The sequence below is a fragment of the Hyphomonas sp. genome, assembly GCF_965284475.1.
In the GTDB taxonomy this organism is placed as follows: Bacteria; Pseudomonadota; Alphaproteobacteria; order Caulobacterales; family Hyphomonadaceae; genus Hyphomonas.
Genome location: NZ_OZ260087.1, coordinates 679302 through 905774 on the forward strand (window position 1 = coordinate 679302; position 226473 = coordinate 905774).

203 protein-coding genes, 2 tRNA genes, 2 pseudogenes and 2 riboswitches (2 of these 209 running past the window's edge) are annotated in these 226473 nt (G+C 60.7%); of the genes and pseudogenes, 96 read left to right on the forward strand and 111 right to left on the reverse strand.

What is annotated here, in order from left to right; genetic code table 11:
- The 6 genes in view from radA to ACQ66M_RS03195 are tightly spaced (at most 42 nt apart) and all read left to right on the forward strand, a layout consistent with a single transcriptional unit that may run on beyond the window.
- Positions 1 to 1336: the 3' portion of a DNA repair protein RadA gene (radA, locus tag ACQ66M_RS03170; protein ID WP_430401806.1), read on the forward strand. Its footprint begins 47 nt before the window's first position; only the last 1336 of its 1383 coding nucleotides appear in the window; its start codon lies beyond the left edge, outside the window; the stop codon is at positions 1334 to 1336.
- A complete protein-coding gene (locus ACQ66M_RS03175; protein ID WP_350171124.1) occupies positions 1329 to 1898 on the forward strand; it encodes a CvpA family protein in 570 nt (189 codons plus the stop codon). The genes radA and ACQ66M_RS03175 overlap by 8 nt, the downstream gene beginning before the upstream one ends.
- 42 nt (positions 1899 to 1940) lie before the next feature.
- Positions 1941 to 3392, forward strand: coding sequence for an amidophosphoribosyltransferase (gene purF / locus ACQ66M_RS03180; protein WP_350171123.1), 1452 nt, complete (start codon positions 1941 to 1943; stop codon positions 3390 to 3392).
- A gap of 21 nt (positions 3393 to 3413) precedes the next feature.
- Positions 3414 to 4136, forward strand: coding sequence for an SDR family NAD(P)-dependent oxidoreductase (locus ACQ66M_RS03185; protein ID WP_430401808.1), 723 nt, complete (start codon positions 3414 to 3416; stop codon positions 4134 to 4136).
- The gene (locus tag ACQ66M_RS03190; protein WP_430401810.1) at positions 4129 to 4617 is read left to right on the forward strand and encodes an N-acetyltransferase family protein; all 489 of its coding nucleotides are present in this window, start codon (positions 4129 to 4131) and stop codon (positions 4615 to 4617) included. The genes ACQ66M_RS03185 and ACQ66M_RS03190 overlap by 8 nt, the downstream gene beginning before the upstream one ends.
- Complete coding sequence (locus ACQ66M_RS03195) at positions 4610 to 4960, forward strand: DUF3088 domain-containing protein (protein ID WP_350171120.1); 351 nt, start codon at positions 4610 to 4612, stop codon at positions 4958 to 4960. The genes ACQ66M_RS03190 and ACQ66M_RS03195 overlap by 8 nt, the downstream gene beginning before the upstream one ends.
- Before the next feature lie 111 nt (positions 4961 to 5071).
- Here the strand turns inward: ACQ66M_RS03195 and ACQ66M_RS03200 are convergent, their stop codons facing one another.
- Positions 5072 to 5911, reverse strand: coding sequence for a hypothetical protein (locus ACQ66M_RS03200; RefSeq protein ID WP_430401812.1), 840 nt, complete (start codon positions 5909 to 5911; stop codon positions 5072 to 5074).
- Positions 5912 to 5987: 76 nt separating this feature from the next.
- On the opposite strand from ACQ66M_RS03200, the gene ACQ66M_RS03205 reads away from it, so the two are divergent.
- The gene (locus ACQ66M_RS03205) at positions 5988 to 6665 is read left to right on the forward strand and encodes a Fe2+-dependent dioxygenase (protein WP_430401814.1); all 678 of its coding nucleotides are present in this window, start codon (positions 5988 to 5990) and stop codon (positions 6663 to 6665) included.
- Here ACQ66M_RS03205 and ACQ66M_RS03210 read toward each other — a convergent pair.
- The gene (locus ACQ66M_RS03210) at positions 6662 to 7678 is read right to left on the reverse strand and encodes a 2'-deoxycytidine 5'-triphosphate deaminase (protein ID WP_350171117.1); all 1017 of its coding nucleotides are present in this window, start codon (positions 7676 to 7678) and stop codon (positions 6662 to 6664) included. The genes ACQ66M_RS03205 and ACQ66M_RS03210 overlap by 4 nt on opposite strands.
- Positions 7679 to 7742: 64 nt before the next feature.
- Between ACQ66M_RS03210 and metZ the strand changes: the two genes are divergently transcribed.
- The gene (gene metZ, locus ACQ66M_RS03215) at positions 7743 to 8945 is read left to right on the forward strand and encodes an O-succinylhomoserine sulfhydrylase (protein ID WP_350171116.1); all 1203 of its coding nucleotides are present in this window, start codon (positions 7743 to 7745) and stop codon (positions 8943 to 8945) included.
- 24 nt (positions 8946 to 8969) lie between these two features.
- Positions 8970 to 9386 carry a Co2+/Mg2+ efflux protein ApaG gene (apaG, locus tag ACQ66M_RS03220; protein WP_350171115.1) on the forward strand — a complete coding sequence of 139 codons (417 nt, stop codon included), beginning with the start codon at positions 8970 to 8972 and terminating at the stop codon, positions 9384 to 9386.
- On the opposite strand, the gene ACQ66M_RS03225 is transcribed toward apaG, so the two are convergent.
- The 8 genes from ACQ66M_RS03225 to ACQ66M_RS03260 form a co-directional block, all read right to left on the reverse strand.
- Positions 9383 to 10420 carry a hypothetical protein gene (locus ACQ66M_RS03225; protein ID WP_430401816.1) on the reverse strand — a complete coding sequence of 346 codons (1038 nt, stop codon included), beginning with the start codon at positions 10418 to 10420 and terminating at the stop codon, positions 9383 to 9385. The genes apaG and ACQ66M_RS03225 overlap by 4 nt on opposite strands.
- A 118-nt stretch (positions 10421 to 10538) precedes the next feature.
- Entirely contained in the window at positions 10539 to 11678 is a 1140-nt protein-coding gene (locus ACQ66M_RS03230) for a zinc-binding dehydrogenase (protein WP_430401818.1), read from the reverse strand.
- 136 nt (positions 11679 to 11814) lie between these two features.
- Entirely contained in the window at positions 11815 to 13341 is a 1527-nt protein-coding gene (der, locus tag ACQ66M_RS03235) for a ribosome biogenesis GTPase Der (RefSeq protein WP_350171112.1), read from the reverse strand.
- A gap of 49 nt (positions 13342 to 13390) precedes the next feature.
- Positions 13391 to 14740 carry a PQQ-binding-like beta-propeller repeat protein gene (locus ACQ66M_RS03240; RefSeq protein WP_350171111.1) on the reverse strand — a complete coding sequence of 450 codons (1350 nt, stop codon included), beginning with the start codon at positions 14738 to 14740 and terminating at the stop codon, positions 13391 to 13393.
- Positions 14737 to 15495, reverse strand: coding sequence for a tetratricopeptide repeat protein (locus ACQ66M_RS03245; RefSeq protein ID WP_430401820.1), 759 nt, complete (start codon positions 15493 to 15495; stop codon positions 14737 to 14739). Before ACQ66M_RS03245 ends, ACQ66M_RS03240 begins: the two co-directional genes overlap by 4 nt.
- Positions 15496 to 15564: 69 nt before the next feature.
- Positions 15565 to 16401 carry a 3-methyl-2-oxobutanoate hydroxymethyltransferase gene (gene panB / locus ACQ66M_RS03250; protein WP_350171109.1) on the reverse strand — a complete coding sequence of 279 codons (837 nt, stop codon included), beginning with the start codon at positions 16399 to 16401 and terminating at the stop codon, positions 15565 to 15567.
- A 42-nt stretch (positions 16402 to 16443) separates the two neighbouring features.
- A complete protein-coding gene (locus ACQ66M_RS03255) occupies positions 16444 to 16806 on the reverse strand; it encodes a DUF805 domain-containing protein (protein ID WP_430401822.1) in 363 nt (120 codons plus the stop codon).
- A gap of 81 nt (positions 16807 to 16887) precedes the next feature.
- Positions 16888 to 17463 (reverse strand): NnrU family protein, encoded by a 576-nt coding sequence (locus ACQ66M_RS03260; protein WP_430401824.1) that lies wholly within the window; start codon positions 17461 to 17463, stop codon positions 16888 to 16890.
- A gap of 208 nt (positions 17464 to 17671) precedes the next feature.
- Between ACQ66M_RS03260 and ACQ66M_RS03265 the strand changes: the two genes are divergently transcribed.
- Positions 17672 to 18490 carry a DUF4344 domain-containing metallopeptidase gene (locus ACQ66M_RS03265; RefSeq protein WP_350171106.1) on the forward strand — a complete coding sequence of 273 codons (819 nt, stop codon included), beginning with the start codon at positions 17672 to 17674 and terminating at the stop codon, positions 18488 to 18490.
- 79 nt (positions 18491 to 18569) lie between these two features.
- Positions 18570 to 18914 carry a hypothetical protein gene (locus tag ACQ66M_RS03270; RefSeq protein ID WP_350171105.1) on the forward strand — a complete coding sequence of 115 codons (345 nt, stop codon included), beginning with the start codon at positions 18570 to 18572 and terminating at the stop codon, positions 18912 to 18914.
- Between the two features lie 41 nt (positions 18915 to 18955).
- Here the strand turns inward: ACQ66M_RS03270 and ACQ66M_RS03275 are convergent, their stop codons facing one another.
- Positions 18956 to 21877, reverse strand: coding sequence for a toll/interleukin-1 receptor domain-containing protein (locus ACQ66M_RS03275; protein WP_430401826.1), 2922 nt, complete (start codon positions 21875 to 21877; stop codon positions 18956 to 18958).
- A 149-nt stretch (positions 21878 to 22026) separates the two neighbouring features.
- Here ACQ66M_RS03275 and ACQ66M_RS03280 point away from each other — a divergent pair, with 149 nt between their 5' ends.
- Complete coding sequence (locus ACQ66M_RS03280; protein ID WP_430401828.1) at positions 22027 to 22653, forward strand: sulfotransferase family protein; 627 nt, start codon at positions 22027 to 22029, stop codon at positions 22651 to 22653.
- Positions 22654 to 22741: 88 nt separating this feature from the next.
- Positions 22742 to 23017 carry a PepSY domain-containing protein gene (locus tag ACQ66M_RS03285; RefSeq protein ID WP_430401830.1) on the forward strand — a complete coding sequence of 92 codons (276 nt, stop codon included), beginning with the start codon at positions 22742 to 22744 and terminating at the stop codon, positions 23015 to 23017.
- On the opposite strand, the gene ACQ66M_RS03290 is transcribed toward ACQ66M_RS03285, so the two are convergent.
- The 3 genes from ACQ66M_RS03290 to ACQ66M_RS03300 form a co-directional block, all read right to left on the reverse strand.
- Positions 23018 to 24190, reverse strand: coding sequence for an acyl-CoA dehydrogenase family protein (locus tag ACQ66M_RS03290; protein ID WP_430401832.1), 1173 nt, complete (start codon positions 24188 to 24190; stop codon positions 23018 to 23020).
- Between the two features lie 66 nt (positions 24191 to 24256).
- On the reverse strand, positions 24257 to 25396 hold the full coding sequence (gene thiO, locus ACQ66M_RS03295; RefSeq protein ID WP_430401834.1) for a glycine oxidase ThiO: 1140 nt from the start codon (positions 25394 to 25396) through the stop codon (positions 24257 to 24259).
- Positions 25397 to 25435: 39 nt separating this feature from the next.
- Positions 25436 to 25693: a hypothetical protein gene (locus ACQ66M_RS03300; protein ID WP_350171100.1), complete on the reverse strand. Its 258-nt coding sequence runs from the start codon at positions 25691 to 25693 to the stop codon at positions 25436 to 25438.
- Between the two features lie 201 nt (positions 25694 to 25894).
- Here ACQ66M_RS03300 and ACQ66M_RS03305 point away from each other — a divergent pair, with 201 nt between their 5' ends.
- The 5 genes from ACQ66M_RS03305 to ACQ66M_RS03325 all read left to right on the forward strand — a co-directional run bounded on the left by ACQ66M_RS03305 (position 25895) and on the right by ACQ66M_RS03325 (position 31957).
- Positions 25895 to 26956, forward strand: a complete 1062-nt coding sequence (locus tag ACQ66M_RS03305; RefSeq protein WP_430401836.1) for an extracellular solute-binding protein — start codon at positions 25895 to 25897, stop codon at positions 26954 to 26956.
- An 11-nt stretch (positions 26957 to 26967) separates the two neighbouring features.
- The gene (locus tag ACQ66M_RS03310) at positions 26968 to 28575 is read left to right on the forward strand and encodes an ABC transporter permease (RefSeq protein ID WP_350171098.1); all 1608 of its coding nucleotides are present in this window, start codon (positions 26968 to 26970) and stop codon (positions 28573 to 28575) included.
- The gene (locus tag ACQ66M_RS03315) at positions 28572 to 29591 is read left to right on the forward strand and encodes an ABC transporter ATP-binding protein (protein WP_430401838.1); all 1020 of its coding nucleotides are present in this window, start codon (positions 28572 to 28574) and stop codon (positions 29589 to 29591) included. The genes ACQ66M_RS03310 and ACQ66M_RS03315 overlap by 4 nt, the downstream gene beginning before the upstream one ends.
- A 92-nt stretch (positions 29592 to 29683) precedes the next feature.
- The gene (locus tag ACQ66M_RS03320; RefSeq protein WP_430401840.1) at positions 29684 to 31117 is read left to right on the forward strand and encodes a M48 family metalloprotease; all 1434 of its coding nucleotides are present in this window, start codon (positions 29684 to 29686) and stop codon (positions 31115 to 31117) included.
- Positions 31118 to 31213: 96 nt separating this feature from the next.
- The gene (locus ACQ66M_RS03325) at positions 31214 to 31957 is read left to right on the forward strand and encodes a thioredoxin domain-containing protein (RefSeq protein ID WP_350171095.1); all 744 of its coding nucleotides are present in this window, start codon (positions 31214 to 31216) and stop codon (positions 31955 to 31957) included.
- Here ACQ66M_RS03325 and arfB read toward each other — a convergent pair.
- Positions 31954 to 32388 carry an alternative ribosome rescue aminoacyl-tRNA hydrolase ArfB gene (gene arfB / locus ACQ66M_RS03330; RefSeq protein ID WP_350171094.1) on the reverse strand — a complete coding sequence of 145 codons (435 nt, stop codon included), beginning with the start codon at positions 32386 to 32388 and terminating at the stop codon, positions 31954 to 31956. The genes ACQ66M_RS03325 and arfB overlap by 4 nt on opposite strands.
- A 104-nt stretch (positions 32389 to 32492) precedes the next feature.
- On the opposite strand from arfB, the gene ACQ66M_RS03335 reads away from it, so the two are divergent.
- The 3 genes from ACQ66M_RS03335 (at position 32493) to ACQ66M_RS03345 (ending at position 34918) form a co-directional block, all read left to right on the forward strand.
- Positions 32493 to 33068 (forward strand): RcnB family protein, encoded by a 576-nt coding sequence (locus ACQ66M_RS03335; protein ID WP_430401842.1) that lies wholly within the window; start codon positions 32493 to 32495, stop codon positions 33066 to 33068.
- A 447-nt stretch (positions 33069 to 33515) separates the two neighbouring features.
- Positions 33516 to 34364, forward strand: coding sequence for a 3-deoxy-8-phosphooctulonate synthase (gene kdsA, locus ACQ66M_RS03340; RefSeq protein ID WP_430401844.1), 849 nt, complete (start codon positions 33516 to 33518; stop codon positions 34362 to 34364).
- A gap of 5 nt (positions 34365 to 34369) precedes the next feature.
- Complete coding sequence (locus ACQ66M_RS03345; protein WP_430401846.1) at positions 34370 to 34918, forward strand: rRNA large subunit pseudouridine synthase E; 549 nt, start codon at positions 34370 to 34372, stop codon at positions 34916 to 34918.
- Here the strand turns inward: ACQ66M_RS03345 and ACQ66M_RS03350 are convergent.
- From ACQ66M_RS03350 to ACQ66M_RS03375, 6 genes are all read right to left on the reverse strand, one after another.
- Positions 34909 to 35655 carry a class I SAM-dependent methyltransferase gene (locus ACQ66M_RS03350; RefSeq protein WP_430401848.1) on the reverse strand — a complete coding sequence of 249 codons (747 nt, stop codon included), beginning with the start codon at positions 35653 to 35655 and terminating at the stop codon, positions 34909 to 34911. The genes ACQ66M_RS03345 and ACQ66M_RS03350 overlap by 10 nt on opposite strands.
- Positions 35652 to 36854, reverse strand: a complete 1203-nt coding sequence (locus tag ACQ66M_RS03355) for a serine hydrolase domain-containing protein (RefSeq protein WP_430401850.1) — start codon at positions 36852 to 36854, stop codon at positions 35652 to 35654. Before ACQ66M_RS03355 ends, ACQ66M_RS03350 begins: the two co-directional genes overlap by 4 nt.
- Positions 36855 to 36988: 134 nt before the next feature.
- A complete protein-coding gene (gene clpA / locus ACQ66M_RS03360) occupies positions 36989 to 39304 on the reverse strand; it encodes an ATP-dependent Clp protease ATP-binding subunit ClpA (RefSeq protein WP_430401852.1) in 2316 nt (771 codons plus the stop codon).
- Between the two features lie 34 nt (positions 39305 to 39338).
- Positions 39339 to 39722, reverse strand: coding sequence for an ATP-dependent Clp protease adapter ClpS (gene clpS, locus ACQ66M_RS03365; protein WP_430401854.1), 384 nt, complete (start codon positions 39720 to 39722; stop codon positions 39339 to 39341).
- Between the two features lie 70 nt (positions 39723 to 39792).
- Positions 39793 to 40194 (reverse strand): DUF1499 domain-containing protein, encoded by a 402-nt coding sequence (locus ACQ66M_RS03370; RefSeq protein ID WP_350171079.1) that lies wholly within the window; start codon positions 40192 to 40194, stop codon positions 39793 to 39795.
- Positions 40195 to 40338: 144 nt separating this feature from the next.
- Positions 40339 to 40773 (reverse strand): phasin family protein, encoded by a 435-nt coding sequence (locus ACQ66M_RS03375; RefSeq protein WP_430401856.1) that lies wholly within the window; start codon positions 40771 to 40773, stop codon positions 40339 to 40341.
- A gap of 236 nt (positions 40774 to 41009) precedes the next feature.
- Here ACQ66M_RS03375 and ACQ66M_RS03380 point away from each other — a divergent pair, with 236 nt between their 5' ends.
- Both ACQ66M_RS03380 and ACQ66M_RS03385 read left to right on the forward strand, forming a co-directional pair.
- A complete protein-coding gene (locus ACQ66M_RS03380) occupies positions 41010 to 42188 on the forward strand; it encodes a D-alanyl-D-alanine carboxypeptidase family protein (RefSeq protein WP_430401858.1) in 1179 nt (392 codons plus the stop codon).
- 90 nt (positions 42189 to 42278) lie between these two features.
- The gene (locus ACQ66M_RS03385; RefSeq protein ID WP_350171076.1) at positions 42279 to 43241 is read left to right on the forward strand and encodes a KpsF/GutQ family sugar-phosphate isomerase; all 963 of its coding nucleotides are present in this window, start codon (positions 42279 to 42281) and stop codon (positions 43239 to 43241) included.
- A 116-nt stretch (positions 43242 to 43357) separates the two neighbouring features.
- Here the strand turns inward: ACQ66M_RS03385 and ACQ66M_RS03390 are convergent, their stop codons facing one another.
- The 3 genes from ACQ66M_RS03390 to galE all read right to left on the reverse strand — a co-directional run bounded on the left by ACQ66M_RS03390 (position 43358) and on the right by galE (position 46160).
- Positions 43358 to 44107 carry a DUF4386 domain-containing protein gene (locus tag ACQ66M_RS03390; protein ID WP_430401860.1) on the reverse strand — a complete coding sequence of 250 codons (750 nt, stop codon included), beginning with the start codon at positions 44105 to 44107 and terminating at the stop codon, positions 43358 to 43360.
- Positions 44108 to 44238: 131 nt separating this feature from the next.
- On the reverse strand, positions 44239 to 45039 hold the full coding sequence (locus tag ACQ66M_RS03395; protein WP_430401861.1) for an SIMPL domain-containing protein: 801 nt from the start codon (positions 45037 to 45039) through the stop codon (positions 44239 to 44241).
- Between the two features lie 101 nt (positions 45040 to 45140).
- Positions 45141 to 46160: a UDP-glucose 4-epimerase GalE gene (gene galE / locus ACQ66M_RS03400; RefSeq protein WP_045696638.1), complete on the reverse strand. Its 1020-nt coding sequence runs from the start codon at positions 46158 to 46160 to the stop codon at positions 45141 to 45143.
- A 160-nt stretch (positions 46161 to 46320) separates the two neighbouring features.
- On the opposite strand from galE, the gene ACQ66M_RS03405 reads away from it, so the two are divergent.
- Positions 46321 to 46394, forward strand: a tRNA-Ile gene (locus ACQ66M_RS03405).
- Positions 46395 to 46410: 16 nt separating this feature from the next.
- Here ACQ66M_RS03405 and ACQ66M_RS03410 read toward each other — a convergent pair.
- The 5 genes from ACQ66M_RS03410 to gmd all read right to left on the reverse strand — a co-directional run bounded on the left by ACQ66M_RS03410 (position 46411) and on the right by gmd (position 51880).
- The gene (locus ACQ66M_RS03410; protein WP_045696636.1) at positions 46411 to 47364 is read right to left on the reverse strand and encodes a UDP-glucuronic acid decarboxylase family protein; all 954 of its coding nucleotides are present in this window, start codon (positions 47362 to 47364) and stop codon (positions 46411 to 46413) included.
- A complete protein-coding gene (gene phhA, locus ACQ66M_RS03415) occupies positions 47364 to 48278 on the reverse strand; it encodes a phenylalanine 4-monooxygenase (protein WP_430401863.1) in 915 nt (304 codons plus the stop codon). Before phhA ends, ACQ66M_RS03410 begins: the two co-directional genes overlap by 1 nt.
- 137 nt (positions 48279 to 48415) lie before the next feature.
- A complete protein-coding gene (locus tag ACQ66M_RS03420; RefSeq protein WP_430401865.1) occupies positions 48416 to 49378 on the reverse strand; it encodes a glycosyltransferase family 2 protein in 963 nt (320 codons plus the stop codon).
- 445 nt (positions 49379 to 49823) lie between these two features.
- Positions 49824 to 50780, reverse strand: coding sequence for a GDP-L-fucose synthase (fcl, locus tag ACQ66M_RS03425; protein WP_430401867.1), 957 nt, complete (start codon positions 50778 to 50780; stop codon positions 49824 to 49826).
- A gap of 29 nt (positions 50781 to 50809) precedes the next feature.
- Positions 50810 to 51880: a GDP-mannose 4,6-dehydratase gene (gene gmd / locus ACQ66M_RS03430; protein WP_430401869.1), complete on the reverse strand. Its 1071-nt coding sequence runs from the start codon at positions 51878 to 51880 to the stop codon at positions 50810 to 50812.
- A gap of 242 nt (positions 51881 to 52122) precedes the next feature.
- Here gmd and ACQ66M_RS03435 point away from each other — a divergent pair, with 242 nt between their 5' ends.
- The gene (locus ACQ66M_RS03435; protein WP_430401871.1) at positions 52123 to 59010 is read left to right on the forward strand and encodes an FkbM family methyltransferase; all 6888 of its coding nucleotides are present in this window, start codon (positions 52123 to 52125) and stop codon (positions 59008 to 59010) included.
- A 256-nt stretch (positions 59011 to 59266) separates the two neighbouring features.
- Here ACQ66M_RS03435 and ACQ66M_RS03440 read toward each other — a convergent pair whose 3' ends face one another.
- A complete protein-coding gene (locus ACQ66M_RS03440; RefSeq protein WP_430401873.1) occupies positions 59267 to 60205 on the reverse strand; it encodes a class I SAM-dependent methyltransferase in 939 nt (312 codons plus the stop codon).
- Positions 60206 to 60370: 165 nt separating this feature from the next.
- Between ACQ66M_RS03440 and ACQ66M_RS03445 the strand changes: the two are divergent.
- Positions 60371 to 61484, forward strand: a pseudogene (locus ACQ66M_RS03445) (transposase).
- Between the two features lie 110 nt (positions 61485 to 61594).
- Here the strand turns inward: ACQ66M_RS03445 and ACQ66M_RS03450 are convergent.
- From ACQ66M_RS03450 to ACQ66M_RS03475, 6 genes are all read right to left on the reverse strand, one after another.
- Positions 61595 to 63094 (reverse strand): hypothetical protein, encoded by a 1500-nt coding sequence (locus tag ACQ66M_RS03450; protein ID WP_430401875.1) that lies wholly within the window; start codon positions 63092 to 63094, stop codon positions 61595 to 61597.
- A gap of 264 nt (positions 63095 to 63358) precedes the next feature.
- On the reverse strand, positions 63359 to 64495 hold the full coding sequence (gene rffA, locus ACQ66M_RS03455; RefSeq protein WP_430401877.1) for a dTDP-4-amino-4,6-dideoxygalactose transaminase: 1137 nt from the start codon (positions 64493 to 64495) through the stop codon (positions 63359 to 63361).
- A 10-nt stretch (positions 64496 to 64505) separates the two neighbouring features.
- Positions 64506 to 65378: a class I SAM-dependent methyltransferase gene (locus ACQ66M_RS03460; RefSeq protein WP_430401879.1), complete on the reverse strand. Its 873-nt coding sequence runs from the start codon at positions 65376 to 65378 to the stop codon at positions 64506 to 64508.
- Entirely contained in the window at positions 65375 to 65791 is a 417-nt protein-coding gene (locus ACQ66M_RS03465; protein ID WP_430401881.1) for a GtrA family protein, read from the reverse strand. The genes ACQ66M_RS03460 and ACQ66M_RS03465 overlap by 4 nt, the downstream gene beginning before the upstream one ends.
- Positions 65788 to 66714, reverse strand: a complete 927-nt coding sequence (locus ACQ66M_RS03470; RefSeq protein WP_430401883.1) for a hypothetical protein — start codon at positions 66712 to 66714, stop codon at positions 65788 to 65790. Before ACQ66M_RS03470 ends, ACQ66M_RS03465 begins: the two co-directional genes overlap by 4 nt.
- Positions 66711 to 67376 carry an acetyltransferase gene (locus ACQ66M_RS03475; RefSeq protein WP_430401885.1) on the reverse strand — a complete coding sequence of 222 codons (666 nt, stop codon included), beginning with the start codon at positions 67374 to 67376 and terminating at the stop codon, positions 66711 to 66713. The genes ACQ66M_RS03470 and ACQ66M_RS03475 overlap by 4 nt, the downstream gene beginning before the upstream one ends.
- Positions 67377 to 67721: 345 nt before the next feature.
- Between ACQ66M_RS03475 and ACQ66M_RS03480 the strand changes: the two genes are divergently transcribed.
- The 4 genes from ACQ66M_RS03480 to ACQ66M_RS03495 all read left to right on the forward strand — a co-directional run bounded on the left by ACQ66M_RS03480 (position 67722) and on the right by ACQ66M_RS03495 (position 70922).
- Entirely contained in the window at positions 67722 to 68417 is a 696-nt protein-coding gene (locus ACQ66M_RS03480; RefSeq protein ID WP_430401887.1) for a WbqC family protein, read from the forward strand.
- Positions 68414 to 69346 (forward strand): glycosyltransferase family 2 protein, encoded by a 933-nt coding sequence (locus ACQ66M_RS03485; protein ID WP_430401889.1) that lies wholly within the window; start codon positions 68414 to 68416, stop codon positions 69344 to 69346. The genes ACQ66M_RS03480 and ACQ66M_RS03485 overlap by 4 nt, the downstream gene beginning before the upstream one ends.
- Entirely contained in the window at positions 69343 to 70167 is an 825-nt protein-coding gene (locus ACQ66M_RS03490; protein ID WP_430401891.1) for a phytanoyl-CoA dioxygenase family protein, read from the forward strand. The genes ACQ66M_RS03485 and ACQ66M_RS03490 overlap by 4 nt, the downstream gene beginning before the upstream one ends.
- Positions 70168 to 70295: 128 nt before the next feature.
- The gene (locus ACQ66M_RS03495) at positions 70296 to 70922 is read left to right on the forward strand and encodes a class I SAM-dependent methyltransferase (protein WP_430401893.1); all 627 of its coding nucleotides are present in this window, start codon (positions 70296 to 70298) and stop codon (positions 70920 to 70922) included.
- A gap of 253 nt (positions 70923 to 71175) precedes the next feature.
- Here the strand turns inward: ACQ66M_RS03495 and ACQ66M_RS03500 are convergent, their stop codons facing one another.
- From ACQ66M_RS03500 to ACQ66M_RS03510, 3 genes are read right to left on the reverse strand one after another with little or no spacing between them, the layout of a single operon-like run.
- Positions 71176 to 72108, reverse strand: a complete 933-nt coding sequence (locus tag ACQ66M_RS03500) for a Gfo/Idh/MocA family protein (protein ID WP_430401895.1) — start codon at positions 72106 to 72108, stop codon at positions 71176 to 71178.
- 19 nt (positions 72109 to 72127) lie between these two features.
- A complete protein-coding gene (locus ACQ66M_RS03505) occupies positions 72128 to 73417 on the reverse strand; it encodes a polysaccharide ABC transporter ATP-binding protein (RefSeq protein WP_430401897.1) in 1290 nt (429 codons plus the stop codon).
- A gap of 12 nt (positions 73418 to 73429) precedes the next feature.
- On the reverse strand, positions 73430 to 74302 hold the full coding sequence (locus ACQ66M_RS03510; protein WP_430401899.1) for an ABC transporter permease: 873 nt from the start codon (positions 74300 to 74302) through the stop codon (positions 73430 to 73432).
- A gap of 192 nt (positions 74303 to 74494) precedes the next feature.
- Between ACQ66M_RS03510 and ACQ66M_RS03515 the strand changes: the two genes are divergently transcribed.
- The 5 genes from ACQ66M_RS03515 to ACQ66M_RS03535 all read left to right on the forward strand — a co-directional run bounded on the left by ACQ66M_RS03515 (position 74495) and on the right by ACQ66M_RS03535 (position 79796).
- The gene (locus ACQ66M_RS03515) at positions 74495 to 76354 is read left to right on the forward strand and encodes a hypothetical protein (protein WP_430401901.1); all 1860 of its coding nucleotides are present in this window, start codon (positions 74495 to 74497) and stop codon (positions 76352 to 76354) included.
- Between the two features lie 92 nt (positions 76355 to 76446).
- On the forward strand, positions 76447 to 77157 hold the full coding sequence (locus tag ACQ66M_RS03520) for an acylneuraminate cytidylyltransferase family protein (protein WP_430401903.1): 711 nt from the start codon (positions 76447 to 76449) through the stop codon (positions 77155 to 77157).
- Complete coding sequence (locus tag ACQ66M_RS03525) at positions 77157 to 78098, forward strand: phosphoglycerate dehydrogenase (protein WP_430401905.1); 942 nt, start codon at positions 77157 to 77159, stop codon at positions 78096 to 78098. Before ACQ66M_RS03520 ends, ACQ66M_RS03525 begins: the two co-directional genes overlap by 1 nt.
- Before the next feature lie 262 nt (positions 78099 to 78360).
- The gene (locus tag ACQ66M_RS03530; protein ID WP_430401907.1) at positions 78361 to 79101 is read left to right on the forward strand and encodes a class I SAM-dependent methyltransferase; all 741 of its coding nucleotides are present in this window, start codon (positions 78361 to 78363) and stop codon (positions 79099 to 79101) included.
- A 296-nt stretch (positions 79102 to 79397) separates the two neighbouring features.
- On the forward strand, positions 79398 to 79796 hold the full coding sequence (locus ACQ66M_RS03535) for an integrase core domain-containing protein (RefSeq protein WP_430405114.1): 399 nt from the start codon (positions 79398 to 79400) through the stop codon (positions 79794 to 79796).
- Here ACQ66M_RS03535 and ACQ66M_RS03540 read toward each other — a convergent pair.
- Together ACQ66M_RS03540 and ACQ66M_RS03545 are read right to left on the reverse strand one after the other, a co-directional pair.
- Complete coding sequence (locus tag ACQ66M_RS03540; RefSeq protein WP_430401909.1) at positions 79768 to 80835, reverse strand: glycosyltransferase; 1068 nt, start codon at positions 80833 to 80835, stop codon at positions 79768 to 79770. The genes ACQ66M_RS03535 and ACQ66M_RS03540 overlap by 29 nt on opposite strands.
- A gap of 4 nt (positions 80836 to 80839) precedes the next feature.
- A complete protein-coding gene (locus ACQ66M_RS03545) occupies positions 80840 to 81874 on the reverse strand; it encodes a glycosyltransferase family 2 protein (RefSeq protein ID WP_430401910.1) in 1035 nt (344 codons plus the stop codon).
- Positions 81875 to 82164: 290 nt separating this feature from the next.
- On the opposite strand from ACQ66M_RS03545, the gene ACQ66M_RS03550 reads away from it, so the two are divergent.
- The 5 genes from ACQ66M_RS03550 to metK all read left to right on the forward strand — a co-directional run bounded on the left by ACQ66M_RS03550 (position 82165) and on the right by metK (position 88063).
- Positions 82165 to 83193 (forward strand): NAD-dependent epimerase/dehydratase family protein, encoded by a 1029-nt coding sequence (locus tag ACQ66M_RS03550; protein ID WP_430401912.1) that lies wholly within the window; start codon positions 82165 to 82167, stop codon positions 83191 to 83193.
- 120 nt (positions 83194 to 83313) lie between these two features.
- Positions 83314 to 84474, forward strand: a complete 1161-nt coding sequence (locus ACQ66M_RS03555; protein ID WP_430401914.1) for a DegT/DnrJ/EryC1/StrS family aminotransferase — start codon at positions 83314 to 83316, stop codon at positions 84472 to 84474.
- 104 nt (positions 84475 to 84578) lie between these two features.
- The gene (ahcY, locus tag ACQ66M_RS03560; protein WP_045696610.1) at positions 84579 to 85973 is read left to right on the forward strand and encodes an adenosylhomocysteinase; all 1395 of its coding nucleotides are present in this window, start codon (positions 84579 to 84581) and stop codon (positions 85971 to 85973) included.
- 17 nt (positions 85974 to 85990) lie between these two features.
- Positions 85991 to 86848 carry a formyltetrahydrofolate deformylase gene (locus ACQ66M_RS03565; RefSeq protein ID WP_430401916.1) on the forward strand — a complete coding sequence of 286 codons (858 nt, stop codon included), beginning with the start codon at positions 85991 to 85993 and terminating at the stop codon, positions 86846 to 86848.
- 33 nt (positions 86849 to 86881) lie between these two features.
- Positions 86882 to 88063 (forward strand): methionine adenosyltransferase, encoded by a 1182-nt coding sequence (metK, locus tag ACQ66M_RS03570; RefSeq protein ID WP_430401918.1) that lies wholly within the window; start codon positions 86882 to 86884, stop codon positions 88061 to 88063.
- 30 nt (positions 88064 to 88093) lie between these two features.
- On the opposite strand, the gene ACQ66M_RS03575 is transcribed toward metK, so the two are convergent.
- Entirely contained in the window at positions 88094 to 88486 is a 393-nt protein-coding gene (locus ACQ66M_RS03575) for a hypothetical protein (protein WP_430401920.1), read from the reverse strand.
- Positions 88480 to 90978 (reverse strand): S8 family peptidase, encoded by a 2499-nt coding sequence (locus ACQ66M_RS03580; RefSeq protein WP_430401922.1) that lies wholly within the window; start codon positions 90976 to 90978, stop codon positions 88480 to 88482. The genes ACQ66M_RS03575 and ACQ66M_RS03580 overlap by 7 nt, the downstream gene beginning before the upstream one ends.
- Before the next feature lie 258 nt (positions 90979 to 91236).
- On the opposite strand from ACQ66M_RS03580, the gene ACQ66M_RS03585 reads away from it, so the two are divergent.
- Complete coding sequence (locus tag ACQ66M_RS03585) at positions 91237 to 92307, forward strand: mannose-1-phosphate guanylyltransferase (RefSeq protein ID WP_350171048.1); 1071 nt, start codon at positions 91237 to 91239, stop codon at positions 92305 to 92307.
- Positions 92308 to 92311: 4 nt separating this feature from the next.
- On the opposite strand, the gene ACQ66M_RS03590 is transcribed toward ACQ66M_RS03585, so the two are convergent.
- The 6 genes from ACQ66M_RS03590 to glmS all read right to left on the reverse strand — a co-directional run bounded on the left by ACQ66M_RS03590 (position 92312) and on the right by glmS (position 98572).
- Entirely contained in the window at positions 92312 to 93238 is a 927-nt protein-coding gene (locus tag ACQ66M_RS03590; protein ID WP_350171047.1) for a hypothetical protein, read from the reverse strand.
- Positions 93239 to 93269: 31 nt separating this feature from the next.
- Entirely contained in the window at positions 93270 to 94142 is an 873-nt protein-coding gene (gene rfbA, locus ACQ66M_RS03595) for a glucose-1-phosphate thymidylyltransferase RfbA (protein WP_430401924.1), read from the reverse strand.
- Positions 94139 to 95029 (reverse strand): dTDP-4-dehydrorhamnose reductase, encoded by an 891-nt coding sequence (gene rfbD, locus ACQ66M_RS03600; RefSeq protein WP_430401926.1) that lies wholly within the window; start codon positions 95027 to 95029, stop codon positions 94139 to 94141. The genes rfbA and rfbD overlap by 4 nt, the downstream gene beginning before the upstream one ends.
- Before the next feature lie 3 nt (positions 95030 to 95032).
- A complete protein-coding gene (gene rfbB, locus ACQ66M_RS03605) occupies positions 95033 to 96076 on the reverse strand; it encodes a dTDP-glucose 4,6-dehydratase (RefSeq protein WP_430401927.1) in 1044 nt (347 codons plus the stop codon).
- Complete coding sequence (rfbC, locus tag ACQ66M_RS03610) at positions 96073 to 96660, reverse strand: dTDP-4-dehydrorhamnose 3,5-epimerase (protein ID WP_430401929.1); 588 nt, start codon at positions 96658 to 96660, stop codon at positions 96073 to 96075. Before rfbC ends, rfbB begins: the two co-directional genes overlap by 4 nt.
- Before the next feature lie 85 nt (positions 96661 to 96745).
- Positions 96746 to 98572 (reverse strand): glutamine--fructose-6-phosphate transaminase (isomerizing), encoded by a 1827-nt coding sequence (gene glmS / locus ACQ66M_RS03615; RefSeq protein ID WP_430401931.1) that lies wholly within the window; start codon positions 98570 to 98572, stop codon positions 96746 to 96748.
- Positions 98573 to 98811: 239 nt separating this feature from the next.
- Between glmS and cysD the strand changes: the two genes are divergently transcribed.
- Positions 98812 to 99726: a sulfate adenylyltransferase subunit CysD gene (gene cysD / locus ACQ66M_RS03620; protein ID WP_430401933.1), complete on the forward strand. Its 915-nt coding sequence runs from the start codon at positions 98812 to 98814 to the stop codon at positions 99724 to 99726.
- On the forward strand, positions 99727 to 101634 hold the full coding sequence (gene cysN, locus ACQ66M_RS03625) for a sulfate adenylyltransferase subunit CysN (RefSeq protein ID WP_430401935.1): 1908 nt from the start codon (positions 99727 to 99729) through the stop codon (positions 101632 to 101634). It begins immediately after the preceding gene.
- Between the two features lie 24 nt (positions 101635 to 101658).
- On the opposite strand, the gene ACQ66M_RS03630 is transcribed toward cysN, so the two are convergent.
- Positions 101659 to 102114 (reverse strand): VOC family protein, encoded by a 456-nt coding sequence (locus ACQ66M_RS03630; protein WP_350171039.1) that lies wholly within the window; start codon positions 102112 to 102114, stop codon positions 101659 to 101661.
- A gap of 45 nt (positions 102115 to 102159) precedes the next feature.
- Here ACQ66M_RS03630 and ACQ66M_RS03635 point away from each other — a divergent pair, with 45 nt between their 5' ends.
- Together ACQ66M_RS03635 and ACQ66M_RS03640 are read left to right on the forward strand one after the other, a co-directional pair.
- Positions 102160 to 102765 carry a TetR/AcrR family transcriptional regulator gene (locus ACQ66M_RS03635; RefSeq protein ID WP_430401937.1) on the forward strand — a complete coding sequence of 202 codons (606 nt, stop codon included), beginning with the start codon at positions 102160 to 102162 and terminating at the stop codon, positions 102763 to 102765.
- Between the two features lie 91 nt (positions 102766 to 102856).
- Positions 102857 to 104371, forward strand: coding sequence for an acetyl-CoA acetyltransferase (locus ACQ66M_RS03640; protein WP_430401939.1), 1515 nt, complete (start codon positions 102857 to 102859; stop codon positions 104369 to 104371).
- Here the strand turns inward: ACQ66M_RS03640 and ACQ66M_RS03645 are convergent.
- Both ACQ66M_RS03645 and ACQ66M_RS03650 read right to left on the reverse strand, forming a co-directional pair.
- Positions 104368 to 105588 carry a PepSY-associated TM helix domain-containing protein gene (locus ACQ66M_RS03645; RefSeq protein WP_430401941.1) on the reverse strand — a complete coding sequence of 407 codons (1221 nt, stop codon included), beginning with the start codon at positions 105586 to 105588 and terminating at the stop codon, positions 104368 to 104370. The genes ACQ66M_RS03640 and ACQ66M_RS03645 overlap by 4 nt on opposite strands.
- Entirely contained in the window at positions 105582 to 107726 is a 2145-nt protein-coding gene (locus ACQ66M_RS03650) for a TonB-dependent siderophore receptor (protein WP_430401943.1), read from the reverse strand. The genes ACQ66M_RS03645 and ACQ66M_RS03650 overlap by 7 nt, the downstream gene beginning before the upstream one ends.
- 278 nt (positions 107727 to 108004) lie before the next feature.
- Between ACQ66M_RS03650 and ACQ66M_RS03655 the strand changes: the two genes are divergently transcribed.
- Positions 108005 to 109015: an NAD(P)H-dependent glycerol-3-phosphate dehydrogenase gene (locus ACQ66M_RS03655; RefSeq protein WP_430401945.1), complete on the forward strand. Its 1011-nt coding sequence runs from the start codon at positions 108005 to 108007 to the stop codon at positions 109013 to 109015.
- Between the two features lie 270 nt (positions 109016 to 109285).
- Here the strand turns inward: ACQ66M_RS03655 and ACQ66M_RS03660 are convergent, their stop codons facing one another.
- From ACQ66M_RS03660 to ACQ66M_RS03675, 4 genes are all read right to left on the reverse strand, one after another.
- Positions 109286 to 109678 (reverse strand): helix-turn-helix domain-containing protein, encoded by a 393-nt coding sequence (locus ACQ66M_RS03660; RefSeq protein WP_430401947.1) that lies wholly within the window; start codon positions 109676 to 109678, stop codon positions 109286 to 109288.
- Positions 109679 to 109896: 218 nt separating this feature from the next.
- Positions 109897 to 110910 carry a phytanoyl-CoA dioxygenase family protein gene (locus ACQ66M_RS03665; protein WP_430401949.1) on the reverse strand — a complete coding sequence of 338 codons (1014 nt, stop codon included), beginning with the start codon at positions 110908 to 110910 and terminating at the stop codon, positions 109897 to 109899.
- Complete coding sequence (locus ACQ66M_RS03670; RefSeq protein WP_350171031.1) at positions 110907 to 111557, reverse strand: acyl-homoserine-lactone synthase; 651 nt, start codon at positions 111555 to 111557, stop codon at positions 110907 to 110909. Before ACQ66M_RS03670 ends, ACQ66M_RS03665 begins: the two co-directional genes overlap by 4 nt.
- A gap of 74 nt (positions 111558 to 111631) precedes the next feature.
- Positions 111632 to 112411 (reverse strand): helix-turn-helix transcriptional regulator, encoded by a 780-nt coding sequence (locus ACQ66M_RS03675; protein WP_430401951.1) that lies wholly within the window; start codon positions 112409 to 112411, stop codon positions 111632 to 111634.
- 384 nt (positions 112412 to 112795) lie between these two features.
- Between ACQ66M_RS03675 and ACQ66M_RS03680 the strand changes: the two genes are divergently transcribed.
- From ACQ66M_RS03680 to ACQ66M_RS03695, 4 genes are all read left to right on the forward strand, one after another.
- Positions 112796 to 114223 (forward strand): tetratricopeptide repeat protein, encoded by a 1428-nt coding sequence (locus ACQ66M_RS03680; protein ID WP_430401953.1) that lies wholly within the window; start codon positions 112796 to 112798, stop codon positions 114221 to 114223.
- 196 nt (positions 114224 to 114419) lie between these two features.
- Positions 114420 to 114557, forward strand: a complete 138-nt coding sequence (locus ACQ66M_RS03685; protein ID WP_350171028.1) for a hypothetical protein — start codon at positions 114420 to 114422, stop codon at positions 114555 to 114557.
- A 402-nt stretch (positions 114558 to 114959) separates the two neighbouring features.
- A complete protein-coding gene (locus tag ACQ66M_RS03690) occupies positions 114960 to 115343 on the forward strand; it encodes a lasso peptide biosynthesis B2 protein (protein ID WP_430401955.1) in 384 nt (127 codons plus the stop codon).
- A gap of 12 nt (positions 115344 to 115355) precedes the next feature.
- Complete coding sequence (locus ACQ66M_RS03695; protein WP_430401957.1) at positions 115356 to 117191, forward strand: asparagine synthase-related protein; 1836 nt, start codon at positions 115356 to 115358, stop codon at positions 117189 to 117191.
- On the opposite strand, the gene ACQ66M_RS03700 is transcribed toward ACQ66M_RS03695, so the two are convergent.
- The 4 genes from ACQ66M_RS03700 to ACQ66M_RS03715 form a co-directional block, all read right to left on the reverse strand.
- Positions 117163 to 119742: a S9 family peptidase gene (locus ACQ66M_RS03700; protein WP_430401959.1), complete on the reverse strand. Its 2580-nt coding sequence runs from the start codon at positions 119740 to 119742 to the stop codon at positions 117163 to 117165. The two genes, ACQ66M_RS03695 and ACQ66M_RS03700, sit on opposite strands and share 29 nt — an antisense overlap.
- Positions 119743 to 119824: 82 nt before the next feature.
- On the reverse strand, positions 119825 to 122584 hold the full coding sequence (locus tag ACQ66M_RS03705; RefSeq protein ID WP_430401960.1) for a TonB-dependent receptor domain-containing protein: 2760 nt from the start codon (positions 122582 to 122584) through the stop codon (positions 119825 to 119827).
- 438 nt (positions 122585 to 123022) lie between these two features.
- On the reverse strand, positions 123023 to 124039 hold the full coding sequence (locus ACQ66M_RS03710; RefSeq protein WP_430401962.1) for a FecR family protein: 1017 nt from the start codon (positions 124037 to 124039) through the stop codon (positions 123023 to 123025).
- Positions 124040 to 124047: 8 nt separating this feature from the next.
- Entirely contained in the window at positions 124048 to 124722 is a 675-nt protein-coding gene (locus ACQ66M_RS03715; protein WP_430401965.1) for an RNA polymerase sigma factor, read from the reverse strand.
- Between the two features lie 149 nt (positions 124723 to 124871).
- On the opposite strand from ACQ66M_RS03715, the gene ACQ66M_RS03720 reads away from it, so the two are divergent.
- Positions 124872 to 125198 carry a helix-turn-helix domain-containing protein gene (locus ACQ66M_RS03720; RefSeq protein ID WP_430401967.1) on the forward strand — a complete coding sequence of 109 codons (327 nt, stop codon included), beginning with the start codon at positions 124872 to 124874 and terminating at the stop codon, positions 125196 to 125198.
- A 10-nt stretch (positions 125199 to 125208) separates the two neighbouring features.
- On the opposite strand, the gene ACQ66M_RS03725 is transcribed toward ACQ66M_RS03720, so the two are convergent.
- The 5 genes from ACQ66M_RS03725 to ACQ66M_RS03745 all read right to left on the reverse strand — a co-directional run bounded on the left by ACQ66M_RS03725 (position 125209) and on the right by ACQ66M_RS03745 (position 129079).
- Positions 125209 to 127017, reverse strand: coding sequence for an ABC transporter transmembrane domain-containing protein (locus tag ACQ66M_RS03725; protein WP_430401969.1), 1809 nt, complete (start codon positions 127015 to 127017; stop codon positions 125209 to 125211).
- Between the two features lie 355 nt (positions 127018 to 127372).
- Positions 127373 to 127669: a helix-turn-helix domain-containing protein gene (locus ACQ66M_RS03730; RefSeq protein WP_430401971.1), complete on the reverse strand. Its 297-nt coding sequence runs from the start codon at positions 127667 to 127669 to the stop codon at positions 127373 to 127375.
- Positions 127670 to 127950: 281 nt separating this feature from the next.
- A complete protein-coding gene (locus ACQ66M_RS03735; RefSeq protein ID WP_430401973.1) occupies positions 127951 to 128427 on the reverse strand; it encodes a thermonuclease family protein in 477 nt (158 codons plus the stop codon).
- A gap of 205 nt (positions 128428 to 128632) precedes the next feature.
- Positions 128633 to 128863 (reverse strand): hypothetical protein, encoded by a 231-nt coding sequence (locus tag ACQ66M_RS03740; protein ID WP_350171017.1) that lies wholly within the window; start codon positions 128861 to 128863, stop codon positions 128633 to 128635.
- A gap of 66 nt (positions 128864 to 128929) precedes the next feature.
- Entirely contained in the window at positions 128930 to 129079 is a 150-nt protein-coding gene (locus ACQ66M_RS03745; protein ID WP_430401975.1) for a hypothetical protein, read from the reverse strand.
- A gap of 119 nt (positions 129080 to 129198) precedes the next feature.
- On the opposite strand from ACQ66M_RS03745, the gene ACQ66M_RS03750 reads away from it, so the two are divergent.
- Positions 129199 to 130044 (forward strand): crotonase/enoyl-CoA hydratase family protein, encoded by an 846-nt coding sequence (locus ACQ66M_RS03750; protein WP_430401977.1) that lies wholly within the window; start codon positions 129199 to 129201, stop codon positions 130042 to 130044.
- Positions 130045 to 130046: 2 nt separating this feature from the next.
- Here ACQ66M_RS03750 and ACQ66M_RS03755 read toward each other — a convergent pair whose 3' ends face one another.
- Entirely contained in the window at positions 130047 to 130322 is a 276-nt protein-coding gene (locus tag ACQ66M_RS03755; protein ID WP_430401979.1) for a hypothetical protein, read from the reverse strand.
- A gap of 152 nt (positions 130323 to 130474) precedes the next feature.
- Positions 130475 to 130897, reverse strand: coding sequence for a hypothetical protein (locus ACQ66M_RS03760; protein WP_350171013.1), 423 nt, complete (start codon positions 130895 to 130897; stop codon positions 130475 to 130477).
- 205 nt (positions 130898 to 131102) lie between these two features.
- On the opposite strand from ACQ66M_RS03760, the gene ACQ66M_RS03765 reads away from it, so the two are divergent.
- Positions 131103 to 132083, forward strand: a complete 981-nt coding sequence (locus ACQ66M_RS03765; protein WP_430401981.1) for a Gfo/Idh/MocA family protein — start codon at positions 131103 to 131105, stop codon at positions 132081 to 132083.
- On the opposite strand, the gene ACQ66M_RS03770 is transcribed toward ACQ66M_RS03765, so the two are convergent.
- Together ACQ66M_RS03770 and ACQ66M_RS03775 are read right to left on the reverse strand one after the other, a co-directional pair.
- Positions 132084 to 133676: a DUF4332 domain-containing protein gene (locus ACQ66M_RS03770; protein ID WP_430401983.1), complete on the reverse strand. Its 1593-nt coding sequence runs from the start codon at positions 133674 to 133676 to the stop codon at positions 132084 to 132086.
- A gap of 115 nt (positions 133677 to 133791) precedes the next feature.
- Positions 133792 to 135132, reverse strand: a complete 1341-nt coding sequence (locus ACQ66M_RS03775) for an acyl-CoA dehydrogenase family protein (RefSeq protein WP_430401985.1) — start codon at positions 135130 to 135132, stop codon at positions 133792 to 133794.
- Between the two features lie 252 nt (positions 135133 to 135384).
- Between ACQ66M_RS03775 and ACQ66M_RS03780 the strand changes: the two genes are divergently transcribed.
- Positions 135385 to 135681: a CC_3452 family protein gene (locus ACQ66M_RS03780; RefSeq protein ID WP_350171009.1), complete on the forward strand. Its 297-nt coding sequence runs from the start codon at positions 135385 to 135387 to the stop codon at positions 135679 to 135681.
- Between the two features lie 64 nt (positions 135682 to 135745).
- On the opposite strand, the gene ACQ66M_RS03785 is transcribed toward ACQ66M_RS03780, so the two are convergent.
- Together ACQ66M_RS03785 and ACQ66M_RS03790 are read right to left on the reverse strand one after the other, a co-directional pair.
- Positions 135746 to 136141, reverse strand: coding sequence for a VOC family protein (locus ACQ66M_RS03785; protein WP_350171008.1), 396 nt, complete (start codon positions 136139 to 136141; stop codon positions 135746 to 135748).
- 13 nt (positions 136142 to 136154) lie between these two features.
- Positions 136155 to 136541, reverse strand: a complete 387-nt coding sequence (locus tag ACQ66M_RS03790) for a DUF302 domain-containing protein (protein WP_430401987.1) — start codon at positions 136539 to 136541, stop codon at positions 136155 to 136157.
- 155 nt (positions 136542 to 136696) lie between these two features.
- On the opposite strand from ACQ66M_RS03790, the gene ACQ66M_RS03795 reads away from it, so the two are divergent.
- The 9 genes from ACQ66M_RS03795 (at position 136697) to ACQ66M_RS03835 (ending at position 148676) form a co-directional block, all read left to right on the forward strand.
- A complete protein-coding gene (locus ACQ66M_RS03795; protein ID WP_430401989.1) occupies positions 136697 to 137599 on the forward strand; it encodes a haloalkane dehalogenase in 903 nt (300 codons plus the stop codon).
- Between the two features lie 4 nt (positions 137600 to 137603).
- The gene (locus tag ACQ66M_RS03800) at positions 137604 to 138050 is read left to right on the forward strand and encodes an NUDIX domain-containing protein (protein ID WP_430401991.1); all 447 of its coding nucleotides are present in this window, start codon (positions 137604 to 137606) and stop codon (positions 138048 to 138050) included.
- 19 nt (positions 138051 to 138069) lie between these two features.
- Entirely contained in the window at positions 138070 to 138687 is a 618-nt protein-coding gene (locus ACQ66M_RS03805; protein WP_350171004.1) for an ElyC/SanA/YdcF family protein, read from the forward strand.
- A gap of 191 nt (positions 138688 to 138878) precedes the next feature.
- The gene (locus ACQ66M_RS03810; protein WP_430401993.1) at positions 138879 to 140471 is read left to right on the forward strand and encodes a phosphoenolpyruvate carboxykinase; all 1593 of its coding nucleotides are present in this window, start codon (positions 138879 to 138881) and stop codon (positions 140469 to 140471) included.
- A 116-nt stretch (positions 140472 to 140587) separates the two neighbouring features.
- Complete coding sequence (locus tag ACQ66M_RS03815; RefSeq protein ID WP_430401994.1) at positions 140588 to 141796, forward strand: acetyl-CoA C-acyltransferase; 1209 nt, start codon at positions 140588 to 140590, stop codon at positions 141794 to 141796.
- Between the two features lie 158 nt (positions 141797 to 141954).
- Positions 141955 to 143121 (forward strand): OprO/OprP family phosphate-selective porin, encoded by a 1167-nt coding sequence (locus ACQ66M_RS03820; RefSeq protein WP_430401996.1) that lies wholly within the window; start codon positions 141955 to 141957, stop codon positions 143119 to 143121.
- A gap of 124 nt (positions 143122 to 143245) precedes the next feature.
- A complete protein-coding gene (locus ACQ66M_RS03825; RefSeq protein WP_430401998.1) occupies positions 143246 to 144460 on the forward strand; it encodes a TlpA family protein disulfide reductase in 1215 nt (404 codons plus the stop codon).
- A 150-nt stretch (positions 144461 to 144610) separates the two neighbouring features.
- Positions 144611 to 146203, forward strand: coding sequence for a hypothetical protein (locus ACQ66M_RS03830; RefSeq protein WP_430402001.1), 1593 nt, complete (start codon positions 144611 to 144613; stop codon positions 146201 to 146203).
- A gap of 217 nt (positions 146204 to 146420) precedes the next feature.
- Positions 146421 to 148676, forward strand: a complete 2256-nt coding sequence (locus ACQ66M_RS03835) for a TonB-dependent receptor (protein ID WP_430402003.1) — start codon at positions 146421 to 146423, stop codon at positions 148674 to 148676.
- A 70-nt stretch (positions 148677 to 148746) separates the two neighbouring features.
- Here ACQ66M_RS03835 and ACQ66M_RS03840 read toward each other — a convergent pair whose 3' ends face one another.
- From ACQ66M_RS03840 to ACQ66M_RS03855, 4 genes are all read right to left on the reverse strand, one after another.
- Positions 148747 to 149421, reverse strand: a complete 675-nt coding sequence (locus ACQ66M_RS03840) for an SOS response-associated peptidase (protein ID WP_430402006.1) — start codon at positions 149419 to 149421, stop codon at positions 148747 to 148749.
- Between the two features lie 25 nt (positions 149422 to 149446).
- Positions 149447 to 149815, reverse strand: coding sequence for a hypothetical protein (locus ACQ66M_RS03845; protein WP_350170996.1), 369 nt, complete (start codon positions 149813 to 149815; stop codon positions 149447 to 149449).
- Between the two features lie 27 nt (positions 149816 to 149842).
- Complete coding sequence (locus ACQ66M_RS03850; protein WP_350170995.1) at positions 149843 to 150679, reverse strand: universal stress protein; 837 nt, start codon at positions 150677 to 150679, stop codon at positions 149843 to 149845.
- A gap of 87 nt (positions 150680 to 150766) precedes the next feature.
- The gene (locus ACQ66M_RS03855) at positions 150767 to 151807 is read right to left on the reverse strand and encodes a Glu/Leu/Phe/Val family dehydrogenase (RefSeq protein ID WP_430402008.1); all 1041 of its coding nucleotides are present in this window, start codon (positions 151805 to 151807) and stop codon (positions 150767 to 150769) included.
- A gap of 279 nt (positions 151808 to 152086) precedes the next feature.
- Here ACQ66M_RS03855 and ACQ66M_RS03860 point away from each other — a divergent pair, with 279 nt between their 5' ends.
- The 4 genes from ACQ66M_RS03860 to ACQ66M_RS03875 all read left to right on the forward strand — a co-directional run bounded on the left by ACQ66M_RS03860 (position 152087) and on the right by ACQ66M_RS03875 (position 157375).
- Entirely contained in the window at positions 152087 to 153505 is a 1419-nt protein-coding gene (locus tag ACQ66M_RS03860; RefSeq protein WP_430402011.1) for a TrkH family potassium uptake protein, read from the forward strand.
- A 94-nt stretch (positions 153506 to 153599) separates the two neighbouring features.
- Positions 153600 to 155507 carry a DUF3604 domain-containing protein gene (locus ACQ66M_RS03865; protein ID WP_430402012.1) on the forward strand — a complete coding sequence of 636 codons (1908 nt, stop codon included), beginning with the start codon at positions 153600 to 153602 and terminating at the stop codon, positions 155505 to 155507.
- 63 nt (positions 155508 to 155570) lie between these two features.
- Positions 155571 to 156407, forward strand: a complete 837-nt coding sequence (locus tag ACQ66M_RS03870; protein ID WP_430402014.1) for a peptidyl-prolyl cis-trans isomerase — start codon at positions 155571 to 155573, stop codon at positions 156405 to 156407.
- A complete protein-coding gene (locus tag ACQ66M_RS03875) occupies positions 156404 to 157375 on the forward strand; it encodes a HupE/UreJ family protein (protein WP_430402016.1) in 972 nt (323 codons plus the stop codon). Before ACQ66M_RS03870 ends, ACQ66M_RS03875 begins: the two co-directional genes overlap by 4 nt.
- A 105-nt stretch (positions 157376 to 157480) precedes the next feature.
- On the opposite strand, the gene ACQ66M_RS03880 is transcribed toward ACQ66M_RS03875, so the two are convergent.
- Both ACQ66M_RS03880 and ACQ66M_RS03885 read right to left on the reverse strand, forming a co-directional pair.
- Positions 157481 to 158305 carry a sulfite exporter TauE/SafE family protein gene (locus ACQ66M_RS03880; RefSeq protein WP_350174158.1) on the reverse strand — a complete coding sequence of 275 codons (825 nt, stop codon included), beginning with the start codon at positions 158303 to 158305 and terminating at the stop codon, positions 157481 to 157483.
- A 32-nt stretch (positions 158306 to 158337) separates the two neighbouring features.
- Positions 158338 to 160047: an SUMF1/EgtB/PvdO family nonheme iron enzyme gene (locus ACQ66M_RS03885; protein WP_430402018.1), complete on the reverse strand. Its 1710-nt coding sequence runs from the start codon at positions 160045 to 160047 to the stop codon at positions 158338 to 158340.
- A gap of 192 nt (positions 160048 to 160239) precedes the next feature.
- On the opposite strand from ACQ66M_RS03885, the gene ACQ66M_RS03890 reads away from it, so the two are divergent.
- Positions 160240 to 161397 carry a hypothetical protein gene (locus ACQ66M_RS03890; RefSeq protein WP_430402020.1) on the forward strand — a complete coding sequence of 386 codons (1158 nt, stop codon included), beginning with the start codon at positions 160240 to 160242 and terminating at the stop codon, positions 161395 to 161397.
- Between the two features lie 2 nt (positions 161398 to 161399).
- Here ACQ66M_RS03890 and ACQ66M_RS03895 read toward each other — a convergent pair whose 3' ends face one another.
- The 5 genes from ACQ66M_RS03895 to ACQ66M_RS03915 all read right to left on the reverse strand — a co-directional run bounded on the left by ACQ66M_RS03895 (position 161400) and on the right by ACQ66M_RS03915 (position 165817).
- Positions 161400 to 161816, reverse strand: a complete 417-nt coding sequence (locus ACQ66M_RS03895) for a DUF1489 family protein (protein WP_430402022.1) — start codon at positions 161814 to 161816, stop codon at positions 161400 to 161402.
- 10 nt (positions 161817 to 161826) lie between these two features.
- The gene (locus ACQ66M_RS03900) at positions 161827 to 162546 is read right to left on the reverse strand and encodes a hypothetical protein (RefSeq protein WP_430402024.1); all 720 of its coding nucleotides are present in this window, start codon (positions 162544 to 162546) and stop codon (positions 161827 to 161829) included.
- Positions 162547 to 162692: 146 nt separating this feature from the next.
- Complete coding sequence (locus tag ACQ66M_RS03905; RefSeq protein WP_430402027.1) at positions 162693 to 163973, reverse strand: amidohydrolase family protein; 1281 nt, start codon at positions 163971 to 163973, stop codon at positions 162693 to 162695.
- A complete protein-coding gene (locus ACQ66M_RS03910) occupies positions 163970 to 165379 on the reverse strand; it encodes an amidohydrolase (RefSeq protein ID WP_430402029.1) in 1410 nt (469 codons plus the stop codon). The genes ACQ66M_RS03905 and ACQ66M_RS03910 overlap by 4 nt, the downstream gene beginning before the upstream one ends.
- 81 nt (positions 165380 to 165460) lie before the next feature.
- Entirely contained in the window at positions 165461 to 165817 is a 357-nt protein-coding gene (locus tag ACQ66M_RS03915; protein WP_430402031.1) for a hypothetical protein, read from the reverse strand.
- A 139-nt stretch (positions 165818 to 165956) separates the two neighbouring features.
- Here ACQ66M_RS03915 and ACQ66M_RS03920 point away from each other — a divergent pair, with 139 nt between their 5' ends.
- On the forward strand, positions 165957 to 167324 hold the full coding sequence (locus ACQ66M_RS03920; RefSeq protein ID WP_430402033.1) for an acyltransferase family protein: 1368 nt from the start codon (positions 165957 to 165959) through the stop codon (positions 167322 to 167324).
- Positions 167325 to 167328: 4 nt separating this feature from the next.
- On the opposite strand, the gene gcvPB is transcribed toward ACQ66M_RS03920, so the two are convergent.
- The 6 genes from gcvPB to ACQ66M_RS03950 form a co-directional block, all read right to left on the reverse strand.
- Positions 167329 to 168900, reverse strand: a complete 1572-nt coding sequence (gene gcvPB / locus ACQ66M_RS03925) for an aminomethyl-transferring glycine dehydrogenase subunit GcvPB (protein WP_350216219.1) — start codon at positions 168898 to 168900, stop codon at positions 167329 to 167331.
- A complete protein-coding gene (gene gcvPA / locus ACQ66M_RS03930) occupies positions 168900 to 170243 on the reverse strand; it encodes an aminomethyl-transferring glycine dehydrogenase subunit GcvPA (RefSeq protein ID WP_430402034.1) in 1344 nt (447 codons plus the stop codon). Before gcvPA ends, gcvPB begins: the two co-directional genes overlap by 1 nt.
- Positions 170244 to 170321: 78 nt before the next feature.
- Entirely contained in the window at positions 170322 to 170693 is a 372-nt protein-coding gene (gene gcvH, locus ACQ66M_RS03935) for a glycine cleavage system protein GcvH (RefSeq protein WP_430402035.1), read from the reverse strand.
- 17 nt (positions 170694 to 170710) lie between these two features.
- The gene (gcvT, locus tag ACQ66M_RS03940; protein ID WP_350174180.1) at positions 170711 to 171868 is read right to left on the reverse strand and encodes a glycine cleavage system aminomethyltransferase GcvT; all 1158 of its coding nucleotides are present in this window, start codon (positions 171866 to 171868) and stop codon (positions 170711 to 170713) included.
- Positions 171869 to 171923: 55 nt separating this feature from the next.
- Positions 171924 to 172050, reverse strand: a riboswitch (glycine riboswitch).
- Position 172051: 1 nt separating this feature from the next.
- Positions 172052 to 172143, reverse strand: a riboswitch (glycine riboswitch).
- Between the two features lie 44 nt (positions 172144 to 172187).
- Positions 172188 to 173957: an arginine--tRNA ligase gene (argS, locus tag ACQ66M_RS03945; RefSeq protein WP_430402037.1), complete on the reverse strand. Its 1770-nt coding sequence runs from the start codon at positions 173955 to 173957 to the stop codon at positions 172188 to 172190.
- 2 nt (positions 173958 to 173959) lie between these two features.
- Complete coding sequence (locus ACQ66M_RS03950) at positions 173960 to 174517, reverse strand: hypothetical protein (protein ID WP_350174184.1); 558 nt, start codon at positions 174515 to 174517, stop codon at positions 173960 to 173962.
- Positions 174518 to 174628: 111 nt separating this feature from the next.
- On the opposite strand from ACQ66M_RS03950, the gene ispH reads away from it, so the two are divergent.
- On the forward strand, positions 174629 to 175582 hold the full coding sequence (gene ispH, locus ACQ66M_RS03955) for a 4-hydroxy-3-methylbut-2-enyl diphosphate reductase (protein ID WP_350174186.1): 954 nt from the start codon (positions 174629 to 174631) through the stop codon (positions 175580 to 175582).
- A gap of 20 nt (positions 175583 to 175602) precedes the next feature.
- Here ispH and ACQ66M_RS03960 read toward each other — a convergent pair whose 3' ends face one another.
- Positions 175603 to 176142, reverse strand: a complete 540-nt coding sequence (locus tag ACQ66M_RS03960) for an NADPH-dependent FMN reductase (protein ID WP_350174188.1) — start codon at positions 176140 to 176142, stop codon at positions 175603 to 175605.
- 154 nt (positions 176143 to 176296) lie between these two features.
- Here ACQ66M_RS03960 and ACQ66M_RS03965 point away from each other — a divergent pair, with 154 nt between their 5' ends.
- The 3 genes from ACQ66M_RS03965 (at position 176297) to ACQ66M_RS03975 (ending at position 178007) form a co-directional block, all read left to right on the forward strand.
- Positions 176297 to 177238, forward strand: coding sequence for a rhodanese-related sulfurtransferase (locus tag ACQ66M_RS03965; RefSeq protein WP_430402039.1), 942 nt, complete (start codon positions 176297 to 176299; stop codon positions 177236 to 177238).
- A complete protein-coding gene (locus ACQ66M_RS03970) occupies positions 177235 to 177882 on the forward strand; it encodes a glutathione S-transferase (RefSeq protein ID WP_350174192.1) in 648 nt (215 codons plus the stop codon). The genes ACQ66M_RS03965 and ACQ66M_RS03970 overlap by 4 nt, the downstream gene beginning before the upstream one ends.
- 48 nt (positions 177883 to 177930) lie before the next feature.
- Positions 177931 to 178007: transfer RNA gene (locus ACQ66M_RS03975), tRNA-Pro, on the forward strand.
- Between the two features lie 17 nt (positions 178008 to 178024).
- Here the strand turns inward: ACQ66M_RS03975 and alaS are convergent.
- Both alaS and recA read right to left on the reverse strand, forming a co-directional pair.
- The gene (alaS, locus tag ACQ66M_RS03980; protein WP_430402041.1) at positions 178025 to 180664 is read right to left on the reverse strand and encodes an alanine--tRNA ligase; all 2640 of its coding nucleotides are present in this window, start codon (positions 180662 to 180664) and stop codon (positions 178025 to 178027) included.
- Positions 180665 to 180863: 199 nt separating this feature from the next.
- The gene (recA, locus tag ACQ66M_RS03985; RefSeq protein ID WP_350174196.1) at positions 180864 to 181961 is read right to left on the reverse strand and encodes a recombinase RecA; all 1098 of its coding nucleotides are present in this window, start codon (positions 181959 to 181961) and stop codon (positions 180864 to 180866) included.
- Between the two features lie 156 nt (positions 181962 to 182117).
- Between recA and ACQ66M_RS03990 the strand changes: the two genes are divergently transcribed.
- Together ACQ66M_RS03990 and ACQ66M_RS03995 are read left to right on the forward strand one after the other, a co-directional pair.
- Entirely contained in the window at positions 182118 to 182330 is a 213-nt protein-coding gene (locus ACQ66M_RS03990; protein ID WP_430402043.1) for a DUF2093 domain-containing protein, read from the forward strand.
- The gene (locus tag ACQ66M_RS03995; RefSeq protein ID WP_430402045.1) at positions 182327 to 183223 is read left to right on the forward strand and encodes a M23 family metallopeptidase; all 897 of its coding nucleotides are present in this window, start codon (positions 182327 to 182329) and stop codon (positions 183221 to 183223) included. The genes ACQ66M_RS03990 and ACQ66M_RS03995 overlap by 4 nt, the downstream gene beginning before the upstream one ends.
- Before the next feature lie 6 nt (positions 183224 to 183229).
- Here the strand turns inward: ACQ66M_RS03995 and ACQ66M_RS04000 are convergent, their stop codons facing one another.
- From ACQ66M_RS04000 to ACQ66M_RS04010, 3 genes are read right to left on the reverse strand one after another with little or no spacing between them, the layout of a single operon-like run.
- Positions 183230 to 184396 (reverse strand): winged helix-turn-helix domain-containing protein, encoded by a 1167-nt coding sequence (locus ACQ66M_RS04000; RefSeq protein ID WP_430402047.1) that lies wholly within the window; start codon positions 184394 to 184396, stop codon positions 183230 to 183232.
- Positions 184397 to 184404: 8 nt separating this feature from the next.
- Positions 184405 to 185376, reverse strand: coding sequence for a quinone oxidoreductase family protein (locus ACQ66M_RS04005; protein ID WP_430402049.1), 972 nt, complete (start codon positions 185374 to 185376; stop codon positions 184405 to 184407).
- On the reverse strand, positions 185377 to 186153 hold the full coding sequence (locus ACQ66M_RS04010) for a TerC family protein (RefSeq protein WP_430402051.1): 777 nt from the start codon (positions 186151 to 186153) through the stop codon (positions 185377 to 185379).
- Between the two features lie 93 nt (positions 186154 to 186246).
- Here ACQ66M_RS04010 and ACQ66M_RS04015 point away from each other — a divergent pair, with 93 nt between their 5' ends.
- On the forward strand, positions 186247 to 186855 hold the full coding sequence (locus tag ACQ66M_RS04015) for a ribonuclease HII (RefSeq protein ID WP_430402053.1): 609 nt from the start codon (positions 186247 to 186249) through the stop codon (positions 186853 to 186855).
- Here the strand turns inward: ACQ66M_RS04015 and ACQ66M_RS04020 are convergent.
- Positions 186845 to 187630, reverse strand: coding sequence for a transglutaminase-like domain-containing protein (locus ACQ66M_RS04020; protein ID WP_430402055.1), 786 nt, complete (start codon positions 187628 to 187630; stop codon positions 186845 to 186847). The two genes, ACQ66M_RS04015 and ACQ66M_RS04020, sit on opposite strands and share 11 nt — an antisense overlap.
- Before the next feature lie 184 nt (positions 187631 to 187814).
- Positions 187815 to 188534 (reverse strand): annotated as a pseudogene (locus ACQ66M_RS04025) (type II toxin-antitoxin system HipA family toxin); the annotation flags it as partial.
- A 297-nt stretch (positions 188535 to 188831) separates the two neighbouring features.
- Between ACQ66M_RS04025 and ACQ66M_RS04030 the strand changes: the two are divergent.
- Positions 188832 to 189254, forward strand: a complete 423-nt coding sequence (locus ACQ66M_RS04030) for a GIY-YIG nuclease family protein (RefSeq protein ID WP_350174206.1) — start codon at positions 188832 to 188834, stop codon at positions 189252 to 189254.
- A gap of 130 nt (positions 189255 to 189384) precedes the next feature.
- Entirely contained in the window at positions 189385 to 190272 is an 888-nt protein-coding gene (gene ttcA / locus ACQ66M_RS04035) for a tRNA 2-thiocytidine(32) synthetase TtcA (protein ID WP_350174208.1), read from the forward strand.
- A 4-nt stretch (positions 190273 to 190276) separates the two neighbouring features.
- On the opposite strand, the gene ACQ66M_RS04040 is transcribed toward ttcA, so the two are convergent.
- The gene (locus ACQ66M_RS04040) at positions 190277 to 190975 is read right to left on the reverse strand and encodes a PepSY domain-containing protein (protein WP_350174210.1); all 699 of its coding nucleotides are present in this window, start codon (positions 190973 to 190975) and stop codon (positions 190277 to 190279) included.
- Between the two features lie 85 nt (positions 190976 to 191060).
- Positions 191061 to 192362: an acyl-CoA dehydrogenase family protein gene (locus ACQ66M_RS04045; RefSeq protein WP_350174212.1), complete on the reverse strand. Its 1302-nt coding sequence runs from the start codon at positions 192360 to 192362 to the stop codon at positions 191061 to 191063.
- A 149-nt stretch (positions 192363 to 192511) separates the two neighbouring features.
- Here ACQ66M_RS04045 and ACQ66M_RS04050 point away from each other — a divergent pair, with 149 nt between their 5' ends.
- Positions 192512 to 193261 (forward strand): TSUP family transporter, encoded by a 750-nt coding sequence (locus tag ACQ66M_RS04050; RefSeq protein ID WP_430402057.1) that lies wholly within the window; start codon positions 192512 to 192514, stop codon positions 193259 to 193261.
- Between the two features lie 167 nt (positions 193262 to 193428).
- Positions 193429 to 194322, forward strand: a complete 894-nt coding sequence (locus ACQ66M_RS04055) for a LysR family transcriptional regulator (RefSeq protein ID WP_350174216.1) — start codon at positions 193429 to 193431, stop codon at positions 194320 to 194322.
- Positions 194323 to 194328: 6 nt separating this feature from the next.
- Here ACQ66M_RS04055 and ACQ66M_RS04060 read toward each other — a convergent pair whose 3' ends face one another.
- The 3 genes from ACQ66M_RS04060 to ACQ66M_RS04070 form a co-directional block, all read right to left on the reverse strand.
- The gene (locus tag ACQ66M_RS04060; protein WP_430402059.1) at positions 194329 to 194997 is read right to left on the reverse strand and encodes a crotonase/enoyl-CoA hydratase family protein; all 669 of its coding nucleotides are present in this window, start codon (positions 194995 to 194997) and stop codon (positions 194329 to 194331) included.
- 96 nt (positions 194998 to 195093) lie between these two features.
- Positions 195094 to 196818 (reverse strand): cation:proton antiporter, encoded by a 1725-nt coding sequence (locus ACQ66M_RS04065; RefSeq protein WP_430402061.1) that lies wholly within the window; start codon positions 196816 to 196818, stop codon positions 195094 to 195096.
- Positions 196819 to 196867: 49 nt separating this feature from the next.
- Positions 196868 to 197308: a nucleoside deaminase gene (locus ACQ66M_RS04070; protein WP_350174776.1), complete on the reverse strand. Its 441-nt coding sequence runs from the start codon at positions 197306 to 197308 to the stop codon at positions 196868 to 196870.
- Positions 197309 to 197338: 30 nt separating this feature from the next.
- Here ACQ66M_RS04070 and rsmD point away from each other — a divergent pair, with 30 nt between their 5' ends.
- Positions 197339 to 197944 carry a 16S rRNA (guanine(966)-N(2))-methyltransferase RsmD gene (gene rsmD / locus ACQ66M_RS04075; RefSeq protein WP_430405116.1) on the forward strand — a complete coding sequence of 202 codons (606 nt, stop codon included), beginning with the start codon at positions 197339 to 197341 and terminating at the stop codon, positions 197942 to 197944.
- Here rsmD and ACQ66M_RS04080 read toward each other — a convergent pair.
- Positions 197941 to 198945 (reverse strand): patatin-like phospholipase family protein, encoded by a 1005-nt coding sequence (locus ACQ66M_RS04080; protein WP_430402063.1) that lies wholly within the window; start codon positions 198943 to 198945, stop codon positions 197941 to 197943. The genes rsmD and ACQ66M_RS04080 overlap by 4 nt on opposite strands.
- Positions 198946 to 199136: 191 nt before the next feature.
- Here ACQ66M_RS04080 and ACQ66M_RS04085 point away from each other — a divergent pair, with 191 nt between their 5' ends.
- The 3 genes from ACQ66M_RS04085 to ACQ66M_RS04095 are packed head-to-tail and all read left to right on the forward strand — an operon-like array spanning position 199137 to position 201463.
- Positions 199137 to 200168, forward strand: coding sequence for a glycosyltransferase family 2 protein (locus ACQ66M_RS04085; protein WP_430402065.1), 1032 nt, complete (start codon positions 199137 to 199139; stop codon positions 200166 to 200168).
- The gene (locus tag ACQ66M_RS04090) at positions 200165 to 200623 is read left to right on the forward strand and encodes an NUDIX hydrolase (protein ID WP_430402067.1); all 459 of its coding nucleotides are present in this window, start codon (positions 200165 to 200167) and stop codon (positions 200621 to 200623) included. The genes ACQ66M_RS04085 and ACQ66M_RS04090 overlap by 4 nt, the downstream gene beginning before the upstream one ends.
- A 54-nt stretch (positions 200624 to 200677) precedes the next feature.
- The gene (locus tag ACQ66M_RS04095; RefSeq protein WP_350174228.1) at positions 200678 to 201463 is read left to right on the forward strand and encodes an SDR family NAD(P)-dependent oxidoreductase; all 786 of its coding nucleotides are present in this window, start codon (positions 200678 to 200680) and stop codon (positions 201461 to 201463) included.
- Between the two features lie 76 nt (positions 201464 to 201539).
- Here the strand turns inward: ACQ66M_RS04095 and ACQ66M_RS04100 are convergent, their stop codons facing one another.
- Together ACQ66M_RS04100 and ACQ66M_RS04105 are read right to left on the reverse strand one after the other, a co-directional pair.
- Entirely contained in the window at positions 201540 to 201842 is a 303-nt protein-coding gene (locus ACQ66M_RS04100; protein WP_350174230.1) for a hypothetical protein, read from the reverse strand.
- A 166-nt stretch (positions 201843 to 202008) separates the two neighbouring features.
- Positions 202009 to 202296, reverse strand: a complete 288-nt coding sequence (locus ACQ66M_RS04105; protein ID WP_350174232.1) for a hypothetical protein — start codon at positions 202294 to 202296, stop codon at positions 202009 to 202011.
- Between the two features lie 206 nt (positions 202297 to 202502).
- On the opposite strand from ACQ66M_RS04105, the gene ACQ66M_RS04110 reads away from it, so the two are divergent.
- The gene (locus ACQ66M_RS04110) at positions 202503 to 203486 is read left to right on the forward strand and encodes an NAD(P)H-dependent flavin oxidoreductase (protein ID WP_430402069.1); all 984 of its coding nucleotides are present in this window, start codon (positions 202503 to 202505) and stop codon (positions 203484 to 203486) included.
- 49 nt (positions 203487 to 203535) lie between these two features.
- On the opposite strand, the gene ACQ66M_RS04115 is transcribed toward ACQ66M_RS04110, so the two are convergent.
- Positions 203536 to 204717, reverse strand: coding sequence for a PQQ-dependent sugar dehydrogenase (locus ACQ66M_RS04115; RefSeq protein WP_430402071.1), 1182 nt, complete (start codon positions 204715 to 204717; stop codon positions 203536 to 203538).
- Positions 204718 to 204939: 222 nt separating this feature from the next.
- Positions 204940 to 205926, reverse strand: coding sequence for a D-2-hydroxyacid dehydrogenase (locus ACQ66M_RS04120; RefSeq protein ID WP_430402073.1), 987 nt, complete (start codon positions 205924 to 205926; stop codon positions 204940 to 204942).
- On the opposite strand from ACQ66M_RS04120, the gene ACQ66M_RS04125 reads away from it, so the two are divergent.
- The 3 genes from ACQ66M_RS04125 to ACQ66M_RS04135 are packed head-to-tail and all read left to right on the forward strand — an operon-like array spanning position 205906 to position 208911.
- The gene (locus tag ACQ66M_RS04125) at positions 205906 to 206331 is read left to right on the forward strand and encodes a TIGR02301 family protein (RefSeq protein WP_350174240.1); all 426 of its coding nucleotides are present in this window, start codon (positions 205906 to 205908) and stop codon (positions 206329 to 206331) included. The two genes, ACQ66M_RS04120 and ACQ66M_RS04125, sit on opposite strands and share 21 nt — an antisense overlap.
- Positions 206331 to 208250, forward strand: coding sequence for a gamma-glutamyltransferase family protein (locus ACQ66M_RS04130; protein ID WP_430402075.1), 1920 nt, complete (start codon positions 206331 to 206333; stop codon positions 208248 to 208250). The genes ACQ66M_RS04125 and ACQ66M_RS04130 overlap by 1 nt, the downstream gene beginning before the upstream one ends.
- Entirely contained in the window at positions 208240 to 208911 is a 672-nt protein-coding gene (locus ACQ66M_RS04135; RefSeq protein WP_350174244.1) for a uracil-DNA glycosylase, read from the forward strand. The genes ACQ66M_RS04130 and ACQ66M_RS04135 overlap by 11 nt, the downstream gene beginning before the upstream one ends.
- 43 nt (positions 208912 to 208954) lie before the next feature.
- Here ACQ66M_RS04135 and smpB read toward each other — a convergent pair whose 3' ends face one another.
- Positions 208955 to 209434 carry an SsrA-binding protein SmpB gene (smpB, locus tag ACQ66M_RS04140; protein WP_350174246.1) on the reverse strand — a complete coding sequence of 160 codons (480 nt, stop codon included), beginning with the start codon at positions 209432 to 209434 and terminating at the stop codon, positions 208955 to 208957.
- Between the two features lie 9 nt (positions 209435 to 209443).
- The gene (gene dapA / locus ACQ66M_RS04145) at positions 209444 to 210322 is read right to left on the reverse strand and encodes a 4-hydroxy-tetrahydrodipicolinate synthase (RefSeq protein ID WP_350174248.1); all 879 of its coding nucleotides are present in this window, start codon (positions 210320 to 210322) and stop codon (positions 209444 to 209446) included.
- Positions 210323 to 210424: 102 nt separating this feature from the next.
- Here dapA and ACQ66M_RS04150 point away from each other — a divergent pair, with 102 nt between their 5' ends.
- The 8 genes from ACQ66M_RS04150 to ACQ66M_RS04185 all read left to right on the forward strand — a co-directional run bounded on the left by ACQ66M_RS04150 (position 210425) and on the right by ACQ66M_RS04185 (position 221495).
- The gene (locus tag ACQ66M_RS04150) at positions 210425 to 212446 is read left to right on the forward strand and encodes a lytic transglycosylase domain-containing protein (RefSeq protein ID WP_350174250.1); all 2022 of its coding nucleotides are present in this window, start codon (positions 210425 to 210427) and stop codon (positions 212444 to 212446) included.
- Between the two features lie 81 nt (positions 212447 to 212527).
- The gene (locus ACQ66M_RS04155) at positions 212528 to 213982 is read left to right on the forward strand and encodes an amidohydrolase (protein WP_430402077.1); all 1455 of its coding nucleotides are present in this window, start codon (positions 212528 to 212530) and stop codon (positions 213980 to 213982) included.
- 89 nt (positions 213983 to 214071) lie between these two features.
- Positions 214072 to 216363 (forward strand): hypothetical protein, encoded by a 2292-nt coding sequence (locus ACQ66M_RS04160; protein ID WP_430402079.1) that lies wholly within the window; start codon positions 214072 to 214074, stop codon positions 216361 to 216363.
- Positions 216364 to 216548: 185 nt separating this feature from the next.
- Complete coding sequence (nadA, locus tag ACQ66M_RS04165; protein WP_350174256.1) at positions 216549 to 217691, forward strand: quinolinate synthase NadA; 1143 nt, start codon at positions 216549 to 216551, stop codon at positions 217689 to 217691.
- Positions 217692 to 217767: 76 nt separating this feature from the next.
- Positions 217768 to 218235: a hypothetical protein gene (locus tag ACQ66M_RS04170; RefSeq protein ID WP_430402081.1), complete on the forward strand. Its 468-nt coding sequence runs from the start codon at positions 217768 to 217770 to the stop codon at positions 218233 to 218235.
- Positions 218219 to 219790 (forward strand): L-aspartate oxidase, encoded by a 1572-nt coding sequence (locus ACQ66M_RS04175; RefSeq protein WP_430402083.1) that lies wholly within the window; start codon positions 218219 to 218221, stop codon positions 219788 to 219790. The genes ACQ66M_RS04170 and ACQ66M_RS04175 overlap by 17 nt, the downstream gene beginning before the upstream one ends.
- The gene (nadC, locus tag ACQ66M_RS04180; protein ID WP_430402085.1) at positions 219787 to 220641 is read left to right on the forward strand and encodes a carboxylating nicotinate-nucleotide diphosphorylase; all 855 of its coding nucleotides are present in this window, start codon (positions 219787 to 219789) and stop codon (positions 220639 to 220641) included. Before ACQ66M_RS04175 ends, nadC begins: the two co-directional genes overlap by 4 nt.
- A gap of 41 nt (positions 220642 to 220682) precedes the next feature.
- Positions 220683 to 221495 carry an SDR family oxidoreductase gene (locus ACQ66M_RS04185; protein WP_430402087.1) on the forward strand — a complete coding sequence of 271 codons (813 nt, stop codon included), beginning with the start codon at positions 220683 to 220685 and terminating at the stop codon, positions 221493 to 221495.
- A gap of 63 nt (positions 221496 to 221558) precedes the next feature.
- Here ACQ66M_RS04185 and ACQ66M_RS04190 read toward each other — a convergent pair whose 3' ends face one another.
- The 3 genes from ACQ66M_RS04190 to glyS form a co-directional block, all read right to left on the reverse strand.
- On the reverse strand, positions 221559 to 222650 hold the full coding sequence (locus ACQ66M_RS04190) for a cell wall hydrolase (protein WP_350216235.1): 1092 nt from the start codon (positions 222648 to 222650) through the stop codon (positions 221559 to 221561).
- Between the two features lie 429 nt (positions 222651 to 223079).
- The gene (gene ppdK, locus ACQ66M_RS04195) at positions 223080 to 225773 is read right to left on the reverse strand and encodes a pyruvate, phosphate dikinase (protein ID WP_430402089.1); all 2694 of its coding nucleotides are present in this window, start codon (positions 225771 to 225773) and stop codon (positions 223080 to 223082) included.
- Between the two features lie 218 nt (positions 225774 to 225991).
- Positions 225992 to 226473, reverse strand: partial view of a glycine--tRNA ligase subunit beta gene (gene glyS, locus ACQ66M_RS04200; protein WP_430402091.1) — the end only. The gene runs 1639 nt beyond the window's last position; 482 of the gene's 2121 nt are visible here — the last part of the coding sequence; the start codon falls outside the window, past its right edge — the gene reads right to left on this strand; it ends in the stop codon at positions 225992 to 225994.

Sequence of the window (226473 nt, forward strand, 5' to 3'; positions counted from 1 at the left end):
GGTCCATTCCAAATGGACCGGCAAGTGCAATGGCTGCGGCGAGTGGAACACGCTGGTCGAGGAGGCCGTCGCAGCCGTTCCCGGCGGCCTGGCCCCGGCCAAGGCGGGCACCAAACGGTCAGGCAAGACCGAATTCGTTGCCCTCAATGACCGGACCGACCCGCCAAAACGCATCATCATGGGCGTCGAGGAACTCGACCGCGCCTTCGGTGGCGGCCTCGTTCCCTCGTCCGCCACGCTGATCGGCGGCGATCCGGGCATCGGCAAATCAACGCTGCTGCTGCAGGTCGCGGCCCGCCTTGCCCGCAACGGCCTGAAATCGGTCTATGTCTCCGGCGAGGAGGCTGCTGCCCAGATCCAGGAACGGGCCGTGCGCCTGAAGGTCGCCGACAGCCCGGTCCAGCTCGCCACTGAGACCGACCTGCGCAAGATCCTCTCTGCCCTGAAGTCCGCCGAGCCTGACTTCGTGGTGATTGATTCGATCCAGACGCTCTGGTCGGACAGTCTGGAAGCCGCCCCGGGTTCCGTCTCGCAGGTTCGCGCCTGCGCGCAGGAACTCACGCGCTGGGCCAAGAAATCCGGCGCGGCGCTTGTTCTGGTCGGCCACGTCACCAAGGAAGGCAACATTGCCGGCCCGCGCGTGGTTGAGCACATGGTCGACACTGTCTTCTATTTCGAAGGCGAGCGTGGCCACCAGTTCCGCATCCTGCGCGCCACCAAGAACCGCTTTGGCCCAACCGACGAGATCGGTATTTTCGAGATGCACCAGTACGGCCTCGCCCCCGCCAAGGAACCCTCCGCCCTGTTCCTGTCGTCAGATGGGGAGACAGCCGGCGGCGCCGCCGTGTTTGCCGCCATGGAGGGCTCTCGCCCCGTGCTGGCCGAAGTGCAGGCCCTCGTGGCCAAGAGCGCCTATGGCACGCCCCGGCGCAGCGTGGTTGGCTGGGATACGGGCCGTCTCGCCATGCTGCTCGCCGTGCTGGAGGCGCGCTGCGGCATCGGCTTTGCCGGCATGGATGTCTACCTGTCGGTTGCCGGCGGGTATCGCATTGGTGAACCGGCAGGCGACCTTGCCGCCGCCGCCGCGCTGCTGACCTCGCTGTCGGACATGGCCGCGCCTGAACGCTCTGTGTTTTTCGGCGAGGTGTCATTGTCCGGCGCTGTCCGGCCAGTCGCGCGCATCGAACAGCGACTGAAGGAAGCAGCGCGCCTCGGCTTCATGCGGGCCTTCGTGCCCGAAGGCAGTCCAACTTCAGTCGATGGCTTGACGATCACCCCGATTAGACGGCTTATCGAGCTTGTTGAGTTGCTTGCCCCGGACGCCCTGAATGCTTGATTTTGTTACAGCTTTCGACGCCATCGCCGTGGCTGTTATCGTCATTTCGGCCATCATGGCGTTTGCACGCGGCTTTCTGCGCGAAATCGCCACGATGGGGGCCTTCATTGGTGCACTGACGGCTGCCTTTTACGCCCGCAAGTTCCTGCGCGACGATCTTGCCGCGATGTTGCCGGAAACCATGTCGCAGCTTGATGTTGGCGTGTTTACCATCCCCGTGCCGGACCTCGTTCTGATCGTTACGGCCTTTATCGGCGTCTATGTCCTGGTCGCCTGGTTTGGCCAGCGCCTGTCCAAGAATATCCAGGGCGCCGACGGCATTGGCATGTTCGATCATGTCGCCGGTCTGGCTTTTGGCATAGCGCGCGGCATCATTGCCCTTGTATTCTTTGTGGTCCTTCTCCAACTCGCGCTGGATGAGAGCAGGATTCCCGCTTTCATCCAGAACGCAGCCTGCTACGACCTTCTCAGCAGTGTTGCCGATTATGTGAACGAGAATGCCACGAAAGTCGGCCAGGATGCACAAACTGCCCTTCCCTCCGAGGCCGAAACAGGCCAATAGACGTCACGAACCTGTCACGCACGAGGGAGGCTCCGGTCTCATATGATCCATTTCGATCATGACGATGACAAACCCCGTGAAGAATGCGGTGTTTTCGGAATTTACGGCAACAACGAAGCCAGCCTCTACACCGCGCTCGGGCTCCATGCCCTGCAGCATCGCGGACAGGAGGCCTGCGGCATCACCACATTTGACGGCAAGCGCTTTCCCTCCGAGCGCCATATGGGCCTTGTTGGCGACCATTTCGGCGGCGACCTGCGCACCCGCCTGCCCGGCTATGCGGCCATCGGCCATAACCGGTATTCGACCCAGGGCCGGCCGATGCTTCGCAACATCCAGCCCATCTTTGCAGACCTGTCCTTTGGCGGTTTTGCCGTCGCACATAATGGCAACCTGACAAATTCCCGCAAACTGCGTCACCAGCTGGTGCGCGATGGCGCGATCTTCCAGTCGACAATGGATACTGAAGTCATCCTCCATCTCGTCGCCCGCAGCTCCAAGCCGCGCTTCCTCGACCGCCTTGTCGATGCGCTGCAGCAGATCGAAGGCGGATATGCACTGGTCGGCCTGACCGGCAAGAAGCTGATCGGCGCGCGTGACCCGATCGGCCTTCGCCCGCTGGTCATCGGCAAGCTTGGCACGGCCTATGTCCTGGCTTCGGAAACCTGCGCGCTTGACATTATCGGCGCCGAATTCGTCCGCGAAGTCGAGAATGGCGAAATGGTTGTCATCACCGATGACGGCATTGAATCGATCCGCGCCTTCCCGCCGCGCGCCTCCAGTCCGTGCGTCTTCGAATACGTCTACTTTGCCCGCCCCGACAGCATCGTCCAGGGCCGCTCCATCTACGAAGTCCGCCGCCGCATGGGTCACCGGCTGGCCGCGGAAACACCTGCCGACGCTGACGTCGTCGTGCCCGTGCCTGACAGCGGCGTTCCAGCAGCGCTCGGCTATTCGGAAGCCTCCGGCATCCCGTTCGGAATGGGCATTATCCGCAACCATTATGTCGGGCGCACATTCATCCAGCCGACCAATGTCGGGCGTCAGGCAGCCATCTCGAAGAAGCACAGCCCGAACCGACCCGTGCTTGAAGGCAAGCGCGTTATCCTGGTCGACGATTCCATCGTTCGCGGCAATACGTCGAAAAAGATCGTCCAGATGGTGCGCGAAGCCGGAGCAAAGGAAATCCACCTGCGCTCGGCCAGCCCGCCCATCGTCAACCCGGACTTCTACGGCATCGACATGGCCGCCAAGTCGGAACTCTTCGCCGCCATCCACACGCATGAGGAAATGGTGCGCGAACTCAAGGTCGACAGCCTCGGCTTCCTGTCTGTGCCCGGCCTCTATGCCGCGATAGGCGAACCGGTACGCAATGCCATGCAGCCGCAATTCGCCGACCATTGCTTTACCGGCGACTATCCGACCAGCCTGGTCGATCACCAGCACGACGAGTCGGACAAGGAACGCCAGCTCTCCCTGCTGGACGACACGTAGGGCCTGCGCTAAGGGCGCGGCATGACTGACCAACCCAGACTTGTCCTCGTGACCGGCGCTTCGCGCGGCATCGGCCGCGCCGCCGCGCTTCATCTTGCCCGCCAGGGCGATCTCGTCATTGCGGTCGCCCGTTCAAAGGCGGCCCTCGAAAAGCTCGACGACGAAATCCGCGCCTTGGGCAATGAGGCCGTGCTCGTGCCGATGGACCTGAAGGATGCCAGGGGCATCGAGACGCTCGGCAAGGTAATTGGCGAGAAATTCGGCCGCCTTGACGGCTTCGTCGCGAATGCCGGCGTCCTCGGCACGCTGGGCCCGCTGGAAACCTGTGGACCCCGCAGTTTCGAGGAAACCATCGAGGTCAATCTCACCGCCAACTGGCGCCTGATCCGCGCCGTGGCGCCCTGGCTGCACCAGTCGGCTGCGCCGCGCGCCGTGTTCGTCACATCAAGTGTTGCAGCCAGTCCGCAGGCCTTCTGGGGTCCCTACCAGGCCTCGAAGGCAGGCCTCGAAGCCATGGTGACCGGCTGGGCCGACGAGACTGAGAAAATGGCCCTGCGGGTCAACATCTTCGACCCGGGCGGCACACGGACTGACATGCGCGCTGCCGCCAAGCCCGGCGAGGACCCGATGACCCTGCCCACCGCAGAGGCAGTCGCTGCCGAACTTGTGAAGCTCGTCTCGCCGGACGAGACCCGCACCGGTACCCGCATTCGCTACCGCGACCTGCAAACGGCAAATGGCTGATCCGGAGGTCACCCCCAAGCCGCTTCTTGTCCGGTCCGCAGGGCAGGACGATCTCCCGGACCTGCTGGCATTCGAACAGGGTATCATCACCGCAGAGCGGCCCTACGATCACACGCTGAAGCCTGATCCGATCAGCTATTACGATATCGCGGAACTGATCGCGTCCGATGAAGCCGAAGTCGCCGTCATCGAAGCAGACGGCCAGATCATCGCTTCAGGATTTGCCCGGAAAAAGCTGTCCAGGGCCTATGTCCGCGACACCCATCATGCCTATCTCGGCTTCATGTATGTCAGGCCTGACTATCGCGGCCAGGGGCTGAACAAACGGCTGATGACCCACTTCTTTGACTGGGCGAGGGCCAATGGCCTGCCGGAAGTGCGCCTCACCGTCTATTCAGGCAACACGCCCGCCATCAGCGCCTATGAGAAGGCAGGCTTCTCGCAGCACTTGGTTGAAATGCGTCTGAACCTCGATGACTGAACGAGACCAGCTCTTCCTGCTTCGGCCCGGATTCGCCGATCCGGCCTATCCCGGAGACATGTTCTATTGCTGGCACTGCGCCCTCATGGAAGGTGTGCTCGCCTCCTTTCCGGCGCTGGCAGGACGCATTGACGTGCACCGTATCGCCTGGCCGCGGCCGCGCGCCGAACTGGCCAGCCTGCTCGGTACAGGCGATGCGTCATGCCCGGTGCTGATACTGTCAGGCGAGGGTGAATACATCAGGGGCGTAAAGCGGCATGGCGCAGTCCGCTTCATCGATGACAAGGATGAGATCCTGCAAGCCCTTGCAGCCCGCCATGGCATACCCCTTCCCCATCCATGACCAGCCGGCCTGGATCAGAGTGCTGATTCCAAGAATCAGCACTCTGATCCAGAATTTCCTATTGGTCGCGGCGTGTCCCCGAAAACCGGGTCCACTTTTCGGCAGGCCGCTTCAATTGACCGACAGGGTCACATCCGAGGCCAGAACCGTCAGCCTGGACATGTCAGACGTCAGGGCGTCCTGCGGCGCCGCATCCGGATAGGCCAGGGCAAGCGCGGCAATGGCACGGGTCATGGCCTCGCCAGCCTCGGGATGGCTTGCCGCGATCTGGTCCTGCGACGCCGCAAACTGCATCTCGGCGACTTTGTAGAAGCCGTAGCCATCAAGATAGGGCTCGTAAGCGCCGCTCGCCGCTGCGATGCGGTACATGACCGCCGCCCGCTCGATCATGTCGGCAATCACATGCGCCTTCACCCCGGCGGGCGCCGTACCATTGTCGGGTGCCTTCAGCGACGCGGCCCGCAATGCGGCGATGATCTCATCGGTGCGCGCGGACACCTGCTCAGGCGTCTCGCCTGCCATCACCGCGGCGGAGGCATCCGTTAGCAGACTATCAAACAGCGTCACACCGCGAGCTTGCAGCACGGGCTCCATGTCGAACAGGACTTCGCTGACCGGGTGGGCGAACATTTCTGCTGCGGCATCGGTCTCACCGGCGCTGTAGGCATCGCGCGCGGCGATGATATGCGCCTCTGTGACCGCAAGAGCGATATTGAACACAACCGGGTCGGTTGCGGCCAGCTCGATGGCCACGCCGCCTTCCCCCTCTCCGCCAACCGAGCCGACGGGAGCAGGTTCGGCGGCGGGCGCCTGCGGCACGTCAGCCGGCGCTTCGACCGCAGCCGGCTCCGGCGATGAGGCCGGTGCGGGCTGGCCACAACCAGCAAGCGCAGTCGATCCCATCAGGGCGCCAAGGCCCAGCCGTGTCCAGCTATGATAGAAGTGTGGCATTTGCGACCCTTACACTATCGTGGTTTCCGGTTTACACGCCTTGCAGAAATGAAACTCATTCGCAAGCAGGTGCCGCATGTTTTTGACCCTTTCGGGCGTTCTTGACGCAGGCCAGCTGGCCACGGCGCAGCAACTCGCTGCCACCCTGCGCTGGGTCGACGGGGCGGCCACGGCCGGGCCTGCTGCCCGCGCGGTGAAGCATAATGAGCAGGCCGACCTTGCCTCCCGCACCGGCGCGCGGCTGCGCGACATGCTGGGTGACGCCATCCGCGCCCATCCCGTCTTCACCGCTGCTGCCCAGCCCCGGCGCATCTCGTCCCTGCTCGTCAGCCGCACGCAGGCAGGCGGCACCTACGGCCTGCATGTCGACAATCCGTTCATGGGCACGGGCGAGGCGCGCCTTCGGACAGACCTCTCCTTCACGCTCTTCCTGTCGGAACCAGGCAGCTATCAAGGCGGCGAGCTGGAGATCAACCATGCCGGGATGACGCATCACACGAAGGCACAGGCAGGCGATCTCGTGCTCTATCCCTCAACCAGCCTGCACCAGGTTTGCCCGGTCATTTCCGGCCAGCGGGTCGTCTGCGTCGGCTGGGTCGAAAGCAGTATCCGCGATGCGGCTGCCCGCGAAATCCTGTTCGATCTTGAAAACCTGCGCGCCACGCTCAGCCAGACGCATGATGTGCGCTCGCCGGAATACCTCACCCTGTCGAAATCCATCGCCAACCTGATCCGCCTGTGGGGCGAAGCTTAAAGCGCGAAATGCTTCGACAGTTTCAGGCCCTGGCCCTGATAGTTCGATCCCTTGCCGCCATAGAGGCCAGAGGGCTTGGCCGCCATCGGCTCATAGATCAGCTTGGCGACGGGCTGGCCGTGCTCCAGGATGAAGGGGACGTCTCGCGAGCGCACTTCCAGCACGGCGCGGCTGCCGCCCTTGTTCACGCCAAATCCCGGATCAAAAAATCCCGCATAATGCGCGCGGAACTCGCCCAGTTCCGGCGCGATCGGCGCCATTTCGGCGGCCTCCATCGGTGCCACTTTCACCGTCTCTCGGCTAACCAATATATAGAAGTCTTCCGGGTTGAGCACGATGCGGCCATGGCGCGGATAGACCGGTTCCCAGAACTGGCCCGCCTCATGCGCGCCGATGCCGCGCAGGTCCACAACGCCGGAATGCAGCTTGGCGCGGTATCCAGCGGGCTGGCCTTCGGGCGGCTCAAGATCAATCGAGACGACCCGCTCCTTCAGCGCGTCCGGGCGCTTGCGCTTGAACCGCACCTGCGCCAGCCGGTCACCCGGCCGCACCATGATGGGGAAAGTGCGTGGGCTCACTTCAAGGTAAAGCGGCCCGGAATAGCCCATGGGCACATCGTCAAACGCCCTGCCCCGGTTGGTCACCAGGCGCGTGAACACATCGATCCGCCCGGTCGAGCTTTTCGGGTTTGCCCGCGCCGAAATGCCGGCCGGCAGGCGCAGCGATTCCTGCAACGGCACGAGATAGACACAGCCCGTTTCCAGCACGGCGCCCTTCTCGGTCAGGTCGATGCGATGCATGTGCACGCCCGGTTCCTGCAGCATCTCGGCCACCGACCGGTCCTTGCCCGGCAGGAAGCTCGCGCGCAGGCGGTAGGCGTCCTCGGCAAGGCGCAGATCGAGGCTCGCCGGCTGGACCTGTCCGGTCTCCAGCGGCAAGTCGCTGCGGATCGCGCCTTCAGCCACCAGCGCTTCTATTTCATGGTCGGGCAAAACGCCCGTTTCCTGCACCATCTCTTGCACCCCTTGTGCTCTCAGGCATAAGACCCGGTACAGGAAAGACAAGGACTATAACAGCATGTCGAACGGGTCAGACAGATCGGGCAAAGCCAGCTGGAAGCCAGCCACCAAAGCGGTGCGCGGCGGCCTGATGCGTTCCGAGCATGGCGAGATCTCCGAGGCGCTCTACCTGACGTCCGGCTATGCCTATGACAGCGCCGAACAGGCCATGGCCCGCATGAAGGGTGACGCGCCGGGATTCGTCTATTCCCGCTATGGCAGCCCGACCTGCGAAATGCTGCAACAGCGCCTCGCGCTGATTGAAGGTGCACAGACCTGCCGCGTCACGGGCAGCGGCATGGGCGCCATTTCCTCGGCGATTCTCGCGCCGCTGAAAGCAGGCGACCGCGTCGTGGCTGCCACAGCCCTGTTTGGTTCGTGCCGCTGGATCATCGCCAACCAGATGCCGAAATACGGGATCGAGACCGTCTTCGTGGACGGCGCGGACCTGGACGCCTGGGAACGTGAAATCGCCAGGGGCTGCCAGCTTGTCCTGATCGAAAGCCCGGCCAACCCATTGCTCGACGGGGTCGACATCGCGGCCGTCGCAAAACTTTGCAAGGCGGCCGGCGCGCTGCTCGTGGTGGACAATGTGTTCGCCACGCCAATCCTGCAGCGCCCGCTCGACCTTGGCGCGGACGTTGTCGTCTATTCGGCCACCAAGCACATGGACGGACAGGGCCGCGTCATGCTTGGCGCGATCCTGTGTGATTCGGCCTATATGGAAGACGTGTACGATCCGTACCTGCGCCATATCGGCCCCGCCGCAGCCCCCTTCAACGCCTGGGTCGTGCTCAAGGGGCTCGAAACCCTCAAACTGCGCGTCGATGCCCAGAGCGCCACGGCCGCGCGCCTTGCCGATGCCATTGCTGCGCATCCGAATGCCGCCGCCGTGCGCTATCCCTACCGCAGGGACCACCCGCATTACGCGGTCCACAAACGCCAGATGTCCGGCGGCGGCACCATGATCGCGCTGTCGGTCAAGGGCGGGCAGGATGCGGCCTTCAAGTTCCTGAATTCGCTGGAACTTGTCGACATCTGCAACAATCTCGGCGACACTAAATCCCTCGCCTGCCACCCGTCCACCACCACACACCGCGCGCTGACGGACGAAGAACAGGCCGCCATGGGTCTCGACCGCAGCTGGATACGTTTTTCGGTGGGTCTGGAGGACGCAGACGATCTTGAATCCGATGTTCTTCGCGCCCTTAACAGTGTGTGAACGATTTCAGATCAATTTCGCACAATGGCTCGTCGACACGCTCCCCCGCTCTATGAAGAAATCACCCAGGGCGTGCGCATCCGCGTGCGCCCGAAATTCATGCATGACGAATCAGAACCATCGCGCGGCCGCTTCATGTGGTCCTACACGGTGGACGTCGAGAATGAGAGCGAGCAGACCTGGACCATCATGCGCCGTCACTGGCGGATCGTGGATGCCCAGGGCCGCATGCAGGCCGTCGATGGCGAAGGCGTCATCGGCCAGACACCCACCCTGATGCCCGGCGAGCGTTTCAGCTATACGTCAGGCGCCCCGCTGGCTGCCCCGTCAGGCATGATGAGCGGCACTTACGAGCTGAGAGACGAAAGCGGTTTCGAGATCGTTGCGACCATCCCGGTCTTCTCACTCGACAGCCCCTACGACACGTCGCTGCCCAGCTAGGGCTGTGCAGGCACGGTCTCGGCGGGCAGGGCTTCACCCATGTCGATGACACGGAAATGCCGGGCCATCATCTCAGGCGAGAAGATTGACGCCAGCTCATCGGGTTTGAGCAGGCCTTCCCATTCCGCGAGCTGTTCAGGGCCCGCCTCGGCAAACAGCACATTTGCCCCGGCCTGGTCACCGACATAGGCACCATAGGTCTGCAAGGCGCGGGCGATGATCTTGCCCGTGGGTGACAGGCCGGACGATTCGATGTTGAAGTCAGGGTCAAGCTGGAGGCGTGCACCCAGCGGCAGGCCGGTCTCGCTGGGCGCAAAGCCGCTATACTGCAGCCGCGCCGTACTCGCCGGACGCACAAACACGTCAGACCGTATGCCCGGGCTGGCCAGCATCAGGGCATGCGGAATACGCCCTGTCCTGATCTCATCCAGCCGGATCAGCCCTGCCGAAAGCGGAAAGCCGGACGGCAGCGCGCTCGCCGCCTCGTTCGGCTGCTCCACCTCGTTCCAGGGCTCGGATACACCAGAACCGCGCAGGCTGGTGACGACGCCAAACCCGGTCATCCAGATCCCGTCATCATTCTTGTTCGCCTGGTTCAGATCCCATTCAAGCCCACGGGTCTTGTCGACAATGGCGATATATCCCGCGCTGGGGTTCAGGCGGGCCATGTCATCCGGTATCGGAATGGCGCGGGGCCATTCAAACCCTCGCCCGTACACGTCGGTATAATAGTCATAGACCGTCCGGGTCGGCGTCTCGGCCATGTCGATATAATAGACGGGCACCGACCATTGATCGATATTGATGAAAAGGGCGCCTTCACTGGCGAAGTCCGCGATCAGCGCGTCAGATTCCGCATCAACCACGGCATTGGCCGGGATCGGCGTGTTCCACGGGCTGTCGGCAGCGAACGGGCGCCAGGCCTGCAGCTGCACATCCTCGCCGGACGGAACAGGTTGAGGGGGTGATTTGGAACAGGCGACTGCCGCAAGGGCCAGCCCGCCAATTGCCAGACTCCGGATCAGGGACGACATATCCGCACTTCCTTTCGCGCCAGGTTCGAGCAAATTTCCGGCTTACAGCAACCGAACACCGCCCCCTCCGGGGCGTTGCGTCAGCATTTACCAGCATTCCTGAGGCTTGTAACCCGGCCTATTTGTTCGGGTTGATCAGGTATTTCTCGCCTGTTGCGCGCCGGTTGTAGGCCTCGATGACAGGAAGTTGCAACGCCTCGGCCAGCGAGATTTCGGACGTGTAGTGGCTCGCAAACGTGGTTTTCAGTTCCGCCCCAACGCGTGCGCGCAGCTTCGCCCGGCCTTCCGCGCCGATCTTTTGCAGGAAGGGTGTCAGCAGGAAACCGCCCACACCCCAGGCCATGCCGACGCCCGGAGGCAGCGTGGTCGGGCTCATGTCCAGCCGGCCATAGATATAGACCTGCTTGTGGGTGGCCGAACCATAGCGGCTGTACTCCTTGGCATTCTGGTTGGCGGCCGCCTCCATCGCCACCAGGATCTGACCAGCCAGCGGCCCGCCGCCAATGGCGTCAAAGCCGAGCGTGGCGCCCGTTGCGGCCAGCGCCTGGATCAGGTCATTCATGAAACCGAGCGACGTTGAATTCACGATATGCTTCGCGCCAATGTCCCGCAGGATCTTCTCCTGAGCGTCCGAGCGCACGATGTTCACCAGCTCGATACCGTCAGCAATGCAGATCTTGTTGAGCATCTGGCCGAGGTTCGAGGCCGCCGCCGTGTGCAGCAGGGCCGTGTGGCCTTCCATGCGCATGACATCGGTCATGGCCAGCGATGTCAGCGGGTTGACGAAGCAGGATGCGCCGTCGCGCGCTGTCGCGCCTTCCGGCAGCTCCATGCACTGGGCCACGTTCAGCGTGCGGTATTGTGAATACATCTCGCCGCCGAGACCAGCGACCGTCTTGCCGAGCAGGGCCTGCGCCGCAGGGGAGGAACCGGCCGCTACAACCGTACCTGCGCCTTCATTGCCCACCGGCATCGACTGGTCGACACGCGGCGCCATGGCGCGCATCCCGGCCGACGGGACCCTGGCGGTCACGACAGGACGGTCGGCCGTGCCGGAGGCTTCGGCGCTGCTCATGTCCGCAGCCCCAAGCAGGAGGCCAAGATCGGACGGGTTGATCGGCGTGGCTTCGACGCGAACGATGACGTCGTCCGGGCCGGGCGGCGCAATGTCCACCTCGACCAGGGACAGTTCCAGCTCGCCGCTGGACTTTACGTGTGATCTCAGTTGAAGGCCCTTGGCCGGAACGCTGGACGCCATCTTGTTTCTCCCTTGTGCATTGTCAGGTGTGGATTTTCCACATGACTACACGTTGCGGAAGGCCGCGTCCAAGTCTTGTAATTTATCGCATCGCACCCCAAGCGCGCCGGATGACGCAGGGTCATCCGGCTGGCGCCTAGTGTTTCGGCTTGTAGCGCTTGGACGGGCGCTGCTGCGCGGCCTTGTCGGCATAGGGGTTCTTGCCCTGACGCACGAACAGCCGGATCGGCACGCCGTTCATATCGAATGCCTCTCGCACCCCGTTCACGAGATAGCGCTTGTACTGGTCCGGCATCTGATCACCGCGCGAGGCGATCAGCACAAATGTGGGCGGCCGTGCCTTCATTTGTGCCATGTAACGCGGCTTGATACGCTTACCGTGCACCGACGGTGGCGGATGCCGCTCGACCGTATGGCGCAGCCACCGGTTCAGGTCGCCTGTCTTCACGCGCGCTGTCCAGTTGGAATAGACATCCACAACTGCCGGCATCAGTTTTTCAATATTCCGTCCTGTCAGCCCGGACAGGAACACGATGGGCGCACCGCCCGCGTTCGGCATCAGGCGGTTGGACAGATCGCGGATATGTTTTGCGGCCCCGTCAGTGTCCTTCACGAGGTCCCACTTTGAAATCACCAGGACGATGCCCCGGCCCTCCCGCAGGGCCAGGTCGGCAATCTGCAGGTCCTGCTTTTCCATGGCCTCATCGGCATCCATGACCAGCGCGATAATATCGGCATATTTCAGGGAACGGATGGTTTCACCCGTCGACATGCGCTCCAGCTTTTCCTGCACGCGCGACTTGCGGCGCAGGCCTGCCGTATCGACCAGCCGGATGCGGCGGCCCTGCCATTCCCAGTCAATCGAAATCGAATCCCGGGTTATGCCCGCTTCCGGCCCGGTCAGCAGGCGGTCTGATTGCAACAGCTGGTTGATCAGGGTCGACTTGCCGGCATTGGGCCGTCCGACGATGGCCAGCTTGATCGGCTTGTCTGGGCGCACCGGTTCCTGCTCGACATCAACGTCGGCTTCCTCGATGGCGGCAACCAGGTCCTCATCCGACAGCGTCTGGTCATCAATGTCGATATGCGCCAGCTTGTCGAGAATGTCTTCGCCACCGAAATGCGTATAGTCCGGCTCGGCCTCTTCAAGTGCCTTCTCGAACGCATCCTCGCCCAGCGCCTGGCGGATCGCCTCATACAGGTCGGCCATGCCCTCACCATGCTCGGCGGACAGGCCCACAGGCTCGCCAAAGCCAAGTTCCCATGCTTCATTCAGGCCGTCGCGCCCCGCCTTGCCTTCAGCCTTGTTCGCGGCCAGCACAACCGGGATGTTCGCCTTGCGCAGCAGCGCCGCAAAGCTCTGATCCTCGATCGTGACACCAACGCGCGCATCAATCAGGAACAGCGCCACCTCCGCCTCGGCAATCGCCGCTTCGGTCTGCTCGCGCATGCGCGACTGCAGGCTTCCATCATGTACGTTCTCATAACCGGCCGTGTCGATCAGGATCAGCGGCAGCGATGCCAGGCGGCCTTCGGCCTGCTTGCGGTCACGCGTCACGCCCGGCTGGTCATCGACCAGCGCGATCTTCTTGCCGGCCAGCCGGTTGAAGAGTGTCGACTTTCCGACGTTCGGACGTCCGAGAATAGCGAGTTTAAGCGGCATAAGCCTGCCCGTTCATACGGTTAACGGGCGGGCTTTTGGGCCGTGCGCCCTAGTGGATGGCGATCAGCTTGGCCTCATCAGTGAGGATAAGCAGTTTGTCCTGTACGGCGATGGGTTCGAGGTAAGTCGTGGACCCCAGCTTTACAGAGCCGGTCTGCTGCCCGGTTTGCGGCGAAAAGGCAAGTAGTTCACCTGTTGAAGACGCAACCAGGATCCGCCCCGAAGCGACAATCGGCCCGGAATAGCTGATCTGGTTTTTCTTCTTCTTCTCGTTCTTGAACTTCGGCAGCGGTGTCACCCAATAGGCCTCGCCGGTCGCCGGGTTGATGGCCGACAACGTGTCATCGATACCGAGAATGAACATGAACTGGCCTGCCAGGGCCGGTGCCTGCGTCGATCCGGTCGCGATTGCCCAGACCCGCGTGCCGCTGCGTCCGTCAATCGCCACTGTCACGCCCGACTGGCTGGAGGCGAACACGAGGCCGCCCGACAGGATGGGGCGCGAGCCGATATCATTGATCTCGGAGATCGGCGTGAACCGTCCGGCCTGCGAGATCGCATCCGTCCACAGGCGGCGTCCGTTGGAGGCAAGATAGGCAATGATCTCGCCGGAGGAATACGGCGCGATCAGGAAGTCTTCCACAGCCGCAGGGCTTGAGCTTCCGAGCACACGGGCCGATTCAGAAATCGCCTGGTCGCTCCATTCGGTCGCGCCGGTCTCCAGCGACATGGCGAAAATCTCATTATTGTTCGAGGCGACGAAGATGCGGCCATCCTTGATGGTTGGCGCGCCCGTCATCGGAGCGCCCATTTCCTGCTTCCATTTCTCGGCCCCGCTGCTCGCGTCAAGCGCCGACACAAAGCCGAACCCGCTGGCCACGATCAGCGTGTCGCCGGCAACGGCAAGGCCGCCACCCAGAGCGCTCTTGTCGCGCTTGGTCGTGCCTTTCAGGCCTTTCTTCCACTGCGTCCGGCCCGTGTTCAGGTCGGTCGCGTAGACCGTCTGGTCGGCGTCCAGCGTGTATATGGTGGTCTCACTGGTGACAGGCGGCGTCGTGACGGCCGATTTCCGGTCGGAGCCCTTGCCGACACTGGTGCGCCAGGCGACCGTCAGCTGCGGCGCCGCCGTCACATGGCCAACTACTTTTGCCGCCGTCGCACCTGACTGGGTCCAGGCCTCGATCGTTTCAGGTTCCGGCAGCACGATTTCCACGGCCGCAAGTTCCGGGTTCGGCTTGATCGCCTCATCGGCCAGCACCATGGTGATCCGGCCCGCCTTGTCCTCGGCGGCGGCTTCCTTGGCGTTGTTGTTACCAAACCGGGGCAGGCTGTTGCACGCCGAAAGGCCCAGTGCAGAACCAATAACGATTATGGCGGCGAGATTACGCGTTTTGCTCATTGGCCAGTCTCCTCGGACTCTGCAGGGGCGGGCGCGGGAGCCGGCGCTTCGGATTCAGTTTCAGGTGTGTCTGGTGTTTGCGTGCCGGCTTCGGCCGCAATTTCCGGCGCAGCAGCGGCCGGAATGGCTGCCAGGGCCAGCTCGGCGCGTCGCTTGACCCCCGCTGGCGCGGCCGCATCAAAGCGAAGACGGTTGAATTCAGTGCGGGCGCGGGCCGTATCACCCGTGGCGAAGGCCTTGGCCGCGATCAGTTCGCGGGCGAGCGATCCGAGTGCGCCCTCATCATCGACAAGGCTGCCAAGGGTGGCTTCCAGTTCGGTCATGGATTGGGCGTCAGCCTTGAAATAGGCCTTCTTCAGCAAGGCAACCCGCTCATACGGGCCGCCTTCGACACCGCCAATGGCGGCCAGCGCTTCAGCGGCGCCCTCAGCGTCTCCTCCGCCCTCATAGCGCACCTGCGCGAGGTAGTTTGCTGCCAGCGGGGCCAGCTTGCTGCCGCCATTGGCAAGATCAGCGAAGGCGGTCTCGGCTGCCGCATAGGAGCCGTTATGCAGCTCTGACAGGGCTGTTTCCAGTGCGAGGGCCCGCTCGGCACGCGCGGCTTCGGCCCGTGGCACGATGACGAACTCATTCACCGCAACGGCGCCGACAACCAGCGCCAGCGCGCCATAGACGAAGAACTGGTAGCGCTTCCACCAGGTCTCCAGCTTGTCCTGTCGAATGCTTTCGTCGACCTCTTCGAAAATATCGCTCAATTCAGTCGCTCCGGTGGCTTTGGTGACTCAGTCAGGAACCTAGACGGGCGTTGCCCACGCTGCAACGTGTCAGCGCTGTTCCGGCTCAGGTTTTCGCAGGGCATAGGTCTCGGCGGCGGCCGGGAACTGGCGGGAGCGGACATCTTCGGCATAGCTTGCCGTCGCTTCGCTGATCTGGGTGCTAAGATCGGCATAGCGGCGCACGAATTTCGGCGTCCAGTCGAACAGGCCCAGCATGTCATGTGTCACGAGGATCTGGCCGTCACAGGCGGCGGATGCGCCAATGCCAATGGTCGGGCAGCCCACTTCGGCCGTAATCTCGGCCGCAAGGTCTTCAGCCACGCCCTCAATGACAATCGCGAAGGCCCCGGCCTCATCCGCCGCGCGGGCTTCGGCGATCACGCGTTCACGCTCGCCGGTCGTGCGGCCCTTCGCGCGGAAACCGCCATCGACATTGATTGCCTGCGGGCGCAGGCCGATATGGCCCATGACCGGTACGCCGCGTTCCACTAGGTGGGCAATCTGGCCCGCCGCATAGGTACCGCTTTCGATCTTGATCGCATGGCAGCCGGTTTCCTTCATGATGCGTGCGGCATTCAGGAAGGCGGAATCATTATTCGTCTCGTAGGAACCAAACGGCATGTCGACGACGACAAAGGCCTGTTCGGCGCCGCGCATCACCGCCTGGCCATGCAGGATCATCATCTCCATCGTCACGCCAACGGTCGATGGCAGGCCATGCACAACCATGCCCACGCTGTCGCCCACCAGCAGCACATCGCAATGCGGGTCCAGCAGGCGCGCGGTTGGCGCGTCATAGGCCGTCAGGCAGACGAGCGGGGTCTTGCCCTTGGCGGCGGCAATATCCTTGACGGTCTTGCGGCGGGTTTCGGTTTGTTTCGACATGGGCCGCGACTTAACCTGACCGCGCCGTGACGGCAAGCTGGCTCACGCTTTGCGGGGTTCCGGGCCAAATCGGTTGGTGCGGGTCGTTCCCGGCTGGCAGGCCAGGTAGATCTTGTAGATCGGGATCAGCACCATCAGGCCGCTCTGGTCGATATCGTGCATCCGCCGGATGCTGATACCGATGCCCGGCACCAGCAGGGCAAGGCTCACCAACAGCCCGACCAGGCTGAATATCGCGCCCAGGTACGGGATCATGGCCAGGATATTGAAGCCCAGGTAAATCAACAAGGCAATGGAGACATAGTGCCAGAAATCCCGCCGGCTGGTCCGGCCTTCAAAGTCGGCATACTGCTTCATTACCGTGTCGACGAACACGCTCAGCGCATGGTTGAAATCATAAGTCATGTGCAAATCACTCCCTGAAACGCCTGTGCGCTGCACCGGCAATAGCGGTAATAGGTTTGCGGATCGTTGCGCTCGCGCGCCTTACATGACCGCCACACCGAACAGGATCGGGTGCAGCCACAGCAGGATGGCCATATAGAGGCCGAGCCCCACTACAACCGCGCCGATATCGGATGCCACAGCGATTTTGGCATCCGGGCCGGGGCCATTGTCGCCGCGCTTCTTCACTACAATCCGGTCGATCACCGCATAGGCCAAGAAGCTGCCGAACAGGATGACCGAGTTGATTTCACCATTCGCCAGCAAATGCCCGAAGGCCCACAGCTTCACCGCAATCAGCATTGGGTGCTTCACGGCCTTCTTGATGGCGCCAGTCGGCATTTGCGAGGCCACCAGCAGGATCAGCGCCGGCAGCATCAGCGCCAGGTTCACATGCCGGCCCCAGCCGGGCGCGACATACAGGATGCCCGCATCGCGCGACGCGCCAAAGCCCCAGCAGATCAGGACAAATCCGGCCAGCGAGACAAGGCTGTAGAGCCCCATATACGGCCCGTAGCCCAGTTTCGTCTTGATATCCCGGTCCGGCTCGCGCGACCGGAAGGTGGTAAACAGGTGGGCCCCGAAAAAGATCACGAGGCCGAGGATCAGATAAAGCATGGACGTGCCCTCCCAAGGCTTCAGGTCTGAAGACCGTTAGACTGAACCATAGGCGGTTCCGGACAAAACGAATAGCACGAACACGAAAGCACTCAACGAAACCGCGCGTTCGGGCGGCTTGTCCAGACACGGATCGTGTGACAGCATGATACTCAGGATCAGGTGTCTGTTCGACAGCCGGTCTCATTCTTGAAATCTGGTGATCCCGATGATTCGCACGCTGACCCTCGCTTTGATCGTTTTCCTCGTGTCTTCTGCAATGGCAGGTCGCGCCAGCAGCGACCAGCAGGACACCTTGGCAACAGAGGAGACCGAACGGTTCGTCCAGGGCTTCGTGCGGTTCATGGCCTATCACGAGGCTGGCCATCTTCTGATGCAGCAGCTTGAAGGCCTGCACAGCGACCCTGACTGGACCCAACAGGATCTGGAAGCCTATGCCGATCAGTTTGCTATGGTCCTGATGGAACCCGATCCAGGCGATGAAGACGGCATGAGCGAAATCATCAGCGCGTCTCTCGGGTGGCTGCAGGTCAACAAGGCTATCGCGGAGAATGACCCGCACGCCCCGCCCCATGAACGTGCAATGGACATTATCTGCCTGATGTACGGCAGCGATACGCAGGGATTTTCCGAGTTTCGCGAATACACGCGACCTGAGGACGATTGTGCAGAGCGCTATAACAGCATCGAACAGCAGGTTGAGACCGTGTTCCGCAATCACAGTGAAGCGCAGGGTTTCGAAATCGACATCATTCTTGACGAGCCAGCGTCCGACATGATTCCGGCGCGCGAATTTCTCGACGCAACCGGCCTCCTCTACGATCTCAAGGATGACATTGAGGCTGATTTTTTCCTCACGGACCGCACGACAATCCGGTCCACAAACTGCACCGGCAGGGCTGAGCCCAATCAGTTTTATTTTGATACCCATCGCGGTCAGACGGTCGACGATGACCATTATATCATCACGATTTGCTACGAGCTGATTGCCAAGCGGCTGAATTACGGGACGCAAGGCTTGGATTGATCTGGCGCGCTGCAATCGCTTTCCAGATTCGCAGATCGGTGTATCGTGTCTTCGGGACGCAACATGAAAGGCTTTTCCAATGCGCATTCTCAGCAAAACGTTGATCTCGAGTTCCGTATTCCTTGTCGTCGCCGCTGGCGGCATCGCCCAGGCTTCACCGGACATGGACGCTGACGACGCGATGGCTGAGGCCGCGTTCGAAGAAGCTGATGAAGATTTCGATATGGAGATGCAGGACGCCGGGGAGTCAGTCGGCGACACGGGCTGCGAGGACGAAGCAGATTGTGAAGCTGACGACGCAGCTGAGGCCGAAGAGGCTGCCCCGGCCAGCGCCGACGGCGAAACTCTGCCTGAACCGGGCAGCACGACCGAAGGCGGCGGCGGTGGCAGCGCAGATCCTGGTGGTCGGCCTGTCAAGGACTGATCAGCGCGATCAAGGCGCGGCGGCCTGCCACGGCGCGCGGATCAGTCGTCGGCCGGCAGGCCAGCCATCTGGCGAATGGCAGCGATAGACGCGATTCCTTCAACACCGTCACATACATCGCGTCCGGCCACCGGCCACTCGGACTCGAGAAGCTGGTCCGCCGCAATCTCCACATCGGAAAAGCGCCGGCCTGTGGCGCCGAGAAGCTGCGTGCACGCATCTGCCGCCAGCCTGTCCCAGGCCTGAGTTTGCCGCGTGACATCCCATAGATTCACATTTCCGTCGGCACTTGCCGTGACCAGCTGCCGGCCATCTGCGGAATAGGCGACGCTATGAACATCGTTGGCATGTCCCTGAAGGCTCACGAGCAGTCGTCCGTCATGGGCGTCCCAGATATTCGCTGTCTGGTCCTGGTTTGCCGTCGCGACACGCGCACCATCACGCGAAAACCGTACGCCCCAGACCCGCCCCTTGAACGCAGACAGTGTGGCCAGGACGCGCGTGTCGCTGGTATTCCATATCCGGGCTGTTCCGTCATCGCTACCGGTCACGACACGTTTGCCATCAGGTGAGAAATCGGCTGCAGCAACACTCCCGGCATGGCCTTCAAGCGACGCGGTCAGTCTGCCATCGGCCGCGTCCCAGATCTTTGCGGTCGCATCGTGCCCTGCGGTCACGATCTGGAGCGAGTCCGCAGAAAACTCGGCGCCGCGCACGAACCCCGAATGGCCCCGCAGGGTTCTCAGGAGCGCGCCAGAGCCGGCATCCCATATGCGCGCTGTTCGATCGGCCCCCGCTGTCACGATCAGGTTTCCACCCGGCGCATAGGACGCACTCGCAACCCAACCCTCATGTCCTTTGAGGTTTGCAACGATCCGGTCATTTCGCCAGTCCCAGATCTTGCTGGTACCATCGCGGCTTGCCGAGACGAGCCGCTCACCGTCCGGCGAGAATGCCAGACCGGATACCGTGTCCGAATGGCCCTCGAGAACGCTCAGGACACGGTGTGTTCCTGTATCCCACACCTGCACGGTGCCACTCGCACCCGCCATCGCCATGTGCTGTCCATCCCGCGAAAGTTCTGCATAGGAAACTGCGCCCAGGCCGCCTTCGAAGCTGGCAATCAGGTGACCGGATGTCCGCCACAGTTTCGCGGTCGAATCGCGCCCTGCAGTCAGGATATGATTCCCATCGGGCGAGAACACACCGACCCAGAGCTTGTCCGAATGACCCATGAGCGTCCGCGTCGGCTTACCCGTGATCGTATTCCATAGGACGGCGGTGGCGTCCTCGCTGGTCGAGAGCACACCTGATCCGTCTGGCGAAAACGCGATGTCCCAGACAGCCCTCCTGTGACCTGCAAGGTCGGCCCGAAGCATGCCGTCATCCGCGTCCCAGAGTTTCGCCGTGGAATCCCTGCTTGCAGTGGCGACGGTGGCGTCATCCGGCGAGAAGGCAGCCTTGTAGACCGCGTCCTCATGTCCGGTCAGTACGGAGAGAACTTTCCCGTCATGTACATCCCAGACGATCGCCGTGTGGTCCTGGCTGGCCGTCACGACCCTCTGCCCGTCATGAGAATAGGCGGCGCCGTAGATGGCCGCCTCGTGGCCGATCAGTTCCCTGATCAGGTTTCCTGAACCTGAATCCCATATTCTTGCGATGCCATCGAGATGGGCAGAAAGGATCTGCCCGCCACCTGGCGAGAACACGGCAGACCATACCGGGTCTCGCCCCATTCCCAGTTGCGCGAGCTGCTCACCCGTCGCCGCATCCCAGATACGCGCGGTCCCGTCATCGCTTGCCGATACGACGCGGCGGCTGTCAGGAGAAAAGCTGGCAGAATTTATTGCGCTTTCATGCCCGTCAATCTCCGCCAGACGCGCAAAGGACATTCGATCCCATACGATGGCACTGCCGTCGCCAGAGCTCGTCACGATCCTGTTCCCGTCCGGAGAAAAGGCGGCAAAATTTACCCTGTCTGCATGGCCGCTGAGCGTCCCGAGCAAACGTCCATCGTCTGTGTTCCAGACTTTGGCGGTCCGGTCGCTGCTCGTCGTCACAACGGCTGCCCCTTCCGGAGAGAATGCGGCATGATAGACAAACCCGTCATGCAGAAGCGGCGGCTGGCTCTCGCCCGCCTCGAACATCACCGCGCCCAGAACCGAATGGTACACCCTGGCATTCCTGGGCGACAACTGCATGCCGGCCAGCGCATAGCGTGCAGCTGTAACCGTGTCACGGTCTGCAAGCTTCTGCCAGGCACGTTCGGCGAAAAATGCAGCGAGATTGTCATGCGCTGCCCTCTCGTTTTTCCGGGCTTCCAGCCCCAGGAGCACGGCGGTCGCCGCAAGGGCTGCGAACACAGCCGCCAGGACCGAAACACCGCCAAGCAGAAGCCGCGATCGCGCGTCAGCTCGCCTGCGGTCACGCTGCCACAGGTCATCAAAGTCCACGTCAAGCAGGCCGGCGGCCAGCCTCGCGCACGCGCGTGAGCCTCCATCCTTGCGCACATCAAGGCCCAGCGGCTCGATCGGCAGATCACCCGGATCAAGCGGGTTTGCAGCCCGACGAAGTGCCGGAGGAAAGCATTCAGTCTCCGGATCACCGGAATTCGGGATGCCATCGATGATAAAGGCGAAAATCTTTCCGCCGCGGCCGGATTTTCGGAAATGTTCTATCTCGGCAGACACCCATTGCGACTTTGCAGACCTCGGAGAGCAGATAACGATCATGCTTTCCGAACGATCGATCGATTTTTGCACGATACTGGCAATGTCCGACGCGGCAGCCATTTCCTCATCGTCGCGGAAAAAGCGTCCCAGCCTGCCGCTGCCGGGTTCACCTGGCAGGATTCCGGACGGGACGCGATAGGTTTCAAGCCAGCGATGGAGGCGCCGTCCCCACACCTCGTCCTGCTGGGAATAGCTGATGAAGGCGCGGTAGGTTCTGCCTCCTGTTTCCATCTGATATCCCCGGCGGCACCCAGGCCGGAGCCGAGCCTAGTCTGAACCCTGGTAATGTGGAAGCCATACACGTCGAAACCGCTTGATCTGACCGTCCTATGGCGTAGCCTGCTTGCAGGGGCCCGTCATAGGGCGTGGGAGGGACACATATGACACTATCCGTATTCAGCGCCGGTTTCGGGCGTACAGGCACAATGTCGCTGAAACTGGCGCTCGAACAGCTCGGTCAGGGCCGATGCCATCACATGATCGAAGTCATCGAGAACGGCGCCGTTCAGGTGCCACTCTGGAATGACGCGCTGGCTGGCAATCCGGATTTCGGCGCAATCTATGACGGTTACAATTCTGCGGTGGACTGGCCGTCAGCCGCCTTCTGGAAAGAACTGGCAGCGGCTTACCCTGACGCGAAGATCATCCTCTCCACCCGCTCGGCCGAAAGCTGGCATGACAGCATCTCCGAAACCATCCTCGCAACCGTGTGGGCGCCCGAAAAATGGCCGGCGCAGGCGGTCGACTGGTTTCGTATGGTGACAAAAGTGCTCGAACGCAGCTTCGGCGAGGCGAAGGACAGGGACAGCCTCATCGCCGTGTTCAACGCGCACGAAGCTGCCGTGAAGGCTGCCATCCCTTCAGAACGCCTGCTGGTACACTCGGCAAAGGATGGCTGGGAACCGCTCTGCGCCTTTCTCGGCGTTCCAGTGCCTGAAGGCCCCTATCCGCGAACCAACAGCAAGGAAGAATTCTTCGACCACATGAAGAAGGCTGATGATCTGTAACGTCCCCAGCGGGGGACGCGTTCAGCGCGCATTCAGCCTGCCACTTTTAGCGTGTCCTCGTGTCGGATATGACAGGAGGACTTGAAGAATGCGCATTGCAGCCATGATCGCCGTTGCCGCCCTCGCCCTGCCGGGAGCGTCTTTCGCAGATGATGCCTACGCTGATGACGACCGCGCATCAGACAATTGCATCGCGCACGACTATGCCCTGGACATTGCCTATCAGCATGGCCTGGTAAGGGTCGACAAGCTCGAACGCGATGATGACCAGTGGGAAATCGAAGGCGATGACGCAAGCGGCCAGGAGATCGAGATCGACATCAGCTGCGAAGCCGAAGTTCTGGAAGTCGAGTACGACGACTGATCAGTAACTCTTTGGCAGGCCCAGGACGCGTTCGGCGATGAAGTTGAGGATCATCTCACGGCTGACCGGGGCAATCCGCGCCAGCATGGCTTCGCGCATCATTCGCTCAACATGGTATTCCTTGGCATAGCCCATGCCGCCATGCGTCAGCACCGCTGTCTCGCACGCCGTGAAGCCAGCCTCCGTACCAAGATATTTCGCCGCGTTCGCCTCGGCGCCGCACTCCTGGCCTGCATCGAACAGGGACGCGGCCTTGTACGCCATCAGTTCCGCCGCCGACAGCTCGGCCCAGCTGCGCGCCAGCGGGTGCTGGATGCCCTGGTTCTGGCCGATGGGCCGTCCGAACACGACGCGCTCCTGGGCATAGCGTGCGGCCCGTTCCAGCGCGGCAAAGCCGAGGCCCACACTTTCCACGGCAAACAGCACGCGCTCCGGGTTCAGCCCCTGCAACAGGTATTTGAAGCCCGCACCTTCCTCGCCGATCAGGTGTTCCTTGGGCACTTCCAGCCCGTCAATGAACAGCGTGTTGCACTCGACCGCCTTGCGACCCATTTTCGGGATCGGGTTTGCCTCGATCTTCCCCCGATCAAGGTCGGTATAGAACAGCGACAGGCCAAGGTGCGGCTTGGCGCACTGGTCCTTCGGCGTGGTGCGCGCGATGATCAGGATCTTGTCGGCGCGCTGGGCGCCCGTCGTCCAGATCTTGCGGCCATTGATGACATAGCCATTGTTCGTGCGCTCTGCCTTGGTTTCCAGTGAGGCCGTGTCGAGGCCGGAGTTCGGCTCGGTCACGGCAAAGCACATCTTCTCCTGGCCCGAGATGATCTTGGGCAGGTTTTCCTGCTTCTGTTCCTCGGTGCCGAATTTCTCCAGCGGCTTGGGACCAAAGATATTGAGGTGGATCGCCGACGCGCCGGAATAGCCTGCGCCGGAACGCGTGACCGTCTGCATCATCAGCGCCGCTTCCGTGAGGCCAAGGCCCGCACCGCCATATTCTTCCGGAAACGCGATGCCCAGCCAGCCGCCCTTGGCCATCGCGTCGCAAAATGCTTCGGGCCAGTCGCCCGTCTCGTCCGTCTTGCCCCAGTATTCGTCGTCAAAGGGCGCAATCGTCCTGGCGACAGCGTCCTTGATGGCCATCTGGTCTTCGCTCATCGGGGCAATCTGGTGCATGTGTTTCCTCCTGCGTGGAAGGAGACTTAGGCCTCAGGCGCGCTCGCGTCCAGCGAGGTCCCGGCGTCAGGCCGTCGCAGCCGCAAACCGGGCCGGACTGAACGCCTCGGCCAGCGCGCTGGTTTTCCCGTCCAGTATCATGTCCGCCATGATCTGCGCCGTGACCGGCGCCAGCAGGATACCGTTGCGGTAATGGCCCGCTGCAATCAGGGCACCGGTCTGCCCAAGGGGGCCGATCATCGGTGCATGGTCAGGCGTGCCCGGGCGAATCCCGCGCCATGCCTCGATGATCGTGGCACGCTTCAGCATGGGGCAGAGGGCCTGCGCTGCCGCTTCAAGCCGGCGGATCGCCTCCCAGTCGATCTGCGTGCGTGTTTCGCCCGGCTCCACACTTGCGCCAACCACCACGCGCCCCGCCTTGGGCACGATATAGAGCGCGCCGCAGCGCAGCGTCATGACCGGCCCGTCGGGCAGGTGATTGAAGGCCAGCATATGCCCGGCCACCGGCTCTATTTCCCGCAGTACGGGGGCAATCTCGCCCAGCGCACTGCCGCCCGCCACCACACGGGCCGTTTCCCATCCGGCGGCAAGGACCACGCGGTCAAACCCGTCGAGCACAATCTTCCCCTGAGCCAGGTCCAGCGGCGCGGTTCCTTTGACGAACGCAACCTGTTCGTGCTGTTCCAGCGCCCGGATCAGCGCGTCAACCAGCAGCCGGTTATCGACCTGCCCGTCTGTCGGCAATCGCAGCGCGCCCCTGTTGCCGGCGCGCAGGCATGGCTCGGCCTCCACTGCTTCTGCGGGCGACAGCACGTCAAAGGCGACATGTCGCGCCGTCAGCGCCTTGGCAAGGCCCGCCATCCGGGTCTGGTCGTCGGCAGTCTGCGCCACAGCCAGCGATGGCCCGATTGCGTGCAGCACGTCACGCTTCGTCGCGGCCCGAATGGTGGCGGACATGGCGCTCCACTGGCGGGCACTTTCAATGCACAGGTCAAAGAGTTTCGGGTTCGCGCCCGGTTCGCCAGCCGCCTCATAGGCCGGGGCCAGCATGCCCGCAGCCGCCCAGCTCGCGCCCCGCCCCGGATGGAATCCGGAATCATACAGCGTGACTTGTGCGCCTCTCCTGGCCAGCTCCCACGCGCAGGTCAGGCCGATAATGCCGGCGCCAATGATGGCGACGCGCGGGGCGGAAAGGCTCGTAGTCATGCCGGTTGTTTACGCCACGCAGGCGCGGCGCGAAACGCCCTAGACTGCCGCAGCCTGCAGTTTCTGGTCTTCCCAGAAATCCAGGAAGGCATCCGCCCATGTCCGGTCCTGGAAGATCAGGCGCTTGCTGACGCGTCCGTTCGGCTTGAAAGCTGTCCGCACCATAATGTCCGGCGCATCCGCCTCAGGCGCCACATCGTCTGAATCCAGAAGGCTGACAAAGAAATCGACCGCCTTTTCCCACAGAACCTCTTCTTCTGGCGTCCCCAGATCAAGGTCGACTATTACATCACACATCCCACCCACCCCTGTTATTCTACCGGAGTTAACCTCTTGTTTACCCCCGAATGGCCGCGTCGCGTAGCCCCATTCGGCGAAAAACCGCATTATTCGGGGCCGGTGTGCAAGTTTTGGGCAAAAGGTCGCTCCCATCCGTTGTTGCGATCCATTCTCAATTGTGTTTGATAGGCGCAAGTCAGACAAGGACAGCGCAAGCTCATGAAAATCCCGACCCTTCTCGCCGCCGCTCTCATCCTGGCAGCATGCGGCAAGCCGGCCGCGCCAGAAGCGACGCAGGCGGAAACTGCAGCCGAACCGACAGTTCAGGATACCGGCGCGCTGAACGTCTATTCCGCGCGCCACTATGATTCCGACAAGCTGATGTATGATGCGTTCGAGAAGGACACCGGCATCCGCGTCCGCTTCCGCGAATCCGGCGCGCCCGAGCTGATCGAGACGATGAAAGCCGAAGGCGAGGCCAGCCCGGCAGATGTCATCATCGCGTCCGATGCCGGCACACTCTTCCGCTTCCAGGATGCCGGTTTCACCCAAGGCGTCCAGTCAGACGCGCTTGAGGCGGCCATTCCGGAACATTTCCGCGAACCCGGCGGCAACTGGTTCGGCCTCGCCAGGCGCGCCCGGGTCATCGTCTATGATCCGGCCCGCCTGCAGCCGGAAGAGGTCGACCAGTATGCTGATCTCGCCAATGGCAGGCTGCAGGGCGAAATCTGCATGCGGTCCAGCTCGAACATCTACAACCTCTCCCTGATGGGCGAATTCATCGGGCGCTGGGGATCGGATGAGGCCGCCGCGTGGGCCCGCAACGTGGTCGCCAATTTTGCCCGCCAGCCACAGGGCGGTGACACGACACAGATCCAGTCCATTGCAGCAGGCGAATGCTCTGCCGCCCTGATCAATCATTATTACTGGGTACGCCTGTCGACCGGTTCCGATGCCGACAGGGCCACCGCTGCAAAGACCCGGCTTTCCTTCCCGGAACAGGATGATGTCGGCACGCATGTCAACGTAACCGCCGCGGCCGTCGCTGCTCATGCACCCAACAAGGACAATGCCGTGCGCTTCATCGAATGGCTCGCCACGCCGCAGGGCCAGCAGATGCTGACCACCGAGACCAAGGAATTCCCGATGGTCGCCGGTGTGCCGCTTCCTGAAGGCCTCGCCGCCCTGCCGGACTTCAAACAGAGTGACTTTCCGCTCGAACAGCTCGGCCAGAACCAGAGCGAGGCCCAGGAGATCTATGACCGGGCCGGCTGGAACTGATCCATTTGGCCTTGTCCTTTCCCCTCCGCAGCCTTGCCATCCGCGCAAGTGACGGGCCCGCCTTTCTGGCGGGCCTTGTCATTGCCGTGCCGGTTGCCGCGACGCTGATCGCAGGGCTGGTCTTTGGCGGCGGTGAAACCTGGAACCATATCCGCGACACGCTTCTGGCCGGCTATTTCCTTGGCACAGTTGGCATGCTGGTCCTCACTGGCCTGCTCATCCTAGCCCTCGCCGTGCCGGCGGCCTGGCTGGTGACCATGTACCGCTTTCCCGGCCGGGGCCTGTTCGAATGGCTGCTTATCCTGCCGCTCGCCGCGCCCGGCTATGTTCTCGCTTATGCCTATGGCGACCTGATGGGGGTCGGCGGGCCGATACAGGCCGCGCTGCGCAATGCCACCGGCTGGTCGGCGCGCGACTACTGGTTCCCGGACATTCACTCCCTGCCCGGCCTCGCTTTCGTGCTGGCCCTCACCCTCTATCCCTATGTCTACCTCACCGCCCGCGCCGCCTTCATCTCGCAATCGGTCTGCTCGCTCGAGGCCGCGCGCAGCCTTGGCGCCAGCGCCGCGCGCCGCTTCTGGACTGTCGCCCTGCCCGCTGCACGCCCTGTCATCGCCGCCGGCCTTGCCCTCTCACTGATGGAAGCGGCTGCCGACTATGGCGCTGCTGAATATCTCGGCGTTCCGACCCTGACCTATGGCATCGTGCGCGCCTGGACGAGTTTCGGCGAACCGGCCACCGCCGCCCGTCTCGCCCTCGTCCTTCTTACGCTTGTCCTCGGTCTTGTCCTGTTCGAACGCTGGAGCCGGGGCCGGCGCGGCACGGCGCAAAGCTCGCGCCGCTGGCGTGAAGTATCGCGCACCGCCCTCTCACCCCTGCGCGCCGCCGCCGCGACCACGCTTTGCACCGCCATCTTCACCACCGCCTTCGGCCTTCCCGTCGCCCGCCTCATCTGGCGCAGTCTTGAGGCCCGCGAGGCGGTCGCGCCAGTTGGACAGGCGCTCGTCAATACGCTGATCCTGGCCGGATCGGGCGCTGCGCTCGCCTTCGTGCTGGCGCTTGTGATTGCACTGTCCCAGCGTGCCGACGGGCCGCTGCCGCGCTTTGCCCGCCTCTCGGCCTCTTCGGGATACGCCATACCCGGCGCCGTGCTTGCCATGGGCGCCCTCGTCGTCCTCGGCCTCCTGCCCTTCACCCTGACTGGCGGTGTCGCCCTGATGGCCCTCGCATGGGTTTATGCCAGTCGGTTCACCGCAGCCGGGGCCGAGCCCATGGTTGCCGCGCTTGGCCGGGCGCCTGCATCCCTCGGCCAGGCCGCCGGCAGCCTCGGTGCCTCGCCGCTGCGCCGCGCCCGTGACGTCGACCTGCCGATTGCGCTGTCGGGTGCCACGGCCGGCGCGCTGATCCTGTTCGTGGAATCGCTGAAGGAACTGCCCGCCACACTGATGCTGCGCCCGTTCAACTGGGATACGCTGTCGGTGCGCGCCCATGCCTATGCGACGGATGAGCGCCTCGCGGCGGCCGCCCTTCCGGCACTGCTGATCACGCTGGCCGGCCTTGCCCCCGTCATCTACCTGTCGTGGCGCCTGTCGCGCGCCCGCCCCGGAGCCCCCTTATGACCCCCGCCCCTACCCTCCTGTCGGCACGGGGTGTCAGCCGCCTGTATGACGGCCTTGCCGTCGTGTCCGGCGTCTCGCTGGACCTGGCGCCGGGCGCCATCACCGCCTTGCTGGGCGGGTCCGGCGCAGGCAAGTCGACCCTGCTGCGCCTGTTCGCCGGACTGGAACCTGTTGACGCAGGCGACGTGCGCCTGGGCGACCTTGTCCTGTCTGATGCCAGCCACACACTGCCCCCTGAAAAGCGTCATATCGGACTCATTTTCCAGGATTTTGCCCTCTTTCCGCATCTGACAGCCCTGCAGAATACCGCCTTCGGTCTCGCCCACCTGCCAAGGAGCGAAGCCCGCGCCATCGCCGCCCAATGGCTTTCACGTCTCGGTCTTGGCGCCCGCAGCGGGGCCTATCCACACGAATTGTCGGGCGGCGAGCAGCAGCGCGTCGCCATCGCCCGCGCCCTGGCCCCCAAACCCGCCGCGATCCTGATGGACGAACCGTTTTCCGGCCTCGATCCTTCGCTGCGCGGCAGCGTGCGCGAAGCGGCACTGAACGCAGTGCGCGAAGCCGGCGTCCCGGCGCTACTCGTCACCCATGATCCGTCCGAGGCGCTTGAATGCGCTGACCATATCGCGATCATGAAATCAGGCCGCATCCTGCAGCAGGGACTGGCAAGTGACGTCTATCTCAAGCCCCAGGACGCCGATATCGCGGCAGCCCTCGGACCGGTCAATCGCCTCAGCGGGCGGGACGTTCCGGCCGGCCTCCTGCCCCGGTCCGTTGCACCGGATGCTACCATCGTGATCCGCCCCGAAGGCCTGATCCCCGACGTGACGGCGCCCGTTCGCGCGAAAATCGTCTCCAGCCATCTCACAGGTCCCATGACACGCCTGGTGCTGGATATTGGCGACTTGCGGCTCACCTCGCTCGTGCCACGCGGGCTTGCGCCTGCCGCCGGAACCGAAACCGGCATCCAGGTCGACCCCGAACTCGTGTTCATCTTCGCGTCAGGTGATTCCTGACATTTGTGTCATGGATGTTGCTGCCCCCTCGCCAATACCGGCGCGGCTGCCTAAGTTCAGGGGATTGGTGCCACCAAGAGGAGACGCCCCACATGGCGCGACACGTCCTGCGTCTTGCTGTCTCGGCCATTGCGGCTGCGGCATTTGCCTTCACGGCGTCCGCGCAAGGCCTTATCCGCGATGCGGAGATAGAGGAAATCCTGCGTGAGTGGACCGACCCGATCCTCGAAGTTGCTGGCCTGGAGCCTGCCGATGTCGGCTTTTATATCATCAATGATTCCAGCCTGAACGCCTTCGTGGCAAACGGCCAGAACATCCATCTCCATACCGGCCTGATCATCGCGGCTGATTCGCCTGCACAGATCAAGGGCGTGATCGCCCACGAAACCTGCCATATTGCGTGCGGCCACACCGTCACGCGCCAGCGCGCCGCCCAGGTCGCCTCGCGCCCGGCGCTGATTTCGATTGGCCTCGGCATACTCGCCATCGCCGCGGGTGAAGGCGGCGCAGGCGCGGCCCTGATCGGAAGCTCGCAGCAATTTGCAGCGCTCAACTTCTTCGTCCACACGCGGTCCGAGGAATCCATGGCCGACGCGGCCGCTGTCGAGTATCTCAGCCAGTTGAACCAGTCGACGGGCGGTATCGTCGAATTCTTCGAGAAGTTCCGGTATCAGGAAGTGCTCTCCAGTGCCCGCCGCTACCCCTATTTTCGCACGCACCCACTGGCATCAGACCGCATCCGTGCCGTGCGCAGGCTGGCCGAACAGTCAGGCCTGGTCAACCAGCCGCCGACCGGGCGCGAACAGCTTCAGTACGACATGATGCGCGCCAAGCTGATCGGCTTTCTCGATACGGCCAACAAGGTGCGCAATGAGTATCCCGCCAGCGATGTCAGCGCGCCCGCACGCTATGCCCGCGCGATTGCCGCCATGCAGGCATCAGACATTGATGTCTCCCTCAGGGAGGTCGATGCCCTGCTGGACGAACAGCCGGACAATCCGTTTTTCCACGAACTGAAAGGCCAGATCCTGTTCGAAAGCGGCCGCACGGCGGAATCCGTCGCGCCCCATGCACGCTCGCTCAAGCTGAAGCCGGGCCAGCCCCTGCTGCTGATCAACTATGCCCGTTCGCTCAATGCACGCGACGAGGCGGGTGATGTGGAACTGGCCGAAACGGCCCTGCGTGACGCGCTGATTGTCGAACCCGAAAACGCATTCGCCTGGGCCCAGCTTGCCATCACGCTCGAGAAGCAGGGCCGGCGCGCCGAGGCGCAGCTTGCCACGGCAGAATCAGCCTATGCCATCGGTGACATCGTCCGGGCAAACGCCTTTGCCTACCGCGCGGTGGAACAGCTGGAACGCGGCACGACGACCTACCGGCGCGCCGATGACATCCTCCTCATCACCGACCCGAACAATCCCGACAATCGCGACTTCTACAACCGCGCCAATCGTGGCCCGCGCTTTTCGGTCCAGACCGGCGGGCGCGAGATGCCTTTCGGGGACTTCACAAGGACCGGCCCCTGATCAACTTTCTGTCAGGAGTGATGGACGCCCCGCAGCCGGGTCGTATACATGTCCCCTGGCAAAGCCCTCTGATCGAGCATTGAAAAGGCCCTTGAAATGATACGCAAACTGTTCACCGCAGCGGCGATGACCGCCATTGCCCTGACACCAGCCTGCGCGCAGGATTCCCCTTCGGCCGGGATGGACCGGGCCGAAGTCGAAGGGATCGTTCGCGAATACATCATGGCCAATCCCGAAATTATCGAAGACGCGCTTATCGCACTCAGCGAGAAGCAGCGCGCCGAGGCGGCCGATGCCGTGAAAGTGGCGATCAGGACGGAAAAAGACAGACTCTACAACCTGGCCAGCGACTATTTTGTCGGGCCGGCCGACGCCGAAGTGACAGTCGTCGAATTCTTCGATTACCGCTGCGGCTATTGCAAGCGTTCGGTCGACACGATCCAGGCCCTGCCAGCGCAGTATGACGGCAAGGTCCGCGTCGTGTTCAAGGAATTGCCGATCTTTGGCGGCATCAGCGAAACCGCAGCACTGGCCGCGCTCGCTGCTGGCAAGCAGGACAAGTACAATGAGATGCACATCGCGCTCATGGAGGTTAAGTCCAATGACGACCTGACCGAGAAGCGCATCGATTCCATCGCCGAATCGATTGGCATCAGCGTTCAGAAAATGCGCGCCGACATGAAATCCATGGAAATCCAGAAACAGCTGGCTGACATGAAGGACCTCGGCCGCACGCTCAATGTCGGCGGCACACCCGGTTTCTTCGTGGGTGAAACGCATATTGAAGGCGCGGACATGGCCAAGCTCGACGCTGCGATCAAGGCAGAGCTTGAAAGCTAGTCGTCAGTCTCGACGCTGCCTCGCAGCGACTTGATTTCGCCCCGCCGCTTCTTTGACGCGATCCTGCGGCGCACACTGCCCGCCGTGGGACGTGTCGCGACCCGGCGCTTCGGCCGGACTGACGCTTTCAGGATCATTTGCGCCAGGCGCTTGCGGGCCGCCTCACGGTTCAGGACCTGGCTGCGATGTTCGCTCGCTTCGAGGATCAGGCGTCCGTCATTCGTGATGCGGCTTGCATAAAGCCTTGAAAACCGGGCCTTGATCTCCGGCGGCAGCGATGAAGCCTCGACATTCCACGTCAGCTGCACCGCCGACGACACCTTGTTGACGTTCTGTCCGCCTGGCCCTGACGCGCGCACAAAGGCTTCGCTCAGTTCCCACGCAGGAACCGTCAACTCGCCTGATACACGAAGATCGCCGAAGTCTGACATGGGCTTCCCTTAACATGGCGTTCAGGTGGAGTTCAGCCCGCAACCGTTAAAACTTGCTTCAGGTTCGCACACATGTGCGACGATCCTCAGGAGGCTTGAACGCCATGAAACTGTTGAAAAACCTTTCCCGCCTGCTGGTTGCCGCAGCAACCATCGGCCTGATGGCGGCCCCCATTGCCAGCGCCGATCAGGGACGCCGTGGTGACAATCACCGTGGCGGAGACTATTCACGCGGCCATCATGACCGGGGGGCCAATCGCGGCCATGACCGTCGCAATGACTATCGCCGCGGCGACCGCCGCAGCGATTACCGTGGCAAGCATGATCGCCGCCACGAATATCGCGGCAAGCACGAGCGCCGTGACGCCTATCGTCATCACAACAAGCATCGCTATTATAGCCCGCCGCGTTCGCGCGCCCATTATGCGCCGCCCCGGCGCTACTACGCGCCGCGCCATTATGCCCCGCCGCGTCACTACGTGCCGCGCTACGCTGTCGGCGGTTATTACCGCCCGCACGGCCACACGGTCTATATCCGCGATTACCACCGCTACGGCCTCTATGACCCGCCACGTGGTTACTACTGGGCCCGTGATTATGACCGGGGAGACGCGATTCTCGCCTCTGTCGCCACCGGGGCCATTATTGGACTCGCCATTGGCGTGATCGCGACAGACTAGGCCAGACGCCTGATTTTCAAGCATTTGAATAGCGCCCGGACTCCCCGTCCGGGCGTTTTTCATATCGAACACCAAAAGATCACCTCAAAGGCGTCATGTTTACTTTTAATTGGCGCAAATCATGCTTAACTTCCTCTCGTCCGGGATGGTCCTGGACAAAGTCCGTGCAAGCAGCACGTTTGAAAGGAGGTGATCCATGTCGAGTGAGAAACCAGGTGAGGCCGTTGGGTCTGTGTCCTATGGTGTCTGGCTGGAGCAGCCTCCAATCAACACCTAGAGACATGGTAGGGCCGCTGTAATGCCGCCCGGACCTGACTAGCCCCATGGGCTCACGGAAGCCGCCCCTCGACAGGGCGGCTTCTTTGATTCCGGCCCTGAAGGTCGCGGGTTACGTTTCATCCGAAACAGGGCTAATTGCCTTGGCAACGACATTGCGGAGACGAGACCATGACGAGCCTGACCCACGCGACATCCGGATGGACCATCGGCACAGGCAAACCGCTCGCCGTGATCGCCGGTCTCAACGTGCTGGAAAGCAAGGCGCTGGCGCTCACTGTCGGGTCACAGCTGAAAGCCATCTGCGCCGAACTGGGCCTTCCCTATGTCTTCAAGGCGAGCTTCGACAAGGCGAACCGCTCATCCATCCATTCCTATCGCGGTCCAGGCCTGGAAGAGGGTCTCAGGATCCTGAAGGAGGTGAAGGCGGAACTCGGCGTGCCGATCTGCACCGACCTGCATGAGGCCAGCCAGGCAGAGCCCGTCGCCGCCATCGCCGACATCGTCCAGATCCCGGCCTTCCTGTGCCGCCAGACAGACCTCGTCGTCGCCACGGCAAAGGCCACAGCCGCGGCCGGCGGCATCGTGCAGGTCAAGAAAGCCCAGTTCATTGCGCCCTGGGATACCAGGAACATCGTCACCAAGATCGGCGAAGCCTCCGATGTCGGCGTCATCCTGTGCGAGCGCGGTTCCAGCTTTGGCTACAACAATCTCGTGGTCGACATGCTGGGCATTCCGGAAATGAAGAAGCTTGGCTGCCCGGTCACGATTGACGCGACGCATGCCGTGCAGCTGCCCGGCGCAGACCCGCGCACCGGCGGCGCATCGACCGGCGGCCGGCGCGACGGCGTGGCAATCATCGCAAAATCGGCCGTGGCCGCGGGCGCAGACGGCGTGTTCCTGGAATTCCACACTGATCCCGATGCCGCGCTCTGCGATGCGCCGAGCTGCCTGCCGATATCGGGCGCAAAAGCCCTGCTGACGCAGCTGAAAGCCCTCCACGCGGTGGTGCAGGCATAAGGCCCATGGCGCGCCTCATCCTGTTCAACAAGCCATTCGGCGTCCTTTCGCAGTTTACCGATGCCGGAACCGCAGGATCAATGCGCAAGACCCTGTCGGACTTCATCACTGTGCCGGGCGTCTACGCAGCCGGTCGGCTGGACCAGGACAGCGAGGGCCTGCTCGTACTGACCGATGACGGCCAGCTGCAGAACCGCATCAGCGACCCGAAATTCAAGCAGCCCAAAACCTACTGGGCCCAGGTCGAAGGGGTACCGGACGAAGCGGCCCTGCAGGCCCTGGCTCAAGGCGTCACGCTGAAAGACGGCCTGACGGCGCCCGCAAAGGCCGAAGCGATTGCCGAACCGGAAAACCTCTGGCCCCGCGATCCGCCCATCCGTGTGCGCAAGTCCGTGCCTGACAGCTGGATCAGCCTGACCATCACAGAAGGCCGCAACCGGCAGGTGCGCCGCATGACCGCCGCCATTGGCTACCCGACCCTGCGCCTCATCCGGGCGCAGGTCGGGGACTGGACGCTGGATGGCCTCGCCCCCGGCGCCTGGCGTCAGGCCTGAGGCGCGGCCTCCGGTTTCTCATAGACCGATACGTGCATCCTGCTCTCGGCAGTGAACGGCTCCCGATTCCATCCGCCCCAGCGATGTTTCAGGCTGAGGCCGGCCAGGCGCGCCATGAGATCAATCTCGGCCGGCCACGCATACCGCATCACGAGGGGCACGAGGCGGATGCCCTCCTGCGTGATCCGCATGCGCTGGAAGTCGATCCTCTGATCGACCCGGTCATGCAGCGCCGCCTCGATCCAGACCGAATTGAAGCCGACATTCATCGTACGCACATTCTGGCTGCTACGGGCCGGTTCCGCATCGGGAACGAATGTCTCGACAAGGAACGTTCCGCCAGGCGCGAGGCACCTGGCGACATTGGCGAAGCATCGCACCTGCGCGTCCTGCGAGGTGAGATTGAACAGCGTGATGAACACCAGGAAAACATGGTCGAACGGGCCGTCGATTGCCACGTCAGCGAAGTCGCCAGTCACGACAGGAATATCCTTGCCACCCGGCTTTTCCCTCAGCCTGGCGACCATGTCCGGAGAGCCTTCGATCCCGCAGACCTCAAGGCCCGTCGCGGCGAGTGGCAGCGCCATCCGGCCCGTGCCGATGGCCAGTTCGAGCACTCGCCCGCCTGCCGCAAGCTCGCCAATCAGGGCAACCGACTCAGATGTCGTTCCCGGGTCGTGGAGGGCGTCATAGTCCTCGGCGTTCAGTTCGCCAAAGGTCTCCGACCCGAACTTCACTGCACCCAGGCCCCCGGCGCATTGGTGCGATACCCGATTGCCCTGTAGGCCGCATCGACCAGGCTCTGGCAGCGATCATTCAGCAACAGGCCGCCGCCCATCTGGTTCATCGTGTAGCTGAAGGCCATGCCGCATTCCGGGTCAGCAAAGCCGATCGAGCCACCAGCCCCGACATGGCCGAATGCCTTGTCACCGATGATGGCGCTGGTGCCGGGGCCGAGGTTCAGCGCGCGATTGTCCATCGACTTCATGAAACCTGAGGCAAACCGCGTCGGGACCAGCAGTGTCGCGTCCCTCTGGGTGGCGGTCGACACCATGGTCATATTGGCCAGCCGCTCGCTGGAAACCAGTGTGCCGTCATTCATGGCCAGCGGCGTGTACATCGCGACCTGTCCACGCGCGTTCGACAGGCCGCCGCCTCCGCCGATCTCTGCCGCCTGGCTCTTGCGGTCATTGAAGTCCCAGCCACCGCTGTTCATGAAAGACTTGTGCTGGATCGATTCCGGGTCGGTCATCAGCTTGAGCGTGAATTCAGTGGGCACGTCTGTCGGCTTCGGCTCATAGGTGCGGATCGGCGCAATGTGGACGTCCGCGTCTTCCGGCAGGCCAAGCCAGAAACGCGCGCCAGTCTTTGCGGCAACTTCATCGCGGAAAAATGTGCCCAGTGACTTGCCCGACACACGCCGGATGAGCTCACCCACAGTCCAGCCGAAATTGATCATGTGATAGCCATTGCGTGTGCCCGGCTCCCAGAAGGCTTCCTCATCTTCGAGGCGCCTGATCATATAGTCCCAGTCCAGATAGCCGCCGGGCCTGACCGGATCGCGCAGGGTCGGCAGCGCGCTCTCATGGTTCAGCATCATCTGGACCGTGGTTTTCTCTTTCCCGTTCTTTGCAAATTCAGGCCAGTAGTCTGCAACGAGGGCGCTGGGTTTCAGTTCGCCGCGGTCGATCAGGATATGTGCGCAAAGGGATGTGGCCGCTTTCGAACATGAGAACACGATGGAGATCGTGTCTTCCTGCCAGTCTTCGCCCGTCTCGGGGTTTGCCTTTCCGCCCCAGAGGTCAACTTTCGTCTCGCCATTGACCGACAGGCAGACGGAGGCGCCAACTTCGCCCCGCTCGGCGAAACTGCGTTCGAACTCTTCCTTCAACTCTGCAAATTTCGGGTCACACCTGCCCTTAACCATCGTGGCCATTTTCATCTCTCCCTGATTTTTTCAATGCTTTGAACGAACCTTATCCTGCGTCTTTCAAAAAGCGAGACAAATGAAAAGGCCGCCCGGCATGGCAGGGCGGCCTTTTAAATACTGTCCTGTGTCCGACGCGCGGATCAGGCGGGCTCTTCGGCATCATCCTTCTTGGCCGAGCGCTTCTTGGACGGTTCGGCGACATATTTGAAGGCGAGTTTTTCCTCGTCCTTCTTGTCGATATCGATCTTGACCACGCCGCCCTTCTGGAGCTTGCCGAACAGCAACTCTTCCGCCATCGGCTTCTTGACATGCTCCTGGATCGTCCGGGCCAGCGGGCGGGCCCCCATGTCCGGATCAAAGCCGCGTTTGGCCAGCCAGTCGCGCGCCGCCTTGGTGATCTCGATGGACACGTTGCGGTCTTCCAGCTGGACTTCAAGCTGCAGGATGAACTTCTCGACAACACGGTCGATGATTTCCGGTGTCAGGCCGCCGAACGTGATCGTCGCGTCGAGGCGGTTGCGGAATTCCGGCGTGAACAGGCGCTTGAGCGCCTCTTCCTGCTCGTCATCCTTCTTGCCCCGGCCAAAGCCGATGGCGTTCTTGGAGGCGTCCGATGCGCCCGCATTCGTCGTCATGATCAGGATGACATTGCGGAAGTCGACCTTGCGGCCATTGGCATCGGTCAGCGCACCATTGTCCATCACCTGCAGGAGGATGTTGAACAGGTCCGGGTGGGCCTTCTCGATTTCGTCGAGCAGCAGCACGCAGTGCGGATGCTGGTCCACGCCATCGGTCAGCAGGCCGCCCTCGTCATAACCGACATAGCCCGGAGGCGCGCCGATCAGGCGGGAAACGGTGTGGCGCTCCATGTATTCCGACATGTCGAAGCGCAGCATCTCGACGCCCATGATGGAGGCGAGCTGCTTGGCCACTTCGGTCTTGCCGACGCCGGTCGGGCCGGTGAACAGGTAGGAGCCGATAGGCTTGTTGGGCTCGCGCAGGCCAGCCCGCGCCAGCTTGATGGCGGCCGACAGGGCCGTGATGGCGGCATCCTGGCCGAACACGACACGCTGCAGGTCGTTCTCCAGAGACTTGAGCGCCGCCACATCGTCGCTCGACACCTGTTTGGGGGGGATGCGCGCAATCTTGGCAACCACGGCTTCCACATCGCGGATGCCAACCTGCTTCTTGCGCTTGTTGGTGGGCAACAGCCACTGGGCCGCGCCGGCTTCGTCGATCACGTCGATCGCCTTGTCGGGCAGCTTGCGGTCGGTGATGTAACGATCCGACAGCTCGACAGCGGCCTTGATGGCATCATTGGTGTAGCGCAGGCCGTGGAAATCCTCGAACCGGGATTTCAGGCCGGTCAGGATCTTGATGGCGTCCGGCACGGTCGGTTCGACCACATCGATCTTGCGGAACCGGCGGCTCAGCGCACGGTCCTTCTCGAAGTGCTGCTTGTATTCCTTGAATGTTGTCGAGCCCATGCAGCGCAGGCCGCCGGACTGGAGCGCCGGCTTCAGGAGGTTCGATGCATCCATCGCACCGCCAGAGGTTGCGCCCGCACCGATGATCGTGTGGATCTCGTCAATGAACAGGATCGCTTTTTCCTGCTGCTCAAGCTCCTTCATCACGGATTTGAGGCGCTCCTCGAAATCACCGCGATAGCGCGTGCCGGCCAGCAGCGCGCCCATGTCGAGCGACCAGATGATTGCCTCGTCCAGGATTTCCGGTGCCTCGCCATCGACAATCTTCTTGGCCAGGCCTTCGGCAATCGCTGTCTTGCCCACGCCCGGATCGCCGACGAGGATCGGGTTGTTCTTGTTACGGCGGCAGAGCACTTCGATGCAGCGGTTCACTTCCATGTCACGGCCGATCAGCGGGTCGATCTTGCCGGCACGCGCCTTGGCATTGAGGTTGACGCAATAGGCGTCCAGCGCCTCGTGGCCCTGCTTGACGGCTTCTTCTTCATTGCCTTCGGCGCCGCGCGGGCTGGTCGGACGCGACATGCCGGGCTGCTTGGCCACGCCATGCGAGATGAAATTGACTGCGTCATAGCGGGTCATGTCCTGCTCCTGCAGGAAGTAGGCAGCGTGGCTTTCGCGCTCGGAGAAGATGGAGACAAGCACGTTCGCGCCGGTCACTTCATCGCGTCCGGAGCTTTCAACGTGCAGGATCGCCCGCTGGACGACGCGCTGGAAGGCGGCCGTCGGCTGCACCCGGCCTTCGCTTTCCTCGAGGATCAGGCTGGAGAGTTCTTCATCAATATAGCGCACAAGATCGCCGCTGAGCGCCTCGATATCGACCTTGCAGGCCCCCATGACTTCGCGGGCATGCTCATCCTCCGTCAGCGCCAGCAGGAGATGCTCAAGCGTGGCATATTCATGGTCGCGTTCGGACGCGAGCGTGAGCGCCTTTTCGAGAGCGGTTTCGAGGGAGTTGGACAATCGTGGCACAGGAAAGGACCTTTCAGGGGTCGGGGGGTGAAATCTAGTCTTCTTTCTCCATAACGCATTGGAGAGGGTGTTCATGCCGCTTGGCCAGGTCAAGCACCTGGGCGACTTTTGTTTCGGCCACCTCGTAAGTGTAGACTCCGCAAAGACCGACACCCTTCTGGTGGACATGCAGCATGATCCGGGTCGCCTGCTCACGCGAGCGATTGAAGTAGCGCTCCAGGATATAGACCACGAATTCCATTGGCGTGTAGTCGTCATTCAGGAGCAAGACCCGGTAAAGCGAAGGCTTTTTCGTTCGGACCCTTGTCTGGGTCACGATGTCGATACCGATGCCGTCACCATCGCCGGGCGGGTTGCCCGCTGGTGGTCCCGGCAGGTTCGGATCGCTCATCGAGGCGGGATCATGCGGTGTATTCATGGGCTTAAGATATACGTTCCTGAGTGAGATTGAAGGGACCAAGCATGGCAAAAGCATGTCGTGCCTGTTTTTATGGCATGGCGAGCGCCGTCAGCAGGTCGTTCACACGCTTGCCATTCGTGCCGAGATCCGAATAACCGACGCGTGACCCGCTATAGATGGCGAGTGTCGACTGATGGTCATGGCCCTCGACCGGCAGCACGAGAATGTCCACGTCATCCTTGAACCGCAACAGCTTTGTCACGGCGATGAAACTGATGCGCCCGGACGCCGGATCGGAGGCCTTGATCTTCCAGTCCCGGCGCGCTGCGATCATCTGCATGATGTCTTCGAACAGGGCGTCCGGCGTGCGGTCGAAGACGGGCGCTGATTCGTCCGGCAGGGCCGCGTCCACAAACCCGTCCGGGGCGACCAGCCAGTTATTGGGTCTGGCCGGGCGTTTGAATGTCTTGAAGTCGATGAAATCTGTCATGACCCCATCGTAGTCGGCTTCCGGCCGGATGCCACGTGAAAAACATGGAGCCTGAAAACAAAGAACCGGGCCAAACAGGCCCGGCTCTTCCTAATCTACCCACTCTACCGCCAGACGAGATGGCTCTCGTCAGACCTCAGGAGCTTACTTGCTGGCCCATGCCGTGAAGGGCTTGGCAGCATCGCGCCATGCAAGCATGCAAAGCTCAGCCTGCGCGTTCAATTCCGAAGTATAGGCGGACATCAGGGATTTTGCAAAGCCTGACTGGATTTCCATGACTTTGCGGGGATCCTTGGCCGAAGTCATGGCCTGGGTTGCTTCAGCGCCCTGCTCAAGCGTGCGCGTGAAGAAGTCCATGTTGCGGGTGCTGAGCGTGCGCATCACTTCGGTCGAAGCGGCGGCGCGCTCTGTCGCTGTCTTCATGCTGTCTTCGGCAAACGAGCCAAACTTCGTGGCCATGTCCGTGAACTTCTCCATGCCGTCGTCGAGCATTTTTGTGGCCGCTTCGGGTGCATGCACCTCTGGCTGTGCCTTTGGAGCAGCTTTTGATTTGGATGCAGTGTTCGGTGACTTGGCCATGGGTCGGATCCTTTTTTTTGCAATCGTTCGACCTTCAACATAGCATATTTCTTCGCGAATGCAATAATTTTGTTGCACTGCAACATGGGCATTCCTGCACGTTTTTTGCACAGCGGGGCCCACATTGCCAAAATTTGATCACTCATCCTGCGTTAAGGTGTGGTCAATGCATTTAGGCGACTCTATCGTAAACCTCGGGCGGTTCGGGGTTAATACTTTTACGGAGGTAGGCCACAATGAAACAGCGTGCTTTGACCCCGGTGTTAAGAACGCTTGCCCTTGCGGCAATGATGTTCATGTCGGCACTGCTGGCGCCGACGGCATTCGCCGAGAAGTATGCTTCAATTGTGATCGACATGGACACGCACGAAGTGCTTCACGCCCGCAATGCCGATGAAGTCCGCTATCCGGCATCACTGACCAAGGTCATGACGCTTTACATGCTGTTTGACGCGATCGAAGCAGGCGAGCTGACCCTGGACGACCGTCTGATGGTGTCACGGTTTGCCGCAAGCCAGGCCCCGTCAAATCTCAAGCTGCGTGCGAATTCATCGATCAAGGTGCGCGACGCCATCGGCGCCCTGGTCACCAAGTCGGCCAATGATGTCGCTGTGGTCGTCGCCGAACGTCTCGGCCGCACCGAAACCCGCTTTGCCCAGCTGATGACCGCCAAGGCAAAGAGCCTTGGGATGGAAAACACGCGCTTCACGAACGCATCTGGCCTGCCGGATACACGCCAGGTCTCCACCGCCCGCGACCTCGCAATCCTCGCCGAGGCGATGATCGTCAATCATGGCGCCTCCTATCATTATTTCACCACCCCGCGCTTCAGCTGGGCAGGCAAGACCTACAAGAACCATAATGAGCTTCTCACCAGTGTAGAGGGCGTTGACGGCATCAAGACCGGATACACAAGGGCTTCGGGTTTCAACCTGATGACCTCGGCCAAACGCGATGACCACCGCATCATCGTCATCATGCTGGGCGGCAGCACATCCAAGTCGCGCAATGCGCACGTGACCGCGCTCGTTGAAGCGGCTTTTGATACTTACCGTATCCCCGATGATCCAAACGATCCGCGCCGCCACATCGAAATGGCCTTCTCCGCCTTCAACGGTACCGGACCTGATATCAACGCCGCCGCAGAGCCCATGCTCAATGGCCAGCGCCTGAGCGTTGCCACGGCTGCCAAGGCGATCAGGTTCAAGACCCTGCCAGCACCGGAAATCGAGCCCGAGACAATTGAAGAAGAGCCGCAGGAAATCCTGCTGGCAGATGCAGGCGAAACAGCGCCTGCAGAATTTGAACAGGGCGACGCCACCCCGACAAGTTTTGAGGGCGCAACCGTCGTGATCCCGGCCGGCCGGCCCGCCTTTTCGGTCAGCGAATACGAAGCCCGCCAGTTCGGCCAATAGAACACCCGGCGCCCTGATCGCACCGCCAAGGCTTGACGAACACTCCCATTCGGGCAGACGCCTGTGCGTAAAGCATCCAGGGAGTTGCTGGTGAAAACCGAGACAGAGATCGAACTTGCGCGCAATGTCATCCGCATCGAACGGGACGCGCTGGAGAAACTCGAAGCGGGCATAGACGAATCCATCGTCCGCGCCGCCGACACGATCATGGCCACCGATCGCTACCTGATTGTCGCGGGTGTCGGCAAGTCAGGCCATATCGGCCAGAAGCTCGCCGCCAGCCTCGCCTCCACAGGCACGCCGTCCTTCTTTCTGCATCCCACCGAAGCGAGCCATGGCGACCTCGGGATGATCGTCCCGGGATCTGTCCTGCTCGCCATTTCCTATTCCGGTGAAAGCCGCGAGATGGTCGACCTCTTGCGCTATTGCCGGAGCAATCTGATCCCCGTCATCGGCATGACACGGGCGCCGGACTCCACGCTGGGCCGCCTGTCGGATGTCCTGCTCCATTTGCCCACTGTTCCCGAAGCCTGCCCCAATGGCCTTGCCCCCACCTCCTCCACCACCATGGCCCTCGCCCTCGGCGACGCGCTCACAATGTTGCTCATGGACCGGCGCGGCTTCAGCCGGGAAGACTTTGGCAGCCGTCATCCGGGCGGCAAGCTCGGCCGCTCGCTGCAGACGGCCGGTGACTATGTCGCCGATCGGCCGGACGATATTCCCGTGGTCACGACAGATGCCAGCGTGCAGGAGGTCATCCTCGCCGTATCCGAGGGGCGCAAGGGCTGCGTTGCGGTGCTCGGACCTGACGGCCGCATCACCGGCATGGTCACCGATGGTGACCTGCGCCGCGCCATGCTGGCCGGAAAGCTCGGCGGAGATGCGTCATCGGTCATGACGCCCTCGCCGCGCACGGTCGCCCCGGACGAACGCCTCGCAATCGTGATCAAACGCCTCAGCGAGCACCGCATCTCCAACGCGTTCGTCGTCGAGGACGGGCGCCCGATCGGCATTGTCGACATGAAGGACCTGCTCGCCGAAGGCTATGTCTGAGGCCACGTCTTCTCCGAAGCGGCGCGGCTCAACCCCGAACCCGGCGCGACCTGGTCACGCCTGAAACCCGGCTTTCCTCGCCGGACGGCCACGCCGCGCCCGGCATGTGTGCTGGGTCAGGCCTGCTGCACCTCGTCGCGCGCCATCCAGGCCTCCTTGTTCACGCCCGCGATGAGCAGCCAGAAGGTCAGGCCCGCCTCGCCCACAAGGCAGGGAAGCATGATCCAGGGGAACAGGCCCGATGCGAACTCCGGCGACAGGATATTGAGCACACTGTTTGCGACATAGCACAGACCGGCGAGCACCATGAGGGCACCCAGGATGCGGGGCAGGAAACCTGAGCGATAGATCAGATAACCTTTGAACAGGCAGCTGATCCCGAATGCGAACAGGCTGATATCATAGGTCTGGCCGTGTAGCTTGATGGCGAACAGGGTCGCCGCCTCGATCTGCTGCTGTCCGAAAGCCTGCAAATAGTCCCCGCCTCCCAGCAGCATCAGCGGCACCAGGAGCAGAACGGACTTGAAGCCCGCGATCGCGGTCGAGACAAGGTGGAAGCCGGCGCCCAGCAGTGCCAGCCGGCGGCTCACCGGCTTCAGCAGTTCATATAGCAGCAGGGCCACGAATATGTCGGCCGCCAGCATGAACAGTTCCGCTGTCAGCCCGATGCGCCAGAGCGATTGGGCGCCGGTGATACTGGCGGCGGTTGCAGCCGCGTCGCCCGCATTCACCAGCGTACCCCGCACGAAGGCTTCCGCAAATATTCCCGCGACGATGATATAGAGATAGAAAGCACCGGTCAGCCGCGCCAGCGCGACCGGATTGTCCCGCACGCGGCGGGTCATGAGCGTTTCGGGCGTGGCCATTATCTGTCCCTCGAGCATCTGAAGATATCGAAAAACGATAAAGCACGCCGCTCCCGGTGTAAACCGCTCCCGGAGGAAAAACGGCGGCGGTCCCGCCTGGAACCGCCGCAATCTGTTCAATCGGTCAGGTCTTACTTGACCAGTTCGAACTGGATGTTGACGCGGGCCGTATAGCCGACTTCACCGCCTGAAATCGGGGTCGATGCATCCATCATCATCTCCTTGCCGCGGGCCATCATGGCCATGGGCTCTGGGCTATAGTCGCCACCTTCGGAGATGGTCACGATCCGGCCGACCTTCATGCCGGCAGCCGATGCATAAAGCTCTGCCCGCGCCATCGCTTTCTCTACCGCCAGGCGGCGGGCTTCAGCGCGCACTTCGTCATCATTGTCGAGCGCGAAACTGATGCCCGAGAACGTATTGCCGCCCGCCGAGACGAGGCTGTCCATCGTGGCGCCAAGCCGGTCCAGGTCGCGCACCTTGATGGTCAGCTGGTTTGACGCGGTATAACCATCAAGGCGTTGCTCGCCGCGTGTGCGGCCTTTGCCTTCATCGACTTCGACATAGGTGTAGCGCGGCTGCAGCGAGAAGTTCGACGTCTGCATGTCCTTTTTCTCGATGCCCGCCTCGCCCAGCGCCTCGAAGACGCCCGTCATGGCCGTGGCCTGCTGCTGCATGGCGGCCTGGGCGGTCTCGGCATCCGCCTGGACGCCTGCCGTAATGAAGGCAATGTCGGGTGCGCGCATGACTTCGCCTTCAGCAGAGATGTCGAGCGTGGTCTCGGGCTGGATCGAATTGTGGTTCATGACCTTGTGTCCCATCTCCGTCAGCGAGGCGCTCCTGGCCGTTGTCGGCATTTGCGCGCAGGCGGCAGGTGCCAATGCAAGCAGGCAGGCAGCCATCGCAGCGATCAGTGATTTCTGTTTCAACATGTTTTCAAAATTCCATTCTGATTAGAGGCCTTGTGTCCCAAAGGATTAAGGCGCCAAGACGGCAAAAGTTGCACGCCGGGCATGAAATTTTGCTGTCCGGCTCAGGCCGGATCGAAGCCGTTCGGGTTCCGGCTCTGCCAGGCCCACTGGTCGCGGCACATATCGTCCAGACCATGCTCGGCCCGCCAGCCGAGAAGGCTTTCGGCCTGGCGCGGATCGGCCCAGAAGGCGGCGATGTCACCACTGCGCCGCGGCGCAATATTGATCGCCACCTTGCGTCCGCTGGCCGTTTCGAATGCCTGAACCAGTTCCAGCACCGATGTGCCATGCCCTGTTCCGAGGTTCACGGTGACTGGACCCGGCTCGCGCTCAAACCGCTCCAGCGCCAGCACATGGGCCCGCGCCAGGTCGACCACGTGAAGATAATCGCGCACGCCTGTGCCGTCGGGCGTATCATAGTCATTACCGAACACGTTCAGCATGGGCCGGCGGCCGACGGCCACCTGCGCCACATAGGGCATCAGATTGTTGGGCACGCCGTGCGGGTCCTCGCCGATCTCGCCGCTGGCATGGGCGCCAATCGGATTGAAATAGCGCAGGATCGCCACGTCCGTCATGCCACCGGACGCCACAAGGTCATTCAGCATCTGCTCGACTGCCAGCTTGGTCTGGCCATATGGACTGGTCGGGCTCAGCGGGTGGTCTTCGGTATAGGGCAGGAAGACCGGTTCGCCATAGACCGTTGCGCTGGAGCTGAACACGAAACGCTTTGTACCTGCTTCCAGCATGGCCGTCAGGAGGCTGTGCGAGCCCATCACATTGGCGCTGTAATAGTCGAGCGGCCGGGCGACGGACTCACCCACCGCTTTCAGGCCGGCAAAATGGATCACCGATTCGCATTCATGCTTTGCCAGGATTTCGGTGATTCGCGCCGTATCGCGTATGTCGGCTTCATAAGAGGGCAGGTCATGATTGGTCAGGCGCCGCACCCGGTCGAGCGAAGCCGGGCTGCTATTGACGAAGCTGTCCACGACAATGGGCGAATAGCCGCGCGACAGCAGTTCCACGCATGTATGCGTACCGATATAGCCTGCCCCACCCGTCACCAGTACATGCTTCATGAGCTCATCCTTGCAGACGCCAATTGCCGATACAATACGCTTTCTGCCACGTCTGGCGCTTCACTAGCTGTATCCCCCGCTTCAATGCAAATTCATGACCAGAACGCGTGAAATGCGCCATTGCCACAGGGGGTTGGCATGCGTAAACGGGAGGATCAGTGGGCCTGTAGCTCAGTTGGTTAGAGCGGACCGCTCATAACGGTTTGGTCGCAGGTTCGAGTCCTGCCGGGCCCACTGGACATGCGGGGCCTCAGCCCATCACCCGGATCTCTTCCTCGAAATAGGCAATCGTCGGCTTCAGGCCGTCATCAAGCCTGACCGTCGGTTCCCAGCCGAGCTTGTCACGGGCCAGCGTGATGTCGGGCTGGCGCTGTCTTGGGTCATCCTGCGGCAAGGGGCGATGGACCAGTTTCGACTTAGACCCCGTCAGGTCGATCACCCGCTCGGCCAGCTGGCGGATGGTGAACTCGCCCGGATTGCCGATATTCACCGGTCCGGTAAATTCAGGGCCTGTCCCCATCAGCGATACCAGTCCCGTCACGAGATCGGACACATAGCAGAAGCTGCGCGTCTGGTTGCCATCGCCGTAAAGCGTGATGTCTTCGCCTTTCAGGGCCTGCACGATGAAGTTTGATACAACCCGTCCGTCATTCGGATGCATGCGCGGGCCATAGGTGTTGAATATACGCGCCACCTTGATTTCGACCTTGTGCTGGCGGTGATAGTCGAAAAACAGGGTCTCGGCGCACCGCTTGCCTTCGTCGTAACAGCTGCGCGGACCGATCGGGTTCACATTGCCCCAGTAATCCTCGGTCTGCGGGTGGATCACCGGATCGCCATACACTTCCGACGTTGACGCCTGCAGGATGCGCGCGCGGGTGCGCTTGGCGAGACCCAGCATGTTGATGGCCCCGTGCACACTGGTCTTGGTCGTCTGGACAGGGTCGAACTGGTAATGGATCGGGCTTGCCGGGCAGGCGAGATTATAGATCTGGTCAACTTCCACAAAGAGCGGGAACGTCACGTCATGACGCATCACCTCGAATTTCGGATTGTCGAGCAGGTGGGCGACATTCGTCCGCCGGCCCGTGAAGAAATTGTCGACACACAGGACTTCGGCCCCGGTCTCGAGCAGGCGCTCGCACAGGAATGAACCGATGAAACCAGCGCCGCCGGTGACGAGAATACGAGGGACATAATGCATTATGTCGACGTGCGGGCTTTTTCCGAAGGGGTCAATAGGCCGGCTTTTCGCTTCTCGAAATAGGCCAGCGTGCCCCGGTTGAGCACCTCATCACCCGGCGCAACCTGGTGGGCTTCGAAATCGGGCTTTCCCCTGACCTCGGCATAGACGTTTCCGAAGTCCCTGTAGCAGGCGTCCAGCAAGGCTTCGAAACTGTCGATCACGAAATAGGTCTGCTGGAAATCATCAATGATGTATTTTGTCCGCATGATACGCTGCAGGTCGAACCCGATCCGGTTCGGGCTTTCACCTTCCAGAGCGAACACGGTCTCGTTCGGGCTGGACAGGATGCCGGCCCCGTAAATGCGCAAGGCCCCGCCTTCGCGAATCAGGCCGAATTCAACCGTGTACCAGTACAGGCGCGCCAAATTGTGCAGCTGACCCAGATCCATCGCCCGCTGCCCGCCCTTACCATAGGCTTCCATGAAGTCGGCAAAGACCGGATTGGCCAGCATCGGCACATGGCCGAATATGTCGTGGAAGATGTCGGGTTCCTGCAAATAGTCGAATTCTGCCTCAGGCCGGATGAAGGCGCCTGCCGGAAAGCGCCGGTTGGCGAGATGATTGAAGAACACGTCATCCGGCACCAGCTCTGCAACCGGCACGATGCGCCATCCCGTCAGAGGCTCCAGCCGGTCTGACAGCTGGGCCATGTCGGGAATGCCGGATGCAGACAGCTCCAGCGCCGTCATGGCATCAAGGACAGCCTGGCATGCCCGGCCGCGTGTCACTTCGCGCTGGCGGCGGAACAGCCTGTCCCACCGGTCATGCTCGGCCGCAGTATAGGAGCCCCAGTCCTGGTCGATCGTGAAATCCGCCGCGCGGGGCGCAGTCGCATAACGATTCTTCGGGGGCGTTTGTGTGCTGTTAGTCATGGGCCGCTTCCGCAAACTGGCTCTGGCGCAACGGGAATCTCGCCAGAAACGCAATTATGCGCTCTTTCGGCAGTGGATTGAACCATCCAGCCGCAGAAAAAGTTTCAAATGAAACGAAAACGCTCTGCTCAATATCCCTATTCAGCCGCTCGAATGACCTGGCGTTCAGTCGTTGCCAGGGTCGCAGGCTCTGCATGGCCGACCTCGTCCTTGGGTGGCTTGGGATAGAAATAGGCTTCCTTTTGCGCCCGCGACAGGCGGCGGTGCTCATTATGTCCCCGATAGGTGCCGAGGTATTGCATGAAACGGAAGCTGACGATCTCCGGCAGATATTTGAACAATGTCCGCTCGCTCCACGCAGAGCCCAGATCATGCACGCTGCCCGCGATGAAATATCGAATCGCATCGAATGCAGACACGTGCACTTCCGGCATGATCGTGCGGAGGGTCAGCGCTTCGCGATAGTAACGTCGGCGGGTCTGCCTCAGGGTCTCATCATGAATGTGGACAACGGCGGCGGAAGCAACATAGTCGACTTTCCCGCCGTCGAGCACGATTTGCCGGGCGAGCACCATATCTTCAAGGCCGGTACATTCTTCGTCAAAACGGTATCGCGCCCAGACGTCAGCGCGAATGGCCGCGTTTGCGTTGTTGCAGAAGAAGCCTTCCTGGGGGATCCGGTCGAAAGCCGGGAAGTACTTCTCAAACAGGCGTTTCTCCGAGAAATTTGAACTTTCGTCCCCGATCTGGCGGCCATAGGTATAATCGGCCTGGCCATCAATCAGTGGCTGGATCAGGGCCTGAAGCCAGCCATCATGAGTCGGGATACAGTGGGCCGAGATGAACACGAGATATTTGCCCGACGCCGCTTCGCAGCCCCAGTTTAGTGAGCGTCCGAAGGTGAATTCCGATTTACCAATATGGCGGATGTTGCAGCCATGGCGTTCGGCAATGGCAAGCGTGCCGTCTGTGGATCCGCTATCCACAAGGATGATTTCGGACGTCAGCCCGTCCAGTTTCTGAATTTTGCAGGCCTTCAGGGCGTCTTCGAACCAGCGCTCTTCGTTGAGCGCTCTGAACACTATACTCACGTCCACCATAACACCTGATTCCTTTGGCGATCCGACCGTTCGCTCTACCCTTGCGGGCATTCGTTGCCCCCGCAACGAGAGTATTTGCTTCTTGCCTAAGGCGAAAAGCTAACGCCCCCGTAAAGACCCCGTCAATCGAATAAACCGGTTGTGCGTCTAAATTAAGTCACCTGCCCTGTGTATTTCGTACCGCCATTCCGCGGCGCTGCTAGCTCATGGCTGACCCGCTCCTTGGCACTGTGATGTGTCTAAATGGTGAGGAGTGGCGCCAATATCACTGTGTACGACAATCTTCTGGCCCATGAAGCGATTCGTCATTTGAGCTGCAATTGCGCGGTTCACGTAGCTTTTCAGCATGGATGCCATTTTCTGGAAGCTGAGCCAGGGGTCGCGGTGGGGTCCACAAATGGTTCGGATCCTCGTTTGGCGGAATCTGCGCACTGCGCCACTATGCTCAGGCACGAAAATCCGACTCGCTCGCGTGATCGAGAAACCAGTCATAGGTCGATTGCAGGCCTGCATCCAGATCGATGCGTGGTGACCACCCAAGCGACGCGATCTTGTCGCCGCTCATCAACTTTCGCGGCGTACCGTCCGGGCGCGACGTGTCGAACGTCAACTCACCATCAAATTCCACGGCCGCCATCACCTTGCGAGCCAGATCAGCGATTGTCAGGTCGGTCCCGGATCCGACATTCACGTGCTGCTCGCCTGAATAGTTCTTCAACAGGAACACAAGCGCATCCGCGCAGTCATCGACATGCAGGAATTCGCGTCGAGGCGATCCAGTGCCCCAGATTTCCATTGTTCGGGCGCCAGCGTGCTTGGCATCGTGCGCCTTGCGCATCAACGCCGGAATCACATGAGAATTCTCAAGGTGGAAATTGTCGCCCGGCCCGTAAAGATTGGTGGGCATGCCGGAAATATAGTCCACGCCATATTGCCGTCGATACGCCCCGCACAGTTTCAGGCCAGCGATCTTGGCAATGGCATACCATTCATTTGTCGGCTCTAGCGGGCCAGTCAGCAAGGCATCCTCTGTGATCGGCTGCGGGGCAAGCTTCGGATAGATGCACGACGATCCGAGAAAGAGCAGCTTTGATACTTCGGCGCGGAAAGCCGCCTCGATGACATTGGTTTCGATGACAAGGTTTTCGTAGAGAAAGTCTGCCGGATAGGTATCGTTGGCTACAATCCCGCCGACCTTGGCGGCTGCGAGCACGACCGCATCCGGTTTCCGATCCGCAAACCAGGCGCGCACGCCTGTCTGGTCGAGTAGGTTCAGTTCATCACGGCCGGCTGTAATGACCTCACAATTCTCCTGTTCCAGTCGCCTAACCATAGCGGCGCCGACCATGCCCCGATGGCCAGCGACGAAGATTCGGCAGTCCTTCAGATTAAAGTCGGTCATCACGCCTCTCCCCGTTCCGCTTCGGCAGCCTACTCAGCGCGATTGCGGCGCCAGTCTTCACTTTCTGCAAGCCTGAGGTCGGACTGGACCATTTCCTTTACGAGTTCCGGGAAAGTGGTCGTGTGGCGCCAACCAAGCTGGGTTTGCACCTTTGTGGGGTCACCAATCAGCAAATCCACTTCAGTCGGCCGGAAATAGCGCGGGTCGATCTTGACCAATACATCGCCAGTCTTGCTGTCCACGCCGGTTTCATCAACACCCTTCCCGTCCCAACTGATCTGTCGGCCCACTTCAGCGAAGGCCAGTTCAACAAACTCGCGCACCGAATGAGTTTCACCTGTCGCTAGCACCCAATCGTCCCCGACATCGTGCTGAACGATGCGCCACATGCCCTCGACATAGTCGCGCGCATGGCCCCAGTCGCGCTTGGCGTCGAGATTGCCGAGAAACAGTGAGGTCTGGAGCCCTCGTTCAATGCCCGCGACGGCGCGGGTGATTTTGCGCGTAACGAAGGTCTCGCCTCGTGTCGGCCCCTCGTGATTGAACAGGATACCGTTCGACGCATGGATGCCATAGGCCTCGCGATAATTCACCGTGATCCAGTAGGCATAGAGCTTCGCGGCAGCATAGGGGCTTCGTGGATAGAATGGTGTTGTCTCAGACTGGGGGACTTCCTGCACCTTGCCATAAAGTTCCGAAGTGGAGGCTTGGTAAAAACGCACTGACTGCTCAAGTCCGAGAATGCGAACAGCCTCCAGCAGGCGGAGAGTGCCTAGTGCATCAGCGTTGCCAGTATATTCAGGTGTTTCAAAGCTCACCTGAACATGACTTTGAGCCGCAAGATTATAGATCTCGTCCGGCTTGGTTTCCTGAACCAGGCGAATAAGATTGGTCGAGTCGGTCATGTCTCCATAGTGGAGATGGAACCTCGTGTCTCTTTCGTGAGGGTCAACGTAAAGAGAATCCACTCTTGCAGTGTTGAATGAAGATGAACGTCGTTTCACGCCATGGACCCAGTAACCCTTAGCAAGCAAAAGTTGCGCAAGATAGGCGCCGTCCTGTCCGGTCACTCCGGTGATGAGTGCTGTTTTTTGAGACATCCGAGACCCTATGGCTGATTTGATGTACGCCCACTTTTTGAACTTCGCGCTCTTGCCTGACGATGTTTAAAATATCAACCCGGACGATCCAGTCTTGATGGGAAATAAAACCCACCCGGCGAGAGTTATTGCGGGTTGCTCGCATCCGCTAAACGCTGTTAACGGATAGTCCTTTGGAACAATGTCGGCCTCCCGGCTGGGCGTCTGTTCAGACACAGTACAATCCGCGAGTGTATTGAACGATGAAATCGCTTGTTTTGCTTTCCAATGCCAGCTCGAATTCCGACTTGGACGGCCTTATTGCCCGCGCAAGCTGGTATCTTTGGCCATTCGCATCTCAGATAGCTAAGATTACTATTATAACACAGAACTACGAAGAAGTTTCGGAATTCCAGCTCCCCGAAATTTTTGATTCGGCTCTGAGCGCACATGTTTCCGAACTTCTACCCAAGTTCTGCACCGTTGCGTGGTCGGGATTGTCTGATCCGCAAAAGAGCGCGGTCATAAGTAACATAGACGGTGTATTTCTAGCTTCGAAAGTTGGCTGGATTTCGCGCGACAAGGATATTGCCGCTACGATTTCCGCCGCCAAGTCCAAAGGTCTGTTCTTTGAGGTTGATCCAGAACACACACGCATGGAAGGCTCGTTCTATCTTTGGGCGGGCCTTAAGCTGTTTGGTGACGCCAACAAAATCACAGAGCAAAACTACGAAAGATTCACAAAATTCAGAGCGTCCTTACCACCAAAAAATCGCGCATATGTTTTCGGCACAGGACCAAGTCTTTCCGATTTTGCGGCCTCTCACAATTTCGACGACGGGCATTGTGTAGTCTCCAATTCAATGGTCAAGAATGCCGAATTGCTTAGGAAGCTTAAGCCCGTAGCCATAGTTGCGGCTGACCCGATTTTTCATGCTGGATGTTCGCGGTATGCGGCGGCTTTCCGATCTGAGCTCATCGGGGCCATGCGCGCAACTGGTTGCTATTTCATCACATCACTCCGCGATTACAGTATCTTTCACGCTTTCTTACCTGCCGATCTTCGCGACCGCCTGATCAGCGTTCCTTTCGATAGCACGAATGGGTTCAATCCTGACCTCGCTGCACAATTCAGCGTGCAGCCTCTTGCTAACATCCTCACACTTCTTCTGCTTCCTCTAGCAGGTGCGATCGCAGAGGAAATTTGCGTCGTCGGTTGCGATGGACGCCCGATTGATGAGAACACCTATTTCTGGGGGCACGACAAGTCGGCACAATTCAACGAAGAAATGGACAACATTAAACTTGTACACCCTGCATTTTTCGCTGTCGATTATAGCGATTATTATTCTGAACACTGCGCAAATGTGAGTATCGCGATAGATGCTCTTCAGAGCCGGAACAAGAAGGTCTTGTCTCTGACCCCCTCGTACATCCCCGCCCTTGCCAACCTCGGAAGCATTGGTGATTTTGTGGCTGCCGCCGCTGACAACGATAGCGGCCTCGCATCTGATAATGCACCACATATCGTGTTGATCGATCCCGACGGAAAAAATGCCTCAGGGCACTTCCTCGCCTATGATCGCCGGATATGGGAGACTGCAAATGAAAACGGGCAACAAGTTACCCTTTTAAGTCGACTCGATCTGGATCAATCTGCCGCACCAATTGATCTTGTGATCAAGAAATGCTTCAGCGTTCACAGTTGGGAAATTGGCACTCGAAATGACGGAACAAGAGCTACTCTAACTGATAAGTTCATTACGGAACTTCGTAATGGCTTAAATCAGATTCCCCGGAGCAGTCGTCGCGCAACTATTCTGTATCTATATTGCGGCAGCTTGGAGCACACATTCGCCATTCACAAAGTGCTGCAGGATTTTCCAAACGTTTCGGCACACATCAACCTTTTCTGGCAATCCAATACCAAGTATGAGCCCGCAGCCTATCTCAACCGCTGGCGACCGCAGATTGCCAAATTTGCTTCTAGCGATCAGATCCACCTCAGCGTTCCGACAGAAACGGTAGCACGCCAAATGGAGGCCCATTTCGGCCTTAACTTAAGCGTTGCACCGCACCCTAGTACAACCTTCTCAGACGCGGCAGCCCGACGGCTGGCATTAAGTCCCGTTCGTCAATTGAATACAAAGCCGAAGGTGCTTTTTCCAGGTGGCGTGCGAATGGAAAAGGGATTCGGATTAACCGTTGAAGTTGCTGAGTTGCTCAAGACCGATCTCGATCTGTCAATATGTGTCCGATCGAATGCAGATAATTCTTCCTCCATAGCGCGTGAACTAGTCGAAAAGCTAAAAGGCACGGGTGTCGAAACCAGTGATGGATATCTAACAGATGATGCCTTTTCTGAGTTTTTGGCCAAAGGGGATATAATTGTCTGCCCTTATCTTGCTTCGCATTTTGCGGCCCGGACTTCTGGATTGGTAATTGATGCCATGATCCTTGGCAGACCAGTTGTCGCACTAAAGAACACTTGGCTTGGTGAGTTCACTGAGCGAAACAAGATCGGCATTGCAGCTGACCCAAATGCAGCCTCTATCGCTGCCGCCATTCGTAAGGTCGCCAAGAACTATGACAGCTTCGCACGAAGTGCAGCGAAGGCGAGGAATGCATACCTCGACACGAACTGTTGGACGCGTCTCCTAACCACCATATCCGTGGACACGTTGCGCCATTGCTCCCATGACGCGCGTGTCGGCCCCGGGCGGACTAAAGCAGAGCTTGATGCAGCTATTTCAAATCTGCCTTCCAATCTGAGATCAGCCATCTTTCTGCCGACCGATAGAATGTCCCTTACCGAGAAAGCAGACGGCATCGAGAAGGTTGTAGAACTTTATAGCGGCAGTCTGACCAAAAAGTATGTTCCGAAATTGCGCGCACTTAAAGAGCGTCGCAAGAGAAAACGATGCTTCATAATTGGAAACGGGCCGAGTCTCAAAAACACCGACCTGAGTTTTCTGAACCGAGAGGACACATTCGTAACCAACGGGTTTTTCCTGAAATTGCCTGATCTCGGCTGGGCACCCACCTATTATGTCGTGGAAGATCATCTGGTTGCAGAAGACCGAGCACACGAAATCAACCTGCTGCGCGGCTTTACCAAGTTGTTTCCTGCGAGCTTGCGATATGTGCTAACCCCAGATTCAGACACAGTCTATTTTGACCATCGTCCCCGAAAGAGCTTTCCGCACGGATTCGATTTCTCATTCGACGCTGATGAAAATACTTATGCGGGTGGCACCGTGACGTTTACATGCATGGAACTTGCCGCATATCTTGGATATGAAGAGATCTATCTGATTGGCGTAGATGCCGACTATGCTATTCCAAAAGACGCCGAAGTGTCCGGAGGCGGACGAGTTAAAGAATTGGACATGGCATCCGATGATCCAAATCATTTCCATCCGGATTATTTTGGTAAGGGCAAACGTTGGCACGAACCAAACGTTGACGTAATGATCCAAGCTTACCAAGAGGCTAAACGCGCATGTGATGCGCGAGGACTTCGAATCATCAATGCGACAGTGGGTGGCCGTTTAGAAGTCTTTCCCCGTGTCAGTTATAATTCCCTCTTCGAAATCTATCCTCCAACCATCAGGACGCTTTTGCTGGATATGACGCGTTGCGGGGACGCAACCGCAACTGGTGAACTTAAGGCGTCACTTTTTGAGGGCTGGCCAAGAGATCAACTGCTGCAGATATTTGACGGTGGTGAAGGCAAGCTCGGATTGTATCTGGATGGTGAAACAATCGTCTTTGACGAACCGAGTGGGCAGGACAAGATCACAATCGATTCTGCCGTGGCTGCGTTTCAGCCGCAGGTCGTGCTCTACAGACCAACCCCCAAAACCGATGTTTTGCACACGGTCGCAATGAGGCTTATCGAACAGTTGGATTTGCCGCTAGTGACTTGGATTATGGACGATTGGCCACAAGCCTACATTCGCGAAAATCCGAAGAAAGGTGAGGCCCTGGATGCAGATTGGCGCAAACTAGTCAAACAATCGAGCGTTCGGCTTTCCATCAGTGCTGCTATGTCGGATGCCTTTAGCGAGCGATACGGATTGCCATTCACACCCATAGCCAATGGCATAAACCCTGCGGACTGGAAACGGGCATCACCGCCTGAACCCAAGACTTCGTTCAAAATTCGGTATGCGGGTTCACTTGCAGAGAACATGACTCTGGACTCTGTCAAGCTCACAGCCCAAGCCGTCGAAGAACTTGTATCAGAAGGCGTCAGTATATCGTTTGAGATCAAGACCCGGGAGCGCTTTAGGGCCACTGCCCAAAACAATTTCCGGAATTTCCCCAACACGTCATTTGTTGTCGCAAACTTATCGGCAGCCGAGTATCGGAATTGGCTATCTGGGGCCGACATTGTTTTGATCGCCTATAACTTCGACGAGGCCTCCAAAGCTTACACGCGGTATTCGTTGGCAAACAAGCTGCCCGAATGCCTTGCATCCGGTTCTGCCTTGCTAGCGGTAGGCCCAGAAGATGTCGCGACAATTTCTACCTTAAGAGAAATTGACTGCGGTGAGCGTGTGGTGGTGAACAGCCTGGAGGAGGTCACAGCGGCGCTACATCGCCTTGCGGGATCGGCAGAGCGAAGATACAGCTTGGCAGAAAAGGCGCAGAAAGTGGCAGCTGAAGAATTTAACATCGAAGCTGCTCGTAGGCTGCTCGCCAAAGAGATCACGCGCGCTAGTTCACGTTTAGCAAGTGCTGAAGTTTCGGGGAAACCCCGATCGGCAGGAGCTCATGTGGACGAAACAGCAGTCGTGGCACGCATACTAACTAACCGACGAGGTCGTGACCACGTCATGCTTGACGTCGGAGCTCACTACGGCACATCCGCAAGCTATTTCCACAAGCTAAATTGGTCAATTCACTGCTTCGAACCAGATGAATCGAACCGGCAAAAACTTCAAGCCAAGCTGGGAACCGCTGAAGGCGTAACCATCGATACTCGCGCTGTGAGTGACAAGCCTGCCACTGGCGTCTCCTTTTTTACCTCAAAAGAAAGCACCGGCATATCAGGACTGCTTGCATTTCGGGATACTCATACCGCATCGTCGAAAGTTGATATCACCACAGTCGCTGAAATCGTGTCTGCGCGCCAGCTTTCCCGGATCGATTTTCTCAAAATTGATGTGGAAGGATATGACCTCAACGTTCTCAAAGGCGTACCTTGGGACCAGTTGAAGCCTGACGTGATAGAGTGCGAGTTCGAGGATGCAAAGACGTTGAAGCTCGGTCATACTTGGAAAGACATCGCAGAGTATCTTCGTACGCGCGGATATACGATCTATATCAGCGAATGGCATCCTATTGTACGATACGGCATCCCGCACCAATGGCGACGGGTCGTCCCCTACCCTGGCGAAACCATGTCATCGAAATCTTGGGGTAATATTCTCGCATTTAGAATTGACCCAGGATACGGCGCCGTATCAAAGGCCTTCGACGATCTGGTTGCTTTCAGACAACCAACTTCGCCCTCTCCCCAAGCGGGAATCCAAATCAAAGCAGAGAGCATTAATCCGATGTTGATGAAAACACCTCCTTCGGCAATACCGACTCAGGATCCACAGGTGCAAAAATCCCAATGGTACAAGGAATTGGCTCTCAAAATTCATAATGTTTCACCCAAACTGTACAGCATAGTGCGATTCATGCGTCGAGCCGGCGTCCATATCTTTTCGCGCCGCATACTGCTTTTGCCAGTCGCTATTGTCGCAGTACTCATCGCTTTTGCCCTATTTCTCCCGAGTTTGGCACCTTACCGCCCCTGGATTCTTGTGTCGGCTTGCGCCGGTCTTCTAGCCGCGCTTCTTGGGTACATCGCTTTCCGCTCTCATGCACATCTGGAAGCGTTGCATCATCAGGTTGCAACGCTCAATCAGGAGACCTCAAAGCTGCGCACTCAGGTGGTGACGGCACAAACGCTGTTAAGCTTGAACGCTCGAAATGCGGCCAAAACGACAGCCGAACTCGTGCACACAACGCTAGCACAAACGGTTTCGCCGCGCCTTGACGCAGTACTATCGGGAAGTAATGCGGATCGCCGTCGAATCGACACGCTTGACACAAAGATGACTGCGATCAATGGCAGGCTCAGTACCTTGGATAGCAAGGTCAGTGCCGTTGATGGAAAAATCAGTGCTATCGACACGGTAACGAAGAAATCAGTTGAAGCCGCCGCGACCCTTCAAAAAACGCTGACGAGCAAGGTCGACACGATTACGGCTTCGGTGAAGTACTCCTCGGACAAGACTGCGCAAACTGACAAGTGGTCGCAATTTAACAACGCAACTTGGTTCCAGTTTTTTAACCGCCGTCTCTCCGCCGACCACATCGCTGTACTTGAAACCGAATGGCGTAAACGTCTTTCGGTACCGGTCAGCCGGGCGATCCTAGGCTATATGGCAAACCGCGCTTGCGAAATTGAAAACCAGCTAGCCGGTCGCCTTGCCACTTCGATCGAGGATATCCTGCTGCGTTCACTTGTTGCGCGTGCGGTTAAGGGCTCGCGGATCAATGTGCTGGAAATTGGAACACTGTTCGGCACCGGCGCAGCTATTATGTTTGACGCCCTTGCCAATCACTATGAGGAAATCCACTTCACCCTCCTCGATCCACTTGAGGGATACTACAGTTCGACTCAGGCTGACATCCTGACAGGTCAACCCATTGACGAGCGCACGCTCAAGCGAAATCTGGATCGGGTCGGTATGCGTGAGGATCAGTACACCCTGATAAAAAACTTGAGCACAGAACTCGAAGCCATTGAAGCAGCTGGTGCGCGTCAGTACGATGTTCTCGTGATCGATGCCGACCACTCTTATGCAGGCGTTAAGACTGATTTCGAAAATTATGCACAGTTCGTCAAGCTTGGCGGCTATATCATCTTCGACGATTACAGTTCACCAGACTGGCCAGATGTTCAGGCTTATGTGGACTCGGAACTCGCCCATATCGATTATATTTCGCTTGTGGGCGCAACGTGGCGTACGTGCGTCTTTCGAGTCGTAAAGAGCCCAGGCGCAAACAGCAAATCTTCCGCCACCACCAAGCCACGTACTCGAAAGGCTGCGCCTGACCAGAAAGCCGATCCAAGTACGCCAGACTAATGTATTTGTCTTGGCAAAGCTATTCTTGTTCCTATTTCCAGTTAGCCCTTATAAAGGCATTTTGCGAGGATGATGAACTGTAGAATGATGTCGTTGAGGGTCGCTATGGGTGGTTGACTCCGCTTCTGCATATCTCGGCACATCGCTGCGAAGTTTGGCTCGAACCAGGCAGCGACGACAGTTCGCATCAAATGGGCTTAAGGTTCAGGTCTTACGGCCAGAAGAAACCGAGCCTTTGCGGTGTCTATGACCCAATCTAAAGCACCTTAAGGTTGCCTTTTTCCGTTTCGAAACGGGTTGCGCCGAAGCGTGGCTTATCGACGGGTGGATGGAATGGAAAATCCGGGGAGTAATCCTTAGGATTAATCACCGAATTGAACACCAAAGGCTTTGCCTGGGCGACATTGGCAAACAAAGTTGGCTTGGCTTCAAGGTCTCTGAACCGAAACTCATCGTCGCAGGTATCTCGCTTCAGCATCTGCTTTATAAATGGTGCAACCTTGCCGTCTTCGAGTAGATGAGTTCTAGACACAGCTTTCAATAAGAGCGTGATGCGACGCGGCCCGTTCAGTTCACGAATGGCTTCCACCGCAAATCCCGAAAGGTTTGCCATTCCGATCAAGGCATTTCGTGTTGGCACGAAGTAAGTGTACGGTTCATTTACCGCCTTTTCGACACCATTGAAGGTGAGATGAGCGTGATTACTGCTTGTATCGAAAGGGGTCTCCATTATCAAATATCCGTTGTCCCGAAGTGCAAAGCGCGGGAGAATGAAGGCCTGCATCGGGTGAAACATGTGATAAATCACACCGGCGCAAACAATCACGTCAAAAGACTTATTTGGGAACATGCTCGGCATGTCGCGGACTTGCTTATTCGGCAAGTATTCAACCTTCTCAACAAGCTTCAGGATGCTCCGCGCAAGCCGGAAAGTGGGTTGATCATAAGTATCGAGACCGATAACTCGCTTGGCACCCAAACCCGTCGCTCCGAACGCTATCAACCCATCGTATGTACCTATATCCAGAAGCGAAGCCTCACGCAGATCGAGAGCTCGGAGTAATTCATAAACCCCAAAAAGCGTGACGTTTTGCGGCTCCCCTGCCGGAAAACGTCCGCTGGAAGCAAATTTGCCGAAATCTATCGCGTGAAACCACCTTTGTGCTTCGACTGCTTTCTGGAACTGGAGGGTCATACATCTTCCTCGAAACAGTATTCGATAAACAGGATAAGTGCCTCAAACTCGATCATGAACCGCGCCGGGTTTGCGGGAGGCTCCTTTTATTGAGAGAGTGGAGCTTCGCCACACAAAAAGCAACGAGCAAGATGATCACCCGAGGTGCGCGAGCGTGCAGTTCGGATGGCAGAAGAACTTGGGGCAGATCGCGCCTCGCTATGGGCGAGCATCGTGTCGATCTCGGACCAGTTCGGGTGTTCGCCAGAGACGCTGCATAACTGGGTTCAGCAGCCAGAACACAACGTAGGCAAGCGAGCAGGCCCCAGTACCGATGAACGCGAACGGATCAAGGCACTTGAGTGCGAGAACCAGGAGAATCGCCAGACAAACGAAATCCTCCGGAAAGCGCCCGCATGTTTCGCACTGGATCGAAGGCAGTGCGGCATCGCTTCGAGCGATGACTGAAATGCTCGACCGCTCACTGAAGCTAAGACCGCCTTCATCAACGACCACCGAGATGCCTATCGGGGCGAGCCGATCTGCAGAGTTCTGCCGATCACCCATCGACATATTACGACCACATCGCAAAGCGTCACCATCCCGAGACAGCCGCACCACGTGTCCATCACGAAGCCATCCTGCGGCCTGTGATCAAGCGTGTGTTCAATGACAATCACACCGTCCAAGGGGCCGAAAAAGTCTGGCCGCAAGTGCAACGCGAAGGCTTTGATGTGGCGCGCTACATGATCGAACGGTTGATGAAGGATCAAGACCTTCACGGTGTTCGGCACGGCAGGAAGGTGCGTGCGAGCGTGCCAGACACATCAGCGCGATGCCGGCGGGCTTAAGGTGAACGGGAACTGTCGGGCATTTGCTCCGAACCGCCTCGGGGTTTCGGACTTCGCCTTTGTCTCGCCCTGGGCAGGGATTGCCTGTCGCCTTCATCATTGATGCTTGCTCGCACCTTATCGTTGGCTGGCGGGTCAGCCGGACTGCACATGCAAGCTTTGTCCTTGTTGCGCCCAAGCCGGTCTTTCATGCCCGAAGACCGGCTTGCTGAAGCAGGCCTCGAGCCTTACGGCGGCAGCGCCGGAGACTCCGATGCAATGCGCGAGGCAGAGACGATCAATGGTCTGTACAAGTCTGAAGTCGTTCATCGAAAGGCACCATTGAAGTCGATGGACGCCGTCGCGTATGCGCCCCTCATCTGGGTGGACGGGTTCAACAGTCGCAGCTGCCGGCTGAAGCTGTGGCCAACGCCTATGCAGCGCTCAGGGAAACCGTTATCTCTGCATGACCTCAACCAAATTGCCTCTGGGGTTACCGGGACGATTCAATTATATACTTGGTGTGCTGTTTGTACCTGATGGGTCGAGATTTCCCGTGTAATGCTCGCCTCTCTTTGTGTCACCGAATGCGTTTATATGTTCCGGATTCCTCCATCCTGTAGGCGATGGTTACCCCCTGATCATCGTCTATGTAATTTTCGACGCGCGTGGCGACGCCCCCTTTCACAATAGACATTATGGGCGCATCCGGATTGTCGGCGAAATATCGATTGAGACCGGTGCTTCTGAACGTGTTACTCATTCCACCCAGGACTCCAGTCTCGACTATCAGCACGACGCGATCTCCGTCACGCCATGTCTTGCTTTCGTGTTGAATCAGAATCGAGAACAGTTTCTGCTGTTGTGCGATTTCTTCATACTCGGGCATTTGTCGGCTATAGGTCTGGACCGTCAGAAATGCGGCGACGAATATGAGAAGATAAGCACCTCGTTTACTCACCACGAAGTAAACCAACAAATAGCTCATAGCGCTCAGAAAAATCATGTGAGGAAAATAATGCCAGAGATGGGTTCGTGTGAGAGCGGTGTATGGCCCAATCGAGAGAACCACGCACACACTCACAAATAGTATAAAGCCGAGAGGGGTTTTGAGCCGCGACCAATCAAGGCTCCTGCGGTGTAGCTTGAAAGCAGCAAGAAAATACAAACTAAGCGTAATAACGATAAATCCGATCGACACCCAGAGCGGAATTTGCAGTGTCAGTTTGCCAGTGCCGATCATCGGATCAAAGTAGCTGACGACTGCTCTGTTGATAATGCTAAGCCCATTCAAAAACATGGTTTCCAAGCCATAATTTACACGACCCGGCATTGCCTCGTAAGGACTGGAATACGTTTGCAGCACCCAAGCCGCCTGCAACAAGATGACCGCTCCACTGCAAAAAAAAAGCAATCGGCCACGATGCCCCTCAAAAGCTCTGCAGTGGATAAAAAGCCAAATTATCGCGGCGAAGGAAAAGAGAAACCCAGTCTCAACAAACGTAGCTGACAGGAGAAGCAAAACCGTCATCGAGAGGACAAGCCATATGGTCGTTTTGGCGGGTTGTCCGCTACGGATATATGATCCGATCAGCACTGCGGAGAAGAACAATATGAAGTAGACGATGTTATACGACCCGTTTGTGAATAGGACGAGCACCGGCGAAAAAGGCGTAACAAACGAAAAGATGGCAGTGAGGACGCTGAAGTTTTGGTCCTTCGTTATTCTATAGACCAGAAGACCAAATATAGCGCACGCGAGAGAAAAGCTGCAGAGATAAATAATCCGCAAGAGGACGATATCATTCGAAATGTCAGCAAGAAGCCGATAAAAGATCAGGCCTGCGGAGCTATCTAAATCTGCCGATTCGAAAGCCGGAATGAAAGCTGCCAGGTCATTGAACGACCTACCATGGATCGCTCTTTCGAACATGAATGCATCATCCAAGATGAGACTCTTCGATAGGATGACTTTCCATTTAAAAAAGAGCTCAAAAAGCAGCAGTCCCATCGACGATGCGGCGAAGACAAAAAACTGATCACGCCATGCGCCAGTTTTTAAGTTCAAGCGAATGTTCATGCGCCCACGGTCCTGCTTCCAGCAATTCTCTGGTGTCATGTTCTGCTGGCTGACTGGCCCTGCGCTAACTGCTTTTGCTAGATCATTTAAATCGAACCAACAGAAAGTGCCTCGGCGAGCGAGTCAAGCCCGGCTTCAGGTTTGATACCGAGAATATGGTCGGGCACAACAGATCTGCAGAGATCGTCGCCGTTCGGATTTGAATGTGAGCTTCAGGCATCGAGCCCCAATCTGGTAAATTGCAGATATGGCAACCTCACCGGCTCAAGACAGTTCCGCTTTAATGATATCAATAACCCTATCTTGCTGTTGTTCGGACAAACCGAACCAAAGAGGCAGACGAAGAAGTCGACTAGCAGCACTGTCAGTCACACTCATTGCACCGCTGGTTCGACCAAAGCGCATTCCTGCCGGAGATGAGTGCAGGGGGACGTAGTGAAAAACTGTCGATATGCTGGCTTTTCGAAAAACGTTTAGCAAAGAATCGCGCGCATTTTCCGTTTCAAGTAATATGTAATACATGTGCGCATTGTGCGCGCACGCCTCGGGGACGCTTGGACGACTCAAAACACCCTGCTTTTCAAGCTCCGCGAGAAGCTCGTGATATCGGGCCCAGCATCGCAACCTTGCGTCAGTAATTTCGCGCGCTTGTTCAAATTGCGCCCAAAGAAACGCTGCGATAATCTCTCCAGGCAAGAACGACGATCCAAGGTCCTGCCAAGAATACTTGTCGACCTCCCCGCGGAAAAAGCGGCTCCGATCCGTGCCTTTCTCACGGACGATTTCCGACCGGTTCTCGAATGCGGGACGATTGACGATAATAGCTCCACCTTCTCCCGAAATGACATTTTTTGTCTCATGGAAACTGAAGGCACCAAAGTCACCCATGCTGCCTAATGGGCGTCCCTTGTACGTCGCCATAATAGCTTGAGCTGCATCTTCTACCACTGCCAAGCCGTTTCGATCTGCGATGCCTAAAATGGTATCCATCTCGCAAGCAACACCCGCGTAATGGACCGGAACGATAGCCCGGGTCCGCGACGTGATCGCAGATTCAATCAGCTTCTCGTCCAAGTTCACTGTGTCCTCGCGAATATCCACGAAAACTGGGATGCCTCCACGCAAAACAAATGCATTCGCTGTGGAAACGAATGTGTATGAAGGCATGATGATTTCATCACCAGGCTGAATATCGAGCAAAAGTGCGGCCATTTCCAATGCGGCTGTGCAAGAATGCGTCAATAAGGCCTTGCTGCCAGTCTGCTCAGCAAGCCACGCATGGCATTTCTTCGTAAACGGGCCGTCTCCCGCGAGTTGACCCTTTGCCTGGGACTCAGAAATATACCTCAACTCATTACCGGTGAGGTGCGGCCAATTGAATGGAATGTGAGCGTTGTTCACGGCGCTATTCCTATTGCTTCCGAGCGACCAGAAGACGCGTTCCGCCGATTGGAAAATTAACTCCCAAGCGGATGAGAACAATTTCAAATGATAGCATGAGATAAAAAATGCTGTTCAGCCACGATGGTATATCGAGTTCTTTCGTTGAGTCGAAACGATCCGCAGACTGTTTTTTACCGAATTGTCGTGAGGCGAACATCGCTGGCATCAACGTCGTCACAAATGATGTGGTCCTCTCAATCTTGAAGCCCGCTGCCCTGACCTTGCGATGCAGCTCCTTGGCGGAGTAGCGTCTTTGGTGGCACGCATACACATCTGCTTGGCTCCAGAGCCGCTTGTGCTGAGGTACGGTCAAAATCAACCTCCCGCTATCTCCAAGCGCCTGATAGATTTGCGCAAGCACGAGTTCGTCGTCCTTGATGTGCTCAATGACATCGAAAGCACCGACCACATCAAACTCTTCGACATAGGGTATACTGCGCGCATCCATCTGTACGAACGTGGCGGACGGCACGCGTTGCGCCGCAATGTTTAACCCGTCGACAAATAGCTCACTACCCGTGGCAACAGTATCCGGGTTCTGCTGAACTATGGCAGAAAGGACGTATCCTGTGCCGCATCCAATCTCCAGAAACGAATGCGGCTGTACACAATATTTCTTCATCGCCCAGAGAATGAGACGATTTCGGGCTCGAAACCAAAAGTTGGCTGGCTCAAGCTTGGAAAGATGTGAAAAATACTCTGGTTTAAAGCCGTCAGCACCTAAGGCGTGGTCAGGTGCATATGTCACAACCCCATCGATGCAGCGCGGTGTGTGGCCGCATGCCGGACACGTTGTATCCGCCGATTCATGGGCATGTTCACAGGACAAGCAACGCTTCATGACGCATCTTCGCCTTGATTCTGGCTGCTCGAAAACACGTAATACTTAGACAACAAGAACAACACTGCGGCCACCACGAAGATTGCGCAGGCTTGAACTATTTGGTGCGCCAGACCAAGCCAGTCGACGAAGACCAGCAATATTGATAGATTAAAAAGGTATCCCAAAAAGTATACGGCGGCGTAACGCACCCCCGCTTGCTTTTTGGAACTAGTTACGCTGAACGTGAACCTCCGGTTCCCCAGGAAGCTGATCAGGGCCCCAACGCCAAAAAGTAGTGTCACCGCAAGCACTGGCTTAACGCCAAGGGATGTAAATAATATGTACACGATGTATCCGATGAAATTCGTCACCATCCCCACAACAGAAAAGCGGAAGATTTGCGCAGATGTGGATTTGGTGATCCAGTTCAATTTGGTTCCAATACAGCGAGCCCGAACCCAGATCGTCCGTATCCATTCCCATTGTAGAGCATCCAGCGTTCGCCCCGATGGTCAAAAACAAAAGGATAGCTTATCATTTCAGAATCCCAACCGATTGCAGATGTAGAAATACCTGCTTCATCGGGCCGCCAATCCCAGACTAAGCCGTCATCACTCGTAGCGTAACCGATACTATAATTATCGCCCGGTCCGCCTCGATAGGAAACCCACATCTCCAGAGATCCATCTTTGTTGGCAAGGATGCTGGGTCTGGAGAAGGCCTGCGCTATACCAATTTGGTGGCCAAGAACCTGGCCAAGCCGGACCCAGCTCTGTCCATCAGGGGAAAAGCTCGCGTGAATAACATGCAGCATCTCGCCATTTCCTGCATCCCAACTGTGCGTGGCGCCATACCACAATTGAATACCGCGTCCTGGCAGTTCTAGCCCCCACGGATAGGACAAGCTCACGGGGTCGACTTCGTCGACGGTCAGCAGGGGTTGGGAGTGATCCAGCCGCAACGTCAAGTCAGGTTTGACGACCAGTCGTCCGATTTCACCACACCACAACGGTCCATCATCAGCCGGCCGCCACCCCATGAAAAGCAAAACAGTCTCGCCACCCACCCGGCAGATATTCCCGAGACTAATGCCGTTCGCATAAAAGCTGCCGGTTGGACCATGCGTGAACAGGGGAGCGTCGTGATCTTGAACTATACGTCTCGTCAGCAAGTCAAAGTCGACCGCGCCAATAGACGAGCGTTGAGAGCGGTCGCGGCCATTGTAGAAAACCCTAAACACGTCCCCTGTAACGTTGTGTGCGACGGGATTGGCGGCATGCGACGCCAGCTTTGGATGGGCCGCCCCCTCGGATGGACAGTAAATAAGCCCCAGTTTGCGCCAGGAACGCTTCATATTTTCCGCAGTCTAGAACTTGGCACCCGTGATCGTTCTGTTCCCTTGCCGACATAAACACCCTCTGGCTCTGCGTCGTTGAGCATCAGGGCTCCAGCGCCAATAACGCATCGCTCACCTATAACGATGTGGTCCCGCAATGTCGCATTCACGCCTATGAAACACTGAGTCCCAACTTTCACCCCCCCCGAAATAACGACGTGCGAGGCAACAAAACAATGGTCGGCAATCGTTGAGTGATGTCCGATATGATTACCACTCCACAATGTGACGTTGTCACCAATCTTGACATAGGGCTGGATGGTGTTGTCTTCGAGGATAAAGCAGTTGTCGCCTATATTTCCCTCGTTCAGGACGCTTGCGTTTGAACTAATATAGGAAGCAAACTGATAGCCCATCGCTTTCCCCGCTTCAAACTTGGATCTGCGAAGAGCATTAAGGCCTGTATAGCTTAGAGCAATGAAAAGATCATGACTTTCAGGCGGGAAGCGGTCAATCAGGTTCTCAAATTCGATGACCGGAAGACCGCAAAATTCCGATTGGTTAAGAAACGCGGCATCGACGGTAAAGGCGATTACGTCATGATCGCTATCAGCTTCAAAATACATGTGCGCCAGTTGCGCAATGTCACCCGCACCGAAGATCACCAAAGGTCTTGTCATGTCAGATTTTCCAACCAGTTTGCCATTGGCCTTATAGCCTCGAATCGTGGGAGCGCGCTATGTGCGGCTGCATCCGCCTCTTAACGAGCGTCTTGACCTTATGAGCGATTTGCGCCGGACATCAGACAACCTAAACTTGGCTTCAAGTATGGTCACAACGTACTGCGAAAGGGCTGCGGATCAGAGTTTGAGCTCCACTCTCCGCTGAACTTGTTCACCCATACTGACGGGCTTCTGGCGCATTCAGCGCAGCTAGACCTGCGCGTCTATCATGTCTATTGAAAAGTCGATTTCAGGCAATTTAGCAACAAGTATCTTTGCCAACGCTAATTGGGGAGCCCGCATTTGAAAAAGGTCGCCATCGTTCAGTCGAATTACCTGCCATGGAAGGGGTATTTCGATATGATCGCTGCTGTCGACGAGTTCATCTTGTTTGATGATGCGCAATACACGAGGCGCGATTGGCGTAATCGCAATCTCATCAAGACCCCTCAGGGCACAAAATGGCTCACTATTCCTGTCAAGGTGAAGGGCAAGTATGAACAGACGATCAGGCAGACCGAAATCGACGGTATCGATTGGCAAGCGGCTCACTGGACAGCCCTACAACTGAACTACCGACGCGCTCCTTACTTCAATCAGATCTCCGAATTACTTGCTCCATTTTACATGAGGTCGGAAGTAACTCATCTGTCTGAAATCAACAGCAAGCTCATCGGACTGGTGTGCGAGTTTCTTGGAATTGACACCAAAATCAGCTCGACGTCCGACTACGACCTAGCTGCGGGAAGGTCCATTAAACTCGCAGACCTTTGTGTGCAGGCGGGGGCCAGCGAGTATGTGTCCGGGCCAGCTGCCAAGGCCTATATTGACACGAAGGTATTTGAAGAGCGCAGTGTAGCAATCAGGTGGTTCGACTATTCCGATTACCCTCCATATCCACAACTTTGGGGTGACTTCACTCATCAGGTCTCTATTGTCGATCTTCTTTTCAACTGTGGCCACGACACGCCATCGTACATGAGATATGTAAGCCAATGAGACTTTCTGTCGTGACAACGCTGTATCAGTCGGCCGACGGTCTTGCGGAGTTTCATCGTCGGACCAGCGAGGCGGCACGCGAGTTTGCGGGCAATGACTACGAGATCGTACTTGTCCATGATGGCTCTCCGGATGACAGCCTGGCGCAGGCGGTCTCCTTGGTACGGAACGATCCGCACATTATCATCATCGACCTCTCCCGAAACTTTGGCCATCACGAAGCGATGATGACGGGCTTGGCTCATGCTGATGGTGACTACGTTTTTCTGATTGACAGTGACCTGGAGGAAGATCCTGCTTGGCTACGGCGTTTCGCGGATGAATTGAGTAGGACTGACAGTGATGTTGTTTTTGGGGCGCAAGAACGACGCAAAGGAAACCTCTTTGAACGGTCTACAGGGTTCCTGTTCTATCGCGTATTTAATCTCATGTCCGGCGTCAAACAGCCCCACAACATTGTCACTGCTCGCCTAATGACACGCCGATACGTAAACGGATTGCTGGCACATTCTGAACGCGAACTTAACATCGGTGGCCTCTGGCTCATTACCGGATTCAAGCAAACTTTACAATTCGTCGAAAAACTGTCGCTGAGCCCCACCAGCTATTCTCTTTCTCGAAAATTCGATCACTTCGTGAATGCAATAACGTCCTTCAGCAATCGTCCCCTATTCTTGGTATTCTACGCAGGACTGGCAATCTTCGGCACTTCGATTGCTTTCATATCATACCTTGTCTTCATGTACTTTTTCCTTGCCGAGCCGCCCGCTGGATATGTGTCGGTCGTTGCATCGATTTGGTTGTTTTCCGGATTAATCATCCTGTTCAATGGAATCTTGGGGATATATATTGCCAAGGTGTTCTCTGAAGTAAAGCAGCGGCCGCTGACGGTAATCCGTCAAATATATCGATCTTCGGAACCGAAATGACCCAATACCCGGCGATACCAACCTTATCCTACGGGATCTCAAAGCAAAACCAGAGCAAAAGCGATATAGATCGGATCGTCGAGCAAATTCGCGTCGTTGGATATGCCGTTCTCGATTCCGGTTTCGGTGATGATGAGTTACTTAGCATCAGCGAAGATTTCGAAGCCGCCCGCGCAATTTACGTGGATGCACATGGAGAATCCCGACTTAAGGAAATCGACGAGCTCAACACAATAAGGTGCCCATTGTCGCTCGGTTTCGATAGTTTTTTGAAGCTAGCAGTTAATGCGCGTTTATTGACGACAATCGACCAGCTGATCTTCGGAATCTATACTCTCAATCAGCAAAACGGAATTATCAATCCGCCGGGACAGCGCTACAATCAAGCGGCATGGCACCGTGATCTTCCTTATCAGCATTTTGTTTCTTCGCGCCCAATCGCGATAAACGCCCTCTTTTGCGTCGATCCATTTTTGCAAGAGAATGGCGCAACGTTTGTGTTGCCTGCTTCACACAAATCGGAAGAATTTCCGTCTGCTGACTTTGTGAAGGCAAATGCCGTCCAGATCTGTGCGCCAGCCGGAAGCTATATCCTGCTTGATTGCATGACTTACCATTCTGGTGGATTGAACCAAACAGATCGACCGAGACGGGCGGTCAATCATATCTACAATATTCCTTACTTCAGACAGCAAATCAGCATTCCGAGGCAACTGAACCCTGAGACACTTACCGACAGCCAGCGCCAAATATTGGGATTCGGGCAAAGTGAGGATGGTTCAGCGTCAGACTATCTGGAGAGTAAGCGAAAGCGGCTGTGAACCGCGTAACATTCAGTCTCTGCGTTGAGTGAGCTCGGAAGCGGTACCAGGACCATTTCTGGATCAATGGTTCAACAACCTGATGCAGTGAACTATTTATCGGATCAAAGAATGAACAGGCATATTTTGTGATTAAGCGTGCGGATTTGCTAGCAGATATTACGACCTATTATGCGGGCAAGCTAGCCGAGCACGGCAACACTCCTCGTGGTGTTGACTGGAATGGGCTAGATAGCCAGCAGCTGAGATTTAAGCAACTTTGCCAACTGATTGCACCTAATGCACCATACTCAATTGCTGATTTTGGGTGTGGTTATGGCGCACTATACGAGCACCTCAATAGCCGGGGCGATACGTTTGAATACGTTGGAATTGATGCGTCGGAGGAGATGATCGATAGCGCGCGTAAACGCCTCACAGCCAACTCGAACGCGGTCTTCGTTGTTGATTGCAACATCACCCAGCCATTTGATTATGTTGTCGCCAGCGGTGTTTTCAACGTGCACGTTGGTCGTAGCAGCGAAGAATGGGTCGAGTACGTCGAGGACACACTTGAAATGATGTTTTCACAAGCCAAGCTCGGTGTCGCTTTCAACTGCCTGACGTCCTATTCGGACAAAGACAAGATGCGGCCAGACCTTTATTATGCAGACCCATTGTATCTATTCGATCTTTGCAAGCAGCGCTATTCGCCTCACGTAGCTCTTCTCCACGATTACGGACTGTACGAGTTCACAATTCTTGTGCGCAAGTAGTAGCGGCGTAGAAGGGTCACTCCTGCCCGACAGCGACCGGGGCTTGGCGGCTTGGCGTAGAGAGTACAACACGGTAAAAACGTTCAGAGTGATCGGGAACAAACCCCCGTTACCGCTCATGAATCACCTCTGCGAAACCAGCCCACCCAGGTGAGGACGAGCGAAATATTCCAAACCCGAATCAGGGCGCGTTGGGAAGCCATCTCAGAAAGGCTAGACTCGCAAAATACGTGAGGGAGCCACGGATCTCAGTTCATCCCATCTCAATCGGCTCGATGTTAATCAGGCGCGCTAAAGCGAATGCCGCCTCGGTAAGCACAAGCGGTGACAGGTCAAAATCGGTCTGCCCGTTTCGGACCAATTCGGCAAAGTGCTTGTACAGGCTCATATACTCATTGCCTTCGCCGCGTTGCCCTGTCTCACGATCAATGGACATGACGGCACCGCCTTCGGTCAAATCCAGCGTGCTACCATCGGTCGCCTCGAGATGAATGGACCATGTCTCGGTTGTCGTGGGCCTAAAATCGAACACTGCACGAACTTCCGCATGGTCGCCTTTTAAGACGAAGTCTGCACTGAGCGGCATATCAACATTCACCGGCACTTCGAAAACCGGATCGGAAACGCGCCATTCTTGCGGATACAAAGCCGTCAGGATGGACAGTGAGTTGATACCTGGGTCAAATACGCCAAATCCCCCCTTCCGCCACAACCAAACTTGACCAGGATGCCATTTGGACGCGTCTTCAAACCATTCAATGCTTCCACCCTGCAAGGTATGTGCTTGGCACCAGGCCACAGCTTCAGACATCTTTGGGGCGAAGCGCGCATGCCAGCTTGCGAAGATCGGCACGCCTGCTTCGTCGGCCAAATGCTTCAGGACAAGTGCCTCTTCAACCGTGACGGAAGGTGGTTTTTCGAGCAAAATCGCACAACCTCGCTCGCTGGCAATACGACACGCGTTCAACCGCGCACTAGGAGGCGTGCAGATTGCCACGGCATCGAACTTTAGCCCAGCGTCAAACGCCGCTTCCAGACTTGTAAATACCGGAACCGCCGCATCACGACCCGATCGGTTGATAAGCGCAGCAAGCTCGAAATCAGGATTGCTCTGTATAGCCGGAAGGTGCTGCTCCTTGGCAATCTTTCCAACGCCGACGATGGCGATTTTTATGGGTTTGGTCATAAATCCGAAGCCGGTTCAGTCACCGTGTACCAGGAACTAGCCGAGTCACACCCACGTGATTCTCAGGCGTGTCGAGACGGACCCATTTGTGAGGTATGGTAATTGAACCCCATGTCGGATGTCGGGCTTTGCGAACGGCAATGTCTGGATTGGGCTTGCGGAAAAGAAACTCTGGTCCATCGAGAATGGTTAACATCGACTTTAGTTCGCCTGGATTAAGGAACCCAGGGACAACTTCCAGCAGGAAGTCCACTCGGTCCCCCGCGCGAACATCAAATGAATCGGAGGTGATTTGGGTCGACAAGCCGGTGATATAGTGTGTGTTTAGTGCCCAGATCGGAACACCAATAATCAAGGACCTGAAGCCGATATGCGAACGAAACTTAAGTCTTAACCGCAACGGTTCGTTGAAACCAATGCTCTCGACGACATCGCCATGCGCATCGCACCAATAGTGCTCAACTTCTGAAATCGCTTTTGGGTTTTCGAAAACGGGGCCCATGGCATTTATCATCTGCGCGCCCGCGTCCCGTGTCGGTGTATTCGAGTCAAGCTTTTCGTAGATCTCGAGCGCCTCTTCTGGAGCCCCCTCGAAAAAGACCCTCCCCTTGTGCATCACGATCACGCGGTCGCAGAATTTTGCGACGTCGCCCATTGAATGCGATACAAAGACGAAAGCGCTGCGACTGCGCATTTCACGCATTCGCGCGAGACTCTTTTGACGAAACCGGAAATCGCCGACAGCCAGCACTTCGTCGATCAGCAAGAGATCTGGCGCGACCATGGCCATCACCGAAAATGCTAAACGCATTTTCATGCCCGACGAATAGGTAGACAGCGGCGCATCGATTGCGTGCTCGAGCTCCGAAAAGTCGATGATCTCCTGGACCCTGCCCTCCGTCTCCGACCGACGGAACCCAAGCGCTGCTGCGCGCAGGTATATGTTCTCACGCCCGCTCGCACTCCCGCGAAGTCCGGCCTGCAGGTCAATCATGGCCGCTGAGGTACCACGAATCACGATCTCGCCGGCATCGGGCATCAATTGTCCCGCCAACATTCTCAAAAGCGTCGTCTTGCCGGATCCGTTGAGTCCGATGATACCCAGCGCTTCGCCTCGCTTGAGCTCGAACGACACGTTTTCAACAGCCCAGAATTCGCTGACTTTGAGACTACCCACACTGGCATTCCCAATATTCAGGAATGCATTGCGCGCCATTCGCGTCATGCGTTTGCGCGTATCGGCGGGCCTGCGCGCATACAACTTGCCCAGGCTCTTGACCTGCATCAACGTCGTTTCTGTGTCAGACATATCGGCCATAGATCAGTCAATTCCCCGGATGCGGCGTTCCATGATGTAAAAGAAACGCATGGCGATGAAGAACATCACGAATGACACGCAGGCCCAAAACAACAGAATAACTCCATCGCCATGTGTGCCGAAGAACACATAGTCCCGCGCAGCTTTGATGATGAATGCGAAGGGGTTGATCTGTTCAAGCACGACGAGTGGCCCCATGGAGCTGAGAGGAAAAATCACGCCGCTTATGAAGATTCCGTATTGAAGCATAATTGTGACAACTCGGGACACATCCGGGATAATCACGTTAAAAATCGACAGGATGAGGCCCATCGACATCGAAAAGATGATGCCGACTATGAGCGAAGCGACCAGCCCCAGAATATTGAGGTGTGGCCACTGTTGAAAGTAGATCACCATCAAGACAAGGAAGACCATGCGTATTAGGGTATCAAAGCAGAGTTGGCCGAAAGACGAAACCACCGATACGGATATGGGCAGCGAGGTCTTCATTGAGTCCTTGTTACGACTCTTCACCACTTGAATCGGGCCCGTAACCAAGCCTGTCATCAATGACCAGACAGTCACATTGAAGCCAATGTAAATCGCAGGCTCCAGTCCTTCCATCACCGGGAAAACACGGAGGTTCACGAGGAAGATGTAAACCGTGAGCGGCACCAGAGGCAGGACAAGATTCCAGAAAATTCCGAACACTGTTCCGCGATAACTGCTTCGGAAATCACTAATGAACATGCCCGCAGCATGCGATCGGAAGTTCTTGATCTCCCGGAACAACGCGACAATCGCCTCCACTGCGGTCGCTGAGTACCGGGCGTCGGGTGCATATACGCGCTCGACAGGCGTAGCCGCTCCAACTTGTTCCGAACGATTGTTCATTCAACTTTCCAGACTGTTGGCCTACCGTTCAGACGATGACACGGATACCGCGTCCGGAGGTGCCTGACGGTGTTAAAAGTGTCAATATGAGCTAATCGGCTCGTCGCTTCTGGACGTCAAGCGCGTCGGAACATTGACGCCAACGGCGCTGACGCGCAAAAGCGGGGCATCCACATCCGTTCAAGGCGACCCATGGCCCGCAATGCTAACAGACGCTTACCTGACCTGACCACTGGCAAGCTCCTGATCGTTATCGGAAATGGCCCCAGCTTGCGTGACTTTGACTTCGACCGCCTTTCCGGCGTCGATACTTTGGGCATGAACGCTGCCTATCGGCACTGGGACCGTATCGACTGGCGCCCGACGCATTATGCCTGCCTCGACGACGCCCTGATCGACACCCACCTCAAGGACATCCTGCGACTCATCCAAGAAGGCCGAATCCAAAGCTTTTTTCTGTCTGGCCGCATCCTTGATCATGAGCCCGGCCTTGCGGACGATCCGCGTGTCCGGTTCCTGGACGAATTCGTCCCGTTCTGGTTCAACGCCCGCGGTCGCCATCATGGGCTCAGCCTGGTCGCAAGCCCCGCTTTCCGCACCCAACAGGACGCCTTCGTCACGACCGGTGCCTACTCCGTCCGCTATGGCGCGTTCCTTGGCTATAGCCGTGTCATTCTTCTCGGAATCGACCTGACTTATCAGCCCATAGCGGAGGCCGAACAGGTTGACGATCTGCGCCTGGTGATGACGCGAACACCGGCAAACAATCCCAATTATTTCTTCGACGACTACCAGCGTGAGGGTGACGCGTTCCAAGTGCCCAATCCCGAAATCCACTCGCAGGAACTGCATGTCGCTGCGTTCGAGGCCCTTCGCGACGATTTCCTTCGCGAAGAGGTGCCCGTCAGCCTGGTCAATGCGAACCTCCACTCGCGGCTAACAACCGATGCGATCCTGCCCTATGGCAACCTTGCGTGTGAGCTTGACGAGCCAATGCTTGGCTCGGTCATTGTCCCTTTGACCTATGACGAACACGACCAGCTACTTGCCAACCTGTGGCTCTGGAACCAGCCAGCCTTTTTCCCCTTCCTCGGCCGACTGCCCGACCGGCGGCCTGACCTCGTCTTTGTCTGTAACAATGCGCTCGCTGCCAGCTGCGAGCCACGAGTGCAGGCTTTCCTGGCAGGTGCCCACCGGCTGCGGGCATGCTTTGATCATATCCGGTTCGTCACTCTGGACCTGTCCGGTGACGCGGACCTCTACCGTAGGGAGAACCATGGGCCCCGCACCAGTCAGGGCTTCCGTGCCGGACCGAATAACATCTTCTTCGGTGCCATGGACGCCGTGCGCGACCGGCCAGGTTATTCGCTCTACGTTGAAACCGATTGCGTACCTGTTCGCCCGGACTGGCTCGGCCAGATCAACCGCCATTTACAGGGCGCCGAACCCGCCTGGGTCACTGGAAGCATCTATCGTGGGCCCGATGCGCTTGGACCGCGCGAAAAGCGCCATATCAACGGCAATGCCGTCTATGCGACACACGATCCGGCATTCCAGCACTTCGTTGATACGGTCTGGCGTCCGAGACTGGCTGAACTTGTGGTCCAGCACCCTGAATTGCCGTTCGATTGCGTGATTGAGGCGCTGTACGAACTGGCTGACGGACGCCTCGCCACCGACAATCCCGATTGGGAGCTCATGCGGCACGCAAGCCACAAGTTCCGCTACTCTGCTCTGATCCCCAATCTGGCCGGCAGCGAGTGTTCCTTGCATGACCTGGCCGACCAGCTTCTTGAATTGTTACAAGCGTCACCTGATTCCTGCATCGTTCACTCGCGGCGGCTCGCCGATTTCGTCGCCCCCCTTCGCAACAGCGGCGCAAAGACAACAGCGCTCGAGCTTATAGAGCTGATGCGGGAAGCGGCCGAAGGCCTGCCGCCCCGGCAAGCGGCATCAGGCCGTGACAGGAAGGTCCAGCATGGCTGGACTATGGCCCGTGTCCGCCAGGGCATCGTCCGGCGCCTGCCAACGCACCGCCGGGGCTTGGATTGATCGTCGCGCACAGATTGCGAGCCTGCGTTTCATGCCGTATTGGGCCTGATGCCTATGACAACGCCACCTGATTCCTGACCGGAAATATTTGAATGTCTAACAATCCCAAGTTCACCGCTCTCCTGCCGATGAAGGCTCACAGCGCCCGGGTGAAATCGAAGAATTTCCGCCAGATTGCGGGCAAGCCATTGTTCCAGTGGATCCTCGACGCCCTGCTCGCGGTGCCGGAAATCGACAAGGTCGTCATCAATACCGATGCGCGCCAGATCCTAGCCGACGAAGGCCTGTTTGATAGTGAGCGCGTTCTGATCCGCGATCGCAAGCCGGAAATCTGCGGTGACTTCGTCTCGATGAACCTCGTGCTCGCAGACGATATCGCCAATGTGCCCTCAGACCATTACCTGATGACACACACGACCAATCCGCTGCTGCAACCGGAGACGATCAAGAACATGATCGACCTCTATCTCAAGGCAGTGGAGGCCGGCACAGCCGATTCCCTCTTCACCGTGAACAAGATGCATACCCGCTTCTACACAGAGACAGGCGAACCGATAAACCACGATCCGGACAACCTGATCCGCACACAGGACCTGCCTCCCTATATGGAGGAGAATTCGGTCTGCTACCTGTTCAGCCCCGCCAGCTTCGCGGCCACGCAGGCACGTATCGGCCGAAAGCCCGTTCTCTTTCCGACGCCCCGTTTGCAATCGATCGATATCGATGAAATTGCTGACTGGTTCATCGCCGAATCGCTGTTGCTGCGCGTCGCCGCCGGCGAACACTTGCCAGAGGAAGCCTGATGTCCATGCCGCGCATCCTAGTCACCTGCCCGCCCATGCTCGGCCTGTTCGCAGAGTTCGCGGATGATTTTGCCGCGCATGGTCTTGAAGGCGTGCCGGCGAAAACCTCACAGGTCCTCAGCGAGGACGAACTGATCGCCCTCCTGCCCGGCTTTGATGGCTGGATCATCGGCGACGATCCGGCCAGCCGCCGCGTTGTAACCGCCGCAAAGCAGGCCGGTCTCAAGGCGGCCGTGAAATGGGGTGTGGGCGTTGATAATGTCGATTTTGCCGCCTTCCGGGATCTCGGCCTGCCGGTCGAAAACACACCCGGCGTATTCGGGTCGGAAGTGGCCGATGTCGCCCTCACCTACACGCTGGGGCTCGCCCGAGAAACATACCGTATCGACCGCGAGATCCGCGAGAAGAATGCGTGGCCAAAGCCCAGCGGCATCAGCATGACCGGCCGCACGGTCGCCCTTGTCGGCTTCGGTGACATTGGCCGCCAGACTGCAAAACGCATCCTCGCCTGCGGCAGCAAGGTCGTCGTTTATGACCCCTTCTACAAGGCGGCAGACGGCCTTGACGTGGAAACGGCCCAATGGCCCGATCGCCTCGGCGAATCCGATTTCCTGATCTTCACCTGCCCGCTGACGCCCGAGACCCGCGGCATGTTCAATGCAGACCTGCTTGGCAAGCTCCGCCCAGGCGTGCGCGTTGTCAACGTGGCGCGCGGCCCGGTCATCCAGGAAACTGCCCTGCTCGAGGGCTTGAAATCCGGCATTGTCCACTCGGCAGCGCTCGATGTTTTCGAGGTCGAGCCGTTGCCCGCCGATTCACCTTTCCGCGCTTTTGACCAGTGCATCTTTGGCTCGCACAATGGCTCGAATTCTGCCGATGCGGTGCGCCGTGTCAGCCGGATTGCCATCGGCAAAATGGCCGGATTCCTCGGCACGAACTAAGATTCTGGGCTGCTCAAGAAACACGAACCTCGATGATAATGATCCTCGGCTTATTAATGGGCAATCACCGACGAACTGAAGTTGGCCCGGGAGTTTTTTGCTTCGCAATGCTGACTCTAGATGGCCAAGATAGGTTCAAATGATTTTTTGGATCTGGCTTTACGGAACACATTAAGCGATAGGTTCGTTTTAAGTGAACAGACGTCATAGGAAGCACTCGCTCCTGCTAGAATGTTCGACAATTTGAAAGATCGGGGCAGGTATGACAAAGAAACCACCTCTTACAGGGGTTCAGACAGTTTACGACAGCAATGGAGAGATTTTGCTCGCCGGGGTCTGGGAAAGCAAAAATCTCTTTCTCGCTGTATCAGGGGGGGATACCTCTTATTGGAAGGGTAAGCGTGTGTTGGACCTCGGGTCCAATTCATCGGGTTTGAGTGTGGAGTTAGCACGAGCGGGAGCATCAGTTGTAGCGGCTGAACCGGATCCATACAAAAATAGCCGCGCGCCAGCTCTTCCATTCCTCGAAAGCATCATCAAAGAAGAAGATCTTGATCTCACCCTGTCGGACGGTGGGTTGTTTGACGCACACAAGCTCGGCCGTTTTGATACCGTGCTCTGCCTCGGGTTGATATATCATTTCCGGGACCAGCAATATGTCCTGGATTACCTGTCGACTCTCGACATGAAGGACCTCGTCATATCGAATCAGACACATCCCGGTGATCAGCTAGCCATGTTCAACCGGCTCGACCCGTCTGTGCTTCCAGCGAAATTCTGGGAGAACTACAAGGAACCAATCAGCGGTTGGCACCCGACACGCCCTCTATTCGAACGCATGATGCAGTTTGCGGGATTTACAAATGTCATCGCGCTCACAGATGACTCGGTGAACTTCCCGAAAAAACCATTCGAGGGCATCACCAATTCTGCCTATTATCGCGCAACCAGAGGCCGAAATACAGATCCGGAAAAATCAAGGCGACAATATTATCCGAGATAAGTCCATGCGGGCTTGCACGCAACTGTCTGGGTAGGACGGGATGCAATTGGGAAACAATGAGTAGGCCTCCCGTATGCTTGTTAGCAACAATGGCATTCCGGAATCTTGCTCGACTTGGGGCCAGACCTGAGAGCCCGATCATGACATCCCGAACGCTGGCTCCCGATGTGCTACGGGTACGAATTGACCAGTCGCGCTATTCTAGAATGACATAACGAAACTGGGATCTCCTGGCCCAATATCGCGCTGGGAAAGCCGCAGCCGAACGGCTTCGTAGAGAAGTTGAACTCGCCCGCCTGCGGCGCAACGGCAAGGTTTGCGGCGAGTTCCTTAATGAAAAAGTCTTCGACAGTCTCGCTCATGCGCGCACGGTTCTTGAACATTGGCAACATGACTATAATCACCACCGACCTTGCTCATCGTTGGGCGGTCTGACGCGCGCAACGCACAGTAATCGCAGACGATCACCTCGGCGAAACCAGCCCGCCCAGGTGAGGAAGAGCGAAAAACTCCAGCCCCGAATGAGGGCGCGTGGGGGGGTAGTTCAGAACGAACGGCCAGGACGGCAAGATCGAATTTTTCACCACCTACGACAGGCGACTGATCATCAAGAACCGCCGCTCGCGCCGCCTCGACTACACGATCTGCGCTTTCCTGCGCTAGCGCTTACCGCCAGGCCGCGCGAAGGAACCTGACTGTCGAGCCCGGTTCGGGCGTCAGCTGCAGTGAGAGGGTTTCGCCACCCGCCAGCGCTGGAGACAGCTTGATTTCGACCGTCTTACCCGTTCGTCCAATATCGTCCGCCAAGGTTTCGCCGCTCACCCTGAGCCCGCCCGGATCGGAATCAAACTCGAGGACTAGTCCGCCTTTCGGCTCGGCATCGTAATGGGCAAGGAAAAGTAGCGCGTCGGGCTGGACGAGCCCGTCCGCGCGAATGCCGAACACGCTCCGCCCGCTACGGCGCAGCCTGCGCCGTAGCCGCTCGCGCAGGCTGGCGGGCCAGACACGGTCGGCGGCGGCATGCACCACAAAGGCGCGGAACGTGCCTGATTGCGCCGTCTTTGGTGCGTGGCGGCTGATGATGTCCTGCAATTCGCTGCGGCGGCGCTTGTTCAATGAAGCCGTCTTGGTGTCATCCCCCCAGAGCACCATCGACATGGCCGTATCGATAAAGTCGAACTTCGCGCCCGCTTCGTACATGCGAATCCAGAGGTCCCAGTCCATCGTGTAGTGCAGGTCAGCGTTCACCCCGCCGACGCTTTCACACACGGCACGGCGAAAGAAACAGGACGGCTGCGAGATAATACCCGCCTGTAGCAGGCGCGGCCCCGGCGGCTCGACATTGAAATGATAGCCGGTCATCGCGCCGGTCTGATCAATGATGCTGCTATGGCCGTAGATCACATCAAGGTCAGGCTTTTCGGCCAGGCGTGCACGCACCCGGTCCAGCGCTCCAGGCATGAGAATGTCATCAGCATTCAGCCAGCCGAGCCAGTCGCCCGGCACGTTTCTCCAGCCTTCAATGATCGCATCGGACTGCCCGTAATCCGGCCCGTGGCGCCGATAGGACAACCAGTCATCATGCTGATCCGCCAGCGCCCGGACACGCGGATCGCCGGAGGCATCGAGCAGCGCTACGGCAATATCAGGGCCCTGCGCCTTCAGGCTGGCGAGGCTGGCCGCCAGGAAAGGATGCCAGCTGCCGACCGGAACACTGAACGCGAATTGCGGCATGGGTCTATTTCCCCGCCGCGACAGGCCGGGCAGTCTGCACAGCCGGCACGCGTGGTGGCCGCAGCGGCCGGATCACCGGGCGCCGGTCCAAGAGCCGCTTCGGGTTCCACGCCATGGCATAGGCAAGGTCGCCGAGACTGACGCGCCGCACGGGCGGCCCGAAACCGCGGTCCTTCCTGAGCCCGCCAAGCCCGGCCAGCCCTGCAACGATCCCCCGCCATGTCGGCCCTGCCCGGCCCGTCCTGACGCCGCGCAGCAGGATGGCCAGCGTGATCGCAATATGACCTGGCAGCGTCAGGACGAGCAGCAGCAGTGGCGTATTCTTGGTATAGGTCCAGATCCGGTTGCGCGTACCATGAAAGATCGCGAACTCGCTGGCGCGGCCTGAAATACCGCTGCCTGCATGACGGATCACGGCATCGGGCAGGAACACGCAGCGCTCGCCGGCGAGCCGCATCCGGTATCCCAGATCGACATCTTCGCAATAACAGAAAAAGCGTTCGTCAAAGCCGCCATGCGCCTCGAAGGCAGACCGCCGGAATACAGCTGAAGCTCCACATGGCGAGAAGCATTCGCCTTCTGTCAGCGGTTCAGCAGGCAGGCCGAACCCACCGCGCCAGGGGATTCCGAAGCCAAGATAGCAATCCCCTGCCCCATCCATGATTGTCGGGTCCTCAAGCGCGTATTGCGCACAGGCAAACATGTTGCTGTCGGGGTGGCGCCTGGTTGCCGCCATGACACGCTCCAGCCAGTCCGGGTTGGCCACGGCATCCGGATTGAACAGCGCCAGCCACTGCGCTCCGCTCTGCTTTGCAGCGACATTGTTACCGGCCGCAAAGCCCAGATTTTCGGTTTGAGGAAGGAAGCGGTAGCCCGGCACACCTTCGGTCTTCAGGTTGTCGGCGGAGCCGTCAGTCGAGGCATTATCGACCAGCAGCACCTCAAAATCCCGGAAGGTCTGCAACCGCAGGGAATCGAGCGCCTGCTGCAGGTACGCTTCGCCATTATAGTTCACAATGATGACAGAGACGGCGACCATGCGATCGTGTTCTGGTAGACGTGTCCTCGAAAGTCAAATGTCCATTGCGCAAGGCCGCGCCGGATGTATCCATGGCCTCTGACAGGCCCCAGTTTGAGGGAGATTCCTTCAGGATGGCGCCTTCGGGAAAAAGCTCACTGCCATGAATCCGTGAACCCAAGCGGCGAACCCGTCTGGCTTGGCCGGGGCACACTGCGCCGCAGGATTTGCCATTCGGCAGGGCAAGCTTTAACTCGCATTGCCAGCAAGGCATCGAGTTCCCTTATGATGCGCCAGCAGAAAGTCCCTTGATGACCACCCAGAGCTCCATTCCCCTCCGCGCATCGAAGCCGGAAACCGTACTGGTGACGGGCGCAGCCGGGTTTGTTGGCTATTATGTGTCCCTTGCCCTGCTTGAACGGGGCATCGGTGTGATCGGGCTGGACAATCTCAATGATTATTACCCTGTCGCGCTTAAGCAGGCCCGTCTGGACCATCTGTCGACACATGCCCGGTTCACCTTTCATCGCCATGACATTTCAGACCATGCCGGGCTTGTCGCCCTGCCGGGCGTCAGGGACGTGGACGTCGTGGTTCATCTGGCAGCCCAGGCTGGCGTGCGATATTCGATCGAAAATCCCTTTGTCTATGCCGCGGCCAACCTGGTTGGTCACCTGTCGATCCTGGAACTGGTGCGGCAGGCGGCAAAGCAGCCCCTGCTCGTCTATGCATCGTCGAGCTCGGTCTACGGCGCCAATACCAAGGTTCCCTTCAGCGAGTCGGATCCGGTCAACAGTCCCGTCTCGCTCTATGCAGCGACCAAGCGCGCCGATGAGCTGATGAGCGAATCCTATGCCCGGCTTTACGGCATGCATCAGGTCGGGCTGCGGTTTTTCACAGTTTACGGACCCTGGGGACGCCCGGACATGGCCTATTGGTCATTCGCCGAGAAGATTCTCGCTGGCGATCCCATCCAGGTCTTCAATCATGGCGAACTGGAACGTGATTTCACCTATATTGACGATATCGTCTCAGGCGTCGTCGCGACCGTGCTGCAGCCCATGAAGCCCATCAGGGATGTGCCGCATCGCATCTACAATATCGGGAACAACACGCCAGTCCGGCTCATGCGGTTCATCGAGATTCTGGAGCAGGCAATCGGAAAGAAAGCGCTGATCGAGTTCGTCCCGATGCAGTCAGGCGACGTTCATTCAACCTATGCAGACGTATCGGCCATTGCCGCCGATTACGGCTTTGCCCCCTCCACCCCGCTCGAAACCGGGATACCTGTCTTCATCGACTGGCTGCGTTCCTATCTGGGGCGCGAGGAAAAAAGCTGACGCGCTGAACACCCCCTCCGCACGGCGTCACACAGTGTAATGCGTGGTGACTTGCCCGCGTCCGCCGGTATGGTCTACGGGAGCCGGAAAGCCCCCGAAACCCTTCCAGGACGCCATGCCATGTCGATCCCCTTCATAGACCTGCAAGCCCAGCGCAAACGTATCGAGACCGAGATCAACGCGGCCATTCAGGGCGTGGTGGAAAGCGGGCGTTACGTTCTGGGCCCGGAAGTGACCGAACTGGAGAAACAGCTGGCTGCATGGTGCGGTGCCAGCCACGCCGTCAGCTGCGCCAACGGCACCGATGCCCTCGCGCTCGCCCTGATGGCCTGGGAACTGAAACCCGGCGACGCTGTGTTCTGCCCGAGCTTCACCTTTGTCGCCACGGCGCAGGTCGTGCCATGGCTCGGGGCCACGCCTGTCTTCGTGGACATTGATGCGGCCACATACAACATGGACCCTGCCTCCCTGCGGGCGGAGATTGCCTCGGTAAAGGCGTCCGGCACGCTCAACCCCAAAGCGGTGATCGCGGTTGACCTGTTCGGGCAACCGGCGAACTACCCTGAAATCAAAGCGATTTGTGACGAGTTCGACCTGAAACTGATTGCCGACACGGCGCAGGGCTATGGCTGCACGCTGAACGGCAAACATCCCTCAGACTGGGCCGATATCGCGACGACCAGCTTCTTTCCGGCCAAGCCGCTCGGGTGCTATGGCGATGGCGGGGCCATTATCACGAATGATGCAGCCCTGGCCGAACGCATTGAATCCCTTCGGGTTTACGGCAAGGTCACACCGACGGACGCGGCGACCCGCAATTTCCACCACGATCCCAAATATCTCAGCCTGCGGGTGGGCATGAACTCGCGCCTCGACACGATCCAGGCCGCCATACTGCTTGAAAAGCTCAAGATCTTCGCTGACGAGATCGACCGAAGGCAAGTGATCGCAGAGCGGTATGCCGAGGGGCTTCGTGGAGCGATCAGGGGTGTTCCGACGGTTATTGAGGGCGGCCGGTCGGTCTGGGCACAATATGTCATTGAGCATGACAACCGTGACGGCCTGCAGGCCCACCTCAACGCCAATGGTATTCCCAGCATGGTCTATTATCCCGTGCCGATCCACGAGCAGGACTTTGCCCTGCGTTATGCCCCGGCCAGGGGACACCTCAAGGTCACCGAAGCGGCGAGCCAGCACGTCCTTGCCCTGCCCATGCATCCCTACCTCGAGCCCTCTGACCAGGATCGTGTGATTGATGCGGTCCTTGGCTTCAACGGCTAGCCAGCAATCTCCGAACGAAATTTTGCAGGCAGCCTGGCCCTTGCTGCGTTGCCTTTGCCTGCGTGTCATGCTAACGCCGCATAAACATATAAAGGAACATTGATATGGCCCAGGACTACCACGTTGCCGACATCAAGCTGGCTGAATACGGCAACAAGGAAATCGCCATCGCAGAGACTGAGATGCCGGGCCTGATGGCAGCGCGCGAAGAGTTCGGTCCGACGCAGCCGCTCAAGGGCGCGCGCATCTGCGGCTCGCTGCACATGACCATCCAGACGGCTGTCCTGATCCAGACGCTCGAAGCCCTTGGCGCGCAGGTGCGCTGGGTGTCGTGCAACATCTATTCGACACAGGACCACGCCGCTGCGGCGATCGCCGCGAACGGTACGCCGGTTTTCGCCTACAAGGGCGAAACGCTGGAAGAGTACTGGGACTATACCGACCGCATGTTCCAGTGGCCGGACGGCGAAGGCCCCAACCTGATCCTCGATGATGGCGGCGATGCCACCATGTACCTGATCCTCGGCGAGCGCGCCGAAACCGACCCGGCCTTCCTGGAGAAACCAGGCTCGGAAGAAGAGAAATTCCTTTTCGCGCAGATCAAGAAGCGCATGAAGGCCAGCCCCGGCTGGTTCGCCAGGACCAAGGCCGGTATCCGCGGCGTGTCCGAAGAAACGACGACCGGCGTCAACCGCCTGTACCAGTTGGAAAAGAAGGGCGAACTCCCCTTCCCGGCCATCAATGTCAACGACTCGGTCACCAAGTCCAAGTTCGACAACAAGTATGGTTGTAAGGAATCGCTCGTTGATGCGATCCGCCGCGGCACGGATGTGATGATGGCCGGCAAGAAAGCCTTCGTTGCCGGGTATGGCGATGTGGGCAAAGGCTCAGCTGCATCCCTCGCTGGCGCGGGCGCGCGCGTTTCGGTGTCCGAGATCGATCCGATCTGTGCCCTCCAGGCTGCGATGGACGGCTTTGATGTCCTGACCATGGAAGACGCCGCACCGAAATTCGACATCTTCGTCACCGCGACCGGCAACAAGGACATCCTGACCGTCGACCATATGCGCGCGATGAAGGACATGGCCATCGTCTGCAACATTGGCCATTTCGACAATGAGATCCAGGTCGAAGGCCTGCGCAATTTCGAATGGACGAACATCAAGCCACAGGTCGACATGATCACTTTCCCGGATGGCAAGCGCATCCTGCTCCTGTCGGAAGGCCGCCTCGTGAACCTCGGCAATGCCACGGGCCACCCGAGCTTCGTCATGTCTGCCTCATTCACCAACCAGACACTTGCGCAGATCGAGCTTCACCTGCGCGCCGACGAATACGAGAACAAGGTCTATACCCTGCCCAAGCATCTCGACGAGAAAGTGGCCCTGCTGCACCTTGAAAAGCTGGGCGCCCAGCTGACCACGCTGTCAGAAGGCCAGGCCGACTATATCGGCGTGACGACCGAAGGCCCGTTCAAGCCGGAACACTACCGCTACTAGGCGGCGCAAAGCGGCGAATGGTTCAGGAACACATCCTCACACTGGCCTGTCCTGATAGGGTCGGACTGGTCGCCACGCTGGCAAGGCTGATGGAGCGGCACGGCTGCTTCATCGCCTCGTCTCGCACCTTTGGCGACCCGGATACCGGGCAGTTCTTTGCGCGTATTGTGTTCCAGTCCGAAGCGGGCGACGACGTGCCTGAAGGCTTGCGGAGTGATCTTGAATCTGCTGCGGGCGACCTGAACGCAATGTGCGGCATCCACACGGCCAGCCAGCCTGTGAAGACACTGCTGCTGGTTTCCAAGTCAGATCATTGCGCCAACACGCTCCTCTACGGCGCACGCCGGGGCGAGCTGCCGATCGCGCCGGTTGGGATTGTGTCCAATCATACGACGCTCGAAGCCGGCTTCGCGCACTGGAACCTGCCCTTCTTTCATGTGCCTGTGACGGCGGAAACGAAAGCAGATGCCGAACAGCGCCTGTTCGACCTGATTGATGAAACCGGCGCCGAACTGGTCGTGCTTGCCCGCTACATGCAGGTGCTGAGCAATGACGCCTGCACGCGCCTGTCTGGCCGCTGCATCAATATCCACCACTCCTTCCTGCCGAGCTTCAAGGGCGCCCAGCCCTACCATCAGGCCCATGCGCGCGGCGTGAAGGTGATCGGTGCGTCTGCCCATTACGTGACGCCCGATCTCGATGAAGGCCCGATCATCACGCAGGCCACGGAGGCCATCGATCATACGTTCAGCCCGGCTGACATGATCGAACTGGGCCGCCATCTTGAAGGCACCGCGCTGCTGCGCGCCGTCAAGGCCCATGCAGAGCACAGAATTTTTATCAATGCTGGCAAGACGGTTGTCTTTGCCCGATAGTCCCGACCGCACCGCTTCTGAGGAAACGACACCATGAAGATGAACGATTTTGAATTTACCAGCGAGAGCGTCGCCGAGGGCCACCCGGACAAGGTCTCCGACCAGATTTCCGATGCCATTGTCGACCTGTTCCTGACGAAAGACCCGACGGCCAAGGTCGCTGTTGAAACCCTCACCACGACCAACCGTGTGGTTCTGGCCGGCGAAGTGCGAACGAACAATGGCGCCGTCGTCACCCATGACGAGATGATCCAGACCGCACGCGATGTGGTGAAGAAGATCGGCTACGAACAGGACGGTTTCCATTGGGAAAAGCTGGACGTCAACTGCTATGTCCACGGACAGTCTGCCGAGATCGCGCAGGGCGTCGAGGAAGGCCAGGGTCTGTTCACTGAGGAAGGTGCAGGCGACCAGGGCATCATGTTCGGCTACGCAGCCGACGAGACGCCCGAACTGATGCCCGCCACGCTCGTCTACTCCCACCAGATCCTGCAGAAGATGGCCGAACTGCGCCATTCGGGTGAGCGTCCGGAATTCGAACCTGACGCCAAGAGCCAGGTGACCCTGCGCTATGTCGATGAAAAGCCGGTCGGCGTGAACGCCATTGTCGTCTCGACCCAGCACAAGGCCTCAGCGACGCTGGAAGAACTGCGCGAACTTGTGCGCCCGATCGTGCAGGGCGTACTGCCCGAGGGCTGGTTCCCGCCCGAAGACAAGTTCTACGTCAACCCGACCGGAAAGTTCGTCATCGGCGGTCCCGACGGCGATGCCGGGCTGACCGGCCGCAAGATCATCGTCGACACCTATGGCGGCGCGGCGCCCCATGGCGGCGGCGCGTTCTCGGGCAAGGATCCGTCCAAGGTCGACCGGTCTGCTGCCTATGCCACCCGGTATCTCGCCAAGAACGTTGTCGCGTCCGGCCTCGCCAAGCGCTGCACGATCCAGGTCTCATACGCCATTGGCGTGTCGCAGCCCCTGTCGGTCTATGTCGACACGCACGGCACGGGCCTTGCCGATGAGGCCCGCATCGCGAAGACCCTGCGCGAGCTGTTCGACCTGTCGCCCAAGGGCATCCGTACGCACCTGAAGCTGAACAACCCGATCTATGCCGGCACGGCGGCCTATGGCCATTTCGGCCGGACACCGGGCAAGGATGGCACATTCACCTGGGAGCAGACCGACCTTGTCGACGAGCTCAAACGCCTGATCAACTAGCCTGGCGCCCGGCGCTTCGGCGCCGGGCCGTCACATCGTGACCCTGATCTGGTCGATGCGGGCGCGCTCCTCGCCGCCGCAGACAATGCTGATTGCCTCACGCTTCGCATTGCCGGCGGATTCGCGATAGCCCGCATGTCCGGGTACAGCCGGTCCGCCCGGCGACAGTTCGAGCGTGAGCAGGCCGGGTGTGCTGCTCGGCACCGGCGTCAACAGCCAGGGCCGGTCGTCATCAAGCGACAGCGCCACGATCATCTTGTGATCGCCCGAACCAATTCTTGGCATCTTGTCCACCCAGGCTGTGGCGCGCGTCACCGCCGGGCAGTCTGAAACAGGCTGCTGGGGCGACAACATATTGCTCCATAATGTGCAGCCACCAAGCGGCGCCAGCATCAGCGACAGGAGCCCCGCGCGCCTTACCATTTCGTGCCCACGGCGAACCAGGCAACACTTTCATCCCCTGAACCACTGATATGGTTCGGCGATGTCGACAGCGCGGCCGAGGCTTCGCCCGTCCAGTCGCCGAACAGCCTGAACCGGTAGCGGGTTTCATAATCAATCTGGCGGCCGCTCGGCGTCAGGCCCGCTTCGATATCGGACTGCACGATGGCCCCCCTGTCATCGATACCGGTCGGCGCGAGGAAGCGGATCGTGCCGGTTTCGGCCCGGCGCGGCTGCGCGACGACCAGGCTGAGCGCGCCCGGCCCGACCGGATGGGCGGCGCCGAGCGACCAGCGGCTGGTCCAGATATCGCGGCTGTCGATGCCCGGCAGGTCGATGCTTGCCATTTCCATGCCGGATGACAGGGTCAGGCGCCCGAACGGGTTCAACTGGCCCTCCAGCGAATAGGCTGTCATGGCGGTCTGGTCAGTTTCGCCGAAACGGTCCTGCAGGCTGCCGCCCAGCGCGGTCTGTGTGTCCGAAGCCGACGATATACCGGCCCGGACGGACCAGAACCGGGCATCGCGGCCAAGGCTGACACCTGTCAGCGACCGCGTCTCCTCGGTGGCGGTAAACAGGTCCATTGTCAGGCCGAACGCGGTCTCGTGGCTGACGCGGGCCCAGCTGCCGCTGGTCGAGAAAGCATTGCCGATGCCGGGCTCGTTGAACAAGGTGACATCCGGCGCCAGGCGGGAAATGCCGCCGCCCCGGCCAAATTCGACCTCGCCGCCATTGAAGCTGTAGGCGGCCTGGAAATTCGTGACGGGGTCTGCCTGATACGGCGCCAGACGGTCTTCCTGGACACGTGGCGTGAACCAGGCAAGCGAGAGGTCACCCACCGCGACGGCGCGCGACTGGCTGGCGGCCCAGTCGGCCCGTGTGTTCATGTCGACAATCCGCGATGCGAGCAGGCCCCGAGGCAGGCGTTTCGCCGTCGCGTCGGCATCGAGGCGGAACCCGCGATCATACTTGTCCTGGAAGACAAGGCCGTTGAACGCGCCGGAATTGGAAGCCCAGTCACCAAATGCACCGCCGGACGGGGCCAGTGCTTCGCCCAGGCTGACGCGGTCAAGCGATATGCTGAGCGTCTGCTGGCCCTGCGGGCGGAACGCCTCGGCGAGATTCATGATACCGACACCCGACACAGAGTCTGCGCCTGCACCCGCCGTCGCGCCCGTGATCAGGTCGGGGCTCGCATCGACATAATCGTCAGCCGTATCGAGCAGGATCTGCAGGGCCAGTTCCGGGTTCTGTTTCAGGTTCGGGAAGGCATCGAGCAGCAGCGCCAGCGCCCCGGCCACATAGGGCGCGGAGAAGGATGTGCCGGATACGCGGTAATAGTCGCCGTCGGAATCGGCGTCATTGCAACCGGATGTCTGCGCACCGACGCAGGTGAGCAGGTCCGGATTTGAGATGTCGTCATCAAGACCGGTCGTGACGATGCCCTCACCGGGCGCCAGGAGGTAATAATTCTTCGTCGCATCGCCGGCGCGGTTGGAGAAGTCTGATATCCTGCGACCGGTATCAATGGAACCAACGGCCACAACCCGGCCAAGTGAGGCGGCCTCGCCCGCGATATAAGCCGGCTCCGACGGGGTCTGGCCAACGGCGTCGACCGGATTGCCCATATCGTCCGTGCCGGCCGGCTCTGCATCATTGCCGGCGGAAATCACGACGAGGATGCCCGCCTGGGCTGCCCGCCTTACCGCATTCTCGAGAGTCGAATTCGTATCAACCTCGCCGCCCAGCGACATGTTGATAATGGTTGCGCCCTGCGCGATGGCATAATCGATCGCCCTGACCAGATTGCTGTCGGCAAACGTGCAGCCCTCATCTTCTCCGGTCCGGGCACAACTGCCCGGCGAGTCGGCGCGGATATCCAGCACGGAGGCTTCATAGGCAATGCCATGGATCCCGTTCGGCACATTGTCATCGGCCGTCGTCTGGAAATCGTCCTGCCGAACGGCAGCAATGACGCCCGTAACCAGGGTGCCATGGCCTTCAGTATCTATATCGCCTGGCTGGCGGACCTGTGTGAGCGAATTGCCCGCGCTGTCATATCCGGGGCACGCCGTGCTGGCGCAAACGTCATAGGTCGTGATCGTGGCCCCGTCGAAATCGGGATGATCGGTGATCGAGCCGGTATCAATGACGGCTACCTTTATGCCCTGCCCCGTCGCGCCAATCGCATAGGCCGACGACGCGCCGATCAGGGGCAAGCCGACCGTTGCATTGTATTCGCGCGTTTCAAACGCGGACGGCGGCGCAATCGTGCTCGGAAAGGATGCAGGCGGCGGCGGGGGAGGTGGAGGCGGCGGGGGTGGCGGCGGAGGGGGCGGCAGGGGTGTCACGGCACTGCCGCCCCCTCCGCCTCCACCGGCACATGCCCCCAGCATCAATCCGGTCGGCACCAGCAAGGCGGCTGTCAAAACAAGCCGGATCGACGTCCTGCAGTTCTTTTCGTAACCGGGCACAAGGGCGCTCCTGAGTTGATTGATGCTAGGCCTTCAGCTTCTGGACCGGATGGTTGGTTTACCACGTTAATAAAGCGTTGCTTTGCCACCCTGCGCTGTCAAGCCAGCCTGAGCTGCTGGCGACAGGCCTTGCGCAGTTCAGCCGGGCATGGCGCCTTTGCGAGACTGGATATTTCAGGGCGTCTCTGAAATAAGGATCCGGGGCTGGTCTTGCTGACGAACTGCCCGCAATACATTCACCAGGAGCCGCTTGCGTCCATGAAAATCTATCCCGTAATCATGTGTGGCGGCTCCGGAACGCGGCTCTGGCCCGTATCAACGTCACGCACGCCAAAGCAGTTCGTGAACCTTGTGTCCGATACGTCGCTTTTTCGCCAGACGATTGCGCGGCTGGCACCCGGCGAGGACGGTCTCGATCTCGCCGCGCCGATTGTCATCAGCAATGCGCGCTATCTTGGCCTGATCAATGACCAGCTCGAGGCAGACGGCATATCGCCGCTCGCCATCCTGCTGGAACCATGCGCCAGAAACACGGCGGCGGTGGCCGCCCTTGCCGCAGATTTTGTTGGCCGCATCGACCCTGAGGGACTGGTCCTACTGCTCCCCTCCGATCACTTCATCGGCAATCCCGGCGCCTTCAGGCAGGCCGTTGCCGAGGCGGCAGCGATTGCTGCGGCGGGCCGCATCGTGACCTTCGGCATTTCGCCTGACCGGCCCGAAACCGGCTTCGGCTACATCAAGGCGGGCGAGCAGATCGCACCCTCGGCCCATGCCGTGACCGCATTCCGCGAGAAGCCGGACCATGAGACCGCCTTGTCCTACCTTGCCGATGGCACCTATTCCTGGAATGCAGGGATATTCCTCTTCCCGGCCGACCTGATGCGCACCGAACTGGAAACCCATGCCCCGGACATCATGCGCGGCGTAAAGGAGGCGCTCGACAGGACAGATACAGACGGAACGGTCCACCATATCGACGAAGCAGCCTTTTCCGGGGTGCGATCCATTTCCATCGATTATGCGGTCATGGAGCATACCAGCCAGGCCGCCGTGTTCGGGCCGCTCTCATGCGCCTGGAGCGATGTCGGCACATGGCCGGCCGTCGGCGATCTGCAGACATCCAGCGGACCGGTTGAGCCGGTACTGATCGACGCCAATAATTGCACAATTCATTCCGGAGAGGGCGTGCTGGTCGCCGTCATTGGCGTGGAAGACCTGGTCATTTCGGCGCATGATGGCGCTGTTCTGGTCATGTCCAAGTCACGCGCGCAGGATGTCAGCCGTGTGATTGAGGCCCTGAAAGGGCGTGGACTGGCCGAACGGTATTGAGCCCTCAGGTAAACTCGACGCGCTCCTGCGAGAAATAGAAGAGCGACCTTGTCTCCTCGTCTATATCGTCGCTGCGCGCCAGAAGCAGCTTCTGCATGGCATGCTTGCGATCCTTCAGCGCGTGCTCGAAATCCGCTTCGATCAGGCGGTCGACGCCGGTCGCGATCATGGCGTCACGCACCTCCATGTAGAGTGTCAGCGACCCGCCAAGGAACATGGATTCATAAGCGATCTTGCTGGCAATCTTGTCATGGATATCCGCGTATTGCAGCTGGCGCTCCATGGTCGACTGGCGCTTCGTGATGAAGTCGATCTCGTGGCGGTATTGCGGATGGCGCAAATAATAGTTCTTCAGCGCGATCATGTCCGTGTCGATCTTGCTCTGGAGCGAATCCGGCAAGCTGTCGCTGAGTATGATCACGATGTCGATGTCCGACCCCTTGACCATCTCGCCCGACACAAGGTGCTCGCGCGGCTCATTATGAGCGAGGAAATAGGCAAGGTCGCCCGCGATGAACGCGCACATGGACGAGCGGATCTCACGCGGCAGGTCGAGGAAGAGCGACTTCATCACCTGCTGGGCCAGCGCGATCTTCTCGCGGCTGATCTCGCGGTGCATGTTGGACAGGCTTCCCTGGCGCTCGATCATCTGGTCGCGCTGGCCTGGCAGGCCGAACAGTGAGAATGACAGGAAATCGCGCAGGATGGACGGGCTGAGCCGCACCTGGTCGTCGCGGGTAATGTCAAAGCGCAGGTAATAGCTGGCAAAGTGGGATACGTGCAGCGCGCGGCTCTGGTAACAGGCCTGCCAGAGGGCAAGCACGGGAATCTCCGGCAAGGCAGCGGCCAGCTCCTTGCCGATCATTGGCCCCTCCGCATTCAGGAGGTCGACAATCCGGGCCTCGACCTGGGTAATATCGGGAACAGGCATGGCATTTTTTCCCAGTCTGGTGACACCAGCCTTATTGGGCGGATTTGTCCAGCAAGGCCAGTAGGTAGGTCCGGTAATCATTGCTGTAGGCCCGCGCGAGGGCTTCCAGCGCGCCGTCATCAATGAAACCCTTGCGCCAGGCGATCTCCTCCAGGCAGGCAATTTTCAGGCCCTGTCGCTTTTCCAGCGCCTGTACGAAATGCGAGGCTTCCAGGAGGCTGTCGAACGTGCCGGCATCCAGCCAGGTCGTTCCGCGCGGCAGTTTCGTCACCGACAGGTCACCGCGTTCGAGATAGACCTTGTTCACGCAGGTGATTTCCACTTCGCCGCGCGGCGAGGGTGCGACCGCCTTGGCAATCTCGACGACGTCGGCATCGTAGAAATAGAGGCCCGTAATGGCCTGGTTGCTGCGGGGCTCAGCAGGCTTTTCCTCAATCGATACCGGCGCGCCGTCCGGCGACAGCTCAACAATGCCGAACCGGTGGGGGTCTGGAACCTGGTGCGCAAAGACGCAGGCCCCCGTCGTCAGGGCGGCGGCGTCCTGCAACTGGCCGGTCAGGCCGGCGCCGTAGAAGATATTATCACCCAGCGCGAGCGCGGACGCGCCTCCGCCAATGAATGCCTCACCAATGATGAAGGCCTCGGCGAGGCCGCGCGGCTCATCCTGCACGGCATACTGGAAGGCGACGCCCCATTGTGCGCCATCGCCCAGCACCGCCTTGTAGGCATCAAGATGCTCGCCAGTCGTGATGATCAGCATGTCCCGGATCCCGGCCAGCATCAGCGTCGAGATCGGGTGATAGATCAGTGGCTTGTCATACACCGGCAGCAGGTGTTTCGAAACGCCGCGCGTAACGGGATACAGCCGCGAGCCCTTGCCGCCAGCCAGCACGATACCTTTCATGCGTTTGCAATCTCCCGAATGAGGACAGGCATGGCTTCGTCCAGCCCCTCCTGCCAGGGTGGCAGGTCGATCCCGAATACATCCGCAGTGCGTGTCATGTCGAGCCGTGCATTGAGCGGGCGCCTGGCAGGCGTCGGATAGGCAGATGTCGGCACGTCGCTCACCCTGGCAACCGGGCCGCCATGACGCGCACTGGAGGCAAAGATGTCCCGCGCGAGGCTCGCCCGGTCCGTCTCGCCCTGCCCGGCAAGATGATAGATGCCCCATGCGTCAAATCCGGGCTCGGCAATGCGCTGCGCTATCGCAAGAAGCGCCGCGGCCAGCGCAGGCGCGTAGGTCGGGCAGCCGACCTGGTCCGACACGACCGACACGTCTTCGCGCGTACTGGCCAGGGACAGCATGGTCCGGACGAAATTATGCCCGAAGCGCGAGAAAATCCAGGACACGCGCACGATGAGGTGTTCGCCGAGTTCCTGGGCGACAGCATGCTCGCCATCGAGCTTGGTCCGGCCATAGGTGCAGATCGGGTTGGTCGCGTCGTCAGGACGGTAGGCACGCGGCAGGTCACCGTCGAATACGCAATCAGTCGACAGGTGTACCAGTGGGACGCCCCGTTCCCGGCAGGCCAGCGCGAGGGCGCGCGGGCCGTCAACATTCAGCCGGCGTGCTTCATCTGGCTCTGCTTCGGCCCTGTCGACCAGCGTGAAGCCACCGGCATTGATCACCGACACCGGCATGTTCTGGTCGAGCGCCTGGCCCAGCGAGGCAGGATTTTTCAGGTCTGCATCGGGGCGGCCAAGGCAGACGACGCGCGCTCCACCGACATGGGCCAGCGCCTGCGCCACCTGGCCTGTGCGGCCAATCACGAGAACCGGGCGCGCGTCCACGGTTCAGGCCTCGACCTTGCCGAGGCGGTCACCGGCATAGACGCCGTCGCGCAGCGGACGCCACCAGTCTGCATTGGCCAGATACCAGTCAACCGTATCGGCCAGCCCCTGTTCGAAATTGCGCGAGGGCGCCCAGCCGAGATCGCGTTTGATCTTGCCGGCATCAATCGCGTAGCGCCGGTCATGCCCCGGACGATCGGTCACGTGTGTGATGAGGTCCGTATACGGCTTTTTCGCCGGGCAGCGCGCTTCAAGCAGGCTGCAAATCAGGCGGACAATCTCGATATTCGTCTTTTCGCTGTTCCCGCCGACCGCATAACTCTGGCCGGGCACACCGGCTTCGGCAACGCGCAAAAGCGCGTCGGCATGGTCTTCCACGTGAAGCCAGTCGCGCACATTCAGCCCGTCGCCATAGACAGGCAGCGGCTTTCCATCGAGTGCGTTGAGCAGGACCAGCGGAATGAGCTTTTCAGGAAACTGGCGCGGGCCGTAATTGTTCGAACAGTTGGATACGACAACCGGCAGGCCATAGGTGCGGTGCCAGGCATGGGCCAGATGGTCGGCGCCCGCCTTGGTCGCTGAATAGGGCGAGGACGGATCATAGGCTGTTGTCTCGTCAAACAGGCCTTCAGCCCCCAGCGAGCCGAACACTTCGTCTGTCGAGACATGTACGAACCGGAAGCCAGCCGGCCTGGCCTGTTCGAAATGCGCCCGCGCGGCCTGTAGCATCGCAAACGTGCCGATCAGGTTCGTCTGGACAAAGGCACCGGCGCCATCAATCGACCGGTCGACATGCGTTTCAGCTGCAAGGTGAAAGATCACGTCCGGCACTTCTGCCCGCACCAGGTCCATCATGCGCGCCAGGTCGCAGATATCGGCCCGCACCAGCCTGAAACGCGGATCGCTTTCCAGTGGCGCAAGTGAGGCCGGATTGGCCGCATAGGTCATCTTGTCGACAACGGTGACATGCGCCTCGGGCGACTGCATCAGGCGATAGCAAAGGGCCGAGCCGATGAAACCTGCGCCGCCGGTGACAAGGTATTTCATCGCGCCGCCCCCATCATCGCGCCGGGGAACGGCACGCCGATATCTGACAGGTGCGGGTGCCTGCGATCCCGGTCCGACAGGGTCAGGCTTGCGGCGGGGAACGGCCAGTCGATGCCCAGCGCCGGATCGTCAAAGGCCAGGCCGCGATCGGCGTCCGGAGCATAATAAGCGGTCACCTTGTAGGAAATCTCGCAATCTGGCTCCAGCGTGCAGAAGCCGTGGGCAAAGCCCGCCGGCACGAACAATTGCTCGCCGCCCGCAGCGCTCAGTTCCGTACTCATCCACTTTCCGAAATCTGGCGAGCCGTCCCGGATATCCACCACCACATCGAGAATGCGCCCGCGCGTGCAGCGCACCAGCTTGGCCTGGGCATGCGGCGGCAGCTGATAATGCAGGCCGCGAAGCGTTCCGGTAACAGCCGAGAGGGATGTATTGTCCTGCACGAAGGCGCAGTCGATCCCTGCCTCGGCATAGAGGCGTGCATTGAACGTCTCGGAGAACCAGCCCCGATTGTCACCGATACGCGCCGGCTGGATATGAATCACATCCCTGAGGACTGGATCGGGGCGGAATTCAGGCTTCATAAGAGCGCTCGTCAGCTGTTGCAGCAGGCGTCTGCTTTCGGCCCTGGCCTATAGCATGAACGCGTATTCCCGCAACGCGTGAAGGTCATTCCACCGTGACGGATTTTGCCAGGTTGCGCGGCTGGTCAACATCCGTACCTTTCGCCACCGCCACAAAATAGGCCAGCAGCTGCATCGGAATAGCCGCCAGGATCGGCATGGCGATCTCGTCGGCATCGGGCAGGCGAATCACGTGATCGGCCCGGTTTCCGGCCAGTTTGATGCCCTTGTCGTCCGAAACCAGAATGATCCGGCCGCCGCGTGCGCGAACCTCTTCCACATTCGAAAGCGTCTTCTCGAACAATTCGTCATAGGGCGCGATGACAACGATTGGCAGGTCCTGTTCGATCAGGGCGATTGGGCCATGCTTCAGCTCGCCCGCCGCATAGCCCTCGGCATGGATGTAGGAGACTTCCTTCAGCTTCAGCGCGCCTTCCATGGCGAGTGGATAATAGCGTCCCCGGCCAAGGAACAGCACATCCTTCGCCCTGGTCAGCGTCTGGGCAATCGCCCTGATATCGGCTTCCGCTTCCAGCGCCTCCGTCACCTTGCGCGGCAGCGACAGGAGGCTTTTCACATATCGCGCTTCGTCGCCGGCTTTCAGATGGCCGCGCGCCCTGGCGGCCGACAGGGCGAGGACTGCGAGCACCGCGAGCTGCGCCGTGAAGGCCTTGGTCGAGGCGACACCGATCTCAGGCCCGGCATGGGTCGGCACGATGGCCTTTGCCTCACGGGCAATCGAGCTTTCCGGAACGTTCACCACGGCAATCGCCGGCGACTTGTTGTCCCGGCAATAGCGAAGCGCCGCCAGCGTATCGGCGGTTTCACCCGACTGGCTGACGAACAGGGCAGGCCCCGTCATCGGCAGGACCGGCCTGCGATAGCGGAATTCGGACGCAATATCGGTCTCGACCGCCAGTTGCGCGATCTGCTCAAACCAGTATTTCGCCGTCATGGCGGCGTAATAGGCCGTGCCGCAGGCAATTGCGACGGCGCGGTCGGCGCCTGCAAAAATCTGTTCCGTGGTTTCCCCGACCTGGATCGTCTGGGTGGCCTGGTCGATATAGGGCAGGATCGAGCGGGCCAGCGATTCCGGCTGCTCATGGACTTCCTTCAGCATGAAATGGTCATACTCGCCGCGCTCGATCAGCGCGTCATTGACCGCCGAGGTGACACGCGGACGGTTCACCCGGTCGCCCCGTGTGTTGCGGATATCCACGCTGTCAGGGCGCAGGACCGCCCAGTCGCCCTCTTCCAGATAGGTCACGTCCCGTGTCAGCGGCGCCAGCGCTATGGCATCAGACCCGAGATACATCTCACCTTCGCCATAGCCGAGCACCAGCGGGCTACCCTTGCGCGCGCCCATCAGCACGCTTTCCTCGCCGGAAAAGATCACCGCCAGCGCAAAGGCGCCATGCAACTGGCCAAGCGTCGCCTCGAACGCGTCGACCGCGCTCATGCCGCCTTTCATGTTCTGGTCGATCAGCTGGGCGATGACTTCGCTGTCAGTTTCGGATTCAAATACCCGGCCGGCCGCTTCAAGTTCGGTCCGCAGGTCGCGGAAATTCTCGATAATGCCATTGTGCACGATGGCCACGTCGCCAGCCATGTGGGGGTGTGCGTTCGTCTCATTCGGCTTGCCATGGGTTGCCCAGCGCGTGTGGGCGATGCCGGTCGTGCCATCGATGGGCAGTTCTTCAAGCCGCGCCTGCAGGTTGACGATCTTGCCCTTGGCGCGGCGGCGCTCGATCTTGCCGAGGCTGGAAATGGCGATCCCGGCGCTGTCATAGCCCCGGTATTCCAGGCGTTTCAGTCCGTCGATCAACCGGCCTGCAACAGGCTCTGATCCCGCAATCGCAACAATGCCGCACATACTCTACCTCCACGAATCTGATCGTGTAGATAAACCCCCGCATTCGGACTGAATAATGACAGTTTGTTGGGAATTGCGACAATCGCACGGCATTTTCGGTAAAATCGTACCGCATTCAACACACTGGGTGCGATACTTGCAGTCGCGACTGTATAGCAGCTCTCACAAGTCAATTTGATACCGTTCACGCCCTTTCATCCCCATTCTTTTGGCACTAGGACGACGGAATACGAAAAAGGATGCTTCGACCCTTGGCCAAACTGACCCATCTCGACCGGCTTGAAGCCGAAAGCCTGCATATTCTGCGCGAAGTCGCGTCAGAGTGCGAAAATCCCGTCATGCTCTATTCGGTGGGCAAGGATTCCGCCGTCATGCTGCACCTGGCGATGAAGGCTTTCTATCCGTCCCGGCCGCCCTTTCCGCTGATGCATGTCGATACGACCTGGAAATTCAGCGAGATGATCGCATTCCGCGACCGAAAGGCCGCCGAGATGGGCATGGACCTCCTAGTTCACATCAATGAGGACGGCGTGCGCGATGGCGTCGGCCCCTTCACCCATGGCTCGGCCATGCATACCGACGTGATGAAGACTGCCGCCCTCAAGCAGGCGCTCGACAAGTACAAGTTCGATGCCGCCTTTGGCGGGGCCCGGCGCGACGAGGAGAAATCCCGCGCGAAGGAGCGTGTCTTCTCGTTCCGCTCGGCCGAGCATCGCTGGGATCCGAAAAAGCAGCGCCCGGAGCCGTGGAACCTCTACAATACCCGCATCCACAAGGCCGAGAGCATCCGCGTCTTCCCGCTGTCGAACTGGACCGAGCTCGACATCTGGCAATATATCCGCCGCGAGAATATCGAGATCGTCCCGCTCTATTTCGCTGCCCCCCGCCCGGTCGTGAACTGGAACGGCGTCGACATCATGGTCGATGACGATCGCATGCCGGACGAACTGGCACGCACGGCCGTCACCAAATCGGTCCGCTTTCGCACCCTCGGCTGCTACCCGCTGACCGGCGCTGTCGAAAGCACGGCCGCCACGCTCGAAGAAATCATCCAGGAAATGCTGCTGACCACGACGTCAGAGCGCCAGGGCCGCGTCATCGACGCCGACCAGGCCGCCTCCATGGAGAAGAAGAAACAGGAAGGCTATTTCTAGATGCGCCTCACCGACGACCTGATCGCCTCAGACATTGGCGCCTACCTGCAAAAGCACGAGGACAAGTCCCTCCTGCGCTTCATCACCTGCGGCAGCGTGGATGACGGCAAGTCGACCCTGATCGGCCGCCTTCTCTATGATTCCAAGATGATCTTCGAGGACCAGCTGGCCTCGCTGGAGGCCGATTCCAAGCGTGTCGGCACGCAGGGACAGAATATCGATTTCGCACTGCTGGTCGATGGACTGGCGGCCGAGCGTGAACAGGGCATCACGATTGACGTTGCCTACCGCTTTTTCGCCACCGACAAGCGCAAGTTCATCGTCGCTGACACGCCCGGCCACGAACAGTACACGCGCAACATGGCCACCGGCGCCTCCACCGCAGATGTCGCCATCCTCATGATCGACGCGCGCAAGGGCATCCTTACCCAGACGCGCCGCCACAGCTTCATCACCACGCTGCTCGGCATCCGCCGCCTCGTGCTGGCCGTGAACAAGATGGACCTGGTCAATTACAGCCAGCAGGTCTTCGATGACATTGTCGAGGATTTCTACGATTTCGCCGATGAACTCGCGACCGATCTTGAAATCCAGCCGATCCCGATGTCGGCCCTTGCCGGCATCAATATCACGGAACGGTCCAACGAGACTGACTGGTATGATGGCCCGAGCCTGATGGAATACCTGGAAACCGTGCCAATCGGTGACAAGCGCCTCGAGGCGCCGTTCCGCATGCCGGTCCAGTGGGTCAATCGCCCGAACCTGGATTTCCGCGGCTTTTCCGGCCAGATAGCCGCTGGCACGGTGAAGCCGGGTGACAGGATCAAGACCCTGCCGTCGGGACGCCAGTCAACCATCACCCGCATCGTCACGGCCGGAGGCGACCTTGACGAAGCCGTTGCGGGCCAGTCCGTCACGCTGACGCTGGCCGATGAGGTCGACTCCTCGCGCGGCGACGTCATCGTATCGGCCGACAATCCGGCCGAAGTGTCCGACCAGTTCCAGGTCCGCGTCCTGTGGATGAGCGACACGCCGCTCCTGCCAGGCCGCCGCTACCTCCTGAAGATCGGCGCGAAGACCGTCACCGCCACAATCAACGCGCCGAAATACGGTATCGACATCAACACGCTGAACGATATGCCCGCCAAGACCCTGGAACTGAACCAGATTGGTGTCACGACCCTGTCGCTCGATCAGGCCATCGCCTTTGATCCGTATGATGACAACCGCGAGATGGGCGGCTTCATCCTGATCGACCGCCAGACAAATGACACGGTCGGCCTTGGCCTGATCGACTTTGCGCTGCGCCGGGCCTCCAACATTCACTGGCAGGCCATCGACATCGACCGGGCGACCCTCGCCGAACAGAAGGGCCAGAAGCCGGCCGTTCTCTGGTTCACCGGCCTGTCCGGTTCAGGCAAGTCGACCATTGCGAACGCGCTGCAGAAACGCCTCTTCGCGCTCGGCAAGCACACATTCATCCTCGACGGAGACAATGTCCGCCACGGGCTCAACCGCGATCTTGGCTTCACCGATGTGGACCGGGTCGAGAACGTGCGCCGTGTGGCCAACGTTGCGCGCCTGATGACGGATGCAGGCCTCATTACCCTTGTGTCCTTCATTTCGCCGTTCCGCGACGAGCGCCAGATGGCCCGCGGCCTGATGGCCGATAACGAGTTCATCGAGATCCATGTTGATACACCGCTGGAAGTCGCCGAAAGCCGGGATGTAAAGGGCCTTTACAAGAAGGCCCGCGCCGGCGAGATCAAGCACTTCACGGGCATCGACAGCCCGTATGAGGCGCCGCAGAATCCCGAGCTGCGCATCAATACGGTCAGCCAGTCGCCGGAAGACGCCGCCGAGGAAATCCTCGGCTACCTCAGGCAAAAGGGCTTCCTCGCCGACTAGAAGCCAAATGGCTGGCGGGTCTCGTCAGCCATTCATCTCTTTCGCCCACAGGGCCTGCATGTCTTTGGGCGACACGTCACGCACCTTGGTCGCCAGTGACCAGGTGTAGCCGAACGGGTCGACCAGCGTGCCCGTCCGGTCTCCAAAGAACTGGTCTCTCACCGGGCGGACCTCCGTACAGCCGAGTTCCAGCGCACGGGCAAACATCGCATCGACATCGTCGACGCTGATATGCAGTTTGACGGGTGATCCGCCGAGCGTGTCGGGGCTGAGCGCGCCAAAGTCCGGATACTCGTCAGACAACATGACCATGGAATCCCCGAACTGGAGTTCGGCATGCCCGATCCGCCCGTCGGACGGGTCCACAAGGGCGTACAGTTCGACCGCGCCGAAGGCATCCTTGTAGAAATCCATGGCTTCGCGCGCGCCGTTCACGGCAAGATAGGCTGACAGGCTCCGGCAGGCAGTGGACTGGGACATGACTTTCTCCTTGCAATATTCAATTACGTTACGTACCGTTTCGTAATGAGTAAAGCGAAATTGTCTTCCGTCCCGAAAAATCCTGGGCGTCCGCGCAGCGAAACGGCCCGGCGGGCAATTCTCAAGGCCGCGCGCGAGCTGATTGAGGAGCAGGGTCCAGCGCGGCTCACTGTCGAAGGCGTCGCCAGCCGCGCAGGCGTAGGCAAGCCGACTATCTATCGGCACTGGGCCAATGCGCAGGAACTCGCCATGGCCGCCTTCGTCGACCTGCCGGACCCTCATCCGGCTGGCACGGGTGAAGGGTCCACGCTGGATGACCTGCGCACGCTGCTCCAGGATCTCGTCGCACGCCTCGATTCCCGGCGGGGCCGCCAGATGGCCCTGATGCTGGCCGGGGCCGAACCGGAAAGCGAACTGTTCAAGGCGTTCAGCAATCGCGTAATGATGGACGGGAGGCGGCGCGGTGCCGACATCCTCGACGCCGTGAAGGCGCGCGGCGAAATCCGTTCCGACATCGACACCGGCCTCTGCCTCGACCTCATCTTCGGCGCCATCTTCTTGCGCCTTTTATTGGACCATGCCCCCCTGGGGGACACGCTGGCAGACGAGGCCATTGCGCTGGTGCTGAACGGGGCATCCGGCCCGCTTTAGGGCTTTCCCCAACGTCCCGTCTCGAAATGCGCCGCGCGGCAGGCTAAGCCCGTTGCAGATACAGATTTGCAGACCAAGGGAGCACGCAATCATGGCCAAGGGAGACATGCCCGTCCTCGTCGGTACCGGACAAAGCCTCAGCCAGTGGGATGGCAGTTCAGGTGCTGACGGCGCCCCCTCGCCGCTCTCCCTCATGGTCGACGCCTCAAGAGCGGCCCTTGCCGATACCGGCGCCGCCAGTGTCGCTGCCGCCGTCGATACGATCGCTGTCGTGCGCATCTTCGAGGATTCCGTCGGCGCCGGACACCATCCCCACGGCCACAATACCAACCTGCCCGGCACGCTCGCCCGCGACATCGGTGCAAAGCCTGCCCGCCTGATCTATGAGACCGTTGGCGGCCAGAGCCCGCAGGCCCTGGTCAATGAAATGGCCGCCCGCATCCATGCCGGCGAGGTCGAGGTCGCGCTGATCTCCGGCTCCGAAGCCAACCGCGCCTCCAAGGGCGCCCGCCGGCACAAGGTCGAGATCGACTGGGCCGATGGCACAGATGACGCTTTCGAGGATCGCGGCATGGGCCCGATGCTGCTGAGCCGGGAAGAGATCAAGCACGGCCTCGTCGCGCCCGCCTATTTCTACGGCCTGTTCGAGAATGCCATCGCCGCCCGCGAAGGCCGCACCCGCAGCCAGCACCGGCTTGCCATGGCCGAACTTTTCCAGCCCTTCTCTGCCGTCGCCGCGCAAAACCCCATGTCGCAGTTTCCCGTCGAACACAGCGTTGAATTCCTCTCGACGCCCTCACGCGAGAATTATGAATATGCCGACCCCTTCCTGAAATGGTTCATCGCGCAGGACGCCGTCAACCAGGGCGCCGCAGCCATCCTGATGAGCGAAAGCAAGGCCGATGAACTCGGCGTGCCGCAGGACAATCGCGTCTACCTGCATGGCGGCGGCGAGGCCGGCGACGACCATATCTCTCTACGTCCCCGCATCGACGGCTCATGGGCGATGGAACAGGCCCTCGGCCGCGCACTCGACCAGTCCGGCGTCACCAGCAGCGATATCCGGCATTTCGATCTCTATTCCTGCTTTCCCTGCGCTGTCTTCTCGTCGACCGCTGCGCTCGGCATCGACTGGAAACATGATTCCCGCGCCCTCACGCTGACCGGCGGCCTGCCTTTCTTCGGTGGGCCCGGGAACAATTATTCGCTGCACGGAATTGCTGAAATGTCGCGCAGGCTGCGCAATTCGCCCGGCGACCTCGGCCTTATCCTCGCCAATGGTGGCTGGATGACAAAGGAGGCCGCCGGCATCTATTCCACGACACGGCCGAAGGCCTTCTTGCCGGCTCAGCCTGCCGCGAAGCCCGGTGACCAGGTCGCGCTCTGCAACAATGACTGCGAGGCTACGCTCGAAACCTTCACCGTTACCCACGGCAAGGCAGGCCCCGAAAACGGCATCATCTTCGCCCGCCTCGCCGATGGTCGCCGCACCCTTGCGCGGGCGACGCCCGCCGCGCTCGCCGTGCTGCGAGAAGACGCAAGCCCCGTTGGCCGCAAGGTGGCCATCAAAGTCGATGGCGAAGTCGGCACGTTCGACTTCGCCTAGAGCACGAAGGGCGCCAGGACGAAGGCGAGAAGTGTCAGGCCAAGCGCCGGCCAGCGTGCCAGTCCCATGCCGCGCCATCCGGCCACAAGGCCCTGGCGCCAGCCCGGTGCTTCGCCTCCGGCCCTGGCGATCCGCAGCGCATAGACCGCCACCCCGCTGAGGGCGAGCCCGGTCAGGCCAAGCCCGAACAAGAACCAGATCGTCTTCGTCCAGTAGCCGCCAAACGTGCCGAAATGCAGCGGGTCGGCGCCTTCTGAAATCCGCTGGTGCGCGTTCAGCTTGCGCGGGTCGACAATCGCCAGCACCTCGCCGTTCTTCGCATCTATCCAGACAGAGTCGACACGCGGGCGCACCAGGATGGCGCGTCCACTGGCGCCGTGCACATGGAACATGGGCGATTTCGGTGTCGGCCAGATTACAGCCTCGACGCGGAAACCGGGCAGTTCCGCCTGCGCCGTGGCAATCCCGGTATCAAGCGCCTCGCCCAGCGCGTCCGCTGACGGCAATGCCTCCACCGCCAGAGGAACGGGGCGCTCGGGGCCCGGCGCATTTCCGCCGAGGACTTCAAACAGGTACCAGAAGCCGGTCACGATCAGTATAATGATAAACCAGATCGACCAGATACCTGCCAGCCTGTGCGCATCCCCCACAACGGCGCGCAGCGTCCGCCCGCGCGGCCAGCGCAGGAATCCGCGCCACCAGTTCTTGTAGACCGCGAAAGATGTCACCAGCGACACGAACAGCAGGACGGCCGCAATCGACACGATCGGCACGCCGAACCTGACCGGCAGCATCAGGTGGCGGTGCGTATTGCGCAGGAAGCGTTGCACGCCCAGCCATGGTCCCTCGCCGGTTACCTCGCCCGTGCCCGGATGGACATAGACATGGCGCGCCTCGCCATCGGTCCGCACAACCACGTCCGCCGCCGCCGCCCCGTTCAGCGGCGCGCTGAGTGTCACGATGCGCGCCTCCGGGTCATGCGCCGCAACGGCGGCCCCGATCTCACCCCAGCTGACAGGGCGCTCGGCACTCGCCGGTGACACCCACATGGCCGGACGCAGCATCCAGTCCAGTTCGTAGGAAAACACCGCCAGCGTCCCGGTCAGGAAGACAAAGGCCAGGAATAGCGAGACCTGCAGCCCCGCCCATTGGTGCACGCGCCACCACAGGCGCGTACCCTTTCGCTTGCGTCTGGCTGGCCGGGCCAATGTCACCATTGGCGCGTGACTTCCAGGAACACCGAACGTGGGTCGCCCGGGAAATGCCCGGTCCGGTCGATGAAGCCGCTCGACGCATAGGTCTCGTCAAACAGGTTGTCGATACGCAGCAGCGCCTTCCAGTCATCAATCTCACAGATGATCGATGCGTCAAACGTCATGTAGGGGCGCACCTTCTGCCCGCTGATGCTGCGGCGCACGTCCACATAGTCGCCGCCAAAGGCAAAGGCGGTGTGCAGAATCGGCACCTGGTAGCGTGTCCAGAAGCCGACCGTGTTCTCGGGCGCATTGGCGAAGCGGTCACCGACGGCATTGCTCAGGTTCGTCTGGCTATTCGTCCTGGTGATGCGTGTGTCATTATAGGCATAGGAAATCGTGCCGACCCAGTTCTCGGTGATGTCCGTCGTGACATCGATTTCAAAACCCTCGCTCGTGATCTCGCCGAAGGCGACCATGTCATCCACACCGTCACCATCGACATCGCCGCGCGGGTCAGCCTGCAGGATATTGGTACGGATGATCTGGTAGACAGACCCGGTCGACTGGACGCGCCCGCCGAACAGGTCAGTCTTGACGCCGCCCTCGAGGATCTCGCCCTCGGTCGGTTCGAACGGCCCGCCCGCCAGAGGGTTCTGGCTTCCAATACCTTGTGGTTCGAAGCTCTCCGCCCACTGGCCGAACAGCGAGACATCATCGCGCACGCGATAGACAAGGCCGGCTCGCCACGTCATCGCGTCATCCTCAAACACGTCGCCGCTGATCAGGTTCTTGTCCTCGAACGTATCCTGGCGAACGCCCACCACAGCGATGACCGGGCCGATCGTCGCCTCGTTCAGGGCATAGACACCGTAGCGCGTCTGACGGCTCTCAGTGATACGCATCGGCGGCAACAGGTAGCTTGTGGAATCAGTCTCGCCATATTGCGGGTCCAGCAGGCTCAGCGGTGTCGGGAAGCCTGGCTCGGCGGTGGTACCGCCGGCAAACGACACGCCGGTGAAACCGGCGTCGGAGGTAAACCAGTCGCCCCCCACGAGTACCCGGTTCTGCACCGGGCCAAGATCTGCCGACCAGACCGCATTGGTACCCAGCGACAGGCTTTCGGTCTGGCGCAGCTGGTCGCGGTACTGGCGACGCGAACTGTCGACCACGCCATCCCCATCGGAATCAAACAGGCCGAACGGCTCGTGATAATTCTGCACTTCGGTGCCGTCATTCCAGCGAATGCCGAAATCCACGGCCAGCCCCTCGACCGGTTCGGCCGTGACCCTGGCCTGCAGCACATTCGATTCAAGGTCGAGGAAATCGGTCGGCTCATTATGGTTCCAGCGCCGGTCGGCAATGAAGTTCCCGAGATCATCCGTCGGCACACCGCGCAGGCGGTTGCCATCCAGCTTCTGCTCATAACGGGTCGCCTGCAGCACCAGGTCGGCAAAGCCGAGATCGAAGCTCAGGCCGCCATCATAGATATTGGTTTCCGACCCGGCATTGCGGCGCGGGCCATGCTGGTCCTCATAGAAAATACCGAGACGCCCGGCCGTGCCCTCCAGGGGAAGCGCGCCGGTCACTTCCAGCGAGGCGCCCTTGCGCCCCTCGGTGCCGACCACGCCGGAGACCGATGCCGCAAATTCCTCGCTCGGTGTCTTGGTGACATAGTTGAACAGGCCACCCGGCGCCCCGGCGCCATACAGCATGCCGGCAGGCCCTTTCAGGAACTCGACGCGCTCGACATTGAACAATTGCGGCACGGAGAAGCCCGCATAGGGGTCGCCGCGCAGGCCATCGAAAAAGTTCTCTTCCTGGCGGTAGCCACGTGCCGTGACACCGGCATAGCTGAACACGCTGACGCCGGAGATATTTCGGTACAGGTCCTGTGCATCGCGCGCGCCCTGGTCCTCGATGAGTTCGGAATTGATCACGGTGATCGCCTGTGTCGACAGCATCGGGTCGGTCGGCATCTTGCCGGTCGTCGTCTGTTCCACCCGGTAAAGCTGCTGGGCGCGGGACGTCACGATCACTGTTTCCTGGCGCAGTTCCGCGCTGCCTGCCTCACTGGCTTCCTGCGCCTGCCCGGCAAGGGCCGACAGGGCGACGCCTGCGGCGAGCGCTGCAAATTTCTGCGAGTATGTATTCATTGCCATGGGGGGAGGTCTCCGCTTCAGCCCGATCAGGACGCCCGCCTAACAGAGATGAGAATGGTTCGCAATAGTAATGAGAATGATTTTCATAGTCGTTCGCAATTGCGGCAGGATTGCACCAGACCTGTCAGCCAGATGTCTCGAAAAGAGGACATATTCCGGCTTCGTCCGGCAGCTTACGTGCCGTTTTGGGGCATCGGCTGGGCCACTTGTCCCCCATTTGGTGCGCTCCGCGCGGCTGGGCGCTTGCCCCTTTTTCCAACATGTCCCAAGGTCGGTGCATGACGACACACTTCCACAGGATAGGCGTAATTGGCGGCGGCGCCTGGGGCACGGCTATTGCCCAGATGCTTTGCCGCGACGGGCAGGAGGTCATCCTCTGGTGTCTCGAGGCCGAGGTCGCAGACGCGATCAATTCCACCCATGAGAACACGGTTTTCCTGCCCGGCGTGCCCCTGAAACCGACCCTGCGGGCGACGACGAGCCTCGCTGACCTCTATGATCAGGACGCCCTGTTCGCGGTCGCTCCGGCCCAGCATACCCGCAAGACACTCGCCGCGCTCAAAGGCCATATCGCGCCCGGCACACCCGTGGTGCTCTGTTCCAAAGGCATTGAACTCTCCACGGGAAACTTCATGACAGAGGTGCTCGCCGACGAACTGCCAGAAGCCAGTCCCGCGGTCATGTCAGGTCCCAGCTTTGCCATCGATGTCGCCAAGGGCCTGCCAACCGCCGTGACGCTGGCAGTGGAGGACGAGGCCATCGGCGCCGAGCTGATCCAGGCCATTTCGACACCGACTTTCCGCCCTTATCTGGCCGGAGATCTGCTCGGCGCGGAGATTGGCGGCGCGGTCAAAAACGTGCTCGCCATCGCCTGCGGCATCGCTCTCGGCAAGGGCCTTGGCCGCTCGGCCCATGCCGCCCTGATCGCGCGCGGCAGCGCCGAGATGACCCGGCTTGCCCTTGCGCTCGGTGCAGAGCGTGAAACCCTGTCCGGCCTGTCAGGCCTTGGTGATCTCGTGCTGACCTGTTCGTCGGAAACCTCGCGCAACATGAGCTGCGGCCTCGCGCTTGGCCGGGGCGAGACGCTGGCCTCCATCCTCGCCGCCCGCAACAGCGTCACCGAGGGCGTGGCCACTGCCCCGGTCCTGCGCCGCCTTGCCGGCCAGCATCATGTCGACATGCCGATCTGTGAGGCTGTTGCCGCCGTGATTGAAGGCGAGATCAGCGTGGACGATGCGATCACCACCCTCCTCATGCGCCCGAACAAGGCTGAGAGTGTGCTCGTCTGAAGACTTCCTGGGCACTTGCGCTCAGTGGGTATTCCGAATCGCAGGCGAGTCTCTCATGCCTTGCACGGACGATCGACCTGAGGGCGCCTCGTGCCATCAATGCGAATGGGTACAGTTACCGATTCTGCCTAATTTCGTATGGCGCCAGAAAACGTAATGCGCAGATCCTGGCCAGGAAGTTCTGGAGATCCCATGGGCTATGATCTTGCAAGCTCTGTGTCATCCCGATCCGCAGATCGCGCCTTCTGCTGCTGGACCGTCTCACAAGACTTATTTGCCACCACCGTCGTAAATGGCCTTCAACACCCTGGCCATCAGGTCGAGCGTCTGCTGCGACTGTGTCCGATCAATCATCTTGTGGCAAAGTTCGCGTGACTGGTCGGCTGCGGACTTTGGTCCGGCCTTCTGCAGGGACGGGCTCTCGAACAGGTCCGCCAGCGGCACAGCCAGTATTTGGGAAATCTGCATCAGGACCCCGGCACTCAGACGGTTACTGCCTGTTTCATATTTCTGAAGCTGCTGATGGCTGATACCGAGCGCCTCGCTGAGGTCGACAAGCGTCATTCCATGAGCGATCCGGAATTTGCGCACATTCCTGCCGACCTGTCGGTCGACATCGGTTACCGAGCGGGCAGCATACGCCTTTCGCAATGGCTTTTTCACTATCCTCCTCCCGCAGGATCCTGCCGATCCCAATTATCTATACCATCCACGATAGATCGAATCAGAAAGCAGGTCGAGACTGTGTCAGTCGCGCGCCCATGGCAGCGACGCGGAGAATGAAGGCAGGTGTTTATCCAACACGCCGCACCCGCATTTGATGACAGTGTGCGAGGGACACGACGTGGAACATACCCTACCAGAGGCTTGCTAAATCCGGGTCAGGTTTCGCTTTTGGTGGGAGCCTGGGTGTCGAATGCCTCGGCGAGACGAAAGCCCGGCCAGGGTTTCGGCCAGACGACCGGGTAGTCTGCTGAGAACAGCCGATCCCCGTCCCTCAGGTCATGTGCCACGCCAGCCTGCGGGATGGCGCCCGGGCGGTCGCGATAACGGATGCGATCGCCGCAATACCTGAATGACATGGCCCGTCTCCAGGTATCAGACCGGTTGCCCCCGGCGCCGTGCACGGTCCTGACGTCATGAATGATGACATCGCCCGGTTCCACGTCGAACGAGACAATGTCATAAAGCTCCGGCGCCGCTTCAATATCCGGACAGCGGATCTCGGTGGATGTGCTGATCGGTGTCTGGGACACGAACACGTTTGGCGCAAATGTCTGGCCCCAGAGATGGGATCCGCGGACATATTGTGTCACGCCGTTCTCTAGGCCGGCTGGGTCAAGCGGTATCCAGACGATCACGCACTGCTCGCCTTCGATCTGGAAATAGGCAAGATCCTGGTGAAAGGCCGTTTTCTGGCGTGTGTGCGGCGCCTTGACGAAGGTCGTATCCTCCCAGAAATTCAGGTAGCGCGCATCCAGCAGCGTGCTGACGATCTCAGGAAGCGCCGAATCGAAAGCCACTTCCCGCACACCCCTGTCATGCCTCCAGGCAGCGACATCATAGAAAAATAGTCCCATCTCGTCGGATGGATCCTCCTCCCTTAGTGGCCGGGCCTCCACGTCAGATCGCACGAGCGCTTTCATACGGTCCATATCGAAGCGGTCCGCAGCCCCTGTATCGATCGGCCTGTCCGCGTCCCAGACCTGCCGGGAAAGCGCTTCGAAGTCATATCCAGTCGGGGATGCGCGCAGACCGTCGGTCTGGCGCGCGACGGCCTGTCGAAGGTGGTCTATTTCGCGAGGCGCCAAAACTTTGCGCAAGCATACGACACCGTCGCGCGAGAAGGCCGCCTGCTGCGCTGAGGTTGGTACTCGTTGATCCTGCACTGTCATGCGACACGGTTCCCCTCAGAAGCCTGCCTGGTCCCCAGGTACTGGGCAACGATCTCCTCTGCATTGCGAAAGCGATCAAGCTGGCGGTCGAACGTCTCTTCATCAATACGCGATACAGCCGGAATCCAGGCCCAGTCATCTCCGTTCCGTCTTGGCAGGCCGAGCGGCTCGGTATGCCAGACGCGCTGGACGAGATTGAAGAATTTCTGGTGCGTGAGCCAGCTCAGCCTGGTGATGCGATTGTCGAGACAATAGGCGGTCAGTCCGAGCCCGATGCGGCAGCGGACACGAAAATCGTCGACAGGATCGGTTATCAGAGACCTGTCGGTGACAAACCGCGAGCACTCCCAGACATCCTTTCCCACCGGATAGGGCTGCAGGTTGCAATAGTCGGCAAAGAGGTCGCTGAGCATGTGAGGCCGCATCGTGGGATTGAGCCTTGATGTCCCGACGACCTCTCCTTCCGGCGTGCGGACTATGACATAGACAGTCTCATCCGTGTCGAACTGGTCCTTGTCATACCCGGGCTGGATACCGGGAATGTCCCAGCCCCATTCGCCGACAACAATACGGTAGCGCATCCTGTGCATGGCATCGAGCAGATCCCGGTGCTCATCGTGTCTGCCGGGTGTGATAATCTTGAACATGGGTTGGCCTCCTGAATGACAGAGGCAGTATTTCGCAGCAGCAGCTTGGCGTAATGTCCCCTTTCGGGGACTTGTCAGGGAAAGATCTGATGGCGGGCAATCGCGCTTGCGACAAGGTGGGCCCGGTTGACGGCGCCGAACTTGTCACATGCCCTGCGGAGGGTCTTTTTCACCGTGTCTTCCTGGATTCCCAGAATTTTTGCGATTTCCCAGTTTGACTTTCCTGCAGCCACGAACTGAACGCATTCGGTCTCCCTGGCCGTGAGTTCGGCGACCCTTTGATAGGGAAACGGACCATGCATGACCTCCAGATGATAGTAGGCGACCTGGCAGACGAGTTCCAGTTCCGCGACCTCGAGCGGAGAGAGATCGGATTTCGAATCGCCGCCCAGCGATACGCCTCCGGACACGCTTTCAAGAGCGTGCATCGGGAACATCATGCCGTCAGTGAGGCCAAAATCATGCACCATGTCGACGACCTTCCTGCCCGCGCGTGACGCGTAGGCGCGTGCCTCAGCCCAGGTGAAGGGTCTCTTTGAGCGCAGGGCGCAAATCGCGATCGGATCATGCAGGATCGCTGCCTGGTTTCTCCGCGCGGCCTTGAGCTCATCAGGCCAGTTGGAAACGTAGAGTATGTCCTTTAACGGAACATTCAGCGGGTTGACGAGCTGTCCGAGAAACACCCTGTTGAAGCCATAGGATTCGATGAAGCCGGCAAGCACCGTGATCGTCTCGGCACTCGTCCTCGTCGTCAGTATCAGCCGGATGGCATGAAGGACGGCAGACCCGTCATAGTCGCGCATGGAACCTGTCTCGCTCTTGATGAACTCACTTATCTTCTGCTGCCGAAGCATCCGGCCCCGGGATCAGCAGGGGCGCCGACGCACCAGAGCACACATGTCATGTTGCACAAACTTCCTACCTATGGTTTAATATTGCAATATTCAATACCGCTCATGATCACGTGACACGCCGCAATTGTCAGCGAACGGGATCTTCCGGCGGGACGGCAGGCAAGAGGACTGACGAAGACCTGAAACCGCTTCAGTCAGCGACACGCATTTTGCCCGCGATAACAAGCCCATTCGCAGTGCGAGAGCCATGTTCACTGGAAGATCCCCTGATCTGAATAGACCGCCGCCCGCGTATTGCCGGTTGGGTTGCAAAGCGCTGGCGGCGACGCCTGCCTGCCGCGCGCCTTTCCTCCCCCTCAGCCTGTTCACAGGCGAGAGAGTGCCATGAAGGCTCGCACGGCAGAATCCGATGCGGAAAGACAGGCCCTGGCCGCCACCTGGCAGGCCTGCTTGCAGGCAGGCCAGCGATGCCTGGCAGCAGGACGGCCAGATGATGCGATCCCTCACCTGCGGCTCGCCAATTATCTCCAGCCAGGACATGTGCCCATCGTGCTGACGCTCGCAATTGCCTGGCTTCGCGCCGGACATGCGGACAAGGCTCTGGCCTGTTTCGATGAGGGTCTGTGTCTCGATCCGGCAGAATTGCAGGCCCAGCATGGACGCGGCCTTGCCCTCGATGCGCTTGATGAGCGCGAGGAGGCCCTTGCAGCCTTTCGCGCAGTCACAGCCGCAAGCCGGGACGCGTGGCCATCCTGGCAATCGATCGCTGACATCACCCCCGATGAGGCCGAGCGCATCCACGCGATCGATCAGGCCGCAGATGCGCTTGTTCGCCTTTGCACCAGCGGGCAGCCTGCAGCCCGCCTCTTCACCACCTGCACCGCAGCGCTTCTCGACGCGCATCGCGGGCGGGTTGCGGCCACCTTCATTGCCGACAATGCCTCACGTTTTCCGGACGCTGCGACAGTTCATGACTGCCTTGCCCGAGCGCGGTATGAGACGGGAGATTTTCGCGAGGCGTTTCGCCAGAAGCAAGGCGCTGTGTCGCAACGGGGCGGCCAGGAGCCAGAAAGGCCGCCTGCCCGTTTCAGCCCCGATGCAGCTGTCGGCGCGCTGCGCGGCATAGGTGAAATCCTCGACGCGGCCGGAATTCCATTCTTCCTCGCTGCCGGGACATTGCTCGGGTTCTACCGGTCTGGCCAGCCTCTGCCTTATGACCGTGACGTCGATATCGGCATACTTGCCGGCCCGGATCAATTAATTGATATCGCCCGGACAATCCGCGACCATTCCGGGCTCATGCTAGCCCGACGCGCACGTCCGGGAGACCGGTACTTTGCGCTCACCTTCAAGGGTATCGGGGTGGACACCTTCCTGTATGAGCCTTCTGGCGACGCCCTGCATTGCCGCCTCGGCCGGCTAGCAGGTGACGTGGCCTGGCGGTTCACGCCCTTTCGCCTGAAGACCGCGTCCTTCAATGGCGCGACCTGGCCCATCCCTGACAATCCCGAACGCTATCTTGCTGAAACCTACGGGCCGGGCTGGCAGAAACCTGATCAGGGATTTGCCTCGGTCATCAGCTCACCGGCGCTGTATCAAGTCGATCCGTATACCCGCGCCTATTATGCCATTTCGCGCGCCGACAAGGCCCTGAGGCAGGGAGACAGCGTTAAGGCTGGAGCCCTCCTGCGCCAGTCGCCTGTTCGGGTCGCTCTGGCGCGTCCTGGCGATGAAGGCCGCTTGCCCGCCGGACAGGCGGATATCACCGCCCCGTGGGGAGAAGAACATCTCGATCCCGGTTCGAGAAACTAGGGTTATCGCGCCGGATTGAACATGCACGCCTGAACGACACCGCGAGATAGGCTGGTGGCGAAGAAGAAGTGCGCTTAATGTACTGATTTATAAACATTTTTTCATATTTCGAGGTGTTGACTCTATTTTAGATAGGATCCATTTTCTACCTGTCGCCCGGCCAGCGACATCCCTCAAACCGAAAGGAGAATTAGTCATGAATACCCAGACAGAAGATCGCTACCAGGATGAAGAGTTCGAGCCCATCGAACTGGGATCGGTCAGCGTGGAAACACGTGGGATCGGTCCCCTCGGTGACGAGTTCAACCAGGGCAGCGTCAATAGCCGCGAATAGGCCCGGTAAACCATGGCGGGGGCGCTACATCGCGCCCCCGCTTTCGCCGAAGAGATAGAGCACATGCAACCAGCATCCGCCCAGGACCTGCCACTCCCGAAACGCAGTTACTCCCTGAGCCCGGATGTCTACGTGTGCGAATTCAGAACGGCCTACATTCTGCTTGACTGCAATATGGATCGCTACTTCCGGTTTTCTGGCCAACAATACGATTGGTTTGCCGAAATCTGTGGGTCTCGTGAGTGTTCAGGATTATCAGCGGCGGCTGTCCGATTTGCGCGACGCCTTCTCGACATGAAACTGATCACTCACCATCAGCCTGAGAGGCCGGACCTGAACCGCCCGATCCGACCGAACCCACAAACGTCGCTATACGACTTGCCACCATGTGGAGAACCGCCCGTGCGCTGGCGACCCATGACCGCCTTTCTGCTCGCATTTGCGGTCGCCGCTCATGTCAGGCGAACGTCTCACCTGAAGCAAACGCTCGCCTCCGCCAGAAAATGGGCAGCTGTCGCTCCATCGCATTGCTCTAAGGCCTGTATCCTGGATCTGACGCGGCGTTTTCACAGCTTCACGCCCTACGTCTTCACCAGCCATGAAGCCTGCTTTTTCCGGAGCCTTGTCCTGCTCAAATATCTGTCCCTGATGGGCGTAAGCGCCAACTGGGAGTTCGGCGTGAGACCGCTACCTTTCAGTGCCCATTGCTGGATCGAACATGACGGCATGGTGCTCAATGACCATTTGGGTCACGTTTCAGAATACAGAAAAATCATGTCCGTTTAGGATCCACACGCGATGCTTTCCTATTTTGCCATGATCTGGGAAGAAGAAGACCCGGCTGCAGCCGATCTTGTGACGGATATCCGCTCACGGATTGAGCGAGATGGCCTTGCACCGTACTCCCACTTCGCGCGGCCAGGCCTTGAACTTTTTGACTTCTCCCGCTTACCCTTCGGCGGCAACATTCTTGCCTTGCCAAACTCTCCCGATGGTATGGGAGGCGCCATCTTCGGCAGCCTGTTCGACAGATCCGGAAAATCGCTCTCGGCATCTGACATCGCGGCAAGCGACCTTCCCTTTTCATCCCGCGTCTGCCGCTCACGCGGTGATGAACTCCTTAGGTATTATTGGGGAAGCTACATTAGCTTCCTCGATTGTGGCGATCGCTTTGTCATTGTCAGGGATCCAAGCGCCTCCCTGCCCTGCTTCCATGCCGATCAGTGCGGGGTCACACTCGTTTTCTCCCATCTTCAGGATTGCCGGTTCATCGACAGGTCCGCCTTTACCCTGAATCGCGACTTCATCTCGAAGCTGGTCATCTATGACAAAGTTCAGACCGGTGAGACCGGCCTCAACGAAGTGAGGGAGTTGCTGGGCGGCGAGCGCCTTGTGGTCACGTCCAACCGTACAATGACAGAGCTAGCCTGGGACCCAAGAGATTTTGCCGCTGATGTCTTGTTACCTGACCAGAAGGAAGCAGAACGTCGGCTAGCGGAGACCAGCCAGATGGTTGTTAAGGCTTGGGCATCGCGCTTCGACAGAGTCGATGTAAGTCTTTCGGGCGGGCTTGATTCAGCTATTGTGCTTGCTTGTCTCGCCGACGCTCAACGAGGGCGAGATGTCGGGGCAATACATTATCGCCTTGAATCTGGTGACCTGTCGGAAGAAAGTCATGCGAAGTCCGCAGCGGCCCTTGCAGGTATTCCGCTTGAAACAATACGTGTTCGTCCAAACAGCGTCCTGCCGAATGTGGCAGCGCATCCTCCAACGGCCCGGCCCTACAGATCCTTTATCGGCGAAGCGCCCTCGCTGGCAGGAAGGATTTCTCCTGGTGAGCGCGCGGCGCTCTTCACCGGCCAGGGAGGCGATCATCTTTTTCTGGAGCGCAGGACACCCCAGGCATTCGCCGACCATATCCTGACCCATGGCTTGTTTGCAGGTGCGCTGCCTGCCCTGCTTCGCGCGTCACGCCTCTCCCAGCGATCGATATGGGAGGTCCTGTATGTTTGCCTGCCCGCCCTTCTTCTGGGTCGGCGCGAAAGCGTCATGCAATCTGCCTTCCGCCACCGGCAGGAGACGATGTCAGGACATGTCGACGCCGGCCCGAGCGTGGACGCCAGTCTGCCGGAATGGGTCAGAAACGCAAAAGGGTTGCCGCCTGCCAAATTCCTGCAGGTCAGCTCCCTACCGCATATGGTGCAGGTTTCAGATTCCGCGACGCGACCCGACGCTGCGGCGATTGTACATCCTCTCATCTCCCAACCTCTCATGGAGCTCTGCCTGCGCCTGCCTGTCTCGCTGCTTCTGGCGAACGGTGAGAGCCGCGGTCTCGCGCGCCAGGCTTTCTCAGGCAGGATACCTGACAGCATAAGGCACAGAATGACAAAGGGCAGCGCATCCAGTTATTTCATGGAATTTCTCGAAGCCAACTCTGAGACGCTCGCGAAGACGCTCCGCTCCGGCGTACTCGCAGAGCTGGGTCTGATGGACAGGGATGAGCTTGAGAAGATGACACGCAGGGAAAATCTGAGTGCTCACAGGATCGGTCGCAGCCTCCTTGTCGCATACGCAATAGAAGCCTGGTTACGCACCTGGACTAGGATCATCGGCAAGCCTGACAGGCAGGCATAGCACCATTCTCAGGCGCAACATGAGTATCACTGAGAAACTGGTCAAACCGTTCCCACATGTCTCTTATATTTGCTCGCCCTGATGGACCATGGCCCTCGCCCCAATACCGGACGTAGCGGGCATCCTTTCCCGCCCGGAACAGCGCGCCATACATTTCGTCGAATTGTGACATCGAGAACTCGTCCATGTCAGAATGGATAAGCAGGACAGGAATATCGATCTGTGGTGCGAGGAAGACGGGCGAATTGCGATAATAGACTTCCGGATCCTGAAAGGGCGTACGACCGATACCGAAATCGCTTCCGCTGGTCGCATCATACCGGCCAAACGCCCCAAAGGAGCCGTACAGGTAGGAATACACTCCGGCGGGCCCGAAATAGTTGCTGAACAGATCTGCCCAGCTATTGGCCGCGATCACTGCATTGTATCGATCTGAATGAGCTGCCACGTAGAGTGCAGATACGCCACCCTGACTGAACCCGTAAAGCGCGATACGCTCTGGATCGGCAAGTTTCTCCTTGAGAATGGCATCGACCCCTGCCCCGATGACCTCATCCATTCCGGCAATCGGCCCGTCTTCAGTGCGGATCAGCTCTCGCGGTGTCGTAAGCCGCGCGTAGGCATAACCTTTGCTGGCCCAAACGTAGGGCGAATCCGGATCCGGATAGGCAAGTTTCGGTCCCTCCTTGCGGCACGTCGGTCCGATGTCGGGATAAATATCCACGATCAAAGGTGGCGGCGCATGCGGATCAAAGTCCGGAGGCAGAAGGATACAGCTCTCCACGGTCTGGTTTTTCAGGAGGCTTTCCGGATCCGCCAAACTGTAGGACAAAATTCTCCACTCACCGAAATCGAGTCCTGCCATATGCGAATTGATGCGCATGATCTCCCGGGGACGCCCTTGCGAGCCTGAGCGCGCAAGGAACAGATGCGACTGGGGCCCATTCTCCGTTCGAAACAGCACTGTCCGGGCGGCAAGACTTCCGGCCAGGGGGGAGGCTTGGCTGTCCGGCGCGTCGATCAGGACCGGCGCTACGGTTTGATCTTCCCGCAGATCCAGCATGAGTATCCTGGCGGCTCCCGCTCCAGTCACGGAGAAAAGTGCCTCGGCGCTGAATTCCGGCCGGATAACTCTGCTACGCGTTGCAAATGTGCCAGGTGTCAGCATCTGCAGCTGCCCATCCACGTCCGGGCTCAGTCGGCGCACACCCCCATCCCTGTAAAAGCGATAGACGCCATCAGCGGCCTTCAGCGTGACGTGGCCAGGGCCTGCATGGACCGGAATGGCAGACACATCCGACAGCGAAGCTGTCAGATTGTGTGTTTTGCCATCCCCGGCGAGTGTGTACCAATCGGCCCGGCCAAGTCCGGTCTGCATGAAATTTCGATCGGTAAATGTGCCACCCGGATCAGACCCTGCCGCCGCGCGCCGCGCAAATACGGCCAGCCTGTCACCGAGAAAAAGGGCTCGCTCCGGCCTTTGCCGCCATCCGCGTTCACGCTCAGAGGCAAGATCGAGCCCGGGATGGTCAAAACGGGTAACGGAACCCGACGCGATATCGATGACATGAAATCTGCCTTCTGCCGCATCCTTGCCGCGCTCCCAACCATAGGCGGCGAGGCGTCGGCCATCCGGCGACCAGGTGATCGTATAGGGATAGAATTCGAGATTCTCGGCCAGACGGACTTCCTGCCGGGTCTCGAGATCAAACATCACCAGCTTGTAACGACGCGGTTCGCGGTCAAGCAGTCGATCGGGATCGGCTGGTCGCGGTTTCGATACCGCCAGACCAGCAAGCCACCTCTGGTCAGGTGACACGCGAAGGTCGGCATAGAGCCCATCAGCCAGCACTTCGACACGGCCTGTGTCGGCATCTGCGACGACCAGTTCTCCGGCTTCAGGTTGATTTGACTGATCCTCTGCATAAGTGCGCACTTCGACGGCTGTCGCTGCTTCTCCACTCCAGGCATCCCTCCAACCCTTGGCCAATGCCTTTCCGGTTCGCGCGCGCACACTCGTAGTGGCCGGCAGGTCCCCGTCCGGAAGCGCTGCGAATACGAAGGCCGTGTCGCTGATCCAGACCGGATTATGCTCACCTGAACGGCTGAAGGCGGGCGTCTTCTTGAACGTCCGGACCGTCTCACTATCCATCTCATAGGCAAGCATCGATAGCGCACCGGAATGGTACTGCATCAGCAGGAGATACTTGCCCAAAGGTGAAAAGCCCTGGAGATAGGTATGCGGTTCCGGATCAAGGCCCGGAAGCCGTTCAGGCTCGCCGCCTGCCCGCATATCGTATCTCCATATCTGATGACCACTTTTCTGGTAAGCATAGGTCCGAAAGCTGTAATCGGTGATCTCGTCATAGGGTCGGATCTTCTCGACCATCATCCACCTGCCTTGCGGGTCGGCACCGGCAGCTCCCAGCCCTTCCATGTGAAGGAGGTCATCAAGCCCAAACGCACGGGGCTCCGCCAGAGCGGTTGGAAAGCAGGCGATGATGGCACTCACGATGAAGAGCGTGATCGCATCTCGGAAGCGTCTGGGCATGATGGGCGTTACCAGGTTCTGGAGAATAAAGGATGGGTGCGCCGCTTCTCTGCGGCGCTCCAACGCACGTCCGAGCATCCGCTCAGAAGCGCTTGCGCAATTCAAGGGCCACAAATCTTCCAAGCGGTGATGCATTGGTCGGATCGAAACCAGATATCAGGAAGGAACCGCGCGACGGAGCCGATGGTGGGTTTCTGTCGAAAAGGTTCGTAACGGAAAGACTGGCGGCGGCACCATCGAGCCATCCGACCTGGTCTTCGAATGTGTATGACACGGTGGCATCGACTGTGGTCCATGACCCGATGTCGGACGCATCAGCCGTCGTATCGGTCTGGTAGCTGTCAGAATAATTGAGAAAGAGCGTGCCCTTGAACCCGCCCCGGTGAATTCCGGCATTTGCCCGGATTTTCAGGTCGACCGGGTTATAAAGCGTATTCGTCGTTTCGACCGGTGGTGTCGTTGCAGCGGCTTGCTCGCTAAACTCCAGAATATAGTTGGCATTCAGCCCCATTGAGATGCGGCCAAGCCGGGTGTCGGCACTGTAATTTATCTGCGCATCTAGCCCCCGTGTCTGTGTTTCCGCAATGTTGCGCACGACGTTTACTGAATTTACAATCGCGATATTGTCGAGACTCGCCCCTGAATTGAGCCGCACCGGATGGGACAGGCCCGCCAGGATGGCGCTCAATTCTTCCGGTGACGGATTGAAAATGATTATGCCTTCGGGAAACGATCCGGGCATCGAGAACGCAATGCCCGGTGCAGCGTTGATATTCACATTCCCTGGCACGGGTGTGCTGCCGAGACGCCCCTCAAACGTGATGTCGTAATAGTTGGCAGTTGCTGACCATGCATGGCTGCCCGCGTCACGAGAGAAATCCAGTCCGGCTGTAAACGTACGCGACTCTTCTGCATCAAGATTTTCTGCGGTACCGCCAAGAACCATGTAGTCAACACCCGCCAGAGAGGCATCCGGTAGTGGCAAGCCAAGTCGGTCGAGAATAAGCTGGTAGGGCGAGACGCTTCCTGTCCTGTCGAGCGCGCCGACCCTTCCCAGCGGAGGCGGCGCGAAGGACTCACTGTAGGAAGTTCGCAGGTTCAATCCCGACGCCGGCGACCATAGAATCCCAGCCTTGGGGCTGAAACTGCTGCCGAAATCGGAATAGTCGTCAAACCGGCCTGAAAGGTTCAGTTCAAGACGCCTTGCCAGTGGCAGTGTATTGCCTTCTCCGACGATCGGCAGGAGCAACTCTCCATAGACAGCCGACACATCCCGTTCAGCATCACGGTTCACTCCGCTTGATTGCGACTCATTTGTGAAGGATTCCCGCCGAAAGTGTCCTCCGAGCGCAGCCTTGATCGGACCACCGGGAATATTCAGCAGATCGCCATTGAGCTGAGCATCGAGCGACCAGAGATCCGATCGACTTTCCGTCTGATCCACGCTCGGATCCTGCGTCAGAAAAAATGTCAGCGTCTCTTCGTTGCGGATCTGACTATAGGTTGCATCGGCGGCGACAAACCAGCCTGGGGCCAATTCATAATCAACTCCAAAGCTTCCGGACAGTGATTCTGATTTCGTGTTGTAGATCTGCTTGTATCCCGGCGCCGAACTCAGGATAGAGTGACTGACCACATCCCGCTTTGAGTAGAGCCCTGAACCAGTGAGTTCGAGTGCGGGACCAAAGGCTTGCCGCGCGGATACAACAGCGCTGTGTCGACGCTGCTTTGGCAGGAGATCGACTGCGCCCGTGTCCGGTACCGGCTCACCGTCCGTCAGAAGAGGGAGGCCAATATTCGGGCGGTCCGCGAGTGTCAGGTTTCCGCGATCAAAATATTCATAGGTTCCGAGGATGTTTCCGCTGCCCCAGGCCGAACCGAGCGTCTGGCTGAGACGGTATTCCTTCATGTCCCCATCGGTCACCGAGCCGAACCGCGCACTGGTCTCGGCCCCTTCGAAATCGTCCCGGAGGACAAAGTTGATGACGCCTGCCACAGCGTCTCCGCCATAGATCGAAGACGCTCCATCAGTGAGGACATCAATCCGCTCAAGTGCCGAAACGGGAATCAGGGAAAGGTCCACGAAATCACCGACCTTAGATGTTGGTGCCAGGCGGTTGCCATTGAGCAGGACCAGTGTCCCGCGCGACCCCAGTCCGCGAAGATTGGCGCTGGTGCCAAACGTATTGTTCTGGCGCGAATTGATATCATTGGGCAGGCCACCGGGCGCAAACTCGCTGGACCCGCCGCCAAAATTCTGCGGCAATGTCCGGATGAATTGTTCTGTCGTTGTGACGCCCGATCCGAGGATGTCCTCCCGGCTGTATATCTGCAAAGGCGAACTTTCCGGAGATATCCCGCGCAAGCTTGTGCCCGTGACGGTTACAGTATCGACCCGCAATGTGCCGTCTTCTGAATCGGCCACGTCAGGAGCTGTGAGGGTTTGTGCAGGCACCTGCGCCTGCCCCGCATGCGCTGGCGGAGGAGCCTGCTCGGGTGCAACATCCTGCGCCCGAATGATGATCGCCCGACCCGGGCCCTTGACCGCTACAAGCCCGCTCCCCAGAAGGAGGCGGTCCAGCGCATCAGTCGGCACAAAATTTCCGCTGAGCCTTGGCGCCTTGCGCCCAGCGACCAACGCTTCGGCAAACAGGATAGGCGTACCCGACTGGGCACCAAACGCGCGCAACGCGTCTGCGAGCATGGGTGCGTCAATATCGAATTCGACCTGGCCTCCGGGTGTGAGCACATCGGCATGTGCGCCGGCCAGGCCGGTCGACAGGATGATGGATGCAGCCGCCGCGCTGAACAGCCGCGCGTTGAATTGTGTCTTGTTGAACATATTCCCCTCCGGATTAATTTCCCCCGTCAGGGCTTCGGCCCGGACGCGCATCAGGTTCAACGAGCGGGAAAGCAGATGTGGCAGTCTTATCATCCGATAGACCGGCAGAGGCCTCATCCAGCGCCTGCCAGTGCGAACAGCTTCCGCCCACGCACCAATTGTGATGGGAGACCTGACAGGCAGATTCCGTCCAGGCTGCTCAAGGAACGAGCAGGAAAGCTGCCGTCTCTGAAATTGAGCCGTGAAATGACAGAGCTGCCTAAAAGGCGCCATCTCTGGCAGGCTCGCGGGCCTGAGCATCCGCATACAGGTGAGCTGAACCTTGTGCGCAAGAACGAACCAGCACAGAGAGCCCGCGATTGACCCGGGAAAGCCGTCCCTGCTTCAGGGCCCGACTGGCAGCAATTTCAGTTATTCGCCACTGACACTCTTGTCACGTCAATCAGGATCTATGGGCATAAGTGTGATCAGATTTTCGGATCGCTCTGATCTGACTGGCAGGAAAAGCGCGAGACTTGATACGAATTCTTCAGGCTCACCTGTCGGGAAGCTTCCGCTCAGGCGTTCTGAGGCGAGATCATGATCGGGTACACTTATCCTCGTTTCCGAATATCGATTCAGTTCGGCGACGGCTTCAGCCAGTGTGACATTATCAAATTGAAGGACGCCGCTTCGCCATTGCAGCGCAGTTGCCGGCTCCACTCTGGACAGGGTTTGAGAACCGTCCTGCATGATTTCGAGCCTGTCGCCGGGGGCGAGCATCTGGCGTCTTGGCTCGGCGGCGTCTGAGCGTTCTGGACTGACTGAGCCCCTCTCACTCTCAGGTGAATCAGAAACCACAACAGAACCTTCCAGCAAGGTTACGGCGACCTGGCCTGGCTGCGCATAGATGTCGAATTGTGTTCCGAGTGCCGTCGTACGACTGCCGCCCGCGTCGACATGGAATGGCACGTCAGCGCGTGCGACATCGAAAAAGGCCTGGCCCTGTCGGAGGCCGATCCGACGCTCGCGCTCTGAGTACATCACTTCGAGCGACGTATCCGTGTTGAGCGTGATCGTCGATCCATCAGATAACGTGACAGTCTGCTGCTCCCCGACAAGTGTCGTGAAAGTCTCGGGTTCAGGTTTTGTGTTTTTGCTTACAATCCACCAGCCAAGTGCTGCGAAAGAAAGCACGGCCGCCAGGCCAGACAGCCAGGCGCGCTTTCGCAGTGCTGATCCCGGCGGCGTCTTTGCCTGTGGACCTGAACCAGCAGTCCTGGTGCCCGCACGCAGTGACCGGTCAATGATCGCGAGGTTTGCCTGGATCTGGCGGAACGCTGCGGCGTTTTGCGGATCACGTTCCCAGGCGAGGAACTCGTCCCAAGTCTCGACTTCGACGTCTTCGCGCTGGAGTTCGCTGTACCAGCGAGCGGCGGCATCTAGCCTGCCCGTGTCCTCCTCAATATCTGTCATCACGTCGATCACTCAGCCGTATCTGGACGCCAGCCGCCGGAACGCGAAAGGACTTTCGCGACGGCTGCCAGCGCTGCGGCTATATCACTTCTGACAGTTCTTGGCGACACGGACAGACGAATCGCAATGGCCTCATGGGTCAATCCCTCCAGTCGGTGCAACTGAAGCGCCTGCCTTTCACGAGATTTGAGTCCCGCGATGGCTGTCTCCGCCATCGCGAGCAATTGCGCATCCTGAACCTGTTGTTCCGGCGTCATAGTCTGGCAGCAGGCCAGCCTGTCGCCCAGCTCCCCAATGTCTGCACTATCGCGCCAGCTCCGCGTATAACCCGACTTCAGGTAGTCGCGGGTCAGATTCCGCAGGATTGTGAACAGGAGAGGTCGCAATTCCTCGATGGGCTTGTCGCTGTAGGCACGCCCTGCCGAGATGAAGGCTTCCTGGACTAGATCTTCAGCATCATCGGAATTGCCAATCCGCGTACGGCAGAATCGAAGGAGTTCGCTGCGATGAAGCCGGAAGATATAATTCAGGGCTTCAGGACCTGCGAGGTCGCCAGGCTCTTGATGGAAATCGATGAGAGTTGCTGATTGTCGAGATTTTGAACTGGAGCTGCTTTCGTGAGGGCTGGACGAACCTCTCACGTGCCGCTTTGAGAATTGAGAATCGTTGCGCGCTTCGGACATTAAGTCTCCGCGATCTCAAAAAGAGAACGCGCCCTACTTTCCATATTGAAACAATGTAAAGTTGTAGTTCTCATTTCGAAAAATGTAAAGTTCCTATTTCTCGTAACGTACCCCGGCTCACCTTTCTCTGCGCGGAGGAGAGCTGATCCATGGAACTTCAAAAAATTTTTGGGGCCAACGTTCGACACCACAGGCGTGCAGTAGGTTGGACTCTTGAACAATTGGCCGGCGAGGTTGGCGTCTCGCGAGAAACCATTGGAAAAATTGAACGTGGCATTTCAGCGCCACTATTTGAAACCGTAGAAAAGATTGCCACGACTCTTGGAGTCTCCCCACAAGTCCTGTTGGGCGCAAAGTCATTTCCTTCTGGCACTCGAGGAGAGACGCTCCGCAATATAAATGGCATTCTCGCAAATATGAATGACAAGCAATTAGTCCGGACCCAGAAAATGCTGGAAGCATTGAAGGGCGGCTGATAATTTCCGTCTACATTGTTTTACTTGCATTCGGTTCAGATTCCCGATTCTGAGCTCTCCAAAGTGTTCCATACAGACCATCAATTTCTAGCAGGTCTTCGTGGCGTCCGCTTTCGGCGACCCGTCCCTTGTCCAGAACGATGATTTGATCGGCGTCCATGATGCTGGAAAGGCGATGGGCGATAATTATTGTGGTCGTTCCCTGCCCCGCCGTTTTGATGTTACGAAGGATGCTCGCTTCGGCGGCTGAATCGAGCGCAGAAGTTGCCTCATCCGCGATGAGCAGTTTTGGATGACGGAGCATGGCCCGGGCTATGGCAACGCGTTGCTTCTCACCCCCTGAAAGCTTGAGGCCTCGCTCACCGACAATCGTGGCAAGGCCCTCAGGAAGGCCCGAAATGAGGTGTTCGAGATGGGCGAGCCGCGCAGCCCATTCGACATCCTCCGTCGCAGCCCCGAAGTCAGGGAATGCGATATTGGAGGCCAGGCTGGTATTGAAAAGCGTTGTGTCCTGAGGAATCACGGCCATCACCTGTTGCAGGACTTCCGGTGCATAATGAGAAATCGGAATGCCGTTGATAAGGATGCGGCCCGAATCCGGTTCATGAAACCGCAGGAGCAGGCGACAGATGGTCGATTTGCCAGCGCCTGAAGTCCCCACAATCGCCGTTGTGGAACCAGGAGCAATGTCAAAGCTCACGCCGTCGAGTACAGGCTGCTTTGCCTGGTAGGCAAAGCGCACATCTTCGAAACGGATCGCCGGCAGCGCTGTATCCGGAGAGACCCGCGTTCCACCTGCGTCTGACTTTTCCCTGAGGGGCGTATCAAGCAGATCGAGAAGCCGCTCCGCGAACGCAGTCCCCTGTCCGATATCCCTCACGCCGGCACCGAGCAGTTCCATCGGCCGGACGACCTGAAGCATGTAGGTGTTGACCAGCACGAGATCACCGACCGTCATGGCGCCGGACCGGACCTGGATGATTGCAAGGCAGAGTGTAGCGGTCAGTCCCGCGCAAAATACAAAGGCGATAAGCAGACCGTTCGTGAATCGCGCGCGATAGAAGGACCGCCAGCGCTCCTGCGCATAGGCGAGAGCTGCGTCGAACCTGCCGATGACCGCCTCCTCACCCCCGAACGCCTTGACGGTCTCGACATTGAGCAGACTGTCGGCCAGCGCTGCATTCGCCTCAATTCGAGCTGAGGAGATTGCACGGCTTGCCTGCATGATTGTCCGCGCGCCTGCAGAAAAGACGATCGCATAGGCCAGGGCGCAGGCGCTGAATATGGCCAGGAAAGCAAGGTCAAGTACACGGGCAATGACAAGGCTCATGAGCACGACTTCAATCACGCCCGGCAGGATCGTGAAGAAGGCATGCTGCATCACAAGCCGAAACCCCTGCAGGCCGTTCTCGACTGTTTGCGTCAAAGCACCGGTCGACGTCTCACGGTGGAACGAAAGAGGCAGTGCAATCACATGGGCGAACACCTTTCGCCCGAGCTTACGGGCGACTGCCTGGTCGGCTGCCCCGAACAGGAACATCCTGACCTCAGCTGCGATCCGGCCTAGCACCTGCGCGGCCACATAAGATGCTACCAGCGCGGCCAGAATGAGACCCTGGTTCTGCTGAAAGCTGTCTGCGCCATGAGCTGAAAGCCAGTCGATCAGAAGTTTCAGTGCGAAAGGACCGAATGCACCCACGACCGACATGCCGACGACGCAGGCCAGCGCAATCAGAATGTTGAGGCCGTCCGCAGCGTCCAGCTCTTTCCGCAGCGCAGGAATGGCGCGGACTAGACTGTTCCAATTAGCTGGCCGCATGAGGCACCCTAATCAATATTCGATCTCTTGATTTTCTACCTTAGCATACTTTTTGGCGCAGATATCCTGACCGTCAAACAATGAGATATATTATCGATTTTAGCCTTATAATTCAGCCGAAAACACCTCGACATGCGGTTGCCTCAGAATCCAGTAATTCCTTTTAAGATTGTATTTCCTCATCCATGCTGCCTGCCTGGCGACAGGAGGCTCAGCGCATGCATATCGGGTACGTCATGGAATTCGGGCACATCCTGATGTGACACGATTTGACTGCGCACCGACATGCCGGCAACGGGGCATGGGCGTTTGCAGGGCGTAACCAGCGTCCTTCATCGGAATGCGCGCGGCAGGGTCACTTCACCTCAGGTGGTTGCGACGGCGAGTCGAAGTCCTCCTCAGCAGGCGCCTCGCACACAAAGAAGTCGGCAAGAGGCACGTCGAGCCGTTTTGCCACCTCGTACAGCATGCCTGCAGAAATCCGGTTTGTGCCGGTTTCGTACTTCTGCAACTGCTGATGCGATATGCCCAGAAGCCCGGCGAGCTCCACAAGCGTCATGCTGCGGGCCTGACGGTGCGCCCGCAGATGCGCGGAGACCCGCAAATCCATTTCGGAAGGTGCCCGCGCTGCTCTCGGCCTGCAGCCGGTCATGGCTCGCGTCCTCCGGTACCGAAAGGAGAAGGGTGATCCACCCATCCGGGCCGGACTGGTGCATCCTCCGCATTCCAACCTGCATGCCTCATGTCATAGCCTTCATGCATTGCCAGCACCGGGCTTTCCCTGATGCGCCGGGCATCACGAGACTCAACGAGAAACTGGAGTCATGCGGCAAAAGAAACGGGCAGCACCTGGAGCCGCAAGGCGACAGGCAGGACAGGTTTGCGCGTCAGATGAACATGTCCTGGAGCGGTCGAGGCACAGGAGGGACCGCCCTAGTCATATTTCCGATTGCCCCAGAGGTCATTCGGGCAGTCAAGATTCCAGACGCCCTTTCGCGCAGCGCGGGCTCGTGCTTCCGAATCCGCATACGCGCCTTGGCTGTATTTCGGCCAGTCGCGGGCCCAGCCAGCGCCGACCATGAGGTCGCCGAGGTCGGCGCCGTTTACACTGCACGTCGCGACACTGCGCTCATACGAGTCCTTTCCGGTGCTGGTGCAGGTTACGGTTCGGCTGCCAATCTGGTCGGACAGGAAAAGCGCCGCCTTCTGGTAGACATTGGTGCCGGCGCAGGTCTTTCCGCGCTCGGGCGAGTCAAATCCCGAGAGGCGGATACGCTGCCCGTGTATCTCGATTGTGTCGCCGTCAATAACGGACGCAACACCGGCAATCCGGTCTGATTGATCGCCTGCCGCGGCAGCGCGCCCCGCATCGCCGTTCATCTGTCCGCAGGCGGCAAGGAGCAGGATCATTGAAAAAGTGGCGGTATGCATATGTCTCATGACTCAAGCTGATCATGATTCACGCATTTGCAGAAACAGGCTCACAGCCATGGGACGGCTGATGACAGGAACAGGCAGTATGGGCCGCTTCCCTTGCCCGGATGGATCCGGGTGACGGCTGCCATGCGATTTGCCAGCTTGCTCGCCTTGCTCGTGTTGGCTCCCGTTTGAGCTGTCAGCCGGGCGGCATCTGGTCGAGGAAGGATGCAAGGTCCAGGATCTTGTCGGTGGCAAGTATTTCGATCGCCTTCCTGAGCTTGCCGGGTGAGCCTTTCAGCTGCCGGTCTGTCAGACGGAAGTCGATCGTGACCGCCGCCAGGCTGATTGCATGGACCGCCCTGACCGAGCAGTCCCTGTCTTCAAGATCGACGGTGACCGTGTCGAATGTCCATAGGGATGTGCGCATGTTCGGATGGCTCCGCTCCTTGTTGATGGAGTGGATCAGCCCGCACCGCTTCGATTAAAATGCGCCTTAAGGTGGATGAGGCCGCCCGCCCGGGTTTAGCCATTTGACAATGGCCACGCGCGTGACGTCCTGCTGGAACACCGTCCCGACCCGGTCCGGCAGGCCTTCATGGCCTTCCCCGGCAGACCCAACGTCATAAGCAAGGAGAATGCCCATGCATCCCTGTGAAGCAAGCCGGCAGCCATGGCCGGGTTGCGCCTGAGGCTTTCGCGGCGTCACATCTGGCCCTGCAACCGGCCTGTGCTAGTCTTCGGTAAAATCGAGGAAACGCACCCATGCTGCAGAAAACCTATGAAGCTTTCACCGTCGACATCACCGACAAGGTCGCCCATATCAAGATGAATCGCCCCGAGGCGATGAACACGATGAACAAGGCATTCTGGAACGAACTGCCCGCCATCGTCCGCGACATCGACATGAACGCGCGTGCCCGTTGCATCGTCATCTCGTCAACTGGCAAGCATTTCTCGGCCGGCATGGACCTCGCCGTGTTCGGGGCCGGTGAAGGCGGCGGTTCGCCAGACCGCTATGTCGCCGCTGAAGCCTTCCGGTCGAACATCCGCCAGATCCAGTCCAGCTTCAACGCGCTGGAGGAGGCCCGCATGCCGGTCCTCTTCGCCCTGCATGGCGGCGTCATCGGCGGCGCGATCGACATGATCTCGGCCGGCGATATCCGCTGGTGCACGCAGGATGCCTTCTTCACGATCATGGAAACCAATATCGCCATGACGGCCGATGTCGGCACCTTTCCGCGCCTGCAGCGCTACATCCCCGAAGGCTGGGTCAAGGAAATGGCCTATACCGGCCGGCGCATCGACGCGGCCAAGGCAAAGGAAATCGGCCTCGTGAATGATGTCTTCGACACGCATGAGGCATGCGTGGCGCATGTTCTGGCGACGGCGAAGGAAATCGCCACGAAAGACCCGCTGACCGTCACCGGCTGCAAGACGCTCATCAATTATGGCCGCGACCATAACACGGCCGACACGCTCGATTATATCGGCGTGTGGAATGCCGGCATGATCCCGCCCCCGCACATGCAGGAAGCCTTCGCTGCCCGTGCTGAAAAGCGTGACCCGGAATTCCCGGACCTGATGAAACTGCGCGATACGCCGATGTAGGCCTAGGCCGAGACGATCCGGTAAACGGCGGTTGCGTTCATCACGATATCGTCGCCGCACCTGGCCGCCCCGCCCGTGAACAGGACGGTGCGGGTTTTCCGGTCAATGCGTGCGGCAAATTCCGGCTGGCCGTGCACATCGGCGCCGGTGACGTCGATCGTCACCGAAACCAGCTCCACCCTGTCAGGCGCGCAGCGGGCTTCCGCGTCCGCACGGATTGCCGCCATCAGGTCCAGCGCCAGAGCTTCATCAGCGCGCAGTCCGGTTTCGGTTCGCATCACGTATCCTCGTTCAAGTCAGCAGGCAGTGCTCTATCCACCCGCGCCCGTATTGAAAAGGGCCATGCCGGCCCGGCATGCAGCCAAAGGCAACAAAAAAAGCCGCCCATCGGGGCGGCCCTGTTTGATTGGCGCAGCGGCGACTTGCCGGATCAGGCGGCCTTGGCCGCGCTGATCTCTGCATCGAGGTCGTGGCCAATCAGGTCTCCGAGATGGCCGAAACCCGTCATCTCATATGTCTCTTCCATGAAGGTCGAGATCGACGGCAGCAAGTGGCCAATAGCCTTGTGATCCAGGCCAATCGCATGCAGCGACGTGATCATGGACTGGGCAACAACACGCTTTCCGCCGGGCGTCTGTTCGATCAAGCGGGCAATGATGCCCGTCGCCTCTCCGAACTCAGACCCTGTGCGGGCTGCTAGAGCGCGAGCGCCAGGAATGGTCTTGAACATCGCCGGTGCGAAGGGTGAAGCCTGTCGCTCAGCTGAATTCAAAACAATCCCCAGCGCCGTTTTAGCAGTCGATTCCGAGAGTCCATTGATTGTAGCGATGTGCGCAATGAGATCATTCAGCATTAGCGTGGCACTCCTAGGATTAATGGCTCCGGAACCCCCATTAACCTCCTACATGCTTTCCGATTCGTTACTGTCAGTGCCGCGCGCACACTTGATTTGCGAAAGAGGGTTAAGCGCTGTTAGGTCGGGGTAAACAGGCGGGCATTTCCTGTTTACGCCTTATCCACAGGCCCGGCCGCGCACGAATGAAAACAAGGCACTCCCCATGATCGGTATCGGCATCCTCGGCGCAGCCAGAATTGCACCTGCCGCCATCCTGAAACCGGCCGCCCTGCGGAGCGATTGCAAAATCGTCGCCGTGGCCGCGCGCGACGCGGTACGCGCCCGCAACTATGCCGGCGAAAACGACATCCCTGACATCTGCGATTCCTACGAGGCGCTCATCGCACGGCCGGACATTGATCTCATCTACAACGCCCTGCCGCCGCATCGCCATGCCGACCTGACCATCGCCGCGCTTGAGGCAGGCAGGGCTGTCCTCTGCGAAAAGCCGTTTGCCATGAACGCGCCGGAAGCCGCCCGGATGGTCGACGCGGCGCAGCGAACCGGCGGGGTTCTGATCGAAGCCTTTCACTATCGATTCCACCCCGCCTTCCAGCGCGTGTTCGACATCGTGCACAGCGGCCAGCTTGGCACGATCCGGCGTATCGAGGCCGCATTCAGTGTCGCCATACCCTTTCGACCCGGCGAATTGCGCCACACGCCGGGCGTCGGCGGCGGCGCGCTGATGGATCTTGGCTGTTATCCGTTGCACTGGGTCCGCACGCTGGTCGGCGCCGAACCCGAAATCGTTTCAGCCCGGGCGGAATGCGAGCGGCCGGGCGTCGACACAAGTATGGAAGCCGAATTCCGCTTTCCGGACGGAGAGACCGGATCAATCCACACCACCATGGCGCCGGATGCACAATTCGAAGCCTGGATCCGGGTTGATGGCGCGCGCGGCCAGCTTAAGATCACCAATCCGATCCACCCCCATCGCGGCCACGCCATTACCACGACCCTGGACGGCACCTCCCGCACCGTCACGGCCCCCGGTCAAACCACATATGACCACCAGCTCGCCCACGTGATGGACGTGCTTTGCGGGCGCTCGGATGCCTTGACGGGTGGCCGGGATGCTGTCGGAAACATGGCCGCCATTGACGCGATCTACCGCGCTGCGGGCCTGTCTCCGCGTGGGATGTAATCAGCTGGCGCTTGCCTGCGCCATGCTGATCCAGCCTTCGACTTCCTCTTCCTCGAACTGGGCATCTTCCCACAGCACACGGTCCCCCTGCGGCGTCGTCAGGAAGTCCATGGCCGCAAGGAACACGTCGCGTGCGGAGGCACAAGCCAGGTCGCTGGCCGAGCGGATTCCCGCGCCGACAAGTATCTGTGCGTCGTGAACCCGCAATCCGGGAACATCCATCATCAGGCGCGACTGGTCCTGCCAGTCGGTCAGGGCGTCGGCGTCGATGTGGCGCGCGTTCAGCAGGTGGACCGTCTCGTCGATATCGCAGTCCATGAGGTCGCCGACATTGGTGATACCGGCCTTTCCGAGCCGCCGCGCGGTCTTGCGGCCAATCGACGGCGCATCAACGATCGGCGATTCGCGCGTAAGACGCCCCTGTCCGCCAATCGTCGCAACCGGTTCGGCTTCAGGCACAATCTCCGCAACAGGTTCAGGGGCGGGCCTGGGCGCTTGCCTGACCGGCTCGGTCCTTGGCGCGGGTTTCGGCTCAGGCTTCGCTGCGGCTTTGACCACCGGTGCGGGGGCTGGTTTCGGTTCAGGCGCGGGTGCCGGTGCCGGCCTGGTCGCAACAGGCGCCCCGTCCGGCCTGATCCGCGCGCCACCAAGCGGTGCCAGTTCCTGTGCGTCGAGCTGTTTCACAGGCACACGCAGCACCTGTCTGGCATGCAGCTTCCGGATCGCCTTGTCATCATCCGGCAGCGTCTTCACCACTTTGCCGGTCTTCTGGAACTCGGCATACATCCGCCCGACCTGGCGCCGGTCACCGGCATCTGCCAGCTTTTTCGATATCATGCGCAGCGGAATATCCAGCGTCTCGATATAGCCCTGGATGGTCAGGTTCACTTTCGGCGGCGCGACGGCGGCCTCCGCAATGGCCCGCGACATCAGCACGCCCATGCCTGCTGTGGCATAGGCGACAAGGTCGGCCACGATCTCCAGCATCGTCTCGTCAAGGCCGGCGGGCGGATCCTTCACGCCGGCATCAAGGTCGTAATGGTCGATGAATGTCTGGTAGTGCGGATGGGACCGCTGCGCACCAGCCCGCACCATGTCGGAGACGAAACCAACGCCGCCCGGCACATCAATCGCCGGATAACCGCCCGCTTCGATGCGCGCTGCGATCTCGTCATGCGACCTGGCGATGCTCCATTCGACGGCGCGATGGATCGCGCCCTCTTCCTCGGTCTGGCCTGTGTGGAAGGGCTGGAGCGGGTCAGCATAATAATGGCTGAGCACGCCGAGCGCATAGGCCGCCTCGCTCCACTTCTTCTTCGCCAGCAGCTCGACAGACCTGGCATACCATTCGGTCGCCTTGTCGCGGGCACCGCCCCATTCGCCTTCGGAAATGTGCAGGACGTGGTTCTGGAAATCCCTGAAAGTCTTGTCCGGCGCCTTGGCGCCTTTCAGAAGGTGCTCATGGTGCACCAGGAGCAGCGATTTCCACTGCTCTCCCGTTTCGGCGTCAATCAGGTCCAGCGCATTGAATGCGATATGATGATGTGTCGACGTGCAGCGGTGCGCACGGATAACCCGTTCCAGCAGGGACATGACGGGAACTCCAGTGTGGTGAATCTGACAGTGATTCTGGCCCCACGAAGGTTACCGTGAAATTAACCCTTTGCGCCGCGCCCCGGATTTCCTCCGGTCACATGACAGTCATCGCCTACCGGACGGCAAAATCCGTCGGTTCGGTGCTCTTGCCCTTGGCGTCTTTGTCGCCGCGGGACTGGCCATGCTTCTGCGCGCCCATGAAGCCGAAAATATGCCCGGCAACCTTGCGCATCTGGATCTCTTCAGAGCCCTCGGTAATGCGATAGCGGCGATGGTGGCGATAGATGTGTTCGAACGGCGTGTGGCGTGAATAGCCCATGCCGCCGTGGATCTGCATCGCCCGGTCGGCCGCGTTGCAGCAGAGCCGGTTTGCCCGGTAATTGCACATCGACACCTTGTCTGACAGCTTGATTGCCACTTCCGGCTTCGACATCTGGTCCATTTCCCAGGCCGTCTTGAAAATCAGCAGACGGAGCATTTCTGCTTCCGAAGCGAGCTCGACGATGGGAAACTGGATCGCCTGGTTGGTCGACAGCTTCTTGCCGAAAGGCGCGCGCGTATTCGCATAGTCAATCGACTCGTCGATGCAGAACAGCGCCGCGCCGACAGAGCTGGCCGCCTGACGGATCCGGTTCTCGTGCACGAAATGCTGGGCCAGCGCGAGGCCGCCTTCTGGCGGGCCGAATACCGCACTGTCGGGAACCCAGACATCCTTGATGGTCAGGCGGGGGTGGTCTGTGGGCATGTTGAATGTCCACATGTATTCCAGGATCTCGATGCCCGGATCGTCCGCCGGTACCAGCAGGCACGTAATACCGCGGGCATCGCCATCCTCGCCGCTGGTGCGCGCGAAACACATCATGTGGGTGGCGTGGTGCATCCCCGTGATCCACATCTTCTCGCCATTGATGAGCCAGCCATCCTTGCCGTCCTTCTTGTGGCGCACGGCGCGTGTCTCCATGTGCGTCGCGTCGGAGCCATGGTTCGGCTCGGTCAGTCCGAACGTCGCGCGGAACTTGCCCTCCAGGGCGGCCGTCGCGAGATGCTTCTGATCCTCGCGGGCAAAGTCGCGCAGCATCAGGATCTGCGGATAATTGGCGACGATGGAATGCTCGTTCTGCAGGTCATTGTGCAGGCCAAGGCCCTTGCGCGCGAGATGTTCGCGGATAATCGCCATGGCGAGGTTGGACCCGTTCTGGCCGCCATACTCTTTCGGCAGGCCGAACCGGAAATGCCCGGCCTCGTCCGCCAGGCGCTTCGCCTTGCCCAGCAACTCTTCCCATTCCTTGCGCGGCAGGCCCTGGTTCTCGAAATCGGTTCGGGCCCATTCGCGGCGATGATCGAAGAACCGTATATTGTCGTCCTGCTGCTCCAGCGGCTTGATCTTGTCCTCGATGAACTGATCGAGAACGATCAGGTAATCGGAAATGTCCTTTGGAATGCTGAAATCCATAATGCTTCTCTCCCGGGCGCGCGCCTCTGTTCTTTGAGACACTCTAACCTACGCAGGGACAGGAGCAATTTGTGTCGTAGGGGCAACCGCGACACCTGCGCGATTCCCTTCGGGAAATGATACGAAATCTGCATTCTGAACACTTGACCAAATATTCAGCGTTTGATAGTCATTGCTCTGAAGGGGTTGTTTTCCCTTTTTTCCACCGCGTTGCACACTCATCACCAACCCCGAACGAAAGGCAGCCCTCCCATGCTCCGTTCTACTCTCATCAGCGCCGCTGCCCTGGCGCTCGCTTCACCCGCCCTTGCTGGCACATTCATTTTCGAAACGGCTGCGCCAGTCGCTGAAAAGCGTGTCATCGCGGAAAGCGTTGTCTGGACCTGCGAAGGCACGACCTGTGTCGGCGATCTCGACCGCAAGAAGGTCTCACTCCGCATCTGCAAGAAAATCGCCAAGGAAGTCGGTGAAATCACTGCCCTTCGCAATGACAGTTCCGAACTGGACGCTTCCGATCTCGAAGCCTGCAAGGCTTCCGCGAAAAGCTAGATTGCTCTGCCAGTCTTCAAGAGCCTCTCCTCGGGCCGCCACGGGAAACCGGGGCGGCCGCTTTTTATGCGCCTGCAGGTTCCAGAGGTTGCCATAGCTCGACCTTGCGTCCATCCGGATCCATGACCCAGGCAAAGTGGCCATAGCTTTCGCTCATTGGCTCACCTTCCAGTTCGACACCTTCCGCCTTGATGCGCGCCAGCATGCCCGGCATGTCATCCACCATCAGGTTCATCATGAAATCGCTGGTAGATGGCTTGAAATAATCGCTCTCTCCCTTGAACGGCGCCCAGATGGTCTGCGCGCCTTTCGGGAAAACGCCCGCCGCGTCTGCATGACTGAAACTGCTGCCGCCATAATCATCAATCGCAATCCCCAGCACGCGCGAATACCATGCGCGCGTCGCGTCAACGTCCTTACACAGAAAAAACAGGCCTCCCAGGCCGATGACCTTCGCCATTGCCGTCTCCCTTTCAAATGGCCGCGATGGCAGCCGCCAGCAGGTCACGCACATCGCCTGCGACCCGTTTCAACTCATCATTCCCGATCGCCTGCATTGATGCAACCGGATCAACCGCGCTGACTTCGACCGCATCGTCGACCTGCCGGATGATGACATTGCAAGGCAGCATGGCGCCGACGCGCGGCTCGATCTGGATGGCCTGATAGGCCATTTGCGGATTGCAGGCGCCGAGGATTCGATATGGCGGCATCTCGGCATCGAGCTTTTTCTTCATCGTCGCTTTCACGTCGATCTCGGTCAGCACGCCAAACCCCCTGTCAGCCAGAGCCTGCCGCGTGCGTTGGTCAACAGCATCAAAGCTGGCACCGGAAACGGTTCGATTGATTGTGTAGGTCATGATGATCTCCAGGTGGCGGCCCAGGTCCCGGGTTCGCTCCCTGCCTGCCTACCACATTCGCCGGGCAAGATCAGGCGCCTTCGCAAGATCGTCGCTGTTGGCAACCAGGACGCCCTGCTCCATGGTGTCCACCAGGGCTGACCAGAGGATACACCATGCCGATCGATGCCAAACGCACGCCGGATGCACGCTTCGACAACCTGCCGGGATTTGATTATGCCCCGCACTATGTGAGCGACCTGCCCGGCTATGAAGGCTTGCAGGTCCATTATGTCGACGAAGGCCCGCAGGATGCGGTCCGCACCTATCTCTGCCTGCATGGGCAGCCGACATGGAGTTATCTCTACCGCAAGATGATCCCGGTCTTCCTCGACAGCGGTGCGCGCGTCGTCGCGCCTGACTGGCTCGGCTTTGGCCGGTCGGACAAGCCTGTCGATGACACAGTCTATTCGTTCAGTTTTCATCGCAACATGATGGTGGAACTGATCAGGCGCCTCGGCCTGAAAACCGTAACACTCGTCTGCCAGGACTGGGGTGGCCTGCTCGGCCTCACCATCCCGATGGACATGCCCGACACGTTCGAGCGCCTGATCGTGATGAATACCGCCATCGCCACGGGCACATCGCCTGGTGCCGGGTTTGACCAGTGGAAAGCCTATAACCGGTCGCAGCCCGACATGGACATTGCCGCCCTGATGAAGCGTGGCGCGCCCGTTCTCTCCGACGCTGAAGCGGCCGCCTATGCCGCCCCTTTCCCGGATGCGACCTACAAGGCCGGCGTGCGCATGTTCCCTGAACTGGTCATGGTCAAGCCTGGCATGGAAGGCGTCGACATCTCGCGGCGCGCGGCCGACTGGTGGGCGAATGACTGGATGGGTGACAGCTTCATGGCCATTGGCGCACAAGACCCCGTCCTCGGCCCTGATCAGATGGAAAAACTGCGCAGGACAATCCGTGGCTGTCCCGAACCCATGGTCGTCGCCGAGGCCGGACACTTCGTGCAGGAATGGGGAGGGCCCGTCGCCCTTGCGGCACTGAAATCATTCGGGGAGCTCTGACAGGATGGCTGATCTGCCGGCCGCCAGTGTCGCCTATCCCGAGGTCGGTTGCGGCGCGGCCATTTTCGACCCCTCCGGACGCCTCCTCCTGATCCAGCGCCTGACCGAGCCGGAAGCGGGCGCATGGGGATTGCCCGGCGGCAAGATCGATTTCGGGGAACCGGCTCGCGTGACAGCCCGGCGCGAGATCGCCGAAGAACTCGGAATCGACATTGAAGTGACAGGCCTGGCCTGCATTGCGGAGATTCTCGATCAGGGCGACGGGCGCCACTGGGTGTCTCCGATTTTTTTTGCCCGCGTCGTTTCGGGCACACCCCGCCTGATGGAGCCTGAAAAACATGGAGGTTTCGGCTGGTACGCCCTCGACGCGCTTCCTTCCCGGCTGACGATACCCACCCAGGCGCTGATTGCGAGCCTTGAAACAGCGTCGGCGGCCTCGCCGACCTCCTGAATTCTGCTAATAAGCAGGCATGAGACACGTGCGAATCCTGTTGGTGCGGCTACTGGTTGCAGACCTGATTGCGACCCTCGCCTTTTTCGGCCTCACCCGCCTCGTCGATCAGACGGGACAGATCACCCATGGCGCAGGCGTGGTCTTCTATTCCGGTTCGGCCCGCGAAGCGGATGCGCGCATCGACAAGGGCATTGCCCTGCTCGAGGCCGGCAAGGTCGACCGCCTTGTCATGGTCGGTGGCCATCGCCCGCAGGAAGGCATTGTCGGCAGCCAGGACATGGCGCTCGTCGCCATCCGCCGGTCCGGCTATGGCGGGCGGATCTCGGCCGACGTGTCCTCCCGTGACACGATCTCGGGCCTGCAGACCCTGGCCGGACAGCCGGGTCTTGCCGGCGCCGAGCAGCTGGTCTTCGTGTCCAACTGCATGCATCTCCTGCGCGCAAAGTCCATCTACCAGACGGTCTCCAAAGGCGGCCCGAGGGCCCGATCGGCATGCGCAAAAGCCAGCCTCAATCCGGTGGACATCTGGAAGCGGGCCCATTACGAAGCCGCCGCCTGGGTGTTCTATATCCTGCCTGAAGGCTGGCGCGACAGCATCATTGATCGCCTTCGCGGAGATGATTCTCAAAATTGAACTGATCGGGAGGCTTGAGGCGCGCCCTCCCTCACCGACGGACCGTGGTAACCGGTGTCAGTCATCAGGATACAGCCGATTGGCCTAAACTTGCTGCAATAGGCGGGCATGATTGTTGCAAACCTGTGGCGCGTGCCATTAACTGGCCTGATCGATTTCGCCAGATTCAAGAACAAGATTCCGAGGAAACCATGAGCGACAACGTAGCCATTCTTGCCGAGCTGGGCATCAATCCGAAGTCCATTCGCAAGAACTGGAAAGAACCGCGCCTGTATGAAACCTCTGTTGCTGGCGGGGAAGCCCGTGTTGCAAATGGCGGCGCACTCGTCGTTGAAACCGGCCAGCACACTGGACGGTCCGCCAAGGACAAGTTCACGGTGCGCGACGCGACCACGGAAAGCACGGTCTGGTGGGATAACAATGCCGCCATGACGCCTGAGCATTTTGACACGCTGCTGGCCGACTTTGCCTCCCACCTCGCCAGCAAGGACGTGTTCGTCCAGGAACTCTTCGGCGGCGCAGACCCTGACCATCGCCTGCCGGTCACCGTGGTCAACGAACTTGCCTGGCATTCCCTGTTCATCCGCCATCTTCTGCGTGTTCCCACAGACGCGGAATACAAAGGCTTCAAGTCGGAATTCACGATCATCAACTGCCCGAGCTTTCGCGCTGATCCGGCGCGTCATGGCACGCGATCGGAAACGGTCATCGCCGTGAATTTTGCCCGGCGCATGGTCCTGATCGGCGGAACCTCCTATGCGGGCGAGACCAAGAAGTCGGTCTTCACCGCTCTCAACTATTACCTTCCGACCAGGGGCGTGATGCCGATGCATTGTTCGGTGAACACTTCGGACAAGAACGACGCGGCCATCTTCTTCGGCCTGTCGGGTACCGGCAAGACGACCCTGTCGGCAGATGCCAGCCGAATCCTGATCGGCGATGATGAACATGGCTGGTCCGGGAACGGATTGTTCAATTTCGAGGGTGGCTGCTACGCCAAGATGATCAAGCTCTCGGCGGAAGCAGAACCTGAAATCTTTGCCACCACGAAACAATGGGGCACGGTGCTCGAAAACGTGGTGATGGATCCGGTCACACGCGAACTTGATCTTGACGATGGCACGCTCGCAGAAAACTCGCGCGGCGCGTATCCGATCTCGGCCATCCCGAACGCGTCGGAATCCGGCCGCTGCGGGCAGCCCCGCAATCTCGTCATGCTGACGGCGGATGCGTTCGGCGTGATGCCCCCGATAGCCAAACTGACACCGGCCCAGGCCATGTACCATTTCCTGTCCGGATACACCGCAAAGGTTGCAGGTACGGAAAAAGGCGTGACCGAACCGACGGCCACTTTTTCAACCTGCTTCGGCGGCCCCTTCATGCCGCGCCATCCATCCGAATACGGAAATCTCCTGCGCGACCTGATCGGCAAGTATGACGTCGATTGCTGGCTGGTTTCGACCGGCTGGACTGGCGGCCCGTATGGCCAGGGCAACCGCATGCCGATCAAGGCCACGCGGGCCCTGCTGAATGCCGCGCTGGACGGCTCGCTCAACAAGGCGACATTCCGCAAGGATGAAACATTCGGTTTCATGGTGCCAACGGCCGTGCCCGGCGTGGACGCCAGAATTCTCGATCCCCGGTCAACCTGGGCCGACCCGGTCGCCTATGACAAACAGGCCGCAAAGCTTGCCGATATGTTCGTGGCAAATTTTGCCAAGTTCGAGAGCTATGTTGACGAATCTGTCCGGGCCAGCGCGCCCAAGGCGAAAACGCCTGCCTGACACGACGATTTCCTGACCTTGACGTTAAGGGAAGGCTGGCGCCACGCGCGCCAGCCCGTTAGTGTGCGCCGCAACATCGTAAAGCATTCGACAAGAAACTCTGGAGGACTATCCAAATGCGTGAAGCAGTCATCGTTTCCACCGCCCGCACGGGCATGGCCAAAACCGGCCGCGGCTCCCTCAACGACACCCACGGCATCACGATGGCCGGCCATGCCATCAAGAGCGCGCTGGAACGTGCCGGCGTCGAAGGCGCTGCAGTCGAAGACGTGTTCCTCGGCACAGCGCAGCCTGAAGGCGCGACCGGTCACAATGTCGCCCGCAATGCCGCCCTCTGGGCCGGGTGCCCGTCCACCACATCGGGCGCGACCATCAACCGTTTCTGCTCGTCGGGCCTCCAGGCCATCGCCAATGCCTCGCATACGATCATCAATGAAGGTGCTTCCGTCACTGTCGGCGGCGGCGTGGAAAGCCTCTCGCTCGTGTCGCGCTCGGGTCACATGAACCTGCATCGCTACACTGAAGAAGAGCTGATGAAGACATGGCCAGCCATCTGGATGAGCATGATCGAAACGGCCGAAATCGTTGCTGATCGCTACGGCGTGTCGCGCGAAGACCAGGACCGCTATTCCGCAGAAAGCCAGCGTCGCACGGCCGAGTTCCAGAAGAAGGGCTACATGGCCGAGGAAATCGCGCCGATGAAAGCCCGCATGAAGCTTGTCAACAAGGAGACAGGCGAAGAAACCTATCAGGACGTCATCGTCGACAAGGACGAGTGCAACCGTCCCGGAACGACCTATGAAACCCTTGCTGGCCTGAAGCCTGTGTTCTCCGGCGGCATGGTCGTCAAGCAAGGCAAGTATGTCACCGCGGGCAATGCCTCCCAGCTGTCCGATGGCGCCGCTGCCGTGGTTGTCATGGAAGCCAAGGAAGCTGCAAAGCGCGGTATCGAGCCACTCGGCCGGTTTGCCGGTTTCAACGTCGCCGGTTGCGATCCTGACGAAATGGGCATCGGCCCCGTTTTTGCCGTGCCGCGCCTGCTTGAGCGTCACGGTCTCACGGTTGACGATATCGACCTGTGGGAACTCAACGAAGCCTTCGCATCGCAATGCCTCTACAGCCGCGATCGCCTCGGCATCGATCCTGAAAAATACAACGTCAATGGCGGCTCCATCTCGATCGGTCATCCGTTCGGCATGACAGGTGCTCGCTGCACGGGCTCGATCCTGCTCGAAGGCAAGCGCCGGGGCGCCAAATGGGGCGTTGTCACCATGTGTATCGGTGGCGGCATGGGCGCAGCCGGCCTGTTCGAAATCTACAGCTAGGCTGCCTTTTCGGCCTGACGGACCAGATATCGAAAGCCCCGGCCCTATGGGTCGGGGCTTTTTGCATCCACCACTAAAGATACGCGATAGCGTAATTAATGTGACTTATTTGTGAAACACCCTTAGACGCCCCGGAAAACCAAGGTACCTATCCGGGCATGACCTATCTCCGCTTTCTCGGCGCGGCTTGTGCCGCCGCACAGGCAGCATTTTGCGCAGCAGCTGACGCGCCCCTGGAACTCAGGTTTTCAGGCCGCGTCCTCTACGATTACACGCAGGCCGAGGCTGACAAGGCCCCATTGGAGATCGACGGCGCCGAATTGCGAGCCGCACGCCTTGCCCTTGCCGGCAAGGGCAAGCAAATCGACTTCAAGATCGAACTCGAAACGGATGAAGACGGGGAAATCTCCGCAACCGATGCCTATATTGACTTCGCCCTGCCCGGGTCGGGATGGACGGTCCGCGCCGGCCAGTTCAAAACGCCCAACTCGCTGCAGGAGCAGGTGTCCGGCCTCTTCACCACGTTTACAGAACGCGCTGCATTCACGGACGCCTTCGCATTCGACCGGCGGCTTGGCATTGCCGCCACCACGATGGGAGAAAACTGGACGTTCACGGCCGGGGCCTTCGGCGGCAACGTGAACGATACGCCCACCAGCGAAGGTTTTGCACTGGCGGCACGCGGCACATATGCGCCGGTCGCCACCGAAGATCTGACCGTTCATCTTGGTGCATCCGTCCGCCATCGCGAGACGGATTCACGTGCGCCAGACCTGCGCTATCGCCAGCGCCCGTTCGCACGGATCGCCGGTCGCATGATATCGACCGGTCCGGTATCGGGGTCAGACGTGTTTGTCGGCCTCGAAGGCGCCGTGCTGCGCGGTCCGCTTTGGGTCAGCGCCGAGTATGGTGCCCTGTCATCGCACCTTGCTGCGGGAGGCAATGCCACATTTGATGGCAGCTCCGCCGAGGCAGGCTATTTCCTCGGCGGACGGCGCACATACGGGAGCGGAGAATTTGGCCGGCCCGAGATCGACAAGCCGGTCACCAGGGGCGGGCCGGGCGCGCTGTCCATCTCGGCTGCCTTTGACACACTGGACCTGACGGATTCCGGCATTGACGGAGGAACCATGAACACGGCATTGCTTGGCCTGTCCTGGTACCCCACCGCAAGGACGCGACTGGGGCTCAGCCTCTTTCACGCCGATGCAGATCTCGGCACGTCCACATCAGGGATCGATCCTGCCTTTGCCGCTGGCGTGCTTGCCGGGCAAACCAGCGACAAAGTCACCGGCTTCACCCTGCGCATGCAGGCAGACTTCTAACCAGTCGGCACAGCGGCCAAAAGCGTTTGTTCCTGCCACCCGGGTCGCAGTAAACTATCTGAAAGGCGCAGCCCACAGTGTGCGAGCCTGATAACTGCCATTTCCCGGGAAGGCCTGCTCCACGATGATACGAACGCTCACAATCGCCGCGCTCGCGCTCTCACTCGCCGCATGCTCAGGCGACAGATCCACAGCGCCTGATGCCGCTCCCGATAACGCGGCGCGTTTGATCACCGCCAACCCGCCACCCGCCGCGCCGGCAGTTACGGGGCCGGACGCCAACAGTGCACATGACGGCCATGTCCGCCCTGAGGAATATGCATTGCTCGGCCAGAAATTTCCCCGGTTCACCGCCACCATGGCGGACGGTCAGACTTTCGACTCCTCGGTCCTCAATCGCTGGATGGTGATTCAGGTCTGGGGCACTTGGTGCAGTGACAGCCTGAAGGATGCGCCCTATGCGGCCGCGCTTGCGACAGCCATCGAACAGGATCCTGACCTCTATTTCCTGTCGATCCATGTGCCGCAGAATGCCGACAAGACAAGTGATCAGGATATGTATGGCGCGTATGGCTCGGTCGAGGCCTATTTTGCCGAGAAAGGCTACAGCTATCCGACAGTGATCGATTCCGATGCCAGCGTCCGCGAGGCGCTGAAGATCACCTGGACGCCGAGCTATATCCTGATGTCCCCGGATGGCGTGATCCGCGGGTTCCGTACCGACCTCTCAGTGGCAGGTGGCGAGCCGGTGAAGGATTTCCTGAAGGAGGCCGCCCGCGTGAAGGGTGAGGTCCGCAAGGCCGAGTTCGGTGGCACTCCGCTGCCAGCCACGATCGGCCCGCAAGGCGCGATGCGCCTCACGGGCGAAACGCCGTTCACGCTTGACGCCATGAAAGCTGCGTTTCCCGGCCACGAAATCCTTTCGGACAGGGCCATGGCCGGCGAGCAATCCTATCCGGTTTTTCTTGTCCAGACGATTGCGGCAGACGGTATGGCGGGCCGCCTTGTCTACGTTGTCGAACCTGACTGGACGCTTGGCATGGTGGGATCGGTTGTGACCCGCAACCCGGCTGTGACCGGCCCCGATGGCGGCACGGTTGGCACGATGAAGCTCAAGGACCTGACAGAGGAAGCGCGCGCCAGGTGCACGCTGGAGCCTGGTCCGATCGATTCCCTGTTCATCTGCCCTGACAATGCCGGATCCCGCCAGTTCATCCGGGCCTTCGGGGCAGGAAGCGACTTCGATGGCAGGCTCAACGATGCCTCGCCTGACTACCGGCAGGAAGCGGTACTGCTTGAGATGAAGTTCATTCCGCCACAGGCCGGGAAAAACCCTTAGCCTGCTGCCCGCAATCGCGACGCCCTGGCCTGTATCCTGCACGCATAAATGACAATTCATGCAGTTTGACGGAACCACAGTTTGAATGTTCGCCTGTCAGCCGCTATTGGGTAGACTAGACCCGGAACATATTGGGAAAGGCGAGACTTCATGCTGCATCCTTCGACGAAGCGGTTGATCGACAAGCTGAGTGAAATGACCCGCAAGCAGCGGGTTGCCTGGTCTGAAGGCGAAAACGGCACGATTACCCATGATACCGAGGGCTACAGGGTGGTGCTGACGCCTGAGCCGCATGCCGTGCTGCTGACGGACGCGCTCGGCAAGGAAATCGAATCCTGCACGCCAGACGAATTCGTCGACGAAACCGATTCCGCAGGACGCCCCTATACGGCCTTTGTGGCCGACCTGTACCGCGAAGCGCATCGCCACGCGCGCGGCGCTGAAAAAGCCATCCACACCGTCCTGAAAGGCCTCGAAACCATTGAGTCCGAACCGGATGCAGCGCCTGCCATCGCAATGGATCCGGCAGAACTGGTCGAAGACCCGGTCGATGAGACCGATTCCCTGCCTGAGGCCTATCCGGAGGTGGAAGGACAGAACGACATGGCCCGCGCCGTCGCCAGCATGGCCGACGAAGTGAATGGCGGCGCCGCCGGGGTCGAAGCAGACGAACCGGAAGACGCGGACCCGAGTGTCGTGGAAACGGAAGCTGAGGCCGAGACTGAACCCGGGATCGAACCTGAACCGGAGATGACATCCGCCTTCCATGCCGAAGACGAGGCGAGCGAAACGACAGAGCCGGACGAACCGGCTGATCCGTCGGCGGGCATCGAAGCTGAGGATATCCTGTCGCAATACGCCTCTCTCATGCCTGAGCAGCATGGCACCGGCGCCGATGAGGCGCCCTCCGCCGGGACTGACCCTGCTGAAGGCGCGCTCTGGCCCGAGGACGATAATGCCCCGGAACCACAGGCCGAACCGCGTGAGGCCGAAGCCGAAAGCGAGCCGGAACACGTTCAGTCAGAACCGCAAGCCTCCGGCGCCTTCGGACACTTTTTTGGTGGATCTGGCATTGGCGACGTGTCCCGATACACGTCAAACACGGCCGACGAAACGCCCGAACCAGCCGCGCCTGTCGAGACAGAGGCGGCGCCTGAGCCCGGAATCGCCCCCAGCCAGTCTGAATCCGAGACAGACGAACCGGCGCCCTACGCGCCCGCCTTCACGGACGTCGGCGCTCCGGCTCAGCCTGTCGAACCTGTCCCGGACATGACCGGTGAAGCACCCGCCGAACCTGAAGCGCCGCGCAGCTTCAGCCTGTCGGGAATGTCCTCTGGCTTCGGCCTCGGATCAGCGGCCAGAAGCCACGCACAGGCATCAGAACGCACACCGGAACCTGCACAAAACGGCCCGTCACCCGAGCGCGTTCACCTGGTCATCGACGGAACGATCGACCTGCCGGACGAGCTTCCCCCATCCGCATTTGGTGCCGGCCTGGACACGCAAGCCGATTCCGAACCTGTTGCGGACGCAAACCAGGCACCCTTTGCCTTCAGCGAGCCTGAACCCGTCGCCGAAACAGCCAGTGAAGAGACCGCAGAGGAACAGGCCCCGTCCCAACCTGAGGAAAAGGCATTCGAAGTTCCCGCCCAGACCGCGCAGCCACAACAAGCGGATGAACCGGCGCAGGAATCACCCCCTCCGGCACCAAAAGTCACGACCCGTTTCAATCCGTGGAACTGAAGCGGCGCGCGTCCGGCCTGTCCTGAATCCTGTCACTTTTTCGTCTGAATGGCCTGAACATGTTGCGGCGCAGCAACATGCGGCGTCTGAATATCCGCATTCTCATCAAAACCATGACGCCTGTCATATCCCGGCATCCCGATTTGTGACACATCCCGACGCATAAGATCCCGCGACGAGACGGGCTGTTCTCCATGCAAATCAGGATGATTTCCACATGCAACACAGACCCGCCCTGCGCACCCTGCTGCTCGGTTCGACCCTTTTCGCCGCAACCGCTTTGCCGTCCTTTGCCCAGGACGTGGACACCGAAGCCCGGCTGCCCTCCGTCACCGTGACGGCCCAGCGCGTCGAAGAGAACATCCAGGATGTTCCGATATCGATCACCACGATTGCAGACGAAAAGCTCGACGTCCTGAAATCCTCCGGCGCCGATGTCCGTTTCCTGTCGGCCCGCGTGCCCAGCGTCATCGCTGAAAGCTCCTTCGGCCGCGCCTTCCCGCGCTTCTACATTCGCGGCATCGGCAATACCGATTTCGACCTCAACGCCTCCCAGCCCGTGTCGCTCGTCTATGATGACGTGCCATATGAAAGCCCGATCCTGAAAGGCTTCCCGGTCTTCGATCTTGAAAGCATCGAAGTCCTGCGCGGCCCGCAGGGCACACTGTTTGGCCGCAACACGCCTGGCGGCATCATCAAGTTCGATTCTGCCAGGCCGGTGCATGAATTCGAAGCCTATATCCGCGGCGCCTATGGAAACTACAATACGCGCGAGCTTGAAGGCGCGGTGAACCTGCCACTCTTCAAGGACGAACTGGCTCTGCGCCTGTCCGGCATTTCCCAGCAGCGCGACCCCTATGTCGACAATGCCTTCACCGGCGAAAACGACCGCTACGAAGGCTTTGAAGAACTGGCCGGGCGCGCCCAGCTCCTGTTCACGCCATCTGGCACGGACTTCTCGGCGCTTCTCAACTTGCACGGCCGGTCGAACGAAGGCGATGCCCGCCTCTTCCGCGCCAACATCATTGATGCAGGCTCCAACGGCGTTGGCTCGAACTTTGATCGGGACACGGTCTATTTCGACGGCGACAATTTCCTCCAGCAGGATGCCCATGGCGTGACGCTGCGCCTCGAAAAGGGTCTCACGGACGCGGTCACAGTCACCTATGTCTTCGGCAACGAGCAGGCGACCATTGAAAGCCGCGGTGACATTGACGGCGGCTTCGGCGCGGTGTTCCTCGGCGCAGGCAATTTTGGCCCGGGCTTCATCCCCTTCCCGTCTGAAAGCTCCGGCGCGGTCGATGCCCTGCACCAGACCACGAACGAAATCCGCTTCGCATTCGACAATGGCGGGCCGCTTCGCGCCCAGACCGGCCTCTTCGTATTCGACGAGAAAGTCTCGATCACCTCCAAAAGCTTCGACACGCTTGCGCCGGGGCGCCCCGTCAATGGTATCGCCACCCGCGAAAACCAGACCGACAGCACAGGCATCTTCGCCTCGCTCGCCTATGACGTTTCAGACAGGCTCACGCTGTCGGGCGGTGCCCGCTGGACGGATGAATCCAAGGATTTTGTCGTCGAACGTACCCTTGGCCCGTTCGGTTCGGGCACGTTCGGCCCGGTCTCGGGTTCGGTGTCGGATGACCAGGTCAGCTGGGACGTTTCGGCCACCTACCAGGCCACCGAAGAGGTCAATGTCTATGCCCGCGTGGCCAAGGGCTTCCGTGGCCCGTCGACGCAGGGCCGCCTCGTATTCGCCAATGATGTGTCGAGCGCCGACACTGAAACCGTCCTCTCCTATGAGGCGGGCCTGAAATCGGAACTGCTCGACAATCGCGTCCGCCTGAATGCCGATGTCTTCTTCTTCGAATTCAACGACCAGCAGCTGACAATCGTCGGTGGCCTGAACAATACGGTCGCCCTGTTCAATGCAGACAAGAGCGAGGGCTACGGCTTCGAAGCCGATCTGGAAGCTGCGCCAATCGACAATCTCTTCATCACGGCCGGCCTTTCGTACAATAAGACCGAGTTCAAGGATGACGTCCTTCTCGCGCCGGGTTGCGGTGGTGGCTGCACCATGCTCGACCCGGCCGTCTACGCTGCTGACGGCGTGACACTGCTGGGCTACAACATCTCCGGCAATTCCTTCCCGAACGCCCCGGAATGGATCGCCAACGTCACGGCCCGTTACGCCATCCCCCTCCAGTCGGGCGAGCTCTACGGCTACACTGACTGGGCCTACAAGGGCGACACGAACTTCTTCCTCTATGACAGTGTCGAGTTCGGCCAGGACGGATACTGGGAAGGCGGCCTGAAGGTCGGCTACAAGGCCGACGCAGGGTATGACGTGTCCGTTTTCGCGCGCAACATTCTGGACGAGGAAGCGCTCACCGGCGCCATCGACTTCAACAACCTGACCGGCTTCGTCAACGAGCCGCGCACCTATGGCGTCCAGCTGCGCTGGGACTTCTAGGTCCCACCGGGCCACCACAGGAAACAGGGCCGGGCCGCATCGCGCGCCCGGCCTTTTCATTGGACCCGTCTCAGACTTCCGCGATCAGCTCAGGCGAATTGTTGCGAACGTTCCCGACAGCTGGCCCCACGGGCCAGGCGTGCATGGCGTCAGTGGGGAACGGTTCGAACAGGCGCGCCGGGTCGCCGGCGTCCGGATCAAGCCACAGGGCGTAATCGGCCGGGTCCACGATCACCGGCATGCGCGTGTGCAGGCCCGCCATCAGGTCATTCGGCCGTGTGGTCAGGATGGTGAAACTCTGGATTTCCGACCCGTCGATCAGGGCCGAATCCCACAGGCCCGCCAGGCAGAACCAGCGCCGGTTGCGCAGGCCGATGGCGAAGGGAATTTTCGCGCCTTTCGCGCCTGTCCATTCGTAGAAGCCGGATACCGGAACCAGGCAGCGCTTGTGCCGGTAGGCGCCCCGGAACACGGGCTTCTCGCCCGCCGTCTCGGCCTGGGCATTGAAGGTCGAGAATTTCATCTCCGACAGCGGCCTGGACCACCATGAGGGGATCAGTCCCCATCGGGCCGGGGCCATCTCCACCCTGTCGGCATGCTCGGCGCGCCGGATCACCGGCTGGACCGTGGTCGGGGCCGCATTATAAGTCGGCTCGGGCGGCGACACGCCGTCTGGCGCGACCAGGGCCAGCGCGTCATGGTATTCTGCCCAGGTTACCCCGTGCCTGAAGAACCGTCCGCACATCCGGCGCTCCTCTTCATGTGATCGCTCACACCAGGGAGACGTCTGTCACCTTGTAGGTCAAGGGCGTTTCGCCATGACTGGCGACAGTCACATACTCGCCTTCCTTGAAAACGTGCTCGCCCAGCCGGTATCCCGCCTCGTCATCGCCTTCATCGTCTTCGTCATAATGGAAGAACCAGCGATTGCCGCGATGGGTCAAAAGGCCGTCCGCATGCTCGGACTCATCGGCCGAAAAGCGCACAACCCGGCAATTCTTCCGCTCGGCCCGCCAGGCCTCCACGTCAAGGTGGCCGTCTGCTGTCAGCGGTGCGACCAGCGTATAGCCTTCGCCAGGATCGCCGCCGGGAAGGCCCGGATTGCGTGCAAGTTGCAGTATGATGCGGCTGAGAGCCATGGCCTGTCTCCTGTGTTGTCTGAAACGCTAGCGGGCCAGCGCGAGAACGGGCGCATGCGCCGCCTCGAGTAACCGCCGCGTCGTTCCGCCGAAAAGTTTTTCGCCAAGACGGGAATGTCCGTATGCGCCCGCAACGATCATGCACGCGCCGCTCCCCCTGGCCAGCGCCAGCAACCCGCTGCCGACATCGCCCTCAATCTCGGCAATCTCGGCTTTCACGTCATGGCGCTTCAGCCAGCTTTCAAGCGTGCCAGGTTCTGAGACCGGGCGCGCGGCGTCACGTTCCAGGTCCTTGGGCGCCTGCGCAATCACGACATGGCCCAGGGCGCGGATCAGTGGCAGGTGAAAGCGCACGGCACGCGCCGCGCCATTGCTGCCATCCCATGCGATGATGACCGGCCCGGCATCCTTGAACTCTTCTGTCCCCGCCAGCACGACAGGCAGGCGCGCATCCATCAGCACATGCTCAAAGGCGAGGTTAAGCGGCTCGCCGCCCTTCGCCGCAGAGCGCGGGAAGACGACAGCCTGCGCAAGGGTCGCGGCATTCGCGCTGGCGCGCTCCACCGTGTTCACCTCGTGGAAGAAGGTACAATCGAGCCCGTGCGCGCCGGTGCTTGAAGCGTCATGAAACGCTGTCTCGGCCGTCTCCTTCATCGCCAGTTGCAGATCGATAATGCTCTGCGCGGTCGATGCGGTCAGGCCGGAGGCTTCCGGTGTCGCCGCCACCATCAGCACAGCATTTGGGTCCGGCAGGGCAAACAGGCCCGTGACGGGCGTGTTCAGCCGCCGGGCCAGTTCAACGGCTGTCAGGGTCGACTGGCGATCCTGCGCTTCGGTTCCTTGCAGTACGGCAACAACGGACATGGGATATCGACCTCCAGGCAACGGATGCTTTGCAACTTGAATGCAGTCTAACATCCCTCCCGCCTGCGGCGAACTACGCAGATTCCCCTATCGGGCGGCCGCGATCCGTTCGCGTGCAATCGTGTCGGCCACGACATTTGTCGGCTTGCCGCTGCTCAATGCCTCGTCCAGCACGTCGCCCAGCGTCTGGACAAGCCGGCCGAGTTTGGCATCGACCCATTCGCGCGAATAGTTGCCGGATATCTCGGCTGCCACATTGATGATGCCGCCGCCATTGATGACATAATCCGGCGCATAAAGGATGCCCTTGCGCCGCAGGAGCTCGCCCATTTCCGGCACAATGAGCTGGTTGTTCGCGCCGCCGGCAATGGCCTTCACCCGGAACCGTTCCAGCGTCTGCTCGTTGACGATCGCGCCGAGCGCGCAGGGCGCAAAGATATCGGCCTCGACATCATAGATTTCGTCCGGCCCGACAATCCGGGCCCCTGTCCGGTCGGCCACGGCTTTCAGTGCCGCCTGGTCAATGTCCGTGATGATCAGGCTGGCACCGGCCTTGGCCAGGTGGTCGCACGTATAGCCCCCGACTGAGCCGACCCCCTGCACCGCCACGGTCCGCCCCGTCAGGTCACTGCTGCCCAGCGCCCGCTTCGCCGTTTCCACGATGCCCAGGAAAACGCCCTTCGCCGTGATCGGCGACGGGTCGCCACTCGCCGCTTCACCATGATCAAGCCCGGCCACATAGGCGGTTTCCTGCCGCACGATCTCCATGTCGGCCACATCGATCCCGACATCCTCGGCGGTGTAATAGCGCCCCTGCAGGCTTTCCACGGCCCGGCCGAACGCGCGGAACAGGTCTGGCGACTTGTCGGTGCTGGCATTGCCCCAGATCACCGCCTTGCCGCCGCCCAGCGGCAGATCCGCCATCGCATTCTTGTAGCTCATGCCCTGGCTGAGGCGCAGCACGTCTTTGAGCATGGCCTCGCCATTGGCAAAATCCCACATGCGTGTGCCGCCGGCCGCCGGGCCGCGCGCCGTGGAGTGAATGGCGATAATCGCCCTCAGTCCGCTTTTTGCGTCATGGAAAAGGTGCACGCCCTCATGGGCATCATAGGCGGGGTGATCGAACATGGAGAAATCGCATCTGGTTACGGATGAAACAATATGCGGCGTTTAGGTTCTTGTTTCCCTTGCGTCAACAATATCGCCGCGTCACACCCCCTCTGGCCCAATCCTTGCCTGATTGCTACCCACCAGGCTGCCGCCTTGCTGACACCCTCTCACACACTGCCGAAACTGCGTCTGGAAACGACTTGTTAACCCCCGGAAAATTGACACCTTCTCAGGATTTGCCGCGTATCTTCCGCGCGTAATATGCAGCTTCGCCCCGTCCTCCTTGCCATCGGCATCATGACCATCCTGCTCGGGGCGGCGATGATTCCGTGCGCGCTGATGGATCTGGCCGACCGCCGGCCCGAAGCCCACGTCTTCGCGGTGTCGTCATTCGGCTCGATGTTCATCGGCACATGCCTCTGGGTACTTGCCCGCGGCGGAGACCAGCGCACGGGCCAGCGTGAGGCATTCCTGCTGACAGTGCTGGTCTGGGTATTCCTGCCCGCCGTCGCGTCCATCCCCTTCCTGGCATCCGGCATGTCGATCACGGACGCCTTCTTCGAATGCATTTCCGGACTCACCACAACCGGCGCCACCGTCCTGACGGGCCTCGACGACATGCCGCGCGGCCTGCTGCTCTGGCGCGCGATCCTGCAATGGTTCGGCGGCATCGGCATTATCGTTACCGCGATTGCCATCCTGCCCCAGCTGCGCGTCGGCGGCATGCAGCTCTTCGAGCTTGAAAGTACCGACATTTCGGGCAAGTTCCTGCCGCGCATCACCGATATCGCGGCCTATCTCGGCTTCACCTATCTGCTGATCTCGATGGTTTGCGCCCTCGCCTATTCGCTATCAGGCATGAACTGGTTCGATGCCATCGCACACTCGATGACCACCATGTCGGCGGGGGGCTTTTCCACGCACGACATGTCGTTCGGATATTTCAACGATACCCCGGCGCCCTACGTCGCCACCTTCTTCATGTTCGTCGCGGGCCTGCCGCAAAGCCTGCTGGCCATGATGCTGCTCCAGGGCCGGATCATGCCAATGATCCGCGACCCCCAGCCGCGCGTCTATCTGGCCATCGCGCTGATCCTGAGCGTTATCGTCGTGACCTATCACGAACTGGTCGTCGACCCGAGCATGTTCGACTCAGCCCTTCACGCCTTCAAGGACGCGCTCTTCAACATCATTTCGGTGATGACCGGCACCGGATACGCCTCGGCCCCCTATGATACCTGGGGCGAACCGGTCCTGACCATCTTCCTCCTGGCTACCTTTCTCGGCGGCTGTGCCGGCTCGGCGGCGTGCGGACTGAAAATGTTCCGGCTCGAAATCACGACAAAGGCCATCATCGCCTATTCCCATCGCATGACGATGCCCCACCGCCGCGCGCCCGTCCGCTATGGCGGCAAGGTCGTCGATGAAGAGACGCTCCAGTCGGTCATGGTGTTTGTCTTCCTTTATCTCGTCACGTTCCTCGTCGCCGCCGCGCTCCTTGCCCTGTGCGGACTGGATGCGATGACGGCCATTTCCGGGGCGGCCACAAGTGTCTCGAATGTCGGCCCGGGCCTTGGCCCCATTATCGGCCCCTCCGGCACGTTCCAGACCCTGCCCGATGCTGCCAAGTGGATCTGCGCCATCGCCATGCTGCTTGGCCGTCTCGAGTTCATCTCGGTCTTCGTCGTGCTGACCCGCCGCTTCTGGGCAGGATGATTTTTCACCCCGCGTCAATCTGGACTTCGGCACCATTCCCTGAACATATGGCACAGACGGTGCCACTAGAGTGCCGATGGGAGGAATTGTAAAAATGTGGAAAGCCCTGACGCTCGCCTCAACCGCTCTGGCGCTTGTCGCCTGCAGCGGAAACAAGGATGAAACCGTACCGGCCGAACAGGCAGCGGCGCCGGAAAACACGGCCCCTGAAGACGCCACGCCAGGCTATAATGCGGAACGAAACGCCTATTTCGGCGACATGCACATCCACACACGCAACAGTTTCGATGCCTATATCTTCAACGTCCGCCGCACTGCCGACGACGCCTATCGATTCGCTAGGGGCGAGACGATCAAGCACCCCTCCGGCTTCGACATGACCATTGCCGGTGGCCCGCTCGACTTCTACACTGTGACCGACCACGCCGAATACCTGGGTGTGCTGCCGGCCATGAATTCCAAGGATTCGCCGCTCTCGCAGCTGCCCCGCGCCAAGGCCATGTTCTCCACCGACCCTGACAGCATCACGGCCGCCTTCCAGGGCGTCGGCGCGTCGGTGCGGTCCGGGGAAAAAATCGAGGACATGTATGATGAGCCGCTCATAAATTCGGTCTGGGCGCAAAACATCGCGGCCGCCGAACAATATAATGAACCAGGCGTCTTCACGACCTTCTCCGCCTACGAGTTCACATCCGTGACATCCCAGGGCGGCACAGGCGGGTTCGGCGGCGGCAACCTGCATCGCAACGTCTTCTTCCGCGGTGAAGCGCCCGCACGCGCCTTCTCGACCCTCGACTCCACCAATCCGGAAGACCTCTGGGACTGGATGGATGCGCAACGTGCAGAGGGGCGCGAATCCATTGCGATCCCGCACAATCCGAATGTCTCCGATGGCCAGATGTTCCGGCTCGAAACCTATACCGGCGAGCCCCTTGATGCCGCCTATGCCGAGCAGCGGATGCGCAACGAACCACTGGTCGAAGTCACGCAGGTCAAGGGCACCAGCGAGACCCACCCGGACCTGTCCCCGAATGATGAATGGGCCAATTTCGAACTCTATGAGGAATTGCTGGCTACCAATACCGTGTCGAAAACCAGTGGATCCTATGCCCGCGAAGCCTATCGCAACGGCCTGAAGCTTCAGGAAGAACGCGGGTTTGATCCCTTCCGCTTCGGCCTGACCGCCGCCTCGGACAGCCATGTGGCGGGCGGCGCCTACGCCGAAGAGGATTACTGGTCCAAAATCGGCATCGTCGACGGCCTGCCCTTCCAGCGCGGATCGGTGCCGATGCCGGGCGTGACGGACTGGGCAAACCAGCCTGACAATCAGACAGCACAGAACGCGCAGCATTGGTTCTCGCGCTGGTCGGCCTCCGGCCTTACCGGCGTCTGGGCCGAAGAGAATACGCGCGACGCCCTCTTTGACGCCTTCCGCCGCAAGGAAACCTTTGCAACCACCGGCCCGCGCATGAAGGTCCGCTTCTTTGGCGGCTTTGGCTATTCGCCCGACATGCTGGATGCACCGGACCTGGCGACGCAGGCCTATGCCGGCGGCGTCTCCATGGGCGGCGACCTTGTTGGCGCAGGCGAGGCACCGAACTTCATTGTCTGGGCCATGCAGGATGCCAGTTCCGCGCCGCTCCAGCGCATCCAGGTGGTGAAAGTCACCAGCGGCAGCGAAACAGTCTATGATGCGGCCTGCTCCGGCGGCGCAGTGCCCGGCAGCAATCACCGCTGTCCCGACAATGGCGCCAGTGTCGACATTGCAAGCTGCAGCACGACGCCCGGCAGCGGCGCAGGCGAACTGAAGGCCTTGTGGACCGATCCGGACTTCGACCCTGCCCGGCGCGCAACCTATTATGTGCGCGTGCTTGAAAACCCGACCTGCCGCTGGTCAACATGGGAAGCCAATCGCAATGGCACGCCGCCAAACCCGGACCTGCCCACCACCTTGCAGGAACGCGCCTACAGCTCACCCATCTGGTACATACCGCCCGCCTAGATGATCTGTCAGACCAGGCTCAGGCCCCCCACCTGACTTCGAACACGTGATGCGCTCACCCACATGAAAACCCTGCTCCGCGAACCCCTCGTGCATTTCATCCTTGTCGCCCTGCTCATTTTTGCAGGCCATGCGGTCTGGACATCCCATTCAGCAGCGCGTGAGGGCACGATCACGGTCACCGAGGCAGACATGCAGCGCATGGCCGCACTCTATGCTGCCGAATCCGGCACGCTGCCGTCTCCCGAAGACATGGCGGCCATGGTGACAGACCATGTCCGCGACGCGGCATTGTCGCGCGAGGCGCGCCGGCTCGGGCTTGATCAGGACGACACGATCATCGAGCGCCGCCTCGCTCAGAAGATGAGCTTCATGGTCTCCGACCTTGCCGATACGCCCGCGCCGGACGAGGCCACATTGCGGGCATGGTATGACGCCCACCCTGCCACCTACACGACCGCGCCGAACGTGACCTTTGAGCACGTGTTCCTCAGCACCGACCAGCGCCCCGCAACCTGGCAGGCCGACGCAACCAATCTGCTGACCACCCTCAACGCCCCCTCGCCCCCCGACTGGCGCACCCTCGGCGACCCGTTCATGCTGCAGCGCGCCTATGGCGATCTCCCCATGCGCGAAACCATTCGCCTGTTCGGGGCAGACTTTGCCGGCGCCCTCTTTGCGCTTGATGCCGGCGACGCCTGGCAGGGGCCCGTCGCGTCCTCGTTCGGCCAGCATCTGGTCCACCTTGCCACGAAGGATCCCGGCCATCTGCCCGCCTTTGAAGATGTCCGTGCGCAGGTCGAGGCAGACTGGCGAAAGCATATCCAGCGCACAGCCAATGAGCAGGCGATTGCCGATATCATCGGGCGCTACAAGGTCGACATTGAAGGCGCCGAATGAACCGCCTCCTGCTTGCACTCCTCGTCCTGTTCGGCATCGCCTTGCCTGCCGCCGCGCACGAGGTTCGTCCAGCCTATCTCGAACTGGTCGAAACCGAACCTGGCCGCTTCGCCGTCACCTGGAAACAACCCATACTCGATGGCCGGCGCCTGAAGCTCGACCCGGTTTTCCCGGACGGATGCACGCGCGAGCGTGACCGCGCCGAAGCGGGTGCCGGAACGCTGGTACAGCGCTGGGATTTGCGCTGCGACCTGTCAGCCGGCCATATCGTGATCGAGGGGCTGGAGCGCACACTGACTGATGCCTTTGTCCGCGTGGACCGCCTTGCCGGAGACGATCTCTCGGCGGTCCTGCGGCCAGGCGCGCTGCAGCTCGACCTGTCGGTTCCCACAGGCGCGCCGACAGCGGCCTATTTCCGGATTGGCGTCGAACACATCATCTTCGGATACGATCATCTCCTCTTCGTGCTGGGCCTCGTCCTGCTGGTGCGTCCCCGCCAGCTGCTCGCCACGGTCACGGCGTTCACGCTCGCCCATTCCATCACGCTCGCCGCGGCCTCGCTGGGCGGCATCATCCTGCCCGGGCCACCCGTCGAGATCACGATCGCAATGAGTATCGCCCTGCTCGGCGCCGAAGCGATCTATCGCAGCCGGGGCCGTGAGACGCTCAGCCAGCGCAAGCCATGGCTCATCGCGTTCGGGTTCGGACTGATCCACGGGTTTGGCTTTGCCGGGGCCCTGTCGGAAATCGGCTTGCCCAGGGGGGCAGAAATACTGGCCCTGCTGCTGTTCAATCTCGGTGTTGAAGCCGGCCAGGTCGCCTTTGTCTGCGCGATCCTTCTGGTAGCCTACCTCGCCACCCGCCTCGCCCGTCTCCCGCTTGCGCCAGCCCGCCATGTCGCGGCATACATGATCGGCATTATCGGCGCCTTTTGGGCAATCGAGCGCATCGTCAATGTCCTCGTCTGACGCCTAAAGCGGCGTGCCGAAAAGTGGACCCGGCTTTCGGGGACACGCCGCGACCAATAGGTAATTCCGGATCAGCGTGCTGGTTCTTGGAATCAGCACGCTGATCTAGAGACCCAGCGCCTTCCACAACATCCGTGCGGCCACCAGTGACAGCAGCACCGCGAAGGACCGCCGCAACAAGGCCGCATCCATCTTGTGCGCCAGCTTCGCCCCGACCGGCGCCATCATGACCGTGAACACCGAGATCAGCGCGAACGCCGCAATATTCACATGGCCCAGAGAGAAGGGCGGCAGCCCCTCCCGGCCCCATCCGATCACAATGGCTGCCAGCGCGGAGGGCAACCCGATCAGGACGCCCCAGCCGGCCGCCGTGGCAACGGCCCGGTGGATCGGCCGGCCATAGAGCGTCATCAGGCTGACCCCGAACGTGCCGCCGCCAATTCCCATCAGGGCCGACAGGGTGCCAATCGCCATGCCAAGCCCCCCGCGCACTGCGCCGCCCGGCATCTCCTCTGCCAGCCGCCAGGTCGGGCGGCCAAAGAATAATTGCGCCGCCAGGACAAAGGCCATGGTGCCAAAGATGCCCAGCAGGGCCCGGTTGGAAAGAAAGCCGCTCAGCCCCATGCCCACCAGTGCCCCAATGACGATCCAGGGCGCCCAGGACGTGATGATATCCCAGTCAACGGCCTTGTGCCTGTTATGCGCCATCACGCTGCGTATCGAAGTCAGCACGATGGTCGCCAGCGATGTCGACACCGCGACATGCATGGCGGTCTGGCCATAGCCCATCCCGTCAAAGAGGAAATACAGCACGGGCACGATTACCGCGCCGCCACCAATGCCGAACATGCCCGCAGCAAGGCCGGCCATCAGGCCGGACACAACCAGAGCCAGCAGGAGCGGCCAGTACTGCAGGAACAAATCGATCATGCCTTGCGCTTAGCGGCCTCGCCCTGAACTGGCTAGGGCTTTGCGTCCGACGATACGACGCGAAATCCGATCTTGCGGTCGCGCGTTCCCCGAGACACGCGGGCCCGGTTCGCGGCCCTGTGGGTTGCAGCATTGTCTGACCATGCGCCGCCCCGGATGATGCGCAGGTCGCAACTGCCCGTCAGAACGGCGCTGCCATCGGTCGGCGCGTTGCTGTAATTGTTCACGTAGCAGTCCTCCACCCATTCACGCACATTACCCAGCGTACCCACCAGGCCATAGGCGTTCTCAGCCATACCTGACGATGCCTTGGGACCGCCAGCGGAGACCATGGTCCGGTCGAATGCATCCCCCCACCAATAGGCCGTCTGTGTGCCGGCGCGCGCGGCATATTCCCATTCCGCTTCGGTCGGCAGGCGGTAGGTTCGCCCCGCTTTTCCCGACAGCCAGTCAACATAATTCTGGGCGTCACGCCATGAGATCGACATGGCCGGCATCTCGCCGCGTTCGCCCGTGTCGCCCGGGCGATACCCATTGCAGCCGCCATCCGCGAGACAGGCATCCCAGTCGGCATAAGTAATCTCGCTGCGGCTCATGACGAATGGCGCCACCGTGACGCTGCGAACAGGCCCTTCATTCCCAACCCGGCCGGGTTCTGAATCCGGTGACCCCATCTGAAATGTCCCTCCGGGAACTGCCACCATTTCGGGGCAGATAGAGCAATCGCGTTGCGGACCGGTTTGCACAGGCTCCGGCGCGGCCACAATTTCTTCAGATGGCTCGACAAAAGCCACCTCCGTCAGCACGGCGTCTGCAAATTCGGTCTCGGCCACAGCCAACGTGTCATCACGAGCGACAGTCTCCGCCTCGGCAATATCGACCATGGCTGGTTCAACCGGGTCCATGGCCTGCTCGGCAACGGTCTCGGTCGCTTCAACATCCGAAGGCAATAACAGGCTCACACCCCAGCCTGCCCCAACCAGGAGAACGACGCCGCCGGCGATCAGCGCCAGCATGGATAGTCTGCGCTGACGCGCCAGCGCCTGTGTTGCCGGCCGGGTGGGTGCCTTTTCGACAGGTGCGGCTGCGATCACGGGTTCGGGCGTCTTCGCCTTCGCTTTGGCCTCAAGGGCAGCAAGGCGATTTCTGGCGAGGTCAGAATAGTGGCCCGCCGGGTAGCGCTTGAGGTAGGCGGCGAAATCTGCCGCATCGGTTGAGGACTGGATCGACATCCAGAACGTGTTCTCGATCGTACCATCATCGGATAGCGAGCGCGCGGGCGCTACGGGTGCAGACGCCGTGTCGGCGGCCGGCCTGGCGGTTACCGCCTGCTCAGTGGTTTTGGCCGCCTTTCGCGTGATCGCGTGACGCAGGTCGGTCACAAAATCATTCCACCTTTGTTCGGTCCGGTCCCCATCCCACCCGATCAGGTCTGCTGTCTGCGTCAGTTCAAACAGGATCGGTCTGTCAGCCTCCTCGATCATGGCCGGCACAACGGCCGAATAGCGTTCGCCCAGTGTTGCCTCGGCACGTACCCATCTTGATTTGACCGAGACAGTGGACCAGAGCACGACCACGACATCGGCCTGGCGCAGCATGCCTTCGGTTACTTCGTCATAGGTCTGGCCAGCCTTGAGCACCTTGTCCCACCAGACCGTCAGGCCCTCTTCCTCGAGCGCTGCAGCGACCTGCTGGGCTTTGGGCCTGTCCACGCGGCTATAGGAAAGAAAAACACTGGCCATGCACGTCCCCAGGCAGGCAGTCTCCCGGAACATCAGGAAGGCCCGCTAAGCATCCACGATGACACAGTTTTTTTGGTTAGCCAAACGCCGTTGAAAATCACGAACGGCCATTGCAATCGGCCCGGGTCCAAAGCAGGATCAGCCGTGCTGGCTCGCGCATTCTAGTTTGCGCAGTGCAGCCGGGGGCGCGGCATGTTCAGATTCAATGACGAGCTGCTGCTCAGCGAAAGCGACCGTAAACTTGCGGAAAAAAGGTACCCGCGCGTATTTTTTGCCCTTGACCATCCTGCCCTGCGTGAAGAATTCCAGCGCGTGGACAGACTGGCAAACGCTGCCAAGAAGCGCAGCCGGCTGATCGGATGCCTCACACTCGCCTTCGCCGTCGCGTCCCTGCTGACGTTTCCGCTTGAACCGCTGATCGCATCGGTCTCGGGAGATACGATCACCTCCATCAGCCTCTTCAAGGCCATCGCGGTCATCGGTGCCGTCTGCGGTGTGCTGGCCATCATCTTCGGCAATATCGGGCTTGCCTTCGGTCAGGCCAAACGCCGCTGGTTGCAGATGCGGCTCAAGACTGAGCGGATGCGCCAGTGGCAGGCGCAATACATCACCGCCCACATGGCCGACATTGTAACCGCCGCCAGGTCCGAAGCCGCGATTGCCGACTATGTCGATACGCGCGATCTCGCCTTTGAACGCTTCAAGCGGTCTTTCCTTGACCAGATCAGCAGCGAATACACCAAGTACACGCACCGCCAGGCGGTCGGGCACATGGGCCAGACCATGGTCGACAAGGCGGGTCAGCAGGCCTTCTGGATCGATCCGGCCTGGGCCCGGGCGGCGGCCCGCAAGCTTCCGCCCGACCCGGAAGGCATCCTGGACGAAATCCTCTCGGCCTGCGAGGAGACCCGCCTGCTGGGCCAGGTGCAATACACCAATTATATCCTGTCGTCAGAGGGCTCTTTCTGGTCGCTGCCGCGCAAGCAGATCAGCATTCTGGGCAATATAATGTTCGCACTCGTGTTGCTGGCATTCCTGTCCAACTTCCTCGCCCTCCTGGTCGCAATATGGCCCGTCCAGCCGATCAACCAGACGGTCGCCGCCTCATTCGCCATCATCTTCGCGATCCTTGCCGTCGGCACGCGTTCGATCGAGGAAGGCCTCCATCCCCAGCGTGAACTGGCCCGCATGGACCTTTACGCTGCGCAGGTGAACACCGCGCGCCAGCAATTCATTTCCAGCAATTCGCCGGCCCGCAAGATGGATGCGCTGAAATCGCTGGAGAAGGCCTCAACCGACGAGATGATTGAATTCCTCGACGCCAATGAACATGCCCGCTTCGTTCTCTGATCCTACCAGACGCCCGCCTGTTTGAGGGCGGCGTCAAGGTCAGGCGGGATATCCAGCGCCACATCACCGGTCTTCAGGTCGCGCGGTGCGTCGGCAGGCTTCAGGTAGCGCCAGCCCTGGAAGGGGCGTTTGGCCTGCGCATAGGTCCGCACCAGGTTCGGGTCGAACACCAGTTCACACATGGCGCGGCCTTCATCATCCGCGATCGCCCGGATATCGATGATGCGCTGGCGGACGCGGATCGCCCGCCTGATCACCCAGTAGATCGAACCGCCATCCAGCATTTCCTCAGCCCGCTTGGGAGACATGCGGGTATGATGGACCGGGTTGTCGAGACGTTGCATCTGCCGGGCCTGCCAGTCGGCAAGGTCTTCGACCGTGTCGGACCCTACGCTCAGTTTCACCATGTGAATCGTCATGCGGGCGAGTCTAGCGCGCCAGCCCGCCCAATCCAGTCATCAATTGCGGCTGGACGGTCCGTCCCTGCTCGAAATCGCGCTGGGCGGCCGCGCTGGCAAAGAAGAACTCAGCCTGAACCACATTGGCTGAATAGCGCCGCTCGATCTTGCGGAATGCGGCGCGCGCCTCCAGTTCGACCGAAAAGCCGGACACGTAGCTCATGCCCCAGCGCGGCTCGGTCCGCAGGAAATAGCTCTGATTGTACCGGGTCAGCTTGCCGCCTTCCGGGCCGGGCACCGGGCGTGGCAAGGCATAGTCGATCCGCAGGAACCGCTCGCCGACCGGATCGAGCCAGGCCGTCGCCTGCAGCCGCTCGGCAGCCCAGACATCGAATTCGCCATCATTTTTCGACGGCGCATGCCGGAACGATATCTGCCAGGCATGCCCCCGGTCATCGACCTGAACCGTGCGGCCAAGACTGGCACGAAGGTCATCCGGGAACAGGCGTCCGTCGGGTGCCGCTTCGGCGGCCCAGTTCGCGGCCACCTCCTCAAGCTCATCGTCCTCGCCCTGCCAGTCCAGCACTTTCCACCGCTCGGCGCCATACTTGCGCGGGTCAAAGGCATAGACACGCCGGGCCCGGTCGCTTTGCAACTCCACCGTAAAGGCGGCCCGCAGGGTTTTCGGGGCCTCGGTCGCAGACAGGGCCGTGTCCATGGGACCGGAACCGGTCACCAGCGAAAACGCCATGAACAAGGCAAGCCACATAGACAACACCATCCCGTTTGCACTTCGAACCCAGTTTGCGGCAACCTTGCGGCAGAACGGTCAAAAGCGTGATTGGCGGCCAGTCTAGGCCACCAGGGATTTATGGGAGTTGAACAAAACGACGCATATCAGGGTTTGACATAGGCGAGCGGCCGCGTGCTCTCATCAAGGTTCAGGTAGCGATCGCGCAATTGCGTCTGGCGTGTCGTGAGCGACTGCACCTTGCCATCAATCATCACCACGTCCGGGTTTGACGTCACGTCCAGCGGGTCGCCATCCCAGACCACGATATCGGCGCGTGCGCCGGGGCCGATCACCCCGAGGCCCCGCAGGCCGAATATCTGCGCCGGATGGGTTGTCAGCGCCTTCATCGCATCCTCATGCGACAGGCCATTGGCAACCGCATTGCCCGCCACCTGCGTCGACAGGCGCGCCTGGTGACTGGAACTGCCCAGATGCGCAATCGCGACGGTCACACCCGCCTCCACCAGGCGGGAGGCATTTTCCGCTGTCGCACCAAGCTGTTCAAAGCTGGCCGGCAGGTTGGAAAACGCGTCGACAATCACCGGGATGCCGGACGCCGCCAGCCGGGGCGCCACACGCCAGCCTTCGTCTGCGCCAACAATCGCGATCCGGAGGTCTCGATTGGCCTCGGCAAAGTCCATGATCGCATTGAGATCGCTTGCCTTCTGCGCCTCGATCAGGATCAGCTGATCGCCGCGCGCCGCCCGTACCAGCGCCGCCGCATCGACGCGGCCGAGCGCGGTGCCTTCATTGCTGGCCAGGTAGCGCGCCGGATAGGCCCGCGCATCGTCCAGTGCGGCCCGCAACTGCGCCCAGGCTGCCGGGCGTGATCCCCCGGCCAGCGCGGCGCCGCGTTCGCCCAGTGACATGAACAGGAATGCCTTGCGCGAGATGTCCGTATCGGCCTCGCCGCTTGTGTCAGCAACAAAGCCCTGCCCCGCAAACAGGTTTGCACTTGCAGACGGGGCGACCGCGATCCGCGTAAACCCCTCGATCCGCGTCACCGCGACGGATGTGGCGTCAGGATTGAACCCGTCAGCGGCGTCCAGTGCGACCGAATAGTCAGACCCGCTCGCAGAGATATCATTCGTCGCATCTTCTGCGTCGACTTCAACGATGCCCGTGCGCGAGAATGCCGAAATCAGGCCCGGGGTCACCCATTTCCCGCTCGCATCGACGATTGACGCGTCCACCGGGACGGGAGATCCGGCCGGGTTGACGGAAACGACCCGGCCATTGTCTACCAGGACGACCCCTTTGGAAATCGTGCCCTCACTTGTGCCTGTCCAGATGTCACCGCCCACAATGGCGATGGGCCTGGCAAAGGCCGGCAGGGCCAGGCAGGCGGCGGCGGCCAGAAGGCTGGCAATACGTTGCGCGCTCATTTCATGTCTCCTTCACCCGGTTGGCCAAGCTCGAAATCCATGACGGGCCGGCTCGCTTCATCGCTGCGGTCATACATCAGTGCCCCATCAATGAAGACCTGGTCGGCCTTGCTATAGACGCTGAACGGATTACCGGACCAGATCACGACATCGGCCATCTTGCCCGGCTCCAGGCTTCCGGTCCTGTCGGCAATACCCAGTGATTTCGCCGGATTCATCGACAGCCATTGCCAGGCTTCCTGTTCGGGAATGTTGATCCCGATCCGCTTGCCGTCAGCCCAGGCCTTGGCCGCTTCCTGGTTGAGGCGCTGGATGCCGATATCGCTGTCTGAGTGGACAATCGCGCAGGCGCCCGCCTTGTGGACCAGCGGGACATTCTCCTTGATCCCGTCATAGGCTTCCATCTTGAAACCCCACCAGTCGGCCCACATGGATGAACAGGCGCCGTATTCGGCGAGCTTGTCGGCGATCTTGTAGCTCTCGACAGCGTGGTGGAAGGCGGTGACCTTGTAGCCAAACTCCTTCGAGATATCCATGACCTGGGCCATTTCGTCTGCGCGGTAGCAATGCATGTGGACAAGGATGTCGCCATCCAGAACACCTTTGAGCGTGTCGAGCTCAAGGTCGCGGGTCGGGGCGTCGCCACCCTCCTTCGCGTATTTTTCCCATTTGCGCTTGTAGTCCGCCGCACGGATCCACGACTCGCGATACCCGGCGACATTGCCCATGCGCGAATAGGGCGAGCCGCCGGGATACTCCCCGCCGCCATAGCCATAGACCCGTTTCGGGTTCTCTCCGCAGGCCATTTTCAGCGTATAGGGCGCGCCTGGAAACTTCATGCCCTGAACCGTGCGGCTCGGCACGTTCTTCAATGTAACACCCCGGCCGCCAAACAGATTGGCGCTGCCCGGCAGGATATGCAGGGACGTGATGCCGCCCGCCATCGCCCGCGTAAAGCCAGGGTCCTGCGGCCAGACACCATGCTCGGCCCAGACCTCGGCCGTCACCGGTCCGGAAATCTCGTTGCCGTCACCATGCGCGTCGACACTCGGTGAGGGGTAGACGCCAAGATGGCTGTGATTGTCGATAATGCCGGGCGTGACCCACCGGCCTTCGGCGTCAATCCGAGTCACATCTTCGGGCAGTTCAAGCTCGGTGCCGATGGCCGCCACTTTGCCATTCCGGATCAACAGGCTGCCCTTCTCGATCAAGCCGCCTGTGCCGTCGATAATGGTGGCATTCTCGATGAACACAGCGCCATTGGGATAGGGTTCATAGGTCGACGGAAACGGGTTCGTCGGTATCGATGCCTTGTCGTTCTTGTCCTTGTCGGCGGAGCCCTGACCACCACAGGCCGCTACAAGCAGCGCCGCACACAGTGCGCCCGCCATCGGAAATCGGTTCATCTGCATCAGCCCCATTAACTGCAATATCTATTGCAGCATTTGTGCGCAGATTTTATCCGGCGGCAAGGCCTGCGCGGCTGTTCAGCGCCGGGATCGTGGCATGACGCGCTTTTCGCGGGCAAAAACCAGCTTCATCAGCCAGTTGGGGGCAAACCGCTCCACGTCCGGGTGACGCTTCAGCACGCTCTCCATCCAGCGATGGCCCCAGACCGAATTGCGGCCCAGCAGGATCACGCCCAGGACGCCGAACGGCAGGCCGATCGGGATCAGGGGCGTCAGCAGGCCGATGGGGATCGACAGGGCTATCATGAACAGGCCAATCAGGGCCAGTACCTGGCGAAAGGCGGTGTTGAAGCCGGTGCGGATGGCGACAGCAGGCTTGGCGCCTGTCAGGGGATCGGTCGTTTCGGTCATTGGAGTCGTTTCGTCGTCAGCCATTTGCGGTGATATGGGTGTGAATCTGCGTTTGGGCAACGAAATCATGCGGATGTGTTCAAAGTCTGGCAACAGCGTTACCCGATTGCTACAAACGTGAAAATTCTTGCTGTCATATGCGGGAACTGTGCATGAGGACGGCATGAAATTACAGTCCATCCAGATCCTGCGCGGCATCGCGGCATTGCTGGTTGTCGTATACCATATCCGCGCCATGGAAATGCTGGCTATCGGGAATAATGGCCTCTCCGAATTGCCACTGCTGAACAGTTTCGTGACCAATGGCTATGCCGGAGTAGACCTGTTCTTCGTGATCTCCGGTTTCATCATGGTCTATGTCACCGACGGCCTGCGCTCCGGTGTGAAATCGAGCCTCGAATTCCTGTTCGCCCGCGTGACGCGCATCTATCCGCTCTGGTGGGTATTCGCCAGCCTGATGACCCTCATGTTCGTCGCCTACAACGCCACGAGCTTCGGAGCCGGATGGGACCGCGTCAGCCAGGGTCAGCCCATGATCCCCTACTTGATCAAATCCTTCATGCTGGTGCCGCAGAACGCCCATCCCGTGCTCGGCGTCGGCTGGACCCTGATCCACGAGATGTATTTTTACGCCGCCTTCACGCTGATGATCCTGGTGCCCCGCCGGTTCTGGCTCTGGATATTGCTGGCATGGGGCAGCATCATTGCCGGCGGCTCGTTCTTCGGCCTAACCAGGACGTTTGCCTCCGACCTGAGCGCGCTTGTCTTCTATCCGATGACCATGGAATTCATCATGGGCGCCGTGGTCGGCCTCGCCGTCAGTTCCGGCATCGCCTGGCGCAGCGGCATCCTGACCCTTGTGGCAACGCTCTGGCTCGTCGCCGCGCTCACCTTCCAGGGCGTCGATGACGCCAACCTGATGATGTGGGGCCGCGTCGTCTGGTTTGGCCTGCCCTGCACGCTTCTCGTCTACGGGTTCGCCACGCTCGAACTGTCCAACCGGCAGGCCTGGCTGGTCCCGGCCTTTTCCGGCGCCATCGCCGCCTGCCTGATCAGCCTGCTCTACAATGTCTTCGCTGACAGCACCGCAACCGACCGCTTCGGCGCAGCCATCATGTCAGCTGTCGTAGGCGCTATCGCGATGATGATCGTGCTCTGGACGGGCTGGCTCGGGGGCCAGGCGATGCCGGATCGTGTAAACGCCGTCGCGCCGCGGATGCAGGGTATCTATCGCAGCCTGGCGCGGCTTGGAGACTGGTCGTTCTCGCTCTATCTCTGCCACCCGCTCCTGTTCGCTCCGGTTCGGCTCGTATTCGCGCCCCTCGGCGAAGTGGACGCGCTCGCGCCGGTATTCCAGGTCGGCCATCCCGGACCGTTCGACAATATCGCCTTCTACGCCGTCTCGCTCGTCTCCGCGATCCTTGTCGCCGCCCTGGCTTACCGCTTCATTGAGCGCCCGATGATCATCGGCTTCGGCAAACTGCGCGAACGCCAGTTCCACGCCCGCCCCGCGGCCGTCACTGCCGAATAGGCCGCTATTCGGCGGCCACCTTGTCGGGCGCGTCGGGCGTCCACTTCAGAATCGGCTTGCGCGCCGCCCGCGTCTCGTCGAGGCGCCGGGCCGGGGCAAGGTAAGGCGCGCCCTTCAGGGTCTCGTCGCCCTGCGCCGCGCGCCGGGCAATCGATTCCAGCGACGCGCAGAAGCGGTCCAGCTCCGCCTTGCTCTCGGTCTCGGTCGGCTCGATCAGCATCGCGCCATGCACCACAAGCGGGAAATACATGGTCATCGGGTGATAGCCCTCGTCGATCAGCGCCTTGGCAATGTCCAGCGTCTCGATTCCCTCCGCCGTGAACGCATCGGAGAACAGCGCCTCATGCATGCAATAGCCCTCGAAGGCGGGCGTCATGACATGCTTCAGCCTGGCCGCGACATAGTTCGCGTTCAGCACGGCATCCTCGGCCACCTGTTTCAGCCCGTCGGCGCCATGGCTCAGGATATAGGCCAGCGCCCGCACGAACATGCCCATCTGGCCATGGAAGGCCACCATCCGGCCAAAGCTCTCGCTCGCCTCACCGTCCACGTCTTCCACGAGGCTGAACACACCGTCCTCATTCTTCACGACGAAGGGCACAGGCGCATAGGGCGCCAGCGCCTCTGACAGCACGGTCGGGCCAGAGCCCGGCCCACCGCCGCCATGCGGGGTGGAAAAGGTCTTGTGCAGGTTGATATGCATCGCATCGACGCCCAGGTCGCCCGGCCGCACGCGGCCCACGATGGCGTTGAAGTTCGCTCCGTCGCAATAGAAGTATCCGCCCGCCGCGTGAATCAGGTCGGCAATCTCCCTGATGTCGGTCTCGAACAGGCCGCACGTATTCGGATTGGTGAGCATGATGCCGGCAATGTCGTCAGTCTTTGCCAGCTTCGCCTTCAGGTCATCCATGTCGACCCGGCCACGCTTGTCAGCCTTGATCTCGTCGACGATGAAGCCGCACTGCACCGCCGTCGCCGGGTTGGTCCCGTGCGCCGATTCCGGCACCAGAACACGCGTGCGCGTCCCCTCCTCGCCGCGCGCTATCAGCGCCTGACGGATCGCCAGCATGCCGCACAGTTCGCCATGCGCGCCCGCCTTCGGGCTCATCGCCACGAAGGGCATGTTGGTCAGTGTTTTCAGCCAGGTCGCCAGTTCGTCGATCAGTTGCAGCGCCCCTTGCACGGTCGCCTGCGGCTGCATCGGGTGAATGTCGCCGAAGCCGGCCAGCCGAGCCATCTTCTCGTTGAGGCGCGGATTGTGCTTCATCGTGCAACTGCCGAGCGGGAAGAAACCGAGATCGATGGCATAGTTGCGCTGCGACAGGCGCATGTAATGGCGTACCATTTCCGGCTCCGACAGGCCCGGCAGGCCCGTCGGCACTTTCCGCGCGACGCCGCCAAGGCGGCCCGTCCGGTTCTGCGGCGCAGGCAGGTCCACGCCGGTCGTCTCTGCCGTTCCGATCTCGAAGATCAGGGACTCATGCTGCAAAAGGCCGCGCGAACCGGACACGGTCCCGATGGCAGAGAGGCCGGTCGATGTCGGCGCCGTGGGGCGGCCCTGATTGTTCATGGTCATCACACAATCTCCTTCAGCGCCGCGGCATAGGCGGCAATGTCTTCTGGCGTCGTGCACTCTGTCGCGGCGCAGATGATCACGTCGCCCATATGTTCGGCGGGGAACAGGCGGCTTGCCCGCACGCCGCCGACAACACCCGCCTCGTCCAGCATGGCCAGAACGGCCTCGGCATTCATCGGTGTACGGAACGCAAACTCGTTGAAGAAGCGCGGCGTCAATATTTCCACGCCCGGCACCGCCTCCAGCGCATCGGCGAGGTCACACGCCGCCTCATGATTCAGCAGCGCAAGGCCACGCAGGCCCTTGTCGCCCAGCAGCGTCATGTGCGCGGTGAAGGCCAGCGCGCAGAGCCCGGAATTGGTGCAGATATTCGATGTCGCCTTGTCACGGCGGATATGCTGTTCTCGCGTGGACAGCGTCAGCACGAAGCCGCGCTTGCCGTCAGCGTCAACGGTCTCACCGCAGAGGCGCCCGGGCATCTGGCGCACCAGTTTCTCCGTACACGCAAACAGGCCCACATAAGGCCCGCCAAAGCCGAGCGGCACGCCGATTGACTGGCCTTCGCCCACGGCAATGTCCGCGCCCATCTCGCCTGGCGGCGTCACGAGGCCCAGGCTGACCGCTTCGGTAAACACGGACACGAACAGCGCCTTCTTCGCGTGAGCTGCGTCGGCCACGCCAGACATGTCGGTCACCGTCCCGAACACGTTCGGGCTCTGCCCGATCACGCAGGCGGTTTCATCATCCACAGCGTCTGCCAGCGCCAGTTCGCCATCCACTGAGACCGGCAGGTGCACCGCCTCCAGCCCCTGTGCCTCGCACAGCAGCCTGGTTGCGGCCGCATAATGCGGATGCAGGCCGCCCGACAGGATCACTTTCTTACGGCGCGTCACGCGGCAGGCCATCACGGCCGCCTCCGCGCACGCCGTCGAGCCGTCATACATGGACGCATTGGCCACATCCATCGCGGTCAGCGCCGCCACCTGGGTCTGGAATTCGAACAGGGTCTGCAGCGTACCCTGCGCAATTTCCGGCTGGTAGGGCGTATAGGTTGTCAGAAATTCAGAGCGCTGGATCACCATGTCCACACTGGCGGGGATATGGTGCTTGTAAGCGCCGCAGCCGACAAAGAAGGGCCCTGATGAGGCCGACCGGTTCTTCGCGGCAAGATTCGAGAGATGCCGCTCGACGGCCAGCTCTCCCTGATGGTCGGGCAGGCCGGCGACCTTGCCGCCGAGGCGCGCGCCTTCCGGCACATCCGCATAAAATGCATCGACGCTTTTCGCGCCGATCTCTTTCAGCATGACCTTGCGGTCATCGTCCGTGAGGGGAAGGTAGCGCATGTTTCTCTCGTCTCTTTCTATCGGAACACCTCATCCTGGGCGAAGCCGGAGGATGAGCGCTGCGGGGCAGCAGATTGGCTAGAGGCCCTTGCAGAATTCAGTATAGGCGGCTTCGTCCATCAAGGCGTCCAGCTCTCCGGTGTCGGACAGTCTGATCGCGCAGAACCAGCCCTCGCCTTCGGGGCTCTCGTTCACGGTCTCCGGCGCCTCGGCGAGGGCGGCGTTCGCCTCCACCACTTCGCCGCTGACCGGTGCGTAGACATCGGACGCCGCCTTGACGCTCTCGACGACGGCCATGTCGTCGCCCTTCTTCACTATCTTGCCCACATCAGGCGTCTCGACAAACACGACATCGCCCAGCTGTTCGGCGGCATAGGCCGTGATACCCACCCGGCCAGCGTCGCCCTCGACGCTGATCCACTCATGGTCTTCTGTGTAATAGGTCGCCATGGGTCTCTCCCCTTTGTTTAGCGTTTGTAATTGTGCGGAACGAAAGGCAGCGCGACGACTTCGCCGGGCCGCGCCTTGCCGCGCACCATCAGATCCACTTTCGTGCCTGGCGCCGCATGGGCCGCCGCGACATAGCCCATCGCCACCGGATGATCGACCGATGGGCCAAAGCCGCCGGACGTCACCAGGCCAACCGCCTTGCCATCCACTTCAATCGCCGTGCCTTCGCGCGCCGGGGCCCGCTCCAGAGGGCGGATGCCCACGCGCTTCTCCGCCGGGCCGTCCTTCAGCGCCGCCAGGATGCGCGCCGCGCCAGGGAAATTGCCCGCCTCGCGCCGTTTCTTCTGGATCACCCATGCAAGGCCAGCCTCGACCGGATCGCGCGATCCATCCATGTCATGCCCATACAGGCACAGCCCCGCCTCAAGCCGCAGGCTGTCGCGCGCGCCAAGGCCGATCATCTCGACCCGCTCATCGGTCAGCATTTCGTCTATCAGCGGCAGGCCCGCCTCCGGCGCTACCAGAACCTCGAACCCGTCTTCGCCTGTATAGCCGCAGCGCGACACGATGCAGCGCGTCCCGCTGAGTTCGAACGGCATGTGGTGCATGAAGGCCAGCTCTTCGCAGCCGGGGAAGAAATCGCGCATCACGTCCACGGCGTCCGGCCCCTGAAGGGCAAACAGGATGCGGTCATCAGCGCGCGTCAGTACGGCCCTGCCTGCAAGCGCCGTCTCGAAAATCGCCCAGTCCTGTTCCTTCACCGCGCCATTGACGACAATATAGAGGCTGCCCTGCGCTTCATCGCCCAGCGGGCGCGTGATGATCAGGTCATCAAGAATGCCGCCCGCTTCGTTCAGCAGCACGGTCAGGCGCGCCTGCCCCTGCTTCAGCCCGGCAATGTCGCTCGGTACCAGGGTCTCGACCAGCGCCGCGATCTTCGCATGCGCCGCATCCCCGCCGCCAATGCCCTCGTCCAGCGACAGGAAGCACGGACCCATGTGAGAGACATCGAACAGGCCGGCATGCGTGCGCGTCCATTTATGCTCGTCCATCACGCCCATCGGGTACTGGACAGGCATTTCATAGCCGGCGAACGCCACCAGCTTTGCGCCGCGCGCCACATGCAGGTCGTAAAGCGGCGTGCGCTTCAGCGTCTCGGAGGGTTTGTCAGACATGGCGCCATCAATCCAAAGGGTGACGGATCGGCGCGAGGCCGAAATATCCGTCGCCCCCGCTGTCCTGGGCGCCTGAGAGATTCCGCCGCCTCTTCAGTCAACAACGCTCATCCTGAGCGAAGTTGAAGGACGAGCGCAGGCTTGCTCCTTCGGCGAGGCCTCACGGGCCTCTTTCCAGCGTGTTGACCCTGCCCGGTCCTTTTGCCTGAGCGTTTCCGGGGCGGTTGCGCCTTCGGCGGCAGCCTCGAAGGCTGCTCTCTCCCGGGACAGAGTTGAATTGGGTTTGGACTAGACCGGATTCGACGGCCCGGCAAGCAGGCTACATCCGCTCCGGCACATCAATGCCCAGAATCCCCAGCCCTGCCTCCAATTGGTGCAGCACTGCCGTCGCCAGCGCCAGACGGCTCGCCCGCAGCGCCGGATCGGCCTCATTCGCAATCGGCAGCGCACCATAGAAACCGCTGAACGCCTGGCTCAGGCCGAACACATGCTCGCACAGGATATGCGGCATCCGCTTCTCGCGCGCGCCCAGCAGGGCCGCGCCAAACCCGTCCAGCGCCAGCACGAGCGCCCGTTCGGCGTCATGGCCAACTGCAATCGCGCCCGGCGCATTGCCAACAGCCTCCGCCCGCCGCAGCAACGACTTGATCCGCACGGCGGCATACATCAGGTACGGCCCCGTCTTGCCCTCGAAACTGGTGAACCGGTCCAGATCGAACACGTAATTCGTCGTGCGCGTGTTCTGCAGGTCGGCAAAGCGCAGCGCCGCCACCGCCACGGCCCGCGCCACATTCGCCCGCTCGTCCGGCCCCATGTCGCCCGGCAGGTTCGCCGCGCCCAGCTTGCGCTCGGCCTCCTCGAACGCCATCGTGTTCAGGTCCGCCAGCCGCAGCACGCCGCCTTCGCGCGTCTTGAAGGGCTTGCCGTCCGGCCCGTTCACCGTGCCAAAGCCGATATGCTCCATATGGCCTTCGTCGATCAGGCCAGCCAGTTCGGCCGCCCGGAACACCTGCTCGAAATGCAGCGCCTGGCGCTGGTCGACGACATAGAGCATCCGCTCCGGCGTCGGGTGCATGTGCGCCATCCGGTCTGCAATCGTCGCAAGATCGGTCGTGTGATACCCCGTCCCGCCGCGCGAATTCAGCAGCATGACCGGCGGCATTTCCTTCTTGTCGCTGTCGCGCGCCACATGCACGATCAGTGCGCCGTCGCTCTCCTCGGCAAGCCCGGCCTCGCGAAACTGCTCGATCACGCCCGGAATCAGATGGTCGACATCGCTCTCACCCTTCCACAGATCGAACGAGACATTCAGGAACGCATAATCCACTTTCAGCGCCGCCACCGACACATGGATGAAATGCTTTAGCAGCGCGCGATAGCCCGCCCGGCCCGCCTGCAGCTCCGCCACGGCATTCTGGGACCGCTGGTTGCGCGCCGGGTCGTCCTTCGCCTTGGCGGAGGCTGCCGGATAGAGCCGCCCGAGATCCTCGATCGTGACCGGCGGCGCATCGGGATAGGGCCCGCAATAGCTTTCGTCGAAATAGACCAGGCCTGGCTGTTCATCACACAGCTCCGTGACGAGGTGCCCCATCTGCAGGCCCCAGTCGCCAAGGTGCGTATCCGACGTCACCTCATCTCCGAGAAACCGCAGCAACCGCTGCAGCGTGTCGCCGATCACGGCCGAGCGCAGATGGCCGACATGCATGGGCTTGGCCACGTTCGGCCCGCCAAAGTCGATCACGGTCACATGCGGGTCCGGCGCCGGTTCGGCCCCCGCCTTCGCATCGGCCAGAATGTCCGTGGCGCGCGCCGACAGGGCTGCGTCCGACACACGTATATTTATGAACCCCGGCCCGGCAGCCTCTGCCGACAGGACCATCGGATAGGCTTTCAGCATCTCTGCCACCGCCGCGCCAATCTCTCGCGGGTTCTTGCCGGCCGCCTTGGCCGCGCCCATCGCGCCATTGCACTGGAAATCAGCGAGTTCGGGCTTGTCTGACCGGCGCACCTGGCCCCACCTGGCCTCCATGCCCATGGCCTCAAAGGCCGCCGATGCGGCCGCCGTCAGGTCTCGGATCAGGCTGCTCATGCTTACTGTTCGGCGTTGAGGAGGAAGCGTTTGCCCGCACGGGTGAATTCCAGCTGCTCCGGAGTCAGGTCAAAACCGACAAGGATTTCGAAGTTCGAACCGGCAATCGACTCGTCCAGCCGCGGAATCTCGATCCGGGCGATCGATTCCGTCCTGCCATCCAGTTTCCGACCGTTGAAATCAGCCTCGACAGTGAAATATTCCTTGCCCAGCACCTTGCCGTTGCGGCGTGTCACTGCGACGAAATACGGGTAGGCATGCGTGTCGCTGCGCGCGGAATCGCCCTTGCCGAAGGCAAAATCAATTTCCATCTGCGCCACAAGCGGGTCGCCGCCCGCATAGCGGCAGAACATGCGAACATCCACGATTTCGGCCGTATAGGTGATGTTCGGATAGGTCTCGTCCGTGCCCTCGGCAAATGCCACATAGCGCGCAACGTCATAGACCGAGCCGACCGGCGGGCATGGGCCGGCATTCTGGCGGGTATCGAATGCATCGGCGACCCGGGACTGGCATCCGACGAGCAGCGCCGCCGCGAAAAGTGTAACAAGTATGCGCATGCGTCGGCGTGTCCTTCTTGGCCTGCAGAAAAGGCCTGTCCATCTGTAGCTGGAGATGTGTTAAAGGGCTGCGCGCCTTGGCGCAATGTTGCAGAGGCAGGAGATCATTAAATGACTGACAGGGCCGCCCTGACGATACGGCTTGCTGCACCGCGCGGATTCTGCGCCGGGGTCGATCGCGCCATCCAGATTGTCGAGGAAGCGCTGAAGAAATGGGGCGCCCCGGTCTATGTGCGCCACGAGATCGTCCACAATGCCCATGTCGTCAGCCGCCTCGAGGCCATGGGCGCTGTTTTCGTTGAAGAACTTGACGAATGCCCGACGGATCGCCCGGTCATTTTTTCCGCCCATGGCGTACCCAAATCCGTGCCTGCCGAGGCATCTGCCCGCCAGATGATCTATGTCGACGCCACGTGCCCGCTCGTCTCCAAGGTCCATGTCGAGGCTGAGCGCCACCACAATGAGGGCCGCGAGATTGTCCTGATCGGCCATGCCGGTCACCCGGAAGTCATCGGTACGATGGGCCAGCTTCCCGGCGGTGGAATCACCCTGATCGAGACGGTCGCCGACGCTGAACGCTTCGTCCCGAAAGACCCCGAAAACCTCGCCTTCGTGACTCAGACCACGCTGTCGGTGGATGATACGGCCGAGATTGTTGCCATCCTGCAGTCTCGCTTCCCCGCCATGTCGGCCCCTCACAAGGAAGACATCTGCTACGCCACGACCAACCGGCAGGACGCCGTGAAAGTCCTCGCGCCCGGCGCAGGGCTCGTCCTCGTCATCGGCGCGGGCACCAGCTCCAATTCCGTGCGCCTGGTCGAGGTCGCCCTGCGGGCTGGCGCCGCCCGCGCCGAGCTTGTCGCCAGCGCCGAGAATATCGACTGGTCATGGTTTGACGGCGTCACCACGCTCGGCCTGACCGCCGGCGCCAGCGCCCCGGAAGACCTCGTCCAGGGCGTTATCGACGCCTGCCGCGACCGCTTCGATGTCACGCTCGACAGTATCGAAACGGCCCGCGAAACCGTCACTTTCAAACTCCCCCGCATCCTCGCCGATCCGGCCTGAACGGACTCACGTGTCCGGGGTCACGGCCCGGCAAAGGCTGCAAAACCGGCCACGAATTCACTCAGCCTCTCCCGCGTCGACTCGTCTGTCAGATTGCCTTCGGCGTCGAACTGGTCGCCCGCCCGCGACACCATCAGCCGCCCCTCCAGCCAGGGCCGCATGCCCAGTGTACGAATAACCGGCAGCCAGTGGTTCTGGCCGAGGATGGTGCCAAACCCGCCGGGCGAGGCGCCGATGATCGCCACAGGCTTTCCGCCGAACACGTTCGGGCCGCGTGACGCCCAGTCGATAGCGTTCTTGAACACGCCCGGCACGCCATTATTGTATTCCGGCGTCACCAGAAGCAGGCCGTCCGTCCGCTTGATCGCGTCCTTGAATGCATTCACCGCCTCGGGCAGGCCGTTCGCCGCCTCTTCGTCGCCATCATAGAGCGGAATGCCATGCAGGGTCATGCCAGTCAGGGACACGCCATCGGGCGCCTCCTGCTCTGCCGCCCGCATCAGCCCGGTATTGAACGACGCTTTCCGCAGGCTCCCGGAAATGGCGAGAATATGGGTCATGGGCGAAAGTCTCCTGATCAGCGTTCCACACTGTCTACTCCCAACAACCTCCTGAGCCCACCCTCGGTTATGGACTGCTACCTGACGCCCTCACAGGCTGTGCACGTGCAACCCCGTATTCAAATCCCTGTCATGATCTGCCATAAGCGCGGCCATGACTTATCGCGTTGCCGCCTTTTACAAATTCTTCGCCCTGCCGGACTTTGAAGCCCGTCGGGCACCGCTGGCCGAAACGCTGGGCGCTGCGGGCGTCCAGGGCACCGTCCTGCTCGCCGCCGAAGGCGTGAATGGCACCATTGCTGGCACGTCCGAGGCCATCGCCGCCGCCCTCGCCGCGCTGCGCGCCCTGCCTGGCTGCGAAACACTGGAAGCGAAATTCGCCGAAGCCGATGAGATGCCCTTCCTGCGCCTGAAAGTGCGCCTGAAGCGCGAGATCGTCTCCATGGGCGTGCCTGGCACGGACCCCAACGCCATTGTCGGCACCTATGTCGCGCCCGCGGCCTGGAACGCCCTGATCACCGATCCGGACACAGTCCTCATCGACACGCGCAACGATTATGAAGTCGCCATCGGCACGTTCGAAGGCGCCATTGACCCGAACACGAAATCCTTCCGCGAATTCCCGGACTGGTTCCGCGCCTTCCGCGAAAGGCTCGAAGCCGAAGGCCGCAAGCCGAAAGTCGCCATGTTCTGCACCGGCGGCATCCGCTGTGAAAAGGCGACCAGTTTCGTCAAGGCCGAAGGCATTGATGATGTCTTCCACCTTGAGGGCGGCATCCTGAAATACCTCGAAACCGTGCCCGAACCGGAGAGCCTCTGGCGCGGCGAATGCTTCGTCTTCGACGAGCGCGTTTCGGTTCGCCACGATCTCACCCCCGGCTCCTATGATATGTGCCATGCCTGCAAGCGCCCGCTATCGGAAGCCGACATGCAGCATGCTTCCTACGAGCCCGGCGTGTCCTGCCCCCACTGCATCAGCGAAATGACAGACGAACAACGCGCCCGCTTTGCCGAACGCCAGAAGCAGATCGACCTCGCAAAAGCGCGGGGCAAGAAACACATGGGCCCGGAGGCACGCCGGAGCGAGGACGCATGAGCCTGCCCGTGCTCTACTCTTTCCGCCGCTGTCCCTATGCCATGCGCGCGCGCCTCGCCCTCGCGGCCAGCGGCGCCGCCATCCGCGTCCGCGAAGTCGTGCTGCGCGACAAGCCGGCCGACATGCTTGCCGCCAGCCCGAAAGGCACCGTCCCGGTCCTCGTCCTTTCCGAAGGCGCGGTGATCGATGAAAGCCTCGACATCATGCACTGGGCGCTCGCCCGGACCGATCCCGAAAACTGGCTCGGCAGCGACCCGGCCGAAACCGCAGCGCTGATCGCCAAATGCGACGGCCCGTTCAAGCATGCGTTGGACCGCTACAAATACCCGAACCGCTATGACGGTGTGGACCCGCTCGCCCAGCGCGCCGCCGGCCTCGCGATCCTGCAGCAATGGGACACCCGAATCGCTGCCTCAGGCGGCCAGTTCCTCGCCCCTCACCGCACCCTGGCGGACATGGCCATCTTCCCCTTCGTGCGCCAGTTTGCGGCGACCGATCGCGACTGGTTTGCCGCGCAGGACCTGCCCGCGCTACAGGCCTGGCTCGCCGGTCATCTTGCCAGCCCGCTGTTCCGATCGGTCATGACCAAGCATGCCCAATGGCATCCCGGTGCCGCAGAGCCCCTGCTGGCACAGGCCATCTGACCCCCTTGAAAAATTCTGCGGGAAGCGTAGATACGGCGACCTTCGGTTCGGAGTGTGGCTCAGCCTGGTAGAGCACTGCCTTCGGGAGGCAGGGGTCGGAGGTTCAAATCCTCTCACTCCGACCATTCACCCATCAGAACAATTACCCGGCCAGCACGGCCCGCACGGCCGCCAGCGCCTCGTCTGCCTTGCCCGCATCCGGCCCGCCGGCCTGCGCCATGTCAGGCCGGCCGCCGCCGCCCTGACCGCCAAGCGCGGCTGCGGCCGCCTTGACCAGGTCGACAGCCGAATATGTCGCCGTCAGATCCGCCGTCACGCCAACCGCCACGCCCGCCTTGCCATCCGCAACGCCAACAAAGACCACAACGCCCGAGCCGATTTTCGCCTTGGCTTCATCGACCAGCGCGCGCAAATCCTTGCCGCCAACACCTTCTGCCACGCGCGCGATCAGGTTCACGCCATTGATCATCTCCGGCCCAGCTGGCGCACTCCCGCCGCCGCCCATGGCGAGCTTGCGCTTGGCGTCGGCCAGCTCTTTCTCGAGAGCGCGGCGTTCTTCGGTCAGAACGCCAACTTTGCGCGGCACATCCTTCAGCGGCACTTTCAGGCTTTCGGCCAGGTCCTCAGCAATCCGCGCACGGCCTTTCAGATAGGCCAGCGCCTCTGCACCGGTTGCCGCCTCGATCCGGCGCACGCCCGCTGAAACACCCCCTTCGGACGTGATCACAAACACGGCAATATCGCCCGTCCGCTCGACATGAATGCCGCCGCAAAGCTCGACCGAATAGGCCTTTCCATCTGCTTGACCCATCGAGAGCACACGCACTTCGTCACCATATTTCTCACCGAACAGGGCAAGCGCCCCGGCTTCGATGGCCTTCTCGGGCGTGGTAACCCTGATCTCCGCAGCCGCGTTCTGCCTGATCACGGCATTTACCTGATCCTCGATGGCTTCCAGCTGCGCTGCCGTCACTGGCGCGCCATGCGCAAAGTCAAACCGCAAACGGTCTGCTTCGACCAGCGACCCCTTCTGCGTGACATGTTCGCCGAGCACATTGCGCAGGGCGGCGTGAAGCAGGTGGGTCGCCGAATGGTTTGCCATCACCGCAAGCCGGCGCGTCGCATCGACATGCAGCTGCGCTGTGGCGCCCAGCCTCGCCGATCCGCTGACAAGCTCACCGACATGGACATGCACATCCCCGGCGCGCTTTTGCACGTCGCGCACGATGAAACGCGCGCCGCCCTCGAATGAGATTTCGCCATGGTCGCCGGCCTGGCCGCCGCTCTCGGCATAGAACGGCGTCGCATCGAAAACGAGTTCAGCGGCACCGGGCGCAAGTGTATCGACAAGCTTGCCGCCCGTCGCGATCGCGACCAGCTTGCCTTTGCCTTCGGTGGCGGCATAGCCGCCGAACCGGGTTGCGCCGGACGTGTCGCGAACGGAAAACCAGATGTCTTCGGTGGCTGCATCCCCCGACGAGAACCCGGCGCTGCGCGAGCCTTCGCGCTGCACATCCATCGCTGCATCGAAGCCCTCTGTATCGACCGACATGCCGCGCGCGCGCAGGATGTCCTGTGTCAGGTCGAGCGGGAAGCCGAACGTGTCATACAGGCGGAAAGCCGTGTCGCCGGCGAGCGCATCTCCTGCGCCAAGGCCGGCCGTCGCTTCGTCCAGTAGCGAAAGGCCACGCCCCAGCGTCCTCTGGAACCGGGACTCTTCCTGTTCCAGTGCGGATTCAATCGCTGCCTTTGCCCGGCCGAGTTCTGGATAGGCCTTGCCCATTTCACCAATGAGCGCTGGCGTGAGGCGGTGCATCATCGGCTCACGCGCGCCGAGCAGGTGACCGTGGCGCATGGCCCGACGCATGATGCGGCGCAACACGTAACCGCGTCCCTCATTGGACGGCAGCACGCCGTCCGCGATGAGAAAGGCCGAGGTGCGCAAATGGTCGGCAATCACGCGGAACGACGCGAGATGGTCACCTGCGGCCTTCGCGCCATACAGGTCCTCTTCCGCCTTGATGAGGTTTGCGAAGAGATCGATCTCGTAATTGTTGTGCACGCCCTGGAGCACGGCTGCGATCCGCTCCAGGCCCATGCCGGTATCGATTGACGGCTTGGGCAAGGGCTTGCGCGTACCATCGGCCGACTGGTCGAACTGCATGAAGACCAGGTTCCAGATTTCAATGAACCGGTCGCCGTCCTCCTCCGGGCTGCCGGGAGGGCCGCCCGCAATCTTGTCGCCATGATCGTAGAAGATTTCTGAACAGGGCCCGCACGGGCCGGTATCGCCCATCGACCAGAAATTGTCGGACGTGCCGATGCGGATGATGCGGTCATCGGGCAGGCCGGCAATCTTCTTCCAGAGGGCCGCCGCCTCGTCATCTTCGGCATAGACCGTGACGAGGAGGCGCTTGGGATCAAGACCGAACTCCTTCGTGACCAGGTCCCAGCCATAATGGATCGCCTGTTCCTTGAAATAGTCTCCGAACGAAAAGTTGCCGAGCATTTCGAAGAACGTGTGGTGACGGGCCGTGTAGCCGACATTGTCGAGGTCATTATGCTTGCCCCCCGCCCGGACGCATTTCTGCGACGTGGTCGCACGCGGGGCAACCGGCGTCTCCGCACCGGTAAATATGTTCTTGAATGGCACCATGCCGGCATTCACGAACAGGAGTGTCGGATCGTTCTGCGGCACCAGCGGCGCTGACGATTGCCGTGCATGCCCCCGCGTCTCGAAGAAGGAGAGGAAAGCTTCGCGGATATCGTTGACGCCGTTCATGGGCAGTGTCCTAGCCGAAATAATTCATGTGCGGCGAGGTCAGTCCCACGCCGGCTCCAATCGGCGATATAAAGGTCCCTTTGCGGCGCGCCAAGCCGGGTGCGCCACAAAGGGACAAGTTCAGGTGAGAGACCTGACTGCAAACTGCTTGCCCAACGCCCCCTTTTCCGGGCCGTCCGGGCCGGAAAAGGGGAATCGGTCAGCCTTCGGCGGCATCCGGTTCGGCATCGTCATCTGCACCAGCTTCCATGCCGGCCGTCAGGAGTTCGTCGGCAAGAAGGCCTGCATTCCGGCGAATCAGATCTTCGATCTCATCGGCAATGGCCGGGTTCTCCTTGAGGAAGGTCCGTGTCTTTTCACGTCCCTGTCCCATGCGTTCGCCCTTGTAGGAATACCAGGAGCCGGACTTCTCGACGACTTCAGCCTTGACCCCGAGATCAATCAACTCGCCGGTCTTGGAAATGCCTTCGCCATAGATGATGTCGAATTCGACCTGCCGGAAAGGCGGAGCCACCTTGTTCTTGACTACCTTGACGCGGGTCTGGTTGCCAATGACTTCGTCACGTTCCTTGATCTGGCCGATCCGTCGAATATCAAGCCGGACAGAGGCGTAGAATTTCAGCGCATTGCCGCCCGATGTCGTTTCCGGGCTGCCGAACATGACACCGATCTTCATGCGAATCTGGTTGATGAAAATGACGGTACATTTCGATTTCGAGATCGAGCCGGTGAGCTTGCGCAATGCCTGGCTCATCAGGCGCGCCTGAAGACCCGGAAGGGAATCGCCCATCTCGCCCTCAAGTTCGGCCCGCGGTGTAAGGGCCGCCACCGAGTCGATAACCAGCAGTTCCACTGCGCCGGAGCGTACCAGCGTGTCGGCAATCTCGAGCGCCTGTTCACCTGTATCAGGTTGCGAAATCAGGAGATCATCAAGATCGACACCCAGCTTGCCTGCATAGACCGGATCAAGCGCGTGCTCCGCGTCGATAAAGGCACATACGCCGCCATTTTTCTGCGCTTCTGCAACGCAATGGAGGGCCAGCGTCGTCTTGCCCGAGCTTTCCGGACCATAGACTTCGATAATCCGCCCGCGCGGAATGCCGCCAATGCCCAATGCGATGTCGAGCCCCAGCGATCCTGTCGAAACCGCCTCGATATCCATGACCTTGCGGTCGCCAAGGCGCATGACCGAGCCCTTGCCGAAAGACCGTTCAATATTGCTTAGAGCCGTTTCAAGAGCCTTCTGCTTATCCACACCGGATTCCTTATCCACTAGTTGAAGCGCTGGTTTGGCCATGAGTCGTCTCCTTAGGTCCACTATGGGGGTCAGTTTGGCAAGGCCCCCTATTGCCGTCCATGTTCCGCATGTACCATGTTTGTTCTGGAGAACAAAGCAGAAACTTCCTGTTTGCTGAGTCTTTTCTTTTTCCCCTTCATCGGGCATGGTGGGGCAATGTTGACACGATCCGACCGCCAAGCGGGCGAAGCACGCCTTCGCTACCTCGACGCAGATATCCAGGTGCTTTCGCCGGGTGATTTTGTTGTGTGTGCCGTCACAGGCCGCAAAATCCCGCTCCAGGCCCTGCGCTACTGGAGCGTCGACCTGCAGGAAGCCTATTGGGACGCCGCCGCTGCCGGCACCCGCATGGTGTCCGCAAAGGGATGATCCTGCGCGAAATCCTGCTCGCCGTCGTGATGTGCGCGGGCGCCTGCGCGCAAGTGCCCACAACCGACACCGTTTCCACCGCCGAACCGGTAATGCCCACCTGCGACGGCGCACTCACCCAGGGCGGACTTGTCATCTGCCGTGCCGCGCCGGGCGAAACGATCACGGTGGCGGGCGTCAGGCAGATTGTGGATTCCACCGGCACGGCCCAGTTCGGCATCAGCACGACAGCGCCATCCGTCATCGGCTGGTCAGCCTCCGGCGGGGCGTTCGGCGACCTCGCCATCGCCCCGCGCAAGGATGAATTCCGCACCATCAAAGGCTTTGACTGCGACAAGGTGGATGCCCGTTCGCCTGAACAGAAGGCCCATGCCGCGCGCAGCTGGAAGATCAAGCAGGACGCATTCGCCAGCCTGAATCCGGGCGCCGGCGCCCTCAAGGGATTCATCAAGCCGTCCAACGCGCCCACATCCTCGCCGTTCGGCCCGACGCGGAAATATATCGGCGTGTCGAAAGTCACAGGAAAGCCCTGCGAATCCACATCGGTCCATCGCGGCTACGACATGGCCGCCCCGGTCGGCACGCCCGTCATCGCCCCTGCCGATGGCACGGTCATCCTCGCCGACCCGGACCTCTATTATGAAGGCGGCACTGTTTTCCTTGATCATGGCCAGGGCCTCACATCAGTCTTCATGCACCTTTCTGAAGTCGCGGTGACACCCGGCGACACTGTGAAGCGCGGCGACCTGCTGGCGAAAACCGGCAATACCGGCCGCACCACCGGCCCGCACCTGCACTGGGCCGTCAAATGGCGCAACATTGCGAGCCCGGACCGCAGCGGAGACTTCTATATTGACCCGGCCTTGCTGCTGGACCTGCCCGTCTCGGACTGAGCCCTTTCAGGCAGCGAGCCAGATCACGTCGCGCGCGCCCACGAACCTCGCCAGCCGCCCAAGTTCCGCCTCCAGTTTCGCCTGCCGGGCCTGCGTCCATCTCACGCCGGGTTCCGGCCACAGCGCATGCACACTCAGTTCGCCCTTTTCGCGGTCTGACTTGACCTCAATGCGCCCGACGAACCGGTCACCCTCGAGCAGCGGATAGACATAGTATCCCCACTGCCGCTTCGCCGCCGGCACGAAGATCTCTATCCGGTAATCAAAGCCGAACAGACGTGTCAGGCGGTTGCGGTCTCGGATCACCGGATCAAACGGATTGAGGATACGCAGGCGCGATGTGGGCGCGGGCGCAGCCGCCAGCCGCACTTCGATGTCCGCCAGCGCCAAAGCGACATGCCATGCACCGCCCGCCGACTCGATCTCCACCGGCACCAGTTCACCGGCATTGGCCGCCGCCCAGGCCTTTACCTCTGACAGGTCTGCCGCTGCCCAGAAGCGCTGCACATCGCCCTCTGTACCGAAGGCCAGCCGGGATAGCGCCGCGCGGCACAGCCAGTCCACCTGCGTTTCGTCGCTGTGGTCCACATTGCGGAAGTGCTGCGGAATCACGCGATGGGTCAGGTCGTAGTATTTCGTGAAGTTCTCCCGGTGCGAGGTCGACAGCTCTCCGGCATACCACATGTAATCGAGCGCCAGTTTGTGCGGCGGCCGGCGCCACATTTCGCGCTTGCCTTCGATTTTCGTATCGAACGCCTTGGTGGACAGCGGCCCTTCGGCTGCAATGCGCGCGCAGATCCCGGCCCGTCCGGCTTCGTCCAGCATGCCGCGATGCCATTCCCAGCCGCGCACCTTCGCCTCGAGCCGCCGGAACTGGCGGCGCCACATGGGATAGAAATCCATTGGGATCAGAGAGGCATCATGCGTGAAATGCTCGAACACATGCCGGTCGCGCGCCAGGCATTTTTCCAGCATCTTCTCGCGGAAATTCTGGTTGCGGCTCCACAGGATGTGATCGTGCGCCCGCGCCACGACGCGGATCGTGTCGAGCTGGACAAAGCCCAGCCGGCGGATGATGTCGGCCAGATCCAGAGGGCCTGTGGGCGCCGCGGACAGGAGCTGGGCATCCAGCCAGAGGCGCCGTGCATCCCGATTGGATATCCTGAGAGCCACGACCCGCCTCAGGGCACCAGAATGGTGGCGCCAGTCGTCGTCCCGCTTTCCAGCGCCCGATGCGCCTCTCCGGCATCTTCCAGTGCGAAGCGTTGGCCGATATCCGCCTTCAGCGTGCCGTCTTTGAGCGCTGCGAATAAAAGGCCTGCCCCTCGTGCGAGGGCCTCGGGCGTATCAATGAAATGGAACAGGCCTGGCCGTGTCATGACGAGCGATCCGCCAGCCGAAAGGCGCGCGGGAGGAATCGGGTCAACCGGCCCTGACGCGTTGCCATAGGACACAAACCAGCCGCGCTTCTTCAGGCTGGCAAGCGAGGCCTCGGCGCTGATCTTGCCGACACTGTCGAGCGCCACCTCAACACCTTCGCCATCTGTCAGGGCCTTCACCTGCGCGGCGACATTGTCATAGCCCACGATCACATCGCTGGCCCCGGCGGCGCGGGCCATGGCGGCTTTTTTCTCTGACGATGTGACGGCAATCACCCGCGTGCCGAGGCTGACCGCCCAGGGCACGAGCAGGCTGCCCACACCGCCAACAGGCGCCCACACCAGCAGCGTCTCGCCTTTCCTGATCGGGCGGATTTCAAATAGCAGCATCCAGGCCGTCAGCCCCTTCAGCATGACGGCTGCGGCATCCTCGTCACTCACACCGTCCGGCAAGGCCAGCAGTCTGTCAGCGGGCAGAGTCACATGCGTTGCATAGGTGCCTGATGCGACATAGCCGACGCGGTCGCCCACCTTCAAACTGGTCACACCCTCGCCTACAGCCTCAACGAGGCCTGCCCCCTCACCACCGGGTGTGAAGGGGAATTTGGCCGGATAGAGCCCGGTCCGGAAATATGTGTCGATGAAGTTGAGCCCCACCGCCGACTGGCGCACCAGCGCCTGGCCGGGGCCGGGTTGTTTCAGGTCCAGCGGCTCCTTTTTCAGGACTTCGGGACCGCCTGTTTCGTGGATGCGGATGGCATAGGGATCTGACATTCAATGGGCTCCTGTCTTGCGCTTGCTGCCCTTGGCGCGAATGTTCAAGAGTTCGACGCCGAGCGAGAAAGCGATGGCGAAATAGAGATAGCCGCGCGGAATGTGGAATCCGAGACCGTCAGCCACAAGCGCCACACCGACCAGAAGGATGAAGGCAAGCGCCAGCATCTTGGTTGTTGGATGCTCGCCGATGAACTTTGCCAGCGGATCGGCAGCAAAGGCCATGACAATGGTCGACAGCACGACTGCCGTCACCATGACGACAATATCATCGGTCATGCCGACAGCCGTGATCACGCTGTCGAGCGAGAAGACGAAGTTGATGATAAAAAGCTGGATGACAACCGCGGTAAAGCCACTCTTGGCGCCGGCTTCAATATGGCCCGTGCCTTCAACGGCCGCATGGATTTCCTGCGTGCCTTTCCACAGCAGGAAAAGGCCGCCTGCCAGAAGGATCAGGTCTTTCACCGTGACGTCCTCGACATGATGCATCACGGCCTCGTCCCCGCCGGACGCGAAGACAGCCAGCCAGTGGGGCATCTGGAACAGGGCGTTCTTGTCGAGATTGATGATCACGAAGATCAGACCAAGCATCGCGATGCGCAGGAACATTGCGCCCCAGATGCCGATACGGGTGGCCTTCTCTTTCTGCTCGCCCTGCAATTTCCCGGTGGCGATGGAAATGAAGAGCAGGTTGTCGATCCCGAGGACCACTTCGAGGAAGGTCAGGGTCGCGAGACTGCCCCAGAAGGCGGGAGACGAAAGGAATTCAAGCATGGCGGGATACATCCTGTTGGCGGGGGGCGGCCAGACGCCACTGAAGCTGACGCAGGGGTGGATAGCAAGACCGACTCGCGTTGCACTGGCATGATGAGCCAGCCAATCCTGTTCACCTGCGGCGTCGACGAAGCCGGCCGCGGCCCGTGGGCGGGTCCGGTCACGGCTGCTGCTGTTGTGCTTGACCCGGCAAGACCGATTGCCGGGCTGACCGATTCCAAGGCCCTCAGCGAAGTACGGCGCGATGCCCTTGCCCCCCAGATCCGTGACCGGGCGCTGGCCTGGTGCGTCGCGCATGCGAGCGTGGCGGAAATCGACACCCTGAATATCCGCGAAGCTACCTTCCTGGCCATGTCCCGCGCGGTGGAGGGCGTCATCAGCCAATGCAGGCTGGGTGAGATCCTGATTGACGGCAATGCCCTGCCGAAAAGCCTGCCCTGCGCCGCGCGCGCCATCATCAAGGGTGACCTGACCGAACCGGCCATTTCTGCCGCCTCGATCCTCGCCAAGACCACGCGCGATGCCCTGATGCTGGACCTGGACGCGCTCCATACCGGCTATGGGTTTGCCCGCCACAAGGGCTATGGCACCGCCGCCCATGCCGAAGCCCTGACACGCCTCGGCCCCTGCACTGCCCACCGCACGAGCTTCCGGCCCGTGCGCCTGGCCATGCAGGCCGGACAGGACCGTGTCAGGCCGTAACAGCTTCCACGGACACGGACTGGCTAAGGCATTCACACGCTCCGGATGTGGTCAGGAAAGCAATATCGGCTGCGTCGCGGCCCGTGGCGACACGGACCAGATTCTCCACCGGCACCAGGCGCGTGGGATCGACCAGCCACCAGGCGCCGTCGAGATAGACTTCGAACACGGCATGAAAGTCCGGCGGATCAAGCTGCCAGGCATAGGCACTGACGGCGCGGGCCGGCACGTTGAGCGCGCGGCAGAGGCTGATCCCGAGATGCGTGAAATCGCGACATATGCCAATGCGGTCAACAAAGGTGTTCTCGGCCGTTGTCGCGGAATGGCTGGAGCCCGGCACGTAATCCACATTCGCATGGACCCATTCCAGAACGGCGAGAACCTGCTCTGCGCCAGGCGCGAGATGACCGAACTCGCGGTGCGCGAAGGACATGAACTTGTCGGACGGGCAATAGCGGCTGGGCAGCAGGAATTCCAGAACCGGCGGCGGCAGCTCCAGCCAGGACTGCAGCGACGCACCGGCGGGCAGAATGGCACGCGTGGCGTTCTCCACGACGGCTTCGTAGACAATGCGCGCCTCCCCGGCCAGGTCTGCGCGGAAACGGCGCTCGCCATGGTGGTCTGCCATATCCTGCAGCACCGGCGTATCTGGCGAGATGACAAGGCTTTCCGAGAGGATCGACTGGTCCGGCGTGCGGGCGACATGAATCGCGACGAGGGCCTGCGTGTGCTCCGGGAATGTGTAGACGAGTTCAGCTCTGACGCGGATTTTCAAATGTCTGTCCTGCCCCGTTACGTTCAGGTGCATTACGCGCAGCCTGTAAGCCGGTTCCTGACATACCCGACTGGGCACCACCAGCGATCATTGTAAGGAAGGGCAAGGAAAAGGCGCGCATGACGAGCGTCGAAATCGACCACAATACCCAACAAAAACAATTACTATCCAGGCCTGCAATCGGTCAGGATTTCGCGATGTTCAGGTCCTCATGCTCAAAGGCGCTGGCCATGCGGTCGATCTGACTATCTGTCTGACCTGTCTGACGGGCGACGTCACGCCGGTCCTTTGTGGCGGATCCCACTTCGGAAACGATGGCTCTGGCATCTGCCAGACTGAGACCAAACAGCTCCGCCTGAGACAGCGCCAGATTGATGGAACAGGTTCCCTCATCGAGGCTGATATTGGTGGTCAGGATGCGCGCTTTCAGGTCCGTTGGCGTCGGGTTGAGATCATAGGCAGGTGACAGACGCCAGCCCGCCTTCCCGGCCCAGAGGAAGCCGTGATTGCGCAAATGGTCGTCAACTTTGGAAATCAGGATACTGAATACCATGCGCCGGAAGAGCTCAGCGGCGTCGGCGCGCGCGTTGACGCCATGCCGGGAGATTTGATCGACAATCTCTGGATAGCTTGCGCGCTCACCGTCTTTTACTTGCAACATGGACATGGCCGACAGGAACGGGATGCGGATGTCGCTTTCCCGGTCAAAGCGCCATGACAGAAGCACCCGCTTGTTGCCCACGCGGTGGAGTTCGTGGCGTGGCACGCGGATGCCAGCGCGCTGCGCAAGAATGAGTGCGACATGCTCCCATGTCTCGATACTGTACTCGTCCGTATCCTCTGGAAACTTGGCGATGGCGAGCGCACCATGAGCATCGGCCACCGAGGCTTTCGGCCTTGCGCCGCACGGCGCTCGGCGGTGTGGTTGGCGCGGGTGTGACGCGTCCTTCATAACTCAATAAGCGATAGAATGGGTCACGAAGGTTACTTTTTCAAGAAGTTTGCCCGAAAGGTCCATCGCTTGCTCCAATATCAGGTTCAGCAGGCCACCTTTAGCTTACACATCTCCTGTTGGAACTTCCGGAGGGGCCGTGAGTTCCGGTTGACCCGCATCGCGCCGGTTTCCCCGAGCGGCAAATCGTTAATCCGCTATTAACCAGCCTTGTCTCACCCTGCCTCTTTGGGGACGGAGACGAATCACATGTGGATATTGTTTGGCTGGCATACCTGGTTCGGCGAATCCGGCCGCCCCTATCGCTTCAAGATCACGCTGACGCCGAAGGGCCTGCCTGAAGGCGGCGGCATCTATATCTTCGTCCAGCGCCGCTTCGTTTTCTTCCTGTTTCCGCTCTATATCGGCAAGGCGACCAGCTTCCGCTCGCGCCTCATCGGCCATGAACGGTGGTGGGAAGCCTGGTGGAAGCGCGGCGCAACCGAACGCCACGTACTGGTGATCAGGAAGCCGGCTGACCGCGCCCGCGTCGAGGAAGACCTGATCCGCAACTACCAACCGAAAATGAATGATGTGCTCATACCACGCGGAAAGAACGACGCGCCAAACAATCCGCGTCTTCGCCGCTGGTGGAACATCAAGCGCTGGTTCCGCATACCGTTTCTCGGCTGAACCCAGCGCGCGCGGCGCCTCCGATGCAAGGGATGTGGGATAAGGTGGCGCACTTCCCTCTCCCCTGGATGAGCTGGCTCGGTACTGGGTGATTGATTCCAACGCCCCTCCCGTGGCAAAGCTGCCTGCCATGGCTGACACGACCCTTCCCCTTGCCCCGCCTTTGTTCGCCGATGCCCCGTCATCGGTGAGTTTCAAGAAGCTGCGCAAGCGGCTGGTGCGCGGCGCGCTGAAAGCCGTGGACGATTTCCAGATGGTTGACCGGCGCGCAGTCGATGCGGGCACAAAGCCGCGCCCAAAATGGCTGGTCTGCCTGTCGGGCGGCAAGGATTCCTATGGCCTGCTGGCCGTTCTGATGGACCTGGCCTGGCAGGGCGCGCTGCCGGTTGACCTGATTGCGTGCAACCTCGACCAGGGCCAGCCCGGCTTTCCGAAACACGTGTTGCCCGAGTGGCTGGACACGACAGGGATCACATACCGGATCGAGACCGAAGACACCTATTCCATCGTGACCGAGAAGGTGGAGGCGGGCCGCACCTATTGTTCCATGTGCTCGCGCCTGCGACGGGGCATTCTCTACCGGATCGCGCGGGAGGAAGGCTGCGAGGCCATCGTGCTCGGCCACCACCGTGACGACGCGCTGGAGACCTTCATGATGAATTTCGTGCATGGCGGGCGGCTCGCCGCGATGCCGCCGAAACTGCTGAACGATGAAGGCGACTGTTTCGTGCTGCGCCCGCTGATCACGGCGGCGGAAGATGACCTTGCGAAGTTTGCCGAGGCGATGAACTTCCCGATCATCCCGTGCAACCTGTGCGGCAGCCAGGACGGGCTCCAGCGCGTCGCAATGAAACAGATGCTGGACGAATGGGAACGCAGGAAACCCGGCGTGCGGCAGGTGATGGCACATGCGCTCGCCACCGTGCGCCCCAGCCATCTGCATGACCCGCGCGTGTTCGACTTTGCCGGACTGGAAATCGGTGGCAAGGGCGAGGACGACCCGAACGTGCCGTTCTAGGGGTTTATCTCAGGATAGTGCCGCGGGAGAGGCGCCCGACGACCAGCCAGATACCTGCCAGCGTGAGCATGAGCGACAGGAATGCGGCAAGTTTCATCCACCAGGTGGTGAATGTCTCGCGACTGGTCCAGTCCATGATGTGCAGGCCCCAGAGCAGGTCGAACGCGCGCCACAGACCAGTGCGCACGGCGGCTATCTCGCCCGTCTGTGGATCGATCCAGAATGTGGCCGTATCCTCGCCGGCAAAACTTGCCTGCCACATGGCGCGGCCGTGCCCGCGCCCTGCCTCTCGCGGGGCCGGGTCCGTCAGGATCAGTGCGGTCAGTTCACCCCGCCCGGCCCATCCCGCAGTGGCGACCTTGCGGGCGAGGCTTTCATCCAGCGGCGACAGGCGCGCGCCCGTGGCCGCATCGAACAGCGCCTTGCCCCCGGCGGTATCGGTCTCGTAGGCCGCGCCGCCGACGAAAGGCTTCAGCCTGACGGCCGTCACACTGGGTTCGATGAGGCGTTCAAGCGGAGCGGCACCGCCTTCCGGCAGCGTGATGGCCGCATTCTGGTCTGCGCGCAAATGCTCGCCACGCACCTGTTCAATCGGAAAAAGCGTGAAAAAGAAGCCGGACACGATCCACAGCAGAACCTGCCCGCCAACGACCAGGCCAAGGATATTGTGAAGGCGCGGAATCAGGCGGTGGATCGGGCGCATGAATGAACTCCGTGAAGGGCAATGTGGAAAGGGCGCGCAACGTCTCCGTCGCGCGCCCTGACCGGGATTGCAATGCCTGTAAGCTCTATTTGCGCCAGACGGCCGCGAGCGCAGGATCTTCTTCCTCGCCGGTATATTTGGCGAGTTCGGCGCGGCCGACGACCATGTGGTGCACTTCGTCCGGGCCGTCCGCGAGGCGCAGCGTGCGCTGGCTCGTGTACATCTGGGCCAGAGGCGTCCATTGCGAAACGCCGGCGGCGCCGTGCATCTGGATCGCCTGATCGATAATCTGGCAGACGCGTTCCGGCACCATGGCCTTGACCATGGAAATCCAGACGCGGGCTTCGCGGTTGCCCAGCACGTCCATGGCTTTCGCCGCTTTCAGGACCATCATGCGCATGGCTTCAATCTCGATACGGGCACGCGAGATGATCTCGGTATTGCCGCCGAGCTTGACCAACGGCTTGCCAAAGGCGGTGCGGGTCATGCCGCGCACGCACATCAGGTCAAGCGCGCGTTCAGCCTGGCCAATGGAACGCATGCAGTGGTGGATGCGGCCTGGGCCGAGGCGGAGCTGCGAAATCTCGAAGCCACGGCCTTCGCCGAGCAGCATATTATCCTTCGGCACACGGACATTCTCGAAGCGCAGGTGCATGTGGCCATGCGGCGCGTCCGGGTCGCCGAAGACGTGCATCGGGCCAACGATCGTGACGCCCGGATGCGGCAGCGGCACCAGGATCTGGCTCTGCTGCTTGTTCGGCTCGGCATTAGGGCTGGTCTTGACCATGGTGATCATGATCTTGCAGCGCGGATCGCCAGCACCGGAGATGTAGAACTTCTCGCCATTGAGGACCCATTCGTCGCCTTCAAGCACGGCCGTCATCGAGACGTTCTTGGCGTCCGACGATGGCAGGCCCGGCTCGGTCATGGCGAAGGCTGAGCGAATCTTGCCTTCGAGCAGCGGCTTCAGCCACATTTCTTTCTGGGCGGGCGTGCCGACGCGCTCGAGCACTTCCATGTTGCCGGTGTCGGGCGCTGAACAGTTCATCGTTTCAGATGCCATCGGGTTCTTGCCGAGTTCAGCCGCGATATAGGCATAGTCGAGGTTTGACAGACCTTCGCCGGTATCGGCGTCCGGCAGGAAGAAGTTCCAGAGGCCCTGCTTCTTGGCTTCGTCCTTGGCTTTCTCAAGGCATTCCAGCTGGCCCGGTGCGTAGGACCAGATATCCTTCTTGCCCTCGCCGAGGCGGTGGAATTCCTCGCTCATCGGGTTGACGGTTTCCTTGATGAACTTGCGGACGTGATCGTAAAGCGGGCGCGCCGCTTCCGACATCCGAAGGTCGTTCATGTCCGCACTGGCGTCCATTGTGTGTTGCGTGTCTGGCATGGTGTTTCTCTTCCTCGTTTCTACTCTTTGGATTATCTTACCATCCGGGGGCGTGTGCCGTCGACCGGAATGGCGATTGATGTCCCGGGTTTCATGTTCGCGCGCGGAGCATCTGGCCCGGAACAGTGAATTCGGCTACGCCGCCGGTCATGACATTGACGGCGACGACCCTGATCATTCTTGCGACGGTTCTCGTCACGACCTTCATCTCGGGCATTTTCGGCATGGCCGGCGGCATTATCTTCATGGGCGTCCTGGCCGCGCTCGTGCCGGTGGCCACCGCGATGATCATTCATGGCGCCATCCAGATGGTGTCGAACGGATATCGCGCCTTTCTCTGGCGTGATCATATCCAGTGGAAAATCTTCCGGCGTTACGCGCTCGGTTCGGTGGCCGCCATCGCCCTTTTGTTTGCGCTGCGCTGGCGCCCGGACAGCCAGATGGTCTACCTGATGCTGGGCTTGACGACGCTGCTCGTCTGGCTGCCCAAACGCCTCGTTGATCTCGACATCCAGAAGCGGTTCCAGGCCGAGGGCGCGGGATTCGTCGTTCAGGCGCTGAACACGGTGGCAGGCGTCGCCGGGCCGCTGCTCGACCTTTTCTTCGTCCGCACGGACATGACGCGCCACGCGATCGTTGCCACCAAGGCGGTGACGCAGGTGCTGGCGCATTTCGTGAAAATCATATTCTGGAGCGTACCGGTGATTGTGGCCGCCGGACCGGGCGCCCTGCCCCCGGCCTGGCTGATCCTTGCGGCCATTCCCCTGTCCATGCTGGGCACGACGCTGGGCGGCAAGGTGATGCAGCAGATGACCGACGTGAACTTCAAGCGCGGGATGAAATACCTCGTCACCGCGATTGGCCTTGTCATGCTGCTGAAGGCCGCAGGATTCCTGTAGCGCGGCATGTTGCGCGCTATATTCCTGCCTGGACATTCTGCCAGCGGGCATTCGGTCTCCTGAATTGGGCCTCGTCACACCTGACTGATGACGCAAGGAGCACTATTCGGCAACTTTATTACATGAAACTTTGTCATCACTGATGGTGATGATATGATCGCGCCATCATGAACTTGCGCTCGATCGATCTGAATCTCCTGCCTGTGCTGGAAGCCATCTATACCGAGCGCAGCCTGACACGCGCGAGCGAAACGCTCCACATCACCCAGCCCGCCGTCAGCAATGCGCTGGCCCGCCTGCGCACCCATTTTGAAGATCCCCTGTTTGTGCGCGAGGGGCGCGGCGTGAAGCCGACGGCAATGGCCGACGCCCTGATGCCTGCCGTGCGCGATGCGCTCGACCGCCTGCGCGCCGGACTGGAACAGCGCTCCACGTTCGAACCTTCCCGGTCCACCCGTGTCTTCAACATCTCCGCCCGCGATGCGGGCGCATTCATTCTGGCTCCGGGCATGGCCAGCCGGCTTGAAACAGAGGCCCCAGGCATCCGGATCGCCTGGAGTCAGGTGCAGCGCGGTCATATCTCAACGGAACTCGCGTCCGGCCGGCTCGATCTTGCCGTCGACGTACCCGATCTGCGCGGCCCGGACCTTGAGAGCGTCGACCTGTTCGCCACTCCCTATGCCTGTGTCACCGGCAAAGACCATCCGCTGGCAGGACAGGCGCTGTCCATGGAAGACTTCGTCGCGCTGCGCCATGTCGTCGTGTCCAGCCGGCGCGAAGGGCGGTCCTATGTCGAGGAAGTCGCGCGGGCAGCCGGCCACAGGATCACGCCTGTCATGCGGCTGCCCCACCATCTGCCGGCACTGGAAATCGTGCGCCAGACGCATCTGGTCGCCACCGTGCCCCTGCCCCTGGCGGCGCAGGCCGGCCTGGCTGTCCTGCGGCTGCCACCTGCCTTCCCGCATCTTCGCACCGTGCTGTACTGGCGCCGGGAGAATGCCGAGGATCCGGCCCTCGCCTGGCTGCGTGACCTTGTGCAGCAGGTCGCCGGGACGACCTGACGCGGGCTAGCGGGCCACGGTCGGCGCAATCACATCCACGAATGGCTGGCGCAGGAGCGTCTTGTTGCCCGCCAGCGCCGCACCGGGCAGCGCCTTCAACCGCTCGGCCTCGGTCATGGCTTCGGCGAGCACCTGGTCAGGCGCCGTGACCCTGTCGAGATAGCCGACAGTCACCGCCTCTTCCGGCGAGAACAATGTGCCCATGATAACCGACTCGGTCATGTAGAGCGGGTTCAGCCGCGCCTTGCAGAGCTCAAGCGCAAAGACCGGCAGGACCATGCCGATCTGTGTCTCGTTCGCGCCGATCCTGTAGGCACCCGCAGCCCCGATCCGCTTGTCACAGCCGAGCAGGATGAAGCACCCCATGGCTATGCCATGCCCGGTGCACGCCGCAATCACAGGCATCGGCATGGTGAACAGTCTCAGCGCCAGCGCCCCGCCACCCATGACAAGCTTGCGAACCTCTTCCGGCGACGCATCCATCATCATTTTCAGGTCAAACCCGCCGGAGAAACGGTCCGGTCGACCGGTGATGACAATCGCCTTTGCTGACTTCTCGGCTTCATCCAGAGCCGCGTTCAGCGCGTCCAGCATGGCCGGATTGATCGCATTCGCCTTGCCATCATCCATGGTGATGACGGCAAGTTCGTTCTCGATGGTAAGTGTAGCGCTCATCGCGGTCTCCCTGTTTCACACAGGTTAGACGACCGCTGCCCCAGCGGGAAGCAAGCCTGACGCAAGGGCGCTTTTCAATAAAGTATCAGGCGAGCCTTACACCCGACGGTATTCCTCGTCGCGCTCAGCCGCCAGCCGGCTGCGGACGGTTTCGCTGTCATAGCCGAACTCGGCAAGCGCCTTGCCGGCCATCTGGAGACCGGATTCAATCGCATCCGGGATCACATCACTTGCGCCCGCCGCCCGCAGGCGCCTTGCATGCTCATGGTCGCGCGCCCGCGCCACAATCGGAATATCGGGATGCAGCCCGTGAAAGGATTTGACCATGGCCTCGGCGGCATTCACGTCATCCACCGTCACGACGAACAGGCGCGCGCCTTCTGCGCCGGCAATATGCAGGATTTCCGGACGGGCCGCGTCACCAAGGAAGACTTGCCAGCCATCCTTCCTGGCCTGTGCCAGACGCACGGCGCTGCGTTCCAGCGCAACGATCTCAGTATCCTCAACGTCAAGAATGCGTGCCACCGCCTGACCCACCCGGCCAAAGCCGGCAATGATGACGTGTCCCTTGACCCCGGAATAGTCTGCATCCGCGTGCCCGGCCGGTTCAACCGGCTCCAGCCGCGATGCGGCCAGGCCACCGAGACGCCCCAGCACCGGGATCAGCAGCATGGACAGCACGGCAATCGCCGCGATCTGGCTGGACGTTCCCGCGTCCAGCACACCGGCCGCACCGGCCGCAGCAATCACGACGAACGCAAACTCTCCTGCCGGCGCCAGCAGGCTTGCCGTCTCGACCGACACGGACCTGTCGCCCGCAAACAGGCGGCACGCCAGAAAAGCAATCCCGAACTTGACGGCAAGCAGGGCGGCGAGCCCGCCAAAGATCACACCTGGCTGCGTCACCAGCGACGGCAGGTCCAGCGCCATGCCGACCGTCATGAAGAACACGCCCAGAAGCAGCCCCTTGAAGGGTTCAAGGTCAACTTCTGTCTGATGCTTGAATTCCGTCTCGCCGAGCAACAGGCCAGCCAGGAACGCCCCAAGCGCAAGCGACAGTCCTGCCGATGCGGTAATGGCGGCCGCGCCGACAACCGTCAGCAATGTCAGCGCCATCAGGAAATCCCGTCCGCCCATCGTCGCGGCGAGGCGGAAGACCGGGCGCAGGGCAAATCGCCCGACAAGCATGATGGCGGCAATCGCGATCAGGCCATTGAAGGCGGCGCCGACAAGTACCGACGAAACGCTGGTGCCCTCACCCACACTGAGGAAACCGATAAAGATCAGGATGGGCGCAACAAGTATGTCCTGAAACAGCAGCACGCTTAGCGCCGTGCGCCCGACTGGCCGGGCCGCACGTTTCTGGTCGATCAGTATCTGCATGACGATTGCCGTCGATGACAGGGCCAGCGCCAGCCCGCAGATGATGGCCGCTTCGGCTGGCAGTCCCAGCCAGTAGACAGCCCCCGCAATGGCCGCCGCGCTCAGCCCGGACTGCAGCCCGCCTGCGCCAAACACGGCGCGCCGCAGCGACCATAGTTTTTCGAACGAGAATTCCAGGCCGAGCAGGAAGAGCAGGAAAAGGATGCCGAGTTCGGCAAATGGCGCCGCTGATTCCGGGTCCGATACGGATACATATTCCAGCCAGGGCCAGGTGTGTGCGAGAGTGCCCAGCGCGAACGGCCCCAGCAGGACACCGGCCACCATGAACCCCACCACTGCAGGCAGGCGAAGATAGCGAAACACAGGCACCACCACGCCAACCGCGAACAGGAAGACCAGCGCATCCTTGACCAGCATGTCATAGCCATGCCCGGCCATCAGTGCAGGACCCCGGTTCGAAAACGAAAAGTCTGACCCGCCATCGCGACTATCCCCTTCGCGCCCGGAAAAAATCCCTGAGCAGCGCGCTGGCCGTCTCGCCAGCCGATTCGTCCTGCTCCACTTCGGGACGCCAGTGGCAGGTCGGCTGCTCGAAATAGCGCGCGCCATGTATCACCGCGCCACCCTTCGGATCGCACGCGGCAAACACGAGCCGGCCAATGCGGGCCAGGCTGATCGCCCCGGCGCACATCGCGCACGGTTCCAGCGTCACATAGAGGTGCAGGTCCGTCAGGCGGTAATTTCCGCGCCGCGCCGCAGCGGCCCGCAGCGCCACAATCTCCGCATGCGCGGTCGGGTCATGCGCGGCAATCGGCTGGTTTGCGCCCTCGGCAAGGATCTCCCCGGTCGCCGGGTCCACGACGACCGCGCCCACCGGGACTTCCCCGGCCGCAGCGGCCAGCCGGGCCAGTTCCAGCGCACGGGCCATCGGAGAGACGGTAATTGTCATGGGCCTGAGATCACCCTACACGCCGGGAAAGTAAAGAGCAGGAACCCAAGGTCGATGCGGATCATTGCAGGCGAATTCAAGGGACGCCCCATCGCGGCGCCGAAAGGCCAGTCGACCCGGCCCACGGGTGGGCGCACCCGCGAGGCGGTGTTCAACCTCATCTCGCATGCCGCCTGGGCGCCCACACTTGACGGCGCACGCGTGATCGACCTGTTTGCCGGATCAGGCGCGCTTGGCCTGGAGGCCATGTCGCGCGGCGCGGCCTTCTGCGTATTCGTCGAAACCGATGCCGGGGCGCGCGGCACGATCCGCGACAATTGCGAAGCGCTTGGCTTGTTCGGCACGACGCGCATCCAGCGCCGTTCGGCCACTGACCTCGGCCCGGTTCCCGCAGGCGTCGGAGAGCCATTCAACATCGCCTTCCTCGACCCGCCCTATCACAAGGGGCTCGTTGAACCGGCCCTTTCCCAGCTCGCAAAAGGCGGCTGGCTGGCAGCTGACGCCATCGCCATCGTAGAAACCGCCGCCGACGAAATGCTGGCCTTCGATGGCTGGGAGCGGCTCGATGAGCGCATCTATGGCGCCGCCAAGGTCAGCTTCCTGAAACCGGCTTAAGGCTTCAGGAATTCCTTGCGCATATCCAGATTGGACGTCTTCGTGCCGACATGGTGGGCGTCATTTGCCAGCCAGTTTTCAGCAGCCGCACGTCCGGTATCGCGCAGGCCGGTCAGGAAAGTCCAGCTCGTGTCATATTTGGTGCTGAGGTCGAGATCGATCAGGTCCTGCCCGCCCCGAATGGCATGCACATTGAGACGTCGGTACTTCTTCGTGATTGTCTCCTTCAGCATCCCGCCATCAATCAGGTGCTGAACGAAAGCGATGGCGCGCAGCTCGCCCACCAGTGACGCATTGAAGCTGATCTCGTTCATCCGCTCCTGGATCTCGCCAGCCCGTTTCGGCACGCCGGGCCGCGCCAGCGGATTGAGGATGACCAGCAACACGTCCCGCGGCGCACCGGAATAGATCAGCGGAAACAGGCTCGGATTACCCATGAATCCACCATCCCAATAGGCCTGGCCGTCAATCTCCACCGCCTTGAAGGTCTGCGGCAGGCAGGCAGAGGCCAACACGGCATCGGCGGTGATCTCGTCGCGGCCAAACACACGCACCCGGCCGGACTCGACATTGGTCGCCGACAGGAACAGCAACACGCCGGACGCATGCACCGCCTCGAAATCGATCTGTGATTCCACGGCCTGGCGCAGCGGGTTCAGGTTGAACGGGTTGAGGTCGTAAGGGCTCGCGATGCTTTGCAGGGCGCTGGCATAGGCAAAGGCCATGGCGCTCAAGGCGCCGAGTGGCGTCGTGCTGGGGCTCGACCGTGAAACCTCATGCCACATGGCTTCCAGCTTCGCCTTGGCCCCTGCCGCGCCGTTTTCGGCCATGCCCGCTGCCCATGCGACTGCATTTATGGCCCCGGCAGACGTGGCTGATATTGCGGCAATGTCGAGATCGTCCTCCTCGGCCAGCCGGTCCAGGACGCCCCATGTATAGGCCCCGTGCGCGCCGCCACCCTGCAGGGCCAGGCTGATCGTGCGCCGCTTTTGCTTCGCCATGTCAATTTCCTTGCTGCCTGAAACCTCTATTGCCGAACGAGCCTTAATACGCCGTTCCGGTCGCCTTATGCGTGCTTTGCGCCGATCCTGCCTCAGGTACAGTCTGTTCCAGCCGCGATGACGCGCTTTTGATCAGGACCGACTAATGATAGGCGATTGGAATCTTCAATATCACCCGGACTCACCTGCCCATGCCGACCGGAACCTCCGCCGATCCTCCAGCCGTTTCGGTCCTGATGGCAAATTATAATAGCGAGCCATATCTCGCCGCGGCCATCCAGTCGGTTCTCGGGCAGGATTTGAAATCCCTGGAACTGATCCTCGTTGATGATGGCTCTGCGGATGGCAGTGTCGCACTGGCGCAGGGCATTGCAGAAAATGACCCGCGGCTGCGCGTGTTCAGCGGTACGCGATTTGGCGGCCCGGCGCCGGTGCGAAACTTTGCGCTGGACCAGGCCCGCGGCGACTGGGTCGCCATTGTCGACAGCGACGACCTGATTCACCCGCAGCGCCTGTCCCGCATGCTGGCTGCCGCGCAGAGTTCAAGGGCCGACATCCTGATTGACGATCTTGCGATCTTTGACGGCGACGGATCATCCGGCATCGACACCATGTTCGACGGGCCGCTCGCAGACGCGCCGACCACCATCAGTGAGCAGACCTATATTCACGCCAATTTCCTGTTCGGCAAAGGCACAAAGCTCGGCTATGCCAAGCCGCTGATCCGACATGCGGTGCTCAAGTCGCACGCCATTCGCTACAATGAAGCGATGCGCATTGGCGAGGATTATGACCTGATTGTCCGCCTGCTTGGCAAGGGCTGCATCATGGCGACACTGCCCGAAACGCTCTATTTCTATCGAAAGCATTCGGCGTCCATCTCCCATCGCCTCGACATGGCATCCCTTGAGGCGCTGGAGGCAATGGCGCAATCCGATGCAGACGCAGATGGCAAATCGGCCGAGGTCAGGGCCGCCAATCGGGACCGCCTCAAATCCATCCGGCGCGCAATCGGGTTCAACCAGCTGGTCACCGCCATCAAGCAGGCGGATGTCACCACGATCTTCTCGCTGGTGATGCGCGAACCATCAGCCTTTACACTGCTGCATCTGCCGCTGTCGGCCCGGCTGGGCGCGCTCTTCCCGAAACAGCGCGAGACGGCGCCGGAAATCGTTTCGATGATCGCCGAACTTGACCGGTCGACCCGGCGCGCGCGCCAGTGACGGTGCCGACCCTGGCCCTTCCACGCCGGCCTGTTCCCGCCGTCGGCACAGCGTGCTTCCGCGGAGATGACATATTGCTGATCCGGCGCGGCACAAAGCCGCTCGCCGGAGACTGGTCGCTCCCGGGAGGCCGCCTCGAATTTGGCGAACAGGTCGGCGCCGCAGCCTTGCGCGAGTTGCATGAAGAGACAGGCGTGAGCGCACGTCTGGTCGGTCTGGTCGATGTTGTGGACGCCATCTTCACATCGCGCCGGACCGGTGAGACGAACCGCCACTACGTCCTGTTCGATTATGCCGCCCTATGGGTGTCGGGCGAGCCGGTGGCAGGCGATGACGCGGCCCATGCTGAATGGATATCGCCGGACAGGCTGGATCGCCTTGGTCTCTGGGACGAAACGCGGCGCATCATCAATGCCGCGCGCATACTCGCAACGGCCGGTTCAAGAATCGCTTGACCCTCCCCGACGTCAGCTATGTGTTGTCCCCCAAATCAATTGGAGGAGACACTGATGACCTATGCACCGTTTAACCTGTCCGGCAAAACCTGCCTCGTCACGGGCGGCAACCGGGGGATCGGGCTTGGCATGGCTGAAGCGCTTGCCGCCTCCAATGCCGATGTCGCGATCTGGGGCCGCAATGCCGACACCAACAAGGAAGCCGTCGCAAAACTGGAAAAACTCGGAACCGGCAAAGTGGCCGCATGGTCTGTCGACGTGGGCGAAGAAGACCAGGTCATCAAGGCCATGGCCGATGTCGAAACCCATTTCGGCCGGATCGATACATGCATCGCCAATGCCGGCGTCGGTCGCGGTGCGGCGAGCTTTGAGGAAATGACCATCGAAACCTGGCGCTACAATCACCGGATCAACATGGAAGGCGCCTTCTTCACCCTCCGCGAAGCGGCGAAATCCATGGTCAAGCGCGCCAAGGCGGGCGATCCGGGTGGCTCGCTGATCGGCACGGCCTCGCTCGCCGGCATCGAAGGCGCAGGCCGCAACCAGGCCTATGCAGCCACCAAGGGCGGGCTTATCGCAATGATGAAAGCCATCGCGGTCGATTATGGCCGCTACAATATCCGCGGCAATTCCATTCTGCCCGGCTGGATCGCAACGGACATGACCGAAGCGGCGCAAGGCAATGACACGTTCACGACCAAGGTCATCTCGCGCGTACCGATTCGGCGCTGGGGCGAACCGGAAGACTTTGGCGGCATGGCGGTCTACCTCGCCTCGGATGCCTCAGCCTACCATTCCGGCACCACGCTGATCATCGATGGCGGCTATTCAATATTCTAAACGCCCGACGCGCGGACAATAAAAAAGGGCCGCTCCGAAAGGGGCGGCCCTTGTTCGGCTCGTCTGGAGCCGAAGCCTATTCCTGTGGCTCTTCGGTCACTTCTGCTTCTTCGGTCATTTCTTCCGCAGCAGCTTCGACATCGTCAGCAGCTTCGTCGACGGCTTCAGCAGCGTCGTCGAGAGCAGCGTCAGCAGCTTCCAGCGAGTCCGAAGCGACTTCTGCAGTGGCTTCAGCAGCTTCTTCCGTTGCGTCAGAAGCAGCTTCCACAGCTTCTGCAGCCGATTCGACAGCGGCATCAGCGGCTGGCTGAGCGTCTTCTGCTGGTGTGCAAGCGGCGAGAGCCAGCGCAGCAGCGCCGATGATCATGATGTTCTTCATTGTAATACCCCTGTTGTTGGTCAGATGACCGGGAAGGCCCATAGCACTTCTCGGTCATTACTAAAAGTTCATTTTCTCAGGCAGCCGTTATTGTTCGACCTTTGATCCCTGTAACGGAAAAAGCCCCCTCCCGGTAGGGAGAGGGCAAATTCCGGCTATGTCAGCCTTATTCAGCATCCGGTGCCGAAGCTTCTGCTTCGACTTCGGTGGCAACTTCAGCTTCGGCTTCGGCTTCGTCTTCAGCCACAACTTCAGCTTCACCATCGCCCTGTGCTTCAACTTCAGCAGCGACTTCTGCGTCTTCAGCAACAGCGACCTCGGCGGTTGCATCAACGGCTTCAGCCGCTTCAACAGCCGCTTCTGGTGCGGCAGTCGCTTCTTCTGTTGGTCCCATAGCCATGGCACCACCAGCGAAAAGGGCTGCGATGGCAGCGCTTGCAAAAAGTTTCGTCATAGGAGCTTCCCCTCGTTTGACTTATTATCACCGAGTGGACAATTCCCTCGGCTTGGTACGCTGTTTGACCGCAGATCACGGCGGGAATGGGGCAAACTGTAGGCGATTGTGACCACACGATACCGGTTATGCCCCTCTTGCGTTGACCTTGGGGCGGCCGCCTAGGGTGCACAATCCGGATTTCATTACAGAAAGGATGCCATCCCATGGCCCTCAACACCGCGCTGACGAAACTGCTCAAAGTCGATCACCCCATCATGCTCGCAGGCATGGGCGGCGTCTCGTATGCCGAAGTCTGCGCCGCCATGTGCAATGCGGGCGGCTACGGCGTGCTCGGCATGGCCGGCACCGGACCGGACTTCATTGCCGGCCAGATGAAACGCGTCCGCGAGCTCACCGACAAGCCTTTCGGCGTCGACCTCCTGGCCGCCAGCCCCGAAAGCCTCGAGGAATCAGTCGACGTGATCATCAAGGGTGGCGCTGATTCGTTTGTCGCAGGCCTTGGCGTGCCGATGCCGATCATGAAGCGGCTCAAGGATGCGGGCGTGAAGGTCATGGTGGTTGGTGGCGCCGTCAAGCACGCGATCAAGGCCGAACAGGCTGGCTGCGACGCGGTGATTCTCCAAGGCGGCGAGGGCGGCGGCCATACCGGCCTTGTCGGCACGATGCCCCTCGTGGCGCAGGCTGTCGAAGCCGTAAATATCCCGGTCATTGCAGCCGGCGGAATTTATGACGGTCGCGGTCTTGCCGCGGCGCTCGCGCTCGGGGCCTGCGGTGTCTGGATGGGTACGCGCTTCATTGCATCCGAAGAGGCGCACGCCGCCAACATGTACAAGCAGGCCGTCGTCGGCGCAGGCGACACGGACACGACACGCACGCGTTGCTATTCCGGTAAGCCTATGCGCTGCCGCACGAACGAGTATATCAATGACTGGGAAACCCGCCCCCAGGACATCAAGCCGTTCCCGTTCCAGGCCATCCATTCCAGCCAGACAGGTGTGATCGGCGGCATTGGCGGCATTGTTGACGAGGCCAAGCTCGATCAGGACACGTCCTGTTTCGCTATGGGCCAGTCGGCTGGCGGGGTGCATGAGGTCAAGCCGGTCGCGGCCATCGTTGCCGATATCATGCGCGATGCCGAAGCTGCCATCGACCGGATGGCCGCAATGAAGGCCAAAGCGACCGCCTGATGACATGCCCGGCCGGACGTGCGTCCGGCCGGGCACCATCACTGGCTGCCTATTCGGCCGGCATCAGGCGCAACAGGCGTCCGCCGTCGCGATCCTCCAGCACATAGATGGCGCCGTCCGGTCCCTGTTCGGGCTCACGGACACGCTTGCCCCATTCATACCGCGCCGCTTCCGATGCCTTCAGGCCACCTTCCGCGTCCGGCTCGAACGTCACACGGATCAGGGCCCGGGAGGACAGGCCGCCGATAAAGGCGTCACCTTTCCAGTCCGCAAACCGGTCACCCTCATAAAACATCAGGCCTGCCGGGCTGATGGCGGGCACCCAGGCAACGGCCGGGGCCTCGAAGGTTGGCACGCTGGCATGGTTCGGAATCTTGGTGCCATTGTAATGGTCGCCTTCCGATACGGCAGGATAGCCATAATTCTGTGACCGGACGATCAGGTTCAGCTCGTCGCCGCCCTTCGGTCCCATTTCCTGCTCCCACAAGCGCCCCTCGCTGTCGAAGGCGATGCCCAGCGGGTTGCGATGCCCGAGCGTCCAGACCTGGTCGGCGATCGCGCCATTGCCGTAGAACGGGTTGTCCTCCGGCACGCTGCCATCCTGGTTGATACGGATGATCTTGCCGAGATTCATCGCCATGTTCTGGGCGGGATTGAATTTCTGGCGCTCGCCCGAGCTGATGAACAGATGCCCGTCCGGCGAGACAGCCAGCCTGTGACCGTAATGCCCGTTGCCCTTTACCTTGGGTGCCTGGCGCCAGATAACTTCCCGGTCCGACAGTTCACCGCCTTCATCTTTGAGCGTCAGCGTTGCGCGCTCGACGGCTGCGCCGCTCAGGCTGTCATCATCCACGTCGCGTTCGACATAGGACAGGAACACTGTGCCATTGCTGGCAAAATCGGGATGCAGGATGAAATCGCCCATACCGCCCTGCCCGCGCGCTCTGACGGTCGGCGCATTGGTAATCTTTCCCAGCTTCTTCCCCTCGGCCGAGATCAGCCAGACATTGCCGGACTTCTCCGTCACGACGGCGCGGCGGTCGGGCAGGAAGGCCATCGCCCAGGCGCTGTCAAAGGTTTCAAGCGGAGTTGCGGAGAGTTTCACGCCATCCGTACCCGTTATGATTTCCGGTGTCGCAGATTGCGCCTGTGTGTCCTGCGCCGACGCGCAGTGGCAGAGGACGAGCGTGGAAGCGATTGCGCCGATGGCGCGCGTGAATTGACGTGGCATGATGTCTCCTTTTTTGCCTGAAGACGCTCCGCAGCCGGGGCGCCATGAACGCACTTTTTCGTCTGGCAGGACACAAGCCTTACGCCGAAAGCCATCCCGCCTGCCGATACAAGTCCTGCATCGGCTTATCGTTCCGACATAGTTCGCCACAGGCCGGTATCCACGTCTTGCCGGAAAGAAACCGGGGGAAGTGCGGCCCAGCCCGACATCCACTTCCCGGTCTCAGGCGAATTGCGACTTGTCGACAAGATGCTTCATCGGTTCGCCGGAGAAATACCTGCGCAGGTTTTCGATGAAGGTGTCATCCGCGCCAATCAGCGTGCCATGGGTCTGGGGGCTGTCATGCGGCGTCAGCGTGACGTGTGGATGCGCCCAGAGCGGATGGTCTGCCGGCAGCGGCTCCTGCGAGGCCACATCCAGCGCGGCATGAGCCGGGCGTCCGGCATCAAGCGCTGCCATCAGGGCGGCTTCATCGACCAGCGCGCCGCGGCCGAGATTCATGAACAGGGCGCCCGGCTGCATCGCCGCGAAGAAACCGGCATTGGCCATGCCTTCGGTCTCCGGCGTATGCGGCACACAGAGGAGCACGACATCGGCCTGTGGCAGTTCCGCCATGAGCGTATCGGGGTGCGCAATGCGGTCAGCCCCTTCCGCCAGGCCCTGGGACCGGCGCAGACCCGTCACATGCCCGCCCAGCGCCATGACGCGCCGCCCGGTGGATGCGCCGATCGACCCGAAGCCGACGATCAGCCAGTTTGAGCCGCGGATTTCGCGCGAATCCAGTTTTTCCCAGACGCCAGCCTCCTGCTGTGCGCGATGCTTCGGTCCCTGCCGGAAATAGTCGAGTGCCTGCCAGAGCGCCCATTCGGCCATCGCTTCTGACTGGGTGTGATTGGTTGTGTACGTGTTGGCCGCCTTGCCGATCATTACCAGGCCGGGATTCTCAATGCCTGCAGCCGCTGACTGGAACCAGTCGAGCCGGCTGCTTCCGGCCACCGCCAGGATGAACTGGCGCACGCCGGGGCAGAAAAAAGCCTCCGCATTGCCAAACGCAATCTCCGGTTTGGGTTCTGTTACAGTCTCTCCAGTGGAGGCCTTGGAGAAGACACCATTATCGTCCATGACGATGATATTGAGTTTGTCTTCGAGGCCCTTGAGCCTTGGAGCGATGCGCGCGAAGGTTTTCGCATGAATAAGACAGTCTTTCATGGCATCCTGCTTAGCCTGCTAGTGATCGCAGGCGCAAGCACAGCCTCGGCCCAGTCAGGCATTCCCCTGCGTGGGCCTGATTACTTCCGCGATGCGGCGGAACTCGCGGCGACGCTCGGATCGGCGCATGCCATTCGTGTGCGCTGCAACGGACGCGAAGACCAGTACTGGCGGCGTTACATGTCCGACATGCTTCGCTACGAAGCCCCGGAACGCGGCGGCCTGCGATCATCCCTCGTGGAAGGCTTCAACAATGCCTATACGCGCACAAGCGCCCAGTACTTGAACTGTGACAACCGCGCCATCGAGGCCGAGGCCCGGTTCGCGAACGATGGCCGCGATATCTCCAATCGCATGGCCACGCATTATTTTCCCAAGGATACCCGCAAGCGAGGACCCAACTGATGTTCAAGATCCTGATGGCTGGCGCAGCGGCGCTGCTGGCAACGTCCTGCGCCGCAATCGCGCCGCCGCCCACAGCTGACGCGAACACGTCCCGCGCGGCGACCGGCACCGAGACAGGCCCCGGCGACCGCATGCCGTCCGGCCGCACCTTGGGCGTACGCTCCGCCGTGATCGCGCCGAATGCGGCCGCCGCCACGGCCCACCCGCTCGCGACACAGACCGCACTCGATGTCATGAAGGCGGGCGGCAATGCCATGGACGCTGCCATCGCCGCGAATGCCATGCTGGGCCTCGTCGAACCCACCGGCAACGGCATTGGCGGCGACCTGTTCGCCATCGTCTGGGACCCGGAAACAAAACAGCTTTACGGCTATAATGGCTCCGGCCGCTCTGCCATGGGCGCCTCGCTCGCAGACATGCAGGCCGCCGCCGACAAGCACATGGACGGCAAGGAAATCCCGCCCTTCGGCGCGGCGTCCGTCACCGTGCCCGGCACGGTTGATGCCTGGTATGCGCTGCACGAAAAATTCGGCAGCCGCCCGATGCTGGCCAATTTCGAGCCCGCAATCCGCTATGCCCGCGCAGGCGCGCCGATCCCGGAAGTCATCTCCTATTACTGGAGTTTTGGCCCGAAGCGGTACGAACCCGCGTTTGAAAGCGGCATGCTTGAGGAGTATGATAACGCGAAGAAAACCTATTTCTCGCCACCGCCCGGCGAAGGCACCCTGTTTCGCAACCCGGACCTCGCCGACACGCTGGAACGCATCGGACAGAACGGACGCGACGAGTTTTACAAGGGCCAGACCGCCAGGACGATGGACACCTATTTCAAGCGCATCGGCGGCGCCCTGCGCCATGAGGATTTCGCCGCCCACAAGGGCGAATTCGTCGAACCGGTCTGCGTAACCTATCGTGGCGACTACAAGGTCTGCGAACTGCCGCCAAATACGCAGGGCATTACCGCCCTGCAGATGCTGCAGATGCTAGAAAAATTCGACCTGCGGGGCATGGGCTTCGGCTCGGCTGATTCGATCATGGCCCAGGTAGAGTCCAAACGCCTCGCCTTTGCCGACCGGGCCCGCTATTTCGCTGACCCGAAATTCTCCCGCATTGACGAGCGCGCCTTCGTCAAGCCTGCGCGCACCGCCCGCCAGGCAGCCCACATCGCGCTCGACAGGGCCATGACCAACGTCCCGGTCGAGCCTTTCGGTGATGTCGAGGCCTCCCTGACACCTGCCGAAGCGGCCGCTGCGGACGCAAAACTCAAGGATGGCGACACGACCTATCTCACCGTCACCGACAGTGACGGCATGATGGTCTCGCTGATCCAGTCGAACTATCGCGGCATGGGGTCCGGCCTCGTTGCCGACGGGCTCGGTTTCATGTTCCAGGACCGCGGCCAGCTGTTCAGCCTCGACCCAAACCACCCCAACGTGTTCGAACCCGGCAAGCGCCCCTTCCACACCATCATCCCGGCCTTCGCCTTCAAGAAGGACATGCCCGGCTGCCAGGTCCGCGCCGTGCCGATCGAGCAGGCCTGCCCGTTCGAGCCATGGCTCAGCTTCGGCCTGATGGGCGGCGGCATGCAGCCGCAGGGCCATGTCCAGGTCATCCTCAACCTCGTCGATTTTGACATGGGCCTGCAGGAAGCCGGCGATGCCGCACGCTGGGAACATGTCGGCGGCTGCGAACCCACCAACAGGCTCGACGGCGATGCCTGCGAAACCGACATGGGCGTGGTCCAGCTCGAAAGCGGCATTCCGCCTGCCACCCGCGCCGAACTCGAACGCCGCGGCCATAGTGTTGAATGCTGCAAAGCGAATGCTGGCGGCTACCAGGCCATCATGCGCGACTTCGAATCCGGTGCCTGGATCGCGGCAACCGAAATGCGCAAAGATGGCGTCGCCGATGGCTTCTAAAGCCCCTTCTCTAACACTCACACCCGCCGAAGCCCCCCGCGACTGCCCCCTCTGCCCCCGTCTCGTGGCCTATCGCGAGACCGTCGCCGCCCGTGAGCCCACCTGGTTCAACGGCGCCGTGCCAAGTTTCGGGGACGATACGGCACGTCTCCTCATCGTCGGCCTCGCGCCCGGCGTAACGGGGGCCAACCGTACCGGCCGCCCGTTTACAGGCGATTGGGCGGGTGACCTTCTTTATGCGACTTTGGAAAAATTCGGTTTCTCATCAGGGGCTTACGCGGCATCCCCCGATGACGGGCTCGCACTGAAAGGCGCCATGATTACCAATGCGGTACGCTGCGTACCGCCAGAGAACAAGCCGGTCGGCGCTGAAATCAACACCTGCCGCCCCTTCCTCCAGTCACGCATCAAGGCCCTGCCCGATCTCAAGGTCCTGTTGTGCCTTGGTAAAATCAGTCACGACTCGACCGTGCGCACTCTTGGCCTGAAACTCAGCGCCCATCCCTTTGGCCACAATACCCGCTATGACGTATCTTTCGAAGGCCGCCCGCTGACCCTGCTCTCAAGCTATCACTGTAGCCGCTACAACACGAATACGGGCCGCCTGACGGCCGAAATGTTCGAGGATGTGTTTGCGGTGGCGAAAGAGATCGCCGGTTGAACGTCGCTCAGGGTGAGCCCTTTGGTGACACGTCGGAAACGCCTCACCCCTCCTTCAGGATCCGGGCCTTTTGCCGTTGCCAGTCGCGCTTGGCCTCGACCTCTCGCTTGTCATGGGATTTGCGGCCAGTCGCCGTGCCAATCAGGATTTTCGCGATGCCCCGGTCGTTGAAATAGAGCTTCAAGGGCACGATCGTGCGGCCCGCACGGTCCACTTCCTGAGACAGTTTCGACAGTTCCCGCTTGGATACAAGCAGTTTCCGCTTGCGCTTCGGTTCATGGTTGAACCGGTTCGCCGCCGTGTAGATCGGAATGTCGCAATTGATCAGGTAGAGGCCGCCATCCTCGACGCTGGCATAGCTCTCGGCAATATTCGCCCGGCCTTCGCGCAGGGACTTGACCTCGGAGCCGACCAGCATGATGCCAGCCTCCAGCGTGTCTTCCACAGCGTATTCACGCCGGGAACGCCGGTTTTCTGCAACGAGGCCATCGCCCCTGCCCTTGGTCTGCGGTTTCTTCGCCATCGGGTCTATTTAGGTCCTGAGACCCGCCAGCGCCATAGCGGCGTCAATCGTCTCGCGCGCGGCCGCATCCGGCCCGGTGATCGGCAGCCGCACGTCCGGCTGGCACAGGCCTAGCCGCGACAGGGCATATTTCGTGGGTCCGGGTGATGGCGCGCAGAACAATGCCTTGTGCAGGGCGACAAGCCTGCGCTCGATTTCCTGCGCACTGGCCAGGTCGCCCGCATGGAAGGCGGCATGCATGCCCGCACACATGTCCGGCGCCACGTTCGCCGTTACAGAGATGCACCCTCGGCCGCCCATGGCGAGATGGCCGAGCGCGCTCGGGTCGTCGCCTGACAATTGCACGAATTGTTCCTGCCCCATCAGCGCCGCATGCAGGCTGACCCGGTCCATGTCGCCGGTCGCATCCTTGATGCCGACAATGTTTGGCAGGCGCGCCAGGCGTGCCACTGTTGCGGGCAATAAATCGACAACCGTTCGGCCCGGCACGTTATAGAGCAGGACTGGCAGTGCGACGGCATCATTGATGGCCTGGAAATGCGCCTCAAGACCTGCCTGATTTGGGTTATTGTAATAGGGACAGACGACCAGAGCCGCATCGGCGCCGACCGTCTTGGCATGCTGGACCAGGTCAATCGCCTCGTCGGTCGCGTTCGAGCCTGCACCCGCGATCACCGGCACGCGCCCTGCAACAACCTCTACACAAAGCGTCACAACATCCTTGTGTTCTTCGGTTGTGAGGGTGGATGTCTCCCCTGTCGTGCCGACAGGCACCACGGCGCTGGATCCCCCGGCTATCTGACGCTCGACAAGGGCCACGAATGCATCACGATCCACGGCACCATTCTTGAATGGTGTGACGAGCGCTGGGATTGAGCCGTGAAACATCGTATTATTGCCGTGATTAGGGTGTTGGTGGAAATTCTAGCGTTATATTTAACAATGCCTTCTCATGCTTTGGCATAGAAATAAACACCGATGACCTCACTCATGATTCGCTCCCTCTCTGTTTGTGTTCTGCTCGGCCTCGGGGCCCTGAGCGCCGCTGCATCTGCGTTGCCGGATGCGCCGAGCCTGAAGCCGAAACGCGTTTACGCATCCCAGACAACCGACGCCAGGAATGCAGAAATCCTGCACAAGGCCATGGACGCAGCCGGGCGCTATGACTGGTCCGAAGTCGCCAGCCTCCAGCGCCAGGCAACCGACCCGGTTGTACGAAACCTGATCATGTGGGTCCGCGCCAGCGAAGGCGTTCCGGGCATGGGCTTCGATGAAGTCGCCAGTGCCATCGATACGCTGCCAACCTGGCCAAAGACCGACCGCATGCGCAAACGTGCCGAAGAAATCATCGACCTGTCATCTCTCAGCCATGGCGACCGCATTCTCTGGCTCACGAAATCCGGGCCGCAGACCGGCGCAGGCAAGATCGCCCTCGCCCGCAGCTACAAGGCCGTCGGCCAGCCGGCCAAGGCAGAAGCCCTGGTGCATGACGCATGGCGCAACAATTCGATGGACCGCGACCTCGAGCGCATCGTGCTGGCAACCTATGGCGGCTTCCTCACAGAGGCCGACCATCGCGCCCGTATCGAGTTCCTGCTCTGGACCAACCAGCGCACCGCCGCATCCAACCTCAAACCGCTGGTCAGTGCGGACTATCGCAAACTCGTCGACGCCCGCATTGCCCTTGCCGGGCGCGGCCGTAATGTTGACCGCCTGGTTGAGGCCGTGCCCGCCTCGCTGCAGGACAATCCCGGCCTGCTCTATGATCGCGCGCGCTGGCGCCGCACACGCGGCAACCAGGAAGGCGCGACACCACTGCTCGTCAGCATCGACGCCAAGGACGTTCCCGAGGCCGGCCGTTCCAAACTGTGGGACGAGCGCAATATCGCCATGCGCACAGACCTGAAAGACGGTAAATGGGCGCGCGCCTACCAGCTGACCGCACCGCATGCCATGTCAGAAGGCGCTGATTTTGCTGACGCGGAATGGGCCGCTGGCTGGATCGCGCTGCGCCTGAACAATAATCCTGAACGCAGCCTGAAACACTTCAAGGACATGACGGCCAGCGTCTCGACGCCGATAAGCCTTGCACGTGGAGAATATTGGGCCGGCCGCGCAGAAGACGTGCTGGGCGAACCGGACGCTGCGCGCGCCTCCTACGGCGCAGCCGCGACGCACAAGTTCACCTATTATGGACAACTCGCCGCCGAACGGCTCGATGATCGCAAACTGTCCTTCGCCGCATCTACAGAACCCACACCGGAAGAAGTGGCCGCGTTCAACGCCCGTCCGCTGGTGGCGGCCCTGCGCCTTCTCGGCGAATCCGGTGAGACGCGCCTGTTCCGCGAATTTGCCTATCATCTCGATGACCAGCTGACCGCAGAGTCCGAATTCATCCTGCTGGCCCGCATGGCTACGGAATACCAGGTACCGGACATCGGCGTACGCGGCGCCAAGGCCGGGCTCGCCAAGGGCATTGTTGCAACAGACGCGGCCTATCCGGTCGTCTCCTTCCCGATGCTGCGCGAACCGCGTGTTGAAAAGCCGCTCATGCTGGCCCTGTCGCGCCAGGAGAGCGAAATGAACCCCAATGCGATCAGCCATGCCGGCGCACGCGGCCTGATGCAGTTCATGCCGGCAACGGCAAGGAACGAAGCCCGGCTTCGGGGCCTGCCCTATCGCGCCTCATGGCTCACCGATGATCCGGGATACAACATGACCCTGGGCGGCCAGCATCTCGACACACTGCTATCGCAGTTCCGGGGCAGCTACATCATGACGGCCGCCGCCTACAATGCCGGGCCCAGCCGGCCCAAGCAATGGATCGAGGATTACGGCGACCCGCGCACCGGACAGGTTGATCCGGTCGACTGGGTCGAGTTCATCCCGTTCTCTGAAACGCGAAACTATGTCCAACGCGTCCTCGAAAACACGCAGGTCTACCGTCAGCGTCTCGCCGGCACGCCTGTCGACATCGAGCTCTCGGAAGACCTGGATCGCGGCCGCAACTAGGGCCAGGCGTGGCGCCTGCCACTTGGCAGGGCGGTAAACTCCGCTAGGGTCGCGCCTGAATGGAATTCAGGAGTTTCCGTGATGTTACGCCCAGCCGCCTTGACCGCCCTCGCCCTTGTTCTCGTCGCCTGCGGAGGCGCCGGCAAGGACAAGGCCGCTGACGCAAATGGTACTGACGGTCCTGCGAACATTACCCCGGCCTCCACACAGTCCGGCAAAACCGACACGCCTGCCAACGCGACCGCGACACCGCTGCCAAGCGCAGACCCGGCCCTCGTTGAATTCTACAAGCGCCTCCACGCCACTCCCGAACTCTCATTCAGGGAATCGGAGACCTCGGCCATTCTCGCCAATGAGCTCCAGACCCTCGGCTTTGAAGTCACCACCGGCATTGGCCAGGACTGGGTGGTCGAGAAGTCGATGAAGGACAATGGCGAGGTACTCGACGGCGTGGGTGGCTATGGCGTGGTCGGCGTCTTCAGGAATGGCAACGGCCCGACAATCCTGATCCGCACGGACATGGACGCCCTGCCGGTTCCCGAACAGACCGGGCTTCCATTTGCCTCGACCGTTGAAGCCACGACATGGACCGGCGTTGAGAGCTACGTGATGCATGCCTGCGGGCATGATGTGCATATGACCAGCTGGGTCGGCACGGCGCGCGAACTGATTGCCCGCAAGAACAAGTGGAAAGGCACGCTTGTCATGATCGCCCAGCCAGCCGAGGAGATTGGCCTTGGCGCGCAGGCCATGCTTGCCGACGGCCTGTATACGCGCTTTCCCAAGCCCGACTACAACCTCGCCCTGCACGTCTCGGCTGCGGCCCCGGCTGGCACGATCAATTATTCCAGCGGCTTTGCGCTCGCCAATGTCGACAGTGTCGACATCAAGGTGAAAGGCGTTGGCGGCCACGGTGCCTATCCGCATACGACACGGGATCCGATCCTTGTCGCGTCGCACATTGTCGTTGCGCTGCAGAGCCTGGTCTCGCGCAACACCAACCCACAAGACAGCGCCGTCGTCACGGTCGGTTCTTTCAAGTCGGGCGCCAAGCACAATATCATTTCCGACGAAGCGAACCTGCTGCTCACGGTGCGCTCCTATGACGATGCGACCCGCAAGATGCTGCTCGACGGCATCTCCCGGATCGCCCGCGCCGAAGCCATGGCCTTCGATGCGCCGGAGCCTGAAATCACCATCGAAAGTGACTATACCCCCGCCACTTACAATGATCCCGATACGACTGCCCGCACGATGAAGGCCATCGGCAAGTCGATCGGCGCGGCCAATGTCAGGGAGATGAAACCTGTCATGGGCGGCGAGGATTTCAGCCAGTATGCCCGAACGGAGGAGCAGATCCCGAGTGTGATCTTCTGGGTCGGCGCCGTTGAACCTGCGAAATTTGACGCGGCGCAGAATGGCGGTCCTTCCCTGCCATCCCTGCACTCTTCAGGCTTCGCGCCCGACTATGACCCGACCATTGCCACCGGCGTCGAAGCCATGACCGCAGCCGCGATCGAGCTGTTCAAGGACTAGGGCGGCTCGCGGGGAAGCCAAGTTTCAACTTCCCAATGAAGTTAACAAATGGTTAAGTTCCCGCCACATTTGGAGTGGGGACGCCAATGATGGCTGTTTTAAACGTGGAGTGGAGGCCAGGCTGGCCGCAATGGCGCGGGCTTAGCAAGGATGATCTGTGGCTCGGCGTCTTCGCTCTTTGCGTGGTTGCGCTCGGCGCATTGGCTTTGGCGCTGGCTGACCTCGAAAACCCAGACGCCATATCGGGCTGGGCCGCATGGGGCCTCATTATCGGCCTTCCGCTCGCTGCCTATGCTGCGCTTGGCCTGTACGTCATCCACACCCGGTGGAATGCCACCGACAAGGACGACGCGCCCGGCACGGAAGAACACCCCGCCTTCCATACGGCTTTCGTGTTCCTGTTTCTGATCCTTTCGACACTGGCCTGGATTGCCTTTGGTCCAAACGTGCCGTTCGCAGCCTGGCCGTGGCCGGTGGACCTGACGCACCCGGTCCAGCGCGGCATCTATCTCTGCGCCATGGCGACGGCTTTCCTGCCGCTTCTGTACGGTTTCCACTGCGTGGCTGCCGAGGCGGGCGGCAAGGACAGGCGCAATTATCTCAAACCCGATGACGGCCCCGTCAGCATGGCCACGCTTCTGGGCGGAATAACCCTGATCGGAACGATCGGAGCCGGCGCATGGGCGGCGGGCGAGCAGGTCTTCTCGATGGAGCAGAATTTCGGACTCGTCATCATGGCGCTTGTCGTGCTGGGTTTCCTCGCTTTCATCTTCCTGCCGCACTTGTCGAGCCTGATCGGCGAGCGCGACGATCCCGACGCGCCGAAGACTGCTTCTGCAGGTTTTGCCGGGCATCCGGGCTATATTATCAGCGCGCTCGATGCCGCGCTGGTTCGCCTGCTGGCGCCTCTTTCCGGCGCGACCCAAGGCGGGTGGATGGTGCCCCAGCTGATCCTTGTCCTCATCATGCTTCCCCTGTCGGCTATGGGCTATGCCCTGCCCCATCCGTGGGGGCTTGCGCCAATTGCTATTGCCAGCCTGATCATCTTCGGGCTCGGCCGCCGCTGGGCCTGGGTTGAGGATGACCGGGAAAAGGCGTTGCGCATCCAGACCACGCGTTCCGACCAGTTCCGCATCGGCTTTGCCAATGACCTGCGCGACGAGGCACTCATGGGCTATGCGTGGCTGTTCGTGCTCGTGCCGCTCGCCCTGCGCCAGATCCAGATGCAGTTCGACCTGTTCGAGGCCGTCGACCCGATGATCCTGAGCGGTGCGGCCCAGTCGACAGGCCTCATCGAATGGCTGAAATTCTTCGGCACCGAACTCGCCAAGGGTGTCCCGATTGTCGACTGGGTGGACATCTATGACGTGACGCAGGAAGAGCCCTTCGTCCCGAAAGGCGCAGCAGCCCGGCATATCGTGTTCATCTCACGCCTGCTGGTGGACGTCGTGATCATTGCCGCCCTGCTGCAGGCCTTTGGCATCATGCAGCGTAACACAGCCCAGAAACGCCTGTTCGAAGCCGGGCAGATCGATTTCTTCGACCCTTTCCTGGAAGGGCGCATTTTTCAGCAGGCCCACCGCGGCACTGATCCAGTTTATCCAAATCGCGCAATTGTTTCCGAGAAATTCTCGAAACTGATCGCTAGTCATGTTGAAAGAAGTGCAGCACAGTTTCGTGGCGGAATTCCTTATAGTCTTCAGCGATTGAACGAGTTGATAGCCAGCAAGTCCGAAGAAGAGCGGCAGGTCGCAAGCTGGATAATTGGAAAATATGATCTCCTTGTCGGGCCGGTAGAAGATCGCATGGCCCTCCTGGGTCAACGATGGAGCGAACTGCAAAACGACCCCGAAGGTTCAGAATACTGGGAAGAAAATCCGCAATGGCGAAACAAGCAAAGAATGGATTTCGAGGGCATACTGAACGACGCACGGTTTGAGCGCACTGACTATTGGCGTGAGTCACGCTCAAAAGCCTTGTCTGCTTTACTCAAGCATGTGCACGGCAAGCCTGACTTCATTGAAGCTCGGAAGGCCGCCTACGCCATCCTGGGCACATCACCATCGCTCCATGCAGTCCGGGCCTTGGCCGCGCGAATCGTTTCGCCCGAAATAGCAGAAACCTTGCCACTGATGTCCGCCGAATCGGCTCTTGCATGGTCGTTTGAGGCTGAGCCCAAGGATGCTGAACGGGCTCTGGCACTAGACTCGCTGGGCGTCATCATAGACTTGATAAATAACACCACGCTCGCAAGCAAGAAGACCACAAGAGCTTTTGTCGAAGCCGTTTGCGAGCATGTTCTAAGATCACCGGGTAAAATGAGCCAGGCGGCCGCACGCCGTGTGCTTGAGAAGCTGAATGGCTTCAAAAGGGAGACCTAACCTCTACTTGCCATACCGCCAGCCCACCGCTAAACCCCTTTTGCTCATAGTGCGTATAACTATCGCAGAAGCATTGCACGTGTGCCCTGATTCCGGATGTTTGAAGGATTTGCCTTGAAACTGAAACGCTCAGGTCCATATTATACTCATATCGAGCATAAGTAGCTCGGTGCAAGGAGGACCCCATGGCCCGTTTGATCGATTCCGCTCCCGGCTGCCCGACCCCAACGCCCCTACGCGGCGCATCTGCCGCCGAAGCACGCGGCCTGTCCTATGACGCTGCCGTCAGGGCCGAGACCGATCACCTTTACCCGCTGGTCGCCGATTTCGTGACGCCGATGGAATGGCCCGCCGTTGCCCCGCTCGTGGCGGCGATCAACCGCCTCAAGAAAGCCAAAAACGCGGTCATTCTCGCCCACAACTACATGACACCGGATATTTTCAGCCTGGTAGGCGACTTTCGCGGTGACAGCCTGCAACTTGCCCGGGAAGCCTCTGCAACAAAGGCTGACATTATCGTGCAGGCTGGCGTGCATTTCATGGCCGAAACCTCGAAAATCCTGGCACCGGAAAAGACCGTGCTGATCCCTGACCTGCGCGCCGGCTGCTCGCTCGCCGCCTCGATCACGGGCGCCGATGTGCGCCTCATCAAGCAGAAATACCCCGACTACCCGGTCGTTACCTATGTGAACTGCACCGCTGACGTTAAGGCCGAGTGCCATATCACCTGCACCAGCTCGAATGCGTCGCAGGTTGTCGAGCATATCGCCAGGGAATGGAATTCCGACACGGTCATCATGGTGCCCGATCAGTACCTTGCGAAGAATGTCGCCGCCCAGACTGATATCCGCATAATGACCTGGCCCGGCGCCTGCGAAGTGCACGAGCTTTTCTCGGCCGATGATGTGAGCCAGCTGCGTGAAGCCCACCCTGGTGTCGTCATCCTGGCCCACCCGGAATGTCCGCCGGACGTACTGGAAGCGGCCGATTTTGCCGGCTCGACCTCTGCACTGGCAAATTACGTCTCCGAAAACAGCCCGAACAAGGTCGTCCTGCTGACGGAATGCTCAATGAGCGACAATGTTGCGGCTGTGAATCCGGACGTGAATTTCATCCGCCCGTGCAATCTCTGCCCGCACATGAAGCGCATTACGCTGGAAAACATCCATGACTGCCTCGTTACGGGCAAATACGAGGTGACGATCCCCGAAGATGTTCGCGTGCGTGCCAAGGAGTCACTTGATGCCATGATGGCGCTGCCCAAGCTGGCGCGCCCCCTGGCATTCAAAACCGGCATCAAGCCGCGTGAGCTTGAAATGGTGAAGTGAGGCAGTCCGGCAGTTGTGCGAAGACGCACGCCGGGTTTATGGTTTGGACGGGCGCGTGAGCTCGAAGGAGGCAAGCATGTTTCGGACCCGGTTCCGGCTGGTGGCAACGGCCCTGTTCGCCCTGCTTGCATGCGCCCCTGTCTCTGCAGGCAACAACAAGGACACCGACAAGTCGGACGTGCTCGGCGCGTGGACTTTCCAGACACGGCCCTACCGCAGTGGCACCTGCCTGATGACCGGCACGATGAACCTGTCGCCCCATCCCGAGGCCGGCCAGTACAATTGCGAACTGACCGCCGTCGAAGTCTGCTCCACCTGGGGGCGTTCGGTTGTGCGCCAGTCATGCCAGGCCAGACGGTTCGGCGACCAGGTCTCGATCCGCTCGCAGATCGAGGAAATGCTCGAAGCCAAGGTCGAAGGCCTGATCTATATGCCCGACAATTTCACGCTGACCATCGAATCTGCCGACCGCATGTTCGGCGCGCTCGTGTCCGCGGTAACCGCGCCGGCCGAATTCCGCCGCGCCAATGACGGGATATCCTGAAACAGTGACAAATGGGGGTGTGCTGAACATCGCTGCGTCCGGCGTGGCCGACAGTGAAGTGCTGATCGTCGGGGCCGGCCTTGCCGGCCTTTTTCTCGCGCTTGAACTGGCGCCGCGTCCCTGTGTCGTCATTTCACCTGCGCCGCTGGGCCAGGCCGCTTCGTCCGCATGGGCGCAGGGCGGCCTCGCTGCCGCGCTCGATCCGCTCGACAGCCCCGACCAGCATGCCAGTGACACGGTCAATGCCGGTTCCGGTCTGGTCGACCCGGTCGTTGCTCGCCTTATCGCTGAAGAAGGGCCTGCCCGCGTCCGCGATCTGGTCATGCTGGGCGTTCCCTTTGACCGCACGCCGGATGGCGCGCTGGCCCTGTCGCTTGAAGCGGCCCATTCGCGTCCGCGCGTCGCCCGCGTGGCCGGCGATCTTGCCGGCAAGGCCATCATGGATGCGCTCGTCGCAGCCGTTGCTGCCTCGACCCATATCACGGTGATCGAGGGCGTCCGCGCCGTCGGCCTGCTGCAGGATGGCAATCACCGTGTCGCCGGTGTCGTTCTGCGCGACAGTTCCGGCACGCTCACCACGCAGACTGCCCGCCAGACCGTGCTCTGCACCGGCGGCACAGGCGGACTGTTCCAGGTAACCACCAATCCCCGAGAGGCGCGCGGCGATGCGATTGCCATGGCTTATGAAGCGGGCGCATTGATCGCCGACGTCGAATTCGTCCAGTTCCATCCGACAGCCATCGATATTGGCCGCGACCCGGCCCCGCTCGCCACGGAGGCATTGCGCGGCGAAGGCGCTACCCTGCGCAATCGTGACGGCAAGCGCTTCATGGCGAAGTATCATACGCTTGAAGAACTTGCCCCGCGCGACGAAGTCGCCCGCGCCATCCATTCTGAACGCGCGGCCGGTCGTGGCGCCTTCCTCGATTGCCGCACAGCTGTCGGAAATCACTTCCCGGAGCATTTCCCGACTGTCTTCTCGGCTTGCAAGAGCGCCGGCATCGATCCGCGATTTGACATGATCCCGATTGCGCCCGCCGCGCATTATCACATGGGCGGGATTGTTGCCGACTTCTGGGGAAGGTCGACCCTGAACGGCCTGTCCGTCTGCGGAGAATGCACATCGACAGGCGCCCATGGTGCCAACCGCCTCGCGTCCAATTCCCTGCTCGAAGCCGTGGTCTTCTCTCACCGGATCGCGCAGCACCTGCGCGACGCCGACCTGCAAGCCCCCGGCCCCTCGACCGCCACCATTCCGGCCTCCCTGCCGCATGACGCCCTGCAGGTGCTGCGCGGCGATATGTCAGCCCGATGCGGCGTCGTCCGGGACGCCGAAGGCCTCGGCGAACTGATCGACACCATCACGAAGCTGCGAGACGCGCATGGCCCGGCCCGGCCCCTGATCACCGCCGGGCTGATGGCGACGGCCGCGCTCGCGCGCAAGGAAAGCCGCGGCGGCCATTTCAGAAGCGATTACCCGGATACCGACGCACCGGAGCGCCAGTTCCTGTTGCGCGAATTCCCTGTCACAACCGAAGAGGTTGCCCCCGCATGAGCCCTGTTCCCCCACCCCTGCCAGCCGTGATTCTCGAGCCCATCGTGCGCCTCGCTCTCTCCGAAGACCTTGGACGCGCCGGTGACCTGACAACCGATGCAACGATATCGCCCGATACGAAGATGAGCGTGGTCATCGCTGCGCGAAAGCCGGGCATCATTGCGGGTCTTGATGCGGCTGCCCACACGCTTCACCTCATCGACCCGGCCATGGCCCTGGCGATTGAGAAGCCCGATGGCAGCACCATCGCGCCGGGCGACGTGATCGGACGCCTGGACGGCACGGCGCGCTCGATCCTGACGGCAGAACGCACAATGCTGAACTTCATCGGCCGCCTGTCAGGTGTCGCCACGATGACGCGTACCTTTGTCGATGCGGTCGCACATACCGATGCGAAGATTGTCTGCACAAGGAAGACGACCCCCGGCCACCGGGCGCTTGAAAAGCGAGCCGTGCGGTGTGGTGGCGGAACAGCCCATCGCTACGGGCTTGATGATGCCATCCTGATCAAGGACAACCATATTGCAGCCTGCGGCTCCGTAGCCGAAGCGATGATGCGCGCCAAGGCCTATGCCGGCCACCTCCGCATGATTGAGATCGAGGTCGACACGCTGGACCAGCTGGAAGAGGCGCTGAAATTCGCCCCCCACGCCATCCTCCTCGACAATATGGATAACGACACGCTGCGCCGCGCGGTCGGGATGATCGATGGACGCGTCACGGCCGAGGCGTCGGGCGGGGTCAACCTGTCGACGGTTGCGGGAATTGCCGAAACCGGTGTCGATTACATATCTGTCGGCGCCCTCACCCATTCGGCGCCAAACCTTGACGTGGGGCTAGATGTGGTCTGACACTGCAGGCCGCAGGACAGACCTCGCAAGAAGGATAGCGCATGACCCGATCGGGCGGACGCAAGAGCATATTCATTACCGGCGCAGCCTCCGGCATCGGCGCCGAAACGGCCCGCTATTTCTCGAAACGCGGCTGGTATTGTGGCCTGTACGATGTGAACTCGGCTGGCCTTGCACGGGTGGCTGACGAGATCGGCACCGACAATTGCCATGTCGCAACGCTTGACGTGCGCCAGCGCCCTGACTGGGCCGCCGCTGTGACGGGCTTCGCAGACGCAACGGAAGGCGCAATGAACGTGCTTTTCAACAATGCGGGCATCGGCCGTCATGGCTGGTTCGAGGATGTCGCACCCGATGACAATGACTGGGTCGTCGACGTCAATGTCAAGGGCGTCATCAACGGCGTGCAGGCCTGCCTGCCCCTGCTGAAGACCACCCCGGGCGCCCGCATCGTCAACACGGCGTCCACGGCCGGGATTGTCGGCTCTCCTCAGCTCGCAGTCTACTCAGCCACCAAGTTCGCCGTGCGCGGGCTGACCGAAGCGCTCGATGCCGAATTCCGCGATCTCGATATCAGGGTCACCAGCCTGATGCCCTGGTTCGTCGACACGCCGATCCTCGACATGGGGGTGTCGGAAGGCGCCAATGTGAAAATGTCGGACCAGATCAGGGAAAACGGCATGAACGTGTATCCGGTCTCCATGGCGGCGGAACGCGCCTGGGATGCCGCCCACGGCAGGGACACACATTACATGGTCGGCAAGGATGCCGAACGTGCCCGATTCATGACACGCTGGCTGCCCGGCGCCATCAGCAAGCGCGTCAGGGCAAGCGTCCCGCCCCGCACCAGGTGATCCCCAACGAAAAGGCCGCAGACTTTCGTCCGCGGCCCGTCTCGTAACATTTCTTGGAAATGCCTACTGCATGACGCTCGGGTCGCGGTCATTGCTGGCGACCGTGATGCCGGTCTGCTTGGCCATATAGGCAGCAACTGCGTCTGCATTGCCTGTCGATTTCAGCTGCGGCTCTTCATAGTCAACCGACTTGATCGTGGTCAGGCGCGGTGCGCCATTCGTGATCGTGCGATCAGATACGGTGACAGTCGCCGGGGCGACAGTCGGGGCTTCGACTGTCTGGATGTATGAGGTTGCAGCACCATCCACCGGGGCGACAATCTCCTCATCGGCGCTGAGGGAAGCCAGCTGCACTTCGGCGCGCTTGGCCTTGTATCCCTGCCGCACGCTGGCCCATTCGGACCCGCGCGGGAAGCGATAGAAGATGTGCATGCCGATCTTGTCAGTCTTGATCAGGCCAGCGCTCCAGATCGGATCGACATAGGTTGCGTGATAGTGCGTTGCACCACCCGTGCTGTCGACGTTCAGGTTCATCAGGACATGCGCCGCAATCGTCTTGGCGCGTTCCCAGTTGCGGCCCATTGGCGGCGTTTTCAGCGCACCATCGCAGGTAAATGTGAACTGGCAGCCCGTCGTGCGGGTCGCACCCTGGAAGACCACGCCACAGGCAGTGTCGGGGTAACGGTGATCGGCCATGCGATTGGCAATGACTTCGGCAACCGCCACCTGGCCGCCAAGCGGCTCGTGGGCTGATTCGTAATACACGGCCTGCGCCAGGCATTTCTGTTCCGCGCTGATTGTCTCGGCGCGCTTGATATGTTCGGGGCGGAAGCTGACCAGCGAATTGAGCGCAGCGCCATCACGGTCTCGCATCGCATAGCGGCTCATCGAGGAACCGGTATCGCGCTCCAGCGTGTATTCAACAGTGCGCATCCACGGCGTATCCAGCAGGGATGGCGTATAGGCAGCCGACCGCACGGTCACGCCGCCATCTTCCATGCTGGCAAGCCGGACGGCCTGCTCACGGAAATCAGCGTCTGCGCGCTTCTCTGCCTGGATCTGGCCGACCATAGGCAACGTCACAGTCGCAGCCACGGCGCACACGGCAATCGTGGCGCCACGGACAAAGATATCTCGCTGTTCGTCGTCTGTCATCGTCATCCACCAACGCTTGAGCTTCTCTCGGAGCCCACTCATTGGCGACAGAGTCGCCCTTCGTGGTTGAAGAACCCTTAACAACATCACCGCTCCCCAATCCCCGGCAGACGATATAACTTCGTCATTTTTGACCCGGGCGTATTTGGTTTGACTACATTCTGGAACCACCATGGCCCCGCTTCTAGGCGGGAAATAGGCGTCCAATCGCCTAACTAGCAAGAACCTGGCCAGTTCCGTCAGTGACAATTCTGTCAGGTAATATTCCGGCGAATCGGCAGTTTTTTTGCGACGCAGCAATTTGCGTCCGCAATTGGTTGAATTTCATGGAAATTTAAGACTTACCGCACGCAGGAAACGTCCATGCGGGAAAAGCAGGTGTGGCAAATCTACAACACCCTTTTGCCATCGAAATAAGCACCTTGCTGCCTATTTGGGCGATTCTTTGAGGGCCGCATGTGCCGCCGCAAGGCGGGCAATCGGCACCCTGTAGGGCGAGCAGGACACATAATCGAGGCCCGCACGGTGGCAAAACGCCACCGATGCCGGGTCGCCGCCATGCTCACCGCAGATACCGAGCTTGATACCCGGACGGGTCTTGCGGCCGCGTTCAGCGGCTATTTTCACCAATTCGCCCACGCCAGCCTGGTCGAGCGTCACGAATGGGTCCTTCTCGTAAATGCCCTTATCCTCATAGATCTTGAGGAAACGGCCCGCATCATCGCGGGAAATGCCCAGCGTTGTCTGCGTCAGGTCATTGGTGCCGAACGAGAAGAATTCTGCCGAATTGGCAATTTCGCCCGCCTGCAGCGCCGCGCGCGGCAGTTCGATCATCGTGCCGACCATGTATTCCAGCGTCGTGCCAGTCTCTGCGAACACGGCCCTGGCCGCTGCATCCACCACGGCTTTCAGGATCGAGAGTTCCTTGTGCGTCGCAACCAGCGGGATCATGACTTCCGGAACCGGCTGACGGCCTGTTTCCTTCGCCACGTTGACGGCGGCTTCAAAAATCGCGCGCGCCTGCATCTCGTAGATTTCCGGATATGTGATGCCGAGGCGGCAGCCCCGGTGGCCCAGCATCGGATTGCTCTCGTGCAGTTCGCCCGCACGGCGCTTCAACTCGTCCACCGAAACGCCGGAGGCCTTGGCTACCTCATCCATGTCGGCATCATTGTGTGGAAGGAATTCGTGCAGTGGCGGATCCAGCAGGCGGATCGTCACCGGCAGGTCGCCCAGGATGCGGAACAATTCTTCAAAGTCGCTGCGCTGCATCGGCAACAGCTTGTCGAGCGAGGCGCGCCGGCCCTTCTCGTCGTTCGACAGGATCATCGCGCGCACTTCAGGAATGCGGTCAGCATCAAAGAACATGTGTTCTGTCCGGCAGAGGCCAATACCTTCGGCGCCAAACTCGACAGACGTGCGCGCGTCCAGCGCCGTCTCAGCATTCGCCCGCACTTTCAGCTTACGGACCTTGTCGGCCCAGCCCATCAGCTCGCCGAAATCACCCGACAGGTCCGGCTGGGACATTTCGACCGCGCCCAGCATCACCTGCCCGGCGGCGCCGTCCACGGTAATCACCTCGCCCTTTTTCACTTCCCGGCCCATGACGCGGAACACGCCCTTGGCCGTATCGATCTGCAGGCCGCCGGCGCCGCAGACGCAGGGACGGCCCATGCCGCGCGCCACAACGGCCGCGTGGCTGGTCATGCCGCCGCGCGCCGTCACGATGGCGCGGGCTGCGTGCATGCCCTTGATGTCTTCCGGGCTCGTCTCGACGCGAACCAGGATCACGTCCTCGCCCTTCTCGGCCAGCGCAAAGGCTTCCTCGCTGTCGAACACGACCTTGCCGACGGCTGCGCCGGGGCTGGCCGGCAGGCCCGTCACGATCACGTCGCGCACGGCATTCTCGGCAATGGTCGGGTGCAGCAACTGGTCGAGCTGGGATGGCTCGAGGCGCAGAATGGCTTCTTCCTCGGTGATCAGACCTTCGCGCGCCATATCGACCGCAATCTTCAGCGCGGCGGCAGCGGTGCGTTTGCCGCTACGGGTCTGCAGCATGTAGAGCCGGTCATTCTCGACCGTGAACTCAAGGTCCTGCATGTCCTTGTAATGGCGCTCCAGCGTGTTCGCCACGTCGCGCAGCTGCGCGTAGACGGCCGGCATCGCTTCTTCCAGCGGCGCATCGGCCGAGCCGAGCGTATCGGCCCGCTCGCGCGAGATCGGCGCCGGCGTGCGGATACCCGCCACCACATCCTCGCCCTGTGCATTGATCAGGTATTCGCCATAGAAGATCGGCTCGCCATTTGACGGGTCGCGCGTGAACGCGACGCCCGTAGCAGAGGTTTCGCCCAGATTGCCGAACACCATGGACTGCACGGTCACCGCCGTGCCCCATTCAGCCGGAATGTCGTTCAGCTTGCGATAGGTGATCGCGCGGTCATTCATCCACGAGCCGAACACCGCCGAAATGGCGCCCCAGAGCTGTTTCTTCGGATCGTCAGGGAATGGCTCGCCAAGGTCCTTCTCCACCGCTTCCTTGTAGGAAACGATGATCGCCTTCCAGTCTTCGGCTTCCATCTCGGTGTCGAGTTCATAGCCCTGACGCTCTTTATAATCGTCGAGGATATGCTCGAACGTGTCATGACGCAGGCCCAGCACGACATTGGAATACATCTGGATGAACCGACGATAGCTGTCATAGGCGAACCGTTCGCCGGCCAGCGCCGCAAGGCCCTTCACCGAGGCTTCGTTCAGGCCGAGATTCAGCACCGTGTCCATCATGCCCGGCATCGAGGCGCGCGCGCCCGAGCGCACCGACACGAGCAGCGGGTTGTCAGGATCGCCAAAGCCCTTGCCGGATTCCCGTTCCAGCGCGACCAGCGCGGCATCAACCTGCGGCGCCAGGGTCGAGGGATAGTCGCGGCCCAGCTCATAATACGCGGTGCAGACAGCGGTCGAGATCGTGAAGCCCGGCGGTACAGGCAGGCCCAGCCTGGCCATTTCGGCGAGATTGGCGCCCTTGCCGCCCAGCAGGTTCTTCATCGAGGCATCGCCGTCGGCCGTCCCGCCGCCAAATCCGAATACCCACGTCTCTTCTGCGTGTTTCAAAGCCGCTTCACCCATGAATCTCACCCTTTAACGACCGTGCGCCACAAATGCTTGCCGCAAAACCTGCAAATCCTATGCTGCATTGCAGCGGCGATTGCCAGACCTCAGGCTGCGTGAAATCGCCCCTCAGGCTAGTTTTTGGGCGCGATCAGGCCTCACCGCCCGGCCCGCAGCCCATTTGATACGCAAGGACAGCCGCCATTGTTCCGATCCGGAACATAACGACGCGTGACTTATCCCTCAATCAGCGAGAAATCCGCCACCTGGTGCAGCGTGGCGCGCACATCCGTCAGCAGCGCAAGGCGATTCGCCCGCACGGCAGCGTCTTCATCATTCACCATGACACAATCGAAAAACGCATCGACAGGCGCGCGCAACTTTGCCAGCTCGCCCATCGCCCCGGCAAAATCCTCGGCCTTCAGCGGTGCCTCGATCGCCCCGCGCACGCTGGTCAGCGCGGCATGCAGTGCCTGCTCTTGCTTGGGGCCTTTCCTTATGAGGGCGGCATCGACGCAGAGGTCCTCCGGCAGCGCGCCCTTCTTCTCTTCGGCCTTCAATATGTTCGCCGCGCGCTTGTAGCCCGCCAGCAGGGTCGTCCCGTCCTCGCTCTCAAGAAACGCCCCAAGCGCCTCCACCCGACGCGTGATCAGCACAAGATCATCCTCGCCCAGCGCGAAGACGGCATCGATCAGATCGTGACGCTGACCCTGATCGC

What these genes read in the sequence shown, in the direction of transcription:
- ACQ66M_RS03225 (WP_430401816.1), bottom strand. Translation starts at nt 10,420, where the DNA reads ATGTCGTCCCTGATCCGGAGTCTGGCAATTGGCGGGCTGGCCCTTGCG.
- ACQ66M_RS03820 (WP_430401996.1), top strand. Translation starts at nt 141,955, where the DNA reads ATGACCTATCTCCGCTTTCTCGGCGCGGCTTGTGCCGCCGCACAGGCA.
- ACQ66M_RS03470 (WP_430401883.1), bottom strand. Translation starts at nt 66,714, where the DNA reads ATGAAGCGTTCCTGGCGCAAACTGGGGCTTATTTACTGTCCATCCGAG.
- nadC (WP_430402085.1), top strand. Translation starts at nt 219,787, where the DNA reads ATGAGCCCTGTTCCCCCACCCCTGCCAGCCGTGATTCTCGAGCCCATC.
- ACQ66M_RS03175 (WP_350171124.1), top strand. Translation starts at nt 1,329, where the DNA reads ATGCTTGATTTTGTTACAGCTTTCGACGCCATCGCCGTGGCTGTTATC.
- kdsA (WP_430401844.1), top strand. Translation starts at nt 33,516, where the DNA reads ATGACGAGCCTGACCCACGCGACATCCGGATGGACCATCGGCACAGGC.
- ACQ66M_RS03880 (WP_350174158.1), bottom strand. Translation starts at nt 158,305, where the DNA reads ATGATCGATTTGTTCCTGCAGTACTGGCCGCTCCTGCTGGCTCTGGTT.
- ACQ66M_RS03640 (WP_430401939.1), top strand. Translation starts at nt 102,857, where the DNA reads ATGGCCAAGGGAGACATGCCCGTCCTCGTCGGTACCGGACAAAGCCTC.
- cysN (WP_430401935.1), top strand. Translation starts at nt 99,727, where the DNA reads ATGCGCCTCACCGACGACCTGATCGCCTCAGACATTGGCGCCTACCTG.
- ACQ66M_RS03765 (WP_430401981.1), top strand. Translation starts at nt 131,103, where the DNA reads ATGATCGGTATCGGCATCCTCGGCGCAGCCAGAATTGCACCTGCCGCC.
- ACQ66M_RS03440 (WP_430401873.1), bottom strand. Translation starts at nt 60,205, where the DNA reads ATGACCCTCCAGTTCCAGAAAGCAGTCGAAGCACAAAGGTGGTTTCAC.
- ACQ66M_RS04135 (WP_350174244.1), top strand. Translation starts at nt 208,240, where the DNA reads ATGGCTTCTAAAGCCCCTTCTCTAACACTCACACCCGCCGAAGCCCCC.
- ACQ66M_RS03970 (WP_350174192.1), top strand. Translation starts at nt 177,235, where the DNA reads ATGAGCCTGCCCGTGCTCTACTCTTTCCGCCGCTGTCCCTATGCCATG.
- ACQ66M_RS03900 (WP_430402024.1), bottom strand. Translation starts at nt 162,546, where the DNA reads ATGGCGTTTTCGCTGGTGACCGGTTCCGGTCCCATGGACACGGCCCTG.
- ACQ66M_RS03675 (WP_430401951.1), bottom strand. Translation starts at nt 112,411, where the DNA reads ATGCTTCGGCAGCAGAAGATAAGTGAGTTCATCAAGAGCGAGACAGGT.
- ACQ66M_RS03890 (WP_430402020.1), top strand. Translation starts at nt 160,240, where the DNA reads ATGTTCAGATTCAATGACGAGCTGCTGCTCAGCGAAAGCGACCGTAAA.
- ACQ66M_RS03315 (WP_430401838.1), top strand. Translation starts at nt 28,572, where the DNA reads ATGACCCCCGCCCCTACCCTCCTGTCGGCACGGGGTGTCAGCCGCCTG.
- metK (WP_430401918.1), top strand. Translation starts at nt 86,882, where the DNA reads ATGAAGATGAACGATTTTGAATTTACCAGCGAGAGCGTCGCCGAGGGC.
- ACQ66M_RS03780 (WP_350171009.1), top strand. Translation starts at nt 135,385, where the DNA reads ATGCTCCGTTCTACTCTCATCAGCGCCGCTGCCCTGGCGCTCGCTTCA.
- ACQ66M_RS03905 (WP_430402027.1), bottom strand. Translation starts at nt 163,973, where the DNA reads ATGAGCGCGCAACGTATTGCCAGCCTTCTGGCCGCCGCCGCCTGCCTG.
- argS (WP_430402037.1), bottom strand. Translation starts at nt 173,957, where the DNA reads ATGAGCAGCCTGATCCGAGACCTGACGGCGGCCGCATCGGCGGCCTTT.
- rfbA (WP_430401924.1), bottom strand. Translation starts at nt 94,142, where the DNA reads ATGAAAGGTATCGTGCTGGCTGGCGGCAAGGGCTCGCGGCTGTATCCC.
- clpS (WP_430401854.1), bottom strand. Translation starts at nt 39,722, where the DNA reads ATGAATACACCGCATGATCCCGCCTCGATGAGCGATCCGAACCTGCCG.
- ACQ66M_RS03335 (WP_430401842.1), top strand. Translation starts at nt 32,493, where the DNA reads ATGAAACTGTTGAAAAACCTTTCCCGCCTGCTGGTTGCCGCAGCAACC.
- ttcA (WP_350174208.1), top strand. Translation starts at nt 189,385, where the DNA reads ATGGCTGACACGACCCTTCCCCTTGCCCCGCCTTTGTTCGCCGATGCC.
- ACQ66M_RS03515 (WP_430401901.1), top strand. Translation starts at nt 74,495, where the DNA reads ATGGCCCGCAATGCTAACAGACGCTTACCTGACCTGACCACTGGCAAG.
- ACQ66M_RS03850 (WP_350170995.1), bottom strand. Translation starts at nt 150,679, where the DNA reads ATGTCCGTTGTTGCCGTACTGCAAGGAACCGAAGCGCAGGATCGCCAG.
- ACQ66M_RS03805 (WP_350171004.1), top strand. Translation starts at nt 138,070, where the DNA reads ATGAGACACGTGCGAATCCTGTTGGTGCGGCTACTGGTTGCAGACCTG.
- ACQ66M_RS04105 (WP_350174232.1), bottom strand. Translation starts at nt 202,296, where the DNA reads ATGACGAAACTTTTTGCAAGCGCTGCCATCGCAGCCCTTTTCGCTGGT.
- ACQ66M_RS03695 (WP_430401957.1), top strand. Translation starts at nt 115,356, where the DNA reads ATGCTTTCCTATTTTGCCATGATCTGGGAAGAAGAAGACCCGGCTGCA.
- ACQ66M_RS04100 (WP_350174230.1), bottom strand. Translation starts at nt 201,842, where the DNA reads ATGAAGAACATCATGATCATCGGCGCTGCTGCGCTGGCTCTCGCCGCT.
- ACQ66M_RS03775 (WP_430401985.1), bottom strand. Translation starts at nt 135,132, where the DNA reads ATGGATTTCAGCATTCCAAAGGACATTTCCGATTACCTGATCGTTCTC.
- ACQ66M_RS03525 (WP_430401905.1), top strand. Translation starts at nt 77,157, where the DNA reads ATGTCCATGCCGCGCATCCTAGTCACCTGCCCGCCCATGCTCGGCCTG.
- arfB (WP_350171094.1), bottom strand. Translation starts at nt 32,388, where the DNA reads ATGTCAGACTTCGGCGATCTTCGTGTATCAGGCGAGTTGACGGTTCCT.
- ACQ66M_RS03650 (WP_430401943.1), bottom strand. Translation starts at nt 107,726, where the DNA reads ATGGCAATGAATACATACTCGCAGAAATTTGCAGCGCTCGCCGCAGGC.
- ACQ66M_RS03520 (WP_430401903.1), top strand. Translation starts at nt 76,447, where the DNA reads ATGTCTAACAATCCCAAGTTCACCGCTCTCCTGCCGATGAAGGCTCAC.
- ACQ66M_RS03745 (WP_430401975.1), bottom strand. Translation starts at nt 129,079, where the DNA reads ATGGGCATTCTCCTTGCTTATGACGTTGGGTCTGCCGGGGAAGGCCAT.
- ACQ66M_RS03810 (WP_430401993.1), top strand. Translation starts at nt 138,879, where the DNA reads ATGAGCGACAACGTAGCCATTCTTGCCGAGCTGGGCATCAATCCGAAG.
- ACQ66M_RS04185 (WP_430402087.1), top strand. Translation starts at nt 220,683, where the DNA reads ATGACCCGATCGGGCGGACGCAAGAGCATATTCATTACCGGCGCAGCC.
- ACQ66M_RS03200 (WP_430401812.1), bottom strand. Translation starts at nt 5,911, where the DNA reads ATGCCACACTTCTATCATAGCTGGACACGGCTGGGCCTTGGCGCCCTG.
- ACQ66M_RS03730 (WP_430401971.1), bottom strand. Translation starts at nt 127,669, where the DNA reads ATGACCGGCTGCAGGCCGAGAGCAGCGCGGGCACCTTCCGAAATGGAT.
- ACQ66M_RS03370 (WP_350171079.1), bottom strand. Translation starts at nt 40,194, where the DNA reads ATGACAGATTTCATCGACTTCAAGACATTCAAACGCCCGGCCAGACCC.
- ACQ66M_RS03855 (WP_430402008.1), bottom strand. Translation starts at nt 151,807, where the DNA reads ATGTTCGATCACCCCGCCTATGATGCCCATGAGGGCGTGCACCTTTTC.
- gmd (WP_430401869.1), bottom strand. Translation starts at nt 51,880, where the DNA reads ATGTCTCAAAAAACAGCACTCATCACCGGAGTGACCGGACAGGACGGC.
- ACQ66M_RS03460 (WP_430401879.1), bottom strand. Translation starts at nt 65,378, where the DNA reads ATGAAGCGTTGCTTGTCCTGTGAACATGCCCATGAATCGGCGGATACA.
- ACQ66M_RS04110 (WP_430402069.1), top strand. Translation starts at nt 202,503, where the DNA reads ATGGCCCTCAACACCGCGCTGACGAAACTGCTCAAAGTCGATCACCCC.
- ACQ66M_RS03870 (WP_430402014.1), top strand. Translation starts at nt 155,571, where the DNA reads ATGAAAACCCTGCTCCGCGAACCCCTCGTGCATTTCATCCTTGTCGCC.
- ACQ66M_RS03550 (WP_430401912.1), top strand. Translation starts at nt 82,165, where the DNA reads ATGACCACCCAGAGCTCCATTCCCCTCCGCGCATCGAAGCCGGAAACC.
- ACQ66M_RS03630 (WP_350171039.1), bottom strand. Translation starts at nt 102,114, where the DNA reads ATGTCCCAGTCCACTGCCTGCCGGAGCCTGTCAGCCTATCTTGCCGTG.
- ACQ66M_RS03680 (WP_430401953.1), top strand. Translation starts at nt 112,796, where the DNA reads ATGAAGGCTCGCACGGCAGAATCCGATGCGGAAAGACAGGCCCTGGCC.
- der (WP_350171112.1), bottom strand. Translation starts at nt 13,341, where the DNA reads ATGCCGCTTAAACTCGCTATTCTCGGACGTCCGAACGTCGGAAAGTCG.
- ispH (WP_350174186.1), top strand. Translation starts at nt 174,629, where the DNA reads ATGACTGACAGGGCCGCCCTGACGATACGGCTTGCTGCACCGCGCGGA.
- ACQ66M_RS03785 (WP_350171008.1), bottom strand. Translation starts at nt 136,141, where the DNA reads ATGGCGAAGGTCATCGGCCTGGGAGGCCTGTTTTTTCTGTGTAAGGAC.
- ACQ66M_RS03195 (WP_350171120.1), top strand. Translation starts at nt 4,610, where the DNA reads ATGACTGAACGAGACCAGCTCTTCCTGCTTCGGCCCGGATTCGCCGAT.
- ACQ66M_RS03320 (WP_430401840.1), top strand. Translation starts at nt 29,684, where the DNA reads ATGGCGCGACACGTCCTGCGTCTTGCTGTCTCGGCCATTGCGGCTGCG.
- ACQ66M_RS04055 (WP_350174216.1), top strand. Translation starts at nt 193,429, where the DNA reads ATGAACTTGCGCTCGATCGATCTGAATCTCCTGCCTGTGCTGGAAGCC.
- ACQ66M_RS04050 (WP_430402057.1), top strand. Translation starts at nt 192,512, where the DNA reads ATGACATTGACGGCGACGACCCTGATCATTCTTGCGACGGTTCTCGTC.
- ACQ66M_RS03290 (WP_430401832.1), bottom strand. Translation starts at nt 24,190, where the DNA reads ATGCACCAGATTGCCCCGATGAGCGAAGACCAGATGGCCATCAAGGAC.
- ACQ66M_RS03755 (WP_430401979.1), bottom strand. Translation starts at nt 130,322, where the DNA reads ATGCGAACCGAAACCGGACTGCGCGCTGATGAAGCTCTGGCGCTGGAC.
- ACQ66M_RS03795 (WP_430401989.1), top strand. Translation starts at nt 136,697, where the DNA reads ATGCCGATCGATGCCAAACGCACGCCGGATGCACGCTTCGACAACCTG.
- ACQ66M_RS03300 (WP_350171100.1), bottom strand. Translation starts at nt 25,693, where the DNA reads ATGTGTGATGTAATAGTCGACCTTGATCTGGGGACGCCAGAAGAAGAG.
- ACQ66M_RS04030 (WP_350174206.1), top strand. Translation starts at nt 188,832, where the DNA reads ATGTGGATATTGTTTGGCTGGCATACCTGGTTCGGCGAATCCGGCCGC.
- ACQ66M_RS03380 (WP_430401858.1), top strand. Translation starts at nt 41,010, where the DNA reads ATGAAACAGCGTGCTTTGACCCCGGTGTTAAGAACGCTTGCCCTTGCG.
- gcvH (WP_430402035.1), bottom strand. Translation starts at nt 170,693, where the DNA reads ATGGCGACCTATTACACAGAAGACCATGAGTGGATCAGCGTCGAGGGC.
- ppdK (WP_430402089.1), bottom strand. Translation starts at nt 225,773, where the DNA reads ATGGGTGAAGCGGCTTTGAAACACGCAGAAGAGACGTGGGTATTCGGA.
- ACQ66M_RS03790 (WP_430401987.1), bottom strand. Translation starts at nt 136,541, where the DNA reads ATGACCTACACAATCAATCGAACCGTTTCCGGTGCCAGCTTTGATGCT.
- ACQ66M_RS03540 (WP_430401909.1), bottom strand. Translation starts at nt 80,835, where the DNA reads ATGCCGCAATTCGCGTTCAGTGTTCCGGTCGGCAGCTGGCATCCTTTC.
- ACQ66M_RS04040 (WP_350174210.1), bottom strand. Translation starts at nt 190,975, where the DNA reads ATGCGCCCGATCCACCGCCTGATTCCGCGCCTTCACAATATCCTTGGC.
- ACQ66M_RS03720 (WP_430401967.1), top strand. Translation starts at nt 124,872, where the DNA reads ATGGAACTTCAAAAAATTTTTGGGGCCAACGTTCGACACCACAGGCGT.
- ACQ66M_RS03825 (WP_430401998.1), top strand. Translation starts at nt 143,246, where the DNA reads ATGATACGAACGCTCACAATCGCCGCGCTCGCGCTCTCACTCGCCGCA.
- ACQ66M_RS04170 (WP_430402081.1), top strand. Translation starts at nt 217,768, where the DNA reads ATGTTTCGGACCCGGTTCCGGCTGGTGGCAACGGCCCTGTTCGCCCTG.
- rfbB (WP_430401927.1), bottom strand. Translation starts at nt 96,076, where the DNA reads ATGAAATACCTTGTCACCGGCGGCGCAGGTTTCATCGGCTCGGCCCTT.
- ACQ66M_RS03270 (WP_350171105.1), top strand. Translation starts at nt 18,570, where the DNA reads ATGCGCATTCTCAGCAAAACGTTGATCTCGAGTTCCGTATTCCTTGTC.
- ACQ66M_RS03275 (WP_430401826.1), bottom strand. Translation starts at nt 21,877, where the DNA reads ATGGAAACAGGAGGCAGAACCTACCGCGCCTTCATCAGCTATTCCCAG.
- ACQ66M_RS03555 (WP_430401914.1), top strand. Translation starts at nt 83,314, where the DNA reads ATGTCGATCCCCTTCATAGACCTGCAAGCCCAGCGCAAACGTATCGAG.
- ACQ66M_RS03355 (WP_430401850.1), bottom strand. Translation starts at nt 36,854, where the DNA reads ATGGCCACGATGGTTAAGGGCAGGTGTGACCCGAAATTTGCAGAGTTG.
- ACQ66M_RS03185 (WP_430401808.1), top strand. Translation starts at nt 3,414, where the DNA reads ATGACTGACCAACCCAGACTTGTCCTCGTGACCGGCGCTTCGCGCGGC.
- ACQ66M_RS03575 (WP_430401920.1), bottom strand. Translation starts at nt 88,486, where the DNA reads ATGGTAAGGCGCGCGGGGCTCCTGTCGCTGATGCTGGCGCCGCTTGGT.
- cysD (WP_430401933.1), top strand. Translation starts at nt 98,812, where the DNA reads ATGCTTCGACCCTTGGCCAAACTGACCCATCTCGACCGGCTTGAAGCC.
- ACQ66M_RS03700 (WP_430401959.1), bottom strand. Translation starts at nt 119,742, where the DNA reads ATGCCCAGACGCTTCCGAGATGCGATCACGCTCTTCATCGTGAGTGCC.
- ACQ66M_RS03305 (WP_430401836.1), top strand. Translation starts at nt 25,895, where the DNA reads ATGAAAATCCCGACCCTTCTCGCCGCCGCTCTCATCCTGGCAGCATGC.
- ACQ66M_RS04120 (WP_430402073.1), bottom strand. Translation starts at nt 205,926, where the DNA reads ATGAAAGACTGTCTTATTCATGCGAAAACCTTCGCGCGCATCGCTCCA.
- ACQ66M_RS03260 (WP_430401824.1), bottom strand. Translation starts at nt 17,463, where the DNA reads ATGCTTTATCTGATCCTCGGCCTCGTGATCTTTTTCGGGGCCCACCTG.
- ACQ66M_RS03265 (WP_350171106.1), top strand. Translation starts at nt 17,672, where the DNA reads ATGATTCGCACGCTGACCCTCGCTTTGATCGTTTTCCTCGTGTCTTCT.
- ACQ66M_RS04150 (WP_350174250.1), top strand. Translation starts at nt 210,425, where the DNA reads ATGATTCGCTCCCTCTCTGTTTGTGTTCTGCTCGGCCTCGGGGCCCTG.
- ACQ66M_RS04175 (WP_430402083.1), top strand. Translation starts at nt 218,219, where the DNA reads ATGACGGGATATCCTGAAACAGTGACAAATGGGGGTGTGCTGAACATC.
- ACQ66M_RS04095 (WP_350174228.1), top strand. Translation starts at nt 200,678, where the DNA reads ATGACCTATGCACCGTTTAACCTGTCCGGCAAAACCTGCCTCGTCACG.
- ACQ66M_RS03280 (WP_430401828.1), top strand. Translation starts at nt 22,027, where the DNA reads ATGACACTATCCGTATTCAGCGCCGGTTTCGGGCGTACAGGCACAATG.
- smpB (WP_350174246.1), bottom strand. Translation starts at nt 209,434, where the DNA reads ATGGCGAAGAAACCGCAGACCAAGGGCAGGGGCGATGGCCTCGTTGCA.
- ACQ66M_RS03715 (WP_430401965.1), bottom strand. Translation starts at nt 124,722, where the DNA reads ATGTCCGAAGCGCGCAACGATTCTCAATTCTCAAAGCGGCACGTGAGA.
- ACQ66M_RS03915 (WP_430402031.1), bottom strand. Translation starts at nt 165,817, where the DNA reads ATGGCTGACGACGAAACGACTCCAATGACCGAAACGACCGATCCCCTG.
- ACQ66M_RS03800 (WP_430401991.1), top strand. Translation starts at nt 137,604, where the DNA reads ATGGCTGATCTGCCGGCCGCCAGTGTCGCCTATCCCGAGGTCGGTTGC.
- ACQ66M_RS03490 (WP_430401891.1), top strand. Translation starts at nt 69,343, where the DNA reads ATGACCCAATACCCGGCGATACCAACCTTATCCTACGGGATCTCAAAG.
- ACQ66M_RS03960 (WP_350174188.1), bottom strand. Translation starts at nt 176,142, where the DNA reads ATGACCCATATTCTCGCCATTTCCGGGAGCCTGCGGAAAGCGTCGTTC.
- ACQ66M_RS03285 (WP_430401830.1), top strand. Translation starts at nt 22,742, where the DNA reads ATGCGCATTGCAGCCATGATCGCCGTTGCCGCCCTCGCCCTGCCGGGA.
- ACQ66M_RS04015 (WP_430402053.1), top strand. Translation starts at nt 186,247, where the DNA reads ATGAGCCAGCCAATCCTGTTCACCTGCGGCGTCGACGAAGCCGGCCGC.
- fcl (WP_430401867.1), bottom strand. Translation starts at nt 50,780, where the DNA reads ATGACCGACTTTAATCTGAAGGACTGCCGAATCTTCGTCGCTGGCCAT.
- phhA (WP_430401863.1), bottom strand. Translation starts at nt 48,278, where the DNA reads ATGACTAACAGCACACAAACGCCCCCGAAGAATCGTTATGCGACTGCG.
- glmS (WP_430401931.1), bottom strand. Translation starts at nt 98,572, where the DNA reads ATGTGCGGCATTGTTGCGATTGCGGGATCAGAGCCTGTTGCAGGCCGG.
- ACQ66M_RS03705 (WP_430401960.1), bottom strand. Translation starts at nt 122,584, where the DNA reads ATGTTCAACAAGACACAATTCAACGCGCGGCTGTTCAGCGCGGCGGCT.
- ACQ66M_RS03645 (WP_430401941.1), bottom strand. Translation starts at nt 105,588, where the DNA reads ATGGTGACATTGGCCCGGCCAGCCAGACGCAAGCGAAAGGGTACGCGC.
- ACQ66M_RS03190 (WP_430401810.1), top strand. Translation starts at nt 4,129, where the DNA reads ATGGCTGATCCGGAGGTCACCCCCAAGCCGCTTCTTGTCCGGTCCGCA.
- rfbC (WP_430401929.1), bottom strand. Translation starts at nt 96,660, where the DNA reads ATGAAGCCTGAATTCCGCCCCGATCCAGTCCTCAGGGATGTGATTCAT.
- ACQ66M_RS03920 (WP_430402033.1), top strand. Translation starts at nt 165,957, where the DNA reads ATGAAATTACAGTCCATCCAGATCCTGCGCGGCATCGCGGCATTGCTG.
- ACQ66M_RS03395 (WP_430401861.1), bottom strand. Translation starts at nt 45,039, where the DNA reads ATGTTGAAACAGAAATCACTGATCGCTGCGATGGCTGCCTGCCTGCTT.
- ACQ66M_RS03840 (WP_430402006.1), bottom strand. Translation starts at nt 149,421, where the DNA reads ATGTGCGGACGGTTCTTCAGGCACGGGGTAACCTGGGCAGAATACCAT.
- ACQ66M_RS03375 (WP_430401856.1), bottom strand. Translation starts at nt 40,773, where the DNA reads ATGGCCAAGTCACCGAACACTGCATCCAAATCAAAAGCTGCTCCAAAG.
- ACQ66M_RS03910 (WP_430402029.1), bottom strand. Translation starts at nt 165,379, where the DNA reads ATGAACCGATTTCCGATGGCGGGCGCACTGTGTGCGGCGCTGCTTGTA.
- ACQ66M_RS04115 (WP_430402071.1), bottom strand. Translation starts at nt 204,717, where the DNA reads ATGCCACGTCAATTCACGCGCGCCATCGGCGCAATCGCTTCCACGCTC.
- metZ (WP_350171116.1), top strand. Translation starts at nt 7,743, where the DNA reads ATGTCGAACGGGTCAGACAGATCGGGCAAAGCCAGCTGGAAGCCAGCC.
- thiO (WP_430401834.1), bottom strand. Translation starts at nt 25,396, where the DNA reads ATGACTACGAGCCTTTCCGCCCCGCGCGTCGCCATCATTGGCGCCGGC.
- ACQ66M_RS03655 (WP_430401945.1), top strand. Translation starts at nt 108,005, where the DNA reads ATGACGACACACTTCCACAGGATAGGCGTAATTGGCGGCGGCGCCTGG.
- gcvT (WP_350174180.1), bottom strand. Translation starts at nt 171,868, where the DNA reads ATGTCTGACAAACCCTCCGAGACGCTGAAGCGCACGCCGCTTTACGAC.
- ACQ66M_RS04085 (WP_430402065.1), top strand. Translation starts at nt 199,137, where the DNA reads ATGCCGACCGGAACCTCCGCCGATCCTCCAGCCGTTTCGGTCCTGATG.
- purF (WP_350171123.1), top strand. Translation starts at nt 1,941, where the DNA reads ATGATCCATTTCGATCATGACGATGACAAACCCCGTGAAGAATGCGGT.
- ACQ66M_RS03475 (WP_430401885.1), bottom strand. Translation starts at nt 67,376, where the DNA reads ATGACAAGACCTTTGGTGATCTTCGGTGCGGGTGACATTGCGCAACTG.
- apaG (WP_350171115.1), top strand. Translation starts at nt 8,970, where the DNA reads ATGGCTCGTCGACACGCTCCCCCGCTCTATGAAGAAATCACCCAGGGC.
- ACQ66M_RS03485 (WP_430401889.1), top strand. Translation starts at nt 68,414, where the DNA reads ATGAGACTTTCTGTCGTGACAACGCTGTATCAGTCGGCCGACGGTCTT.
- ACQ66M_RS03530 (WP_430401907.1), top strand. Translation starts at nt 78,361, where the DNA reads ATGACAAAGAAACCACCTCTTACAGGGGTTCAGACAGTTTACGACAGC.
- ACQ66M_RS03230 (WP_430401818.1), bottom strand. Translation starts at nt 11,678, where the DNA reads ATGGCGTCCAGCGTTCCGGCCAAGGGCCTTCAACTGAGATCACACGTA.
- ACQ66M_RS03835 (WP_430402003.1), top strand. Translation starts at nt 146,421, where the DNA reads ATGCAACACAGACCCGCCCTGCGCACCCTGCTGCTCGGTTCGACCCTT.
- ACQ66M_RS03665 (WP_430401949.1), bottom strand. Translation starts at nt 110,910, where the DNA reads ATGACAGTGCAGGATCAACGAGTACCAACCTCAGCGCAGCAGGCGGCC.
- ACQ66M_RS04125 (WP_350174240.1), top strand. Translation starts at nt 205,906, where the DNA reads ATGAATAAGACAGTCTTTCATGGCATCCTGCTTAGCCTGCTAGTGATC.
- ACQ66M_RS03345 (WP_430401846.1), top strand. Translation starts at nt 34,370, where the DNA reads ATGGCGCGCCTCATCCTGTTCAACAAGCCATTCGGCGTCCTTTCGCAG.
- ACQ66M_RS03965 (WP_430402039.1), top strand. Translation starts at nt 176,297, where the DNA reads ATGACTTATCGCGTTGCCGCCTTTTACAAATTCTTCGCCCTGCCGGAC.
- dapA (WP_350174248.1), bottom strand. Translation starts at nt 210,322, where the DNA reads ATGTTTCACGGCTCAATCCCAGCGCTCGTCACACCATTCAAGAATGGT.
- recA (WP_350174196.1), bottom strand. Translation starts at nt 181,961, where the DNA reads ATGGCCAAACCAGCGCTTCAACTAGTGGATAAGGAATCCGGTGTGGAT.
- ACQ66M_RS03770 (WP_430401983.1), bottom strand. Translation starts at nt 133,676, where the DNA reads ATGTCCCTGCTGGAACGGGTTATCCGTGCGCACCGCTGCACGTCGACA.
- ACQ66M_RS04070 (WP_350174776.1), bottom strand. Translation starts at nt 197,308, where the DNA reads ATGGCCCGTGCGCTGGAACTGGCCCGGCTGGCCGCTGCGGCCGGGGAA.
- ACQ66M_RS03885 (WP_430402018.1), bottom strand. Translation starts at nt 160,047, where the DNA reads ATGGCCAGTGTTTTTCTTTCCTATAGCCGCGTGGACAGGCCCAAAGCC.
- ACQ66M_RS03500 (WP_430401895.1), bottom strand. Translation starts at nt 72,108, where the DNA reads ATGACCAAACCCATAAAAATCGCCATCGTCGGCGTTGGAAAGATTGCC.
- ACQ66M_RS04065 (WP_430402061.1), bottom strand. Translation starts at nt 196,818, where the DNA reads ATGGCCGGGCATGGCTATGACATGCTGGTCAAGGATGCGCTGGTCTTC.
- ACQ66M_RS04010 (WP_430402051.1), bottom strand. Translation starts at nt 186,153, where the DNA reads ATGCTTGAATTCCTTTCGTCTCCCGCCTTCTGGGGCAGTCTCGCGACC.
- ACQ66M_RS03865 (WP_430402012.1), top strand. Translation starts at nt 153,600, where the DNA reads ATGTGGAAAGCCCTGACGCTCGCCTCAACCGCTCTGGCGCTTGTCGCC.
- ACQ66M_RS03410 (WP_045696636.1), bottom strand. Translation starts at nt 47,364, where the DNA reads ATGCATTATGTCCCTCGTATTCTCGTCACCGGCGGCGCTGGTTTCATC.
- ACQ66M_RS03585 (WP_350171048.1), top strand. Translation starts at nt 91,237, where the DNA reads ATGAAAATCTATCCCGTAATCATGTGTGGCGGCTCCGGAACGCGGCTC.
- ACQ66M_RS03815 (WP_430401994.1), top strand. Translation starts at nt 140,588, where the DNA reads ATGCGTGAAGCAGTCATCGTTTCCACCGCCCGCACGGGCATGGCCAAA.
- gcvPB (WP_350216219.1), bottom strand. Translation starts at nt 168,900, where the DNA reads ATGACCATGAACAATCAGGGCCGCCCCACGGCGCCGACATCGACCGGC.
- ACQ66M_RS03860 (WP_430402011.1), top strand. Translation starts at nt 152,087, where the DNA reads ATGACCATCCTGCTCGGGGCGGCGATGATTCCGTGCGCGCTGATGGAT.
- ACQ66M_RS03435 (WP_430401871.1), top strand. Translation starts at nt 52,123, where the DNA reads ATGAAATCGCTTGTTTTGCTTTCCAATGCCAGCTCGAATTCCGACTTG.
- ACQ66M_RS04045 (WP_350174212.1), bottom strand. Translation starts at nt 192,362, where the DNA reads ATGCCAGACACGCAACACACAATGGACGCCAGTGCGGACATGAACGAC.
- ACQ66M_RS03590 (WP_350171047.1), bottom strand. Translation starts at nt 93,238, where the DNA reads ATGCCTGTTCCCGATATTACCCAGGTCGAGGCCCGGATTGTCGACCTC.
- ACQ66M_RS04160 (WP_430402079.1), top strand. Translation starts at nt 214,072, where the DNA reads ATGGCTGTTTTAAACGTGGAGTGGAGGCCAGGCTGGCCGCAATGGCGC.
- ACQ66M_RS03725 (WP_430401969.1), bottom strand. Translation starts at nt 127,017, where the DNA reads ATGCGGCCAGCTAATTGGAACAGTCTAGTCCGCGCCATTCCTGCGCTG.
- gcvPA (WP_430402034.1), bottom strand. Translation starts at nt 170,243, where the DNA reads ATGCGCTACCTTCCCCTCACGGACGATGACCGCAAGGTCATGCTGAAA.
- ACQ66M_RS03545 (WP_430401910.1), bottom strand. Translation starts at nt 81,874, where the DNA reads ATGGTCGCCGTCTCTGTCATCATTGTGAACTATAATGGCGAAGCGTAC.
- ACQ66M_RS03505 (WP_430401897.1), bottom strand. Translation starts at nt 73,417, where the DNA reads ATGTCTGACACAGAAACGACGTTGATGCAGGTCAAGAGCCTGGGCAAG.
- galE (WP_045696638.1), bottom strand. Translation starts at nt 46,160, where the DNA reads ATGAAGCATGTACTGGTGACGGGTGGGGCAGGCTATATCGGTACGCAT.
- ahcY (WP_045696610.1), top strand. Translation starts at nt 84,579, where the DNA reads ATGGCCCAGGACTACCACGTTGCCGACATCAAGCTGGCTGAATACGGC.
- ACQ66M_RS03950 (WP_350174184.1), bottom strand. Translation starts at nt 174,517, where the DNA reads ATGCGCATACTTGTTACACTTTTCGCGGCGGCGCTGCTCGTCGGATGC.
- ACQ66M_RS03325 (WP_350171095.1), top strand. Translation starts at nt 31,214, where the DNA reads ATGATACGCAAACTGTTCACCGCAGCGGCGATGACCGCCATTGCCCTG.
- panB (WP_350171109.1), bottom strand. Translation starts at nt 16,401, where the DNA reads ATGTCGAAACAAACCGAAACCCGCCGCAAGACCGTCAAGGATATTGCC.
- ACQ66M_RS03255 (WP_430401822.1), bottom strand. Translation starts at nt 16,806, where the DNA reads ATGACTTATGATTTCAACCATGCGCTGAGCGTGTTCGTCGACACGGTA.
- ACQ66M_RS04060 (WP_430402059.1), bottom strand. Translation starts at nt 194,997, where the DNA reads ATGAGCGCTACACTTACCATCGAGAACGAACTTGCCGTCATCACCATG.
- ACQ66M_RS03685 (WP_350171028.1), top strand. Translation starts at nt 114,420, where the DNA reads ATGAATACCCAGACAGAAGATCGCTACCAGGATGAAGAGTTCGAGCCC.
- ACQ66M_RS03240 (WP_350171111.1), bottom strand. Translation starts at nt 14,740, where the DNA reads ATGAGCAAAACGCGTAATCTCGCCGCCATAATCGTTATTGGTTCTGCA.
- ACQ66M_RS03635 (WP_430401937.1), top strand. Translation starts at nt 102,160, where the DNA reads ATGAGTAAAGCGAAATTGTCTTCCGTCCCGAAAAATCCTGGGCGTCCG.
- nadA (WP_350174256.1), top strand. Translation starts at nt 216,549, where the DNA reads ATGGCCCGTTTGATCGATTCCGCTCCCGGCTGCCCGACCCCAACGCCC.
- alaS (WP_430402041.1), bottom strand. Translation starts at nt 180,664, where the DNA reads ATGAACGGCGTCAACGATATCCGCGAAGCTTTCCTCTCCTTCTTCGAG.
- ACQ66M_RS03740 (WP_350171017.1), bottom strand. Translation starts at nt 128,863, where the DNA reads ATGCGCACATCCCTATGGACATTCGACACGGTCACCGTCGATCTTGAA.
- ACQ66M_RS04130 (WP_430402075.1), top strand. Translation starts at nt 206,331, where the DNA reads ATGTTCAAGATCCTGATGGCTGGCGCAGCGGCGCTGCTGGCAACGTCC.
- ACQ66M_RS03895 (WP_430402022.1), bottom strand. Translation starts at nt 161,816, where the DNA reads ATGACGATTCACATGGTGAAACTGAGCGTAGGGTCCGACACGGTCGAA.
- ACQ66M_RS03210 (WP_350171117.1), bottom strand. Translation starts at nt 7,678, where the DNA reads ATGGTGCAGGAAACGGGCGTTTTGCCCGACCATGAAATAGAAGCGCTG.
- ACQ66M_RS03565 (WP_430401916.1), top strand. Translation starts at nt 85,991, where the DNA reads ATGGTTCAGGAACACATCCTCACACTGGCCTGTCCTGATAGGGTCGGA.
- ACQ66M_RS03670 (WP_350171031.1), bottom strand. Translation starts at nt 111,557, where the DNA reads ATGTTCAAGATTATCACACCCGGCAGACACGATGAGCACCGGGATCTG.
- ACQ66M_RS04190 (WP_350216235.1), bottom strand. Translation starts at nt 222,650, where the DNA reads ATGACAGACGACGAACAGCGAGATATCTTTGTCCGTGGCGCCACGATT.
- ACQ66M_RS03420 (WP_430401865.1), bottom strand. Translation starts at nt 49,378, where the DNA reads ATGGTGGACGTGAGTATAGTGTTCAGAGCGCTCAACGAAGAGCGCTGG.
- ACQ66M_RS03875 (WP_430402016.1), top strand. Translation starts at nt 156,404, where the DNA reads ATGAACCGCCTCCTGCTTGCACTCCTCGTCCTGTTCGGCATCGCCTTG.
- ACQ66M_RS03390 (WP_430401860.1), bottom strand. Translation starts at nt 44,107, where the DNA reads ATGGCCACGCCCGAAACGCTCATGACCCGCCGCGTGCGGGACAATCCG.
- ACQ66M_RS03450 (WP_430401875.1), bottom strand. Translation starts at nt 63,094, where the DNA reads ATGAACATTCGCTTGAACTTAAAAACTGGCGCATGGCGTGATCAGTTT.
- ACQ66M_RS03710 (WP_430401962.1), bottom strand. Translation starts at nt 124,039, where the DNA reads ATGACAGATATTGAGGAGGACACGGGCAGGCTAGATGCCGCCGCTCGC.
- ACQ66M_RS04005 (WP_430402049.1), bottom strand. Translation starts at nt 185,376, where the DNA reads ATGTCAGATCCCTATGCCATCCGCATCCACGAAACAGGCGGTCCCGAA.
- ACQ66M_RS03205 (WP_430401814.1), top strand. Translation starts at nt 5,988, where the DNA reads ATGTTTTTGACCCTTTCGGGCGTTCTTGACGCAGGCCAGCTGGCCACG.
- ACQ66M_RS03510 (WP_430401899.1), bottom strand. Translation starts at nt 74,302, where the DNA reads ATGAACAATCGTTCGGAACAAGTTGGAGCGGCTACGCCTGTCGAGCGC.
- ACQ66M_RS03845 (WP_350170996.1), bottom strand. Translation starts at nt 149,815, where the DNA reads ATGGCTCTCAGCCGCATCATACTGCAACTTGCACGCAATCCGGGCCTT.
- ACQ66M_RS03995 (WP_430402045.1), top strand. Translation starts at nt 182,327, where the DNA reads ATGATCCTGCGCGAAATCCTGCTCGCCGTCGTGATGTGCGCGGGCGCC.
- ACQ66M_RS03750 (WP_430401977.1), top strand. Translation starts at nt 129,199, where the DNA reads ATGCTGCAGAAAACCTATGAAGCTTTCACCGTCGACATCACCGACAAG.
- ACQ66M_RS04155 (WP_430402077.1), top strand. Translation starts at nt 212,528, where the DNA reads ATGTTACGCCCAGCCGCCTTGACCGCCCTCGCCCTTGTTCTCGTCGCC.
- ACQ66M_RS04080 (WP_430402063.1), bottom strand. Translation starts at nt 198,945, where the DNA reads ATGGCGAAGCAAAAGCGGCGCACGATCAGCCTGGCCCTGCAGGGTGGC.
- ACQ66M_RS03830 (WP_430402001.1), top strand. Translation starts at nt 144,611, where the DNA reads ATGCTGCATCCTTCGACGAAGCGGTTGATCGACAAGCTGAGTGAAATG.
- ACQ66M_RS03760 (WP_350171013.1), bottom strand. Translation starts at nt 130,897, where the DNA reads ATGCTGAATGATCTCATTGCGCACATCGCTACAATCAATGGACTCTCG.
- ACQ66M_RS03735 (WP_430401973.1), bottom strand. Translation starts at nt 128,427, where the DNA reads ATGATCCTGCTCCTTGCCGCCTGCGGACAGATGAACGGCGATGCGGGG.
- ACQ66M_RS03990 (WP_430402043.1), top strand. Translation starts at nt 182,118, where the DNA reads ATGTTGACACGATCCGACCGCCAAGCGGGCGAAGCACGCCTTCGCTAC.